Genomic DNA, 228,391 nt, shown 5'->3' with positions numbered 1-228,391 from the left:
TCCCATTTATGGGAGAGGGGTCGGGGGAGAGGGTTCTTGAAAACACCCAAAGCCCCTCTCCCCAACCCTCTCCCGCAAGCGGGAGAGGGAGCCGTTCGGTGTTGGCCTCCCCCATCGTCCTCGACCTCGGCGAAGGTGACACCCGCCTGGTCGCCCGTCTTTCCGGCGACACCCACCTGCTGCTGGAAATCGGTGCGCCGGAACTCGATCTGGTGCTGCGCTTTCGTGGCCATGCGCTGATGCAGGCGCTGCAAGCCAAGCAGCTCGACGGCGTGATCGACCTCACCCCCGGCATCCGCTCGCTGCAAGTGCACTACCAGCCGGAAACCCTGGCGCTGCAGACGCTGCTCGATATCGTCGCCGGCGAATGGGACGCCGTGTGCGCCGCGCGCGACCTCAAGGTGCCGTCGCGCATCGTCCACCTGCCGCTTTCCTGGGACGACCCGGCCTGCCAGTTGGCGATAGAGAAATACATGACCACCGTGCGCAAGGACGCCCCCTGGTGCCCGAGCAATCTGGAGTTCATCCGCCGCATCAACGACCTGCCGAATCTGGACGAGGTCTACCGCACCGTGTTCGCCGCCAGCTACCTGGTCATGGGCCTGGGCGACGTCTACCTCGGTGCGCCGGTGGCCACCCCGCTGGACCCGCGCCACCGCCTGGTCACCACCAAGTACAACCCGGCACGCACCTGGACCGCCGAAAACTCCGTCGGCATCGGCGGCGCCTACATGTGCGTATACGGCATGGAAGGCCCCGGCGGTTACCAGTTCGTTGGTCGCACCCTGCAGATGTGGAACCGCTACCGCGAGGTTGCGGCCTTTGGCGGCAAGCCCTGGCTACTGCGCTTCTTCGACCAGATCCGCTTCTACCCGGTCAGTGCCGACGAGCTGCTGCGCATCCGCCGCGACTTCCCGCTGGGCCGCTTTGACCTGCGTATCGAGGAAAGCGAGCTGGCACTGGCCGACTACCAGCAGTTCCTCACTGACGAAGCCGACGGCATCGCCGCCTTCCGCGATCAGCAGCGCACCGCCTTCGCCGCCGAACGCCAGCGCTGGATCGACTCCGGTCAGGCGCATTTCGAAAGCGATGAAGGCGTGGCCGAGGAGACCGAAGATGCCCCGCTCGGCGCGGGTCAGTGCAGCGTAGACAGCCACATCGCCGGCAACCTCTGGCAGGTGCAGGTCGAGGCTGGTGCCAGGGTGGAGGCCGGCGACGTGCTGGTGATTCTGGAATCCATGAAGATGGAAATCCCGCTCACTGCGCCCATGGCCGGCACAGTACGCGAAGTGCGCGTGCAGCCCGGCTCGCCGGTACGGGCCGGGCAGCGCGTGGTGGTGCTGGAAGAAGCCTGAAACGCTCGCCGCTGAAGCGCCTCCCACAGGGTCCACGAACATCCTGTGGGAGGGGCTGGGCGGCACTCCGCTTCAGCCGCTATCCACACAAACGCCGATTTACTACCGGAGAAGCGCTGTCCGCACTTTCACCACAATCCCCCAATCCACCGAATCCCTGTGGGGGGGCTTCAGCCGCGACAGCTTTATGCTCCACTGCAATCCCCGAAAAACCAATCGCGGATAAATCCGCTCCTACAGTCCGAGGCCCGGATGAAATCCCTACCACATAACCGCGCCAGCTGTGATCACAACTAGCGCTAGCCCCGTTCAGCAAGCTAGCATCACGCCATCAGCCCGCTGCCGGATTCACCCATGTCCCTGCGCCCCAAACGGCACACGCAAACCTCGTTGGTGTTACTGCTCCTGTTCCTGCTCGGCAGCGGCTTTCTCACCACCTCGCTGCTGAGCTACTACGCCTCGCGCGACAGCATTCGCCAGAACATCGTCAACACCGAGCTGCCGCTGACCTCGGACACCATCTATTCCGAAATCCAGAAGGACCTGATCCGCCCGACGCAGATCGCCTCGATGATGTCGCGTGACACCTTCCTGCGTGACTGGGCCCTGGCCGGCGAGCAGAACCCGGAGCCCGTCACCCGCTACCTGCGCGAGATTCAGGATCACTACGGCACATTCACCGCCTTCTTCATCTCCGAAAAAACCCGCACCTACTACCAGGCCAAGGGTGTGCTCAAGCAGGTCCAGGAAAATCAGCCGCGCGATGCCTGGTACTTTCGCGTGCGCAGCATGGACGAGCCTTACGAGATCAGCGTCGACCCGGACATGGCCAACGCCGACCGGCTGACCTTCTTCATCAACTTCAAGGTATTCGATTACCAGGAGCGCTTTATCGGCGTAGCCGGCGTCGGCCTCACCGTCGATGCCGTGGTCAAGCTGGTGGACGATTACCAGCGGCGCTACGACCGCAACATCTTCTTTACCGATCGCAATGGCCATCTGGTGCTGACCGGCGTCGAGGGCGGCCCCATGGGCGCTCGTCGTGGCCAGTCGTTGAGCGAAGTGCCCGGCCTGGAAAAACTGCTCGAAGTGCTACCGCAACCCAAGAGTGGCGACTATCGCTACGACGAACACCAGCGCAGCCACTTCCTCAACGTGCGCTACATCCCTGAACTCGAGTGGTTCCTGTTCGTCGACAAACACGAAGAAGGCGCACTGGCCGGCATTCGCCACAGCCTCTACCTCAACCTCCTGATTTGCCTGCTGGTCACCGCCATGGTGCTGACCCTGGTTAGCCTGGTAATCCGTCGCTACCAGCAGCGGATCGCCGCCCTGGCCACCACCGACAGCCTCACCAACCTGCCCAATCGCCGCGGCTTCGAACTCCACGTTGAGCAGGCCCTGCAGGAAGCGCAGCGTGACAGCAGCCCGTTGTGCGCCGTCATGCTGGATCTGGACAACTTCAAGCAGATCAACGACCGGCACGGCCACCTGGCCGGCGACGAGGTGCTGCGAAGCTTCGCCGAACGCCTGCGTGCGGCGCTGCGTCAGTCCGACATTCTCTGCCGATGGGGCGGCGAGGAGTTCATCCTGCTGCTGAAGAACACCGACCGTCACGCTGCTCACGAGCTGGCCGAAAAACTGCGCCAGCACTGCGCCGATCAGCGCTATCCGATGGGCGGGGAAGCACTGCAGGTCACCGTCAGCCTCGGCCTGAGCCAATGGCAACCGGGCGAAGCGCTGCATGACCTGCTCGGCCGCACCGACCGCGCCCTATATCGGGCCAAGCAGGCCGGGCGCGACCGCGTCTGCGAAGAGCACTGATGGACACCGAGCGTTGCCCGCTATGCGGCAAGGCCAACCAATGCGTGATCGCGGCAGGCCATAGCGATGAGCCCTGCTGGTGCTTCGCAGCGAAGATCGACCCAGCCGCCCTCCAGCGCCTGACGCCCGAGCAGCGTAATCGCGCCTGCCTGTGTCCGGCATGCGCAAAGGCGGTGCAAGTCACTGAGTCCAGCGAGCCCGACTGAACCATGCGCCTGGATCGTTTCCTCAGCAACTTCTCCCGCTTCAGCCGCCAAGACAGCCGCCTGCTGATCAGCGCCGGCCGCCTACGAGTGGATGGTGAGATCATCATTGATCCGCGCTTCGATATCCGCGACTTCCAGCGCGTGGAGCTGGACGACGAACTTCTGCAGGCCGGGCGCAGTGCACGCTACTGGATGCTGCACAAACCGGTCGGCGTGGTCAGCGCCACCGAGCACGACGAACATCGCACCGTACTCGATCTGCTCGACGAGCCAGGCAAGCACGAGCTGCACCTGGCCGGGCGCCTCGACCTGAACACCAGCGGCCTGCTGCTGATCACCAACGACGGGCGCTGGTCGCGGCGCATCACCCAGCCGCAACAACGCAAGCCCAAGATCTATCACGTCACCACCGAGCAGCCGATTACCGAGGAGTACGCCGATGTCTTCTCCCGAGGCCTGTATTTCGCCTTCGAAGACCTCACCACCCTGCCCGCCCAGCTCGACGTGCTGGACAGCCACCACGCCCGGCTGACCCTGTTCGAGGGCCGCTACCATCAGGTCAAGCGCATGTTTGGCCACTTCCGTAATCGCGTCGTCGCCCTGCATCGCGAAAGCATGGGCGAGATCGTCCTCGACCCGCAGCTCGCCCCCGGCCAATACCGCGCCCTGACAGCGGTGGAAATCGCCAGCGTCTGACGAGCCGACCAACGGCACCGATAAAGCGCGATAAAAATGTGACTCGGCCTTGCGTAGCTGCAGGCTAGCTGCTTGAATCGAATCACAAGTCTTGAGATGACCTTCCGGTCACTACGAGATATCTAAGCGTTCTTTCAGTTGCTGGTGCTCTGCACCGACTGGATTCCTGCCTGGTAACACCGCTCTCTCCAATGCCTTGAAAAGGCGTGGAGTGCCCGCCTGTTTCGATCCTAACTGCTTGAAATTCCAATACTTATAAAAATCTCCAGCCTGACATCAAGCTGTCACGCTCAGGCGCTTTTCTGACTGCTCAATCCAACGCGAACGGCCGCCCGCTCGCCTTGACTCACTTGCGCCAGGAGGAAACGACATGAGGCCAGAAACCGCAGTCGTCGAGATCAACAGGAAGCACAAGGTTCATACGGAGTTTTACGGCAATCCGGCAGCAAGCAAGACCATCATCCTGGTCAACGGCTCTCTGGCGACCACCGCCTCGTTCGCGCAAACGATCAAGTACCTGCAGCCGCAGTTCAACGTAGTGGCCTTCGACCTGCCCTATGCCGGCCAGTCGAAGCCGCATAACAGCGACTTCACGCCCATCAGCAAGGAAGACGAAGCGGCCATCCTGCTCAAGCTGATCGACCACTACAGTGCCAACTACCTGATGTCCTTCTCGTGGGGCGGCGTCGCCTCGATGCTCGCCCTGGCCCAACGCCCGGCGACGCTAGAGAAGGCGGCGATCTGCTCGTTCTCGCCGATCCTCAACGTGCCGATGCTCGACTACCTGCACAAGGGCCTGCGCTTCTTGAACGCCGTGGATCGCGACAACATTGCCCTGCTGGTCAACAGCACCATCGGCAAACACTTGCCGTCACTGTTCAAGCGCTTCAATCACAAGCACGTCAGCACCCTGGACGAACACGAGTACCGGCAAATGTACGCGCACATCAAGCAGGTGCTGAACATGGAGGCGCACTGCCGCATGGAGTGCCTGCAGGCCATCGACATCCCACTGCTGTTCGTCAACGGCGACCGTGACGAATACACCTCGGTAGAAGACGCCTGCCTGTTCGCCCAGCACATCGACCACGCCCAGTTCGCCGTGATCGACGACGCCGGCCACTTCCTAGACATGGAACACAAGGCCGCCTGGCTGCAGAGCCAACGCGTACTGCTGGACTTCTTCAACGCCCCCAGCAAACGCCTGCAACTGCCAGTCAAAGGCGACCTGCGCGACCTCCAGGCGATGGCGGTATGACAGGCACCGAGCGCGGAGCGGATGCGTCTACGGCCCTGCTCCGCGCTTTATTCTCAGGTCGAGTTCCGGTATAAAGGCACCCGCTGCGGGTGTCGTATAATGGTAATACCCTAGCTTCCCAAGCTAGAGCCGTGGGTTCGATTCCCATCACCCGCTCCAAAATCGCAGTTTTAAGGCCCTGTTTTTACAGGGCTTTTTAGTTTCCGGGTTTTGGAAGTGTCGACAAAGTGTCGAAGATGGGATTGAGCCGCACTGCGTCCTGCAGGTGATCCGGCGACAAGTGTGCATAGCGCATGGTCATCGTCACGGAAGAGTGCCCAAGCACCTTCTGCAAGGTCAGGATATTGCCACCGGCCATGACGAAGTGACTGGCGAACGTGTGCCGCAGAACATGCGTGGCTTGTCCGGCCGGTAGCGTGATCGAGGTCGATTGCAGCACTCGACTGAAATGCCGGATGCAGTTCGGGAACGGCCCGTACTCCTTGAAGTAGTCCAACAGCATCCGCTCCAAGGCGGGAGCAATCGGGATGGTTCGTGTCCGCCTCGACTTGGTATTGGCGAAGGTAACCGCGCCATTCTTCACCCTGGACGGCACCAGACCCTGAGCCTCTCCCCAACGTGCCCCGGTAGCCAGGCAGACGCGAGCGATCAGCGCCATATGCGTGCAGTTCGGATAGTTGTCGAAGGTCTCCAGCAGCTCGGTTATCTGTTCCTGAGTGAGGTAGGACAGCGGACGCTCCTGCAGGCGTAACGGACGCACCTTGGCCAACGGGTTCGGGTAGTCGATATCGCCCAGGCGATGCAGCTCGTTGAATACCGACTTCACGTAGCCCAGGCGGTTGTTCAGCGTCTTGCCGTTGATGCCCTCAGCCAGCAGCTTGCCGCGCAGGGTGCAGAACTGGTCAGCGGTGAACTTGGCCGCTATCGGGTCACCCAGGTCGCGAGCGATGTTCTGCAGAACCTGTTTCAAGCGCTTGGAGTCAGCCAGGGTGTGGCCGTGCAGATCGTAGTAGCGGCTGAACACCTCAGAGAGCTTGCGGCGATCCTTTGGCTTGGGCGCCCAGTCAGGCGTTTCCATCACTTTGGCCCTGCAGGACGTTTCGAACCGTTGCGCCTCAGCCTTGGTCTTGAAGGTCTTGCGGAAGCGCCGCCCCTTGATGGGTTCTACATCGACCTTCCAGCGCCCGTCAGGCTGTTGGATGATCGCCATCAGACCGCCCTGCCCCACCTGACGTGCCGTTCCTCCAGGATGTTCTTGAGGTGCTTGTACAGCCCATCCTCATCCATGCCCTTGGCGGCGTAGTGGTCACGAATCACCGGCCAGCATTCCCAATCCTTGAGGCGGTGAAACCCTCTCCTAGCGCCCACTCGCTCCCGTGCCAGCAGGCTTACGAAGTTTCCCAGGAACAGTTCCACGTTCTTGCCGGAGAAGCCCCGAGACGTCTTGTAGTTGCGCTTGTACTCAGTGTCATCGAGCAGCGAATCGACCGGCAGATCGACGCGAGCATCTTCACGTAGCAGGGTCCAGATGGGTTCGTAGTAGCCAGGGCGAGCCAGCAACTTGAACTGCTGCATGCCGTAGCGCCAGAGGCCATCCAAGTGCGGTGTGAAGGCGGCGTAGCTGTTGGTGTCGATGGCGTTGCCGGTGTGCAGATCGACGGAGCCAGAGGCGAATTGCTGGATCACCGAATGGTGGTAACGCAGCTCTACGCGCCACACGGTCTGATCCCGGTTGTAGTTATCCGGGTCGCCTTCGTCGAAGCTGTCACGACGCCGCCAGACGCCTTCCCAGTAGTCGAGCTTGTCCGTGGCCTTGGCCTGTTCGGTCTTGTTGTAGATCGCCAGTTGGACGCCACCGGCAGAGCCGAACATATAGGTCTCACCGCGGCCGTAGACGCTGCTTTTCGTGTCCCAGGTAATTTCCTTGATGCCGGAGATATCGCGGGCGGATCGGGCGCGGCAGTGCATGCGGGCGACCAGATCAGCAGGCGGTTGCCAGCCTTGAACATCCAGGGCGAGATGCACCGCGCATTGGTTGCGTTCGATGTTGGTAAGGATTTGCTCGGCATAGAAATCCATGCGGGCCTGGAGGCGCTCAGGCGACAGGCTGTCGATGGCATGGGGTGACACTTCGATTTTCAGGTGTGGGCCAATGTTCTCGACTTTGGCGTTGTAGTTCTTGAGCAGCAGCACGAAGCCCAGGTCGGCGTTCTGGAGCTTGTACTGGTAGCCAGAATCCTTGCTCACCCGGCCTGCATGCCAGCGCTCTCCCGCGAAGTCGACGATGGTGCCGGGTTTGTCGAACAGGCACAGCAGCTCCGGTCGGAGCAGGCCCCGATAAAGCTGGCGGACGGTATCGACGCCGCAGTGCAGCAGACGGACTTTCGACAGGTCAACGATACGGGCGTTGCCCGGGTCTACGAACAGCCGACCGTTCACGTCTTCACGTGCCAGCATGTCCATGCGAAGGAAGTCTTTTGGCTTTTTCACTTAGTCACCTATTGCTGATTACTGCGGAAGTTTTCGTCTTACTTTCTGACGTGTTACAGGGGCGTCAGCGGCGCGCGGCGCCCGCCGGGGGCCCCGCCCGCAAGCGGGTTCCCTCCCCGTGCGCGCCGAGCGCACCGCCGCTGTCGCGCGCACGCGCGCCTCGTGCCTCGGCGTGCGTACGTGCGCTAGCGGCTTCGCACGCTTCTCTCTCCCTCCTGGGCTCGGGGTACTCACTGCGGTCTTTCCGGTCGAACAGGCACGGTTGTTCCTGGATGTAGGAAGGCACCTGAGGACGATCAAAGGGCGGGAGGCTGGCGTACCAGAGAAAGGCGCTCAGTAGAGCCAGGAACATGAGGTGCAGGCAGTCAGCGAAGTGCAGCGGGCGGGACTTGATCAACACCAAGGGCTTTGCCCTTGTCATCCCACTCTTGCCGCCGAGGGCTCGGGAGCGCGGGGCGGTGAAGCTGCCCCACTCTCCCGTGGTCAGGCTCGTTTTCATGGCGTGGGGTCAAGGGTGCGCTGCGCCCGTGCTTCCGTTCGACGGAACGGTGGAGCTGTTCCGACGAGCCGGGAGCGCGGCCCCTGACCCGGATGCATCGGCGGAATGGGTCAGGGTCATGCGGCCCAGTACGTTGCCGGAACCATGCCGGTCGCGGTACCGCATCGCCCTGATAGAGCAGATATCGTCGAAGTAGAACTCGTTCGGGTTGCGCGTGCTGGAGCTGAGTTCGACACCCAGGAAGCACGGGGCGCCCTGCATATCCGGCGTCGGGATCAGCACGCCGACAATCTGGATGCACTGCCAGAAGGATTCCGGCTCAGCATCCCAGGCGGTTTCAACCAGTACGGTCTTGCCGACATAACTCAGAGCAGTAGCGGCATCGAGCTGGATACGTTGCTTACGCATGGCGGCGCACTCCTTCCGTGGCCTGTCCCTGGAACATATGAGTCAGTGGCAGGCGGCCCAGCACCTTGGCGGGAGCGTGACGGTCACGGACAGCCCGAATGGTGTGGATGCTGTCGAAGTAGATTTCATCCGGAAAATCAGCGCTGCCGATAACTGGGAGTGTCAGGAAGTACCCCACTTCGTTAACGCCCTGGACTGGCACTACCACCCCAACGATATGTTTGAAACGCCAGATAGGTTCCGGGTCTCCCTCCCAGACAAGCTCGACAAGCACGGTCTGGCCGATGTAGCCGATAGCGGTGACAGGGTCGAAGGTCAGAGTCGGGCTAGACATGGGCGTAGTCCCCCTCCTTGAACTCGGTCTTGCCCTTCTCCAGATCGGCGCGGAGACGGGCAAGGTTGACCATGCGGAAGTCGGCCAGCTTCATGCTTGGGATGGTCTTGCTATCCACCCAGTTGATGACCTCTTCGACCGACACGCCGCTCAGCTCGGCGAAGGTCTTCACGCTGCACAGGTCGAGGCTTTCGTCAGGCTTGCTCATGGGTGCCCTCCTTGGCGGCTTTGTCCTGGGCGTAGCTCGCTTCCAGGCGAATGACGACTTCCGAGTTCATCGAACGGCGCGAGGCGAAGGCGGACTGTTCGATCTTGGCGCGCAGCTCGGGCGGTACGCGCAGCTTGAATTGCGGGTCTGTTCGGCTCACAGCGTCCACTCCTGTTCCAGTAGCTGGCGGGTCAGCAACGCCACGTTGACCATGGTGCGTTTGCCGACCTTCTGCGAAGGCAGGTAGTTACGTTCTACCCAGGTGCGTACCACGATGGGTTCGTCGCCCATGCCGATCCACTCGGCGAACTTCTGCCACGGCATCAAGGGCGGTGCACCGTGCAGCTTTTGCGGGTCGAGACCTTCCGTATCCATAAGCTTTAATCCACTATGTTCGGCATTGATCCCACTGGACATGGGAAATATTTAACCACTGAGGAATTATTTACCACCGTGGTTCGGATGGCAAACTATTTCCCAATCGCAATTTCTTATATGACGACATCAGCAGATAGAGCCAGGCTATTACTAAGAAAACTCGGCCCGAAGAAGACCAGCGAATACGGCGGGGAATACGAGAGATGGAGAAGCGTGAGCAAAGGGATTGTCAGGGTCAGCACTGAAGAAATAGACGTGCTCGTGAAGATCTATCCGCAATACGCCCTCTGGCTGGCAAGTGGTCAGATAGCACCGGAGTCTGGTCAGACCAGCCCAGACTACGACGAAGCCAACCGAAACTTGAGCCAACCCAACGCGGGATAGCGATCACCCAGGAAGCAGCTAGGCGCTGGTATGCCCGTACGGAAAGGAATCAGAGCAAGTAACCAAGGAATGATCAGAGAACGATTGATAGACGTATGGGACAGAAAGAAGCTCTCAGCCCCTAAGCTTGAGAAGCTGACAGGCATTGATCGCAGCAGCTGGTATCACCTGAGAAATGGAAAGCGACGAGCCAACGAGCAGGACATTGAGGCCATTGTGCAGATGTTCCCTCAATACGCCTTCTGGATCGCGAGTGGGCAAATAGCGCCCGAGATTGGCCAGACCAGCCCAGACTACGACGAAGCCAACCGAAACTTGAGCCAACCCAACGCGGGATAGCGATCACCCAGGAAGCAGCTAAGCGCTGGTATGCCCGAACACATGGAGCCAAGTGTCATTAGACAAATCGCCAGAACGTCCAACTCTGTAACTAAGAAAGTTGCAAATGAAGCCAGAGCTTTCGCAGTTACAGAGCCGACTATCAAACCTTTTACATCCAGCCAAATTTCTCCGCCATTGAAGTTAGCATAGTTACGATTGAGGATATTTTTCTTCCTGTTTCATCTACACTACCAACAGCACCGTTAATATCATCCAAAACCATTTTTGCTTGATTAATAGTTCTAACAGCACTAGTAGTCGATCTAGACTCTTTCGCGGAGTCCAAAGAACCCACCACAAGATCAAGCTTATCTTTATATGCTGGAACCAGCAAAATCAGCTCTTCAATCTTCGCACGGAATTTTTCAAGCTCCTCTATCTCGACTAACCGCTCGCCTCGATCACTGTGATCCGGACATTTACAAGTTGAATTACTACAAACCGGACAACCATCATAATAATAACCAATAAATTCATCATTGAGGCTAAGCTTTGGATAGACAATACCCCAAGTAGACAACAACCAAGCAAAAACGTCGGCCAACTCCTCTCCAATATTTTCAGACTTTCGGACACCCTTAGCGAAGCCGGTATATGCCTCATGGACTTCGCCTAGCTCCTCCAAAACGCGATAAAATTGAAACGTTGGGCCGGCTGCATTCCAAATATGCTTATTCGCAGGATACAAATCATTTATTCTTTCGACTGCTTTATCAAGCATAAGCTTTGGGCTGCTCAACTTAGCAATCCTATATTTTGACTGTATCTCCTCAGAGGCCTTCCATTCAGGCACATAATCCACTGGCTTCTTACCTGTTTTTATACAAATACAAGGCTTTACCAGACAGTACGGACACACATCCGGATACTTCTTTAGAAAGGCATCTTCCAAATCAATTTTCAACTTGGAGGACAACGCAAAAAGCCACGAATAAGTTTTAATAAAATTATCTTTAGACTCTCCTTTCTCCCCTATTACTCTAGAGAGATAGGCGGCATTCCTGAACAAATAAGAAAACACATATTCCATTGAATGCCGATCATTCACCTCCCCATAAAGATTTGAGATATAATCCTGATACTCTTTGATCGATGACGGCTTGACTTCAAGACTCTTCATTGTAGCTCCTTAATATTTTTCAACTCACTTATATATACTTATAAAAAGCGTCAAGCTTACTTAAACCCTAACGCTTACCAAAAAGGACCTAGCAGTAAATTTTTAACGCTAGAGAATGCATTAATAAACTCATCACGCCACTCTATTTCAAGCCTGTCGAATATATTCGTACAAGCGGACTGCTTGACTTGAGTTAAGTGCGCAAGAAGCAGGTGCTAGCTCCGCAGTAGTCATGAAGAAGTCTCCGATCTTCGAAACACTACAGACAAGCGCAACAAGCTCATTTGCATCTAGGGGAATGTCATCCATGGCTGACTCCGGCAGGCCTCCTTGTAATAGCCAAACGCTACCCCTCAGCCTCATAGCTGTCTAGCTAGCGTGTCGAAAAAGTGTCGAAAACACTGCGAGAGATAGCGGAAAAATGCTGTTCTGGCAGGGCAGCAATGCTAGAAAAGCCGGGCTTTGCGGATCACAGCGAAGGGCCGGAAAGGGTTCGATTCCCATCACCCGCTCCAGACAGCCAAGCAAAAGCCCCGTCATCACTGACGGGGCTTTTTCGTTTCTGCTTCCCGCATAACAGGGTGAACCTCGCCACATCCTCCGCTGTGGGTGGCGAACTGAAGTTGTGGCATGAAGCTGAGGTGCGTACTCTGCGACGCGGCCAGGGTGGCCTCAGTCGGAAAAGGATGTCTCATGCTCAAACATATCTATCGAATCTTCGCGCTGGCCGTTCTAGTGGGTGCGCTCGCCGGTTGCGGCACGCTGTTCGGGCGAAATGGCAGTTACTACGGACCCGATTACTACTCAGGCACTGCATACGACTTCGGCGTTCTGTTGGGCTCTGACGAAGTCAATCGCGGCTACTTTCCGGCCACGGCATGGTGCTGGCTATCGGTCGTGTGCCCAGTACTGACGGTTTTTTCACTGCCTGTGGACGCTGCTGTCGATACCGTCATGCTCCCGCATGACATCTATCAGGCGAACAAACCGATCGAGTAATCGCAGAGACGAAGAGGCCCATGCCTTCTTGCGCTGTTAGCTCGAGCAAAACCAGGCAGATTGATGCTCGGCTCTCCACATTTTTAAAAGCCCCCCAAGCAAAGGCAGTCTCTCCCAGCGAGCCAAAACCAAGACCACTCGCCCTTTCCCCGGAACTTCTGCACCTCAACACCACCAGAAACCTATATGCATTTTTCTGGAGGCCCCTGGCGATGGAACAGTGGAATATCTGGCTTGACCGCGATCTCTGGCTCAACGTGGCGATTGTGGTGGTGGCCACGGCGCTGATCTACAGCGTGTTGCGTGCCGTGGTCGGCACACTGCACAAGCGGTTGATGGCCTGGTCGAAGGATCAGGACGGCAGTTGGCCGCACTTCGTGGCGGTGGTGATCGGGCGTACCAGCCGCGTGCTGCTGCTGGCCTTTTCCCTGTTGCTGGCGTTACGCCTGCCAGAGCTGCCTGGCAGTTGGCAGAGCGCGCTGAGCCATACCTGGTTCGTCGCGCTGGCCTTGCAGGTGGCGCTGTGGGTCGATACCGGGGTGCGCCTGTGGTCGCGCAGCCTGGTGATGAAGAAGAGCGGTGGTTACAACCCGGTGATGACAACCATCATCAGCATCATGATCCTGATCGTGGTGTGGTCGGTGATGTTGCTGTCGATCCTGGCGAATCTGGGGGTGGATATCACTGCGCTGGTGGCCAGCCTGGGTGTCGGCGGTATCGCCGTGGCGCTGGCGGTGCAGACGGTACTCAGCGATGTGTTCGCCTCGCTGTCGATCGGCGTCGACAAGCCCTTCGAGATCGGCGACTTCGTGGTGTTCGGCGAGGTGGCCGGCACCATCGAGCATATCGGCCTGAAGACCACCCGCATCCGCAGCCTCAGTGGCGAGCAGGTGGTGTGCGCCAACGCTGATCTGCTGCGGCAGATCGTGCACAACTACAAGCGCATGAATACCCGCCGCATCGTCTTCAAGTTCGGCATCAACTACGACACGCCGAGCGACAAGGTTCGTGAGGTGGCAGAACGAGTCGGCGACATCATTCGCGCCACGCCCAAGACCCGCTTCGACCGCGCGCATTTCCTCGGTTTCGACGAAAGCCAACTGACCTTCGAGGTGGTGTATATCGTGCAGAGCTCGGACTACAACCAGTACATGGATATTCAGCAGGAGATCAATCTGCAGTTGCTCGATGCCCTGCGCGAGCTGGGTGTACGTTTTGCCCTGCCCCGTCGCGACCTGCGCCTGGTGGGCGAGAGAATGCCGATCATCAAGGTTGCCGGTCTGCCGCAACAGACCGAAGCGGATGACAGCGAACGGGACCAGCGTTTACCGAAGTTCAGCTAGCGACAGCAAGCAGATAGCCAGGCACCATAATTTGCGCGCTTGGCGCAACAAAGCTGTGACTGGTACGCGGTATATCTGCGCATGGCGCAACGATAGAGTGGGCGCACAGGAGACTTCGCCCATGACTTCGCAAACCCTCGAATTGCAGTACTTCTTCGATCCGCTCTGTGGCTGGTGCTATGCCAGCGCGCCTGCTCTGACGGGATTGGCCGAGCGTCATGGCAACGCGCTGCGAATGATGCCGATAGGCCTGTTCATGCTGCCTCGTCCCATGGCGAGCATTGCCGAACATGCCTGGCAGAATGACCAGCGCATCACCACGCTCACGGGTCAACGCTTCAGCGAGGCTTATCGGTTTAAGGTGCTGGAAGCAGGCGATGGGGTGTTCGACTCGACACCGCTGACTCGAGCACTGACGGCATTGGGCGAGCAGGATGCAGCGTTGGAACCGCGCCTGTTGCATGCCGCCCAGCTCGCTCGCTATGTCGATGGCGTAGACACCTGTCGCGCTGAAGCGGTAGCGCAGATCGCCATGGAGATCGCGCAAGACGCGGGGCTCGACCTGGATACCGCCGTGTTCGCCGCTCGCCTGCGTGAAGACTCTGCCCTGGCAGATACCACCACCCGCCGCGTCGCCCTGGCCCAGCAGGCCATGCGAGTGCTACCCGCCGGTGGCGTGCCGCAGTTGCTGGCCCGGATCGATGGCGAGCCTCATGTGATTGCTGGGCAGCACCTGTATCGTGGCCCGCAACAACTACTGGAACACATTCAGGCACTGCGGTGATGCGGGTCACTCAAGGTTCCAGGCACTTGCCCGCTCTGCCCTCCCTCTAGGAAGGGCAGAGAAATACAGTGAGTCTGCCTGCCCATTCGCTCTCTAGCGCCCTACCCAGCATGGCAAAGGCCAGGGATAGCGCATGCAGGGCAAGAGCTGGGCGTCGCCAATTCGCAACGGATTCTCGTCAAGCCTCCCTTGTTCGTACCAGACACCACCTGGCCATCAAGCCACCGCTCAACCGTAAAATATCCGAAACGTTTGATTCTCCTGCCCTCCGACAACGCATTGCTTATCAGACACCTGATAACCAACCAGCGTATCGCTTGTCGTTTTTTAGGGGGTTCACGCCGTAACTGTTTGACATATTTTACGGCTTTGGCAGACTGCTCGCCCGTTGCGGCAAATGACCACGAACCCGGCAAAGCGAATGCCTGTGGGGCGTCGCTCGCCAGTCGTGACGCGCCATGAAAACAACAATTCTGTCTGTCCAGGCGGCATAGCGGCATCGCCCACGCCGGACGACGGGCGAGCCACTGGTATTCATCCAATGCTGATCTGGTTTGTTGCGATCTACCTGCTGTTCACCGTCGGTGTCGGCTTCTATGCATCCACCCGTGTCAAAAATTCCAAGGATTTCGCTGCAGGCGGCAGGAGCATGTCCTTCCCGCTGGTAGCGGCCATGGTGTTCGCCACCTGGTTCGGCTCCGAAGCATTGCTGGGCATCCCCGCCACCTTCATCGAAGAAGGCTTCGCCGGTATCGTCGAGGACCCATTTGGCTCGTTCGGCTGCCTGATGCTGGTCGGCCTGATCTTCGCCCGCCCGCTGTATCGCATGAACCTGCTGACCATTGGCGACTTCTTTCGCAAGCGCTACGGCCCGCACGTGGAGATCTTCACCAGCCTGGTGATCATCGGCTCCTACCTGGGCTGGGTGGCGGCGCAGTTGACCGCTCTGGGCGTGGTGTTCAACGTGCTGTCCGACGGTTCCATCAGCACCACCCAGGGCATGCTGATCGGCACGGCCATCGTCCTGCTCTACACCCTGTTCGGCGGCATGTGGTCGGTGGCGCTGACCGACTTCATGCAGATGATCATCATCGTCGCCGGCTTGGTGTACCTGACCTGGCTGATCGGCGACATGGCCGGCGGCGCCGATGTGGTGATCAGCCACGCCGCCGCCGAGGGCAAATTCACCTTCATGCACGCCTTCGAACCACGGGATATCGTTGCCTTCATCGCGGCGGCGGTTACGCTGATGCTCGGTTCCATTCCGCAGCAGGACGTGTACGCCCGCGTGATGTCGGCCAAGACCGAGAACATCGCCGCTCGGGCCTCGATGGCCGGCGCGGTGTTCTACCTGTCGTTCTGCATGCTGCCGATCTTCCTGACCTACGCGGCCTCGCTGATCGACCCGGCCATGGTGCAGAAGTGGCTGGCCGAGGACGCGCAAATGATCCTGCCGCACCTGATCATGGAGCGCACGCCACTTTTCGCCCAGGTGATGTTCTTCGGTGCGCTGCTGTCGGCGATCATGTCCACCGCCTCGGGCACGTTGCTGGCACCGTCGGTGACCTTTACCGAAAACATCCTGAAGAACTTCGTGCCCGCGATGAGCGACCGCCAGTTCCTGCTGGCCATGCGCGTCAGCGTGGTGGCGATGACCGTCGCGACCTCGGTATTCGCCCTGCACTCCACGGCGAGCATCTACGAGATGGTCGGCAACGCCTACAAGGTGACGCTGGTTGCTGCCGTGGTGCCGCTGTTCGCCGGCCTGTTCTGGAAGCGTGCGACCACTCAGGGCGCGCTGCTGGCCATCATCCTGGGTCTGTCGAGCTGGATTGCTCTGGAGCTGACCTATCAGGAAACCGATTTCTGGCCACCACAGCTGGCAGGCCTGTTGATCAGCCTGCTGGGGATGTTGGTTGGCTCGCTGCTGCCGCAGCTCAGCCGCGACCGTGGCTACAGCGTGCAGACCATCACCGCATCGGCCTCCAGCAACAATTGATGCGTGGTGCCCTCCTCGCCAGAGAAGGGCGCTTTGCCACCATATAAGCCTTTGAAAAACATCAATTTTCCATCTTCACATCGACAGCGGTGACGGCTACTCTGCCGCCCCATGATTCGACGTCTACTGCCCCTGCTCTGCTGTTTCACAGCCCTTTCCCTGCACGCCGCACCCGCCACTTTCGCCGAGGCCAAGCGCCTGGCCTGGCCGCTGTATGCGCAGCAATCCACAGAGTTCTATTGCGGCTGCAAGTACAGCGGCAATCGGGTCGACCTGCGTTCCTGTGGCTACACGCCGCGCAAGAATGCCAACCGCGCCCAGCGCATCGAGTGGGAACATATCGTCCCGGCCTGGGTGATCGGTCATCAGCGCCAGTGCTGGCAGAAAGGCGGCCGCAAGAACTGCGCAGCCAACGACGTGCAGTTCCGCAAAGCCGAGGCCGACCTGCACAACCTGGTGCCGAGCATCGGCGAAGTGAACGGCGATCGCAGCAACTACAGCTTCGCCTGGCTCCCGCAGAAACCACATCAGTACGGGCGGTGCGAGACGGTGGTGGACTTCAAGGCGCGCAAGGTGATGCCGCGCCCGGCCATTCGCGGGATGATCGCGCGCACCTACTTCTACATGTCCGACCGCTACAAGCTGCGCCTGTCGAAACAGGATCGGCAACTCTATGAAGCCTGGAGCAAGGCCTACCCGCCTAGGGTCTGGGAGCAGCAGCGCAACCAGCAGGTCGCCTGTGTGATGGGCTGGGGCAACCCTTATGTGGGCAAGGTGGATATGAGCCGCTGTGCGCCACGGCGCGGATGACACCCAGTTGACGCATCGCGCCCGCTACGCACGACGCATGCGCGTTGATCCGGCGGCGAGCAGCTCTTAAGCTGCCGCACATTGCGCCTACAAGGATGTGCCATGATTCCCGTAAACCCCACCGCCATGCTGCTTGGAGCGCTGCTCCTGCTGTTTTCCATGATCTGCGTGCCCGGCCTGCTGGGCCTGCTCGGTGCCAGTCTGCACCCACGCGCCAGAGCGTTCATGCTGGCCAGGCGCAAGCGATTCGGGTTTTTCGCCCTATTCTTCCTCGTCGGCAGTTTGCCAGCCCTGCAACTACTGATCTGGCAGGTGCAGAGTTCGTATGAAGCGCGCGCACTCGATCAGCGTCTGGAGTCCGAGCAGGTACTCGGCGAGCTGGTGCTACCCGCCGGAACCCAGGTGAAGCTGGCACGCCTGAAGCCCGCCGACGACTTCAGAGGCGAACCTCTCCCACATGGGTTGCAAAGTCTGCAGCACGCCGAGTTCACCAAGCAGCCTGGTAACGTACGCGGCGCGCCGGTAAGCAGTCTGCATCTGGACGATATGCGCGCCAGGGTGCGTCTGGCAGAGGATGCGCGGCTCGACGGTTGGCTGTGCTCGGCGACGGAGGATGTCACCTTCAGCTATCCGCTCGGCGCCCGCTTCAAACCGGCAGACTGGCAACTGGATAGCTGCACCCTGGCAGCAGGCAGCGAGGTGGCGGGCGTCGTCTGGCCGCAAGCGATCACCTTACAGGCACTGGAGAAAGGGCGCTGGCAGCTGGCGCCCGGCCACGCGCCGGTTCACCTCCAAGGGCTCTACTTATGGGTCTGGAACATCTGGCTCGACGGTCCCTACGGCGCGCTGCAAGGCTGGAACGGCCTGTTGGTCGAACCACTCGAACTTGGGCCGATGCATTACCCGGCTGACACACGGGTACGCGCTTACCGCGGCAATCTGCTGTTCAGCCCGTACGATGACTCGCCTGCAAAAGACCGACGCGACGGCCAATTGCTCGAGCCGAACATGTCGGTGGAGCAGAACGCAGCCGGCGAGGTGTTGGGCGTTCATGACAATGAGGACGTCGGCGTGATCGACTGGTTCACGCTGACGCCCTGAAGGCATCGCGGCTGAAGCCGCTCCTACACACCTACACCTGTGGACTACGCAAGACGCTGCAACTCGCGCCGCACCATGTTGGCGAACTCCGGCGGGCTGAGCTGGTACAACTCCTGCGCTACCCAGGGTAGCCAGCGCCCCTGCAGCTCGGCCTTGCGCGCCAACAGGCGCTGGGCCTCAGCTTCGGCGCGGGCCTGGTGCTCACGGTGATAATCGGCGCGGCTCGATTTTTTTGTACTCACGCTGTTGCCCTTTTCCTCATGCGCGGCAGAGCAGGCATAATCGCGGCCTGTTCGCCCATTTCGACCTTCATCTATGCGCATCCACGTCAGCTTCATCGACCGCGTCGGCATCACCCAGGAAGTCCTGGCGCTGCTTGGCGGACGTAATCTGAACCTCGATGCGGTGGAGATGGTACCGCCAAACGTCTATATCGACGCGCCGACCCTGAGCGCCGAGGTACTCGAAGAGCTGCGCGGCGCGCTGCTGCAGGTGCACGGTGTGCAGAGCGTCGAGGTGGTGGACATTCTGCCCGGCCAGCGCCGCCGCCTGCAGCTCGATGCGCTGCTCGCGGCCATGCCCGATCCAGTGCTGGCGGTGGATGATCGCGCCACCGTGCTGCTGGCCAACCCCGCATTGATCGACATCTGCGAGCGCCCGCCCGAGGGGCTGAGCATCGCCGCGCTATTCTCCGACGACGCGCTGCAACGCTCGCTGCTCGCCGCCGGTTTCCATCAGCCGCTACGCGAAGTGAACTTCGCCGGCCAGCCACTGCTGCTCGACGCCCAGCCGATCACCGAAGACGGGCGCCTGACCGGCGGCCTGCTCACCCTCTACGCCCCGAGCCGCATGGGCCAGCGCCTGGCCGCGTTGCATCATGATCACGCCGAGGGCTTCGACTCGCTGCTCGGCGAGTCCGCTCCGATTCGTGCCCTCAAGGCCCGCGCCCTGCGCGTGGCATCGCTCGATGCGCCGTTGCTGATTCATGGCGAAACCGGTACCGGCAAGGAGCTGGTGGCACGCGCCTGTCATACCGTCAGCGTGCGTCGCACCGCCCCCTTCCTCGCCCTGAACTGCGCGGCCCTGCCGGAGAACCTGGCCGAGAGCGAGCTGTTCGGCTACGCCCCCGGCGCCTTTACCGGCGCCCAGCGCGGCGGCAAGCCGGGGCTGCTGGAGTTGGCCAACCAGGGCACGGTGTTTCTCGACGAGATCGGCGAGATGTCGCCCTACCTACAGGCCAAGCTGCTGCGTTTTCTCAGCGATGGCAGCTTCCGCCGCGTCGGTGGCGACCGCGAGGTGAAGGTGGATGTGCGCATCCTCAGCGCCACTCACCGCGACCTGGAAAAGATGGTGGCCGAAGGCAGCTTCCGCGAGGATCTGTTCTACCGCCTCAACGTGCTCAATCTGGAAGTACCGCCGCTGCGCGAGCGCGGCCAGGACATCCTGCTGCTGGCCCAGCACTTCATGGCCCAGGCCTGTGCGCAGATCCAGCGCCTGCCCTGCCGCCTAGCGCCGACCACCTTTCCAGCCCTGTTGGCCGGTCGCTGGCCAGGCAACGTGCGCCAGTTGCAGAACGTGATCTTCCGCGCAGCTGCCATCTGCGACAGCAACTGGGTGGAGATGGACGACCTGGATATCGCCGGCACCGAAGTGGCGCCAAGGGTGGAAGGGGAAGTCGCCAGCCTGGAACAGGCCATGGACGAATACGAGAAGGCGCTGCTGGAAAAGCTCTACGACAGCCACCCTTCCAGCCGCCAACTGGCCGCGCGCCTGGGCACCTCGCACACCGCCATCGCCAAACGCCTGCGCAAATACGGGATACCAGGCAAGCAGTAAGGCAATCACCTGCAGTAGGGTGGGTTAGGCGCCTTTCTAGATATTGATTGCCCCTCCGGTTCAGATGCGCAGTAACCCACCATCGGCACAACGCGGAAGACCGCCTGGTGGGTTACGCGGCGCACCACGACCGCAGTGCCTGAGAGCTCACCTATTGGCGCCGCTAAACCACCCTACGGCTCTCGGCATTGAGTCAAATCGGCGTGGTGCTGGTCGGCACCTTGATCACCCCGCAGGCCACGCGCGCACCGCCGCCGCCCAGAGGTTGCGGATGATCGGCATGATTGTCGCCACCGGCATGAATCATCAGCGAGCGGTTATGCAGGTCCTCCAGACGCTTGAGTCGCGGCGCCAGCACCGGCTGGCTGGCGTTGCCATCCTCGGTGACGAGCAAAGCCGGCAGGTCGCCGAGATGGGCATCGTCTTCCCAGGGGAAACCGTGGCGGCCGGCGTTCTGCGGGTCCCAGTGGCCACCTGCGGCACCAGCGGGCGTCATCTTGCCATCCACCTGCGCGGCATTGCAGTTGGCCTCGGTGTGCACGTGGAAACCGTGGACGCCAGGCTCCAGCCCCTGCAGATCAGGGGTAAACACCAGCCCGTAAGGTGACTGGCTAATGGTCACGGTGCCGACAGATGCACCAGTGCCTTTCTCGGTGGCCTGCTCGAGCGTCACCGTAACGGTCTCGCTGGCCTGCAGGCTGGTGGTACCAAGTAGTGCGAATGCTAGTGGAATCAGGGATTTCATGATCGATCTATCTCCTTGTCGATGAAGCCTCCCAGTTACCGACCCTCGATCCTCCGAGCGGTTCCAGCCACATGCCGTATCGATATCGATCCACCGTAACGATTAGGCAACATCCACCTGGAAGCCGCGTCACGACTCGTGCGACGCAAACTTTTCCATTTGCGACGTACGGTTTCGTAGCGATATCGTTCCACCCCACTGTTAGAGAATATCGAAAATATATTTAAGTTATTGATTTTATTGATATTTTTATCATTGGCACTCACATTGCAATCATCTCTCTACCTGCCCGCCACCTAGAAGCGGACACCTTTACCTCTGAGGAGTTGACATGAGCGAGTTGCGTTTCACCGCCGATCACGAATGGCTGCGTCTGGACAACGATGGTCTGGTTACCGTCGGCATCACCCATTACGCCCAGGACGCGCTCGGCGATGTGGTTTATGTGCAACTGCCGGAAGCCAAGTCCTACACCCAGGGCGAGGAAGTGGCCGTACTGGAGTCGGTCAAGGCCGCCAGCAATATCGTCATGCCGCTGGACGGCGAGATCGTCGAGGTCAACGCTGACTTGGAAGGCAGCCCGGAGCTGGTCAACGAATCGCCGCTGGACAAGGCCTGGTTCTTCCGCATGCGCCTGGCCGACAACGCCGTGCTGGCCGACCTGCTGGACAAGGCCGGCTATGATCGTCTGTTGAACGCCAACGCCGACGCCTGAGTGACCGCCATGACCAAGCTCGATACCCAGAACGAATTCATCGCCCGCCACATCGGCCCGCGCGATGCCGACACCGCAGCCATGCTGCAACTGCTCGGCTATGACTCGGTCGACGCGCTGACCAATGCGGTGATCCCCGAGAGCATCAAGGGCACCAGCATCCTCGGCGAGCAACCGGGCCTGTCGGAAGCCGACGCCCTGGCCAAGATCAAGGCCATCGCCGCCAAGAACCAGCAGTTCAAGAACTACATCGGCCAGGGTTACTACGGCACCCACACGCCGAGCCCGATCCTGCGCAACCTGCTGGAAAACCCGGCCTGGTACACCGCCTACACCCCGTACCAGCCGGAGATTTCCCAGGGCCGCCTGGAAGCGCTGCTGAACTTCCAGACCCTGATCAGCGACCTCACCGGCATGCAGATCGCCAACGCATCCTTGCTGGATGAAGCCACCGCTGCTGCCGAGGCCATGACCTTCTGCAAGCGTCTGTCGAAGAACAAGGTTGCCAACACCTTTTTCGTTTCCCAGCACTGCCACCCGCAGACCCTCGACGTGCTGCGCACCCGTGCCGAGCCGCTGGGCATCGACATCGAAGTCGGTGACGAAGCCGCCATCACCGACGCCAGCGCCTACTTCGGTGCGCTGCTGCAGTACCCGGCGAGCAACGGCGACATCTTCGACTACCGCGCCCTGGTCGAGCGCTTCCACGCCGCCAATGCCCTGGTCGCCGTAGCCGCCGACCTGCTGGCCCTGACCCTGCTCACCCCACCGGGCGAGTTCGGTGCCGACGTGGCCCTGGGCAGCGCCCAGCGCTTCGGTGTACCGCTGGGCTTCGGTGGCCCGCACGCTGCCTACTTCGCCACCCGCGACGCGTTCAAGCGCGACATGCCGGGCCGCCTGGTCGGCATGTCGGTGGACCGCTTCGGCAAGCCGGCCCTGCGCCTGGCCATGCAGACCCGCGAGCAGCACATCCGCCGCGAGAAGGCCACCAGTAACATCTGTACCGCCCAGGTGCTGCTGGCCAACATCGCCAGCATGTACGCCGTGTACCACGGCCCGAAAGGCCTGACCGCCATCGCCGAGCGCGTGCACAGCTTCACCGCCATCCTCGCCCTGGGCCTGACCAAGCTGGGCCACAGCGTCGAACAGCAGCACTTCTTCGACACCCTGAGCATCAAGACCGGCGCCAAGACCGCCGAGCTGCATGCCAAGGCCCGTACCGCCGGCATCAACCTGCGCGAGATCGACGCCGAGCGGCTGGGTCTGTCGCTGGACGAAACCACCGACCAGGCTGCCGTCGAGGCGCTGCTGAACCTGTTCGCCGGTGACCAGGCCGCCCCTGCCGTCAGCGAATTGGCCGCGCAGATCGCCAGCCGCCTGCCTGAGGGGCTGCTGCGCCAATCGGCGATCCTGCAGCACGAAGTGTTCAACCGCTACCACAGCGAAACCGAGCTGATGCGCTACCTGCGCAAGCTGGCCGACAAGGACCTGGCCCTGGATCGCAGCATGATCCCGCTGGGCTCCTGCACCATGAAGCTCAACGCCGCCAGCGAGATGATCCCGGTCACCTGGCCGGAATTCGGCAACCTGCACCCGTTCGCTCCGCTCGAGCAGGCTGCCGGTTACACCCAGCTGACCACTGAGCTGGAAGCCATGCTCTGCGCCGCCACCGGCTACGACGCCGTGTCGCTGCAGCCCAACGCCGGTTCCCAGGGCGAGTACGCCGGCCTGCTGGCCATCCGCGCCTATCACCTGAGCCGTGGCGACGATCAGCGCGACATCTGCCTGATCCCGCAATCGGCCCACGGTACCAACCCGGCGACCGCCTCCATGGCCGGTATGCGCGTGGTGGTCACCGCCTGTGATGCACGCGGCAACGTGGACATCGCTGATCTGAAGGCCAAGGCCGAAGAGCACAAGGATCGCCTGGCCGCGATCATGATCACCTACCCGTCCACCCACGGTGTGTTCGAGGAAGGCATCCGCGAGATCTGCCAGATCATCCACGACAACGGCGGCCAGGTTTACATCGACGGCGCCAACATGAACGCCATGGTCGGTCTGTGCGCCCCGGGCCAGTTCGGCGGCGACGTCTCCCACCTGAACCTGCACAAGACCTTCTGCATCCCGCACGGTGGTGGCGGCCCGGGCGTCGGCCCGATTGGCGTCAAGTCGCACCTGGCGCCGTTCCTGCCGGGCCATGCGCATATGGCACGTAAGGAAGGTGCAGTCAGCGCCGCGCCGTTCGGCAGCGCCAGCATCCTGCCGATCACCTGGATGTACATCACCATGATGGGCGGCAACGGCCTCAAGCGTGCCTCGCAGATGGCGATTCTGAACGCCAACTACATCGCCCGTCGCCTGGAAGAGCACTACCCGGTGCTGTACTCCGGTGAAGGCGGCTTGGTGGCGCACGAGTGCATCCTCGACATCCGTCCGCTCAAGGACAGCAGCGGCATCAGCGTCGACGACGTGGCCAAGCGCCTGATCGACTTCGGCTTCCATGCCCCGACCATGTCCTTCCCGGTGGCCGGCACGCTGATGATCGAGCCGACCGAGAGCGAGTCCAAGGAAGAGCTGGATCGCTTCTGCGACGCCATGATCGCCATCCGCGAGGAAATCCGCGCGGTCGAGCAAGGCCGTCTGGATAAAGACGACAACCCGCTGAAGAACGCCCCGCACACCGCCCTGGAGCTGGTTGGCGAGTGGAACCACGCCTACAGCCGCGAGCAGGCCGTGTACCCGCTGGCGACCCTGATCGAGGCCAAGTACTGGCCGCCGGTCGGCCGCGTGGACAACGTCTACGGCGACCGCAACCTGGTCTGCGCCTGCCCGTCCATCGAGGCGTATCAGGACGCGTAATGAACCGCCCCTCTCCCGCTTGCGGAAGAGGGGCCGGGGGAGAGGGTAAAGCGGTTGTCTACGCAGCCCCCTCTCCCTAGCCCTCTCCCCAAGGGGAGAGGGAACCGTTCTTCGCTTCATCCAGTTTCTTTCGGCTCCCCTTACCGGGGCGGGCCTTTTTCATCCCGAGAAAAACGATAAAGAGGGCCTCACCATGTTCAGCAAGCACGACCAACTGCAAGGCTATGACGACGCCCTGCTCGCGGCGATCCAGGCCGAAGAACAGCGCCAGGAAGACCATATCGAGCTGATCGCCTCGGAGAACTACTGCAGCCAGCGCGTCATGCAGGCGCAAGGCAGCGGCCTGACCAACAAGTACGCCGAAGGCTATCCGGGCAAGCGCTACTACGGCGGTTGCGAGCATGTGGACAAGGTCGAGGCACTGGCCATCGAACGCGCCAAGCAGCTGTTCGGCGCCGACTACGCCAACGTCCAGCCGCACTCCGGCTCTTCGGCCAACAGCTCCGTGTACCTCGCACTGCTGAACGCGGGCGACACCATCCTCGGCATGAGCCTGGCACACGGCGGCCACCTGACCCACGGCGCCAAGGTGTCGTCCTCGGGCAAGCTGTACAACGCCGTGCAATACGGCATCGACGAGAACGGCCTGATCGATTACGACGAAGTCGAGCGCCTGGCCGTCGAGCACAAGCCGAAGATGATCGTCGCCGGCTTCTCGGCCTACTCGCGCGTGCTGGACTTCCCGCGTTTCCGCGCCATCGCCGACAAGGTTGGCGCACTGCTGTTCGTCGACATGGCTCACGTTGCGGGCCTGGTCGCTGCCGGTCTGTACCCGAACCCGGTACCGTTCGCCGATGTGGTCACCACCACCACGCACAAGACCCTGCGCGGCCCGCGCGGCGGCCTGATCCTGGCGCGCAAGAACGAGGAGATCGAGAAGAAGCTCAACTCCGCCGTCTTCCCCGGCGCCCAGGGCGGCCCGCTGATGCACGTGATCGCGGCCAAGGCGGTGTGCTTCAAGGAAGCACTGGAGCCGGGCTTCAAGACCTACCAGCAGCAGGTGATCGACAATGCCCGCGCCATGGCCGCGGTGTTCGTCGAGCGCGGCTATGACGTGGTCTCCGGCGGTACCGACAACCACCTGATGCTGATCAGTCTGGTCAAGCAGGGCCTGACCGGCAAAGCGGCCGACGCGGCGCTGGGCGACGCTCACATCACCGTGAACAAGAACGCCGTGCCGAACGACCCCCAGTCGCCGTTCGTCACCTCCGGCATCCGCATCGGTACCCCGGCGGTGACCACTCGCGGCTTCAAGGAAGGCGAATGCCGCACCCTCGCCGGCTGGATCTGCGACATCCTCGACGACCTGGAAAACCCGGCCGTGATCGAGCGCGTGCGCGGCCAGGTCGCCGACCTGTGCGCCACCTACCCGGTCTACGCTGACTGATACCCGACTGACCACGGGCCGCACGGCGGCCCCAACCGGTGCGCGCGACGCACCCAACAGGAAATCGACATGACCACTGAAACTCTCGCCAAGACTCCACTGCACGCCCTGCACCTCGAACTCGGCGCGCGCATGGTGCCTTTCGCCGGCTATGACATGCCCGTGCAGTACCCGCTGGGCGTGATGAAGGAGCACCTGCACACCCGCGACGCCGCCGGCCTGTTCGACGTCTCGCACATGGGCCAGATCCTGCTGCGTGGCGAGCACGCCGCGCGCGCTCTGGAAACCCTGGTGCCGGTGGACATCATCGACCTGCCGGTGGGCATGCAGCGCTACGCCATGTTCACCGATGCCCAGGGCGGCATCCTCGACGATCTGATGGTCGCCAACCTGGGCGACGACACCCTGTACGTGGTGGTCAACGCCGCCTGCAAGGATCAGGATCTGGCGCACCTGAAGAAGCACATCGGCGAGCAGTGCCAGATCGAGTGCCTGTTCGAAGAGCGCGCCCTGCTCGCCCTGCAAGGCCCGAAAGCGGTCGACGTGCTGGCCCGCCTGGCCCCTGAAGTGAGCAAGATGACCTTCATGCAGGTCGCCCGCGTGCGCCTGCTGGGCAGCGAGTGCATCGTCAGCCGCAGCGGCTACACCGGCGAAGACGGTTTCGAGATTTCCGTCGCCGCCGATCAAGCCGAAGCCCTGGCGCGCAGCCTGCTGGCCGAGGCCGGAGTCGAGGCTATCGGCCTGGGCGCCCGTGACTCGCTGCGCCTGGAAGCCGGCCTGTGCCTGTACGGCCATGACATGAGCAGCGCCACCACGCCGATCGAAGCCAGCCTGCTGTGGGCGATTTCCAAGGTGCGCCGCGCTGACGGCGAGCGTGCCGGCAACTTCCCGGGCGCCGAGCGCGTATTCGAGCAACAGCAGAAAGGTGTAGCGCGCAAACGTGTCGGCCTGCTGCCGCAGGAACGCGTGCCGGTGCGCGAAGGTGCGGAAATCGTCGATGCCGACGGCACCGTGATCGGTCAGGTAAGCAGCGGCGGCTTCGGTCCGACTCTCGGTGCACCGGTCGCGATGGGCTACGTCAATGCCAGCCACACCGCCATCGACAGCGACGTCTGGGCCGTGGTGCGCGGCAAGCGCGTGCCGATGAAAGTGGCCAAGACCCCATTCGTGCCGCAGCGCTACTACCGCGGCTGAGGGCTTCGCAGGGCATGATGCGAAAGCGACATCAGCCTGGTGAACAAGCCCCTGCCCGGATTATTTTCGGAGGGGCTTCAACCGCGCCGCCAGCGTCGCTTTAGGTCAGAAACAGCAGCCCGCTACCAATGCCATTCGCGGACAAGTCCGCTCCCACAGAAGCAGCGAGATAGAGTTGCTGGATTTACGGGAGCGGACTTGTCCGCGAAAATCTCGTAGCCCGGATGCAACCCGGAGAGCCCCTCAGAAGCTCCCGGATTGCATCCGGGCTACGTCGTCTCTACCCCCTGATCCGCTCGTAAGGCACCCGCTCGCGGCCGGCACGCAGCGTCTGTGCCCACCAGTTCAGTTGCACCAGCGTATGCGCCATCGCCGAGTTGGCACGTCGTGGCTCGCTCAACCGCCCCTGATCGTCGAACTGTTCCCAGGCATTGGTGAAGCTCACCGAGCTGCGCACCGTCATGGCATGAAGTTCGGCCAGCACCTGACGCAGTTGCTCCACCGCACGCAGCCCGCCGGACACCCCGCCATAGCTGACGAACCCCACAGGCCGCGCTTCCCAGGATGCCGGCACCTCGTCGATGAACTGCTTGAGCGCCGCCGGATAGCCGTGGTTGTACTCCGGGGTGACAATCAGAAAGGCGTCGGCGCGCAGCAGATGCTGCAGCGACTGATGGCGTTGCTCGGCAACGGCTTGCGCTTCACCCGCCTGGCGGAACATCACGGCCGGATCGACAAGGCTCAGCTCGAACTCACTACGTTGCTCGATCTGCTCACGCGCCCAGGCCACCACCTGATCACAGAAGCGCTCTTCACGCACACTGCCGTAAATCAGTACCAGTCGAATGCGGTCCTGCATGGAGATACCCTCGGTGTTGTTTATCAAGGCCTGCGAGGGTAAAACCTCAACTTAACTTGAGGTCAAGAGGAAGTTTCATGTCTGCATCACACGAACGCCTGGAACGGCCACTCACCGTCGGTCAGGTCGCCGAGCGCAGCGGGGTGAATGTTTCCACTCTGCATTTCTACGAGGCCAAGGGGCTGATTCACAGCCATCGCAACGCTGGTAACCAGCGTCGTTATCCACGGCAGATATTGCGCCGGGTTGCCTTGATCAAGGTGGCGCAGCGCCTGGGCATTCCGCTGGCGGATATCGGCGCGATCCTCGCCACGCTACCGCAGGATCACACGCCCACCGCAGCCGATTGGCAGCGCTTTTCGCAGCATTGGAAACAGGAACTGGACGCCCGTATCGAGCGTTTGACCAGGTTGCGTGATCAACTTACCGGCTGCATCGGTTGCGGCTGCCTATCAATGGCCGACTGTCCGCTACGCAACCCCGAGGATCGCCTGGGCAGCCAGGGAAGTGGTCCGCGTCTGCTTGAAGGCGATTAATCCTCCAGGCAATTGCGCCGATTGCTAAAGGTCTCTCGACGAATATCCCGCATATCCAGCGATATCGCCGGCACCTGCGGCAGGCGCGCCACCAGCGCCCGCACGATACGCCGGGACAGGGCGCGCTTGTCCGCATCACTACGGCCGGCCAGCACGTAGAAGACCAGATGCACGAACAGACCCGGCTCGCCGCCAACACAGTGATGCTCGTACAGGCTCAAACGCACCTTGACCTCACCAGGCTGGAACAGACCACTGTCGGCCGCCTGGTCATGCACCAGTTGCACCAGTTCCTGCGGCGCAATCAGCTCACTTACCTCGCGGGCAGCTTCGATCAGGCAATGCGGCATGGGTAAGTCCTTGATGTAAGTAAATTTGTCATACGTTATCACACAACAAAAATACAGCCGACCAATGTCGCTTCCCTGTCTTCACATGAGCCGTGATAGTTCCACAACGCCGTTATACCCAGTCTTTACCGGCATGTATCACTCAGACTTTCGTCTAGCCATGCGTTGACAAGCGATGAAAATGCTGTCGATAATCCAGCAAGTTGTATGACGACATATGACAACGATAACAACAAGAATCAGGGCCAGAATATGACTACCCTCGCCTCTCCCTCAGCACAGCAGCGCCTCGCCTGCCCGGCACTCATCGCCACCGCACGCCTTAGACCCGGATTCGCCGGAGGCTGACGCCAGCCACCAGCAATGACCGGCCGCGTTCGGCCGGGCTGTCGCCCTCTACGGGGCAAACACAACATTCCCATCATGCCGGTCCTGATGCAGACCAGCAGGGGATGGTTCGTTCAAAAACTGGGAGCACATCAATAATGACCGCACGCAACATCGTTCCACTGGCCCTGCTCGGCAGCACGGCTCTGGCCCTGGTTATGCCGACCGCCACGCACGCTGCCGGCTTCGTCGACGACGCCAAAGTCACCCTCGGCCTGCGCAACTACTACTTCAACCGTAACTTCCTCAACCAAACCCAAAGCGGTCAGGGTCAGGCCGAAGCCTGGACCCAGAGTTTCATTCTCGATGCCCGCTCTGGCTACACCCAGGGCACCGTCGGTTTTGGTCTCGATGTACTCGGCCTGTACGCGGTAAAACTCGACGGCGGCCGTGGCACGCCGGGCAGCCAGTTGCTGCCGGTGCATGACGATGGCCGCCAGGCCGATGACTTCGGTCGTACCGCCGTGGCCGCGAAAGCCAAGTTCTCCAAGACCGAGCTGAAGGTCGGCGAGTGGTTCGCCGTGCTGCCGATCCTGCGTGCTGACGACGGTCGCTCACTGCCGCAAACCTTCCAGGGCGCGCAGATCACTTCCAACGAAATCGACGGCCTGACCCTCTACGGCGGCCAGTTCTGGAAGAACAGCCAGCGTAATGATGCCAGCCGCGAAGAAATGGCTTTCAACTCGGGTACCGGCTTTGGTCTCGTAGAAGGTGACGACTTCAACTTCGCCGGCGGTGAGTACCGCTTCAACGGTAACAACACCATGGTCGGCGTCTGGCACGCTCGCCTGGAAAACGTTTACCAACAGAGCTACGCACAACTGACCCACAGCCAACCGGTCGGCGACTGGGTACTGGGCGCCAACCTCGGTTACGTGACGGGTAAAGAAGAAGGCTCGGCCAAGGCCGGCAACCTGGACAACAAGGTGTACCAGGGCGCGTTGTCCGCCAAGCGCGGCAACAACACCTTCACCGTGACCTACCAGAGGCTCAGCGGCGATACCAAGTTCATGCGTATCGACGGCGCAAGCGGCGGCTTGCTGGTCAACGATGGCTTTACCAATGCCTTCGACGCCCCGGAAGAGCGCTCCTGGCAGGTTCGCCATGACTACAACTTCGCCGGTATGGGCATTCCAGGTCTGACCCTGATGAACCGCTACACCAGTGGCTCCAACATCCACACTGGTGGCCGTACCGACGCTGAAGAGTGGTCTCGTGAATCCGAGCTGGCCTACACCATCCAGGAAGGCTCGCTGAAGAACCTGAGCATCCGCTGGCGCAACTCCGACCTACGCCGCGACGTAGGCGCTGATCTGCACGAGAACCGTCTGATCATCAACTATCCGCTGTCGATTCTGTAATACCGGACGCTTCACTACGTCCTATTGACTCCTGTGTGTTAACGGCACTTTACGCCCGTCCTCGTGACGGGCTTTTTTTGCCTGCCAACCTTGACGCACCCCGTGCCAAGTTAAGCCTTAAGGTGCGCCGTGCGCACCGGCTTGTTGCGTGAGAAGCGGTGCGCACGGCGAACCCTACCTCAGGGTCGCGGCCATCTGCGCCAGTACCGTCAATACATCCTGCCCCAGCTTCTGCGAGCGCGCGCCGTTCCAGCCGGTGCGTGGCTGCGGGTTGTCATCGTGGTCCTTGAACGGCATCTCGATGGTGAACGACAGGCAATCGAAGGCCTCGCCCACCGCATTGCAGGCCAGGGTCAGGTTGGCCTGGCCCGGCTCATCTCGCGGATAACCGAAGCGGGTCTGGAACTCGGCGCCGATAGCCACAAGACGACTGCGGAAGTCTTCTTCCAACGCTGCCAGCCGTGGGGTGTAGCCCGGATTGCCTTCGCAGCCGGCGGTGAACACATGAGGGATTTCCTCGTCGCCATGGATATCGAGGAACAGGTCAACACCGATGCGCTGCATATGCTGCAGCACGAACAGCACTTCCGGGCTGCGCTCCGAGCTGGCCGACTGCCAGGCACGATTGAGGTCCTGTCCGGCGTAATTGGTGCGCAGGTGACCACGATAGGCGCCGTCCGGGTTCATGTTCGGCACCAGATAGAACTCGGCCTCGCGCAGCAACGCGACAATCTCGGCGTCCTGTGGATTCTGCAGGCGCTCGATCAGCCCTTCCATGAACCACTCGGCCATGTGCTCGCCGGGGTGCTGCTGGGCAATGATCCATAGCTTACGCGCGGCGCCTGCCTGGCCGCCGATACGCAGCAGTTGGATATCACGCCCCTCCAGGCTTCTGCCACTGGCCACCAACTCGGCGCCGTCTTCCAGTGCCTTGGCAATCAGGCGCTCGTGTCGCGCTCGCGGGTAGGGCTCGAAATAAGCGAACCAGACACGCTCGTGCTCGGCCTGCAACTCGAAGTGCAACTGACCGTCCTGATAGCGGGTCGGTACGCGAAACCAGTCCTGCTGGTCGTAACTGGCCGCGGCCTGGTAACCGTCCCAGGCGCGGTTATAGGCCGATTGCCCGGCATTGGTCAGGTTGAAGCCATAACGCTGGCCTGGCTGCAGACCAGCGACCTGAAAGTGAAACCACTGGAAATGGTGGCTGTTGAGATCCGGCCGCATGGCCAGCAATACATGTTGCGGGTCACTGGCGTCGATGACCTGGATATTGCCGCTGTCGAAATCCGCACTGATCTTCATGGCTGCCTCTTGAGCAAAATCAACGCTCAGGATTGCAGTTCATGGCACGAGTGTGAAGTCGACACTGCTCAGGCGCATCCGAGCGAACTAAGGTGAGCGAGGCAGGCCTAACAGCGACTTGCCTCGTTTTCTCGCCCAGGGAGCCCACTGCCATGTCCAGTCCATTCAAGCTTTTTCATGCCACCTCTGCCCTGCTCGCGCTCGCTTTGTTAGCGGGCTGTGCCGGGCGTGAGCCTGATTCCGCCAAGCCCGACGATCAGTCGCAGGCCGAGCAGCCCATCACCCAGACCGAACAGGATCAGTTGCGCCAGAAGGCCCAACGCGGTGATCTGGACAGCCAGTTCCAGCTCGGCAGCAGTTACTTCGTCGGCCAGCCGAAGAAGAACCTCAAGCAGGCCGAGTACTGGTGGAAGCAGGCCGCCGACAAGGGCCATGCCATGGCTGCGGTAAGCCTGGCCTACCTCTATACCGGGCGTGATGCACCAGAGTTCGCCAACCAGCGCGACATGCTCAAGTACCTCAACCAGTCAGCCGCCGCGGGCAACCCCATGGCCCAGCATGTACTGGGCAACCTCTATCGTCGTGGCGAGGGAGGTGTATCGCGCGACCCCGACCAGGCCCAGCGCCTGTACCAGAGCGCCTGCCAACAGAACTACGAGCCGTCCTGCGCGGCGCTGGGGCGTCAGTAACTCGTTGCCGCAGAAGCAACTCGTGCGCGAGCCCGGTTACAACGCAGCATGGCCAACGCGCAGCAGGCTTTTAACGGGTCATCAGGGCTGCAGGTCGAACAGCGTCTTGCCACTTTGCATATCGCAAGGCGCGGAGAAGTGCTCGTGAAAGATCAGCCAGCGACCGCCCTGGCGGCGCAGGCACTGGGTCACGCGCATCCAGCAGGTTTCCAGCTCGCCCTTGTCATTGGTGCCGCCGCATTGCAGCAGATAGTGGGTCACGCCCAGGTCACCACTGACGGTGAAGATCGGCTCGTGCGGCTCGAAGCGGCCCTCACCGCTGCACATTTCCATGCAGGCCTGCCAATGCGCCTGATACGCCGGGCGCCCCTGGAAACGCAGTGGGCCGACAGCGTCGTAGGCGACCAGGTCCTCCACGTAATGACTCATGATGCGCGCCACATCCTTGCTGCGGCAGGCGTCGGTCCAGCTGTTCAGTGCATCTTGCAGTTCATGCTGACTCATGGGGTTTCTCCTTCGCAGGGGTTCAGGCCTTGTGGCCGCAGCAATCATGGATGGGCGCCGCCTGCTCGTACTCGTCATGCAGGCGTGTCCAGTTAAGGCCCTTGCCGTCCAGGTCGGGCATGCCGTCCCAGCCTTCGCCACGGCCAAAGGGCGTGAAGTCGAGGAAATGGAAGCTGCTCATCAGCATCTCCACGCCTCGGCCATAGGTGGAGTAGGTGTGATAGATGCGCCCGCCCTCACGCAGGAACACACTGACGCCAGGCTGCTCGCCCTGCACGTGGTACGTCAGGCCCAGGCGCTCCAGTTCCTCCTTGTCGCGGTAGTTGTACTCGACCGGCGCGACCTGCTCGTCGGTGGTGGCGTGGTAGTCGTAGTTGAAGTGGCTGCCGTATGAGCTGTACCAGGGCAGGGTCCAGCCCATACGCCGCTTGAACGCTTCGAGATCGGCCAGTGGCGCGCGCGAAACCAACACCAGATTGGTGTCCCGGGCATGCAGGTGGGACTGGTGACCGATGTTGTCCACCAGGCAGGAACAGCCATCGCAGCCTTCTCCACGATCCATGTGGTACATGAAGTGATAGACGATCAACTGGCTGCGACCGTCGAACAGCGCCTCCAGTCCGACCTCACCATGCGGGCCATCGAAGCGGTAATCCTCCTCCACCAGCACCATGGGTAAGGCACGGCGGGCACGGTTGAGCGCATCGCGCTGACGGGTCAGGGCCTTTTCCTGCTCGAGCAGGGCCTTGCGCGCGGCCAGCCATTGCTCGCGCGTGGCGACTTCGGGGATATAGCGACGATCCATAAGAGTTCTCCGATGAGCGATGACGACTCAGCGCTGCGCGGCCGGGTCGATATCCAGTTGGCGAATCGGCCGCACTTCGACACAGCCGACTCGCGCAGCGGGAATGTGGCCGGCGAGTTGGATGGCCTCGTTGAGATCGCGCGCCTCGATCAGGTAGAAGCCAGCCAGTTGCTCCTTGGTTTCGGCGAAGGGGCCATCGGTGATCGCCAGCTTGCCGCCACGCATGCGCACCGTGGTGGCGCTCTGCACCGACTGCAGCGCCTCGGCGGCGAGCATGCGCCCACTCTCCTGCACACGCTGGGCATAGGCGTGGCACTCACTGTCATGGGGGCTTTCGGGGGAGCTGTGCAGCTCCTGTTCGTTGGCGTAAACGAGACAGAGGTATTTCATGGCGCGCTCCAGTTCCTGTGCGGTGGGTACTGGATAGTCGAACTCGACGAAGGTATTTCGACATTGGCCGGAAAAACATCGATGAAGCCGATGAACGGTAGGGTGCGCCATGCACACCGACCTCCCCCGTTTTGAACCCGCCCCGTCTTGTGCACTGGAGATTAGAAGTCGGTCGGCCACCTAGATGCGCGCAGCGAATCCTATTCGGGCACTTCGACGCTGACGTGGATGGCGTCGTGGCGCCAGAACTCCAGGTCGCAGTCGATGATGCGCCCGTGCTGGTCGCGGTTGACCCGGGTAATGCGCAGCGCCGGGCTGCCGGGCGCCACCCTGAGGCTGGCTGCGGCTTCGGCGTGCAGTGCGGTGGGCACCATGTCGAAACGCACGCGCCCATAGTAAATGCCGTACTCGCTGGCGTAGAGATCGGTCAGTGAGCGCGTCAGGTCGAAGTCGAGGATGCCGGGGAAGTAGGTCGGGTTGAGGTAGTGCTCGACATACAGCACCAGCCGCCCATCGATACGTCGTGCACGACACACCTGATAGACACTCGACAGTGCGGGCAACTCCAGCACCTGGCAGATTTGCGCAGTGGCGGGCATCAAGCGCGCACTCAGCACCTCGGTAGCCGGTACCCGCCCCTGTTCCGCGACCATGGCGTGGAAATGGGTTCGAACCAGCGGGTTGTAGGCTACCCGGGCTGGCGAAACGAACCAGCCACGACGCTCCTCGCGGTAGACCAGCCCCTGAGCTTCCAGCTGGCCGAGCGCCTCGCGCAAGGTGATGCGCGTGGTATCGAACAATTCACTGAGCTTGCGCTCGGCCGGCAACTTGCTGCCGGAGGGCAACAGACCCCGGTCGATCTGCTCCTGCAAGGCACGGCAGATGATGGTGACGGCCCGTGGCGCTTCTTCGCGCATCAATTTCTCCCCTTTGGACTAGTCCAGCCCCATGAAGGGGCAAAAGTCGCTCGCTCAGACGGGTTACAAGACTAGGCAGTCTAGATGACTGATAGATGACAACCAGGCTGCAAGCACGCTGCATGCCACTGCATCAGGCAATCGCAGCCCAGCAAATCAGCCACTTATCCATGGTCTACGCTTATGAAGCGCACCGGCTGGTTACGCCTAGACATCTGCCAGCGTTGGCCGGACATAAAACCGTCATCGAAGGCGCCTAAATTGGCTCGGGTATTGCTGATCTAGACCAACACTCTCACTGCAAAGGAGTTTCCAATGAAACAACTGCTGCTGGCTTCACTGATGGGCTCGACCATCGCTCTGGCGACCTCCGCCATGGCCGAAGGCACCGACTTGCAGGCACTGGAAAAGGCTGCACGCGCCGAGGGCGCGGTGAATAGCGTGGGGATGCCCGACAGTTGGGCCAACTGGAAAGACACCTGGGCAGACCTGACCAAGCTATACGGTCTCAAGCATCAGGACACCGACATGAGCTCGGCACAGGAAATTGCCAAGTTCGCCGCCGAGAAGGAAAACGCCACCGCCGATATCGGTGACGTCGGCGCCGCCTTCGGCCCCATCGCCGTGCAGCAGGGCGTAACCCAGCCATACAAACCGAGCACCTGGGAGCAGATTCCGGACTGGGCCAAGGACAAGGACGGCCACTGGATGCTGGCCTACACCGGCTCCATCGCCTTCATCGTCAACAAACAACTGGTCAAGGACATCCCGCGTTCCTGGTCAGACCTCAAGACCGGAACCTACAAGGTCTCTGCCGGTGACGTGAGCACCGCAGCACAAGCCGTGAACGGTGTGCTGGCCGCCGCCATCGCCATGGGCGGCAACGAGAGCAACGTGCAGCCGGCGCTGGATTTCTACGGCGAACTGGCCAAGCAGCGTCGCCTGTCACTGGCCAACCCGACCATCCAGACCCTGGAAAAGGGGGAAGTGGAAGTCGGCATCGTCTGGGACTTCAACGGCCTGTCCTACCGTGACCAGATCGACCCCGAGCGCTTCGAGGTGCTGATCCCGTCCGACGGCTCGGTGATCTCCGGCTACAGCACCATCATCAACAAGTGGGCGAAGAACCCCAACGCCGCCAAGCTGACCCGCGAATACATCCTCAGCGATGCCGGGCAGATCAACCTGGCCAAGGGCAACGCCCGCCCGATCCGCGCCGAACATATCGACATGCCGGCCGAAGTGCAGGCCAAGCTGCTGCCGCAAGAGCAGTACGCCAAGGTCCAGCCGATCAAGGATGCCGCGGCCTGGGAGAGCACCTCCAAGATGCTGCCGCGCCTGTGGCAGGAGCACGTGATCATCAATATGAACTGATGCGGCCGCGACACCATTGATCCGTAGCCCGGATGAAATCCGGGGCAATCGCTAAGTACGCCCCCGGACTGCATCCGGGCTACGACCGAACGAGAGAAAACCATGAAGCACAACGTCATCCTGGTGGTACTGGATGGCCTGAGCTATCAGGTGGCCCAGCATGCGCTAGGCCACTTGCTGGCTTACTGCCAGGCCGGGCGCGCCGCGCTGTACAAGCTCGACTGCGCACTGCCGGCACTGTCCCGCCCGCTCTACGAATGCATCCTCACCGGCGTACGCCCCATCGACAGCGGCATCGTGCACAACGACGTGGTGCGCCTGTCGAACCAACGCAGCGTCTTTCATTACGCCCGTGAGGCCGGTCTGACAACCGCCGCCGCTGCCTATCATTGGGTCAGCGAACTGTATAACCGCGCGCCTTTCCACGCGGCCCGCGACCGTCATACCAGTGACGAATCACTGCCGATCCAACACGGCCACTTCTACTACGCCGATCATTATCCGGACTCACACCTGTTCGCCGATGCCGATAGCCTGCGCCGGCTTCATGCACCGAATCTGTTGCTGGTGCACCCGATGAACATCGACGACGCCGGCCACAAGCACGGCCTCGACAGCCCGCAATACCGCAACGCGGCGCGCATGGCCGACGTGCTGCTGGCCGAGTACATCCAGACCTGGCTCGATGCCGGTTACCAGATCCTGGTAACTGCCGATCACGGCATGAATACTGATCGCAGCCACAACGGCGTGCTGCCGGAAGAGCGCGAAGTACCGCTGATCGTCCTCGGCAGCGCCTTCAGCCTCGATCCGGCAGCCCGCCCGCAGCAGACCGAGCTGTGCGGCACTGTCTGCCAGTTGCTTGGCGCAGCCCATGACAAACCCTGGTGCAGGGAGTTGCTCGCATGAAGTCGTCCATTTCCAGCAAGGGCTGGGCACTGCTGTGCCTGGTGCCCTTCGCGCTGTTCTTCTGTGCCTTCCAGATCGCACCGCTGGTCTGGGTAGCAAGCAACAGCCTGAATACCAGTGAAGGCTGGGGCCTGGGCAATTTCCAGCAGGCCTTCTCTTCGCCGTTCTACCGCCAGGCCATGCGCCACAGCCTTGAGGTCGCCTTCTGGTCGAGCCTGTTCGGTATCGTCATCGCGATCATCGGCAGCTATTCGCTGCGTCAGGTCAGCAGCCGCCTGCGCGATTTCGTCATGGCATTCTCCAACATGACCAGCAACTTCTCAGGGGTGCCGCTGGCCTTCGCCTTCATCATCCTGCTCGGCTTCAACGGCGCGCTGACCATCCTGCTCAAGCAGATGGGCGTAATCGAGGACTTCAACCTCTACTCCAAGACCGGCCTGATCGTCCTCTACACCTATTTCCAGATTCCTCTCGGCGTGCTGCTGCTCTACCCGGCCTTCGACGCCCTGCGCGAAGACTGGCGCGAGTCGGCCGAGCTGCTCGGCGCCAGCAATTGGCAGTTCTGGCGCCATATCGGCCTGCCGGTGCTGACCCCTGCACTACTTGGCACCTTCGTCATCCTTCTGGCCAACGCCCTCGGCGCCTACGCCACGGTGTACGCGCTGACCACCGGCAACTTCAACATTCTGCCGATCCGTATCGCGGCAATGGTCTCCGGCGACATCTTCCTCGACCCTAACATGGCCAGCGCACTGGCGATGGTGCTGGTCGGCCTAATGACCCTAATCACCATCGTCCACCAATGGCTGCTGCGCCGGAGCTACCATGTCGCCCGCTGAAAAACGCTCGCCGCTGTTCCACCAACTGGTGGTCTACCTGCTGTTTCTGGTCCTGCTGCTGCCACTGCTCGGCACGCTGGTTTATTCGCTCTCCACCAGTTGGTCGGCGACCGTCCTGCCCAGTGGCTTCACCTTCAAGTGGTACGTGGCGCTGTGGAGCGACGCGCGCTTTCTCGCCGCCTTCGGTCGCTCGCTGCTGGTGTGCTTTGGCGCACTGGCCCTGGCACTGCTGCTGATCCTGCCACTGCTGTTCGTGGTCAACTACCACTTCCCCAAGCTGGACGGCGTGATGAACGTGCTGATCCTGCTGCCGTTCGCCATTCCGCCGGTGGTCTCATCGGTGGGGCTAATGCAGCTGTTCGCGTCCGGCCCGCTGCCGATCCTCGGTACGCCATGGATACTGATCGGCTGCTACTTCACCATCGCGCTGCCCTTCATGTACCGGGCGATCACCAACAACCTGCAGGCGATCAATCTGCGCGACCTGATGGACGCTGCTCACCTGCTCGGCGCCAGCACCTGGCGCGCCGCTTTCATGGTGGTACTGCCGAACCTGCGCAAGGGCCTGATGGTCTCGGTGTTCCTGTCCTTCAGCTTCCTGTTCGGCGAATTCGTTTTCGCCAACCTGCTGGTGGGCAGCCGCTACGAGACGCTGCAGGTGTACCTGTACAACATGCGCAACGACAGCGGCCATTTCACCAGCGCCCTGGTGATCTCCTATTTCATGTTCGTGCTGCTGATGACCTGGGCAGCCAACCGTCTGAACAAGGACAAGTCATGAGTTTTCTGCACATTCAGAACCTGCACAAAAGCTACGGCCCGACCCGTATCTTCACCGACATCAATATCGAGATCGGCCAGGGTCAGTTCATCACCCTGCTCGGCCCCTCCGGCTGCGGTAAATCCACCCTACTGCGCTGTATTGCAGGCCTGACGGAGGTCGACGGAGGGCAGATCCTGCTGGACGGCGAGGACCTGGTACCCGTGGCGCCGCAAAAGCGCGGCATCGGCATGGTGTTCCAGAGCTACGCCTTGTTCCCCAATATGACCGTGCAGCAGAACGTCGCCTTCGGCCTGCGCATGCAAAAAGTCCCAGCCGCCGAGGCCAGCAAGCGTGTCGCCGAAGTGCTGGAACTGGTGGAGCTCAACGACTACGCCAATCGTTACCCACAGCAACTGTCCGGTGGCCAGTGCCAGCGTGTGGCCCTGGCCCGTTCACTGGTCACCCGCCCGCGCCTGCTGCTGCTCGATGAGCCGTTGTCAGCCCTGGATGCACGTATCCGCAAACACCTGCGGGAACAAATTCGCGCGATCCAGCGCGAGCTGGGCCTGACCACCATCTTCGTTACCCACGATCAGGAAGAGGCGCTGGTGCTGTCCGACCGCATCGTGTTGATGAACGGCGGCCAGATCGTCCAGAGCGGCGACGCGGAAACCCTCTACACCGCGCCGGCCGATGCCTTCGCAGCCGGATTCATCGGCAACTACAACCTGCTCGACGCCGATGCTGCGAGCCGTCTGCTGCTGCGCCCGGTGAACAGCCGCGTGGCGATTCGCCCGGAAGCCATCCAGATCGGAGGCCTGGGTATCGACGGCACCATCCTCGGCCACAGCCTGCTCGGCAATGTCGTGCGCTACCGGGTCGAAGCCCGCGGCGTGGAACTGCTGGTCGACGTGCTCAATCGCTCCGCCGCTGACTTGCACCGCGACGGCCAGAGCGTCAGCCTGGCCATTGGCGCCGATGCGATTCGGGAGGTGGCGTGATGGCTCTGGCGATTTTCGACCTTGACGAGACGCTGATCCACGGCGACTGCGCCAGCTTGTGGACGCAGGAAATGGTGAAGATCGGCTGGGCCGACGGTGAATCCTTCATCGCCCACGAGCAGGAGCTGATGCGCCAATACGCCGCCGGCATCCTGGCCATGGAGGACTACATGGCCTTCACCCTGTCACCGCTGGTCGGCCGCACGCCCGAAGAGGTTGCCCATGTGGTCGAGCCCTTCGTCGAAGACGTTATCGAGCCGATTTTCTATAGCGACGCCAGCCGCACTCTGGCCGCACATCGCGCCGCTGGCGACCGCCTGCTGGTGATCTCGGCCTCGGCGCATTTCCTGGTCAGCGCCATCGCCGAGCGCTTCGGCATCGACGAGGTATTGGCCATCGACCTAGAGCTGCAGCACGGCTTCTATACCGGGCGAACCGAGGGCGTGCTGACCTACCGTGAAGGCAAGGTGATCCGCCTGGAAAGCTGGCTGATCGAACAGGGCGAAAGCCTGGCTGGCGCCAGCTTCTATTCCGACTCCCGCAATGATCTGCCGCTGCTGCAGTTGGTGGACAAGCCTCTCACCGTCAATCCTGACCCAACCCTGCGCGCCCATGCCGAACAGGCCGGCTGGCCGATACTCAGTTGGCGCTGATCCGGGCCCCTAGGCCGGGGCAGGAGCCATCTCTAACGCGCAGGGCAAATAAAACGGAGCGCTATGGTTGCAAGGTGCGCACAGCGCACCCTACTCGACTACGGGCTCATGATCCCTTCGCAGGCCTCGATCAATGCCGCGGCCAGTTCCCGTGCATAACCGGGCAACTGGTTGCGCGCGTGCAGGGCCACCTCCACTGACGCGACCGGCGCGAAGCCTTCTGCCTCGCCCAGCTCGCGATGCTCGGCCGTGATCAACCGGCGCGGCAGCAAGGTCAGACCCAAGCCTCCCTCGGCCGCAGCGCTGACGCCAGGCAGGCTGCTGCTGACATAGGCGATACGCCAGGGCTTGCCCATGGCATCCAGCGCATGGGTCATTTCCAGGCGATACAGGCCATTGGGCGGGAACACTGCCAGCGGCACTGGATTACGTGCCAGTACCGGGCGCGCGCGGCTGTCTAGCCAGGCCACCGGCTCGGCCCAGCTGGCCAGGCCCTTGGCGCTGCCGGCGCGCTGCTTGATCAACGCCAGGTCCAGCTCGCCCGCATTGAACGCGCGCCATACGTCATGACTAAGACCGCTGGTGATCTCCAGGCGGATACCCGGATGTGCGTCGGCAAAATCGGCCAGATAGGGCGTCAGGCTGTTGGCGGCGAAATCGTCCGGCACGCCGAGGCGTATCTCGCCCTCCACCGCGCTCTGCCCCAGAGCGAGCATCGCCTCGTCCATCAGTGCGACGATGCGGTTGGCGTAACCCAGCAGGCGCTCGCCCTCGGTGGTAGTCACCACGTAGCGACCACTACGGTCGAGCAGCTCGGCGCCGATTTGCTCTTCCAGTCGCCTAACCTGCTGGCTGACCGTGGACTGGGTCAGATGCAGGCTGGCAGCCGCGCGGGTGAAGCCACCGGTCTGCACCACGGCGAGAAAACTGCGTAACAACACGGGATCGAGCATGTCGCATGCCTATCATGAAACCCACTGACAGGCATTCTACTATTTAATTTCCGAATCCATCCGCGAATTCCTATAGTGCATGGGAGCCAATTTTCCGCGCCGGGATCGTTCCCAGCGCCATCCACCCACCGAGGCAATCTCTCGATGAGCAAATCGCCCTACTACTACGCACCGCATGGCGGTCATCCAGGTCAGGAACAACTGCTGACCGACCGCGCCATGTTCACCGAAGCTTACGCCGTGATCCCCAAAGGTGTAATGCGTGACATCGTCACCAGCCACCTGCCGTTCTGGGACAACATGCGCATGTGGGTCATCGCCCGCCCGCTGACCGGCTTCGCCGAAACCTTCTCGCAGTACATCGTCGAAGTCGGCCCGAACGGCGGCAGCGACAAGCCCGAGCTGGACCCGACCGCCGAAGGCGTGATCTTCGTCGTCGAAGGCACCTGCGACCTGAGCCTCAACGGCACCCAGCACGCCCTGCGCCCGGGCAGCTACGCCTTCATCCCGCCAGAAAGCGATTGGTCGCTACGCAACAACGGCAGCGAAGCCGTGCGTTTTCACTGGCTGCGCAAGGCCTATCAACCAGTCGAAGGCGTGCCGTATCCGGAAGCCTTCGTCACCCACGAGCAGGACATCGAGCCGATCGTCATGCCCGGTACCGAAGGCCGCTGGAGCACCACGCGCTTCGTCGAGATCAGCGACATGCGCCATGACATGCACGTCAACATCGTCAACTTCGAGCCGGGCGGCGTGATCCCCTTCGCCGAAACCCATGTCATGGAACACGGCCTGTACGTGCTGGAAGGCAAGGCGGTGTATCGCCTGAATCAGGACTGGGTCGAAGTCGAAGCCGGCGACTTCATGTGGCTGCGCGCCTTCTGCCCGCAGGCCTGCTACGCCGGCGGCCCGAGCCGCTTCCGCTACCTGCTGTACAAGGATGTGAACCGCCAGATGCCGCTGACCCTGGGCGGTCTGAAGCGCTGAGGCAAGCCTCGCCACGACGCCAACGCCGCGCCCTGCGAAGAGCGCGGCGTTTTTCGTTTCAATGCGGGCGAACCTCGCGCCCCGGTACCTTGCCCGAGCGCCGATGCGTACCGAACACCGACTTCGGCGCCTGGCCGAAGAAGGCGGAAAACGCGGCACTGAAGTTGTTCGGGTAGCGATAGCCAACGCGGTATGCCACCTGCGCCACCTGATGACCGCTCTCAAGCAGCACATGGGCCTTACGCATGCGCATCTCGTGGAGCATCCGGTGGGGCGTGGTGTTGAAGCGGTAGTGGAAACCTTCCTTGAGCTTGAATTCGTTCAGCCCCACCGCCGCGCACAGGTAGGCGATGGTCAGTGGCTGGTCGATCTGCTCGATCATCAGATCGCGGGCGCGCTCCAGCTTCTCGATGTCCTGGGTGCTGAACTGCAGCGCCGTGGGCGTTGCCGGGCAGAGCAGATTGAGCTGCTCGGAAAGCAGGCTGAGCGAGTGGATATGCATGTCCAGCGCCGCGATGCGCTGCGGGTCGTTGAGATACCGCTGCAACGCTCCGGCATGGGCGCTGCTGGCCCCGCTGGTCTTGCGAAAGGCCAGTTGGCGGATATGCCCCGAGCCCAGCAATGCCCCGGCACGCTCCGCGCCCAGATACCTGACCAGGGTCTTCTCCCCCACCAGCAGCCGTAGCTGGGAAACCGTCGTACCGGCTTCGTAGCAGCGTTCCCCCTGGCTGCCATGGAACGCGGTGACGGTGGTGAAGCCGGCGCGGAAACACAGGGTGTCGCCATTGCGTGCCTTGTAGCCGGACTGCCCCTGCAACCCCAGGGTGATCACCAGCATGTGGCGGTCATGGGGATCGACCGTCTCCTCGATCAGATCGCGGGTGGGGTGATAGCGCGAGCGCACCAGCAGCAGATCGTGATCCAAAACGAAACGCTCCGAGTAGCAGTCGCCCAGCTCCTCCGGCAGTTGCTGACGCTCCCAGCCGGAAGTTTCCCGGCGCACCTGGCGGGCCTGGCTCATCGCCAATCGATGCGGCTGGGAGATCCGTTGCACAGCGGCCATGGGTCCTTCCTCCTGTTTTAGATACGGGAAAATCCAGAATTCATATCAATCTACATGATACGCATTCTTATCTACCTATAACATTGGTATCAAATCAATAGCACGCCATGTCGCGCCGGTATCTGGCTAGGGGGCATCTGCGGCCCCGTTCATCATTTACCGGCTACGGGGGGATAGATGGGAAAGATGGGTATCCGTTTGCCAGTCGGCATGCTGGGAGGCTTGCTGGCTCCAACCCTGACGCTGGCGGCAGCGCAGCAGTTGCCGGACATGACCGTTACCGCCAACAAGATCGAACAGGATCTGCAGGACATACCGGCCAGCGTGTCGGTCGTGCAGGGTGAAGCCTTGCGCGACGCCGGAGCCGACGACCTGCAGGCGCTGGCCCGGCGCACGCCGAACTTCGTCTTCCAGCCGTTCGGCCAGTCCGGTACCAACGTACCGGTGATGCGCGGCATCAGCTCCAGCGCGACGGCGTTCTCCTCCTCCGTGCTGATGCTGGTCGATGGCGTGCCCATCCTGATGGGCCAGGGCTTCGACCACAACCTGCTGGCGCTGGAGCGAGTGGAAATCCTCCGTGGCCCGCAATCGACCCTGTACGGGCGCAACGCAGAGGCCGGCGTGATGCACCTGCACACCCGCCCCATCGACGACGCGCCCTACGCGCGGGTCGATGCCACCCTGGGCAACCGCGACAAGCGCGTGCTGCGCTTCGACCTGAGCCAAGCGCTGGTGGCCGATACGCTGTACGGCGGCATCGCCGGCGAATGGCTCGAACAGGACGGCTTCATCGACAACGCCTACCGTGGCCGCGACGAGGATGATCGCGAGCGCCACAACGGCCGCGCCGTGCTGCGCTGGACACCCGCATCAGCGACCAGCGCCACCTTGCGTTACAGCCGCCAGGACTACCGCGATGGCGGCTCGCTATGGGGCGCGGCCGGCTCGTCGCACCGCGAGGTGCGCTCCGGTACCCGCAGCTGGAACCATTCCAGCGCCCGCAGCCTGTCGCTGGATATCGAGCATGAGCTGGATTCCGGCCTGCGCCTGCGCTCGATCACGGCGCGCAACGACTTCTACGATCGCGTGCGCCAGGACACCGACTTCCTGCCGATCGATGCCCTGCACCTCGAACGCGACTACCACCTGAGCACCCTGTCCCAGGAGCTGCGCCTGGAAGGCGAAGGGGCAGAGAGTCAGTGGCTCGTCGGCCTCTATGCCGATCGCGACGACCACTCGCTGGATTATCGCCAGAAGCTGCCCATGGCCATGACCCGCACCCAGGTGGATCTGGGCGGCAACACCGCCGCCCTGTTCGGCCAGTGGACGCAGGCGCTGACCTCGCACTGGTCCCTGACCCTTGGCGCGCGGCTGGAGCGCGACGAGGTCAGCCTGTCGCCCCGTGACAGCCGCAACCGCAGCGACCAGTGGCAGCGCTTCACCCCCAAGCTGGCCCTGCAATACGCCTGGAGCGACGACACCCAGGCCTATGCCAGCTATTCGCAAGGCTTCCGTGCTGGCGGCTTCAATGCCTTCTCCGCCTCGGCCGGCTACCCGGGGTACGACCCGGAGCAGGTGGACGCCTATGAACTCGGCATCAAGGGCTGGGCTGCGCAACGTCGCCTGCGCTATTCGGCCGCCCTCTACTGGATGCAGATCAGCGACATGCAGGTACAGCAGATCGTGCAGCCCGGGATGGTCTACATCACCAATGCCGCCGAGGCTCGCAGCAGCGGCCTGGAATTGGAGGCCGACTACCTGCTCGGCGAACACTGGCAGCTGCAGGCTTCGCTTGGCATCAACCGCACGCGCTTCGAGCGCTTTCAGGACGGCAGCGCCGACTACCAGGGCAACCACGCCCCCTTCGCGCCCGACCTGACCAGCTACCTGGGCCTGCGCTACGACGCCGATGCCGGCTGGTTCGCCCAGGCTGGGATAAGCGGCGTGGGTCGCACCTACCTCGATTCGGCCAACCGTTACGGCCGCGCCGGCTACGCCCTGCTCGACCTGAGCGCCGGCTATGACTTCGAGCACCTGGGCCTGAGCGCCTACGTGGAAAACGCCACCGACAAGCGCTACGACGCGGTCGGTTACCTCAACGGCATGGCACGCGTGTACAGCGAGCCACGCGAGATCGGCCTACGCCTGAGCTATCGACTATGACCCCACACACCAACGCCACCGGCGGCCACCCGCTGCAACCCTACTGGGACCTGGCCCTGGCCTCGGTCCAGGCCGACGCCCTGCGCGTGGCTCTGGAGCTGAAGCTGTTCCGCCTGCTTGCCGAGCCGATGCCGGCCGGCATCGTGGCCGAGCGCCTGCGCCTGCACCCGAGCAACACCGAGCATCTGCTGGAAATGCTCTGGAGCATGCGCCTGCTGGAACGTCACGAAACGCCTGCGCAAGGCTGGCGCTACCAGGCCTCCTGGCTGGCGAGCCGCTATCTGGATCACGACTCGAAGCAGCATTGCGGCGACGCCTGGAGCCTGCGCCTGCAGGCGCTGCGCCACTTCGGCAAGAATCTGGACGAACAGCTACGCACCGGCGAGGCGAGCACCGCCCCCCGGCTTGCCGAAAACGCGGCCAACTGGCAGGCGGCCGCGCGCCTGCAGATCGCCCAGGAGCAGCGTGCGGCAACCGCCGAGGCGGCGCTGGCGGTGTTCTCGCAACTGCCCGAATTCCCCCGTGCCCAACGCCTGCTCGACCTGGGCGGCGGCCCTGGGCTGGTGGCCATTGCCCTGGCCAAGGCCAACCCCAACTTGCGCGGCGAGGTATTCGACCTGCCACAGACCATCAGCGTGGCCGAAGAGAACATCCACGCGGCCGGCCTCGGCGGGCGTCTGCGGGGCCGCAGCGGCGACCTGATCCGCGACCCGATCGGCGAGGGCTATGACCTGATCTGGTGCTCCTCCGTGCTGCATTTCGTGCCCGATATCGACCAGGCTCTGGGCAAGATCCACGCCGCGTTGCGCCCAGGCGGCGTGCTGGTCTGCGCCCAGGCGGAAATTCCCGACAGCCAGGATGCGGCGCGGCAGATGCTCTCCTACTACCTGTCCATGCGCATGCTCGGGCGCCAGTTGACCCACACCGGAGGCCTGCGCCATGCCATGCAGCGGGCCGGTTTCAGTGCCTTGCAGACGCAGCGCGAGGTGCCTTTCCCGGTAACCCCGGTCACCGCCGTGATCGGCCGCAGGAGCCTGCAATGAACATGCACCTGCTCGGGCGCCAGGCGCTGTTCGGCTGGCTGAACTTCGTTCTGGCGGTGCCGAGTATCTACCTGTTGCTCGGCATGCCGCTGGTGATGCGCCAGCACGGTTGGTCGGGCACCGATATCGGCCTGTTCCAGTTGGCCGGGCTGCCGGCGGTATTCAAGTTCCTGCTGGCGCTGCCAGTGGAGCGCTGGAGCTTCGCCGGCGCGCATTACAGAAGCTGGGCACTGCTGCTGAGCCTGGGCCTGGCGGCAGTTCTGCTGCTGGTCGGGCGCGAGGCACTGCTCGACAGGCATGGCCTGTTCTTCGCCCTGACGCTGCTGGCCGGGGTGCTGGCGACCTGGGCCGACATTCCGGTCAACGCCCTGGCGATCAAGCTTCTGCCGGAAAACCAACGCGTGCGCGCCGGGGCGATCCGCTCGGCGGCGCTGTTTCTGGCCGCCATCGTCGGTGGCGGCCTGATGCTGCTGGTGCACGAACACTGGGGCTGGCAGGCATCCTTCGTGCTGATGGCCGGCGCCCTGCTGCTGGGCGCGCTGTTGCTGCCGTTGCTGGGCGAAGGTGCGCCGCAAGGCCCGGCAGACGCTGCGCAGAGCAGGTACGAGCCGAACTGGCGCGGCTACTTCGAGCAACCCGGGGCAGCGCTGTGGACCTGCCTGCTGCTGTCCTGCTTTCCGTTCATTGGCGCCAGTTGGCTGTACCTCAAGCCGTTGCTGCTCGATCAGGGTATGCCGGCCACCCAGGTGGCCTGGGTGGCCGGGGTCGGCGGCGGCGCGGTCGGTGCCCTGGCCAGCGTGCTGGGCGGGCGCCTGCTGCGCCGGCTCGGGGTGGCCCGGGCCATGCCGCTGTTCACCGGCTTCGCCCTCTTCGCCCTGGCCAGCCTGACCGCCGTGCTCTGGAGCCAGGCAGGCCCGCTCGGGCTGATCATCGGCGCAACGCTGGTGGCAGCGGCCATGGGCGCGATCTCCGCCATGGTCTTCGGCCTGATGATGTACTTCACCCGCCACCAGCGCCAGGCCGTCGATTACGGCCTGCAGGCCAGCCTGTTCGTGGTCTCGCGCCTGGCGGTGCCAGTGGCCGCCGGCGTGCTTCTGGATCGCCTGGGCTACACCGGAATGCTGCTCGGCCTGACCTCGGCCATGCTCGGCGTCTACCTCCTGGCCCTGGCCGCCAGCCCTGCCCTGGCACGCATCACCGAAGACAAGCGAGCGCCATGCAACCAAGGTGAGGCGCACCTGAAGCCTCCGTGCGCAAGCCGTTAGCAACACGGCGGCAGATGCCGCCATCACGAACAGGATGTGCAGAGGAAGCCAGCATGTCGGGAACAATGGGAGTGTGCCTGGTCAGCCAGGTACCTGCGCTGATAGAAGATGTCGCCTTCGTCATCGAGCAGTTGAGAACAGGCCTGACCTACGTTGCGGCCGAGCCCTGGGACGCCACGGCCGATGTCGAGCGGATGTGCCGCTCGCTGGATCGGCGACCGCGCAGCGAAGAGGTGCTGGAAGCGCTTATGGTGCAGGCCGAGAGCTACCTGCGGGAGAACACCTCGGCCGGCCGCGAGCCCCTGGACGTGCAACTGCTGCACTTCCCCACGCTGGAGGCCGCACGCGCGGAGCTGGCCAGGTCTGGCGCAGCCACACGGGCCGAGCTGTTCATCGTCGACATGAGCCAGCAGCCAGTGGCCGAGGAAGATCCGTTCGAGACGCTGTTCAGCGCCTGCCAGCATGACGACGGGGGACAGCGCCTGTCGCCGCATTCCGCGGTGCTCTATTGCTCGGCGCAGGCATTGCCGGGCTGGATGGAGCAGGCCGGCGGCAATCGTCACCTGCGCGTGCCCTTGCAGGACCGGGCGGCCAGCCGCGCCGACCTGCTGCGGATCGCCGTGGATCATCTCGAGCACACCCGCTTCAATCGCCTGCTGGCGCGCACGATGAACCCCGAGCAGCCGCCGGTGAGCATCGCCAGCGAAGTGACGCGCTTCATGCGCGCTCGCTGGCGGGACGACTGGGACTTCCATTCTTACACCGGCTCCATGGTCGCCTGCCTGATCCAGTCGATGCAGCAGACCACTGCCGGCACGGGCATACGCTGCCTGCACGGTTGCAACGAACACAGCCTCGCCGTCTCCGCGCTGGCCGGCTGGCAGCTCTACGAACGCGCCTACGTGATCGCGGTCACCTCGGGCATGCTCGACGAATTTCGCGGCACCCTGGCCAACCTCAAGCGAGCCGGCGCGCCCGGTCTGATCATCTGCGCCGAAAGCCCGGACACGACCTGGTTCGCCTTCCAGAGCACCCTGGATGCCGACCACGATGGCCGGCAAGTGATCGCCGCGCGTGGCCTGCGTCACGTGTTCATCCAGCGGGTGGACGAAATAGCGGCCAAGCTCACGCAGGCCTTCGCCATGCTCGCCGAGCGCAGCGAGCCGGTGTTCGTGCTGGCCTCCCAGGCGGCGCTGGAGTCGCGTCCACGGCAACCTCTGAATCTGGACCTGCCAGCCCCCGCCTCGCCCAGCCTGGCGGCGCCGAACGAGATGCAACGCGGCGCCCTGGACGAGGCCATGCGGCTGATCAACCAGGCGCCCCTGCATATGCTCTGGCAGTGCGGCAGACTCTCCGACAGCCAACGTGAACGCGTCTACGCGATCGCCGATGCCGCCGGCATCGCGCTGGCCGACACCATCACCCATCCCGGCAGCGTAGGCCCCTACCACCAGGGCCAGGCGGTGCCGAACTACCTCGGCCCGCTGTCGCTGTATGGCTTCAGCCGGCGCATCTACCAGTTCCTGCACCAGGATCACGAACTGCTCGGCCCGGAGCAGCAGTGCCTGTTCTTCATCAAGAGCAAGGTGGACCAGGCCGCCACGCCCTTCTCCGAAGGCAAGCTGAAGCGCCAGACCCGCGTGGTGCAACTGAACCACCAGCGGCGCCACCTGTCGCCCTTCACCGACCTGGCGCTGGAGATGCCGCTGGACAAGTTCCTCGACCACGTCCAGGCCAACCTGGCCGTGGCACCCGAGGTGCTGGCCCTGCGCCGCGCCAAGCTGCAGCGCATACGGGCGCTCCCGGAAACGGTGCCGGTGGACCGCATCGTCACCCAGCCGATGACCGCCAACTACTTCTTCCTGCAGCTCGGTGACCTGCTGCACGAACTGATCGAGCGCCACGGCTACCGTTATACCGGCGTCTATGATGTGGGCCGTTGCGGCATTTCCGCGCTGCGCAACGTGCCACGCACCGGCCCGGGCTTCTCCGGTTGGTATGGCCGGGCCCTGATGGGCGATGGCCTGATGGCGCTGCCCTACATCGCCGCCACCAGCCCGGACAACGTGCTGGCCTTCGTCGGCGACGGTGCCCGGGCTCTGGTGCCGGACATCGAAACACGCCTGGCCGCCAGCCTGGCTCAGAACCCGCACATGCCTGGCCGCAACGTCACCCTGTTCTACCTGAGCAACGGCCTGCTCTCGATGATTCAGACCTACCTGGACAAACGCTATGCCTGCAACGGTGCCCGCCAGGTGACGGTAGCCGGGCGCGCGTCGCAGCCGACACTGATGGAGCCAGGCGGCCCGCTTGTGGTGAACCGCCATCGCCTGAGCCAGTTCGATGGGCAGTGGCTGCGTGATGCCCTGACCACCCCCAACAGCCTCAACATCATTGACGTGACGCTCGCCCACAACTCGGACGGTGATGGCCTCAGCCTGATCTCCGAAACCGCCTGGAACCGCCGCGCATGACGGCCACAAGGACTCTCGAAATGAAATTCGGATTCATCGCCCACCCCACCTCGGTCGCCCTGAAACGCCAGGTGAAACTCCTCGACCTGTTCGATCGCAACCTCGCCGAGCAGGATCGCGGTTACAGCCCGGACATCTGGCGCTGGCGCAACCTGGTGCCCTTCGCCGACTTCGGCCGCATCGTCAGCGCACGCGGCGCCATCTGCGAAGGCATCGTCCATTACATGCCACTGACCGCCGAGGAAATGCTCGCCCAACCACGGGCGATCGCTCAGCGCGTGATCGAGGGCGTGGACAGCCTGAAGGCCCTGGGGGCACAACTGGTCGGTCTCGGTGGCTTCACCGCCATCGTCGGCAACCGCGGCCTGCAGACTCTGGAGCGCACCGGGGTACCGGTGACCACGGGCAACTCGCTGACTGCCTACGCCGCCTACCGCAACGTACTGGAGGCCATGCAGCGCCTGGAGGTGAAGCCCGAAGACAGCGAGGTGGCGGTGGTCGGCTACCCCGGCTCCATCGCCCTGGCCATCGCCCGGCTGCTCGGCCGCGACGGCTGCCGCTTGCGCCTGATCCACCGCGGCGGCGCAGAACAGGCACGCCAGGGGCTGGAGTACCTGCCGCAGGCACTGCACGAGCGGGTGCGCCTGAGCAACGACATCGAGCCTTGCTACGACGAGGTGCGCTTCTACGTGGCGGCCACCTCCAGCGGCGGTATCATCGACCCCTACCGCCTGGCCCCGGGCTCGGTGGTAGTGGATGCGGCGCTGCCACGCGACGTGATGCTCTATCGGCGTGATCGCCGCGACATCCTAATCATCGATGGCGGCCTGGTCTCGGCCGGCACCTCGCTGCGCTTCGGCGCCGAGAGCATGGGCCTGGCGCCGAAGAAATTCCTCAATGGCTGCCTGGCCGAAACCCTAGTGCTGGGCCTGGAAGGCCGCGCCGAAGCCTTCTCCATCGGGCGCGAGCTGCCGGAAAACAAGGTGCTGGAGATCGGCCAGCTGGCCGAAAGCCATGGTCTGTTCCCCTCGCCGATGGCCTCCTATGGCGAGCGCCTGACCCAGGCCGACTTCGGCGGATTGCGCCGCTTCCACCACCCACGCAGCCAGCCCCTGGCACTGGAGGACAAGCCGCAACTGCGCAGCGAGGCGCTGCGCAGCTTCGGCGAGCACATCAACCCCATCCTGCGCGAGTTCTATGCCTTCAACCATATCGAGCGGGTGTTCAGCCATGGTCGCGGCTGCTGGCTGACCGACCTGGACGGCGGCCGTTACCTCGACTTCGTGGCGGGCTACGGCTGCCTCAACACCGGCCACAACCACCCGCAGATCAACAGCGCGCTGCAACGCTACCTGCAGCAGGAGCAGCCGACCTTCGTCCAGTACGTCTCGGTGCCCTTGCAGACCAGCCTGCTGGCCCAGCGCCTGAGCCAACTGGCGCCGGGCAAACTGCAGCGGGTGTTCTTCAGCAACTCGGGAACCGAAGCGGTGGAAGCGGCGCTGAAACTGGCCCTTGCCGCCATGGACCGTTCACGGGTGCTGTACTGCGACAATGGCTACCACGGCAAGACCCTCGGCGCGCTGTCGATCACCGGGCGCGACAAGCACCGGCAGCCGTTCCAGCCGCTGCTGCCGCGCTGCGCCTCGATCCCCTTCGGCGACACCGAGGCCCTGGAACGCGCCCTGCTGGAAGGCGACGTCGGCGCCTTCATCCTCGAGCCCATCCAGGGCGAAGGCGGCGTGGTGATGCCACCGGAGGGCTATCTGAAAAGGGTTCGCGAACTCTGCTCCGACCACGACTGCATCCTCATCCTCGATGAAATCCAGACGGGCCTGGGCCGTACCGGCAAGCTGTTCGCCTGTGAATGGGAAGGTGTCGAGCCGGACATCCTGGTGCTCTCCAAATCCCTCTCCGGCGGCGCCGTTCCCATCGGCGCGACGCTGTCGCGGGCCGATATCTGGGACCGCGCCTACGGCAACATCGACAGCTTCGCCCTGCACACCTCCACCTTCGGCGGCGGCAACCTGGCGGCGGCCTCGGCGCTGGCGACGCTGGACGTCATCGCAGCCGAAGACCTGGCGGGCAACGCGGCGCGGGTCGGCGGCATGCTCAAGGATGCGCTCGCCGAGGCCGTGGCCGGCTACCCCTTCATCCGCGAGATCCGTGGACGCGGGCTGATGATCGCCATCGAGTTCCAGAACAGCTTCGGCGGCGGGGTGGAAGCCTTCGTCCGAGAATTCGCCAGCCGCATGCCGGGTAACGCGGCAGGCACCTACCGGATGATGTCGGGCAAGGCCAAGCGGCTGATCCGCGAAGCCATCGACGAACTGGAAAAGAACTTCGAGGAAATGTTCGTGCTGCGCTTCGTGACCAAGCTGTCGCAGGACCACGGCATCCTCACCTTCGTCACCGCCAACAACAACCGGGTCATGCGTATCCAGCCGCCGCTGGTACTCAGCGAGCAGGAGGCGCGGCACTTCGTCGAGGCCTTCGCGGCGGTGTGCAAGGACATGTCCACCTTCCTCGACTGAGCCTCGACAGGCCATGCGGACAGGCACCACGTGCAACGTCCGCGTGGACTTGGATGCGGTTCTGCGCGTTTGTTTGGTTGAGATCGGACTGGCAATACGGCCTTGGTTTTTCAGGCGTCTGTTCCGAATTACCGCGTTTTTGTTGACGTTTCTACAAGCGCCTGAACGTTACGTAACTCACTGCCCCAACGGCGTACTGCTTCCGAGCGGCCGGCGTCCCGGTACGCCCTACGTCCGCACGCGCGAACAGGGGGGCAGCGTAGGGCGAACTCAGGAGCGCCAGCGAACAGTCCGCCGGGCCATGCCGAGTTCGGCACCACGGCTCACGCCCAAAACACCCAGCAACCCCAACGGTGTACTGCTCCGCGAGTACGCTCTACGCGAATGAAAGTCTTGGTTTAACCCGATGGCCATATCCTGGACTCGCCGTTACCAACACTCCGGGCGTACCTTGTAAGCCGATCCTCGGAGCAGCGATGGAGCGAAGCGGAGTAGCAGCCGAAGGCTGGCCCGAAGGACGAGCGAAGCGAGTAACGAACCCCGGCGCAGCAGGGCGGGGTCGCCTAGCTCGGATGGCACCTGGATACCCCCGGATGGACCGTTAAGCGAGCCGCCGTTAGCGACTGCCACCCCGCTCAGCAGTCGAGCGCGCCGGCCTGCCCGTCCAGCACCAGCAATGCAAGCAGCAGGAAGAAGCTGGAGCAACTCGACTCCACCAACCCTTCGCCTTCGCGGGTGCGGTAATGCATGCCGCCGAACAGCCCCGGCGACGCACCATCGAGCACGACGTAGCGGCTATCCAGCACCGCTGCCAGCAGACGTTCGGCCTGTGCACGCCAGGGCTGGGATTGCTCCGCCAGGCCGTCGAGGCCGAGCATGGCCAGGGCGGCGATCACCACGGCAGAAGGATCGACGCCCGCCTCGGGCTGATCCAGGCGGTTCGTCGGCAGGGCTTCCGGGCGCGTTTGCAGCCAGTATTCACAGGCCCGTCGTGCCTCGCTGAGGAATGGCTCGCCATAAACGCCGGCCGCCTGCACCAGGCCGAGCATCGCCCAGGCCTGGCCACGCGACCAGAGCCCTGCCTGCCCTTCCGCCAGCAACCGGCCCTCTGCGTAATGCGCGCCGCCACAGTAGGCGCCGTCGCCACTGCCACATGCAGCCAGGGAGCCCTGCACATGCTGGCCAGCCAGCTCGCTAACACTGCCCTGTGGGTGGTACGCCAGCAGACGCAGGGTCGGAGCCAGGGTGTCGATGGCGATGCGCCGGTCGCCGTCCGGCCCGCCCCCCATGTCACAGCCCAGGGGAATGCAGCCCAGGGTCTGACTGAAGGCCGGTGCCAACGCTGCGCCGGCCTGCTCCAGCAGTTGCCGGGATGCGGCATGCTCGAACCAGAGCGCCCCCGGCGCCAGGCCGTACCAGAAGATCATGCTGCGATTGAGCGTCGGCGCCTGCAGCTTGTCCGCCAGCCGCTGGCCGATCCGTATCGCCTTGTCGCGATCGGCGGCGGCGCCGCTGACCCGCGCCCGCAACCACCAGAGCCCGGCCCAGAAACCACCCAGCCAGGAGCCGCCGGATGACAGCGTCCAGCGATCCTCCAGGGCCGGCGAGTACAGCGGGAACGCTTCGCCACAAGCCTGCTCGATCGCCTCCAGGCGCAGCAGCAGCGCCTCGATGGCTCGACTGCGCTGGGCCTGGCTCAATGCGTTCGCCGTGAGTTGATTGGGCATGGCCTTCATTTCGCCCCGGCAGAATGGGACAGCACCTCGGCAACAGGGCCGGCAGAACGCCGCGACCACGCCAGCCACAGCGTCAACAGGCACCCCAGTGCCAGCACGCCGATCAACGCGACCCAGCCACCGCCGAAGCCCCAGATGCTGGCGGACAGCGCGCCGAACGCCGGCGGCCCGACGGCGAAACCGGCGAAGAATCCCACCGAGAGCATGCCGGCCGAGGTCGCCGGGGCACCGAAGACGCGGTCGCGCAGCAACATGCTCATGGCGATGGCGTTGGTGGCCACCGCCGTCAGGCCGATGCCGATCGTGCCGACCCAGATCATCCAGTGCCGTTCAGGCGTCGCCTGGGCGGTCACGCCGACGGCGCAGGCAGCCAGGGCCAGGAGGATCAGCAGCAGCCAGGATTCATCGCGCATGCGGCCGGCAACGGGGGTGAGCACCACGCGGGCGAGAATGCCCACCACGCCGAACGCCGCCACCAGACTGCCGGCCACCAGCGAGGACATGCCCTGGCCAGTGGCGAATACGCCGAGAAAGGTGATGTAGGCCGACAGTGCGACGCCAGCACACAACTGAATCGCCATCAGCAACGCCAACGCGCGGCTCGGCCGGGTCAAGCCGAAGCTGGCCGCCTTGCCCGTCGTCTTCGGTGCGATTCGTGGCGCCAGCAGCGCCAACAGCAGGCCCACCGGCACCAGCAGCAACAAGGCCGCGCGCCAGCCGAACTGCTGGGCGATACCAGGCAGCAGCAACCCGGCGAACAACGCCGCGACCTGCACCCCGGCCTGCTTCAGGCCCACCACGGCAGCCTTGCTCTGCGGCGGCACCCGTTCGGCGATCAACAGGTTGGTGGCCGGGTTGGCCAGCGCCTGGGCGATGCCGCACATCGCCACCGCCAGCACCACCCCGGCGAAACCGGGCGCCACGCCGATCAGGGCATAGGCCAGGGTCGCGACCAGAAACAGCAACAGCAGAGCGCGCCGGGCGCCGAGACGGCCAACCAGCGGCCCGGCCCATAGCGACAGCAGCGCGGCGAAACCGAACGCGCTCATGGTCAGGTAGCCAAGCCAGCCAGGCGCAACGCCCAGATCCGCGACCAGGAAGGGGCCGAGGGTGCCGATGGCGTAGAAAATCAGCATCGGCATTGCCATCGCGCCAGTCAGTACGGTACGCAGCAGGAAGGCATCCAGCGCGCTGTCGGCGGCCGGTGGGGAAATGTTGGGGGTCATGCGGTTCACCTCGTTATCGCTCTGCCGGGTTTCCAGGCAGCGACGGCCAGTCGAAATCCAGGCTGTCGACGTCCTGATAAGCGTCCAGCAGGCGGCGGCCAACCGCGCTGACCAGGGCATCGTCGGTGCCATCGAGAATGTGCGTGGCGCGTGCCGCGCGGTAGATGCCGGAGAGCGGCGTCAGGCTGCTCAGGCCCTCGGCGCCGTATACCTGGATCGCCGAGTCCACCGCCAGGCTGAGCGCCTGGGAGGCGGCGACCTTGGCCACGTTGACCTCGACGGCATTGGCCACACCGGCGTCGAACTTGCGCGCCGCATCGCGCAGCAGGCCTCGGGCGCTGGCGATGGCCTGGTAGGCCTCGAACACCCGCAGACGAACCAGTTGCTTGTCGCCCAGGCGGGCCTGCTGGCCACGCGGGCCACGGATGCGCGTGCACATCAGATCGAAACTGCGCTGCGCCAGGCCCAGCCAGTGCACCGCACGCAGCAGGCGCCCGAGTCCGAGGCGTTCCTGCATCAGTGTCAGGCCGGCGCCAGGCTGACCAAGCAAGTTGTGTCGGGGCACGCGCACGCCGTCGAAGACGATCTCGCACTGGCCCTGGAAGCGGCCGAGAATGTCCATCTCGCGGGCGATGGAAAAACCGGGCAGATTGGTGGGCACCAGGAACATCGACAACGCCCCGTCCACGCCGGCCCCTTCGGTGCGTGCCACCAGGGTGACGAAGCTGGCCCGGTCGGCACGGCAGATGAACCACTTGCGCCCGTCCAGGCGCCAGTGATCGCCCTGCGCCGTGGCGGTGGTGGCGATGGTCGCCGGGATCGAGCCGATGCTGTCCGGCTCGGACATGCCGTAAGCGGACACCCCCTCCCCGCTGAGCAACGGCGCGAGAAAGTCTGCACGCACCGGCTCAGCGGCGTGGCGCGTCAGCATGTGCGCGTCGAGGGCTAGTTCCGTGCCGAAGATCGCCCCACCGTACTCGGAGCGCCCTTCCTGCTCGGCCACCCTCAGGTACGACTCCAGGCTGCTCATGCGGCCCGGGTAGAACAGGCCCCAGAGCCCCTGCTCGCGCGCCTCGGCGCTCAATGCCTGCTGGCAGGCCCTGGCACTCTCGCGCGGGCCGGCCAGTTCGGCTTCACGGGGCAGGATGCGCTGGTCGACGAAGGCCCGCACCCGCTTCGCCAGTTCCTGGGCGTCCTGGTCGGGACGCGTCTGCAACGGCTGGTTCATGTTCGGCTCCTTAGCAGGCGATGCCTATGCCGCTTTCGAGGAAGGCGACTTCGGCCGCCAGCACCTTCTTGTCCACCTTGCCGGCCGGGCTCAGTGGCAGAGCGCGGTAGAAGCGCAGGTACTCGGGCAGCTTGTTCACTTCCAGCCCCTGCTGGCGCAGGTAGTCGGTCAGTTCGGCGAGGGAGAAGCGCGCCGCGCCCTCGCGCAGGGTCACGCAGATGCACACGCGCTGGCCGAGGTCCGGATCCGGCACCGGGACACAGGCGGCGCAGACCACATCGGGGTGGCCGGTGGCGAGCATCTCGATCTGTACCGGGCTGATGTTCTGCCCGCCACGGATGATGATGTCCTTCTTGCGGCCGGCCAGGATCAGGTAACCGTCACGGTCGATATAGCCGAGGTCACCGGTGCAGACCCAGCCTTCGGCGTCGCGGTAGCGTGCGTCCAGTTCCGGGGCGTTGACGTACTGCATCGGGCTCAGTGGCCCGCGCGCCTTGATCTCGCCGATCTCGCCCCGGGGCAGTTCGGCGCCCTGCTCGTCGACGATGCGGATTTCGCAGACGCTGGGGTTGGGCCGGCCGACGCTACGCAGCACCACCTCCAGCGGATCGTCCAGGGTGTTGTGGCAGTTCACCCCGTCGGCCGAGCCGTAGAGGCTGATGAAGCCACAGCCGAAGGCCTCGACGCAGCGCCGCACGCTGGCTTCGTCGATCAGCGAGCCGCCGCTGATCAGGCCGACCAGGCTGGATGTGTCCACCTCGGCCAGCAACGGATCGGCGGCGATGCGCTGGAGCATGGTGGGCACGCCGAGGACATGGGTAGGGCGCAGGGTCTCGATGGCGCGGATCGCCGTCGGCACGTCGAACTTCGGCAGAACGACGATGGATCCCCCCAGCCAGGACAGGCTGCCGAAGGTGGCGGTGGAGCCGAACGAAGATCCCAGCGGCACCAGGTACATGCCGCGAAAGCTCTCACCATCCTCGTGCAGACGCTGGAGGAAACGGCCCCGGCCGCCGACCAGCGCATTGTGCGAGTAGGCCACCAGTTTTGGCTCCGACTCGGTGCCGGACGACACCAGCAGGCGCACCGGCGAGTTCGGGCAGACCTCGGGCAGCGCCTCGCGCCCCAGCGGCTCGGCGTCCAGCAGATGATCCAGAACCGACCAGCCCTGGCGTGCCTGCCCCTCGACGATGAGGATACGCAGCGACAACAGGGTCGGACGCAGGGATTCGATCAGCTCGCACAGGTCGATACCGGCGAACTCGTCCGGCACCACCACCGCGCGGGCAGCGCAACGGCGCAGCAGGGATTCGATGTCCAGCCGTCCACGCCCCGGCGGAAATGGCGCCACCACCGCGCCGAGCGCAGCCGCGGCCAGGTCGATGGCGCAGCAGCGCCAACTGTTGGTGAGCTGGTAGGCGACCACGTCGCCGGGCACGATGCCCTGCGCGCGCAAGCCGGCGGCCAGGCGCAGGGAGCGCTCGAGCAACTCGCCGTAGCTGATGTTCGCCTCCGGCGACAGCACGGCGAGCTTCTCGGGGTGACGCTCGGCGTGCTGGCGGAACAGCTGGAACACCGACTTGTTCGGGTAGGTTCCATTGCGCACCCACTCGTTGCGAACGTCCATGGGAACCAGATCGATGATGCCTGTGTTGTTCATGTGAAACTCCAGGGAGACTTGACCAGGGTGTAGTCTTCGGTGTGCAGGCACGGCGCTATCCGCTCGTCCTGGTGAAGCGTCGACAGGTCCTCCGCCACGCTGGCAGCGGCCAGGCCGAACGCCTGCAACAGTTCTTGCCAGGCATGGGCATCGCGCGTTGCCAGGCAGCGGACGATCTGCTCGTCGCGCAGCGCCGGCTCGATGTCCAGCGGGTAATCCAGGGCCTGACGCAGGCACTCCACGTCGTCGCTGTTGCGGCATTCGATGGCCAGCAGCCCGGCCGCGGTGGGATAGACCCCGGCGACCTGCGGCTCGGCCGGCGCCTTGCCGTCGCGCAATGCCCGCAAGGGCTCGCTGCACAGCAGAGTCGCGGCGCCGAGCAGCGAGCTGTCGACCCGCCCTGCCTCGCCCTTCAGCCCACGCTTGAGCAGGGCCGCGCTGATGCCCTGGGTGGCGACCACCCCACCCAGCACGTCCAGCACGGTGAACAGCGATCCACCGGCACTGGCCGAGCGGCGGGCGATCTGGCTGGCAACGCCGGAATAGGCCTGCACCATGAAGTCGGTGCCGGGGATGCGCTGCAGGTGCGGTTGCTCGCCCCAGCCGCCGGCATAGGCGTAGATCAGCGCCCGGTTGGCCCGGGCGAGGTCGGCATGCTCCAGGCCCAGTTCGGCAGCCTTGCCCGGCGCCCAGTTGTGCAGGAAGACATCGGCCTGGCTGGCCAGCTCCAGCAGTTCGGCGCGGCCACGGGCCGACTTGATGTCCAGTTCGCAGACCGACTTGTGGCGGTTCAACGCATCGAAGCGCACCGAGCAGCCGTCCACCAGAGGCGGCATACCGCGCAGCGGGTCGCCACCAGGCAGTTCGATACGGATCACCTCGGCGCCGAGCAGCGCCAGCAGATGGCCGGCCAGCGGGCCCTGGATGCGCCGGCACGACTCGATCACCCGCAGGCCGCTCAGCGGCAGGTCGCCGCGCTCGCGCACAGGGTTCGGCGACAAGCCGCTGCTGCCGCTGGTGAAGCGCCAGGGCCCCTGCTCCAGCAGCAGTGGCAGATCCTCGTCCGCCAACCGCTGGTGCAGGCTGCGCAGCGGGCAGATGGACAGCCCGGCTGCGGCGCAGCGCTGGGCGATCACCGCATAGGGCAGTTGCGACAAGGCCTCCATCAACTGCACCGGCATCGGCGAGACCGCCTTGGCGTAGCGCAGCAGGAAAGCGCCCCAACCCTTGCCGGCCAGTTCGCCGGGGATGCCCAGGTCGCCCCAGAAGCGCCGCCAGGGTTCGGCGTCCAGGGTTTCCAGCTCGAACACCACGCCATCGGCAGAGGTGAATGGCGGGCGCTCACGCGACGAGGTACAGCCGGGCAGCAGGCGCTCGGCCCCTTCCGGCGCGGTGGCGCCGGCCAGGTATTGACCGATGGCCAGCGTCGCGGCGCCGGCCAGGGAGACGTTGACTTGGCTGTGACTGCGGCCATGCAGTTGCCCGATGGCAGCGGCGAACGCACCTTGCAGGGCCAGGCTGGCAGCCAGGGTGGAGACGTAGTCCACTCCCAGCGGCCGCGCCCCGCCGCTGGCACGCCCATGCACGGCCAGCAGCCCGGAAGCGGCCTGCACGGTCAGTTCGCCAGCACCAATCGAGCGGCCATCGGCCCAACCGCACAGGCGCCCACCGATGGGCGCGAGCCCCGGCACCACGAAGCGCAGGTCGAGCCCATCGGCACAGGCACCAGGCTGGTTCATCACCTCGATGCCCAGGGCACCGGCCTGGTAACACAGGGCCGACGCCACGGGCGCAAAGGCTGCCGGGGTATGGACGAAAGCGCCGGAAAGCGTGCATCCGGCCAGGGGAAAGGTCATAGGGTTCATGCCGAATCGATCCAGAGGAACCCGCGTGCCAGCGGGGAAGCTCGGCGGCACGCGGGCAAGAGTGCGCGGTGGGTGCCGCTCAACCGCCTGCCACGGCCGGCAGGATCGTCACGTTGTCGCCATCCTTCAGCGCCGTGCTCAGGTTGTCGGCGAAGCGGATGTCGTTGTCGTTCACGTAGACGTTGACGAAGCGGTGCATCTCGGCGCCGTCGAGCAGCCGTTCGCGGATACCGGGGTACTGGCTTTCCATGCGCTCGATGAGTTCACGCACCGTGGCGCCTTCGATGTCGATGCGCTTCTGGTTCTGGGTCAGCGGACGCAGCAGAGTGGGGATAGAAACGGAAATGGGCATGCCTGACTCCTTGGGGCCTGTAGGCGAAACGATGGAATGAGAGAGTGGGTCAACCCGCCAGGGCGCTGGGGTACTGCGCCACGGCCTGGATGGTTTCCTCGGTGACCTTGCCGTCGATGATGCGGAAGCTGCGCAGCGCAGCGCCGGCATTCTCGGCGGTGCAGAGAATCACGTAGTGCGCCTGCGGCTCGCCGGCCAGGCGGATATCGTCGCGGCTGGGGTAGCCACTGGAATGGGTGTGCGAGTGATAGATCACGCAGGGCTCCTCGCCCAGCGCCTCCATCTCGCGCCAGACCCGCAATTGTTCCTGCGGGTCGAACTGGAAGAACGTCTCCGACTGCGCGATGTTGCGCATCGCGATCAGCCGGGTCGGCCGCTTCGAGCCGATCGGCCCGGCGATCACGCCACAGGTCTCGATCGGATGATCCCTGCGCGCCTGGTCGAGCATGGCGTCGAGAAGCTCGGAAAGAATGATCAGCATGATGCTCTTACTCCCGTGGTCGGGTGGTCTCGGCAGGCTCAGTAACCGGGCAGCGTGGTATCCACGTCGCGAACCCAGGCGAGAATCCCTCCCTCCAGGTTGCGCACGTCGCTGAAGCCCAGGCGCTGCAGTTCCAGCAGCACCGCCTTCGAGCGCAAGCCACTCTTGCAATGCAGGATCAGCGTGCTGTCCTTGGCGAAGTGCGCCTCGATCTCCGTGGCGACCGTGGGACTCTTGGGCATGTGCTGGGCGCCGTCGATATGCACGATGTCCCACTCGGTGCGCTCGCGCACATCGATCAGATGGTGCGCAACGCCACGCTCGCGCAGCGCCTTCAACTCGACGGCGCTGATGGCGGGAATGTCCGACTCCTGCATGCCGTGGGGCCGGTTCAGGCCACAGAAGGCCTGGTAGTCGCTCAGGCCGGTGATCGGCTTGCGATCGCGCGCGCGGCGCAGGGGAATCTGCCGGTAGGTCATGTCCAGGGCGTCGTAGACCATCAGCCGGCCGAGCAGCGATTCGCCGATGCCGGTGATCAACTTCACCGCCTCGGTGGCCATGATCGAACCGATGGAGGCACAGAGAATCCCCAGCACCCCACCCTCGGCGCAGGACGGCGCCAGCTCCGGTGGCGGCGGCTCGGGGTAGAGGTCGCGGTAGTTGAGGCCGACGCCGCCGGGGGCATCCTCCCAGAACACCGAGGCCTGCCCCTCGAAACGAAAGATCGAGCCCCAGACGTAGGGCTTGCCGGCCAGCACGCAGGCATCGTTGACCAGGTAGCGGGTGGCGAAGTTGTCGGTACCGTCGAGGATCAGGTCGTATTGCGCGAAGAGCTGCACAGCCATTTCCGGCTCGAGGCGCTCGTTGTGCAGCTCCAGCTTCACGTGAGGGTTCAGCTCGCGTATCGCCGCAGCGGCACTCTCGACCTTCGACAGCCCGACGGTGGAGACCTTGTGGATCACCTGACGCTGCAGGTTGGATTCGTCGACCACGTCGAAGTCGATGAGCCCCAGCGTGCCGACCCCGGCCGCAGCCAGATAGAGCAGCGCCGGCGAGCCCAGGCCACCGGCGCCGATCACCAGCACCCTGGCGCTCTTGAGGCGACGCTGGCCGTCCACGCCCACGTCCGGAATCAGCAGATGCCGGCTGTAGCGAACGACCTCCTGCCTGCTCAACGCCTCCACGGGCTCAACCAAAGGAAGAAGCTTCATCATCGAATTCCTGACCGGTGAAATGAGAACAAGTCTCGAATGAGTCCTGAACTCAATCAATCGGGGGTCATGGGCAATTCGTATGTGATCGAAGCCTATTCATATGCATGGCGGAGCCTGCCTTTTCCAGGCAGTCGCAAAGGCAGCAGCATGGCCTCGTCGTAAACGAAAAAGGCCATCGCGGATGGATGGCCTTTTCGTGTCTGCGATGCCCGATCAGCTATGGCGGATCAGGTGGTCGAAGGCGGACAGCGAAGCCTTCGAGCCCTCGCCCATGGCGATGACGATCTGCTTGTACGGCACGGTGGTCACGTCACCGGCGGCGAACACACCGGGGATGTTGGTAGCGCCCTTGGCATCGATGACGATCTCACCGAAGCGGCTCAGCTCGACGGTGCCCTTGAGCCAGTCGCTGTTGGGCAGCAGACCGATCTGCACGAAGATGCCTTCCAGCTCGACGGTATGCAGTTCCTCGGTGGTGCGGTCCTTGTACACCAGACCGGTGACCTTCTGTCCGTCGCCCTTGACCTCGGTGGTCTGTGCGCTCTTGATCACGGTAACGTTCGACAAGCTGTAGAGTTTCTTCTGCAGTACGGCGTCGGCACGCAGGGTGTCGGCGAATTCCAGCAGGGTCACGTGGGCGACGATGCCGGCCAGGTCGATGGCTGCTTCGACACCGGAGTTACCGCCGCCGATCACCGCCACGCGCTTGCCCTTGAACAGCGGGCCGTCACAGTGCGGGCAGAAACACACGCCCTTGGCCTTGTACTCCTGCTCGCCGGGCACGCCCATTTCACGCCAGCGCGCACCGGTAGAGAGGATCACGGTCTTGGCCTTGAGCGAAGCGCCGTTCTCGAACTTCACTTCGTGCAGGCCGCCTTCGCTGCTGGCCGGCACCAGAGCCGACGCACGTTGCAGGTTCATGATGTCGACTTCGTATTCCTTGACGTGCTCTTCCAGGGCACGCACCAGTTTCGGACCTTCGGTCTCCTTCACCGAGATGAAGTTCTCGATGGCCATGGTGTCCAGCACCTGACCACCGAAGCGCTCGGCAGCGATAGCGGTACGGATGCCCTTGCGCGCAGCGTAGATGGCCGCTGCGGCGCCGGCCGGGCCACCACCGACCACCAGCACGTCGAAGGCCTCCTTGGCGCTCATCTTCTCGGCATCGCGGTTGGCGGCGCCGGTGTCGATCTTGGCGAGGATTTCCTTCACGTCCATACGCCCGGAAGCGAAGACCTCACCATTCAGGTAGACGCTCGGCACGGCCATGACCTGGCGACGCTCGACTTCTTCCTGGAACAGCGCACCGTCGATGGAGACGTTGCGGATATTGGGGTTGAGCACGGCCATCAGGTTCAGCGCCTGAACCACGTCCGGGCAGTTCTGGCAGGACAGCGAGAAGTAGGTCTCGAACTCGAACTTGCCTTCGATGCTCTTGATCTGCGCGATGGTGTCTGCATCCAGCTTGGACGGATGGCCGCCCACCTGCAGCAGTGCCAGCACCAGCGAGGTGAATTCGTGGCCCATGGGAATACCGGCGAAGGCAACGCCGGTGTCTTCGCCCGGCCGATTCAGGGCGAAGGACGGACGGCGGGCATCGTTGCCGTCGGTCTTCAGAGTGATCTTGTCGGTCAGGCCGACGATGTCTTGCAGCAGCCCGAGCAGTTCCTGGGATTTTTCGCCGTCATCGAGGGACGCGACGATCTCGAACGGCTGGGTGACCTTTTCCAGGTAGGCCTTCAACTGGGCTTTAAGATTGGCGTCCAACATGGCGGAAATTCCTCAAATACGAAAATTCGGGCAATAAAATGCCCGGACGGATCGCGCCCGGGCATCGGGCACCACAAGGGCCGGTTACTGGCCCAAACAGCGCAGAGTTGGTCCTTTCCGACCTGAGACAGGCCGGAAAGGAAGTCGGCAAATTTAGATCTTGCCAACCAGGTCCAGCGAAGGAGCCAGAGTCTTCTCGCCTTCCTTCCACTTGGCCGGGCAAACCTGACCCGGGTTGGCAGCGGTGTACTGAGCAGCCTTCAGCTTGCGCAGGGTCTCGGAAACGTCACGAGCGATCTCGTTGGAGTGGATTTCCAGAGTCTTGATCTGACCTTCCGGGTTGATGATGAAGGTGCCGCGCAGAGCCAGGCCTTCTTCCGGGATGTGCACGCCGAAAGCGTTGGTCAGCTGGTGGGTCGGGTCACCGATCAGCGGGAACTGAGCCTTGCCAACGGCCGGCGAAGTTTCGTGCCAGACCTTGTGCGAGAAGTGAGTGTCGGTGGTCACGATGTAGACCTCGGCACCAGCCTTCTGGAACTCGGCGTAGTTGTTGGCAGCGTCTTCGATTTCGGTCGGGCAGTTGAAGGTGAAGGCAGCCGGCATGAAGATCAGCACGGACCACTTGCCCTGCAGGCTCTGCTCGGTGACTTCGATGAACTCACCGTTGTGGAAAGCATTGACCTTGAACGGCTGAACTTGAGTATTGATGAGGGACATCTCTGACTCCTTCTGAGGTTTCTGTGAGGGTTGAAATCTACGGTCGCTATATTAGCCACCTAACGGAAAAAAGCTTATTGATTACGGGCATGATATCGATTGAATGCACCAATCGATGGCTCAGCCCGCGCCACATGCGGGCTGCAGCCGTGGTTCAGACCAGGCCGGGATCAATCAGCAACGCGAGTTTACCCGCGACTTGGTTACCAGCGAGCGTCTCGAACGCCGCCTCATGGTCTTCGAACGCAAAACTGCGCTCCAGTTGCGGCTTTAACCGTCCTTCACCAAACAGCGGCCAAACCTGCTGCTGCAGGTCGTGCAGAAGATCGGCCTTGAACTGATCGTCGCGGTTGCGCAGGGTCGAACCGGTCAACTGGATGCGCTTGCCCAGTACCTGGGCCAGGTCCAGCGTGGCCTCGCGGCCGCCCATCAGGCCGATGTTGATCCAGCGACCGTCACGCGCCAGCAGCTCCAGATTCAGCGCCGCGTACTGTCCGCCGACCGGATCGAGAATCACGTCGAACGGCCCGAAATCGCGCAAGGCTTGCAGATCTTCACCACGCAGGGCGCCTCCCTGCGCACCAAGTGCTTCGCAGTAGGCCAATCGCTCGGCAGAGCCGACGCTGACCCAGCACGGACTGCCGAATGCCTTGCACAGCTGGATGGCAGCCGAACCGACGCCACTGGCGCCAGCATGCAGCAGGACTTTTTCCCCGGGGCGCAGAGCGCCGAGCTGGAACAGATTGAGCCAGGCCGTGGCGTACACCTCCGGTACCACAGCAGCCTCAACCAGAGTCAAACCCTCAGGCACCGGCATGGCGTGACGTGCATCGAGCACCACTTCCTCGGCCATACCACCACCAGCGAGCAGGCAGCAGACGCGATCGCCCACCTGCCAGGCGCTGCCGGCACCCACTTCGACAATCACCCCGGAGCACTCCAGGCCCAGCGCCTCGCTGGCACCCGGTGGCGGCGGATAGAGCCCGGCACGCTGCAACAGATCGGCCCGGTTAAGCCCAGCGGCCGCCACCTTCACGCGGATCTGCCCTGCGTCACAGGTTTGCGCCGGTTGCTCCACCCACTCTGCACGCCCTTCGACGCCTTGCAATGCCTTCATGCTGCCTCCATAGTGCAAGTGAACCGAGCCCAGCGCTGACCGCTGGGCTTTTGCCTAGCGCCAACGGAACCTGGCGCCCTCAAATACGGCCTAATATGCGTTATCACCTGCCACTACGTCGAATCAGCATGAAGCGCTCCCTTGCAAGTACCGCCCTCGCCCTCGTTCTCGGCCTCAGTGCCTTGCCGCTGGCGGCCAAGACCACCACAGCGACCAGCTGGGACTATCTGCAGCCGGATCGCGAACAGGTGATCGCCAGCCTCAACGTAGTGGAGCTGCTGCGCCGCCACCACTACAACAAGCCGCCGCTCAATGATGAGCGTTCGATTCAGATCTACGACAACTACCTGAAGTTGCTCGATCCGTCTCGCAGCTACTTCACTGCGGCCGACATCGCCGAATTCAACCAGTGGCGCACCAAGTTCGATGACCTGCTGAAAAGCGGTGACCTCGAGCCAGGCTTCACCATCTATCGTCGTCACCTGACCCGCCTGGAAGAGCGCCTGAACTTTGCCCTCGCCGAGCTGGGCAAAGGCGTCGACAAGATCGATTTCACCATCGATGAAGAGTTGCAGGTCGATCGCGAGAAAGCCCCATGGGCCAAGGATCGCGCCGAGCTCGATGAACTCTGGCGCAAACGCGTCAAGGACGAAGTGCTGCGCCTGAAGATCGCCGGCAAGGAAACCAAGGACATCCAGGAGCTGCTGACCAAGCGCTACAAGAACCAGCTGGCGCGCCTCAAGCAGACCCGCGGCGAGGACGTGTTCCAGGCCTACATCAACGCCTTCGCCACGACCTACGACCCGCACACCACGTATCTGTCCCCGGATAACGCGGAAAACTTCGACATCAACATGAGCCTGTCGCTGGAAGGCATCGGTGCCGTCCTGCAAAGCGACAACGAGCACGTCAAGGTGGTACGCCTGGTGCCTGCCGGCCCGGCCGAGAAGAGCAAGCAGATCGCACCGGCCGACAAGATCGTCGGCGTCGCCCAGGGCAACGATGAAATGGTCGACGTGATCGGCTGGCGCCTGGACGAAGTGGTCAAGCTGATTCGCGGTCCAAAAGGTTCCACCGTGCGCCTGGAAGTGATTCCGGCCAGCAACCCGCCCAGCGACCAGAGCAGCAAGGTGGTCACCATCACCCGCGAAGCGGTCAAGCTGGAAGAGCAAGCCGCCAAGAAAAAGGTCCTGGAACTCGAGCACGACGGTCGTGACTACAAGCTCGGCGTGATCGAACTGCCGGCCTTCTATCTCGACTTCAAGGCCTTCCGCGCTGGCGACCCGAACTACAAGAGCACCACCCGTGACGTCAAACGCCTGCTCGATGAACTGCAGGCCGAGAAAGTCGACGGCGTGGTCATCGACCTGCGCAACAACGGCGGCGGTTCGCTGCAGGAAGCCACCGAACTGACCAGCCTGTTCATCGAACAGGGCCCCACCGTACTGGTGCGCAACGCTGACGGTCGCGTCGACGTGCTCGCCGACGAGAACAAGGGCATCTACTACAACGGTCCGCTGGCTGTGCTGGTAAACCGCCTGTCGGCATCGGCCTCGGAGATCTTCGCCGGCGCCATGCAAGACTATCATCGCGCGCTGATCCTAGGCGGCCAGACCTTCGGCAAAGGCACCGTGCAAACCATTCAGCCGCTCAACCATGGCGAACTGAAACTGACCCTGGCCAAGTTCTATCGCGTCTCTGGCCAGAGCACCCAGCACCAGGGTGTGATTCCCGACATCCTCTACCCGGACGTCATGGACACCAAGGACATCGGCGAAAGCGCGCTACCGGCCGCCCTGCCGTGGGATAGCATCCGCCCGGCGATCAAGCCCGAGCTGGACCCAATCAAGCCGTTCCTGACCGAACTGAAGGCTCGCCATGATCAGCGCACGGCCAAGGACCCGGACTTCGTCTTCACTCGCGACCGCCTGACCCTGGCCAAGAAGCTGATGGAGGAAAAGACCGTCAGCCTCAACGAGCAGACCCGACGCGCTCGCCAGGCCGAAGTCGAAGCCAAGCAACTGGCCCTGGAGAACAACCGCCGCCAAGCCAAGGGCGAAGAGCCGCTCAAGGAACTGGAGAAGGAAGACGAGGACGCGCTGCCGCTGGCCGACGAGAAGAGCACGCCGGAAGACGATGCCTACCTCTCGGAGTCCGGCCGCATCCTGCTCGACTACCTGGGGTTGAACCCGTCGCTGGCGCTGCATTGAGACGATTCAACGAACGTCATCAAATCGTCATCGAACTGTCGTGAAATGCAGGGGGCCGGTTAGAAACCGGCCCCTTCGTTTTTCCGGCAGATCGAGAACACCATGACCGTCACCGAGCAGTTGAGCGCACTGGGTAACATCCTCGCTCACGGCGACCTCAGCAGCCTGTTCCAGCCCATCATCTCGCTGTCCGAACAGCGCATTCTCGGCTACGAGGCGCTGACTCGCGGCCCATCCAACAGTCCGCTGCATTCGCCATTGACGCTGTTCGCCGTGGCCCGCCATGCAGGCCGACTGAGCGAGCTGGAAATGGCCTGCCGCAAAAGCGCCTGCAAAGGCTTCAGCGCCCTGGGCCTGGAAGGCAAGCTGTTTCTCAACGTCTCACCGGAATCGCTGCTCGACCCGAGTCACCAGCCCGGGCGCACCCTAAAACTGCTGCAGGCATTCGGCATCCCGCCGAGCCAGGTGGTAATCGAACTCACAGAGCAATCCCCCACCGAAGACTTCGCCCTGCTCGACAATGCGCTGCACCACTACCGCGCCATGGGATTTTCCATCGCCCTGGATGATCTGGGCGCCGGTTACTCCAGCCTGCGCCTATGGTCGGAACTGCGCCCGGATTACGTGAAGATCGACCGTCATTTCATCGACGGCATCCACCTCGACGCGGTGAAACGAGAGTTCGTCGGCTCCATCCTGAAAATGGCCGAAGCGTCACGCGCGCAAGTGATAGCCGAAGGCATCGAACTGCCCGAGGAGCTGGCCGTGCTGACAGAAATGGGCGTCGATCTGGTGCAGGGCTACCTCCTCAGCAGGCCGCAGGAGAAGCCCCCGCGCGAGGCACGCCAGTTGCTGCCCCAGATACAGAGCAACCAGGCCAGTCTCAGCGAAGACAGCCATGACCTCAGTGCCCTGCTCAACGACCAACTCGCGGTCGATCAGCACACCCCCATCGCCGAGGTACTGGACGTCTTTCGCGCCCAGGCCAACCTCAACTCCCTAGCGGTGCTGGACGCCCAGCGTCAACCGGTCGGCATCGTCCACCGTCACTCGCTGTCCGAAGCGCTGCTCAAGCCCTTCGCCACCGATCTGTTCGCACGCAAACCCATCAGCCGCCTGATGAGTCAGGACTTTCTCGCCGTGGAGCTGACCCAATCGTTGCAAAAGGTTAGCCGCCTGCTCACCAGCCGCGCCCGCCAGCGTATCGAGGAAGACTTCATCATCATCCAGAACGGCAGCTATCTGGGCCTGGGACGAGTGATCGACGTGCTCAAGCTGATCACCGAACAGAAGCTGCAGCAGGCGCGCCACGCCAACCCGCTGACCCTGCTGCCGGGCAACGTGCCGATCCAGCAATGCCTGAGCCGCTTGCTGCAACAGCAGCGCGAAGCGGCCGTGTGCTACGTCGATATCGACAGTTTCAAGCCCTTCAACGATCTCTACGGCTATGCCAAGGGCGACGAGGTGCTGCTGTGCCTGGCGCAGTGCCTGAACGAGCGGGTCGATCCGGCGCGTGATTTCGTCGGCCATATCGGCGGTGACGATTTCATGCTAGTGCTTGGCTCGACCGACTGGCGCGACAAGCTCGGCAGGCTGATCGAGGATTTCCAGAACCAGTGCCGGCGCTTCTATCGCGAGGAGCACCTCCAGGCTGGCTGCTTCATCGCTCACAACCGGCAGGGGCAGCGCCAGGAATATGCACTGCTTTCGCTATCGATCGGCGTCGTACACGTAAGAACAACAGACTGCGCACAACTCGATGCCTCGCGCCTGGCAGAACTGGCCTCCGAAGCCAAACGCCAGGCCAAGGCCGTGCCCGGCTACAGCCTGCACATCCTGGAGGGCTCAGCGGCCTGAGCGGCTGGCCTCGCCCGCCATCGCGGCGTAGCGCTCGGCAACCTGCGGGTCAGCTTGCAAACCGGGAGCACCGTCGCGATAGAGCTGGCTCAGGCGTCCTGCCGCCAGGGGATGCCCCGCTGCCAGCGCGATCTCCCACCAACGCACGGCCTGAGTGGCATCCGGTGCTTGCCGGGCGTCGCCTTTCAGCGCCTGCACACCCAGCTGGTAGGCGGCCTTGCCGTCTCCTCCCTGGGCAGCCAGACGCAGCAACCTCAGGCCCTCCTCGCGGGCGCCAAGACCCTGGCCGCGAAACAGCAGGACATGACCATAGAAACTCTGCGCCGCGGTATCACCAAGGTTGGCCATACGCCCATACTGCCCCTGCATCCATTGCCACAGACGCGGTTGGCGCAGCGCCGCAGGCCAATGGAACAACCGCCGGGCCAGCCAGTAGCCCATGCGTGCACGGAGCTGCCAGAGCCACCTAGACATCGGCCGGATACTCGAACTCGAACACCCGTACCACCTCTGCCGCATGCCAGGACGCAGCGGCGACGCCATCGGAGGCCCCGCTGAAACGCCCCAGGCGCGTCACGCAGTCGAAGAACCCGGTACGTGGCAGGCGACTTGCCCCCTGGCTGATGACCAGTGCGCTGCGCAGCGGGCGCTCGGCCCGTGCATCCAGGGCAGCGAGGTGCTCCAAAGCGGCTGTCAGGGTTTGCATGGCCGGTGTCGGCAAGTCGAGCCGCTCGATCAACGCACGGTAGGTCAGCAGATGGCGCTGACGGCGAGCATCGTCCAGCTCGGTCAGCAGTGCCTGCCAGTGTTGGCGACTGATGCGTACACTCAAGACCAGCCCTCCAACCCCAGCTCCCAGGCCAGCGAACGCATAATGGCCGCATCGGGTTGACGTTCACCGCTCTCGATCATGGCCAGATAATGTGGGCTGATGCCTACGCTACGAGCCAGTGCTTCCGGGCTCAAACCCTTGGCTTCGCGTAATGCTTGCAACTGCGCGAGAGGCGCTCGATTGGTTGCGGATGCTGGCGACGGCGCGACCGGCACGGCAACCTCCTGACGACTCGCAGCCTGCAACAAGGCCTGATAATCAGCCCAGGGCAGCACTGCATATTCCGGTTCGCCGTCACGGGCAATGATTTGCACACTCATGAGTCTCTCCGTTGGAAAGCAGGGCCGAAAAAGCCTCGACCCCTTCCTTGCATGCGGCCATCTTAACAGGCGTCTGCCGCCTGGAGCGTGATCCATGCTGCCAAGGTAGCAAGATGCCGTGCTCACCCTATTCGGGCGAATCGGCAAACAGTCGAACGCTCCCTAAGAGTGCGAGACATGGTAGGCGTGGACTGCCTCAGAGAGTGTGAGGTTGCACAATGACCTAGCAAACCATCAGGTATGCAGCGGATCCACCCGCTCCGCTGCTGGTAGCTGCTCGATAAGCGCCATGCGTTCGGGGCTCTGCCTGTCACGCCAGGCCCTGAAGACCTCGAGCTCGCCATGCCAGGTGCGCATGACCCAGGCCAGCACGGCCAGGTCATCGACGAAGCCGACACCTACCAGCCAATCGGGAATGGCATCGAGTGGAGCGATAAAATACAGCAGCGCGGCTACCACCATTAGCAGCGCCTGATTGCTGATCTGCCGGTACTCGCCCTTGAACCAGGCCAGGCTAAGCGCACGCAGCAACTGCAGATCCTCCTTGAATGCAGCGAAGCGCTGACCCTGTGGTGTGCGCTTGTCACCTAGCGCGCGCAGCAGTTCAGGCAGCCTGCCATCACGAAGAAAGCGAGCAGCCAGCGGCAGGTAACGCGTCAGTCTCCAGGGAGTTTTCATGCGACCTCCTCGGCAAGCCAGATATTCTCTGGGCCTGCCTCGCTTATCCACCGAAGCTGTGGATAAATCTGTGCAAAGTCTTTCGACAAGCTTATCAAAGCCCCGTGCCATGGGGCTTCGGCTTAGATCGGATATTTTTTATACAGCATATAAAATCCATGAAAATCAACAGGTTGCTGATTGACATGAGCGCAACGCAGTTGTAGCGCGGGGTTGTTAGGAATGCTTCCCAGGATGTGCATAAGCGTAACACTCGCCGTGTGACACCTCTCCCTGCAACCCCCAGAAACGACAACGCCCCGTCAAGACGGGGCGTTGTACGAAAGTACCAGGTGTTACTCTTCGGTCGGCTCGGCGGCCTGATCCTTGATACCGATCAGCTCCAGGTCGAACACCAGCACCGAGTTGGCCGGAATGGCCGGGGATGGGCTTTGCTCGCCGTAAGCCAGCTCGCTGGGGATGTACAACTTGTACTTCTCACCCACGTGCATCAGTTGCAGGCCTTCGACCCAGCCTGGGATCACGCCGCCAACTGGCAGATCGATGGGGCTGCCACGCGCGACGGAGCTGTCGAATACGCTGCCATCGGTCAGCTTGCCTTCGTAATGAACGGTCACCACGTCGCTTTCCTTCGGCTGCGGGCCGTCGGCCTTCTTGATCACTTCATATTGCAGACCGGAAGCGGTGGTGACGACACCTTCACGCTTGCCGTTCTCTTCGAGGAATTTCTTGCCGGCTTCGGCAGCTTCCTTGTTCAGTGCCGTCATACGTTCTTCGGCACGGTTCTGCAGGAAGGAGAAGGCTTCGATCATGTCTTCATCCTTGATGCGCGGCTCCTTCTTCGCCAGCGCGTCTTCGATGCCCTGAGCGACGGCCTTGGAATCCAGATCGTCCATGCCCTCTTCGGACAGGCTGCGCCCCATGTTCAGGCCGATGCCGTAGGAGGCCTTCTGCGCTGGGCTCTTGAGTTCGACTTCGCTGGTTTGCGAATCGCAACCGGCAAGCACCAGGCCCACCAGGGCAACCGCCGCCGCCAAACGATGCTGTTTCATGCTTGTTCCTTGTAGATGCGCCCGAAGGCCGTCGTGTGAAAGCGCGAGCTTAGCAGTACGCCGCGATCACTGGCTACGGCATAGGAGCCATGCAGCGTGCATAAGTTCAAGCAGGCAAAGGAATTTTTCGAAGATTTCGGTGAGAGCCGAAGCGTTGTCACAGGAGGGATGGAGCGAGGAGAAGAATGGCGCAGCGGACGGGACTCGAACCCGCGACCCCCGGCGTGACAGGCCGGTATTCTAACCGACTGAACTACCGCTGCGCGTAACTGCGAGATTGGTGGGTGGTGACGGGATCGAACCGCCGACCCTCTGCTTGTAAGGCAGATGCTCTCCCGGCTGAGCTAACCACCCCATTCACTCTCGAAGTGGGGCGCATTCTAGAGAGCGATTCCGACCTTGGCAAGCCCTCTTCACAAAAAAATTTATCGCAGCAGCAAGAACTTAGGCGACACCGACGAATTTCCTCAACGGTTCGTTGTCAGGGTTGGCCTGAGCACGCCAGCGGAGAATAATGCGCGCTCTGTGCCGGCGGACCGATCAGCTTTCCATTGCTCGCCCGCCACTTTCACCCGTCGCTGCACGCCGGCTTCCACAACCTGGAAGCCTATCGATGGCGCCATCCCGCGACTTACATCATCAATGGAGAGTCACCCGCTCATGTGGTTTCGTAACCTGCTGGTCTACCGCCTCACCCAGGACATCCCTTTCGACGCCGAAGCGCTGGAGACTGCACTGGCCAGCAAACCGGCCCGCCCCTGCGCCAGCCAGGAACTGACCACCTACGGCTTCACCGCCCCCTTCGGCAAAGGCGCCGATGCGCCCCTGGTGCACGTCAGCGGCGACTTCCTGCTGATCGGCGCGCGCAAGGAAGAACGCATCCTGCCGGGTTCGGTGGTGCGCGACGCGCTGAAGGAAAAGGTCGACGAGATCGAAAACACGCAGATGCGCAAGGTCTACAAGAAAGAGCGCGACCAGATCAAAGACGAGATTGTGCAAGCCTTCCTGCCACGCGCCTTCATCCGCAAATCGGGCACCTTCGCTGCCATCGCGCCGAAGCAGGGCCTGATCCTGGTCGACAGCGCCAGCGCCAAGAAGGCTGAAGACCTGCTGTCCACCCTGCGCGAGGCCATTGGCTCGCTGCCGGTGCGTCCGCTATCGGTGAAGATCGCCCCGACCGCCACCCTCACCGACTGGCTGAAGAACCAGAGCGCCGCCGAAGGCTTCTTCGTTCTCGACGAGTGCGAACTGCGCGACACCCATGAGGATGGCGGCGTGGTGCGCTGCAAGCGCCAGGACCTGACCAGCGAGGAAATCCAGCTGCACCTGTCCACCGGCAAGCAGGTCACCCAGCTGTCGCTGGCCTGGCAGGACAAACTGTCTTTCGTGCTCGACGACAAGCTGACCATCAAGCGCCTGCGCTTCGAAGATGTGCTGCAGGAGCAGGCCGAGCAGGACGGTGGGGACGATGCACTGGCCCAGCAGGACGCCAGCTTCATCCTGATGATGATGACCTTGGTGGAGTTTCTGCCGGAGCTGTTCACCGCGCTGGGCGGCGAAGAGATTCCGCAGGGTATCTGAACCAAGACGCAGGTTTGATCATGTAGGAGCGGCGCCCCGCCGCGAATCAGGGCGGGGCAAGCTTGGATGAAGCTTCGCCCGAGGCGGTGCTCCTACGAAGAGCGGCTTTGCAGGCCTCGTCGGCCCCGGCGAGTAGCCCAGATGCAATCCGGGGCACATGCACCCGCGCCTCCCGAACTTCATCCGGGCCACTTGCGTCGGTTCAGGCCAACGACTCAAGGCTCTCGGTAAAGGCGCTGGCGCCCTGCTCCGCCGTGCTGAAATTGTGGCGCATGAAAGCGAACAGCTCACGCCCGCAGCCGATTGCCGGAGCCGGCTTTGGCGCCAGCTCGCGCGCGCTGAACTCGGCTTCATCGACCTGCAGCACCAGCTGCCCGCGCTGACCATCGACACGAATCAGGTCGCCGTCGCGCACCCGCGCCAGCGGCCCGCCATCGAATGCTTCCGGGCAGACGTGAATGGCCGCCGGGATCTTGCCCGATGCACCGGACATACGCCCATCGGTCACCAGCGCCACCTTGAAACCGCGATCCTGCAGCACGCCCAGATACGGCGTCATCTTGTGCAGCTCGGGCATGCCATTGCTGCGCGGCCCCTGGAAGCGCACCACGGCGACGAAATCGCGCTCCAGCTTGCCGGCCTTGAACGCCTCGACCAACTCCAGTTGATCCTCGAACACCAGCGCCGGCGCTTCGACCACCTGATGCTCCGGCGCCACGGCCGACACCTTCATCACCCCACGACCGAGATTACCCAGCATCAGGCGCAGGCCACCTTCGGCCGAGAACGGCCGCGCGACTGGACGCAACACGCCTTCCTCAAGGCTCTCGGTCGGCCCATCGCGCCAGACCAGCTTGCCATCCTCGAGGAAAGGCTCCTGGGTGTAACGCGACAGACCACGCCCAGCCACGGTATTGACCTCTTCATGCAGTAGCCCGGCTTCGAGCAACTGGCGAATCAGGAACGCCATGCCGCCAGCGGCCTGGAAGTGATTGATGTCGGCCTTGCCGTTGGGATAGACATGGGCCAGGGTCGGCACCACCTCGGACAGGTCGGCCATGTCCTGCCAGGTCAGCAGAATGCCGGCAGCGCGAGCGATGGCCGGCATGTGCAGGGTGTGGTTGGTGGAACCACCCGTGGCATGCAGGGCAACGATGGAGTTGACCAGGCAGCGCTCGTCGACGATCTCGCCGATAGGCATGAAACTCCCGCTTTGCCTGGTCAGCCGCGTAACCTGCTGAGCGGCCTCACGAGTCAGCGCTTCACGCAGCGGCGTGCCGGGATTGATGAAGGAAGCCCCCGGCAGATGCAAGCCCATCACTTCCATCAGCAACTGGTTGGTATTGGCGGTGCCATAGAAGGTGCAGGTGCCCGGCCCGTGGTAAGCGGCCATTTCCGCAGCCAGCAGCTCGTCGCGGGTCGCCTTGCCTTCGGCGTAGCGCTGACGCACGTCGGCTTTTTCCTTATTCGACAACCCCGAAGTCATCGGCCCCGCCGGCACGAACAACGAAGGTAGATGACCGAAGCGCAGCGCGCCCATCATCAACCCTGGCACGATCTTGTCGCACACCCCCAGGTACAGCGCGGCATCGAACATGTTGTGCGACAGCGCCACGGCTGTGGACATGGCGATCACCTCACGACTGGCAATGCCCAGCTCCATGCCCGGCTCGCCCTGGGTGACGCCGTCGCACATGGCCGGCACGCCTCCGGCGAACTGCCCGACTGAACCACGTTCGCGCAGGGCCTGCTTGATCTGCTCGGGAAAGACCTCGTAAGGCTGATGCGCCGACAACATGTCGTTGTACGCAGAAACGATAGCCACATTGGCGGCATCCATCAGACGCAGGGTCTGCTTGTCATGACCACTGCACCCGGCCACACCGTGAGCGAAGTTGGCGCATTGCAGCTTGCCCCGCTGTGGGCCTTCGCTGGCGGCTGCACGGATCATCTCAAGGTAGCGTTGGCGCGTGGCGCGGCTGCGCTCGACAAGACGCTCGGTAACTTCGACAACGCGGGGATGCATGGGGACTCTCCAGACTAACTGATAGCTACTGTTTGTATTTACAACAAAATATTGCCACTCACCGCGCTTGATTTCCATAGCAATGGGAATAATCTTGTAATTACAACAACAAATTTACGAGACCTTCACCATGACACTACGAATCGCCATCAATGGCTTCGGCCGTATCGGCCGCAATGTGCTACGCGCACTCTATACCCAGAATTATCGCCAGCACCTGCAGGTCGTGGCCATCAACGATCTGGGCGACAGCACGATCAATGCGCACCTTCTGCAATATGACAGCGTCCACGGCCATTTCCCCGAAGAAGTGAAAGTCGACGGCGAAAACCTGTGGATCAAGGGCGATCGCATCGCCGTCAGCGCAATCCGCAATCCCGCCGAACTGCCCTGGAAAACCCATCAGGTGGATGTAGTGCTCGAATGCACCGGGCTGTTCACCGACCGTGACAAGGCCGCTGCCCACCTCACCGCGGGGGCACGCAAGGTCTTGATCTCCGCACCCGCCAAGGGCGCTGACGCCACTGTGGTGTATGGCGTCAACGAACAGGTGCTGACGCCGGACATGCAGATCATCTCCAACGCCTCCTGCACCACCAACTGCCTGGCCCCGGTGGCGCAGGTGCTGCAACGCGAACTGGGTATCGAACAGGGGTTGATGACCACGATTCACGCCTACACCAACGACCAGAACCTGTCCGACGTCTATCACAACGATCTGTACCGTGCGCGCTCGGCGACCCAGTCGATGATCCCGACCAAGACCGGTGCAGCCGAGGCGGTCGGCCTGGTACTGCCGGAGCTGGCCGGAAAACTCACCGGCATGGCGGTACGCGTACCGGTGATCAACGTGTCACTGGTTGACCTGACTGTGCAGGTCGAACGCGAGACCACTGCCGAGGAAGTCAACGCCCTGCTCAAGGCCGCCAGCGAGCAATCCCCGGTGCTGGGCTACAACGTGCTGCCGCTGGTGTCCTGTGACTTCAACCACAACCCGTTGTCATCGATCTTCGACGCCAACCACACCAAGGTCAGCGGCAAGCTGCTCAAGGTCATGGCCTGGTATGACAATGAGTGGGGCTTCTCCAACCGTATGCTGGACAACTGCCTGGTGCTGGCCCGCTTGAATTGAACAGGAGGCTCGATGAGCCGTATCAGCTTTACCCGTGCCCAACTGCCGGCCCGCAAGCGCATCGCACTGGTGGCGCATGATCACTGCAAGGGTTTCCTGCTGGACTGGTGCGAACGTCAGCGCGACGAGCTGGCGCGCCATGAACTGGTGGCCACCGGCACCACCGGCCTACTCTTGAGCAAACGCCTGGCTCTGCCGGTGGAGAGCATGATCAGCGGCCCGCTGGGCGGCGACCAGCAAATCGGCGCACGCATTGCCGAGCAGCGCGTGGACATGCTGGTGTTCTTCTGGGACCCGTTCGAGCCGCAGCCACACGACCCGGATATCAAGGCACTGCTGCGTGTAGCGGCGGTATGGAACATCCCGGTGGCGTGCAACGAAAGCAGCGCCGACTTCCTGCTCAGCAGCAGCCTGCTGGAACAGCAGCACGAGTACCGTATTCCCGATTACCAGGCTTATCTGGCGGCTCGCGGATAGGGTGCCGCCTTATCCCCTAGAAATCCACCTTGCCCCGCCCCGCCTTGATCGCACCGCGCTTGCTCTTGCCGTCCAGGCGACGCTTTTTCGAGCCGAGGGTCGGTTTGGTCGGGCGTCGCTTCTTTTCCACCTTGCCAGCGGTGCGAATCAGCTCGGCCAGGCGCTCGAGGGCATCGGCGCGGTTCTGCTCCTGAGTGCGGTACTGCTGCGCCTTGATCACCACCACACCGTCGGCGGTGATGCGACTATCGGCGAACGCCAACAGGCGCTCCTTGTAGAACGGCGGCAGCGACGAGGCCTGGCTATCGAAACGCAGGTGCACGGCGCTGGATACCTTGTTGACGTTCTGCCCGCCGGCCCCCTGGGCGCGGATGGCGGTCAGCTCGATTTCCTCATCGGGAATATGAACACTGTTGGAGACGATCAGCATGGGTAGGATTTCTTGAGACTCATGGTCATCAGGATACCCGCCACAGCTGTAATCTTTGCTTGAAATTTCCCCACGGCATTCGCTCGGCGCCTCGGCTAACGTAGCGGCCTGTCTTTTTCCGGAAGCACGCGATGGACTCGATAACCCAGGCGGTACTCGGCGCCAGCATCCAGGGTGCGCTGCTCGGCCGCTGGCAGGGGCGCAAGGCGCTGCTTTACGGCGCAATGCTCGCCACTGTTCCCGACCTTGACGTGGTCATGGATTATGGCGATGCCGTGGCCAACATGACCTACCACCGCGGCTTCAGCCATTCGCTGTTCGTTCTGAGCGGCTTTGCTCTGCTGCTGACCTGGCTGGCCAGGCGCTTTCGCCCCCATCCCGGTTATTCGGCCAATCGCCTACTGCTGACGCTATGGCTGGTGCTGATCACTCACCCCTTGCTGGACGCCTTCACCAGCTACGGCACGCAGCTGTTCTGGCCCCTGATGCCGACGCCCACGGCCTGGTCCAGCCTGTTCATCATCGACCCGCTGTATACAGTGCCGCTGATCGCCGCCGTGGTAATCAGCCTGTTCACCGGCCTGCGCGAGCAGAGTTGGCGCGTACCTGCCGTGGCGCTGGCGGTGTCGACGCTGTACATCGGCTTCAGCCTGGCCGGCAAGTTCATGGCCGAGCAGCGAGTGGAGCGCGAGCTTGCGCGTCAGGGCATCCAGGCCGAGCAGCTGTTCATCACCCCAACACCGTTCAACGCTCTGCTATGGCGCGTCATCGTGCTGGACGGCGAGAACTATCACGAAGCCCTGGCCGGCTGGTTCGATGACGAGCCGCCAAAACTGCAGCGCCTGCCACGCGGCGCCCATCTACGCGAGCTTCTGGCCGACTCACCCATGCACCAGCGCCTGGAGTGGTTCACCGGTGGCGTGCTGCGTTACGACCAGGTGGGTGATCGCCTGATCGTCACCGACCTGCGCCTGGGCATGACCGGTTTTCATCCTTTCCGCTTCGACTTTGCCCACCTGCAGGACGGCCAATGGCAGGTGCATGAACGCATCGACCGACTGCCCTTCGAACGCGGCGAGGTCGAACACCTGGCACTGCTGTTCAAGCGTATCTGGCAACCTGGACTGGAGGTTCCACTGCTGGCCTGGGCCAGCGAGTTGCAGAAACCGCTTTTGACTGAGACTCGCTCGCACTAAGGGCGTTACTATCGGCGTTCCCCCTAATTTAGGCAGGACGCCTGCAATGCTGTTTCGCCGCTTCGAATCCCTGATCGACGTCTTCAAGCCCAGCCCCGACGTCGCCCCGCCAGATGGCATGCTGCGCTTCTACGGCCACTACCTGAAACAGGTGTGGCCGCTGATGGTCGCCGTACTGGTCGTCGGCTTCTTCGCCGCCCTGATCGAGGTGGCGCTGTTCAGCTTCCTAGGCCAATTGATCGACATGGCTCAGGCCAGCACGGACGCCAGCACCTTCTTCGAGGAGCACCAGCGCGAGTTGTTGTGGATGCTGCTGGTGGCACTGGTCATCCGCCCCGTGGTGTTCGGCCTGCACAACCTGCTCACCCATCAGGCCGTGAACCCCGGCCTGACCAATCTGGTTCGCTGGCAGAACCACCGCTACGTGCTCAAGCAGAGCCTGAGCTTCTTCCAGAACGACTTCGCCGGCCGCATCGCCCAGCGCGTGATGCAGACCGGCCCCTCGCTGCGCGACTCGGCAATGCAGGTGATCGACGCCCTGTGGCACGTGGTGGTCTATGCCGGCAGCGCGCTGTACCTGTTCGCCGCCGCCGACCTGCGCCTGGTGGTGCCGCTGGCGTTGTGGATCGTCGGCTACAGCGCGGCGCTGTGGTACTTCGTGCCACGCATCAAGGCACGCTCCGCCGCCGCCTCCTCGGCGCGCTCCAAGGTCATGGGCCGAGTGGTGGACGGCTACAGCAACATCGCCACGCTCAAGCTCTTCGCCCATTCACAGGAAGAGGAAAGCTACGCCCGCGAAGCCATGCAGGACCTGCTCGACAAGTTCCGCCTGCAGTCGCGCACCATCACGGCACTGGATTTTCTCATCACCTGCCTGAACGGCGTGCTGATCGTCGGCACCGGCGCCCTGGCCCTGTGGCTGTGGAGCCATTCACTGATCACCACCGGCGCGATTGCACTGGCGCTGGGCCTGGTGATTCGCATCAACAACATGGCCGAATGGATCATGTGGGTGGTCAACGGCATCTTCGAGAACGTCGGCACCGTGCAGGATGGCATGCAGACCATCGTCCAGCCGCGCCAGGTGCTCAATCGCCCGGACGCCAAACCGATCAAGGTGCAACAAGGCGGCGTGCGCTTCGAGGACATCCACTTCCACTACGGCAAGAAAGGTGGCGTGATCGCCGGCCTCAGCATCGATATTCGCCCCGGCGAGAAGATCGGTCTGGTCGGCCCCTCCGGCGCCGGCAAGTCGACCCTAGTCAACCTGCTGCTGCGCCTATACGACCTGGAAAGCGGCCGCATCCTGATCGACGACCAGGACATCGCCACGGTGACCCAGGAAAGCTTGCGCGCCAACATCGGCGTAGTGACCCAGGACACCTCACTGCTGCACCGCTCGATTCGCGACAACCTGCGCTACGGCAAACCCGGCGCCAGCGACGAGGAACTCTGGGAAGCGGTGCGCAAGGCGCGCGCCGATGCCTTCATACCCACCCTCGATGACAGCCAGGGCGGCCGCGGCATGGATGCTCAGGTCGGTGAACGCGGCGTGAAGCTATCCGGCGGTCAGCGTCAGCGCATCGCCATCGCCCGCGTGCTGCTCAAGGACGCGCCGATCCTGGTGCTGGACGAAGCCACATCGGCGCTGGATTCGGAAGTCGAAGCGGCCATTCAGGAAAGCCTGGACAGCCTGATGGAAGGCAAGACGGTAATCGCCATCGCCCACCGCCTGTCGACCATCGCACGCATGGATCGCCTTGTCGCGATCGACAAGGGCCGGGTCATCGAAACCGGCACCCACACCGAACTGATCGCTCAAGGCGGTCTCTATGCACGCTTGTGGCAGCACCAGACCGGTGGTTTCGTCGGGGTAGAGTGAAACTGTGGGAGGGGCTTCAGCCGCGACTCGTCGCTGAAGCCCCTCCCACAACAGCCTGCTTACTCCGCAGCCGGCTTCTTGCGCTTGAGCGGCGCGCTGCCATCGGCGCTGACCAACGCAGAAGGTTTGCCAGCCGGACGTGGGCCGGTCTTGCGCTTGGGCGCGGCGGCTTTCTTCGGGTCCTTCTTCTCGGCTTTTTTCTTCTTGCTGCCAGCGGCCTTGCCGGACGCCTTAAGGTTTTTCGGCCCCTGATAGACGCCTTTCAGCTCCTTGATGGTGCGACGCTCGAAACGCTGCTTGAGGTAGCGTTCGATGCTCGACATCAGGTTCCAGTCAGTATGGCAGATCAGTGACACCGCCAGGCCTTCGCCACCGGCGCGGCCGGTGCGCCCGATACGGTGCACGTATTCGTCGCCGGAACGCGGCATGTCGAAGTTGATCACCAAATCCAGACCTTCGACATCCAGGCCACGCGCCGCCACGTCGGTGGCGACCAGCACGCGAACAGCCCCCTGACGCAGGCGCTCGATGGCCAGCTTGCGGTCCTTCTGGTCCTTCTCACCGTGCAGTACGAACGCCTTGCCCCCGGCGGCGACCAACTTGCCATATAGGCGGTCGGCCTGCACACGGGTGTTGGTGAAGACGATGGCCTTGTCGTAGGTCTCGTTGGCCAGCAGCCAGTCGATCAGCTGTTCCTTGTGGTAGTTGTGGTCGGCCGTGATGATCTGCTGACGCGTACCTTCGTTGAGCTGGCTGACGCTGTTGAGCATCAGGTGCTGCGGCTCCTTGAGCACCTTGGCGACCATCTCGCGCAGGCCATTGCCGCCGGTGGTGGCGGAAAACAGCAGGGTCTGGTGCGGGCCACAGGCTTCGGCCAGGCGCTGGGCATCTTCGGCGAAGCCCATGTCAAGCATGCGGTCAGCCTCGTCGAACACCAGCACCTCGACCTCATCCAGCGGCAGGTTGCCGGCATTGGCATGCTCGATCAGACGCCCCGGCGTGCCGATGAGAATATCGATCTTGCGCATCATCGCAGCCTGCACCTTGAAGTCCTCGCCACCGGTGACCAGACCGGCCTTGAGAAAGGTGAACTGGGCGAAGCGCTCGACTTCCTTGAGCGTCTGCTGCGCCAGCTCGCGGGTTGGCAGCAGGATCAGCGCGCGAATGCTCAGGCACTGCTTGGAGTTGCCGTCACCCAGCAGGCGATTGAGCAGCGGCAGGACGAACGCGGCGGTCTTGCCGCTGCCGGTCTGGGCAATCACCCGCAGGTCCTTGCCCTCCAGCGCAGGCGGAATCGCTGCCGCCTGCACCGGAGTCGGCTCGACGAAGTTAAGCTCGGCAACGGCTTTCAGCAGGCGTTCATGCAGGGCGAATTGGGCAAACACGGGGGCACTACCTCGAAAAATCGACAAAACGGTGCATAGCCTAACGGTTTCCGGCGTCGGGGCCGAATTTCTTTGCACCCCACTCACATTCATACGCCGACAGACGGCCGCTTGGCGGCGCCGTCCGGCTATAGGCGAACGGGAACCGAAGCGGCTCGCCCACTATCTAATCGGCATAATCCTCCAGGGAGTGCCGCCATGCTTACCAAACCCCAGGCAACGCTCAGCATTGGCCTGTGTATCCTGCTCGCCACCTCGCCAGTGCTGGCCAACCCGCCCCCCGGTAAAGGCAAGCCTGGCCATCAGCATGATGGTGGCGTGCAGATCGACCTGCGCGGCCCGAGCGTGGATATCGGCCAGGTGCGCATCGTGCTCGGTGAGAATCGCCAGTTGATCGGCCCCACTTCATCACTACCGCCAGGCATCGCCAAGAACCTCGCTCGAGGCAAGCCGCTGCCTCCCGGCATCGCCAAGAACTTCGATAGCCGCCTGACTTCGCGCCTGCCCTATTACGAGGGCTACGAATGGAAGCAGATCGGCCGTGACGTCGTGCTGGTCGCCATCGCGACCGGCATCGTCTACGAAATCCTGCGCAACGTCCTGGACTGAGAGCCTTCCGACAAGCGGTGAGGCGCGCGACGAACTTGTTTCAGCGGCGCCACTCCAATTTCCAGATAGCCCTCCCGAGGTGCATGATGAACCCGTCCCTGATCTACCACGTCACCTCCAGCCTCGATGGCTACATCGCTCGTCCCGATGGCCGCCTCGACTGGTTCGACTCGTTGCGTCAGGCTGATGAAGAGTACAGTTTCCAGTACTTCTATTCGGGCATCGATGCGCTGCTGATGGGCCGGGTCACCTACGAAGCGCTGCTCCAGCGCGGCGGCCCCTGGCCCTACCCCGGCAAACCCTGCGTAGTGTTGACTCGCCTGGCCCTGCCGCGCGCCAGCGATGAGATCCAGCTGACCCACTGCACACCAGCCCAAGCGGTCGCGGCCTTGAACGAGGCCGGCTTTCAACGCATCTGGCTGGTCGGCGGCAGCCTGCTCGCCGGCAACTGCTACACCGCCGGGCTGATCGACGAAGTGGTGATCAATCTGGTGCCTCACCTGCTTGGTGCCGGCGTTCCGCTACTGGCCACCGGCATGGAGCGCAGCCTGACACTGAGCGAGCAACGTCGGTTCGACAGTGGCACCCTGCAGCTGCATTACCAGGTGCAGAAGCAGAGCAATGCGCTAACGCAGATGCCCACCCCGCGCATCAGCGCAGCTTGACGTTCTCGCGCTGCTTGCGCAGCAGCCGTGCGCTGTCCCAACCGACCAGCAACACAGCCGCCCAGATCGGCAGGTAGGTCAGCCATTGCCCCGCATCGAACGTCTCACCCAGCACCAGTAGCGCCACGCCGAACAACAGCACCGGCTCGACATAGCTGAGAATGCCGAATAGCCCGAGAGGCAGCAGCCTGCTGGACGCCATGTAAGCGGCAAACGCCAGGGTACCGATCAGGGCCATCACCGGCACCAGCAACCACAGCTGCGGGCGTTCGGCAAATGCCCCTGCGGGGCCATAGGCGATGATCAGCCAGATCGCCAACGGCGCCAGCATCAGCATCTCCAACACGAAGCCGGACAGAGCATCCAGGCGCATCCAGCGGCGTAACATGAAATAAGGCGGATAGCCCAGCGCGGTGACCAACGTCAGCCAGGAGAACGCCTGAGTACGCCAAAGCTCGTGCAACACACCGAGCATGGCGCAAGTCACCGCCAGCTGTTGCAACGGGCGCAAGCGCTCGCCATAGAACAGTCGTCCGGTCAGCACCATCGCTAACGGCAGCAGGAAGTAGCCCATGGACACTTCCAGCATGTGCCCGGCCAGCGGTGCCCAGAGAAACAGCCCCCACTGCACACCGATCAGCGCCGCTGCCAGCGGGCAGGCGGCCAGCAAAAGCGGTTCACGGCGAAGGCGTATGAAGGTCTCGCGCAGCGAAGCTGTTTGCCGCGTCAACACGACCAGCAGTAGAACCAGAGGAATCGACCAGAGCACGCGCTGCGCGAATATCTGCACACCATCAAGCGGGTTCAGCCACTGCACGTAGCCCGGTAACAAGGCGAACAACATCGAGGCACCAACCGACAGCGCCACACCGCGTCCAGACAATTGCATCAGCGCACCTCGACAGGCTTATGGCGACCCAGCCTGAGCAATGGCAGCGAGGCAGCGATCACCGCACCACCCAGGGTCAGACGCAGCAGATCGGCATCGTGATTCCAGATCAGTAGATTGACCAGCAGCCCCGCCGGTACCAGCGCGTTATTCATCACAGCCAGCGTGCCACCATCGACCAGACTGGCGCCCTTGTTCCACCAGTACAAACCCAGGCCGGATGCCACCACACCGAGCCACATCAGTACGCTCCATTGCAATGCAGAGCTCGGCAGGCGCTCACCATTGCCCAGCAGCAGGAAGGCCGGCAGCGCTATCAACAGCGCACCCAGGTAGAAGAAACCGAAACGCCTGTACTGCGGCTCGCTGGAGGGGTGCCGGAGCAGCAAATGCTTGTACAGCACCTGCCCTGCCGCAAAGGTGAAGTTGGCCACCTGCAGCAGCAGGAAGCCCAGCATGAAGCCACTGCTGATGCCGTCGTAGCGAATGATCCCGGCGCCCAGCACTGCCACCTGTGCAGCTGCCAGTGCCCAGGGGTTGAACCTGCGATTCAGCGCATCCTCGATCAGTGTCACGTGCAGCGGCGTGAGGATGGTGAACAGCAGCACTTCCGGCACTGTCAGCACCGAGAAGCTGAGGTACAGGCAGACATAGGTGATGCCGAACTGCAGCGCTCCGATCAGTAACATGCCACGCACGAACGCCGGTGCGTGACCACGCCAGCGGGTCAGTGGCACGAACAGCAGCCCGGCGATGACGATACGCGTCAGCACCGCGAAGTAGCTGTCGACCCGACCAGCCAGGTACTCACCGATCAGGCTGAAGGAAAAGGCCCACAGCAGGGTCACTATCAGCAGATATCGCACAGCCACCTCCGAAGGAAGGCGGCGACCTTAGCGCGTTCCCCTGCGGCGGACAATCCGTGCTTTGGCGACTGCTTGCCGGCCAAATAAAAAAACCGGCCACTTCACGCGAAGCGACCGGCATAGCGCGCCCGCGCACGGGCACTCAGGAGAGGAGGATCGGTATCAAGCCACTTCAGCCAGCTTGGCCTTGGCCTGCGCCAGACCTTTTTCGCTGAACTCGGCGCCCAGATTCAGGCCTTCGGCGTGGATGAACTGCACGTCATGAATACCGATGAAGGCCAGCGCCTGACGCAGGTAGGGTTCCTGGTGATCCAGGCCGCTGCCGGCGTAAATGCCGCCGCGAGCAGTCAGCACGAAAGCGCGCTTGCCGGTCAGCAGCCCTTGCGGGCCGGTTTCGGTGTACTTGAAGGTCACGCCGGCGCGTAGTACATGGTCCAGCCAGGCCTTGAGAGTGCTGGGAATGGCGAAGTTGTACATCGGCGCAGCCAGGACCAATACATCGGCAGCCAGCAGTTCGTCGGTGAGTTGGTTGGAACGCGCCAACGCCGCTTTTTCCGCCTCGCTCTGCTGTTCGCTCGGGGTCATCCAACCACCCAGCAGTGTGGCATCGAGGTGCGGCACGGGCTCTGCCGCCAGGTCGCGGACCTGAATCTGGTCAGCCGGGTGCGCCGCCTGCCACTTGGCGATGAATTGCTGAGTCAGCTCGCGGGAGACCGAACCTTGCTGGCGGGCACTGCTTTCGATTACGAGAACACGGGACATGTCTGAGGCTCCATCGAGGTAGTTGAGAGTCGATGGAGCACAGAGTAGAGATGCAGCATTCGATTAAAAAGCGTAAATATCCGCTTACATATATCGACTAATTTGATTTATCTATAAAGCGCGTCTAGGCTTTTCATCACTTCAGGCCGCAGGTCAGGCTGATGCGCAAGCGGATGACACTTCGGGTGAACTTGACCGTCATGTTGTTACTAGCGCCCGGCGCCAACACGGTGCGACGCGTGCGCGGCGCCTCTGGGCCATTGCGGAACACTGCGCTGCACTCGGCCTCGCTCTGCCCGTAGTTGTAGAGCATCAACGCCGCCATGTTGTGGTCAATTTCCTGGGTAGTGGCCGAGACCTCGGCGCCGTTGAGCTGCTTCTCCATTTCGATGGGATAGGCGTGGGCGGCCAGCGGCAGGAAGGCGAATAGCAAGCAGATTATTTTTTTCATCGGTGCTCTCCAACATGGGAGAACCAGTGTAACAGGCCGAATCAGCAGGATGATGTGATGAAAGCTCCTCGCGTAACCCTGGATCAATGGCGCACGCTGCAAGCCGTGGTGGATCAGGGCGGCTTCGCCCAGGCGGCCGAAGTGCTGCACCGCTCGCAGTCCTCGGTCAGCTATACCGTGGCACGTATGCAGGAACAGCTCGGTGTACCGCTGCTGCGCATCGACGGACGCAAGGCCGTGCTCACCGAGGCCGGTGACGTGTTGCTGCGCCGCTCGCGACAACTGGTCAAGCAGGCCAGCCAGCTGGAAGACCTGGCCCACCACATGGAACAGGGGTGGGAAGCGGAAGTACGCCTGGTGGTGGACGCCGCCTACCCCACGGCCAATCTTGTCCGCGCCTTGACCGCCTTCATGCCGCAGAGCCGCGGTTGCCGGGTACGATTGCGCGAGGAAGTGTTGTCCGGAGTCGAGGAAGTGTTGCTCGAAGGCACTGCCGACCTCGCCATCAGCGCGCTGAACATCACCGGTCATCTGGGTATCGAGCTGAACGAAGTAGAATTCGTCGCCGTCGCCAACCCGGAGCACCCGCTACATCGTCTGCAGCGTGAGCTTAGCTTTCAGGATCTGGAAGGCCAGATGCAGGTGGTCACTCGTGACAGCGGGCGCCTGCAACCACGTGATGCTGGCTGGCTGGGCGCGGAGCAACGCTGGACGGTCGGCAGCCTGCCCACTGCCCGCACCTTCGTCAGCAGCGGCCTGGGCTTCGCCTGGCTGCCGCGCCACCTGATCGCCCGGGAAGTGCAGGAAGGCCTGCTGAAACCGCTGCCACTGGCGCAGGGCGGCATCCGCAAACCGCGCTTCTTCCTCTACAGCAACAAAGAGCGGGTGCTCGGCCCGGCCACGCAGATTCTCATCGAACTGATCAAGAACTTCGACAGTGCTCCGCTTGACGCCGCCTTCGCCGCTCCGCAGCCCGCCAACTGAGAACTCCGTCATGCCCTATTTCGACAACGAAGGCTGTCAGCTGCACTACGAGGACTATGGTCACGGACAGCCGTTGCTGCTGGTGCATGGCCTGGGCTCGAGTACGCGTGATTGGGAATACCAGATTCCCGTCCTCGCCCGGCACTATCGAGTGATCGCTCTCGACGTGCGCGGTCACGGCCGTTCGGACAAGCCACGCGGTGCCTATCGCATCGCCGATTTCGCCAATGACGTGGCGGCGCTGATCGAATTCCTGCAACTGCCACCCGTGCACCTGGTGGGCATCTCCATGGGCGGCATGATCGGATTTCAACTCGGCGTCGACCGCCCAGAACTGCTGCGCAGCCTGACCATCGTCAACAGCGGCCCCGAGGTCAAGGCCAGAAGCGCGCGCGACTGGCTGGAGATCGGCAAACGCTGGACACTCTCACGCCTGCTCAGCCTGGAGACCATTGCCAAGGCATTGGCCAAGCTGCTGTTCCCCAAACCCGAGCAGGCAGAGCTGCGACGCAAGGTCGAAGAACGCTGGCCGCAAAACGACAAGCGCGCCTATCTCGCCAGCCTCGACGCCATCATCGGCTGGGGCGTGCGGGAACGCCTCGGACGCATCACCTGTCCTACGCTGGTGATCACAGCCGACCGCGACTACACGCCAGTTGAACGCAAACGTGAATACGTGGCAGAAATGCCCGATGCGCGTCTGCTGGTGATCGAAAATTCGCGCCACGCCACACCACTGGATCAACCCGAACGCTTTAATAGCGCTCTACTCGCCTTCCTCGGCGAGGCTGCCAACAAGGAAAACTGACCATCATGCTCAAGCAACTCGTTCTCGCCACCGGCGCCCTGCTGCTGTCGTCCAGCCTGCTGGCTGCGGAAAATCCCAAGGTGTTGCTGACCACTAGCCTGGGTGAAGTGGAAGTGGAACTGGCCGCCGACAAGGCACCGGTCAGCACGCAGAACTTCCTCAAGTACGTCGACAGTGGCTTCTACAATGGCACCCAGTTCCATCGGGTGATTCCGGGCTTCATGATCCAGGGCGGTGGTTTCGATGCCGACATGCACCAGAAGGACACCGACGCACCGATCAAGAACGAGGCCGACAATGGCCTGCACAACGTACGTGGCACCCTGGCCATGGCCCGGACTCAGGTACGCGACTCGGCCACCAGCCAGTTCTTCATCAACCACAAGGACAACGCCTTCCTCGACCACAGCTCGCGCGACTTCGGCTACGCCGTGTTCGGCAAGGTGACCCGTGGCATGGACGTGGTGGACAAGATCGCCCAGGTCCCCACCAGCAACCGCGGCATGCACCAGAACGTACCGCGCGAGCCAGTGCTGATCATCGACGCCAAGCGTCTTTAGGACACTGACGTAGCCCGGATGAAATCAGGGGGTTGCAACACACCCTCCCCGGATTTCATCCGGGCTACAAGCCCCACGAACGACAAAGCCGCCCAATTGGGCGGCTTTTCATTCGATCTCGCGAGCTAGAGTCATGCAAGGCAAAAACAGGCGAGAAAGCGGAGTGTGCTGTAGCACATAAGCATTTCGAGCCTGTTTTTAACGCAGCAGGGCCGACGCGCAGCAGATCGAAAGCTTATTTCTCGACGAAGGCGCGCTCGATCAAGTAGTCCCCCGGCTCACGCATACGTGGGGAAATCTTCAGGCCGAAGCTGTCGAGCACTTCGCTGGTCTCGTCGAGCATGCTCGGGCTGCCGCAGATCATGGCACGATCATCCTGCGGGTTGATCGGCGGCAAACCGATGTCGGCGAACAGCTTGCCGCTGCGCATCAGGTCGGTCAGACGGCCCTGATTCTCGAACGGCTCACGGGTCACGGTTGGGTAGTAGATCAGCTTGTCCTTCAGCGCATCACCGAAGAATTCATTCTGCGGGAGGTGCTCGGTGATGAACTCACGGTAGGCGACTTCGTTCACGTAGCGCACGCCGTGGACCAGGATCACCTTCTCGAAGCGCTCGTAGGTTTCCGGATCCTGAATCACGCTCATGAACGGTGCCAGGCCGGTACCGGTGCTCAGCAGGTACAGGTGCTTGCCGGGGTTGAGGTCATCGAGCACCAGGGTGCCGGTGGGTTTCTTGCTGATGATGATCTCGTCGCCTTCCTTCAGGTGCTGCAGCTGCGAGGTCAGAGGGCCATCCGGCACCTTGATGCTGAAGAATTCCAGATGTTCTTCCCAGTTCGGGCTGGCGATGGAGTACGCGCGCATCAGCGGACGGCCATTGTCCTGTTGCAGGCCGATCATCACGAACTGGCCATTCTCGAAGCGCAGCCCCGGATCACGGGTGCACTTGAAGCTGAACAGCGTATCGTTCCAGTGGTGGACGCTGAGCACGCGCTCGACGTTCATATTGCTCATGATGATTTCCTCGAAGAACTTCAGCGCCAAAAGGCGCGATTGCGCGGCATTCTATTCGCGGCAACAATATCTGTTAAGTGGATTATCAAGATATAGGTTATCGGTTATATCGATATGCGATTTACCCTCAGACAACTTCAGGTATTCGTCGCCGTGGCGCAGCATGAGAGCGTATCGCGCGCAGCGCAATCGCTCGCATTGTCGCAGTCGGCCACCAGTACCTCGCTGACCGAACTGGAGCGCCAGTCCGACTGCCAGCTGTTCGATCGGGCCGGCAAACGCCTAGCGCTCAACGCGCTGGGCCGGCAATTGCTGCCCGAGGCGGTAGCGCTGATCGACCAGGCGCGCGAGATCGAACGCCTGCTGGGCGGCAAAAGCGGTTATGGCTCGCTGAACGTTGGCGCCACTCTGACGGTGGGCAACTACCTGGCCACGCTGCTGATTGGCAGTTTCATGCAACACCACCCGGAGTGCCGGGTGAAATTGCAGGTACACAACACAGCTCACGTGGTGCAGCAGATCGCGCATTACGAGCTGGATCTGGGCTTGATCGAAGGCGACTGCCAGCACCCGGATATCGAGGTACAACCCTGGGTCGAAGATGAACTGGTGGTGTTCTGCGCACCGCAGCATCCACTGACCCGGCGTGGCAGTGCCAGCCTGGAAGAGCTGACGCACGAAGCCTGGATTCTTCGCGAACAGGGCTCGGGCACACGACTGACCTTCGATCAGGCCATGCGTCATCATCCGCGCAACCTCAACATTCGCCTCGAGCTGGAGCACACCGAGGCGATCAAACGCGCAGTGGAGTCAGGCCTGGGCATCGGCTGCATTTCGCGCCTGGCGCTACGCGACGCCTTTCGCCGCGGCAGCCTGATGCCGGTGGAAACTCCGGAGCTGGATCTGCGCCGGCAGTTCTACTTCATCTGGCACAAGCAGAAGTACCAGACAGCGGCGATGCGCGAATTTCTCGAGCAGTGTCGTGCGCTGACCGCCGGCGTCAGTCGCAGCGATCAGATCGTTCTGCCGCCGATCGTCTGAGCGTCAGCCAAGCAGGATGACCGCCCAGACCGAGGCGATCATGCCCAGCGCCACGAACTGCGCGGCGCTGCCCATGTCCTTGGCGTTCTTCGATAGCGGATGGCGCTCCAGAGAAATGCGGTCGATGGCCGCCTCGATCGCCGAGTTGAGCAACTCGACGATCAGCGCCAGCAGACAGACGGCCACCATCAGCGCACGCTCACCGCGGCTGACGTCAAGAACGAAGGCCGATGGAATCAGCACCAGATTGAGCAACACCAGCTGGCGAAAGGCTGCTTCGCCGAAGAACGCGGCGCGCAGGCCATCGAGCGAATAGCTGGCGGCGTTGAGGATACGTTTCAGGCCGGTCTGGCCCTTGAATGGCGACATGCGCCTCACCCCTTCTGGACGAGGCGCGCAGCTTACTGCATTCGCTGCGCGAGCACCTATATGCGAGATCGCGAGCTACAGGGATGCAAGGCGAAAGCAGCTGAGGCTGCGCAGTTTAGGGGCTATAGATGAGCAGGCCGAGCCTGCTTTCAACGCAGCGCCGATGCGCGGCTCACTGCGCGGGGATCGATTCCATCTGCTGCAACAGCAGCGCCGCCTGAGTGCGGGTGCGCACACCCAGCTTGCGAAAGATCGCCGTCACATGCGCCTTGACCGTCGCCTCGGAAACGCTCAATTCGTAAGCGATCTGCTTGTTCAGCAAGCCTTCGCAAACCATCGTCAGCACACGGAACTGCTGCGGCGTCAGGCTGGCAAGGCCGGCGCTGGCGGCCTTGGCCTCGTCTGAGACCGGCGCGCTTTCCTCTGCCAGCGGCGGCCACCAAGTATCGCCATCGAGCACCTGACGCACAGCTTGCTGCAAGGTTTCCAGCGGGCTGGACTTGGGAATGAACCCACTCGCCCCGAACTCGCGGGAGCGGTTGACCACGGCAGCCTCTTCCTGAGCGGAGATCATCACCACGGGGATCTGCGGGTACTGGCCGCGAAGCAGCACCAGACCGGAAAAGCCGTAGGCACCCGGCATGTTCAGATCGAGCAGGACCAGGTCCCAGTCGCTCTTGGCGGCCAGATGGCTTTCGAGCTCGGCGATGCTGGCGGCTTCTACCAGGCGGACCTCAGGCCCCAGCCCCAGAGTCAAGGCTTGCTGCAGTGCGCTGCGAAACAGCGGGTGGTCGTCGGCAATCAGGATTTCGTAGGCGGCCATTGGCAGATCCTGTTCTTTTTATGAGTGGCACCGAGGTGAGTATGGCAGTGCTTTTCGCCTGAAGACCCGCTCAAGCCTGCTCATCCAACATCACAGACTCCCCACTCGGACCGACGGCGGCGCTCAGCATGCCGAGCTGTGGCGGGGTGGTCAAGTTCAATGCTTTGCGGCAGGATGCGCAGCTTTCCCGCCGAGACGCCCGAATGCGAAGCCAAGCCCTGCGCGCCGACCTGTTGATGCTGATTACCGCGATGATCTGGGGCAGCGCCTTCGTCGCCCAGCGTCTGGGCATGGATAATATCGGCCCCTTCCTTTATACCGGCCTGCGGTTCGCCCTCGCCTGCCTGGCACTACTGCCGGTGCTAGCCCTGTTGCAACGTCGTCAGCAACGCCCGGTCGCCCCTTTGAATCGCAACCTGTTGATCGGCGGGGTGATCATGGGCCTGGCACTGTCTCTCGGGATAAACCTGCAGCAGGTCGGCCTGCTGTTCACCACCGTGACCAACTCCGGGTTCATCACCGGGCTGTACGTGATCGTGGTACCGATTCTCGGCCTGCTGATCGGCCAGCGCAGCAGTGCAGGCATTTGGCTGGGCGCCAGTCTGGCAGTGGTCGGCATGTTCCTGCTCAGCGTCGGAGAGGGCTTCACCGTAGCCTCCGGCGACTGGCTGCAGCTTGCCGGCGCCTTCGTCTGGGGCATTCATGTGCTTCTGGTGGGGTTCTTCGCCAGCCGTCACGACCCGCTGCGCCTGGCTTTCATCCAGTTCGCCACCTGTGCAGTGATCAGCCTGCTACTGGCGGGAATCTTCGAAACCGCGACACTTGAGGGCATCCTCCAGGCCGCACCCGCCATATTCTATGGCGGCCTGTTTGGCGTAGCGGTGGGCTTTACCCTGCAGGTGGTCGCGCAGCAGCATGCCATTGCCTCGCACGCGGCGATCATCCTCTCGCTGGAGGCCGTGTTCGCCGCGATTGCCGGTGCCCTGCTACTAGGCGAAGTCCTGGCACTGCGTGGCTACCTGGGTTGTGCTCTGATGTTCGGCGGCATGCTGCTGGCTCAGCTGTGGCCCAAGCCCTTGCCGAGCGAGCTCAGCAGTACGACTGCAGACGCTGGTGCAGAGCGTCGTTGAGATCCAGTGGCAGGCGTCGTTTGGCCGCCAGGTAGTGCTGGCTGAAAGCGTCCAGATAATCGTCCAGTGCCTCGCCGGCACGCAGGTCACCCGCAAGCTCCAGGCACATCGCGGCGACCTCGGCAGTGCACAGGTGCTCGCCGCGGGTGGAGCGACGCAGGCGATAACGCGACAGCTGCGCCGGGGTCAAGCTGAGTACCGGCAGTGCATCCAGATAGGGGCTCTTGCGAAACATCTTGCGCGCCTCGGTCCAGGTTGCATCGAGCAGCACGAACAGCGGCCTTTTGCCGGGCGCAAGACGCACCTCTTCCACCACGCGTTGCGGTGCCACGTACTCACCGGGAAAGACCAGATAAGGCTGCCACTGGGGATCGGCCAACAGTGCCAGCAGCGCCGGCTCGACAGCGGTGCGCGTCCAACCGAAGGCGTGAGTTTCAGGCACCACGTCAGCGATCAGCCAACCGGTATTGCTCGGTTTCAACGCCTCGATATCGTGCATCACCAGGCACATGCCGGCACTGGCCTGAACCTGCGGGCGCCAGGCACATAGGCAATGCGTCGGCTGCACCCGACAGTGGGGGCAGCGCTCGGCGCGCGAACCGCGGGCGATGAAGGGTTTTACGCTGCGCGCCAGGCGCTCTGCACGCAAACGGGCGACGGCATGTGGGGCTGGATGAGTCATGGAGGGAGCAACTGCGAACGGGGACGGAATTCTACCATCCCCGTTCGCCGCTCGATGGGTCAGAAGGTGTGGTTCAACGCCAGACCGATGAAGTGGATGTGAGTGTTGTACTCACCAGTGTAATTGCCACCATTACCGGTGCAGCGTACGCCGCTGTCCTGGTACAGACCACCAGCGCCAGGCACCCAGCCAGCAGGTGAGCAACCATCACGATAGTCCATCTTGCCGCTGGAGAACTGCACGTAGCTGTAGGCAAGGTCCAGCGAGGTATCGCGCGTCATCTTGTAGTTCGCGCCGAAGGACAGCCAGTAGCGATCCGCATCGGGAAATGCCGGATGGCGCAACTGCGTCGAGTTGACGGGTGACTTGTCGTAAGCCACGCCGGTACGCAGCAACAGGTCATCGCTGTACTGGTAATTCATGCCCAGGGAGATCTTGTAGGTATCCTTCCAGTCCTGCTTGACGCTCAGGTCGCCCTCGGTCACGCCATTGAAGTAGGGATAACCGGCAACCTGGTCGATACCAATGCGTACTTCGTCGAGCCGTGAATGCCGGGTAAAGGTCAGATCTGCCATCAATGCCACCTTGTCGTTGAGCTGATGGAAGGCACTGAAGGAGAGCATTTCCGGAGTATCTATCGAGGTTTTGGCCTTGGAATTGGGGTGCAGGCGCGTGGCGGCGAAATCACCTGGGTTCACCCAATTGCCCTCATCGAACAGTTTCTGCAGGGCATCAGTTGGCGGTAAATAGATGTCCAGGATGGGGATAGTGATACCGCCATCGAGTGAAGTATCTGGAGAGGGAACACTGCCCTGCACATCAGCAAAGCTCCATTTTGTTTCCCCTTCCATGGTGTGACGAATGTTGGAGCGATAGGACACGCCAAAGCGCGTCGACTCCGTGGGCTCCCACATGTAGCCAATGTTCCAACCGAAGCCCCAATCATCGCCCTTGACCCGGAAGTAGCCGTCACCCTGAACATTGTCAGCAAAATTGCCTGCAACACAGTCGACGAAGCCGTCCCTGTCTGCAACGCCTCTACAGGAAGTAATTTCCTCCGGGACTGGTACACCGGCGATGATTCCCACGATAGGCCCCAGGAGAGGGTCCGCCGCATTACGAGTACTTTCGTAGTTCGCATCGACGAACTGCCCAGCCAGTTGTCGCGATGCGCCTTTTACATCCGCCGCGCCGCGCTGAACCGATTTGATGTACTGGGCCGACACGCCAAAACCGATACTGTGATGTTCGTTGAACCGGTAGGAAATGCTCGGGTTGAAAGTCACCGTCTCCAGGCTCGCCGACTGGATGCCATAGCGCCCGGCCCAGTCCTCCTTGTAGTCGAGCTTGGCACCGAACGGAGTGAAGATGCCCAGGCCAACCGTCACCTGATCGTTGATCTCGCGGGAAAAATAAAAATTGGGCGCCGCGGCGGCATCGGGCAGAAACTCCCCCGCATCCCCCGAGACAGGATTACCGAATGCATCGCGACTCCCCTTGTCCTTGTAGTCGCCGTCCGGCAGCAAGATAGTCAGGCCAGAGGTCACCTGAGTGCCCTTGAGCCGGGCCAGGCCTGCTGGGTTGTAGAAAATGGTCGAGGGGTCGGCCGCCTCGGCACCGTTGGCATGCGCCGTACCCTGCGCCGCCACCGATTGCGAACCAAAGTGATAACCGGATGCCTGCACCTGCAGGGCGGGCAAAACCAGTAAACTGCCGACCATCACATGCGATGGCCAACGCCGAAAGAGCATTGTCATTGTTATTCTCCTGCACGCTGCTTGAACACCGTGCAGCTCGGCTGTCGCCCTCGATAGACTTTCGGTCAGGTATACACAGGGCGACAGACGGCTGCGACGGCTCATCTGTGTGACGTGCAGGCTTGCGCAACGATCCCCAGCCTTTGGTCGTGGTCACGGACGGCGGCAAGAGGCCATCGTGTCTCTATCGGTAACACTTTGTTTCATGAAGGCAAACGGCCATTGCCGCGAACATTCGCCCCGAGGCCCTGTCCAACCCTCGTCCACGCTTTCAGGAGTTACACCACATGCTGCGTTACATCCTCCCCGCTCTCGCGCTCAGCCTGATGCTTCCCGCTGTCCAGGCAGCCTCGCTGAAGGAGATGGAACTGACCCGGACCCTGGAGCAGGTTGCCCGGCAAAGCAGTGAAGGCACCCCGCGAGCGATCAATGAGGACATTCTTGATCAGGGCTATACCGTGGAGGGACACACGCTGATCAACCACCTCAGCGTGCGTGAGGCGCATGCCGGGAAAATGCGAGGCAACCCGGACACCGTACGCACGCAACTGGCCGCAAGTGTCTGCCGTAATCCGGGCTATCGCAGCCTCCTCGCTCAGGGCGCACAACTGCGCTATCAGTTCAGCGAGTACCGGAGTAATCGCCCGGTGACCGTCGAAGTCTTCGACAAGGGCGACTGCGGCCTCTGAACTGGGCTGATGTCAGCCTCTTTGCGCTCGACGTTGCGCGTCATTGGCGCGCAACTCGGCAAGCAAGGCCTCCATGTAGCGTGAACGGCGTCTTCCGCCTTCGAGACGCCGCATGCACTCGTCCTCAAGGCTCAGCTGGCTGCTTCGTGCTGCCTGCTGCAGCTTGCTGTAGAGGTCCGTTTCGATCTCCAGAATCAGCTTGGGCATACCTACCGCTCCCTTCCCGTTGACCAAACAGAAGACTCGGCACAACAGGTGAGGTTCCGCCTGCTCGTCGGCCTGCGGGCTCTCCGCCTACACAAGACAGCGCACACTTGCTCTGTACGCATGAGTCAAACACCAAACCAGAACTCACCCGCCCAGACGAACGGCGACGGGTCTGCCGGCTATGCTTGAAAAACATGGCAAGGACCGGCTGACCTGCATCAAGATCCGCACCGCGTAGAGCCGGCACACTCACCTCATCATCACGATAAGGATAGGATCATGGCCCTGCTCACTTTCATCGGCGCAATCCAGCAAGTCACGGGCTCCTGCTATCTGGTGGAAAGCCGCGACGGCGCCAGGGTTCTGCTGGAATGCGGCATGCACCAGGGGCGTCGCCAGGAAGAAGATCAGAACCGCAGCGCCTTCCCATTCGACCCGCACAGTCTGGACGCGGTAGTGATTTCCCACGCCCACCTCGATCACAGTGGGCTACTGCCACGACTGGTCGCAGAGGGCTATCGCGGCCCGATCCATGCCACCGAGGCGAGTTGCGAACTGCTCGAACTGATGCTCCTGGACTCGGCCTTCCTCCAAGAGAAGGACGCCGAATGGGAGAACCGCTGGCGTGCACGGCAGGGCAAGCCCGCGATCAAACCGCTGTACACGGTAGCCAACGCCGAGCAGGCGCTCAGCCAGCGCCGTGCGCACGCCTATGGCGTACAGGTCGAGGTGGCCAAGGGCGTACAGGTAACCTTCCACAATGCCGGCCATATCCTCGGCTCGGCCATTGTCGAGATGCGGGTGGAGGACCATCACCTGCACCGTCACCTGGTGTTTTCGGGCGATCTGGGCAACACCTGCTCCCCGTTGATGCAGGCCCCGGCGCAGTTGAACCAAGCCGACGTGCTACTGATGGAGTCGACCTACGGCGACCGTGATCACCGCGCCAGCGACGAAACCCTGGAAGAGTTGGCCGACATCCTGCAGCAGGCCCATCGTGAAGGCGGCAACGTGCTGATCCCTTCCTTCGCCGTCGGTCGCACCCAGGACCTGATCTACTACCTCGGCCGCTTCTACCAGGAGGGCCGCCTGCCTCAGCAGGCGGTGTTCCTCGACAGCCCGATGGCCATCCGCGCCAACGCCATCTACAGCCGTTTCCATGATCAGTTCGCGAGCGAGGATCGGGCCGCACTGGCGGCCAAGAGCGTGAAACGCATCGAGGACTGGCTGCCTATCCTGCGCTGCACCCCAACCGCCGAAGATTCCATGGCGATCAACCGGATCAAGAGCGGCGCGATCATCATCGCCGGTGCCGGTATGTGCAATGGCGGTCGTATCGTCCATCACTTCAAGCACAACCTCTGGCGCGAGAACTGCCATCTGGTGTTCCCCGGTTTTCAGGCCAAGGGCACGCTTGGGCGACTGATCGTTGACGGCGCCGATACGGTCAAGGTGCTACACCAGCGCATTGCCGTAAAAGCCAAGGTACATACTCTGGGGGGCTTCTCCGCACATGCCGGTCAGTCACAATTGATCGACTGGGCCAGCCAGTTCGAACACCACCCCGAGCTGCATCTGGTCCATGGCGAACTGGAGAAGATGCAGGCGCTGCAACAGGCTCTGCACGAACGCTTGAACTGGATCGCCAACATTCCCGAACCCGGCGAGCAGATCGCCCTGTAACCGGCACTTACGAAAAGATGGCAACGAAACGGCAGACTGCCTGTGGCAAGCTGCCTGACACTCCATAATCAGGGAACCGGCCAAGGTGTGAGGCTGCGCGCCTGCCACTGGCCAAGAAGAGGAGAGTTTCCATGCCCTTTGAACCGGACGACTATCTGTCGCGCCACGTGCAAACCAGCGAGGTCGACCTGAGCAGCAAGGTGGAAGAACTGGTCGCTCTGGCAACCCCGAGCAACAGCCCCAACCTGTCGCTGTACCGCGAGATGCTCACCACGGTGATCCACATGGCCCAGGCGGATCGTAACCGCTGGGACGCCAAGATCATGATGCAGACCCTGCGCGAGATGGAACATGCCTTCGGCGTGCTGGAACAACTGAAACGGCGGCGCAAGGTCACGGTGTTCGGCTCGGCACGAACGCCAGCCGATCACCCCCTGTACAGGCAGGCTCGCGAGCTCGGCGCCTTACTGGCACACCGCGATCTGATGGTGGTCACCGGTGCCGGTGGCGGCATCATGGCCGCCGCTCATGAAGGCGCCGGCGCGGAAAGCAGCCTGGGCTTCAATATCACCCTGCCCTTCGAACAAACCGCCAACGCGACCATGCGCGGCAGCCATCACCTGCTGTCGTTCCACTTCTTCTTTCTGCGCAAGCTGTTTTTCGTCAAGGAGGCCGACGGCCTGGTGCTGTGCCCCGGCGGTTTCGGCACCCTCGACGAAGCGCTGGAAGTGCTGACCCTGATCCAGACCGGCAAGAGCCCACTGGTGCCCGTGGTACTGCTCGATCAACCGGGTGGCAGCTACTGGGAGGATGCATTGGGTTTCATCCGCCGGCAGCTTGGCGATAACGGCTACATCCTGCCTACCGATCTCAACCTGATGCACCTGGTCTATAGCGCCGAAGAAGCGGTGGACGAAATCGCCCGCTTCTACCGCAACTTCCACTCCAGCCGCTGGCTCAAGGATCGCTTCGTGATTCGTCTCAATCATGCGCTCAACGAGGCAGCTCTGGCCAAGTTGCATGCTGACTTCGCCGTGCTGTGCAAAGAAGGCGGCTTTACCCAGCAACCTCATTGCGAGCAGGAACGCGACGAACCGGAGCTGTGCGACCTCACGCGCCTGGCCTTCGCCTTCAATGGGCGTGACTATGGCCGCCTGCGCGCCCTGCTCAATGTGGTCAACGAACCGGAGAATTGGGCAACCTGAGCTGACGAGTTGCCGTAACCCGGATGCAATCCAGGGGGTATTCGCCTCTGCCATTCCCCGATTGCATCCGGACTACGTTAAAGCAAGAAGCCCAACATTTGCTGGGCTTCTCTTTGACTACTAGCGGTCAGGCGTTGCCGGCGACCTTCATTCGTGCGGCCTGGGTGAAATCGAGCATGCGCTTGAGCGGCTTGATCGCCTTGGGAATCAGCGCCGGGTCGACATGAATCTCACCTGAACCTTCGCGCAGCCCAGTCAGCACGCGCTCCAGCGTGTTCATCGCCATCCACGGGCAGTGCGCACAGCTACGACAGGCAGCACCATTACCTGCCGTCGGCGCCTCGATGAAGGTCTTGTCCGGGCACAACTGCTGCATCTTGTAGAAGATGCCGCGGTCGGTGGCGACGATGAAGGTGGAGTTCGGCAGCGTCTGCGCGGCTTTGATCAATTGGCTGGTGGAGCCTACTGCGTCGGCGAGCTCAACCACGTTCTGTGGTGATTCCGGGTGCACCAGGATGGCGGCGTCCGGGTACAGGGCTTTCATGTCCAGCAACTGCTTGGACTTGAACTCCTCGTGCACGATGCAGGCGCCATCCCACAGCAGCATGTCGGCACCGGTCTCGCGCTGGATGTAGTTGCCCAGATGCTTGTCCGGGGCCCAGATGATAGTCTCGCCGTTGTCCATCAGGCTCTCGACGATCTCCAGCGCGCAGCTGGAGGTCACCACCCAGTCCGCACGCGCCTTCACCGCCGCCGAGGTGTTGGCGTAAACCACCACAGTGCGCTCCGGGTGCTGATCGCAGAAGGCCGAGAACTCATCCACCGGGCAACCTAGATCGAGCGAACAGGTCGCCTCCAGGGTCGGCATCAGCACACGCTTTTCCGGGTTGAGGATTTTCGCCGTCTCGCCCATGAACTTGACCCCGGCCACCACCACGGTCTGCGCGGGGTGCTGATTGCCGAAGCGGGCCATTTCCAGAGAGTCGGAAACGCAGCCACCGGTTTCCTCGGCCAGGGCCTGGATGACCGGATCGCAGTAATAGTGCGCTACCAGCACCGCATTCTGCTTCTTCAGCTCCGCGGCGATTTCACGGCGATAGAAAGACTCCTCCTCGGTAGTCAGCGGTTTGGGCTGCTTTGCATCGAGGTGGGCTTGAACCAGAAGGCGTTCGGAAATCTGCGTCATATCATCGAACCTGCGGCGCTCTTGAGCGAGCTGCGAGTATACCCCCTGGCTGCCCATCGCCACAGGCAGGGCAACATCGGCCAGAGGGCTTTTCCGAGAGCAAAAAAAAGCCAGTCTTGCGACTGGCTTTGCGATCTGGTGGGTCGTGTAGGATTCGAACCTACGACCAATTGGTTAAAAGCCAACTGCTCTACCAACTGAGCTAACGACCCAACGCGAGGCGCATGATACTGATTTAATTCAGGAAATCAACACTTCGCGGAAAAAATTTCAGAAGTAGCGGGTTGCATCAGGCACACCGGCAGCGACAAAACCAGCGGCGCGCAGGCGGCAGCTATCGCACTTGCCACACGCACGGCCGTCGTCATCAGCCTGATAGCAGGAGACGGTCAGTGCGTAATCCACGCCCAAGCTCATCCCTACCTGAATGATCTCGGCCTTGCTCATCTGCTGCAGCGGCGCACGGATGCTGAAGCTCTGCCCTTGCACACCCGCCTTGGTCGCCAGGTTGGCCATGCGCTCGAAGGCTTCGACGAACTCCGGGCGACAATCGGGATACCCTGAATAATCCACCGCATTGACACCTATGAAGATATCGCGCGCTTCGAGCACTTCCGCCCAACCCAGCGCCAGTGCCAGGAACACGGTGTTGCGCGCCGGCACGTAGGTGGAAGGAATGCCTTCGGTAGGCGCCTCGGGCACGGCGATGCTGCTATCGGTCAGCGCCGAGCCACCGATACCGTTTAGGTTCAGGCCGATTACCTTGTGCTCGACCACGCCCAGCTGTCGGGCGACGCGCTCGGCTGCCTGCAACTCGGCACGATGACGCTGCCCGTAATCGAAGCTCATGCTGTAGCAGGCATAACCTTCGGCCCTGGCCATGGCGACCACGGTGGCCGAGTCGAGCCCACCGGAAAGAAGGATGACCGCTTTCTTGTCATTCATGGTCAGTGTCCCGGCTCGTCGTTCCAGAGAATCTTGTGCAGCTGCAACTGCAGGCGCACCGGCAGATTGTCCGCGATGATCCACTCGGCCAGCGCACGTGCCTCCACCTGCGTATGACTGGGTGAGAACAACACCTCGCCGGCTCGGGCCGCCAGGTCATGCTCGATCAACTTGGAAATCGCCCAGTCGTAGTCCTCGCGCGAGCAGATGACGAACTTGACCTGATCGTTGCGGGTCAGCCACTGGATGTTCTCGTAGCGGTTGCGCTGCACTTCGGCGGAGCCAGGCGTCTTCAGATCCAGCACCTTGCTGACCCGTGGATCGACCGCCGCCACGTCGAGCGCGCCACTGGTTTCCAGCGACACTTCGTAGCCGGCATCGCACAGGCGGGTTAGCAAGCGAATGCAGTTGGGCTGGGCCAATGGCTCGCCGCCGGTGACGCAGACGTAATGCGGCCGGTAGGCGGCCACCTGGTCGAGGATGCGATCCAGTGTGACGATCTCGCCACCGCTGAAGGCGTAGGCGGTGTCACAGTACTGACAGCGCAGGGGGCAGCCGGTCAGGCGCACGAATACCGTCGGCAAGCCGGCGGTACGCGTCTCCCCCTGCAATGAATAGAAAATCTCGGTGATGCGCAGGGTTTCTTGCATGGTAGCCACGGGCGTGATGACGAAACAGGCCATCCGCCTCCGTTGCGTGAAAAGACAGGAATACCGGCTATGGCCGACATTCGACAAGGCATGGTGGCAAAGACATCAGCCGAGCTGAAACAACGCCCACCATACGAGCGCGCATTCTAATGGAAGTCGCCGAATGACGGATAAGAAAAACCCGCGACATGCGCGGGTTCATTCACTACGTTCGGCTTACAGGCGCTGCAGGTCGCGCTGGGCCAGTTGGGCAGCCGAGCTGCCCGGATACTGGGCGATGACCTGTTGCAGGATACCGCGAGCCTTGTCGTTATGCCCCAGGCGACGCTCGACATCGGCCAGTTTGAACAGCGAATCGGGGACCTTGGCATGGCTCGGATAGGCTTGGCTGACCTTGGCAAAAGCCTGGCCTGCTGCTTGCAGGTCACCCTTGGCCAGATTCACCTCACCCAACCAGTACTGCGCGTTACCAGCGTACTGGCTGTTGGGGTAACGATTAAGGAAAGCCGCGAATGCCTGTGATGCCTTGTCGAAGTCCTTCGCCTTGATCAGGTCGAAAGCGGCATCGTAGTACAGCTTCTCCTTGGCCGGATCACCCGGCTCGGCGCTGCTCTGCTGCTGTGCAGCAGGCGGCGTCGGGGTGCCATTGGCGTTTACGGCGCCATCGGCTGAATTCTGTGCGGGACTTCCACCGGCCGCAGCGCCGGAAGAAATACGTTGGTCCAGATCCTGGTAACGCTCCAGGCCTTCCTGCTTGAGGCGCTGAATTTCATTCTGCTGCTCTTCGACCATGCCACGCAGCTGCGCAATTTCCTGCTGCATCTGCTCAAGCTGGTTGAACAGCATACCCTGCGCAGAAGCGGGCGCTTGCGCGCCCACTCCGGCGGAGGAGCCGGCCGTACCATAACCCGCCGGTGGATAGCTGCTGCCCTGTTGCATGGAGCTGCTTTCCAGTACGGGAACCTCCGCCACAGCCGCGAGCGGCAGGGCGAGTGTCAGAAGGGTCAGGATACGGCGGCAATCTCGCATGGCAGCTTACTTACGCAGCTCTACGCGACGGTTCTGAGCCCAGGACTGCTCGTCGTTGCCAGTGGCAACCGGACGCTCTTCGCCGTAGGAAACCAGTTCCAGCTGAGCCGGGGAAACGCCCTGCAGAACCAGGTAGCGTTGAACGGCCTTGGCACGACGCTCGCCCAGAGCCATGTTGTACTCACGGGTACCGCGCTCGTCAGCGTGGCCTTCCAGAACGACGCGAGCGCCGTTGCCTTTCAGGTCCTTGGCGTGTACGTCCAGAGCGCGCATGGCTTCGGCTTTCAGGTCGGAGCTGTCGTACTCGAAGTAGAAGGTGGTGATAGCGCGCAGAGCCGCTTCTTCGCTCAGGCTGCCATCAACAGCGCCAGTGTTGGCACCGTAGCCAGCGTTCGGGTCTACCGCGCCTTCGCCAGCAGCGTCGCCGCCTTTGGAGGAGCAACCTACGGCAACGGCGAGAGCCAGGGACAGTGCAGCGAACTTACCGAATTTCAGCATTTCCATCATGTAACTCCTAATGAACCCCAGTTGTGTTAAGCAAAAAAGGTGAAGCACCGCATCAGTTCAGGTAAGGGGACCAAGAAGGCTCTCGAACTTCGCCTTGAGCGGTAGGAAGAGGGAGCCTCACGCGACCATTGGTGGACGCTAACATCAAGACTCCCCGGCCCTGCTGGCGGGTGGCGTAGATTAGCATGGTGCCATTGGGCGCAACAGTGGGCGACTCATCCAAACTTGTGTCTGAAAGTATGCGCAAACGGTTGGTTTCCAGGTCCTGTGCAGCCACCTTGAACACGGTAAAACCATCCTGGCGATGGATCATCACCAAGGTCTTTTCATCCGCCGACAATTTCGGGTTGGCGTTGTAGTTACCCACGAAGGTCACTCGCTCCACTGCCCCGCTATTGATGTTGGTCTTGTAGATCTGCGGGCGGCCCGCGCGATCCGAAGTGAAGTAAAGGGTCTGACCGTCCTTGCCCCAGAAGGGTTCGGTATCAATGGCGTAATGGTTGGTGATGCGGCGCATCTGCCGACTCCCCATGTCCATCACATAGATTTCCGGGTTACCGTCACGCGACAGCACGAAAGCCAGGCGATTGCCATCCGGCGACCAGGCCGGTGCACCGTTGAGCCCTTCGAAGTTGGTGATCTGCTCGCGGCGACCAGTGTCGATGTGCTGGACGAAGATGCGCGGACGACGCTGTTCGAACGACACGTAGGCGATACGGCGGCCATCGGGAGCAAAGGACGGCGACAGGATCGGCTCGCGCGATTGCAGCAGGGTAACGGCGCGAGCACCATCGTAGTCCGAACGCTGCAGGGTGTAGCGGGTATTGTTGGCGCCCATGCGCTCGGCCGTGACGTACAGCAGACGCGTGGAGAACGCCCCCTTGACGCCGGTGAGCTTCTCGAAGGACTGGTCGGCGATATGGTGAGCCATGTCGCGCAACTGATCGGTGCCGCCACCGACGTTGCCGGTCATGACCTGCTGCTCGGTGTTGACGTTGAACAGCGCGTACTGCACCTGCAGGCGGCCGCCGTTGGGCACGATGTTGCCGACCAGCACGTACTGCGCGCCGAGGGCCTTCCAGTCGCGATAGATGACCTCGCTGGCCTGGGTCGGCAGGCTGATCATGTTCTGCCGCGGAATGGGTTCGAAGTAGCCGGAGTTGCGCAGGTCGTTGCCGATGATCTGCGACATGTCCTCGGGCAGTACCGAGCCACCCTGCCAGCCGAAGGGTACGACGGCAATGGGCGTAGCGCGGTCGGCGCCTTGGGAGATCACCAGCGGATCGGCCGCCTGGACGCTACCGACCAGCATGACCAGCCCCAGCAGGGCGATACGAATCAGGTTGTTCACAGAGCTCAATCCTCCGGTTTGAAAATCACGCGGCGCTGCCTGTACCGACTATCGAAGGTAGCGCGATCCAATTGTTGCATCTCGGGAATACGCCCGACGTTACGTACAGCAGCAACGGCCGAGTTGTCGAACGGCGCATCGCCACTGGAGCGCGATACGCTGGCGTTGGTCACGGTGCCGTCAGGCAGCATCTGAATCAACAGCTCAACGCTCATGCCACGGCGCGCCGACATCGGACGCTGCCAGTTCTCGGTGATCAGCTTGATGATCAGATCGTCGAGGTTACCGGCCACCTGATCGCCATGGGTTTCGGCCAGCGCCTGCTGGTTCTGCACGTTGTCCGACAGCAAATCGGCCAGCGCCGCAGCCTTCTGATCCTCGGCCGCCTTGCGTCGAGCCTCTTCGGCCTTGCGCTTGGCATCCTCGGCAGCCTTCTTCTTAGCAGCTTCGGCAGCAGCCTTTTTCTTCGCCTCTTCCGCCGCTTTCTTTTTCGCGTCCTCGGCAGCCTTCTTCTTGGCGTCCTCTGCGGCTTTCTTCTTCGCCTCTTCCTCGGCGCGCTTCTTGGCGATATCCGCCTGGCGCTTCTGCTCAGCGGCCTTCTCGGCCTCGGCTTTCTTCGCCGCTTCGGCCTTTCGAGCCTCCTCAGCCTGCTTTTGTTCCTCGGCTTTCTTGGCCGCGGCGACCTTCTGCGCCTCAGCTTGAGCCTGTTTCTGCTCTTCGGCTTTCTTCTGCTCCAGACGCTCGGTCTCGAATTGCGGAGCGGAAGTTTTCTGCGCCTCCCCGGCAATCTTCTGGGTGGTCTGGGTGGTGGCCTGACTCTGTGACTGCAACTGATACAGCGTAGCCTGCACCACCGGACGCGCCGGCGGCAGTTCCGGCGAGAAGGCGAAGCTGACGAACAGCATGGCGAACATCAGGACGTGCAACCCCACGGCCCAGACGATAGGCCAGAAGTAGCTTTCCGATTGCGAACGCTCGGTTTGCTGCATCAGGGAGCCTCGGTAATCAATCCGACGTTACCCACGTCGGCCTGTTGCAGACCGCCCATGGCCGCCATCACGGTGCCGTAGTCCACCGATTTGTCGCCGCGCACGAACACCTGCACCTTCTTACCCTGACGACGATTTTCGGCAATGATCGCCGAGACGGCCTGGGTCATCTGCGCCAGCGTGGAGGCACGCTCCTGCTCGGTATCGACGTCGACCTCACTACCCATGTTCCAGTAGTAGGTCTTGTCGGCCTTGATGGAGATGGTCAGCACCTGCGCATCGTTGTCCTGCGGCAGCGCTTCACTGCTGACCTTGGGCAGATCGACTTTGACGCCCTGGTTGAGCATCGGCGCGGTGACCATGAAAATGACCAGCAGCACCAACATCACGTCGATGTAGGGCACCACGTTCATCTCGGCGACCGGTTTGCGTCTGTTGCGAATTCTCGCCATGGCTAGAACCTATCCTGTGCGCGCGTCTTAGTCTTCCGAGGTGTGCACCTTGCGGTGCAGGATGGCCTGGAACTCGTCGGCGAAGGTGTAGTAGCGGCCGATCAGCATCTCGCCACGGGCCGAAAAGCGGTTGTAGGCGATGACGGCGGGAATTGCGGCGAACAGACCGATGGCGGTAGCGATCAGCGCTTCGGCGATACCCGGGGCGACAGTGGCCAGGGTGGCCTGCTGTACCTGAGCCAGGCCGCGGAAGGAGTTCATGATTCCCCATACGGTACCGAACAGGCCGATGTACGGACTGGTGGAACCTACGGTGGCGAGAAACGGCAGTGCAGTTTCCAGCTTCTCTTCCTCTCGGGAGATGGCCACGCGCATGGCGCGCGCCACACCGTCCATCACCGCATCAGGGTCGACGCCCTGCTGCTGGCGCAAGCGGGAGAACTCCTTGAAGCCGGCACGGAAAATCTGCTCCAGACCGGAATCCGGATCAGGATTGCTGCCAGCCTGACGATACAGTTTGGACAGGTCGATGCCGGACCAGAAACGATCTTCGAAGTTGTCCAGCGCACGCTTGGCGGCACGCAGCGCATTGCTGCGCTGGAAGATCATCACCCAGGAAATGACCGACGCGGCCACCAGGGTCAGCATGACCAGCTGAACCACCAGGCTGGCGTTACTGATCAGACTCCACATCGACATATGGTCAACGGCGTTAGCTTCCACGCTTACTCTCCTGCTGCAATTAAACCCGGCGCCTGCGTCCCGGCGAACGCGTGTCGCAGGGTTTCGGGGATAGCCCGGGGTTTCAAGTTGTCGGCGCGCACACAGGCCACCAGGAACTGCCCTTCGCAGAGCAGCACATCATCCGCAGCCCGCCTGACCTGTTGACGAAAGCGCAGGCTGGCACGGTTCAATTCGATCACATCAGCGCTGATCACCAGTTCGTCATCCAGACGTGCCGGCGCGTGATAACGCGCCTCGGCCGAATGCACGACGAACAACAGGCCCTCACCGGCAAGCGTCGACTGGGCATAACCCAGCTCACGCAGGCGCTCGGTGCGAGCCCGCTCCATGAATTTGAGATAGTTGACGTAGTAGACGATGCCGCCTGCATCAGTGTCTTCGTAATAGACCCGGCAATGGTGGCTGAACGGCTGGACTCCGTTTTGCGCGCGCATACTCTAGTCCCCGGCCTGCTGCTTGCCAATCCGGCCCGGTAACAATTTTTTCGTCATTGATCACCTGCACTGAAAAGGTCACCACCGGGCGACTCACCCGAGCGCTTGGGGATGTTCAGCCCGAAGTGCAGATAGGCATGCCGGGTGACCACTCGCCCGCGCGGCGTGCGCATCATGTAGCCCTGCTGAATCAGGTAAGGCTCGAGCACGTCCTCGATGGTATGGCGCTCTTCGCCGATGGCCGCAGCCAGGCTGTCCAGCCCAACCGGTCCGCCGTCGAACTTCTCGATCATGGCCAGCAGTAGACGTCGGTCAGAGTGGTCGAAGCCACGTTCGTCGACATCCAGCAGATTCAGTGCCTGATCGGCGATCGACTGGGAGATATGCCCCGTGCCGCGCACTTCGGCGAAATCGCGCACACGGCGCAGCAGGCGGTTGGCGATACGTGGCGTGCCACGCGCGCGACGAGCGATCTCGAACGCGCCTTTGGCCTCGATGGGCAGCCCGAGAATACCGGCAGAGCGCGAAACGATGGTGGCCAAGTCGTCGATACCGTAGAACTCCAGGCGCTGGACGATGCCGAAGCGGTCGCGCAGGGGATTGGTCAACATGCCGGCACGGGTAGTAGCGCCGACCAGAGTGAACGGCGGCAGATCCAGCTTGATCGAGCGCGCCGCGGGCCCCTCGCCGATCATGATATCGAGCTGGAAGTCCTCCATCGCCGGATACAGCACTTCCTCGACCACCGGCGAAAGACGATGAATTTCGTCGATGAACAGCACATCGCCGCTTTCCAGGTTGGTCAGTAGCGCAGCCAGATCTCCCGGACGCTCGAGGACCGGGCCAGAGGTGCTCTTGATCGAGCTGCCCATTTCCTCGGCAATGATATTGGCCAGGGTGGTCTTGCCCAGGCCCGGCGGGCCGAAGATCAGCGTATGGTCGAGCGCTTCCGCCCTGCCCCGCGCAGCCTGGATGAACAGTGCCATCTGCTCGCGCACCACAGGCTGACCGATGTAGTCGGCCAGACGTAACGGGCGAATGGCACGATCCTGCTGTTCTTCGCGCTCACGTGGGCTGGCGGTAATCAGGCGATCGGCTTCGATCATCAATAAGGTTCCACTAAACCATGCCGCGCAGTGCGCGTCGGATCAAATCTTCGCTGCTCATCCCATCCTCCTTGACGGCGGCAACGGCTCGGCTGGCCTCCTGCGGCTTGTAGCCGAGGGATATCAGCGCACTGACGGCGTCGTTCTCCGCGCTTGAGACTGCCTGAGCCAGTTGAGGTTCAACCACCAGGGGCGCAATGGACGGTATCGACTCCCAGGCCTTGAAACGATCCTTGAGCTCGACCAACAGGCGCTCAGCGGTTTTCTTGCCGACTCCCGGCACCTTGACCAGCGCTGCGGTGTCCTGCGCCTGCACGCAGCGCACCAGCTCATCGACCTCGAGCCCGGACATCAGCGCCAGCGCCAGCTTGGGACCAACGCCATTGAGACGAATCAGCTCGCGGAACAGCTCGCGCTCGCGCTTTTCGAAAAAACCGTAGAGCAGATGCGCATCCTCACGCACCACCAGATGAGTGTGCAGGGTTACCGGCTCACCCACCGCAGGCAGACGATAAAGGGTCGTCATCGGTACTTCCAGCTCATAACCGACGCCATTCACATCCAGAAGCAAATGCGGCGGCTGCTTCTCCGCCAGGGTGCCGCGCAAACGTCCGATCACCACTGTGTTCCTTTGATCCGATTACAAACGAAGACGACCGCCACGCCGCTTGGCGCCGGCCAGCCCATGAGGAATGAGACTCTGCCGATGGTGGGCATGGCACAGGGCGATACCCAGCGCATCGGAGGCGTCGATCTGTGGCTTCTGCACCAGCTTGAGCAAGTGCATGACCATCATCTGTACCTGCTGCTTGTCCGCCGCCCCGGAGCCAACCACGGCCTGCTTGACCTGGGTGGCGGTGTACTCGCTCACCTCGAGCCCCGCCTCCACCGCAGCGACGATAGCGGCACCTCGCGCCTGCCCCAGCTTGAGCGCCGAGTCGGCATTGCGCGCCATGAACACCTGCTCGATGCCCATGGTCACCGGGCCATGGGTGCGAATCACCTCGCTAACGCCGCGAAAGACGATCTGCAGGCGCTCGGCCAGCGGTCCGTTGCCAGTGCGAATGCAGCCCGAGGCCACGTACTCGCAGCCGCGCCCGGTATCGCGTACCACGCCATAACCGGTGATGCGCGAACCGGGGTCGATACCTAGGATCAGGGTCATATCAGCAACTGTCTATTTATCCAGTTGGCGAGTATACGGGGCGCCCCCAGCTGCGTCATCCGCCACTGCTCAGCCAGACGAAAAAAGCCGGAAGCACCATGCAGCGCTTCCGGCCTCCTCGTTCGTAGCCCGAATGCAATCCAGAGAACACATCTTGGATTGCAGGGCGTAGGGTGGGCTTCAGCCCACCAGGGTCGCACCGCATGGAGGGCTAAAGCGGATCGCCGCCCGGCCCACCCTACACATTCAGGCTACAGCCTCAGCCGAGCTGCTCCATGATCTCGTCGGCGACTTCAGCGTTGTGATAGACGTTTTGCACGTCATCCAGATCTTCGAGCATGTCGATCAGCTTGAAGACCTTCTGCGCCGTTTCCAGATCAGTGATCGGCGCACTAATCGACGGGATCATGTCGATCTCTGCCTCTTCACCCTTGAACCCGGCCGCACTCAGCGCCTCGTTCACCGCGTGAAACTCGGTGAAACTGGTCGATACCAGCGCCGAGCCATCCTCACCCATTTCCACATCGTCGGCCCCAGCTTCCAGGGCTGCTTCCATCAAGGCGTCCTCATCGACACCCGGTGCGAAGCTGATCTGCCCTTTGCGGTCGAACATGTAGGCGACCGAACCATCGGTGCCGAGGTTGCCGCCGCATTTGGTGAAGGCATGCCGCACTTCGGCTGCGGTGCGGTTGCGGTTATCGGTCATCACCTCGACGATGATCGCCACACCGCTGGGCGCGTAGCCTTCGTAGCTGAACTCGACGACGTTGTCGGCTTCGTTGTTGCCGGCACCACGGGCGATGGCGCGATCGATCACCTCGCGCGACATATTGTTGGTCAGCGCCTTGTCCACGGCCAGGCGCAGACGCGGGTTGTCCGCCGGGATCGGGCCACCATGCTTGGCGGCGACCGTCAGCTCACGAATCAGCTTGGTGAAGATCTTGCCCCGCTTGGCGTCCTGACGCCCCTTGCGGTGCTTGATGTTGGCCCACTTGGAATGACCAGCCATAACTCACTCCATCTTTTCCACTTGAGAATTGCAGGGGCGCACGGACAGCTGCCCCATAACGAAGAAGCCTGGAAATCCAGGCTTCTTGTACAGGCTTATTCGGCCTTGGGTTGCTCGCGCAGGCGGATATGCAGCTCGCGCAGCGACTTGCCGTCCACCACACCCGGCGCCTGAGTCATAACGCAAGCCGCGCTCTGGGTTTTCGGGAAGGCGATCACTTCACGAATCGACTGCGCACCGGTCATCAGCATCACCAGGCGATCCAGGCCGAAGGCCAGGCCACCATGGGGCGGCGCACCGTACTTGAGTGCATCGAGCAGGAAGCCGAACTTCTCCTGCTGCTCCTCTTCGCTGATGCCGAGCACACGGAACACGGTCTGCTGCATGGCCTTGTCGTGGATACGGATCGAACCGCCACCCAGCTCGGTACCGTTGAGCACCATGTCGTAGGCACGCGACAGCGCAGCAGCCGGATTGGCTTCCAGCTCCTCAGGCGTGCACTTCGGCGAGGTGAACGGGTGGTGCATGGCAGTCAGGCTACCGTCGTCGTTTTCCTCGAACATCGGGAAGTCGACGACCCACAGCGGCGCCCACTCACAGGTGAACAGATTGAGGTCGTGCCCCAGCTTGATACGCAGCGCGCCCAGGGCCTCGCTGACGATCTTGGCCTTGTCGGCGCCGAAGAACACGATATCGCCATCGACGGCGCCAACGCGGTCGAGGATGACGTTGATGTTGTCCAGCGGGATGTTCTTGACGATCGGCGACTGCAGACCTTCGACACCGACCGCACGTTCGTTGACCTTGATATAGGCCAGGCCCTTGGCGCCGTAGATGCCGACGAACTTGGTGTAGTCGTCGATCTGCTTGCGCGGCATGCTCGCCCCGCCCGGTACACGCAGCGCAGTGACGCGGCATTTCGGGTCGTTGGCCGGGCCCGCGAAGACCTTGAATTCGACATCCTTGAGCTGGTCCTCGACGTCGACCAGCTCCAGCGGAATGCGCAGGTCCGGCTTGTCCGAACCGAAGCGGCGCATGGCTTCGGCCAGGGTCATGTGCGGCAGCGCGCCAAACTCGACGCCCAACACTTCCTTGAACAGATTGCGCACCATGGTCTCGGTGATGTCCATGATGTCTTTTTCATCGAGGAAGCTCGTCTCGATATCGATCTGGGTGAATTCCGGCTGACGGTCGGCACGCAGGTCCTCGTCGCGGAAGCACTTGGCGATCTGGTAGTAGCGGTCGAAGCCGGCCACCATCAGCAGCTGCTTGAACAACTGCGGCGACTGCGGCAGGGCGAAGAAGCTGCCGGCGTGGGTGCGGCTCGGCACCAGGTAATCGCGCGCGCCTTCCGGGGTGGCGCGGGTCAGGATCGGCGTCTCGACATCAAGGAAGCCGTTGTCGTCCAGGTAGCGACGGATGCTCGAGGTGATGCGCGAGCGCAGCTTGAGCTTCTCGGCCATCTCAGGGCGACGCAGGTCGATGAAGCGATAACGCAGGCGGGTTTCCTCGCCGACGTCGGTGTATTCGTTGAGCGGGAACGGCGGGGTTTCCGCTTCGTTGAGCACTTCCAGCTCATAGCCCAGTACTTCGATGGCACCGCTGGCCATATTGGCGTTGCGCGCGCCTTCCGGGCGCAGGCGCACCTTGCCGGTGATCTTGACGACGTATTCGCTGCGCACGCGATCGGCCTTGGCGAAGGTCTCGGCGCGATCAGGGTCGAACACCACCTGAGCCAGACCTTCACGATCACGAATATCGAGGAAGATCACCCCGCCATGGTCACGGCGACGGTGTACCCAGCCGCAAAGGGTGATTTCCTGGCCATCCAGGCTCTCGTTCAGTTGGCCGCAATAGTGGCTGCGCATCATGATCGTGTTTCGCTTCTCTAAGGTCTTGGATAGGTCAGGCAGCCCCCAACGCCCTGGGCAGGAGCCACTCCGCGGCGAACGTCCAACCGCACACCGCGCTTCGATAAAGAGCGGGATTATATAGCGTAAATCGTCCTGACGCAGCCGCCCGGCAGATGGCTTCTACAATCAACAGCGCCACCTGCATCTGCAACGACCATGGACTTACCTGTGCCAGCGACCTCCCGATGATCTGCCGAAACACTCTCGCCATGCGCAGCCAAGCAGTAGAGGCGAATTTGATCCCGACAGCACAGCAATCCCCCCAGGTCTCTGAGTCAAAAAGGAACCGCGCGTTATCGATAGCCTCTAAACATCGCATTCATTGATATAAGCCAAGATCATCCCGACGTCCTGCGTGTTAGGCTCTTCCCAACACTGCGGGATAGAAACCCTGGGCTCACCTGAAAGGAGACAAACCATGGAAATCAATATCGGAATCGCCGAACAGGATCGCGCCGCCATTGCCGAAGGCCTTTCGCGCCTGCTTGCCGATACCTACACGCTGTACCTGAAGACCCATAACTTCCACTGGAACGTTACCGGCCCGATGTTCAACACGCTGCACCTGATGTTCGAAGGTCAGTACACCGAACTGGCTCTGGCCGTTGACGCTATCGCCGAACGCATCCGCGCTCTGGGCTTCCCCGCTCCGGGGACCTACGCTGCCTATGCCCGCCTCTCCTCCATCAAGGAAGAAGAAGGCGTCCCCAGCGCCGACGACATGATCAAGCAATTGGTGCAGGGCCAGGAGGCCGTGGTACGCACCGCCCGCGGCATTTTCCCGCTGCTGGACAAGGTCAGCGACGAACCCACTGCAGATCTGCTGACCCAGCGCATGCAGGTGCATGAAAAAACCGCCTGGATGCTGCGCAGCCTGCTTGCTGCCTGAGACGCTCAGAGGCCCGGTTATCCGGGCCTTTTCATTAGGCAGGCCACCCCGCCCTGATCTATGCTCTGGCCATTCGCCACTGAGTTGCCGACATCCATGAGTCAAGCCAACAAACCGCCCAGCATCATCGAACTGTATCCGGAGGAAACCCGCGAGGCGGCGGAACTCCTGAAACAGGCTGTACCTTTGATGATGCGCCATGACATCCCGCCCAACCCCGTGCATTACGCCCTGTGGTACACCTACAGCCGAGGCAGCGAGCCAGAACTCAACCGCCGCCTGGACAAGGTGGTGGAAGACTTCGATGTTTTCCCACCGGAAACCGCCAGCAGGTTGTTTCGCGACTACATCATCCGCGGCGAACTGGATGAGGCACGAGCCGGCCAGCAACAGGTCATCGAGCTGGTCGACGATATCGAAGGCGATGTTTCTCGCAGCGTGATTGGCAGTCAGCACTATCAGCAGAGTCTCAGCCAAGGGCTCAGCGCCCTGCAGGAGCCCATCATCGACGACCTGCCCAGCGTGCTCAGCGAACTGCAGGAAAGCACTCAACTGATGCAGGATCAACAGGAAAAATTTCTCTATCGCCTACGCGCCGCGCAACAGGAAATTACCCATTTACGCAGCCAGTTGGAGCGCGCGCACCTGGCAGCGACGCTCGACAGCCTGACCCGCGTATTCAACCGCCACGCCTTTACCCGCCTACTGGAGCGCGCCCTGAACGACTCCCAGCAGGGGCTGGCGCTGGTGATTCTGGATATCGACCACTTCAAGCAGTTCAATGACCAGTACGGCCATCCATTAGGTGATCGCGTACTGCAACACGTCGGGCAACTGTTGCGCGACTTGCTACCTCCGGAGGCCTTCGCTGCTCGCTACGGTGGCGAAGAGTTTTGCGTCGTGTTGCGTAACTGCTCCAACCTCGACGAGGCTCTCGACTTCGCCGAACAATTGCGCAACAAGATTCAGTCTTTGAGAGTCAAGGTGCGCCGTACCGATCAGGTTCTCGACAGCATCACTGCCTCCTTCGGCTGCGCCATGGCTGAAGAAGACGACACCTTCGAATCGCTGCTGACCCGCGCCGATGACGCGCTCTATCAGGCCAAGCGGGCCGGTCGCAACCAGGTACATCCGATTACCAGCGAAAAGATGCTAACCGCTTGATTTGAGAAGCCCCCGCCTTTGCTGTTAAATAGATCCGCGCGTCGCGTTACCATCCTGCGGCGTCGCTAACCTTGTATACCGGCGCGCGCCATGGCCGTTCAGCTGGCCACTAGCGAAGCGCGCTCCCTCCGCAACACCTTGAGTCATCATTCAATCAGTGAGTTCATCGAAGATGTTTAAGATTGCCCATCTCGTGACAGGGTTTGCCGCCCTGCTGCTGTCCGCCGTCCCCGGTATTTCCACTTCCTTCCTGACCACCCCGGATGCTGTTTACCTGGCTCTGACTGGTCTGATAAACCTGCTTGTCGCCGCACAACAACCGAGCCTGCCTGCTGCACGCCAGCAACTGCTGGGGCTGTCCTCTGCCCTGCTGATCCTGGCCGCCGTGGTCCAGGCTCTGATTTTGCTCGCACCGCTACCTAACATCGGTGGCCAACCGGCCATCTGGCTGCCATTGCTGACCGTAGTTGTCGCCGTGGCACTAAGCCTTGCGGCCCAACTGAACGTGCAGCCGCGCGCCCGGGAACAACAGCCTTTCGCACAACCTAGCTCCAGCGCCCCCCAGGAAGACCGAGAAACCGGGACGGTCAAGTGGTTCAACACGTCCAAGGGGTTCGGTTTCATTTCCCGTGACTCGGGCGAGGACATCTTCGTGCACTTTCGCGCCATTCGCGGCGAAGGTCATCGCGTCTTGATCGAAGGCCAACGCGTGGAGTTCTCGGTCATGCAGCGCGACAAAGGCCTGCAGGCCGAAGATGTGATCGCTGCGGCGCCTTCACGGCGCTGAACGGCACACAAAGAAAAGCCCGGGGAAACCGGGCTTTTTCATATCAGTAGTGCGGCGGCGGTGCTTCGTCTTCGGCAATCCCTGCCAGCCCGTTCAGCTCTTCCTGGCGCCGCGCCAGAGAAGTCAATTGCAACTGCAAACGCTCGATACGTCGGCTCTGCTCGAGCAATTCGTCGCTCAACGCCTGAATGGTGTCATCCTGAAAAGCCAGGCGGCTTTCCAGCTCCATGATCCGCGCCTCAAGGCTCATGCGAAGTCTCCGGCAAACTGGAAATCCTCGGTCAGTACCAGACGCAGCTTGTCGATGATCTGGCCTACCTGCTCGCCTGAATAAGGCTGGGCTGGATGGCGACCCCAGACCGGCGCGGGCCAGGCGATATCACCACGACGACGTACGATCACATGCATATGCAGCTGACTGACTACATTGCCAAGCGTGGCCACGTTCATCTTGTCGGCTGCAAAGGTGTCCTTGAGGGTTTCAGCCAGCAACGTGGTTTCATGCCAGAGTTGGCGCTGGTCAGCCGCGTCAAGCTGGAACAGTTCACTGACCTCTTCACGTCGGGGTACGAGAATGAACCAGGGGTAGCTGGCATCATTCATCATCAGCAAGTGGCAGAGGGGAAAATCCCCGACCAGCAGGCAATCCTGCTGCAGCCGTGAATCCAGGGTGAACATCGCTCTCCTCCTTTAATGCGTAGTGGGCCGCGATGGCCGACACGATGGCGCGCAGCATACGCGGGCTCAGCGGACAATTCACCCAACGACCGCGCACCAACCCAAAGCAGGCCTGGCGCATGCGCACCGCAGGCGTGCACCATTTTGTTTCTTCCCGTAATAGAGCGCACCGAGCGTTACCGCAGAAGCGGCAGTCAGCCTGCTAACGACGCGTCCCAGACACTTGCGCCGCGCACCCACATCATCATCGCAAACCCGCGCCCAGAGCAGCATTGACGCCGTTCCGCAATCGATTCTGCGCCGAAGAATCAAGGTTTTAGCGTGAGAAACAGATTTTGAGCATGACTTTTGCTATCTGTGTGAGCAATGCCCGGCAAGCCGTGCAGTCGATCAATAACAGCGGTCCCAGGCACCCCAGAGCCGCGGAAAGGTTGGTGCAACGAAACGCAAGTGCAGAGCTATAGATTTGCGACATTCTCCCTCACGCGATGCGACACCAGCATGAACGAAGCCGCAATGAATAGACTGCAACTATCGCCAACATTGGCTGCGTGCTATAAGTTAGCGCCGACACAAAAAGAAAGAGCCGCCCATATAAAAAAACAGTGGGCAGCGCAACTCTTCTAAACCCAAGGAGCAATCACGATGCAAGTGATGAAGTGGAGCGTAATCGCCCTGGCAGTAGCCGCGGGCACCAGCCAAATGGCCGTGGCGTCGAGCCAGTCCGAGTCGAATGGCTTTATCGAAGACAGCAGCTTCAACATCTTCAACCGCGTTCTGTACATGAACCGCGACTTCCGTAACGGCCCGAACACTGCTGGCACTGGCAACAAAGGCTACCGTGAAGAAACCGGCCTGGGCATCCGCCTGCTGTACGAATCTGGCTTTACCCAAGGCACCGTAGGTGTTGGCTTCGACGCTCACTCCCTGAGCAGCATCAAGATCGACAGCGGCCGTGGCCGTTACGGCACTGGCCAGTTCGCTCAGACAGGCGACGGTCGCGGTGACGACACTCAGACCGAAGTAGGCGGTGCTGTCAAACTCCGCATCTCTGACACCGTTCTGAAATACGGCAGCCAATTCGTAGCAAGCCCGGTGTTCTCCACTGACGACAGCCGCATCCTGCCGGAAGTCGCTACCGGTACTTACCTGGTCAGCAACGAAATCGAAGGTCTCGAACTGAGCGCAGGTCGTTTCACCGCTATGAGCAGCCAGACTGCTACCGGCCGTGACACACTCTCTGAAGGTGGCAACACCATCAAGTCGGCTAACATTTTCGGTGCTAACTACAGCTTCACCGACAACCTGAGTGCTGGCCTGCACCACTCTGACGTTGAGGACTTCTTCAAGAAGACCTACGTCAACGTGAACTACAACCTGCCGCTGGCCGAAGACCAGGCGCTGAACTTCGACCTGAACGGTTACAAGACCAAAGGTGATGGCCAGGAACTGGCGGGCGATGTAGACAACAAAATCTGGAGCCTTGCCGCAGCTTACAGCCTCGGCGCGCACACGTTCACCGTTGCGCACCAGCGTGCTAGCGGCGATAACGGCTACTACTACGGTGTAGACGGCGGCGGCACCATCTGGCTGGCCAACTCGGTTCAGTACTCCGACTTCAACCAGGAAGACGAGAAGTCCTGGCAAGCTCGCTACGACATCAACATGGCGTCCTACGGCGTACCGGGCCTGAGTTTTATGACCCGTTACATCCGCGGTACTGCTGCTGATAGCTACACCGAGCGCGAGCTGGATATCGAAGCCAAGTACGTAATACAGGAAGGTGCGGCCAAGGATCTGTCCTTCCGTATTCGTAACGCCTTCTACCGCGACAACGCTCAAGGCGACGTGAACGACTTCCGCCTGATCGTCGAATACCCGCTGAGCGTTCTGTAACTTCAGCGCTACTCGATAGCGGTATAAAAGAAACCCGGCCTTGGCCGGGTTTCTTTATTTAAGTCTCGGTACTTTAAAGAGGCAACGCATAAGTCCCCGTCACATGTGCCACCAACTCATTCTCATTACCAAGCGAATATAACGAAACCTCGCAAACTGCCTGACGTCGACTCAAGCGCAATATGCGTGCTTCGGCCAACAAGTCGACCGGTTTGGGTTTGACCAGAAAGTTGATATTGAGATTGGATGTCACCGCCATCTCCACGCGACCGAGACGTCCCAGCACCACCGCATACATCGCCGCATCGCCCAGCGCCATGATGGTAGGGCCGGACAGCGTCCCGCCCGGACGCACCAATTTGGCCTGAAAGGGCACGCGCGCCAGCACGCCCTCCTCGTCGAGCCGGTCGATCCGCAGATCGATGTCCTCGGCCATTGGTAGCCCACCCCGAATCAGGGTCTGAACCTCAAGTGCAGTCAGTCCCACTATTTATTCCTCCTGGTTAACGCAGCAGCACTCGCGCCCTGCACCCGTCCTGTACGCCACTGTATAGGCACCGTACAATGCCGGCCTATTCCAAGCCCTAGCAACCGACAGAACGGCCAAACATGCGTACCAGTCAGTTCCTGCTCTCGACCCTGAAAGAAACCCCTTCCGATGCTGTGGTGATCAGCCACCAGCTGATGCTGCGTGCCGGCATGATCCGCAAGCTGGCCTCCGGCCTGTACACCTGGCTGCCGATGGGCCTGCGCGTGCTGCGCAAGGTCGAGAATGTGGTGCGCGAGGAAATGAACGCCGCAGGCGCGCTAGAAGTGCTGATGCCCGCCATCCAGCCGGCCGAGCTATGGCAGGAATCAGGTCGCTGGGTGCAGTACGGCCCCGAACTGCTGCGAGTCAACGACCGTCATGATCGCGAATTCTGCGTCGGCCCGACCCACGAGGAAGTAATCACCGACCTGGCCCGTAACGAGCTGAACAGCTACAAGCAGCTGCCGATCAATTTCTACCAGATCCAGACCAAGTTCCGTGACGAGATCCGTCCGCGCTTCGGCCTAATGCGCGGCCGCGAGTTCATCATGAAGGACGCCTACTCCTTCCATGCCGACCAGGCGTCCCTGCAGGAAACCTACGACCGCATGCACCAGGCGTACTGCAACGTCTTTACCCGCCTGGGCCTGAATTTCCGTCCGGTACAGGCCGATACCGGCTCCATCGGCGGCACCGGTTCGCACGAATTCCATGTGCTGGCCGACTCCGGCGAAGACGACATCGCCTTCAGCAACAGTTCCGACTACGCCGCCAACATCGAGAAGGCCGAAGCCCTGCCTCGCGAGAAGGTGCGCCCGGCACCGACCGAAGAATTGCGCCTGGTCGATACTCCCGATGCGAAAACCATCGCGGCTCTGGTCGAAGGCTTCAACCTGCCGATCGAGAAGACCATCAAGACCCTGATCGTCCATGCTGCCGAAAAAGGCAAGCTGATCGCGTTGGTGGTACGTGGCGACCATGAGCTCAACGAGATCAAGGCTGCCAACCTGGAACAGGTCGCCAACCCGCTGACCATGGCCAGCGACGCAGAGCTGCGTGCCGCCATCGGTGCCGGTGCAGGTTCCCTTGGCCCGCTAAATCTGCCGCTGCCCGTCATCATCGATCGTTCTGTGGAACTGATGAGCGACTTCGTCATCGGCGCCAACATCGACGACAAGCACTACTTCGGCGTCAACTGGGAGCGCGACCTGCCGGTGCCGACCGTGGCCGACCTGCGCAACGTCGTCGAAGGCGATCCGAGCCCGGATGGCCAGGGTACCCTGGTGATCAAGCGCGGCATCGAAGTCGGGCACATCTTCCAGCTCGGCACCAAGTACAGCGAAGCGATGAACTGCCAGGTGCTGGGCGAGAACGGCAAACCCGTCACCCTGACCATGGGCTGCTATGGCATCGGCGTTTCGCGCGTTGTGGCTGCGGCTATCGAGCAGAACTTCGACGAGCGCGGTATTCGCTGGAACGATGCCCTGGCGCCGTTCCACATCGCCCTGGTGCCGCTGCGCTACGAAACCGAGCAGGTCCGCAAGGCCACCGACAAGCTCTACGCCGAGCTCACCGCCGCCGGTTTCGATGTGTTGCTGGATGACCGCGACAAGAAAACCAGCCCCGGCATCAAGTTCGCCGACATGGAGCTGATCGGTATCCCGCACCGCGTCGTGGTCAGCGACCGCGGCCTGGCCGAGGGTAATCTCGAGTACAAGAGTCGCGCCGAGACCGAAGCACAAGCCGTGCCGCTGGCCGAGATCCTGTCGTTCCTGCAAGCCCGTATCAAACGCTGATCACGCCCTACCGAGACATCATGTACACGAGCAGCAACCTTCGCCTCATCGGCGCCGCCCTGTGCGGCGCCCTTTTCCTCAGCGGCTGTGCCAACCAGTTGCCGCAGCGTAGCGAGCACGAGGAGCGCGTCGAACGAAAACTGCTGGATCATCAGTTGCAGATCGACGCAGGCGAACCCAAGGTGTTGGAGTTGCCCCAACGCCGAGTGCGTGTGCATGACCAGAAGAGCTACGAGGTCACGGCCTTCGAGGTCACCCGCCGCTACGACCGCTACACTCCTTATCAGGCGTGGCGCGAAATCTATGAAGTGCCGATGGGCGCTGTTGCGGTGGTTGCCGGCGTCGGCGCCAACATCCTCAACGTCGTGCTGCTGGGCAGCTTGCCGGAAACCGCAACCCGCGACTGGATCAGCTACGGCATGGCCGGGCTCAACCCGTTCATGAACGTCGAGTCCAATGGACGCGCCGAGCAGAATCTGGCCAGCATCGACGAGGTGCAACGTGATCGTCGCATGGAGTACACCAACCTGCCCTGGGCCGAACGCCCGGTCCAGGTCAAGGCGGGTGATCAGCAGTTCGAGATGCTCACCGACAGCACAGGGGTCCTGCGCCTCAACCTGCTGGACAGCCCTTTCACCGAGCAGGACATCGCTCGTTTGAACATGCTGCAGTTGAGTGTGGAAGATCGCCTTGGTGATGACGTCGCTCGCGCCGAAACGACGCTGATGGTCAGCCATACCCTGCGCGGCAAGCTGCGTGAGGCGCATGACCTGATCTTCGACGACCTCGAGGGAGACGACGTCGCCCAGTGGGTACACCGGGTCAAGCGCCTCTCCGATCTTGGCCTGGAGGAGGAAGCCAGCGAGCTGGAACAGAGCCTGATCGAGCTGACGCGCAACGACCCCGAATTACAGGACGCCTTCCTCAAGGCTCTGCTCAAGGACGCCGGACGCCTGGCCGCCGATCCGGCCAACTGATTCCGAACGACACGCGTCGGCCGACTGGTCAGTGATGGCCTTTCAGACCATCTCCAGCGGCCGCTTGCCACGTGGTGGCGCAAAGACCTCATCCAGCAGATTCAGATCATCCACATTCAACGCGATGGCAGCCGCTACAGCGTTATCGCGCAAATGCGCCCTGCTTGCGGCCTTGGGAATGGCAATCACACCGTCCTGCCTGAGTGTCCAAGCCAACGCTATCTGGGCAGCGGTAGCCCCATGTCGCTCAGCCACCTGCCGCAGCACCGGCTCATGCAACAAGGCGCCCGCCTGACTTAGCGGACAGTAGGCCATCAGCGGCATGCCGGCACGCTGTTGCCAAGGCAGCAGGTCATACTCGATGCCTCGGGCCTCCAGGTTGTACAGCACCTGATTGGCCTGGCATGCCGGCTGATCCAGTTCCAGCAGATCGTCCAGATCGAAGTTGGAGACGCCCCAGGCAGCGATCTTGCCTTGCTCGCGCAGCCGCTCGAAGCCTTCTACGGTCTCCGCCAGCGGATAGCGGCCGCGCCAGTGCAACAGGTACAGGTCGATACGCTCGCAACCCAGGCGTTTCAGGCTACGCTCGCAGGCCGCCTGGACACCGTCCAGACTGGCGTTGTGCGGATACACCTTGCTGACCAGAAACACCTCGTCCCGACGCCCGGCGATGGCTTCCCCCACCACCTGCTCTGCGCCGCCCTCACCATACATCTCGGCGGTGTCGATCAGACTCAGACCCAGGTCGAGGCCCTCACGAAGCGCGGCGACCTCACGCGAACGCAGGCATTCGTCCTCGCCCATACGCCAGGTCCCCTGGCCAATCACCGGTACCTGCCTACCTGCCAATTCAATTTTGCGCATCAATGGCTCCCGCATGGGCTGTGACCAGGTCATATCCCTCGCCACGCCACTGCACCAGGCACAGTCCGTGGCCAAATGGATCACTCAGCGTGACCAGGCGCCCCCAGTCATATTCATGGATTTCACCTTCCCGCTGCGCGCCCGCACCAAGCGCCCGAGCCAAGGCCGAATCGAGGTCAGCAACGACCAGATCCAGGTGCAGCGGCATCCAGTGCCGGCTGTAGTCGCGCTGTGCACCTTTCCGTGGACAGGGTCCAGTCGCGGCGGCCTTGTGCAACAGGTAGAGCGGTACGCCTGCACCGAGCATCTCGACGACCGTGCCGTCGAACAACTCACGCCCGACTGTTAACCCGAATGCTTGCCAATAGAAAGCCACTGCGGCCGGTAGATCGGGCACGTCGAGATTGAGCAGCAGTTGCATGATCAGAGCGGCTTGAGCAAAAGCAGCAGGGAAACCGGTTGTACGCTTTCGGGATGCAGCGGCTCCTGCAACCACTCAAGCCGCCAGCCGGTCTCACCAATCAACGTCAGCCAGGATTGCAGGGTGCGGAAGAACCAAGGCATGGGTGCCTGAAAACCCTCTCCGAAACCGATGAAGTCTTCGACCCGCCAACCGTCCTGATAGGGCTCGCCATGGCTGGCACGCCAGGGGTGCAGAGTCTGGATCAGCAGGCTGCCGCCAGGTGCGAGCAATCTGTGCAAGCTGCGCAAGATTGGCTGCAGCGGCTCTTCGAGCAGGGCGAAATTGCACACCAGCACCTCGAAACGCCCAAGTTGCTCGGCATGTTCCTCGAGTTCTGCATACCCACAGACGCGGTACTGACTGCGTCCATCGCACGCCGCGCGCGCCGCCTCGATCAAAGGTGCGGAGGCATCCACCCCGACGGGCTCGATCCCATGCTCGGCCAGACCACGGCACAACCAGCCTTCGCCGCAGCCGATATCCAGCACCCGCTTTGGCTGCAAGGCGAGTACGGCCTGGATGATGGCAGCGTCGGTGACCAGCCGCCGGCTTTCGATACGCTGCTCGCGCACAGCGGCAGCCCAGGCATCGGCGTTGGCCTGCCAGCTTTGCTGAAGCTGTTCACGATGGTCGCGCTGCATGATGATCACCTGTATCGATGCATCCCGCGAGTCTAGCAGGACTGACCTTGATCGAGGTAAACGCCGTACAACCCGCAAAAACCGCCAGCCAGACAGCGCGCCAGCGTCTAAGCTGGTAGTGAGACAGACGAGACGACCGCAGCCCAGCCGACCCAGGGTCAGCATCCGGCAAGAGGCAATCTCGCGGCTTATATGATGCTGACAGACCAGGCCGGTGATTTATGGGCGCATCATGGCAAATGAATTCGCAGCAGCGTGAGCTGGCGTCCTCGGTCGGTGCCAGGGATCAGCGAAAGTCGGCTTCGGCAGGCCGTCACTGGCGCCTTATCCTGTATCTGCTGCTGGTATCGTTGCTATTGGCTGCCACCGCGCTGCTGGTGTTCGAGTCGCGCAGCGCGCATTTTCAGTCACGTGAATTGAGTCGCTATGCCGCGAGCCTCACCTACAAGGTCGAACCAGGCCCCAGCGAGCGTATCATCTACCCGACCGATGGTCCGTTCGACAAACGCCAGGGCTACGCCTACCTGCCGCTGATGCTGGAGCGCTTGCAGCAACGCGACTATCAGGTTACCGAGCAATCACGCTTCTCCGACGAACTGATGGCTTACAGCCGCCGTGGACTGTTTCCACCCTTTACCGAGAAAAGTCAGAGCGGCCTGAGCATCAGTGACTGTCGCGGTACGCCCTTCTACGACTTTCACTACCCGCAACAGGGTTATGCCGACTTCGCCAGCATTCCGCCGCTGGTGGTCAACAGCCTGCTGTTCATCGAGAACCGTCAGTTGCTCGACCCCACGCAACCGCTGGCCAACCCGGCGGTGGACTGGCCACGCTTCGCCATGGCGGCGCTGTCGCAGCTGGGTAAGATGCTCGACGTGCAGGATCAGTCCGCTGGCGGCAGCACCCTGGCCACTCAATTGGAGAAATACCGCCATTCCCCTGACGGGCTGACGCTGTCGGCAGGAGAAAAGTTGCGGCAGATGATTTCCGCCAGTGTCCGCGCCTACCAGCAAGGGCCACAGACACTGGAAGCACGCCAGCGCATCGTGCGCGACTACCTCAACAGCGTGCCACTTTCCGCCGCGCCCGGCCATGGCGAGGTACACGGTCTGGCCGATGGCCTGCGTATCTGGTACGGCGCCGACTTCGAGCGCAGCAACGCACTGCTCGATCCGCACCGTTCGCCCGAGGCCAGCCTTGCCGAACGGGGCCTGGCCCTACGGCAGATGCTGTCGCTGATGATCGCCCAGCGCCGGCCCTCCTATTACCTCGCGCAAGGCCGGCACGACATGGAGGCGCTGACCGAAAGCCATATTCGCCTGCTCGCCAGTGGAGGTCTGATCGATGCCGACCTGCGCGACGCAGCGCTCGCGCAGAAACTGCAATATCGTGACTGGCAGCAGGAACCCAACCTGCGCGCGGTGGAGAGCGACAAAGGCGTCAGCGTTGCACGCTCGCGCCTGTCCAATCTCCTGGGCATGCCGCTCTACGACCTGGACCGCCTCGACCTGGCGGCGCGCAGCACACTGCAGCGCGATCTGCAGCAGCAGGTCAGCACCTACCTGCAGAACCTGGCCAACCCGGAATTCGCCGGGCAAATCGGCCTTTTCGGCGAACGCCTGCTATCGCCACAGAAAACAGCAGAAGTGCGCTACAGCTTCACCCTGTTCGAACGCACCCCAACTGGCAGCCGGGTACGGGTGCAGACCGACAGCACCGACCAACCCTTCGACATCAACGAGGGCAGCAAGCTGGAGCTCGGTTCCACCGCCAAACTGCGGGTGCTGGCTACCTATCTGGAAATCATCGCCGAGCTGCATCAGCGCCATGCCGGCAAGAGCCCGGCCGAGCTGCGCCAGGTAGACATCGCCGAGCAGGACTACCTCAGCCGCTGGGCCGTGGGCTACCTGCAAGCCAACCCCGAAGCCGACCTGGCCAGCATGCTCGACGCCGCGCTGGAGCGGCGCTACTCCGCCAGCCCGAATGAGCGCTTCTTCACCGGCGGCGGATTGCACACCTTCGGCAACTTTCGCCGCGAGGACAATGGCCGCAACCCAACCCTGCGCGAGTCGCTGCGCGAATCGATCAACCTGCCGTTCGTGCGCCTGATGCGCGACCTGGTGCGCTACAGCACCTACCAGAGCAGCGCCGAACTGCTCAAGGACGACAAGGACCCGCGCCGCCAGGAATACCTGCAGCGTTTTGCCGACCAGGAAGGGCGCACGTTTCTGCTGCGGTTCTGGCGCAAGTATCAGGGCCAGGCAGAGCAGCAGCGCCTGGAGACCTTCATCAGCGGCCTGCGCCAGACTTCGGTGCGCCTCGGCGCCGTGCACCGCTACCTGTTGCCGCACGCCGACGAGGAAACCTTCGCCGCGTTCCTGCGGGCGCATTTGCCGCAGGAGAAGCTCACCGACCAACGTATCGCACGCCTGTACAAGGATTACGGCCCCGGCGCCTACAGTCTGCCGGATCAGGGCTATATCGCGCGCGTACATCCGCTGGAGCTGTGGTTGCTGGGTTACCTGATCGACAACCCGCAGGCGAGTTTCAGCAACGCCGTGGCAGCCAGCATCGACGAGCGCCAGGAGGTCTACGGCTGGTTGTTCCGCAGCCGGCACAAGAGCGCTCGTGATAGCCGCATCCGTATCATGCTGGAGGTCGAAGCCTTCTCCGATATCCACCGGCGCTGGAAGAACCTCGGCTATCCCTTCCAGCATCTGGTTCCCTCACTGGCCACCGCACTAGGCAGCTCCGGGGACCGGCCGGCGGCACTGGCCGAACTGATGGGCATCATTCAAAACGACGGTATCCGGCAGCCGGTGCTGCGCATCGACGAGCTGCATTTCGCTGCCGGCACCCCTTATGAAACGCGGGTCGAACGCGAGCCCCATGGTGGCAAACGGGTGATGCAGTCCGAGGTCGCCGCAGCCCTGCGCAATGCCCTTTCCCAAGTCGTTGAGGGCGGTACAGCGCGGCGTCTGCAAGGTACTTTCCAGTTACAGGACGGCCATAGCCTGACGCTGGGCGGCAAGACCGGCACCGGCGACAACCGCATCGAGAGCGTGGGTGCGGGCGGCCGGGTGATCAGCTCCCGGGCGATGAACCGTACGGCCACCTTCGTGTTCTTCCTCGGCCCACGGCACTACGGCACCCTCACCGCTTTCGTACCGGGGCGGGATGCCGAGCGTTTCACCTTCACCTCGGCGTTGCCCGTGCAGGTGCTCAAGGGCATGGCGCCGATCCTTGCGCCCTACCTCGAACCCGGCAGTTCCACCCTGTGTGATACGCCGATGAGCACAGCGCAGATCAGCCGGCGGTAATACCTGGTAACCACAGCGCTCAGTACCTGGCGAAACCCGGCATCGGATGTGCAGTCCATGGCTGCATTATCCGTTGCCGTTCATGAGTATGCCGATGCCCTCACCCTGGTTAGCCCTGCTGCGCCGCCGTCGCCTGAGCCTGATGTTTCTGGGCTGCCTACTGGTATTGCTACCGATCGGCTGCGCCAAGCTGGAGCAGACCGAGCGCGAACTGGTGTTTCGTATCGAGCCCGGCACCGCCCGCTGGTTCAGTGGCCTGCCTGCTGGCGTCGAGGACGTGCAACTGCAATCCCCCGACCTCGCCGCCGATGAAAGCCTGCATGCCTGGTGGTGGCCAGCACCACGCAAGGATGCTCCGGCACTACTCTATCTGCATGGCTCACGCTGGAACCTGACCGGCCAGCTGTTTCGCATCGAGCAATTGCACGCCATGGGCTTTTCGGTGCTGGCGGTGGACTACCGCGGCTTCGGTCAAAGTCGCGGCGCCCTGCCCTCCGAACGCAGCGTCTACCAGGACGCACTGATCGCCTGGGAACATCTGGCTCGCCTGCAACCGGAAGCGGGCAAACGCTTCATCTATGGCCATTCGCTCGGCGGCGCGGTGGCGGTCAACCTGGCGCACGAGCTGGCTGGCGAAGATCAAGCACAGGCCGCGGGCCTGATCGTCGAGTCCAGCTTCACCAATCTGGGCGATGTGGCAGCGGCAGTGACCAATACCGCGCTGCCGGTGCGCTGGCTGCTGTCGCAGGAGTTCGACTCGCTGAGCAAGATCGGCGAGGTCGGCATTCCGGTATTGATCGCCCACGGGCGCGACGACCGCTACGTGCCGTCACGCTTCAGCGAGGCGCTGTTCAATGCGGCCAGCGAGCCCAAGCAGTTGCTGCTGATCGAGGGCGCCAACCACAACAACGGGTTGCGCATGGCCGGTAACAGCTACCGACAGGCGTTGCAGGCGCTGGGGCTAGAACTTAACTGAAGTGCTGCAGGTAGAGCTGCTCGATCTTGGCCCGTGCCCAGGGCGTCTTGCGCAGAAAGGTCAGGCTCGACTTGATACTCGGCTCATGTTTGAAACAGCGCACGTCGACCTGGCGGGCCAGCCCCTCCCAACCGATGCGCTCCACCAGAGCGGTGAGTATCGCTTGTAAGGTCAGGCCGTGGAGCGGGTCATTGCTGGTCATGAGAGCGTCCGTCAAAAAAGGTGGGCATATCTTAGAGCCGGAAACGAAAAAGGCGATGACTGCCGAGCAGTCATCGCCTTTTGTTCAAGCCAGCAGGGTTACGCCGACTTGTATTCGCTCTCGGCCTTGTCGAAGCGGCTCAGCATCGACTGGCTCGGGGCCTTGCCGATACGGCTGAAGATGACGATGGCCAGAGTCGCGAGGATGAAGCCCGGAATGATCTCGTACAGGCCCAGACCGATCCAGTTCTTCCACACGATCACGGTGGCAGCACCGACCAGCATACCGGCCAGGGCACCGTTGCGGGTCATGCCCTTCCACAGCAGGGAGAGGATGACCACCGGACCGAACGCTGCGCCGAAGCCAGCCCAGGCATAGGACACCAGGCCGAGTACGCGGTTTTCCGGGTTCGCCGCCAGGGCGATGGCGATCAGTGCGACCAGCAGCACCATGGCGCGGCCGACCCAGACCAGTTCGGTCTGCGAGGCACCCTTGCGCAGGAAGGCCTTGTAGAAGTCCTCGGTCAGCGCGCTGGAACACACCAGCAATTGGCAGCTCAGGGTGCTCATCACTGCGGCCAGGATGGCAGACAGCAGGATACCGGCGATCCACGGGTTGAACAGCAGCTTGGCCAGTTCGATGAACACGCGCTCCGGGTTCTCGCCGACCGGGCCGGCGACTTCCGGGTGCGCCGCGAAGTAGGCGATGCCGAAGAAGCCTACGGCTACTGCGCCGGCCAGGGTCAGGATCATCCAGGTCATGGAGATGCGACGGGCAGCAGGGATCGACTTGACCGAATCAGCGGCCATGAAGCGCGCCAGGATGTGCGGTTGGCCGAAATAGCCCAGGCCCCAGGCCATCAGCGAGATCACGCCGACGAAGGTCGCGCCCTTGAGCATGTCGAAGTTGGTCGCGTCGACAGCCTCGATGGCAACCATGGCCGGGTCGAAGCCGCCGGTAGCGATCATCACCACCACCGGGGTCAGGATCAGCGCGAAGATCATCAGCGTGGCCTGCACGGTGTCGGTCCAGCTCACTGCCAGGAAGCCACCGATGAAGGTATAGGCGATGGTCGCAGCGGCGCCGGCCCACAGAGCGGTCTCGTAGGACATGCCGAAGGTGCTCTCGAACAGGCGAGCCCCCGCAACCACGCCGGATGCGCAGTAGATGGTGAAGAACACCAGAATCACCAACGCCGAGAAGATGCGCAGGATGCGGCTGTTGTCTTCGAAACGGTTGGTGAAGTAATCCGGCAGGGTCAGGGCATTGCCGTTGTGCTCGGTCTGCACGCGCAGACGACCGGCAACGAACAGCCAGTTGAGATAGGCACCGACCACCAGACCGATGGCGATCCAGCTTTCGGAGATGCCGGCAACGAAGATCGCGCCAGGCAGGCCCATCAGCAGCCAGCCACTCATGTCGGAAGCGCCGGCGGACAGCGCGGTAACGAAGCTGCCGAGGCTACGACCACCGAGGATGTAGTCGGAAAGGTTCTTGGTACGCAGATAGGCAATCAAGCCGATCAACACCATGGCTGCGATGTACACCACGAAGGTGACGAGCATTGGAGTACTAGCTGTCATTTGGGGGGCTCCCCTCTCGTTTGTTGTTCTTGGGCACCGTGCCCAGCTTGGCAAAGCGCACCCGCTTTTGCGGATGCGGGGCTCCGGTCTCTTTCCTCGTCACACCGATGCCTGGTGAGCACGTTCAGGGGCAGATACCGGCGCAGTGAAATCTCCACCACTTCGTCACTGCATCGGCACGTGCCTGAGCACTTTCCCTGACCTCCCTGGCTTGCGCCTGCGGCCACCGAATCGCGCTACCACCCTCCTTCGGCTGCACGCACTTCTATTATCGGTCTAGCCCAGCAAAGCTGGTCTGACCAATCGGCGCAGACAAAAACGGTCGTAACGAAAGTGAAGGGCGGAATTTAGTGGCAGAGGTCAGCGGGCTTCTTGCTGAAAGCTCTGGAGTTTTTACAGAAAGCTCCGACACCGGGAACTTCCGGCAAACAGCTGTTTCGGCCTTGTGACGAGAACCTGATCGCTCGATCAGTCGCTGCTGGACTGGCGAAAAGGCAGATAACTGCGCGCCTCATCAACGTAAACCCGCACGCCAGAGCGCTCCTGCTGCAAAAACTCGGAGACCGCAGCATACAGCCCCGGATGGCGGAGATAATGCCACGAACGGGTAATCATCGGTTCGAAACCGCGTATCAGTTTGTGCTCACCCTGGGCTCCGGCATCGAAGCGTTGCAGACCTTCGGCGATGGCCAACTCCATGCCCTGGTAGAAGCAGGTTTCGAAATGCAGCCGGTCGAACTCGGCCAGACACCCCCAGTAACGGCCATAGAAGCTTTCGCCATCGACCAGGCTGAAGGCCATCGCCAGCGGCCGACCGTGCTGCCGGGCGAATATCACGCGGATCATTTCCGGCATGCGCTCGGCCAGCAGGCTGAAGAAATTTCGCGTCAGGTAGGGTGCCTGGCCGCGTACATGGTAGGTATTGGCGTAACAGTGGTAGACGAAATCCCAGTCCGCCTCGCTCAACTCATGCCCACGTCGCCAGTCGAACTCGATGCCCTGCCCTGCCACCTGCTCACGCTCCTTGCGCATCTGCTTGCGTTTGCGCGAGCTGAGCACATCGAGAAAGTCCTGAAAATCACGATAACCGCGATTGTGCCAGTGAAACTGACAACCGATGCGCCCCAACCAGCCTTGCCGCTGCATCAACACAGTGTCGCAAGCCGGGCTGGTGAAATTGATATGCAGGCTCGACAAGCCTTCGTCATCCAACTCGCCCGCCAACGCATCGAGCAACTCGGCAGCCGCAACAGGATCACCGAGCAAGCGCGCGCCGGTCACCGGAGAGAACGGTACGGCGCCCAGCAGTTTGGGGTAGTAGGCGATGCCGGCGCGTCGGCAGGCATCGGCCCAGCCGTGGTCGAAGACATATTCACCATAGGAGTGCTGCTTCACATAAGCAGGCAACGCTGCCTGCACCTTGCCGTGCTCGTCGCACCAGAGCCGGTGCGAAGGTAGCCAGCCGGTGCTGCCACCAACGCTGCCGCTGTCTTCCAGCGCACTGAGAAATGCATGTCGCAAGAACGGTTGCGGCTCCACCAAAAGAGCGTCCCAGACGTCTGCCGGCAATGCGTGAAGCGAGTCGATGATGGTGACGGCCATTAACTGAATCCCGGAAGTCAGACTGCAATATATCTCTAACAAGACCCCAGCAAGATGACTGCCGGTTTATCCACCCACAACCCTAACGGGAGTCATCATGCGTAAATCCCTGCTCGCCCTGGGCATCGCCATAGGCCTCGCACCCCCCCTCTCGTTCGCCGCACCAGGCGTCATTCATCCCTTTCATGCGGCACAGGCCGAGAACGCGCCAAATGACGTACACATGGCGGTGGAAATTCCCGCTGGTAGCATCACCAAATACGAGATCAACGAGGAGGGCCTGGTCTTCGTCGACCGCTTCCAATCGATGCCAGTGGCCTACCCCGCCAACTATGGTTCGCTGCCGCGTACCCTGGGTGGCGACAATGACCCACTCGATGCACTGGTACTCACCCGCGAAGCGCTGCATCCAGGCGTGCTGATCAAATTCCGCCCTGTCGCAGTGCTGAGAATGATCGATGGTGGCGAGGCCGATGAAAAGATCATCGGCGTCCCCAGCGGTGATGTCGACCCGACTTACGACAAGATTCGCGATGTCGACGACCTGCCACTGATCGAGCGCCAACGTATCGAGGCATTCTTCCGCGTCTACAAGCAACTGCCGGAAGGCCGCAAGAAGGTCGAGCTGGGCGGCTACGGCAATGCCGCCGAGGCGCGGCAACTGATCGAAGAAGCCATGCAGCGTTTCCAGAAGCAGAACCGATAGCCGTCTGGAAAGCGAAGCCCCAGCGGGTCTGGGGCTTTTTTCCGTTCGCTGTCACATCCGGATAAGCAACAAAAAAGCCCCGCCAATGACGGGGCTCAAGCAGGAGCAAAATCAGTGATGTATCAGAAAGCGTATTGCAGGCGCAGGCTCACAGCATCGCCATCGTCGTCGCCAGCAGCGTTGGTCACGTTATCAGCCGACGCTTTCAGGTAGTTGGCGGAAACCTTGATCGCTTCGTTGGCGTACCAGTTCACACCGACAGTGTGGATCTTGGCTTTGGTGTCGATGATGTTCGACTCTTCGGCCTTGATGTTGTCGTAACGGTAGAACACTTCCCAGGCACCGAACTGCTTGTTGTCCGGTTTGATGCTGTCGAACTTGCCACCATCGAGTTTGTAGCCGCGCGCCTCACCGGTCAGGGTGTAGGCGAGTTGAACGTTGTAGCCGGTGGCTTCACGGTCATCACGTGCAGAGCCTGACTTGGCGTCGATGTCACGACGCAGGTATTCGCTCTGAATCGAGAACGGACCCGCAGCGAAAGCTGCCTCCAGGCCCCAAGCACTATCACCGTCGAACTGGCCAGCGACGGCCGGAGCGAAATCAGGACGGTTGCCGTTCACGCCGTCTTCAGTGGTGCCGCGCACGTTGAGGCGCGAACGGATGCGACCATCGAAGTCTTCGGTGCTGCGCTTGGCGTAGTTGACCCCGAAGTGCAGGACGTTACCGGCTTCGGCCATGGGGGCGAATACACCACGCAGGTTGTAGGTGTTGTTGTTCTTGCCGTTCACGTCTTCATTGCCCTTGGCACGGTTGAAGCCAGCCGAACCGTAGAACATGTCGCCAGCAACGCCGCTGACCTGCACGCCCATGCCGTCCTGCTTGTCGTTCACCCAGTCGGCCAGGTCATAGACAGCGGAACGCTCGATGGCAGTAATCCACTTGGAGCTGGTGGCTTTTTCGAGGCCGAAGTCAGGATCGAAGCGGCCGATCTTCACATTGACCGGTTTGAAACCGGTATAAGTGATCGAGGCCTCGTCCCACTTGCTGCTGCCGCTCTCGCCGAAGTCGACGTTGAAGGCGTATTTCCAGTCGGTGTAGGCAACACCGGAAATTTCCAGGATGGCGCGACGGAAGTAGGCTTCGTTGGCGGTATTGCCATTACGGGTATAGATGCCGTCGAACTGATCGAAGTCAGCCTGCAGACGACCACCGATCTTGAAACCGAACTGTTTGTCGGTAGTGGAAGCTTCAAAACCGCCTTTGGTCTTGATCACGATATCGGCGCCGTCAGTGGTGACGGTACCGGCGAAAGCCTGGGCGGAAACGGCCAGAGCCAGAGCGCTGGCTACGAAACCGGCGAAGTGCTTACGGATCATCGAGAAATTCCCCTGTTGGACTTTTAGTGTTGAAAACACCCGAGCGAGTGGCTCGTTCGTGCTGGGGGAATCTTGGCGAGGGGTTATTTCAGCGCAGTTGCCGATATATAAAGATTTGATGACAGCGGAACTTTTTACTCCTACTGCTTATAAGCGGTTCAGGAGGAATGCAGCCGAGGTCCCAGCAGGATGATCGCAGCACCTGCCAGGCACAGTGCAGCACCCAGCCAGTCGCTGAGCATCGGTCGGGTCTTTTCGATCAGCGCCAGCCAGGCCAGCGAAGCGACGATGTACACGCCACCATAGGCTGCATAGGCCCGGCCGGCGAAGGAGGCCTCGACCCGGGTCAGGATCAGGGCGAAGAGCGCGAGACTCAGCAGCCCAGGCGCTATCCACCACGCGCTGCGATCCAGCCGCAACCACATCCAGAACGCATAGCAGCCGGCGATCTCGAACAGCGCCGCCAGCAGAAACCACAGGTAGTTGATCATCTCTGCTGCCTAAACACGCAGGGCGCCCTCACGCTCCCAGGCGCAGCGCACACGCAGCGCACCCTCCTGCGGGCTGTGAAAGCCGTTGTCGGATTCCCAGCGGAAGGTGTGCATGCCATTGAGCTCTGTTTCCAGATGAACCACGGCACTGGCCCAGTAAAGACGTTTGAGTAGTGCCTCGAAGGTTTCGATCCACAGGTTCCACTCATACTCCACTGCGCCGTAGCTGGCACCGAAGTGGATCACCTGAGTCTGGTAAAGGCCCGCACCCGGCAGCTCGCAGAAGGAGAACATCTCACGGCCAAGAAAGGGCCAGAGATCACCCGATGGCAATTCGGCCAGCACGCCATGGTTGGTTTCACGGCGCAGACGACGCTGCTCGGGATCATCCGAGGGCCAGTCGCGAATGCAGCCATAGACGATGGATTCGGATTCCACACCGGCACTCCTGAAAAAGCAGAAAGCCTTCTAACACAGCACGCCTGGGCAAGAAAGGAACTGGTGCGAATTCCTCAGCGTGTCTGTCGTCGACTGCGTCCCAGCAACCAGGCAACCAGCGTCATCAGCAATGCCAGCCCTGTCAGCACCGCGAACGGCAGGCGGTAGCTGCCTGACAGATCGCGCGCCAAGCCGGTCAGAATCGGCGTCAGGCAACCGAGGCAGTATCCGGTGAACAGCATCATCGCCGTCCAGCGGCTGACCGCAATCGGCGAGCCGGCCTCGTATAGCGGTAGCACCAGCGACAAGGCGAAGGAGCCGCCCAGCGAAAAACCCAGAATCACCGCCCACAATTCCGGAACGAAACGCGGCATGAAGGTGACCATCGCCAGGCAACCGCAGGTAACCGCACCGCAAGCCAGCAATAGCGGGTAACGCGCGTTGTAGCGCTGCGCCAGCCAAGGCAGCAGGAACGAACTGGGCAGCCCCATGAGCATGGCCAGGCTGAGCAGCGAGTTGCTGCGCAGCATGCTCAGCCCGGCTTCGTGGTAGCGCGCCACGGCCCAGGTAGCGATGGCATAGAACAGGCCCGCCTGAATGGCGAAGAAGCAGCTGATCAACCAGGCGCGAGGCTGCCGCCAGGGCAGGCCGCCGCTTTCCTGCTCGTCAGCAGCGCCGGCCTGGTTGGGCAGCCACAGCCAGAGCATCACCCCGAGCAATGCCGGCGTGGCCCACACCGCCAGGCCCAGATGCCAGGCATCGCCGAACAGCGCCGTGGCAGGCGCCGTGAGCACCGCACCGCCGGCGCCGCCGATGGCCATGCCCAACGAGTACCAGCCAACCACCCGGCCCATCTGGCTGGCGAAATGGCGTTTGATGAAGCCGGACAGCAAAGGACCGGCGACAGCGATCGCGGCGCCCAGGGCAATGGCGCTGCCGATCAGGACAGCACTCTGATGCGCGGCCAGACGCGCCAGCAGCGCCAGGCCGATCAGCCCGAGGCAGAGCACGATGGTGCGTTCGAGGCCCCAGCGCATGGCCAGGCGCGGCGCCAATGGCGCCAGCAGGCCCATGCAAAGCACCGGCAAGGCCGTGGTCAGGCTGATGAAACTGCGGCTCAACGACAGCTCAGCGGCGATGCGCTCGATCAGCGGCGCGAGGGAAGTAATGCCGGGGCGCAAATTGATCGCCGCCAGCACCAGGGCCACTAGCAGCAGGGCCCGAGGGACTGGTTTCACAGGTATTCCATGATCATGACGGCAGGCAGGCCGGGGCGGCCACCCTACCCCTGCAGGCCGCGCCAGGCAAGCCTGCCGGCATCAATAACTGACTTTTCGGTCAGTTCGCGGGCTTGGCCTTGCCGCGCATTTTCTCGGCCATGCTGGCCATCTCGTCGTACAGCGCCTGCGGATTCTTCTGCTTCAACGCCCAGGCCATACGCCCCATTTCGTGCGGCAGGATCATGAAACTGCCCTTGGCCATCTCATCATGGATATAGCCGGCGATATCCGCCGCACTGATCGGCGAGCTTTCCAGCAGTTTGCCCACCTGGGCCTTCATCGCCGGAGTCGGGCCACGGAAGGAGTCCAGCAGGTTGGTCTGGAAGAAGGATGGGCAGACCACATGCACGCCGATCTCCAGTTGACGCAGTTCCACCAGCAGGCTTTCCGACAATGCCACCACGCCGGCCTTGGCCACGTTGTAGTTGCTCATGCCCGGGCCCTGCATCAGCGCGGCCATGGAGGCGATATTGACGATCTTGCCCTTGCTCTTTTCCAACAGCGGCAAGAACGCCTTGCAGCCCTTGACCACCCCCATCAGGTTGATCGAGATCTGCCAATCCCAGTCCTCCAGCGACAGCTCGCTGAAGAAGCCCCCGGAGGCGACGCCAGCGTTATTGACGATGACATCGACACCACCGAACTGCTCTTCGCAGGCCTGCGCCAGGGCGGTCAGCTGGCTGTAGTCACGCACGTCGCAACGCCGGGTGAACCCGTCGCCGCCCGCCTCGCGCACCAGCTGCAGGGTTTGCGCCAAGCCGGCTTCGTTTACATCAGCCAGCGCCAGTTGCCAGCCCTCGCGCGCCCAGCGCAGGGCAATTTCGCGTCCCAGGCCTGAGCCCGCGCCAGTGATCATCATGCGGTTTTGCATAGCAGCCCTGCCTTCATTGTTTGGTTGCGATGGCTGGCAGTGTAGCGAAGGAAATAAAGCGTCCGAGCCTTCATCAGGCTTATGAATAGGCAGGGCAAATCATGCGCGCGCTCGATTGCGCCGGCAGAAGATAAGCCAAGCGTAAACAGCCAGATTGACCAATATGACAATGGCGCCGAGCCAGAGCTGAATCTGGGCCGTAAGTCCGGCCGGGTAGATCAGCGGTATCAGGTAATGCTCGATGAAACCGCCTTCATAACCCGCCTGCCCGGCCATCCGGCGCAACAGGTTTTCCCATGGGGTCAGCGGGCAACCCAGGTGCAGGCATTCCACCACGATGCCCCAGGTAACCGCTGGCAGATGCAGCCAGAGCAACCTCGGCCAGCGCAGCAACAGCAAGCCACCGAGCAGTACGAATAGAATGAAGCCCAGGTGCACCACCACCAGCGCATCGGCAGCCATACGCCAGAGCATCGCGACTCAGTCCACCACGAACAAACGCGCGCCAGCCGATGTCGAGGAGCGATGCGCCTCGGCACCATCGGCCACCTGGTAGCTCATACCGGGCTTGAGCACGAATACACGACCATCCTCCAGCTCGGTACTCAGCTCCCCCTCCAGACACAACAATACGTGTCCCTTATGGCACCAGTGGTCAGCCAGATAGTCCGGTGAATATTCGGCCATGCGTACCCGCAGCGCACCGAACTGGCAGGTGCGCCAGCGCGCTACGCCACGCTCGCCCGGGTGCTCGGTAGCGGGCAACGCGCTCCAATCCGTCACGCCAAAGGGGATGTCACTGATCTGCATGGCCTGGCTCCATCGAAATAGAGCCTCACCTTAACGCAGCGGCCCAGCAAATAGATAAATAGACAATTACTCTCAAATTAAAATCATCAATTCAAGATAACTATCAAAGTCATGCAGACACCACATTTCCCGAGCCGAGCTAACGAGACTAGCCTTTCACACAAGACGAAATGATTCTCAACGAGGTGCATCATGCTCAAGACACTGACCTTTACCATCATGCACTTCTGCATCGCCTTCGGTGTCACCTACGTACTGACCGGAAGCGTTGCGGCCAGCAGTCTGGTGGCCGCGATCGAACCGCTGTGCAATTCGGTAGGCTTCTACTTCCACGAGAAAATCTGGCAACGTTTCGAGCGCAATCGCCAGTCTGTACCGGAGCGACCCAAGCACGCCTGGCTGCACCATCACGCCTGATTGAAGAATCAGCAATCGGTCGCGCCTACACGATCGTCATTGCCGCTACGCATGTTTCCCTGCGATAAGGCAGGATAGTCTGGCACTTTGCCCTGCTTGCTGCTGTCATAAGCCAGCTGTTGAATCCAGACGTTCTCTTATTCAAAGGGACTTACACACATGCCCAGCCTTGCCCGACTCGCCGCCCTGTTCGGTGGCCTGGTCTTCTGTGCCTCCGCGATGGCCGTCGATGTGGATGCCGAAAGCTACGGCTATCCATTGGCCAACCCGTTCGAGGCGACCATCGCTACCACGCCGCCCGAGCTGCGCCCGGAGCTGCCGGCTGACGGCGATATCAGGCAACACGACTACTCGGTGCGCCTGCGTCCTGACCGCGAATTCGAACTGCTGGATAATTTCTGGCCAGTCACCAAGCTGCGTTACCGCCTGGCCGAGCAGAAAGGCCGTGCGCCATTGATCTTCATCATCGCCGGCACTGGCGCGCACTATGCCAGCGGTACCAACGAGTACCTGAAGAAACTGTTCTACGGGGCTGGTTTCCATGTCGTGCAGCTGTCATCACCGACCAGCTACGACTTCATGGCTGCCGCCTCGCGCTCCGCCACGCCCGGATACAGCCCGGAAGATGCCGATGACCTGTACCGCGCCATGCAAGCGGTAAGAGCTCAGCATCCCAGACTGGAAGTCAGCGAATTTCTGCTGACCGGCTACAGCCTCGGCGCCCTGCATGCTGCCTTCGTCAGCCAGATCGACGAAACCCGCCGCGCCTTCGACTTCAAGCGCGTACTGCTGCTCAACCCACCGGTCAACCTCTACACCTCCATCAGCAACCTGGACAAGCTGGTGCAGACCAAGGTGCAGGGCATCGACAACAGCACCAATTTCTATGACCTGGTACTCGGCAAGCTCACCCGTTACTTCAACGACAAGGGCTATCTGGATATCAATGAGGCGATGCTCTACGACTTCCAGCAGTCGACCGAGCGCCTCTCGGACGAACAGATGGCGATGCTGATCGGCACCTCGTTCCGTTTCTCATCCGCCGACATCGTCTTCACCTCAGATCTGCTCAACCGCCGCGGTCTCATCACCCCGCGCGATTACCGCATTACCGAGAGCACCAGTCTCACGCCCTTCTTCCAGATGGCGCTGCGTTGCGACTTCGATTGCTACATCGCCGAACAACTGATGCCGATGTGGCGCGCGCGCTATGACGGCGGCAGCCTCAATCAGTTGATCGAAAAGAGCAGCCTGTACGCACTGGAGGACTACCTCAAAAGCAGCGACAAGATCGCCGTGATGCACAACGCCGACGATCTGATTCTCGGCCAGGGCGACATCGGCTTTCTGCGCCGTACCTTTGGTGACCGCCTGACCCTTTACCCGCACGGCGGGCACTGCGGCAACCTCAACTATCGCGTCAACAGCGACGCCATGCTGGAGTTCTTCCGTGGTTAAGCACAGCACTCTGATCATCGCCATGCTGCTGGCCAGCGGGCAGGCACTGGCCGAAAACCAGGTCGACCCTGACGGTTTCACCAATCCGCTGCAGAACCTGCATTTCAATCCGGGGCTGGATCAGCAGGAGTTCGAGCGCGCCTCCAGTGACGCGCTGCAGGTGTATGACCCGCTGGAGTCATGGAACCGTCGGGTCTACCACTTCAACTACCGATTCGACCAGTGGGTGTTCCTGCCCGTGGTCGACAGCTACCGCTACATCACGCCGAACCTGGTGCAAACCGGCGTGCACAATTTCTTCAACAACCTCGGCGAGATCCCCACACTCGCCAACAGCGTGCTGCAGCTCAAAGGCAAGCGGGCGGCAAACAGCACTGCCCGGTTGCTGTTCAACACCATTCTCGGGGTTGGCGGTATCTGGGACCCGGCGACGAAAATGGGCCTGCCGAGATTGAGCGAAGACTTCGGCCAGACGCTCGGCTACTACGGTGTCCCCGCCGGTCCGTACCTGATGCTGCCGCTGCTTGGCCCGTCGAACCTGCGCGACACCGGTGGCCTGGTAGCAGATTACAGCCTGCAGAACGCGGTCAATTATCTCGATGTGGCCGACGCCAGTCGCAGCAATCCCGGCATTCCTGTTCTTCAAGCCATCGATACCCGCGCCAACACCGGCTTTCGCTATGGCCAGCTCAACTCACCATTCGAGTACGAGAAACTGCGCTACTTCTACCATGAGTCGCGCAAGTTGAAGATCGCCGACTGATTCCGAGCCATGCATCGAATTTATCGATGCATGGCTCGGAAATTTTCCACCCAAACATCGATTCAATGTGACTAGCATGGCGTCATTCCTCTCTATCAAGGAGCCCGCCATGACTTCGCACCGCCGCGTCATCAGCATCCAGCCTGGCCAACCTGCGTCCGATGGCGCTGGTGTGCGCCTCAACCGCGTGATCGGCGGGCCGGGCCTGGAGCGCTTCGACCCCTTCCTGATGCTCGATGAGTTTTCCACCGACAACCCCGACGATTACATCGCCGGCTTTCCTCCGCATCCGCACCGCGGCTTCGAGACCATCACCTACATGCTCGAAGGGCGCATGCGTCATGAAGATCATCTGGGTAATGTCGGCCTGCTCGGCAGCGGCGGCGTGCAATGGATGACCGCCGCGCGCGGCATCATCCATAGCGAGATGCCCGAGCAGGAGTCTGGCGCCATGCGCGGCTTCCAGCTCTGGCTGAACCTGCCGGCCAAGGACAAGCTGGGTGAAGCGGGGTATCGCGATATTCCCGCCACGGACATTCCGCGTATCAGTACGGCATCTGGCGTCGAGGTGGCGGTGATCGCCGGCGAGTTCGACGATGGCGAGATTCGCCAGATCGGCGCCGTGCAGCGTCCGCATACAGAACCGCAACTGTTCGACCTGCATCTGCCAGCCGGCAGCCAGGTCGCACCGCGCCTGGCCGACGGTCAACGGGTCATGCTCTACGTCTACGAAGGCCTCCTCGAACTCCCCGAGGCCAGCGTGCAGCCAGTCAGTGCCGGACGCCTGGTGCGGCTGTCGGATGAAGGCGAACTACGCCTGGCCAGTAACCACGGTGCGCGAGTGCTGTTGATCGCCGGCACGCCGCTGAACGAGCCCATCGTGCAGTACGGACCGTTCGTGATGAACAAGCGCGAGGAAATCGAACAAGCCCTGCGTGATTTTCGCGATGGTGTACTGGCCTGAGCGGCATCAGGCGGATTGGAGGACCTCTGTCAAACCGAGAAAACGGCAGAGGTCGGCCTTGCGTGCCATCGCATCCTGATACCCCAGCTCGATCAGCTCGCTGCAGTAACCGGGTTCGAACAGCAGGTAGCTGAGCACGCCGGCCCCGCCCGCCTTGGTCGCGCCCGGACCACGCAGGAACAGACGCAAGGCCTTGGGCAGCTCACGCTGATGGCGGGCGGCGATCTGGTCCAGCGGCTGGCTCGGCGCGATCACCAGCACCTCCACAGGATTGAGCCCCAAGCCGCGCGGACGTCGATCCGGCGGCACCAGTGCGCTCATCTGGTTGAGGCGTTCGAGCAGTTCGATATCCGTCTCCAGATTGTCGATGAAGGTGCTGTTGAGCATGTGCCCGCCGATCTGCGCCAGGCTCGGCGGTCGCGTGCTGGCCACCCGAGGCAGCGCGGCATTGGCTTCGAGCTGAGCATTGCCGCTGACGCCAATCACCAGTACGCGGCTGGCGCCCAGGTGCAGCGCCGGACTGATCGGCGCCGCCTGGCGTACCGCGCCGTCACCGAAGTATTCGCGGTTGATCTTCACCGGCGGGAAGATCAGCGGGATCGACGCGCTGGCGAGCAGATGGTGAAGCTGCAACCGTGTCGGTACGCCCACACGGCGATGACGGAACCAGGGATCGATGGTGGCGCGCCCCTGGTAGAAGGTCACGGCCTGGCCGCTATCGTAGCCGAAGGCCGTCACCGCGACGGCACGCAGCTGACGATGTCGCACGGCCGCAGCGATGCCGGAAAAGTCCAGCTCACGCTCCAGCAGCTCACGCAACGGCGCGCTGTCTAGCAGGGCCACCGGAACACCGCGCCCCAGGCCAAGCAGGCTATGGCCAATGAAACGTGCCGCCTGGCGCAATACGCCGGGCCAGTCGCTGCGATACACCATGTGCGTGTGAAAGCCCTGCCAGACGGAGGTCAGGCGCCGCACGGCTTCGCCGAATTGCAACGCGCCACAGGCCAGGCCAACGGCATTGATCGCCCCGGCCGAAGTGCCGACTATCACCGGAAAGGGATTGTGCGAGGCGTCCGGCAGCAGATCGGCGATGGCCGCCAGAACGCCCACCTGATAGGCCGCCCGCGCCCCGCCACCAGAGAGGATCAGCCCGGTAACGGGCGCATCGGGGCGGGCAATCACTGTCATCGAACGGTCCTGTTTTTCGTTGCAGTATAGATGCGCTAGCAGGCCGTTGAAAAACGTAGGCGAGGCAGGCAAGGCTAGGCAAAAACGGCTGAAAAAGCGCAGTTTACGCGTTGTAAATGAGCATTTTGACTGGGCTCGCACGCGAGGCCGTTTCTAACGCAGCATTGCCAACGCAGGTAGTTTTCCAACAGCCTGCTACTTGCGCTTACCGTACAGCTTCGGCTCTCCCTCGGGGCGCGTCTTGAAACGTCGATGCGCCCACAGGTACTGCTCCGGGCAGGCACTCACAACCTGCTCGATCCACTGATTGATGCGCAGGCAATCGGACTCTTCGCTCTCGCCGGGGAAGCCTTCGAGCGGCGGATGGATCACCAGGCGATAACCGCTGCCATCGGCCAGGCGCTGCTGGGTGAAGGGCACCACAAGCGCCTTGCCCAGGCGAGCGAACTTGGTGGTGGCGGTGACCGTCGCCGCCTGGATGCCGAACAACGGCACGAAGATGCTCTGCTTGCGCCCGTAGTCCTGATCCGGCGCATACCAGATCGCGCGGCCGGCACGCAGCACCTTGAGCATGGCACGGATATCCTCACGCTCGATGGCAGTGGCGTCGAGGTTGTGGCGCTCGCGGCCACGGCGCTGGATGTAATCGAATAGCGGGTTGTCGTGCTCGCGGTACATGCCGTCGATGGTATGCAGCTGACCAAGCAGCGCCGCGCCGATCTCCAGGGTGGTGAAATGCACCGCCATGAGGATCACGCCCCGTCCTTCGGCCTGCGCCTGCTGCAGATGCTCGAGGCCCTCGACATGCGCCAGGCGCGCCAGCCGTGCCCTAGGCCACCACCAGCTCATGGCCATTTCGAAGAAGGCGATACCGGTGGAGGCGAAGTTCTCCTTCAGCAGACGTTCACGCTCGGCAGCGCTCTTGCCGGGGAAGCACAGCCCCAGATTGCGCGCGGCAATCTGCCGGCGCGAGCTCGCCGTGCGATACATCAGCCAGCCCAACGCCCGCCCCAGCTTCAGTTGCAGTGCGTAAGGCAGTTGCACCACCAGCCACAGCAACCCGAACCCCAGCCACAGTGGCCAGAAGCGCGGATGAAGAAAATAGGCGCGAAAGCGGGGGCGATCCATGAGGCGTTTCCGATCACATACAAAGCCGCGCATTCTAACGCAGTTTTCCCCGTCGCTCGGCGGCTTCGCTGCGAGCCATGCTGGTCACGGCGACCGCCCAGCGGCGGGACAGCTTCGCCTCCGGTCGGACTCGTCTGCTCAGGCGGCTTGCGGCATGCGGGCTATGTCGTTATAAGTCCGGCATCTTTCGACTCGCCAGAAGGCCCATCGCATCACCATGAGCCAAGCCGACCTCCTCGCCCAAGACCCCGTATTCCAGCTCAAGGGCAGCATGCTCGCCATCACCGTGATGGAACTGGCGCACAACGATCTCGAACGCCTCGACGCGCAACTGACGGAAAAAGTCGCCCAGGCCCCGGCCTTCTTCAGCAATACGCCGCTGGTACTGGCCCTAGACAAACTGCCGGAAGGCGAAGGCGAACTGGATCTGGCAGAGCTGATGGCGGTCTGCCGCCGCCACGGCCTGCGCACGCTGGCCATCCGCGCCTCGCGTGAAAGCGATGTCGCCGCAGCCGAAGCCATGGATCTTCCCGTGTTGCCGCCGTCGGGCGCACGCGAGCGGCCACTCGATCCGGCGCCGAAGAAGGTCGAGACAAAACCGGCCGAACCCGAGCACAAACCCAGCCGCATCATCACCACTCCAGTGCGGGGCGGCCAGCAGGTCTATGCCCAGGGCGGCGATCTGATCGTGCTGGCGCCGGTCAGCGCAGGGGCGGAACTTCTCGCCGATGGCAACATCCATGTTTACGCGCCCATGCGCGGCCGCGCTCTGGCTGGCATCAAAGGCAACACCAAGGCACGGATTTTCTGTCAGCAAATGGGCGCCGAAATGTTGTCCATCGCCGGCCATTACAAGGTCGCTGAAGACCTGCGCCGCGACCCGCTGTGGGGCGATGCGGTGCATGTCAGCCTGTCGGGTGACGTGTTGAACATCACCCGCCTTTAACGGATACTGCGGCCACTTTTTACGGACACAAAAAAGGCATCTGGAAGCCTCGAATGGCTGACGGATTCCCGCGTTTTATTCATTTTTTGGGGTGAATCACCTTGGCCAAGATCCTCGTAGTCACTTCCGGCAAGGGTGGCGTCGGTAAAACCACCACCAGCGCTGCCATCGGTACCGGCCTCGCCCTGCGCGGGCACAAGACCGTCATCGTCGACTTCGACGTCGGCCTGCGTAACCTCGACCTGATCATGGGCTGCGAACGCCGCGTGGTGTACGACTTCGTCAACGTGGTCAACGGCGAAGCCACCCTCACCCAGGCCCTGATCAAGGACAAGCGTCTCGAGAACCTCTACGTACTGGCCGCCAGCCAGACCCGTGACAAGGACGCGCTAACCCTCGAAGGCGTCGAGAAAGTCATCAATGAGCTGTCGCAGAATTTCGAATACGTGGTCTGCGACTCGCCGGCCGGCATCGAGAAAGGCGCCCACCTGGCGATGTACTTCGCCGACGAAGCCATCGTCGTGACCAACCCGGAAGTGTCCTCGGTACGTGACTCCGACCGCATGCTCGGCCTGCTGGCGAGCAAATCGCGCCGCGCCGAGAAAGGCGAAGACCCGATCAAGGAACACCTGCTGCTGACCCGTTACAACCCCGAGCGCGTCACCAAGGGCGAAATGCTCGGCGTCGAAGACGTCGAGGAAATCCTCGCCATCCGCCTGCTCGGCGTGATCCCCGAATCCCAGGCCGTACTCAAGGCGTCCAACCAGGGTATCCCGGTCATCCTCGATGATCAGAGCGACGCCGGCCAGGCCTACAGCGACGCAGTCGATCGTCTGCTCGGCAAGGACGTGCCGCACCGCTTCCTGGATGTGAAGAAGCAGGGCTTCCTGCAGCGCCTATTTGGAGGTCGAGAATGAATATTTTTGACTTCTTGCGTTCACGCAAGAAGGAAACCACAGCATCCATCGCCAAGGAGCGCCTGCAGATCATCGTTGCCCACGAACGTGGCCAGCGCAGCCAGCCGGATTACCTGCCTGCCCTGCAGCAGGAGCTGGTGGAGGTGATCCGCAAGTACGTGGCCATCGAATCGGACCAGGTTCAGGTCGCATTGGAGAACCAGGGCAGTTGCTCAATCCTGGAGCTCAATATCACCCTGCCGGATCGCTGAAAAATCTATTTGGGCTTGCTGCGCGTCGGCCCTGCTGCGTTAAAAACAGGCTCGGCAAGCCGCTTGCGGCTAACGCGCTTCAGCGCGGCCCGAAGGGCGAGCGAAGCGAGTAATGCTCATGTACAAAAGTACACTCCGCTTCCTCGCCTGTTTTTTCCTTGCATGGCTCTAGCTCGCAGCGCCCAAGATAGATTTTTAACTGGATCATGCGAATGGCGGCCTTACGGCCGCCATTCGCTTTTATCTCCCAATCCAACCAGAACGCCCCATGCCGCTAAGCCAGATCGAAATTCTCCACCAGGACGCCGCCCTGCTGGTGATCAACAAGCCCACCCTGCTGCTGTCGGTGCCGGGCCGCGCCGATGACAACAAGGATTGCCTGGTCACCCGTCTGCAGGAAAACGGCTATCCCGAGGCGCGCATCGTGCATCGGCTGGACTGGGAAACCTCCGGCATCATCGTCCTGGCCCGCGATGCCGACAGCCACCGCGAGCTGTCCCGGCAGTTCCACGATCGCGAAACCGAGAAGGCCTACACCGCGCTGTGCTGGGGCCAACCGCAGGCCGACAGTGGCAGCATCGACCTGCCGCTGCGCTACGACCCGCCGACCAAACCACGTCACGTCGTCGATCACGAACTGGGCAAGCATGCCCTGACCCACTGGCGCGTCATCGAGCGCTGCGGCGACTGGTGCCGGGTAGAGCTCACACCAATCACTGGCCGCTCGCACCAGTTGCGCGTGCATATGCTGTCCATTGGTCACCCGCTGCTGGGTGATCGTCTCTACGCCCATGAACAAGCCCTGGCCGCCCATCAACGCCTGTGCCTGCACGCCAGCATGCTCGCCCTGACCCACCCGCAAACCGGCGAGCGTATGCGCTTCGAGTGCCCGGCACCGTTCTGATAACTCCCGGCACTCGCTTCACGTAGAGTGCGCCGTGTGCAACAGCAACGGGGCAATGCCAGATTGCAGACGCATAGCGTACCTGCCCACAGATAGCCTGAAACTATCGCCCCAAACGAGTGCGCAGCCGGCACAGCGCGATGCAAAACGGTTAAACTGCGCCATCGCTGTCTGGAGCCCTGCATGCGCGAAGAACTGATTCAAGGCCTGCTCGATTTTCTCAATGCCTCGCCGACCCCCTTCCATGCCACCACCAGCCTGGCCATGCGCCTGGAAGCCGCCGGCTATCGTCACCTTGACGAGCGCGCGCCCTGGCACACCGAGGCCGGCGGCCGCTATTACGTGACCCGCAACGACTCTTCGATCATCGCCTTCAAGCTGGGCAAGCGCCCGGCCGTTGACGGTGGTATTCGCCTGGTCGGCGCGCATACCGACAGCCCCTGCCTGCGCGTCAAGCCGAGCCCGGAGCTACAGCGCCAGGGCTTCTTCCAGCTCGGCGTGGAAGTCTATGGTGGCGCCCTGCTCGCGCCCTGGTTCGACCGTGACCTGTCGCTGGCCGGCCGCGTGACCTATCGCCGCGACGGCAAGGTCGAGAGCCAACTGATCGACTTCTACCAGCCCATCGCGGTGATTCCCAGCCTGGCCATCCACCTCAATCGCGAGGCCAACCAGGGCTGGGCGATCAACCCGCAGAACGAGCTGCCGCCGATCCTCGCCCAGCTCGCCAGCAGTGAAACCGCCGACTTCCGTGCCCTGCTCGCCGAGCAACTGGCCATGGAACACGATTTCAATCCGGACGCGGTGCTGGATTACGAGCTGAGTTTCTATGACACCCAGAGCGCGGCCATCGTCGGCCTCAACCAGGATTTCATCGCCAGCGCACGCCTGGACAACCTGCTGTCCTGCTACGCCGGCCTGCAGGCGCTGATCGACTCGGACGACGAGGAAACCTGCGTGCTGGTCTGCACCGACCACGAGGAAGTCGGCTCCTGTTCGGCCTGCGGCGCCGATGGCCCCTTCCTGGAGCAGGTGCTGCGCCGTGTGCTGCCGGGTGACGACGACTTCGTCCGCACCATCCAGCGCTCGCTACTGGTATCAGCTGACAACGCCCATGGCGTGCATCCGAACTATGCCGACAAGCACGACGGCAACCACGGGCCCAAGCTCAACGCCGGCCCGGTGATCAAGATCAACAGCAACCAGCGCTACGCCACCAACAGCGAAACCGCTGGTTTCTTCCGCCACCTGTGCCTGGAGAACGAAGTACCGGTGCAAAGCTTCGTGGTGCGCAGCGATATGGGCTGCGGCTCCACCATCGGCCCGATCACCGCCAGCCAGCTCGGCGTTCGCACGGTCGACATCGGCCTGCCCACCTTCGCCATGCATTCGATCCGTGAACTGGCCGGCAGCCACGACTTGGATCACCTGGTGAAAGTGCTGACGGCCTTCTATTCCAGCCCTGAACTCCCTTGAGGTTCTGACGCGATGATCGAACACATCCGCAACAGCCTGCTGGAGGCCCAGCGTGCGCTGGAGGCCTTCCTCGCCAACGAACAGACCCTGGCCAATATCCAGAAGGCAGCCGAGCTGCTGGTCGAGAGTTTCGAGAACAAGGGCAAGGCATTTTCCTGCGGTAACGGCGGCTCGATGTGCGACGCCATGCACTTCGCCGAGGAACTGACCGGGCGCTACCGCAAGAACCGCCCCGGCATCGCCGCCGTGTCGATCAGCGACCCCAGCCACATCAGCTGCGTGGCCAACGACTTCGGTTACGACTTCATCTTCTCGCGTTATATCGAGTCCCATGGCCGTGAAGGTGACGTGCTGATCGCCATCAGCACCAGTGGCAAGAGCCCCAACGTGGTCAAGGCCGCCGAAGCCGCCAAGACACAGGGCGTGAAGGTGATCGCCCTGACCGGCAAGCCTGGTTCGCTGCTGGAAAGCCTGGCTGACGTGTGCATCTGCGCCCCCGGCGGCGATTTCGCCGACCGCGTGCAGGAGCTGCACATCAAGACCCTGCACATTCTGATCGAGCTGATCGAGCGCAAGCTCAGCCCGCAGAATTACGCCTGAGAATCAGTAAGGTGGACCGGCAGCGATCTGCTTTGGCCCATCGTCGACTTACATGGCATGTGGCCTCACTGGTGGGCTGAAGCCCACCCTACTCAAGGCTATGCGGCGCGCAGGCGCTTCGGGGTCAGGCCCATATAGCGGCGCATTGCCGTGGTCAGGGCGCTTTGGCTGGAGAAACCACACTCCTCGGCGATCCGCACCAGCGGCAGGTTGCTCTCGCGCAGCATACGCGCGGCGCGGTCAAGACGGGTCTTGAGCAGGTACTGGTGCGGCGTGAGGCCGACGCAATCCTTGAACTGAGCGTGGAAGTGGCTGGGGCTGAGGCACATCTCGTGCGCCAGCTCGGCAACGCTGATGCGTCGCGCCAGATGCTCGCCGATGTAGTCGTCCAGGCGCTGCAGGTCCAGGGCGCCCTGTGGCTGCCTGCGTTGCTCACCGAACAGACGCAGGTGCAGAGCACGCAGCAGTACGCCACCGAGAGAGCGGGCGAGGATCGAGTCGCTGCCATAGCGTTCCAGTTCGGCGCCGGCATAGGTCAGCAGGTGCTGAAAATCGACATCGAGGGCAGGATAACGGGGGGTTTCGAAAAGGCGGTGGAGCAGCTCGAGATCTTCGCTGGGGGTATCCTGCTCGTCCAGATCGAGGATCAGCATGCGGTTGTCACCCATGCCGGCGAACTGATGAGCCGCATCGCCCGGCACCAGACAGGCGCGCATCCGGCAGACTTCCCCGCCGCGGCCACCGACCTCGAATTCGGCGCGGCCGACCAGGGACATCACCAACTGATGATGATCATGGGCATGTTCATGGGCCTGTTCATCCAGGCGAATCACACGGGCTTGCAGCATCGCTAAAGACTGGCGGCACGAAACAAGGGTTGCACTTTACTCCTTTTCAAGGGAAAACGCCGCAACCACCTATCAGCGAACAGGTTGCACCTATAGCAACCAAGCCACCAGGGCGCACCATCCCGTACCAGCCCGCGCCATTAGCGTGCACCCACACCATCCTGTCCGCCCATGTTCCGCAGCCCTGCTGCTGGCAGGAGAGTTGCTTTCAAGCTGCGACAAGCACAACAAGCGAGCCCCGATGAATGAAGCCACGCTGATTCTCCTGTCCCTCCTGGTCCCGCTGCTGGCGTTGGGCTTCGGGCTGGCGCATCGCGCGCAAAAGCGTCTGCGCAACGCCAGCAAGCAGGCCGATACCGAGATCGTGCAGCGCTGCCTCGACCTACTCCAGGCGCTACAGAAACACCGTGGCCTGGGCGCGCAGCAGGATGCCGATGGCATCGCCCAACGCCACGCACTGGCGCAGCAACTCGACGGGCTTTGGCTTGACTGGCCCGGCGCCAGCCAGCAACTGCCACCGCTGCAGCAGCACTGGCCGCAGTTACGCCGTAAACCGGCCGATTTCGATGCGCATTGCCGACTGATCGAAGCACTGTTACAGGTGATCGAACAGCTTGAAGATCGTCTCTACCGCCAACATCACCCTGGCGTTCGCGGCCTTGGTGAAGCCTGCCGCTCACTCGAAGACCTCGCCAGGCTGCGCGGCCTCACGGTCCGTGCAGCCAATTACGAGCGCTGTCCGCCCGGTCTGCAGATGCAACTGCGCTTTCTCTGCAATCGTCTGCTCGACCAGGAGCAGGACCCAGCGCTGTTGGCCCTGATCGATCGCCTGCAAAGCGACCTGATCGAGGCACCGCGAATTCGTCTCACCCCAGGCGAATGCTTCGCCTTGCTCACTCCGCTGATCGAACAGCGCCTGCTGGGCATTCGCCTGACTCTTGAGTGAACCGTTGAAATAACCCCGCGGTCGCCCCATGTAGCTCCCAACGTACACGTAAAGGTGCTCCATGAACGATCAGGACAACACCCCGGAAACCGTCGAAGTTCACGTCCAGGCCGATAGCACCGGTCTGGTATTGCCCGCGCAGCAGTTGCCGGACAAGCTCTACATCATTCCCATCCACAACCGCCCGTTCTTCCCGGCGCAGGTGTTGCCGGTGATCGTCAACCAGCAACCCTGGGGCCGTACCCTCACCCGTGTTGGCAACACCGAGCACAAGTGCATGGCGGTGTTCTTCGTCGACACGCCACCGGACGAGCACGGCGAATTCGATCTCGACAGCCTGCCCGAGCACGGCACCCTAGTGCGTGTGCATCATGTCAGCGAGGAAGGCGGCAAGCTGCAGTTTGTTGCCCAGGGACTGACCCGCGTGCGCATTCGTGGCTGGCTCAGCCGCCGTGGCCCATACCTGGCCGAGGTCGAATATCCGCAGGCGCCCAACGACCCGCGCGACGAGGTCAAGGCCTATGGCATGGCGCTGATCAACGCGATCAAGGAGCTGCTGCCGCTCAACCCGCTGTACAGCGAAGAGCTGAAGAACTACCTGAACCGCTTCAGCCCCAACGATCCGTCGCCGCTAACCGACTTCGCCGCCGCGTTGACCACCGCCCCGGGCCGCGAGCTGCAGGAAGTGCTGGATACCGTGCCCATGCTCAAGCGCATGGAGAAGGTACTGCCGCTGCTGCGCAAGGAGGTCGAGGTCGGCCGCTTGCAGAAAGAGCTGTCGGCTGAAGTGAACAAACAGATCGGCGAGCGCCAGCGCGAATTCTTCCTCAAGGAACAGCTCAAGCTGATCCAACAGGAGCTGGGCATCAGCAAGGACGACAAGAGCGCCGACCGCGAGGAGTTCCTCGCCCGCCTCGAAGGCAAGACCCTGCCCGCACCGGCGCAAAAGCGTATCGACGAGGAACTGAACAAGCTGTCGATCCTGGAAGCTGGCTCGCCGGAATATGCTGTCACCCGCAATTACCTGGACTGGGCCACAGCCCTGCCCTGGGGCATCCATGGCCAGGACAAGCTCGACCTCGGCCGCGCGCGCAAGGTGCTGGACAAACACCACGCGGGCATGGACGACATCAAAGAGCGCATCACCGAGTTCCTGGCCGTCGGCGCCTTCAAGGGCGAGATCGCCGGCTCCATCGTGCTGCTGGTCGGCCCACCCGGCGTGGGCAAGACCAGCATCGGCAAGTCCATCGCCGAATCCCTCGGCCGGCCGTTCTACCGCTTCTCGGTGGGCGGCATGCGTGACGAGGCGGAGATCAAGGGCCATCGCCGCACCTACATCGGCGCCATGCCCGGCAAACTGGTGCAGGCACTGAAGGAAGCCGAGGTGATGAACCCGGTGATCATGCTCGACGAGATCGACAAGATGGGCAGCAGCTACCAGGGCGACCCGGCCTCGGCGCTGTTGGAGACCCTTGATCCGGAGCAGAATGTCGAATTCCTCGATCATTATCTGGATTTGCGTCTGGACCTGTCCAAGGTGCTGTTCGTCTGCACCGCCAACACCCTCGACTCGATTCCCGGCCCGCTGCTCGACCGTATGGAAGTGATCCGCCTGTCCGGCTATATCACCGAGGAAAAACTGGCCATCGCCAAGCGCCACCTGTGGCCGAAGCAGCTGGACAAGGCTGGCGTGCCGAAAGCACGCCTGAGCATCAGCGATGCAGCCTTGCGCGCGGTGATCGAAGGCTATGCCCGCGAAGCCGGTGTACGCCAACTGGAGAAGCAACTGGGCAAGCTGGTGCGCAAATCGGTGGTCAAGCTACTGGAAGATCCCGAAGCGAAGATCCGCATCGGCGCCAAGGATCTGGAAGATGCCCTCGGCATGCCGGTGTTCCGCAACGAGCGGGTGCTGGCCGGCACCGGGGTGATCACCGGCTTGGCCTGGACCAGCATGGGCGGTGCCACCCTGCCGATCGAGGCGACGCGCATACATACGCTCAATCGCGGCTTCAAGCTCACCGGCCAGCTCGGCGAGGTGATGAAGGAATCGGCGGAGATCGCCTACAGCTACGTCAGCTCGCATCTCAAGCAGTTCGGCGGCGACCCGACCTTCTTCGACCAGGCCTTCGTCCATCTGCATGTACCGGAAGGCGCCACGCCCAAGGACGGCCCCAGCGCCGGCATCACCATGGCAAGCGCCCTGCTTTCGCTCGCTCGCAACCAGGCGCCGAAGAAAGGCGTGGCCATGACCGGCGAACTGACCCTCACCGGCCAGGTGCTGCCCATCGGTGGCGTGCGCGAGAAGGTGATCGCGGCGCGGCGGCAGAAGATCCATGAACTGATCCTGCCAGAAGCCAACCGTGGCAGTTACGAGGAGTTGCCGGACTACCTCAAGGAAGGCATCACCGTGCACTTCGCCAAGCGCTATGGGGACGTGGCCAAGGTGCTGTTCGACTAACACCACAAAGATCGCCGCTGAAGCGCCTCCCACAGAGCACAACCTGATCATGCTCTCGTGGGAGGGGCTTTAGCCGCGACGGTATAAGCAGCGAGGTCGCGCCCGGCAAGCCAATGCGGCTATGCTGGGCCAGGTTTCATCGACTGGAGTTCGTCATGCACGCCACCTTGCGCCTGCTTACCTTGCCCGCCCTGGCCCTGCTTACGGCCTGTGCTCATCAATCCGGCACGCTGGAATTGAAGAAGGACCGGCAGTGCCCGCTGACGCTGAACAAGGGCCAGCAACTGATCCTCAGCCTACCGAGCAACCCCACCACCGGTTTTCGCTGGGAAGTCCGTGACAATGCAGCGAGCGTACTGCAGAGCCTCGGCCCCGAGGTGTACAGCAATCCGGAAGACGCCGGGCTGGTGGGCGCAGGCGGCATCTCCACCTGGCGCTTCACCGCGCGTGAGCCGGGCGAAGGTCGCCTGCTGCTGACCTATCAGCAACCTTGGGAGCCGAATGTGCCGCCGGCAGAAACCTTCGAGTGTGAACTACGAGTGAAGTGACGAAGGCTGATTCTATGGGAGGGGTTTCAGCCGCGACGGCTCGAAATCAGTCGCCGCTAAAGCGCCTCCCACGGTTCCGTGCCACCACCTATTCATGGACGGGTTACACCCGCTCTAAAGGCCGCAAACGAACAAGGGGCGCATGATGCGCCCCCTCATGTCTATCGTTTCGCGGCTGAAGCCGCTCCTACAATCAGAGGCGTACGCGACCTATGTAGGAGCGGCTTCAGCCGCGAATGCCAAGCTCAGCTCTTGAGCCGGTAGCCGGTCTTGAAGATCCAGCCCACCAACAGGATGCACAGCGCCAGAAAACCCAGCACCATCGCCAAACTGACGCCGACGTTGACGTCGGACACGCCATAGAAGCTCCAGCGGAAGGCGCTGATCAGGTACACCACCGGGTTGAACAGGGTCACCGTCTGCCAGGCTGGCGGCAGCATGCTGATCGAATAGAAGGCGCCGCCGAGGAAGGTCAGCGGCGTGACGATCAGCGCCGGGACGATCTGCAGTTTCTCCCAGCCATCGGCCCACACGCCGATGATGAAGCCGAATAGGCTGAAGGTCAGCGCCGTCAGTACCAGGAACGCCGCCATCCACAGCGGATGCTGAATCTCGAAATCGACGAACAGCCTTGCGGTGAGCAGGATGATCAGACCGAGAATCACCGACTTGGTCGCCGCCGCACCGACATAACCGATCAGAATCTCCAGGTACGAGACCGGTGCCGACAGAATCTCGTAAATGCTCCCCGAGTACTTGGGCATGTAGATGCCGAACGAGGCGTTGGAAATGCTCTCGGTCAGCAGTGCCAGCATGATCAGGCCGGGAATGATGAAGGCGCCGTAGCTCACGCCGTGCACCTGGGTCATGCTCGAACCGATGGCCGAGCCGAACACCACGAAGTACAGCGACGTACTGATCACTGGCGTGGCGATGCTCTGCAGCAGGGTGCGCCAGGTGCGCGCCAGCTCGAACAGGTAGATGGCCTTGATGGCGTACAGGTTCATGCGCGCGACTCCTCCAGCAGTGACACGAAAATCTCCTCAAGTGAGCTCTGGCTCGACTGCAGATCCTTGAAGTCGATGCCGTGCTGAGCGAGATCGCGCAGCAGCTCGGCGATACCGGTGTTCTCGTGCTGCGCATCGAAGGTGAACACCAGGGCATGGCCCTGATCGGCCAGCTCCAGGCCATAGCGCGCCAGCTCGGCCGGCACGCAGGACAAAGGCTGCTGCAGGTGCAGGGTCAGCTGCTTCTTGCCCAGCTTGTGCATCAGCACCTGCTTGTCCTCCACCAGGATGATGCGGCCCTTGCTGATCACCCCGATGCGGTCGGCCATTTCCTCGGCCTCTTCGATGTAGTGGGTGGTGAGGATGATGGTCACGCCGCGCTCACGCAGGCGCCGCACCATGTTCCACATGTCACGGCGCAGCTCGACGTCGACGCCCGCGGTGGGCTCGTCAAGGAATAGAATCTGCGGCTCGTGCGAAAGCGCCTTGGCGATCATCACCCGGCGCTTCATGCCGCCGGACAGTTCCATGATCTTGGCGTTACGTTTGTCCCACAGCGACAGATCCTTGAGCAATTGCTCAAGGTAGGCCGGATCGGGCTTCTTGCCGAACAGACCACGGCTGAACTTGACCGTCGCCCAGACGGTTTCGAACACGTCGCTGACCAGCTCCTGAGGCACCAGGCCGATCTGCGAGCGGGCCGCGCGGTAGTCGCGGACGATGTCCTTGCCGCCGACAAGCACCCTGCCCTCACCCGGATTGACGATGCCGCAGATGATGCTGATCAGGGTGGTCTTGCCGGCGCCATTGGGGCCGAGCAAGGCGAAGATCTCGCCCTGGCGAATCTCCAGGTCGATGCCTTGCAGCGCCGGATGCCCGGACGCATAGATCTTGTTCAGTTGCTGGATGGAGATGACCGACTGCACGGTGGATGGCCCCTTGCCTGCGGAAAACGCCACAGTTTACAGGGCATGAGGCACCGACATCAGCGCACGGAAGAAAAAACGGCGCACTTGTGGTGCGCCGGGGATGCTGCAGGTGAGGTAGAAAACGATTACAGCGCTTGTGGCGATGTAACGATAGGCCTGGCGGCAAACGCCGCCTGGCGTATTCCGTGGCGAGCGGGATCAGAGCGGCGTCAGCAACTTGCCGGTAGCGATGAAGGCGCGCAGGTTGTCCAGCACCAGATCAGCCATCTGCTGGCGCGTCTCGACGCTGCCGCTACCGACGTGCGGCAATAGCACCACGTTGTCCAGTTCGCGCAGCGCCGCCGGCACCTGAGGCTCACGCTCGAAAACGTCCAGCCCGGCACCGCCGATCACCTTCTGCTGCAACGCCGCGATCAGTGCGGCCTCATCGACCACCGAGCCACGTGCGACGTTGACCAGAAAGCCGTCCGGGCCCAGAGCCTCGAGCACCTCGGCGTTGATCAGGTGATGGGTGGCCTTGCCGCCCGGGCAGGTCAGCACCAGGAAATCCGCCCAGCGCGCCAGCGCCAGCAGATCCGGCTCATGCTGGTAAGGGCTGCCCTCGACCGCACGGCGATTGTGGTAACGCACTGGCATGGAGAAACCCGAGGCGCGCAAGGCCACTGCCTCACCGATGCGGCCAAGGCCGACGATGCCCAGGCGCTTGCCGCTGACCCGACGCGCCAGCGGGAAACCCGTGGTGCTGTTCCAGGCGCCGCTGCGCACGAATCGATCGGCCTCGGACAGGCGCCGCGCGCTGTCGATCATCAGGCCCATGGCCAGGTCGGCCACGCAGTCGTTGAGCACGTCCGGCGTGGTGCTGAGCACAATGCCGCGATCGCGCAGCAGGTCCAGTGGATAAGGGTCGTAGCCGACACCAAAACTGCAGATGGCGCGCAGATTCGGCAGCAGCGCGAGCTGCTCAGCCGTGCAGCCGAAACGAGCCGAGGACACCATGTAGATGAACTGCTCGCCCTGTTCACGCAGGAACGCCAGTGGCTCGGCCTGCTGCCACAGGGCGCTGACCTCGTACTCTTCGGCCAGCTCGCGGTTGAAACACTCGCTCAGCGGGCCGATCTGCAGCACCTTGGGTTTGCTCATGGTTCCTCCTGTTTGGATCTTGCGATTTACAGCAATTTGCCCGGATTCATCAGCCCGGCCGGATCCAGCACCTGCTTGACGCGGGCCATCAACTCCAGCTCCAGCGGCGCCTTGTAGTGCTGCGCGGCCAGGCGCTTGGACTGTCCCAGGCCATGTTCGGCGCTGATACTACCGGCATAGTGCAGGGTCTGGTCGTAGATCACACGCATGATCGCCTCGGCCTGCGCCTTGAAGGAACCATCTTCGGCACCGACCGGTTTGCTGATGTTGTAATGCAGGTTGCCATCGCCAACGTGACCGTAGGCGACGATGCGCACACCCGGGAAGGCCTGCAGCAGCGCAGCATCGGTACGTTCGATAAAGTCGGGGATACGGCTGACCGGCACGCTGATGTCGTGCTTGAGGCTCGGTCCTTCGTGGTTCTGCGCCTCCGAGATGCCCTCGCGCAGCGCCCACAGGGCGCGCACCTGCGCGTCGCTGGCAGCGACCACGGCATCCAGCGCCACACCTTGCTCGAAGGCAGCGCCAAGGCCCTCTTCCAGTAATTCGTTCAGGGGTGCATTGGGCTGGGTGTCGCTCAGCTCGATCAGCACGTACCAGGGATGCCTGTCGGCGAACGGATCGCTGACACCGGCGACATGACGCAGGACGAACTCGACGCTTTGCCGCGACATCAGTTCGAAACCGGTCAGGCGGTCGCCACACAGACCGCGCATCTGCCCGATCAGCTCGACGGCCGCCTGTGGGCTGGGCAAGGCGACCCAGGCGGTGGTCAGGCTGCGCACCGCCGGGAACAACTTGAGCACGGCGGCGGTGATGATGCCCAGGGTGCCCTCGCTGCCGATGAACAGGTGCTTCAGATCGTAGCCAGTATTGTCCTTGCGCAATCCGCGCAGGCCGTTCCAGATGCGCCCATCGGGCAACACCACTTCCAGCCCCAGGGCCAGGTCGCGCATGTTGCCGTAGCGCACCACCGCAGTACCACCGGCATTGGTCGCCAGATTGCCACCGACCGTGCAGCTACCCTCGGCCCCCAGCGACAGCGGGAACAGCCGGCCGACCTCGGCGGCGGCCTCCTGTAAATGCTGCAGGATCACCCCAGCTTCGACGGTGATGGTTTCATTGCCCACGTCCACTGCACGGATGCGCTTCATACGTGTCAGCGACAGCACGATCTGCGCTCCACTGTCGTCCGGGATCGAGCCGCCGCACAGGCCGGTATTGCCACCTTGTGGCACCAGGGCGACGCCGGCCTGCGCGCACAGCCGCACCACGGCAGCAACCTCCTCGGTCGAGGCCGGGCGCAGCACGGCAGCGGCCTGGCCGCGGTAGGCGCCGCGCCAGTCGCTGAGGTAACTCTGCATGCGCTCGGCGTCAGTGATCAGGCCAGCCTCGCCGACCGCCTCGCGCAATGCCTGGAGCAGATTATCGGACAGGCCACTCATCTCAAGTCACCGGCGCCGGGTTGAACAGCACCAGGTCGTTGTGCAGGCGCAGGTGCTCGGCGCAGGTCTGCTTGCGACCGCTGGCCACGTCTAGGTAGAGCTGGAAGATGTGCCAGCCCATTTGCTCCAGTGTCATGCGCCCCGAGACGATCTGCCCAGCGTCGACGTCGATCAGATCCGGCCAGCGCTCAGCCAGTTGCGTGCGTGTGGCCACCTTGATCACCGGCACCATGGACAGGCCATAAGGCGTGCCGCGCCCGGTGGTGAAAATGTGCAGGTTCATGCCCGCCGCCAGTTGCAGGGTGCCGCAGATGAAGTCGCTGGCCGGCGTAGCGCAGAACCACAGGCCCTTGCCACGAATGCGCTCGCCCGGCGCGACCACGCCGGCAATCGGGCTGTTGCCGGACTTGGCGATGGAACCCATGGCCTTCTCGACGATGTTGTTCAGCCCGCCTTTCTTGTTGCCCGGTGTGGTGTTGGCGCTGCGGTCGGCCATGCCGCGCTGCAGGTAGCGGTCGTACCAGCCCATCTCGCGGATCAGCGCATCCGCCACCTCGACAGTAGCGGCGCGCGGCGTCAGCAGGTGGATGCCGTCACGCACTTCGGTGTTCTCGGAGAACATCACGGTAGCGCCGGCGCGCACCAGCAGGTCGGCAGCCACGCCAAGGGCCGGGTTGGCGGTGATGCCGGAGAAGGCGTCGCTGCCGCCGCACTGCATGCCGACCACCAGTTCGGCAGCCGGCACGGTCTCGCGACGACGCTGGTCGAGCACTTTCAGGCGATCCTCGATCATGCCCATGATCTGCTCGACCATGCCGGTGAAACCGGTGCCGGAATCCTGCAGGCGGAACAGCCAATCTTCCTCGTCCATGCCGTTGGTGAGCTGGTCGCCATCCATCAATTGGTTGGCCTGCAGCTTCTCGCAGCCGAGGCTGATCACCAGCGCCTGGCCACCCAGGTTGGGGTTGCGGCTGATGTTGTATAGCGTGCGGATCGGCACCACCGCGTCCGGCGCGTTGATCGCCACACCACAGCCATAGCTGTGCGACAGCGCCACCACGTCGTCGACGTTGGGGTACTTGGGCAGGACTTCCTTGCGCACGCGCTCGACCACATGATCGAGCACACCGACCACGCACTGCACGGTGGTGGTCACGCCGAGGATGTTGCGCGTACCGACGCTGCCGTCCGGGTTGCGGAAGCCCTCGAAGGTATAGCCTTCCAGCGGCTCGCCGGGCGAGGTCTTGAGGGTCGCCTTGGGCAGGTTGTCCAGCACCGGCGGCTCGGGCATGCGCAACACCTGCTCGGTGACCCAACTGCCGGCGGCGATGGGCTTGAGCGCATAGCCGATGACCTCGCCATAACGCACCACCTCGCCACCTTCGGCGATATCCACCAGCGCCACCTTGTGGCTCTGCGGGATACCTTCGACGGCTTTGAGACCATCGTCGAACTGACCGCCGGCGGCGACACCCTGGTCGTTGACCACTACGCCGACGTTATCGGTCGGGTGCAGGCGGATGTAACGGGGCGAATCCTGATGGGGAATCAACTGCATGATGCTTGCTCCTGTTGTGCACTCAGGATACCGAGCCGGATGCGGGCCCAGAGGCGCCCGCGTCCAGCTCGACCCTGTGAATACGGCCAACGATCAGGCCGAAGCTCACGACCGCCAGCAGGGCATTGAGACCAACATAGGCCAATGCCCAATCGAATGATCCGGTACGGCTGACCAGGTAGCCGATGACTATGGGGGTGGTGATCGCTGCCAGATTGCCGAAGGTGTTGAACAAACCGCCGGACAAACCGAGGATCTGCCGCGGCGAGGTGTCTGCTACCAGCGTCCAGCCCAGCGAACCGAGGCCCTTGCCGAAGAAGGCCAGAGCCATCAGCGCCACCACGGCGGTGTCGCTATCTGCGAAAATGCACAGCACCATACTGCTCGACAGCAGCAGCCCGAGCACCATCGGCAGCTTGCGCGCCAGGGTCAACGAAAGACCGCGGCGCAACATGCCATCGGACAGCAAACCACCCAGCACGCCGCCAACACAACCGCTGATGGCTGGTAAGGCGGCGGCGAAACCGGCACCCAGAATGGTCATGCCGCGCGCCTGCACCAGGTAAACCGGGAACCAGGTGAGGAAGAAATAGGTGATGGCGTTGTTGCAGTACTGACCGAAGTAGATGCCGATCATCGTACGCTGGCGTAGCAGCAGGCTCAGGTAGCGCCACTGCGAACCGCCACTGCCCCCCCGCTGCCCTTCCAGATCGATCAGCGCCCCGCCCCGCTCCAGGTGGGCCAGCTCGGCCGCCTCGATACGCGGGTGCTGGCGTGGGCCATGCAGTTGCTTGAGCCACAGGAAAGACAGCGCCAAACCGAGGCAACCGAGCACGATAAATACCGTTTGCCATCCCATCGTCTGCACTACCCAGCCCATCAACGGTGCGAACAGCGCCGTGGCGGCGTACTGCGCCGAGCTGGAGATGGCCGTAGCGGTGGCGCGCTCGGTGGTAGGAAACCACGAGGCGATAATGCGTGCATTCCCAGGAAAGCACGGCGCGCTGGCAAAGCCCACCAGCAGCCGCAGGAGAAACATCGAGGTCACCGCCCAGGTGGTCGGCAGCCAGCCGACGAAGCCCTGCAGCAAGGTCAGCGCCGACCAAGTGAACAGCGCCAGGGTATACACCGGCTTGGTGCCGAAGCGGTCGAACAGCCAGCCGCCCGGAATCTGCCCGATCACGTAAGCCCAGCCGAACGCCGAAAAGATGTAGCCGAGCGTCACCGCATCGATGCCCAAACCGGCCTGCATCGCCGAACCGGCGACCGACAGACTGGAACGGTCAGCGAAGGTGATGGTGGTGACCAGAAACAGCATCAACAAGATGCTGTAGCGCACACGACCCGGTTTGGCATCTGGCATCGGCAAGGCTCGCGAGACAGAAGGAAAGGTTCAGCCCGTAGGTGAGCCGGACACCCGTAGGGTGGGCTTCAGCCCACCCTACGGGACTGCGGGCTTGGCTCAACGCACCAGGCAGGGCTTCTTGTTATTGAAGGTCCAGTTGGGGATCAGGTACTGCATGGCGATGGCGTCATCGCGCGAACCCAGGCCCTTGGCCTTGTACAGCTCATGCGCCTTGGCCAATGCATCCCAATCCAGCTCGACGCCGAGGCCTGGAGTCTTCGGCACCTGCACCAGACCACCCTCGATGCGCAGCGGGTTGCGCGTCAGGTACTGGCCGTCCTGCCAGATCCAGTGGGTATCGATGGCGGTGACGCGACCCGGCGCCGCAGCGGCGACGTGGGTGAACATGGCCAGGGAGATATCGAAGTGGTTGTTGGAGTGCGAGCCCCAGGTCAGGCCCCAGTCGTTGCACATCTGCGCCACACGCACGGAACCGGCCATGGTCCAGAAGTGCGGGTCAGCCAGCGGGATATCCACCGATTGCAGGGAGATGGTGTGGCCCATCTGCCGCCAGTCGGTGGCGATCATGTTGGTCGCGGTGGGCAGGCCGGTGGCACGACGGAACTCGGCCATCACTTCACGACCGGAGTAACCGTTCTCGGCGCCGCAAGGGTCTTCTGCATAGGCCAGCACGCCATGCAGATCGCGGCACAGGGCGATGGCCTGATCCAGCGACCAGCCGCCATTGGGGTCGAGCGTCACGCGCGCATTCGGGAAACGCGCAGCCAGGGCACGAATCGCTTCGACTTCGGCCTCACCATGCAGCACACCGCCCTTGAGTTTGAAATCGTTGAAGCCATAGCGCGCATGTGCGGCCTCGGCCTGGCGGACGATGGTTTCCGGGGTCAACGCGGTCTGGTTGCGCACGCGCTCCCAGGTGTCATCGGCATCGCGCTCGTCGCGGTAACCGAGGTCGGTCTTGTCCTTGTCACCGACGAAGAACAGGTAGCCGAGCATTTCCACCGCATCACGCTGCTGGCCTTCGCCGAGCAGTGCGGCGACCGGCACGCCAAGGTGCTGACCAAGCAGGTCGAGCAACGCCGACTCCAGCGCGGTGACGGCATGGATGGTGATGCGCAGATCGAAGGTCTGCAGACCACGGCCGCCGGAATCACGATCAGCGAAGGCGCGGCGTACCTGGTTGAGCAGCGCATTGTAGTTGCCGACCGGCTGGCCGACGAGGATCGAGCGGGCGTCTTCGAGGGTCTTGCGAATGCCCTCGCCGCCTGGGACTTCGCCGACACCGACGTGGCCGGCGCTGTCCTTGAGAATGAGGATGTTGCGGGTGAAATAAGGGCCGTGGGCACCGCTCAGATTGAGCAGCATGCTGTCTTGACCGGCGACCGGTACGACTTGCAGCTCGGTGATCAGCGGAGTGCCGACAGCGGCAGGAATCTGTGAAGTCATGAGCGTTACCCTGTTGTTCTTATGCGGGTTCGACAATGTTTCAACGTACTCGCGCCCGGCCTGCCGAAACGCGACTGGGCCGCTCGCTGCAGCGAGCGGCCCTCTGCGCTATTACTGCGCGCCTTGGGCTTCGATCAGCTTGGCCAGGGCTTCGTATTCGTCCGGCAGCAGATCGGTCAGCGGAGCACGTACCGGCCCGGCGTCGTAACCGACGATCTTGGCACCGGCCTTGACGATGCTCACGGCATAGCCGGCCTTGCGGTTACGGATGTCCAGGTACGGCAGGAAGAAATCGTCGATCAGCTTGCCAACGGTGGCGTGGTCTTCAGCCGCGATGGCGCGGTAGAAGTCCATCGCGGTTTTCGGGATGAAGTTGAACACGGCCGAGGAATAAACCGGCACACCCAGCGCCCTGTAGGCGGCGGCATAGACTTCAGCGGTCGGCAGGCCGCCGAGGTAGGTCAGGCGCTCGCCCAGGCGACGACGGATCGACACCATCAGCTCGATGTCACCCAGGCCGTCCTTGTAGCCGATCAGGTTCGGGCAACGCTCGGCCAGTTGTTCCAGCAGATTGGCGTTGAGGCGGCAGACGTTGCGGTTGTAGATCACCACGCCGATGTTCACCGACTTGCACACCTGCTCGACGTGAGCGGCAACGCCGTCCTGCGAGGCTTCGGTCAGATAGTGCGGCAGCAGCAGCAGGCCCTTGGCGCCCAGGCGCTCGGCTTCCTGCGCCATCTGGATGGCAACGCGGGTCGGGCCGCCAACGCCAGCCAGGATCGGTACGGACTTCTCGCAGGTATCTACGGCAGTCTTGATCACGGCGCTGTATTCGTCCGGCGCCAGGGAGAAGAACTCGCCTGTACCGCCGGCAGCGAACAGAGCGGAAGCACCGTAAGGTGCCAGCCACTCGAGGCGGCGGATGTAGCCAGCCTGGTTGAAATCACCGGCAGCATCGAAGTCGGTCACCGGGAAAGACAGCAGACCGGAGGAGAGGATGGACTTAAGTTCTTGTGGATTCATTATGCGAACACCCTGTAAAGCGAGTTGTGAGGAATTACGTCAGCCGCAGCTGTAGAGATACGTTATCGTACAACAACAAAAAAAACACCAGTTTTCGTATCGTCCGTTCGTCGAAGTTTTTTCGCCGTCGTCCGACCTGGCCACAAAACCGCACCTCAAGCGCTAGAGCCAAGCGTAGAGCAGGCTCCATCATGGCGCCAGATGAGATGGCAGCGCAATCATCATTCGCCATGAGCAGCGTTGACAGGCCTGGAACAGGCTGGTACTAATTTCACCAAGTCATACGACAACCTATGACATTCCAATAAAAACAAACGAGGCCCAGGTCATGTCACAGACCTTCACTGCCGCCCTGCCCTGCCATCGTGCTGGTCATTGCACCGATGCCAGCGGCCGCCCGAACAGCGTATTCCGCGCGGGCTTCGTTGCCTTCTTTGCCCATGCTCTTGCTTGCTGCAGCGAGGATCGCCTGCTGATCCCGGTGCACGACTGAACCGTACCTTCGCCATTGCGGCCGAGGGCCGCACCAGTATCGGAGCCCCAGCCAAGATGTACGAAGCCCCCCGCAGCAGCACACCCCAGATCGTCGAGATGCAGGTCATTCCGGTCGCCGGCCATGACAGCATGCTGCTCAACCTGTGCGGCGCCCACGCCCCCTATTTCACCCGCAATCTGGTGCTGCTCAAGGACAATGCCGGGCGCATCGGCTGCGGCGAAGTCCCAGGTGGCGAAGGCATCCGCCAGGCCCTGGAGCGCTGCCGCGAACTGGTGATCGGCCAATCGGTCGGCCGTTACAACCATGTGCTCAATCGCCTGCGCCAGGCCATCGCCGGCCCGGCCAAGGGGCCGCAGACCACTCAGCATCAGGTCACCTCCGAGTCCGAAGCTCGTGTACTCAAGCAACCGCACGAGATCAACCTGCGCCTGGACAACGTGATCACCGCGGTCGAAGCCGCCCTGCTCGATCTGCTCGGCCAGCATCTCGACGTGCCGGTGGCCGAGCTGCTCGGCAGCGGCCAGCAACGCGATAGCGTGCCGATGCTCGCTTACCTCTTCTATATAGGTGAGCGCCAGCGCACCGATCTACCCTACCTCGCCGGCAAGGGCTCGGCGGACGACTGGTACCACCTGCGCCATCAGGCCGCACTGACGCCAGAGGCCATTGCCCGCCTGGCCGAGGCGGCGCATGCGCGCTACGGCTTCAACGACTTCAAGCTCAAGGGCGGCGTGATGCGTGGCGCCGAGGAGATGGACGCGATCCGTGCGATCAAGGCGCGCTTCCCCGAGGCCCGCGTGACCCTCGATCCCAATGGCGCCTGGTCGCTGGATGAGGCCATCGCCCTGTGTCAGGGCCAGAACCATGTGCTGACCTATGCCGAGGACCCCTGCGGCCCGGAAAACGGCTACTCGGGCCGCGAGGTGATGGCCGAATTCAAGCGTGCCACCGGCATTCCCACCGCCACCAACATGGTCGCCACAGACTGGCGGCAGATGGGGCATTCGCTGCGCCTGGAAGCCGTCGACATCCCCCTGGCCGACCCGCACTTCTGGACCATGCAGGGCGCCGTACGCCTCGGCCAGGTCTGTGAAGAGTTCGGCCTGACCTGGGGTTCGCATTCGAACAACCACTTCGATATTTCCCTGGCCATGTTCACCCATGCCGCCGCCGCCGTACCGGGCCGCGTCACCGCCATCGATACGCACTGGATCTGGCAGGAAGGCGAGGAGCGCCTGACCTGCGAGCCGCTGCAGATCGTAGGCGGCCAGGTGCAGGTCTCGGACAAACCCGGCCTCGGTATCGAGCCGGACATGGAGCGGATCATGGCCGCACATGAGCTTTACAAGAAGGTGGCCAACGGCGCGCGTGACGACGCCATGGCCATGCAGTACCTGGTTCCGGGTTGGCAGTATGACCCGAAACGTCCCAGCCTAGGCCGCGACTGACTCGCGCGGCTTTTTATCCCAACCCGGAGTATTCCAATGAAAAAAACATTCCGCGCTTCTCTGCTCTCTGCCCTGGTCGGTGTCGGTGCCCTGGTCACCCATGCCGCCACTTTCGCCGATGAAGTCAACTGGCCGACTCGCCCAATCCAGGTGGTGGTTATCGCCAACCCCGGTGGCGACACCGACTTCAACGCCCGCATGATGGCCAAGTACTTCAACGAGATTACCGGCAAGACCATGGTGGTGACCAACGTCGCTGGCGGCGGGGGCACCCTGGCGGCCGAACAGGTCAAGGGCGCAGCGCCGGACGGCAACACCATCCTCTTTACTCACCCGGGCCAACTGATCGTCAACGAAGTGGCCGGCCTGACCGAAGACAGCTACGAAGCCTTCGATGTCTCCTGCATCGCCGGCGTGGACAAGAGCGCAGTTTTCGTCGCTAACAAACAGTCCGGCATCACCAGCATGAAAGACCTGATCGAGAAGGCCAAGGCCAATCCGGGCAGCATCACCTACGGCACCGAGATCGGTAACTTCTCTCACGTGCAGGGCCTGCAGCTGGAAAAGCTCACCGGTACCAAACTGAAAATGGTCGACGGCGGCACTGTGTCTGACCGCGTAGTGGGCATGCTCGGTGGTCGTCTTGATCTGGGCGCAATGAGCTATGGCGCCGTTCAGGACTACGTCAGCGGTGGCCAGATGGTCGCTCTGGGCCAACCTAACGCCGAGCGCAACGCGCTGATCCCTGACGTACCGACCCTCAAGGAGCAAGGCCTGGACATCACTCTGGACAAGCCGTACGTGGTCGCCTTCCCGAAAGGCACCGATCCGGCGATCGTCAAAAAGATGTCTGACATCATGCAGCAGATCACCGAGAAGCCTGCTTACGCTGAAGACCTGAAGAAGTTCAAGCAGCCGGTCGCGTTCTTCGCCACCGAAGACGCCAAGCAGATTCTGGCCAAGACCCGCGAAGACTTCATGCAGTTCAAGGATCAACTGCGCCAGGCCAAGTGAGTCATGACGCAGCGCCGGCCCAATGAATGGGCCGGCGCTGTGTATTCGTTTTTCGAGGTTTCACATGAGCACCACCGCAAAAAAGAAAGAGCTGATCGTCGGCATCGCCATGATCGCCGTCAGCCTCGCCTACATGGTGATGGCTTATCAGCTTCCTGGGCATGACGGCATTGATGCCGGCACCCTACCCGTACTGCTGGCCGGTTTTCTGACCCTGCTGGGCGCGTTCCAAGTGATCAGCGCCCTGTCCAGGAAAATGCCAGACGCCGAAACGACTGCCCCTGCTACAACACCCAGCGACCTGCCAGAAGTGCCCAAGGAAGAAGTACCTCGCGAGGTCATCGAACCGAAAACCGTGCTACTGACCCTGGGCCTGATCCTGGGCTACATGGCGCTGCTCGGCCCGGTCGGGTTTCCAATCATGACAGTGATCTACCTGTACCTGCAGTTTCTGGTGCTCACACCCGTGACGCAAAAACCCCGGCATGTAGCCTATCTGCTAATCGCAGTAACCTGCTCGGCCGTCATCTTCCTGCTGTTCCGCGAGGCCTTCGACCTGTTGCTGCCCGCTGGCCTGCTGAACAACTTCCTCTGAGGATCGACCATGCTCGAATTACTGCAGCAAGGCTTCGGTGCCGTCTTCTCATTGAACATTCTGATGCTGATGGCCATTGGCGTGGCCATGGGCATCGTTTTCGGCGCCGTGCCAGGCCTGTCGGCCACCATGGCCGTAGCCCTGTGTCTGCCGCTGACCTTCACCATGGGCCCGCAAGCCGGCCTGTCGCTCCTGGTCGCGCTGTTCATTGGGGCCACGTCCGGGGGGCTTATCTCGGCGATTCTGTTGAAGATTCCCGGAACGCCCTCATCGATCGCCACGGTATTCGACGGCGGGCCACTGATGGAACAGGGCCACGGCGTCAAGGCGCTGGGCGTGGGTATCGTGTTCTCGTTCCTCGGCACCATCTTCAGTATCGCGGCGCTGATGTTCATCGCTCCGCAGCTGGCCAAGGTGGCCCTGAGCTTCGGGCCCCATGAATACTTCGCCATCGCCGTGTTCTCCCTGACACTGATCGCCACCCTGTCGGCTGGCTCCATGGTCAAGGGCCTGTTCGCCGGTGCGCTGGGTATCGCCGTGTCCACCGTGGGCATCGCCCCGGTCGAAGCCATTCGCCGCTTCACCTTCGGCGTCAGCGAGCTCAATGGCGGCTTCTCGATGCTGACAGTGATGATCGGCATGTTCGCCGTGGCCGAAATCATCAAGCTGGCCGAAACAGGTCGCCATGCCGTGCAGGGCAAGGCCAAGTCGGTGAGCATGAAGAACATCAAGGGCTTTGGCTTCTCGCTCAAGGAATTCCGCGAGCAACTGCCCAACGCTGGCCGCTCCGGCCTGATCGGCCTGGGCATCGGTATCCTGCCGGGCATCGGCGCGGGCACCTCGAACCTGGTGTCTTACATCATCGCCAAGAAGCGTGCGAAAGACGGTGACACCTACGGCAAGGGCAACATCGGCGGCGTGGTGGCCAGTGAGACCGCCAACAACGCCGGTATCGGTGGTGCCATGATGCCGCTGATGACCCTCGGCATCCCGGGTGACACTGTTACCGCGATCATGCTTGGCGGCTTCCTGATCCACGGCATCCAGCCAGGCCCCCTGCTGTTCATCAGTCAGGGTCCGCTGGTGTACACCATTTTTGCCGCCCTGATCGTCGCCACCTTCATGATGCTGTTCATGGAGTTCTACGGCCTGCGCCTATTCATCAAGCTACTCGACGTGCCTAAGCACATCCTGTTGCCGATCATCCTGGTGCTGTGCGTAGTCGGTGCCTTCGGTCTGTCCAGCCGCCTGTTCGACGTCTGGTCGATCCTGCTGTTCGGTCTGCTCGGCTATGGCTTCGTCAAGGCTGGTATGCCGGCCGCGCCGTTCATCATCGGCTTCATCCTCGGGCCGATGGCGGAAACCAACCTGCGCCGCGGCCTGATGCTGTCGGACGGCAGCTTCACCGACTTCTTCACCAACCCCATCGCCGGCACCTTCCTGGGTCTGGCGCTGGTGTTCGTGCTCTGGCAGGTATTCAGCGCGCTGCGTCCCAAACCCAGCGCGATCAACGAAATCCTGCGTACCTGATCCACTCACCGCCCCCTCTGCTCAGGGGGCGGTCCTTTTTCCCTTCCCGCTTATTGCCTCAAGCGCTCTACAACGCCGCCTGCAACGGCTTGTGGCAGATGATGGACGCTCACATTGATCCAGGTCTAATCTAATTGATCACTTGATTGATACCTGGAATGAATCAATGTTCGACCTGGCCCAACTGCGTTGTTTCACCACCCTCGCCGCCGAGCTGAACTTCCGCCGCGCCGCCGAGCGCCTGAACATGACCCAGCCACCGCTGAGCCGGCAGATCCAGCTGCTCGAGCATCAATTGGGGGTAGCGCTTTTTACCCGCAGCACCCGCTCGGTTGCATTGACTGCAGCCGGCCGCGCTTTCTTCGTCGAAGCCCAGGCACTGCTCGACCAGGCTCATCGCGCCGCACAAAGCGCCCGCCTGGCGGCCATCGGTGAAAGCGGTTCGTTGAACATCAGCTTCGTCGCCAGCGCGGTGTACGACGTGCTGCCACGCGCGATCACCACCGCCAAGCGCGAACGCCCTGGCGTGGATATCGCCCTGCTGGAGATGAGTACCTTCGAACAGGTACAGGCACTGCGTGCCCGGCGTGTGGACCTGGCCATCGTGCGGGCGCCCTTGCAGCAACCCGGCCTGGTCAGCGAATGCCTGCTGCGCGAGCCCTTCGTGCTGGCTGCGCCCACCGAACATCCACTGGCGCAGCACGAAAGGCCGACCCTGGAAATGCTCCATGGCCAACCCTTCATCCTTTATGCACATACGGCCTGGCAGCCCTTCAACGAACTGCACACCGGCCTGTTCCGCGCAAGCGGCATCCAGCCGGAGTTCGTTCAGGCGCTGGGGTCGACCCTGACCATCCTGTCACTGGTCAACGCCGGCATGGGGTTGGCGCTGGTGCCGCGTAGCGCCAGCGCCATTCGCTTCGAGCAGGTGTGCTTCCGCGAGCTGCCGCTACCCAAAGGCGTATGCGGGGAGCTGCATCTGGTCTGGCGCGACGACAACGATAACCCCGCATTGCCAGCGGTGATCGAGGCCGTGCGCCAGGCTGCTCGCGACATCTATCCGCCGAGCTGAAGATCAGGCGCGCTTGCCGACTTCCGCCTGCTGCACCGTCCAGCCAGCCACCTGCTCGCTCAGGCTCAGGCCAAGGCCCGGACGGGTCGGTACCTGCATGCGTCCGTCGCGAATTTCCAGGCGCTCGTTGAACAGCGGCTCCAGCCACTCGAAATGCTCGACCCAAGGCTCGCGCGTATGACTGGCGGCCAGGTGCACGTGCAGCTCCATGGCGAAGTGCGGTGCCAGGGTCATGCCGGCCTGCTCGGCCAGGGTCTGCACGCGCAGGTATGGGGTGATGCCGCCGACACGCGGCGCATCGGGCATGAGGAAATCGGCGCCACGCTGGCGGATGAACTCCCAATGCTCGGCCGGGCTGGTGAGCATCTCGCCGGTGGCGATTGGCGTATCGAACAGACGCACCAGCTCGGCGTGGCCTTCAGCGTCGTAGCAGTCCAGCGGCTCCTCGATCCAGATCAGATCGAAGGGCTCCAGACGACGGCACATGCGCCGCGCGGTCGGGCGGTCCCATTGCTGGTTGGCGTCGACCATCAGCGGGAAACTCTCGCCCAGATGCTTGCGCACCGTGCTGACACGATGGATGTCCTGCGCCCAATCGGGCTGGCCGACCTTGAGCTTGATACCGCCAATGCCCTTCTCACGGGAGATGTCGGTGTTCTTCATGAGCTGGTCGAGCGGCGTATGCAGAAAGCCGCCGGAGGTGTTGTAGCAGCGTACGGAATCGCGGTGGCTGCCGAGCAAACGCGCCAGCGACAAGCCGCTGCGTCGTGCCTTGAGGTCCCACAAGGCGACGTCGAAGGCGCCGATTGCCTGGGTCGCCAGGCCGCTGCGGCCGACCGACGCGCCGGCCCAGCACAGCTTGTCCCAGAGCTTGGCGATATCGCTGGGGTTCTCGCCGATCAGGTTCGGCGCCACTTCCAGCGCATGGGCGAACTGGCCGGGGCCACCGGCTCGCTTGGAGTAGCTGAAACCGAGGCCACGATGACCATTGCGGGTCTCGATCTCGGCAATCAGGATGGCGATCTCGGTCATCGGCTTCTGCCGGCCGGTCAACACCTTGGCATCGCTGATCGGGTTGGCCAGCGGCAGGGCTACCGAACGCAGGCTCAGCCAGGCAATGCGATCGTCATCGGCGCGTGGGGCGGCGTTATCAGTCATGGTTTCTTCCTCGTGATGAACTCGGCACCCTGTGGGCCGCCGAAAATGGACAACCCGAGTCAGATTAAGATGATTGCGCAATCATTCAAGCATCGAAATGATCTGCTGCTCCCTGACTGATCGGGCACCGCGACGACTCGTCTAGACATTTCACAAATCTGCAACATTCGCCTACTACGCTGAGCGTGTCCCGCCACGCCTGGCTCCCGAGGCACCTCGTCATGTTCCTGCAAAAATCCCTGCGCGCGCAGATTCTCGCCCTGCTCGGCGGCAGTCTGGCGCTGATTCTGATCACCGCGCTGGCCTGCTTCAGCTTTCTCTCCAGCGGCATTCAGTCCTACCGTGGCCTACTTGATGGGCCGCTGGAATCTTCGCGCCTGATCGACGCGGCCAACGTCGAATTCAAGATTCAGGTGCAGGAATGGAAGAACGTCCTGCTGCGCGGCCAGGACAGTGCCAACCTGCAGCGCTACTGGAGCCAGTTCGAAGCGCAGGAGCGCAAGGTGCAGGACATTCTCGGCCAGCTGGCTCAGGTCGCCACCGCTGATCCGGCGCTGAAGGCCCAGGTCGAGCGCTTGCGCAGCGAACACCAGGCCCTCGGTGGAAACTACCGCAAGGGCCGCGACGCCTTCTTGGCTGCCGGTGCCGACACCACGGCAGGCGATCAGGCCGTAAAAGGTATCGACCGCGCCGCCAGCGAGCAGATGAGTGCGCTGGTCGAGCAGTTGCGCCAGAACAGCCTGAGCCAGGCCGAGCAGATCAACACCAGTGCCGCGCGCACCATTTTCGCTGGCACCGTGTTGATGCTGGTCGCCGCGCTCATCATCGCCCTGTTCAGCCTGTGGCTGGTCAACCGCAACCTGATCATTCCCATCCGCCATCTGATCGGCCATGTCGATCAGCTCAGCCATGGCCAGTTCGGCCAGCGCGTAGAGAGCACCCGCCAAGATGAACTGGGCCTGCTGGCGCGCGCCGCGAACACCCTGCGCGATTTTCTCGCCAGCACCACCGAGCACCTGCACCAGAGTACGCAGAATCTCGACAGCGCCAGCAGCGAACTCAACGCCATCGCCTCACGCATGACCGAGGGCGTCAGCGAGCAGTTCGAGCGCACCGATCAGGTCGCCACGGCCATGCACGAGATGTCCGCCACTGCCCAGGAAGTGGCGCGCCACGCCGCTGACGCCGCGCACGCGGCCAACGATGCCGACGACTCGGCACGCCAGGGCAGCACGGTGATGCAGTCGACCATCGCCACCATCACCGACATCCGCGGCGAGATTGCCAACACCGCGGAAGTGATCCGTCGTCTGGAAAGCGACAGCGGGCGTATTGGCAAGGTGCTGGAAGTGATTCGCGGCATCGCCGAGCAGACCAACCTGCTGGCGCTCAACGCGGCCATCGAAGCGGCTCGGGCCGGCGAGCAGGGCCGCGGTTTCGCCGTGGTCGCCGACGAGGTGCGCCACCTCGCCCAGCGTACCGCCGAGTCCACCGCCGAGATCAACCAGATCATCGATACCGTGCAGAGCGGCGCTCTGAATGCCGTGCGCGCCATCGAGAGCGGCCAGCAGCGCAGCGAACAAGGCGTTACCCAGGTCACCGAGGCCGGCGCCATGCTGCAGCGTATCACCGAGGCGGTGGAAGCCATTCGAGACATGAACCAGCAGATCGCCACGGCAGCCGAGGAACAGACCTCGGTGGCCGAGGACATCTCGCGTAACCTCACCGAGCTGACCGCCATTGCCAGTGCCAATCAGGACAACGTCGAACGCACGCAGATGGCCAGCCGCAACCTGCATGACATGTCCGGGCAACTGGGTGAAGTGACCCGTCGCCTGGGCTCCTGAGCGCCCGCGGGAACCGGCACGCCCGGGTACCGGGCGCGCCTCGCGACAGGAACGACCGAGACTTTTGACAGCGGCGATAACTGGCACTAATGTGCCTCTCTTGCCTATTCCCAGGCCCCTCCCCGCTTGCCAAGGAAACGGAATATGTTGCTCCGTCGCATGCTCATCATGCTCGGCGTGGTACTCGTCGTGGTGCTCGCCCTCGCCGCCTACAAGGGCTTCTCCATCTACCAGCAGATCCAGATGTTCTCGGCGCCGCAGCCGGCCATCAGCGTGTCCGCCGCGCATGCCGAGGAACAGCCGTGGCAGGGTCGTCTACCGGCCATCGGTACGCTCAAGGCATTCCAGGGCGTGGACCTGGCCGCAGAGGTCGACGGCATCGTCCGCGAGGTGATGTTCGAGTCGGGACAGAAGGTCGCCCAGGGCCAACCGCTGATCCAGCTCGACAGCGAAGTGGAGCGCGCCAGCCTGGCTACTGCCGAAGCCGAGCGCAGCCTGGCCCAGGTCGAGTTCGAGCGCGGGCGCAGCCTGGTCAGCCGGCAGAACATCTCCAAGAGCGAGTTCGACCGTCTATCCTCGACACTGCAGAAGGCCAGCGCCAGCGTCGCGCAGTTCAAGGCGCAGCTGGAGAAGAAGCGCATCAGCGCACCGTTCGCCGGCACCATCGGCATTCGCCAGGTCGACACTGGCGACTACCTCTCGCCGGGCGCCACCATCGCTACCCTGCAGGATCTGTCGCGCCTGCACGTCGACTTCTTCCTGCCCGAGCAGCGCGCGCCACAGCTGCAGGTCGGCCAGCCGGTTCGCCTGAGCGTCGCCGCCTACCCCGGCGAGCAGTTCGAAGGCCGCATCGCCGCGATCAACCCCAAGGTGGAGAACGAAACCCGCAACCTGCAGGTGCGCGCCACCCTGAGCAACCCGGACGAGAAACTGCTGCCGGGCATGTTCGCCAACCTGGAAGTGCTGCTGCCGGATGACCAGCCGCAGATCGTCGTACCGGAAACCGCCATCACCTACACCCTCTACGGCAACTCGGTGTACGTGGTGAAGGAAAAGCAGGACGACGACGGCAAGACGATCAAGGACGCAGACGGCAACGCTCAGTTGATGGTCGAACGGCGCTTCGTCGAGACCGGCGAGCGGCGTACCGGCCGCGTGGTGATCCTCAAGGGCCTGCAGGCCGGCGAGCAGGTGGTCACCTCCGGCCAGCTCAAACTGGATAACGGTGCCCACGTCGCCATCGTTGCCGACCCGGCGCTGCAGCTCAAAGCAGACGAACCGGCCGCCACCGCGCAATAACGTTAACGTCCAGTAAGGCTGCTCAACCAAGCGTCGACCAAGCGCGACCAGTCCGCTCGCCATCGGGGGAGAAGGTCAGGAAGAGGAGAAACGGGCAATCATCTGCTGATTCCGCCCCACTCCCCCAGCCTCTCCCCGATAAATGGGAGAGGGGCGCAAAACGCGCGCAACTGCTGATAGACAGGCCGCCGCAGGGCGGCCAAGGAAATATCCATGGCTTTTACCGATCCTTTCATCCGCCGCCCGGTGCTGGCCACCGTGGTCAGCCTGCTGATCGTCCTGCTCGGTTTCCAGGCGTTCAGCAAGCTGGTCATTCGCCAATACCCGCAGATGGAAAACGCCCTGATCACGGTGACCACCGCCTATCCCGGTGCCAACGCCGAAACCATCCAGGGCTATATCACCCAACCGCTGCAGCAGAGCCTGGCCAGCGCCGAAGGCATCGACTATATGACCTCGTCGAGCCAGCAGAACCTGTCGACCATCTCCATCTATGCGCGCATCGGCGCCAACAGCGACCGTCTGTTCACCGAGTTGCTGGCCAAAGCCAACGAGGTGAAGAACCAGCTGCCGCAGGACGCCGAAGACCCGGTGCTGTCCAAGGAAGCGGCCGACGCCTCGGCACTGATGTACGTCAGCTTCTACAGCGACGAGCTGTCCAACCCGCAGATCACCGACTATCTCTCACGGGTAATCCAGCCCAAGCTGGCCACCCTGCCCGGCATGGCCGAGGCGCAGATTCTCGGCAACCAGGTGTTCGCCATGCGCCTGTGGCTGGACCCGGTGAAGATGGCGGCGTACGGCGTCACCGCTGGCGACCTCAACAGCGCCGTGCGCAAGTACAACTTCCTCTCCGCCGCCGGCGAGGTGAAGGGCCAGTACGTGGTCACCAGCATCAACGCCAGCACCGACCTGAAATCGGTCGATGCCTTCGGCGCGATTCCGTTGAAGACCGTCGGCGACACCCGCGTGCTGGTGCGTGACATCGCCCGCGTGGAAATGGGCGCGGCCAACTACGACTCGATCAGCTCCTTCGACGGCATTCCCTCGGTGTACATCGCCATCAAGGGCACGCCGAGCGCCAACCCGCTGGACGTGATCAAGGAAGTGCGCAACGCCCTGCCGGAGCTGGAGGCGCAGTTGCCGCCGAACCTCAAGGTGGCCATCGCCTACGACGCCACGCTGTTCATCCAGGCGTCCATCGACGAAGTGGTGAAGACCCTGGCCGAAGCGGTGCTGATCGTCATCGTCGTGGTCTTCCTGTTCCTCGGCGCCTTCCGTTCGGTACTGATCCCAGTGATCACCATTCCGCTGTCGATGATCGGCGTCTTGTTCTTCATGCAGCTGATGGGCTACTCCATCAACCTGCTGACCCTGCTGGCGATGGTGCTGGCCATCGGCCTGGTGGTGGACGACGCCATCGTCGTCGTAGAGAACATCCACCGCCATATCGAGGAAGGCAAGACGCCGTTCGATGCGGCCATCGAAGGTGCGCGGGAAATCGCCGTTCCGGTGGTCTCGATGACCATCACCCTGGCTGCGGTCTATGCCCCATCGGCTTCCTCGAAGGCTTGACCGGCGCGCTGTTCAAGGAGTTCGCCCTGACCCTGGCCGGCGCGGTGATCATCTCCGGCATCGTCGCCCTGACCCTGTCGCCGATGATGTGCGCCAAGCTGCTGCGTCACGAGGAGAACCCTTCGGGCCTGGCCCATCGCCTGGATCTGATCTTCGACCGACTCAAGAAGCGCTATCAGAAGATGCTCCACGGCACCCTCAATACCCGCCCGGTGGTGGTGGTGTTCGGCGTGATCGTCATGGCGCTGATCCCGGTGCTGCTGTCCTTCACCCAGAGCGAACTGGCGCCCGAGGAAGACCAGGGCGTGGTGTTCCTCTTCGCCAACGCGCCGCAGCCGACCAACCTCGACTACGTCAACGCCTACACCAACCAGTTCGTGGAGATCTTCAAGACCTTCCCCGAGTACTACTCGTCGTTCCAGATCAATGGTTTCGACGGTGTACAGTCGGGCATCGGCGGCTTTCTGCTGACGCCCTGGAACGAGCGCCAGCGCACGCAGATGGAGATCCTTCCCGAGGTCCAGGCCAAGCTCAACCACATCCCCGGCCTGCAGATCTTCGGCTTCAACCTGCCGTCGCTGCCGGGCACCGGCGAGGGCCTGCCCTTCCAGTTCGTGATCAACACGCCGAACGACTACGAGTCGTTGCTGCAGGTGGCCGAGCGAGTCAAGGCACGCGCGCAGGAGTCGGGCAAGTTCGCCTTCCTCAACATCGACCTGGCCTTCGACAAGCCGGAAATCGTCGTCGACATCGACCGCGAGAAAGCCGCGCAGATGGGCGTATCCATGGAAGACCTGGGCGCCACCCTGGCCAGCCTGCTCGGCGAGGGCGAGATCAACCGCTTCACCATCGACGGACGCAGCTACAAGGTGATCGCCCAGGTCGAACGCGCCTATCGCGAGAATCCGAGCTGGCTGGATAGCTACTACGTGCGCAGCGAAAGCGGCGCCATGGTGCCGCTGGGCACCTTGATCAGCATCAGTGACCGTGCGCGGCCGACCAAGCTCAAGCAATTCCAGCAGCTCAACTCGGCGATCATCGAAGGGGTGGCCATCGTCAGCCAGGGCGAGGCGATCGATACCATCACCGCCATCGCCCGCGAGGAAGCGCCGCGCGGCTACAGCTTCGACTACGCCGGGGCATCGCGTCAGTACATCCAGGAAGGCAGCGCGCTGTTCGTCACCTTCGCCCTGGCCCTGGCGATCATCTTCCTGGTGCTGGCCGCGCAGTTCGAAAGCTTCCGCGACCCGCTGGTGATTCTGGTCACCGTGCCACTGTCGATCTGCGGTGCGCTGATCCCGATCTTCCTCGGCTTCTCGACCATGAACATTTACACCCAGGTGGGCCTGGTGACGCTGATCGGCCTGATCAGCAAGCACGGTATCCTCATCGTCGAGTTTGCCAACCAGTTGCGCCGTGAGGGCCTGCCGCTGCGCGAGGCCATCGAGGAAGCGGCGGCCATTCGCCTGCGCCCGGTATTGATGACCACCGCGGCGATGGTGTTCGGCATGGTGCCGCTGATCTTCGCCACCGGCGCCGGCGCGGTGAGCCGCTTCGACATCGGCCTGGTGATCGCCACCGGCATGAGCGTCGGTACGCTGTTCACCCTGTTCGTCCTGCCCTGCGTGTATAGCCTGCTGGCCAAGCCAGACGCTAAACCGCAGCAACAGGCGCAGGTTTCGCCGGCACACTGACCGATACTGTGGGAGGCGCTTTAGCAGGCTGTTGAAAAACTACCTGCGTTGGCAATACCGCGTTAAAAATGGCCTCAAAATGCTCATTTACAGCGAGTAAACTGCGCTTTTTCGGCCATTTTTGCCTTGTCTTGCCTGCCTCGCCGACGTTTTCCAACGTCCTGCTAGCGGCGAATGTCGCGGCTGCAGCCCTCCCACAGTCCGTCTTATCGCAAGCGTTGATTCACGCAAACGACAAAAGGTCGCAATTAAACCTTGCTATTTATGTAATAGGAATTATTCTCAGTTACGTAATGACGGCCAAGGAGACCTGCCATGACCTACCTGATCGATGCCTGGCTGGACCGCCCGCATCCCTACCTGCGCATCCTCAACCGCGAAACCGGCGAAGTGTGCGCCATGCTCGAAGAAGAAGCCTTGGACGAGCTGCGCGACCAGGGCGACCTGGACCTGCAGGAACTGAGCTCCAGTGAGCCCATCGTACTCAAGGAGCTGGTGCGCAGCCTGTTCCTGTTCTGCTACGCCCGGGCATTGCGCCCGTCCTGAAAGATTGGTGCGGGCGGCGCATCCTACCCAGAGAAACGCAAACGGGGCGCCCTGTCACCAGGGCGCCCCGTTTCGTTGGACATCTAGCCGGTCAGCTAGGGTGCGCCAGGCGCCCCAGCACGACAGTCGGCGTACCAACAATCACAGAATGTCGAGCAGCTCGACATCGAATACCAGCACACTGTGCGGCGGAATGCTGCCAACGCCCTGAGCGCCGTAGGCCAGCTCGCTCGGTACGTGCAGACGCCATTTGCTGCCGGTGCCCATCAGTTGCAGGGCCTCGACCCAGCCCGGAATCACGCCGCCGACCGGGAATTCAGCCGGCTGGCCGCGCTCGTAGGAGCTGTCGAACACGGTGCCGTCGATCAAGGTGCCGTGGTAGTGGGTACGCACCTGGTCCTCGGCGGACGGCTTGGCGCCCTCGCCTGCGACCAGTACTTCGTACTGCAGGCCGGACGGCAGCACGGTCACGCCTTCACGCTTGGCGTTCTCGGCCAGATAGGCACGGCCTTCGCCCGCAGCGGCTTCAGCCTTGGCGGCCGCCTCGGCCTGCATGATTTCGCGGATGACCTTGAAGCTTGCGCCCAGCTCAGCTTCGGATACGCGGCTGGCCTGGCCAGTGAAGGCGTCGGTCAGACCGGCGAGGATGGCGTTCAGGTCGACGCCGGGCGGCGGGTTGTCGCGCAACTGGCCACCAAGTTGACGACCGATGCCGTAGCTGACGCGGCCCTCATCGGAGGACAGATCGGGGCTGAAGTTGAATTCGGACATGAAAGGCTCCGCTAGGGGCTAGGAAAAAAGGTCGGCCAGACTAGCACAGAACGCCGAGTCAACGGGCACCCGCCCTGCCGTCCATCACCGTGCGTGGCGGAGATACTGCAGCCTTGATCAGGCGCAATAGCTACTACCTTTAGCTAAGACTTACTTAAGAAAAGCCTAGATATCATATAGACATCATCGTTCGCCCGGCAGGAGCGTGCGCCATGCAAAACGGCTCTAGTGTCAGTCTTCGGACATGGATATGGCGCGCATTCGTACAAACTGCGCTGATCCCGCTGATTCTGGTGGAGACGGTGCTGATCAGCGTCTACCTGATCACCAATGTCTCCATCCGCGATGCCCAGATCTCCCACCTGCGCACAACAGCCGTTAACGACCTGCAGACCGCAGCCGGCCAGGAGGCGCATCTGGTCGAGAGCGAGCTGGGGCACATTGCCCGCCTTACCAGCACCTACGCCTCCCTGACCCAACAGTCGCTGAACGACACGCAAACCGTCGCACCGGCGGAACTGGCGGTCACTCCCAGCGGAGTGCGCTATAGCCCTGGCGATGACGGCGGCGCAGCATCCTTCTACTCCAACGTAACCCCTCTGGAGAAACAGGACCTGCAAAAGGTCGCGCGCCTGGCCAGGCTCGACCCGCTGATGCGCGAAACCGTGCGGCAGAATCCACTGGTGGCCAGCATCTACTTCAACAGCTGGGACAGTTACAACCGCATCTTCCCCTGGTTCGACACACCTGCGCAGTACCCCCACGACATGGTGATCCCGGACTACAACTTCTACTACCTGGCGGACGCCAAGCATAACCCCGAGCACAAGGTCGCCTGGACCGACGTCTACCTCGACCCTGCCGGCCACGGCTGGATGCTCTCGGCCGTGGCGCCGGTGCTGCGCGGTGATTTCCTCGAGGGTGTGGTCGGCCTGGATATCACCGTGGGCAAGCTGCTCGAACACATCCAGAGCCTCAATGTGCCCTGGGACGGCTACGCCATGATCATCAGCGATGAGATGAACATCATGGCGCTGCCACCGGCAGGAGAAGACGACTTCGGCCTGGATGAACTGACCACTCACTCCTACGACGAAGCGATCAGTTCGGAGCTGTTCAAGCCCGAGGATTTCAATCTCCGCAAACGCACCGACACCGTCGATCTCGCCAAAGCCATCGCGCAGCGTGACAGTGGCGTGTTGTCCATGCCTCTGAATGGCCGTCCGCACCTGATCGCCTGGGCCACGATTCCGGCTACCGACTGGCATCTGCTCACCGTGGTCGATGAGTCCGAGGTATTCAGCCAGACCAACGAACTGGCCAGCCACTACCGCAACATCGGCTACCTGCTGATCGCCGGCCTGGTGCTGTTCTATCTGGTCTTCTTCGCCTTCATGTGGGGCCGTGCCCGTGAACTGACCGAACGCCTGCGCAAACCCATCGGCGGCATCGTCTCCATGCTCCGCGAGATCGGTCAGGGCAACTGGAAGCCCAAACGCCCGGCGACCACCATTGACGAGTTGGAAACCATCATCGACGACGTCGAGTCCATGGGCCAGCGCCTGGAGCGCAACGCTACGCAACTGCAGCGAGCCAGCCAGGAGGCGCAGGAAGCCAGCCGTGCCAAGAGCCAGTTCATTTCCAGCATGAGCCATGAATTGCGCACGCCACTCAATGCCATACAAGGGTTTGCCCAGCTGATGCGCATGCAGCAGGCACCTCAGAACAAACAGGACACCGATTACCTGGAAGAGATTCTCTTGGCCAGCCGCCATCTCAACCAGTTGGTGGGTGACATTCTCGACTGGTCGAGCCTGCAGAGTGACCAGCCGCGCCTGGAAATGGCCCGGGTGGATGCCGTCACGCTGATGAGCGAATGCGCGGACCTGGTAGCGCCAGAAGCAGAGGCGCGCGGTCTCACCCTGCAGCTATCCTTCCCCGAAAGATCACTGCAGGTGCTGGCAGACCCACGGCGCCTGCGCCAGGTACTGCTCAACCTACTGTCCAACGCCATCAAGTACACCCCCAAAGGTAGCGTGACACTCAGCTGCATGCAGATGGACAAGCACGTGCGCCTGATGATCAGCGATACCGGCATGGGGATCGCCCCCGAGCTGCAACCTCTGCTTTTCGAGCCATTCCAGCGCCTGGGCCAGGAAAACGGCGCCATCCAGGGCACCGGTATCGGCCTTTCGCTGTGCAAGGAATACGCAGCGCTGATGAATGGCGAGATGGGCCTGTACAGCGAGCCGAACAAGGGCAGCCAGTTCTGGATCGACCTGCCGCGCTACGTCGAGTCCAGCCTGCCTGAAAGCGCACCGCACGAGGCACGCCAGGCCTGCGTCTACCACGGCGATGTCGACGACACCAACCTGGCAATCGTCAGTAGCGCACTGGCGGATGTCGATCTACAGCAGTTCTCCGATGGCAACGAGCTGCTGGCGGCACTGCTGGCCAGGCGTCCGGATGTACTGCTGCTGAGCACCAAGTTGGACGCCATGGACGGCCGCGATCTGCTGCGCATCCTGCATCAGAGTGCAGAGCTGGCCGACCTTCCGGTAATACTGCTGAGCCGCGAAGACCAGGTGCAAGAGCTGGTAGGTCTGGGCGCCAGCGCGCTGCTTGGCGTCCCCATCGACCCCAACGAACTGCACCAGCTGGTCTGCGACCTGACCGGCAAGGAGAAAACCCATGCTGTCTAAGGACTTCGCCCAATCGCGGGTGGTCATCGTCGATGATGTGGTCGCCAACAGCCGCCTGCTGGAGTCCAGCCTCAAGGCGTTCGGCCTGCGCGATACCATCAGCTTCTCGGACTCGGCAATAGCCCTGGAATGGTTGCAGCACAATCCCTGGAACCTGTTGCTGCTGGACCTGGATATGCCCGCGCCGAATGGCTTCGATATCCTCCGCTCCCTGGCCGGCCGAGACCGCAGCAGCAACCCGATCATTATCATCACCGCCCTCAACGACAGCACCAGCCGTCGCACTGGACTGGAACTGGGCGCCAACGACTACCTGAGCAAACCGGTCGATCTGCCTGAGGTAATCCTGCGCGTACGCAGCAATCTGCAACTGAGTCAGGCCACCCTGGGCCTTCACGAAGCCAACAGAACCCTGGAGCAGCGTGTACGCGAGCGTACCGCCCAACTGAGCCAGAGCTACAGCGCTCTGGTGCGCACGCTGTGTCGCGCATCCGCCTACAGAGACAGCGAAACCGGCAACCACATCGTGCGCATCGGCGAATCTGCCGCGCTGATCGCCAGGGCATACGGCATGAGTAGCGAATGGGTCGAGCTGATTCGACAGGCCGCACCAATGCATGACGTCGGCAAGATTGGTATTGCCGACCAGATCCTGCTCAAGCCCGGCGCGCTGAGCGATGAAGAGCGGCGCCTGATGCAGGAGCATCCGCGCATCGGCTACTCGATCCTGGCCGACCAGCACGCCTCGGAACTGACCGCCATGGCCGCGGAAATCGCCCTGACGCACCATGAGAAGTGGGATGGCAGTGGTTACCCCAACGGCCTGAGCGGCCACCAGATCCCTCTCTCCGGCCGTATCGTCGCCATCTGCGACGTCTACGATGCCCTGCGCATGCCACGTCCTTACAAGGCAGCCTGGCCCGTCGAGAAAGCCCAGGCCTTCATCCGCGAGCAGGCCGGCAAACACTTCGATCCAGAGCTGGTCACGCTCGTAGAGAGCCTGTACGAGCAAATCGAAACGCTTCAGCACGAACTCAGCGACTGTCCACAAACTGATCCTCGATAGCGGCAAGCCGTGCTTCAGCACGCAGTCCCTCTTCAACTTCCGAGTATTGCCACCATGAACTTCAGATCAATCTCCATAGCCCCACGTGCTGCAATAGGATTCGGCTTGATCGCGCTACTGGTATTCGCCCTTGGCGGCTTCTCGCTGCTGCAGATGAGCAGCATGCATGAGCGCTCCAGAGAGGTCGACAGCAACTGGGTGCCAAGCCTCAATACCCTTGGCGATGTATCTCAGGACATCCTGCGGCTGCGCGCCACCACACTGCGCATGCTGCTTAGCGAGAATGCCCAGCAACTGCAGGACAACATGTCCCAGGCGCAGACGCTTCTGGCTGATCTGGAACGGATGCAGCAACGCTATGAGGGCCTGATCAGTTCCGCCGAAGAGCAGGCGCACTACGATGATTTCAAACGCTTTGAGAGCAGCTATCTGGCAACTCGCACGCAGTTGGCCCAGCACCTGACCAACAATGACCGAGCGGCCGCTCTGGCGCTGCTTTACACGAGTCTCAATCCGCAAGCCGACACCATGATCAAGGCCTTGAACGACCTGATCCTGCACAACCGCGAAGGCGCCTCGGACGCAGCCAAGGCTGTGGAAGTCGTCTATGCCCGAGCGATGCGCGGCACGCTGCTGGCCATGGCCCTGGCAGCCATCGCCACAGTCATTCTGGCTTCGCTGCTGACCCGCAGCATCGTCAGGCCGCTGGCCGAGGCAGTACAGGTTGCTGACTCGGTGGCAAGTGGCAACCTGACCCTGGCCATCGATACCCAGGGCAACGACGAGCCAGCCAAGTTGCTGAGGGCATTGAAAAGCATGCAGGGCAACCTGCGCGGTACCATTGAGCAGATCGCCGACGCCTCCAGTCAGCTTGCCTCGGCCGCGGAACAACTCAGCGCTGTGACCGACGGCACCGCGCGTAATCTGCACCAGCAAAGCCTGGAGATCGACCAGGCCGCCACCGCCGTCACCGAAATGAGCAGCGCGGTGGATGAGGTGGCGCGCAACGCCGCCAGCGCTTCGGAAAGCTCCAGCGAATCGGGGCGTGTTGCCCGCCAGGGCAGCGAGCGCATCACTCAGACGCTGTCGTCGATCAACCAGCTGGCAGCCGACGTGGACTCCACCTCAAGCAACTTCGATCAGCAGGCCGGCAAGGTCCGCGGCATCAGCCAGGTGCTCGACGTGATTCGCAGCATTGCCGAGCAGACCAACCTTCTTGCTCTCAACGCGGCCATCGAGGCAGCGCGGGCAGGCGAAGCAGGCCGTGGCTTCGCCGTGGTCGCCGACGAGGTCCGCGCCTTGGCGCACAAGACCGGTCAATCGACTCGAGAGATCGAAAGCATGATCAGCGCCGTACAGGGCGACACCGAACAGGCGGTGCGCGCCATGGAGTCGAGCAATGGCCTGGCCAAGCAGACGCTGGAAATCGCCGAGGGCGCCGGGGTCGCGCTGGATCAGATCATCCAGTCAATTGCCGAAATCGGCGACCGTAACCTGGTGATCGCCAGTGCCACCGAACAGCAGGCCCACGTCGCCCGCGAAGTGGACCGCAACCTGATCAACATTCGCGATCTGTCACTGCAGAACTCGGCCGGTTCGGAACAGACCAGCACCGCCAGCCGCGCCCTGTCGAATCTGGCAGCCAACATGCAAGGCATGGTCGCGCGTTTTCAGGTCTGAGCCTCGACAGCGGGTGCCCGGAGCCGATTCCGGTCACCCGCTCAGCGCGAACGCCGACAACGCTCGGAGCAGTAACGCACCTCGTCCCAGCATCGCGCCCACTTCTTGCGCCATGTGAACGGCAGGCCGCAGACCACGCAAGCCTTCACCGGCAACTCGCTCTTTTTCACAGCACCTCACCCGCATCGAGCCTGGCCAGCAGGTGTTCGCCCCAGTCCCATAGCGCCTGCTGCCTGGCCTCGTTCATGCGCGTCAGGTTGCGATAGACCATGCCGAGGCGCGGATTACGTTGCAACGGCTCGCGGTGGCGCATGAGGAAGTGCCAGTACAACGCGTTGAACGGGCAGGCCGACTCGCCGGTGCTCTCGCTCACCTTATAGCTGCAGCCCTGGCAATGATTGGACATGCGCTTGATGTATTGGCCACTGGCGCAATAGGGCTTGGAACCGAGGTAGCCACCGTCGGCGTGCATCACCATGCCCAAAGTGTTGGGCAGCTCGACCCAGTCGAAGGCGTCCATGTACACCGCCAGGTACCAGTCGCAGATGGCCTTGGGCGCGATGCCGGCCAGCAGCGCGAAGTTGCCGGTGACCATCAAGCGCTGGATATGGTGCGCATAGGCGTGCTCCAGCGTCTGGCCGATGGCCTGACGCATGCACTTCATGCGCGTCTTGCCGGTCCAGTAGAACTCGGGCAACGCTCGTGAATTGCCGAAGCGATTGCCCTCGGCATACTCCGGCATACGCAGCCAGTAGATCCCGCGTACGTACTCGCGCCAACCGATCAACTGGCGAATGAAGCCTTCGGCGGCATTCAGCGGCACCTCGCCTGCGCGATAGGCCGCCTCGACCTCGGCGCAGATCCGCCGCAGATCGAGCAAACCGATATTCAATGCGGCGCTGATGCGCGAGTGAAAGAGAAAGGGCTCGCCATCGGCCATGGCATCCTGATAGTCACCGAAATCGGCCAGGCCATGGGCGAGAAAATACTGCCAGAGGCGCTCGGCCTCGTCGGCCGTAACCGGGTAATCGAAGCCTTCCAGGCTGCCGTAGTGATCGGCGAAACGCCGCGATACCAGCTCCAGTACCTCGGCGGTGATGGCATCCGGCTCGATACGTAGCGGCGCAGGCGGTTGCACGCCCTTGGGCAACGCCTTGCGGTTGTCGGCATCGAAGTTCCAGGCGTCGCCCTCGGGCGTGCCATCCGGGTTGAGCAGCAGGCCACTGTTGCGGCGCATCTCGCGGTAGAAGAACTCCATACGCAGTTGCTTGCGCCCCTTCGCCCAGGCGGCGAAGGCCTCGCGCGTGCAGAGAAAACGGCTGTCCTGATGCCAGTGAATCGGCACGCCACAGTGACGCAGGGATTGTTCCAGACGCCAGTCGCCACACTCGGTCAGATGCACTTCGGCGGGGTCGAGCCACTGCGTCCAGCGCTGCAGCTCACCGGGCAAGGATCCGCTGTTGTGCGGATCATCCAGCGTCACGTAGTGCACCTGCACGCCCTGAGCGCGCAAGGTCTCGGCGAAATGGCGCATGGCACTGAAGATCAGGGCGATCTTCTTCGGGTGATGCGGCACATGACTGGCCTCCTCCATCACCTCAGCCAACAGCACATGATCCCGCTGCGGGTCGATATCCGCCAGTGCACCGAGGCCGGCAGTGAGCTGGTCGCCAAGAATCAGGATCAGGCGGCGCACGCCGCCCTCGATATCAAAGGTCATCTGCAGTGCTGTCACCAGCCAGAGCGAAACGCGATGGGCACGCGCAAACTGTTGTCGGCCGATGGCATACCGCACATCTCGTCATGTACCGAGCTGTGCACCAGGAAGAACGGCAGCGTTGGCATTTCCTGCAGCACGTCGCGCGCATGCTCCACCGAGCGCAGGCTCAAGGTGCTGCCTCGCTCGTTGAGTATCGGATGCGCACGGCCGTCCATGCGCGCTTCGAGCAGATAGATACCGCCCTCGAGCGAGATCAGATTGAGTTCATCGATGCGCCCGGCCTGGGCGTGACTGGATAGATCATGCAGATTCATCTGGGCTTTCCTCCTGCTTTTTTAATTATACAAGAACCTATACAAATATAATTCTTGTACAACAAAGAAAAAGCTCAAGCCCAGAAAGCAAAACGCCCGTCTGTTCGGACGGGCGGTCTTGAAGCCTCTTGGATCAATCGTGCTTAGTCAGTTTGTCCAAGTAGCCCATTGCGAACGCCGAGGCCACGAACGTCATGTGGATGATCACGTACCACATCAGGTGATTGGTCTCGTAGTTGCGAGCATCCATGAACACCCGCAGCAGATGAATCGAGGAGATGGCCACGATCGAAGCGGCCACCTTCATCTTCAACGAACTGGAGTCCATCTTGCCCAGCCAGTTGAGCTTCTCCTTGCTCTCGTCGATATCCAGTTGCGAGACGAAGTTCTCGTAGCCGGAAATCATCACCATCACCAACAGGCCGCCTACCAGCGCCATGTCGATCAGCGACAGGAGCACCAGAATCAGGTCGGACTCCGCCATGGCGAACACGTTCGGCAGGATATGAAAGACTTCCTGGAAGAATTTCAGCGCCAGCGCCAGCAAACCCAGAGAAAGACCAAAGTAAATCGGCGCCAGCAGCCAACGCGATGCATACATGGCGTTTTCGATAAAGCGTTCCATGGAAGACTCACTGAAGGGAAGGGAGAAAATCGCGGCGAGTATACCCATCGCCCTGCATCAGCAGAAGCCGCCAGCGTATTGTGGATAACCCTGCCACAGGGAGTGCGCTGCAAGCGCTCCGACAGTCGTCGTTCCAGGCGTTTCAGCTGTGCCCGTCAGTTTCGGGGCGGCGCTGCAATGCGCCAAGCGGGCTGGTACGTTCGCCATTGACCCGGCGCAGCTCGGCCTGCATGTGCAAACGCCATATGGGCGGCTCGCTGCACTCGACATATCCCTGCAAGGCCAGGCTATCGGCAATCGAATCAAGTACGCCTTCCGCGACAAAAGGCCCATAGAAAGGGCCTTGCGCCTTGATCGCAGAGGGTTGCGCACCTGACATGCCGGCCGCGCAGAGCAATATCCAGCGGCCGCTGTTACCGGCCATCGGCCGGATCACGCACTCGATGCGAGTGACCAGGCCCAGGCATTGACGGGTGAGGCAGAGGCTGCGCGACATGGCGGCTATCCTCGCGGAATCCAGCCTCCAGCCTACACCCCGAGCGCCTGCGCTGTGAAGCCAAAGTTATCCACGCAATCTGTGGATAACTCTGTGCATGAGGCGTTAGCAATAAGACCTGCACGCCTGCCCCGGGCGATCCGGGACAATCGTGCAAGATCTGATCAGCTCGCGGCGTCAGCCTCGCCTTTCTTGCGTCGCGGTGCCTTGGCCGGCTTGGCTGCTGCCGACTCGGCTTCGGCCTTCGCCTTCTCTTCGGCAGGCTTGCCTTCCTCTTCCAGACCGATCTCGGCGATATCGCGCAAGCGCTCGACCACACGGGCATTGACGCTGCCCTTGGGGAAGCGCCCTTTCTCGTCTGGATGGCCGGCCGCCTCGCCAACCAGCAGGCTAAGCGCCTCGTCGACATGGCGCACGGCATATACGTTGAACTGACCGTCTCGCACGGCCTGCAGTACGCGCTCGTCGAGCATCAGGTTGGCGACATTGGAATGCGGGATGATCACCCCTTGCTCACCCGTGAGGCCGCGCGCCTCGCACAGGCGGAAGAAGCCTTCGATCTTCTCGTTGACGCCGCCGACGGCCTGTACCTCGCCGAACTGGTTGATCGAGCCCGTGATGGCGAAGCACTGCTTGAGCGGCGTGCGCGACAATGCCGAAATTAGTGTGCACACCTCGCCCAGCGAGGCACTGTCGCCGTCGACGTAACCGTAGGACTGCTCCAGGGCGATGCTCGCGGAGATTTCCAGGGGGAATTCCTGTGCGTAGCGGCTGCCGAGGAAACCGGTGAGGATCATCACCCCCTTGGAGTGAATCGGCTGACCGAGGCTAACTTCACGCTCGATATCGACGATGCCGCTACCCCCGGATACACCGTGGCGGAAATCCGCGCCGGAACGCCGAAGGCCGAGTCGCCGACTTCCAGCACGGTCAGGCCGTTGCACTTGCCGACGGCGGCGCCGCTGGTGTCGATGAGGATGATGCCGGCCAGCATGTCGTCGATGATCCGCGCCGAGACGCGCCCGGTGCGGGTGGCCTTGGCCTTGAGGGCTCGCTCGATATGACCGACGTCGGTGATCTTCTCGCCCGCCAGCTGGCGAATGAAATCGGCCTCGCTGACCAACTGGAACAGGTCACCAATTCGTGCCGAGAGGCGCCCCTGATGTTCGGCCAGACGTGCGCTGTAGGTGGCCAGGCGCGCCACGGCAGCACCGGTCAAGGGCGCCATGCCCTCTTCCGAGGTACGCGTTTTCATCAACTGGGCAAACTGCTCCAGGCTTTCCTCGGCGAGCGGGATGTCCTCGTCGAAGTCAACCAGTACGCGGAACATCTCCTGGAAGTCCGGATCATGATCCTGCAGCGCGTAGTACAACTGACGCGAGCCGATGATGATGACCTTCAGTTGCAGCGGGATGACCTGCGGGTTGAGCGTGACGGTGGCGATGCGACCGAGATCGCCCAGCGGCGACTCCATCTTCAACTGGCGCGAATGCAGAGCGCGCTTGAGCGCCTCCCAGACGAAGGGTTCGCCGAGCAGTTTTTCCGCCTCGACCACCAGGTAGCCACCGTTGGCACGGTGCAGTGCACCCGGGCGCAATTGACGGTAGCTGGTGTACAGCGCGCCCTGATCGGAGCTGTACTCGATACGGCCGAACAGGTTGTCGTAGGTCGGGTGCGACTCGAACACCACCGGCGCACCGCCATTGGCGTGGTGACCGACCACCAGGCTCGGGCAGTACATTTCCTCCAGTAGCTTGCGCAACTGTGGGTCAGCCTTGTCGACATCCACCAGTTGCTCGACGGCAGTTTTCAGTAGGTTGACCTGCATGGCCTGCAAGTAGGCGCAAACACCGGCGTTTTCTGCGTACTTCTCCGACAATGGCGCCAGCAGCGGCTGCAAGGCGACAGTGATGGTCTCTTCATTGAGCTGACGCAGCAGATTGCTCGACTCGCGCTTCCACTGCGGCAGGCTGGCCAGCTCCTCGTTGAGGCGCTCTTCCAGTGCGGCGATATCGGCGTGGAAGCGCTCGCGATCAGCTTCCGGCAACTGCGCGAACTCGGCCTCGTCCAGCGCCTTGCCGTCGGCCATCGGGGTGAAGGCGATATTGGTGCTGTCACGGTACAGGGCCACGCCCTTCTCCAGCGACAAGCGCTCGATCACGTCCAGCGCCTGGTCGTAGCGTTTGTTGAAGCCGCGGTCGATGGCGCTCTTCTTCTGCTGGTAGGTCGGCGTTTCGAACACTGCCGGGAAAGTAGCCAGCAGGTTGTCGATCAACTGGTTGATGTCGGCGATGAAGTCGCTCGCCGTACCGGCAGGTAACTCCAGCGCACGTGGCTCGCGCGGCTCGTCGAAATGATTGACGTAAACCCGGTCGGCCGGCGTCTCCATGCGCTTGGCTTCGGCCTTGAGGTAGCGCTGGACGAAGGAAAAGCGCCCGGTGCCGGGCTCGCCCATGACGAACACGTTATAGCCAGGGCGCGGCATCGCCACGCCAAATTGCAAGGCCTCCACCGCACGGGCCTGGCCGAGTACACCGCGGAAGGGTTCGAGGTCATCGGTGCTGCTGAAGTTGAACTGCTCGGGAGCAAAGGGGCGGGTCAGAGATTCGGGGGCAAGGCGCAAAGCATCGAGGCTACGCTTGGACATTGGCGATCCTTTATAGCGGGCGGAAGTTCCGCAAAAACATGGGGTGATTCTGGGCCTGTGGCGCGAAAGGGATCAAGGTTTGATTCAGCTCAGGGTGAAAAATCCGAGCCGGGATAAGCTGTCCATCACCTTCCTTGCGCGAAAGCCGCCATGTCCAGTGCCCAACACCTGCATCTCCCCGTCCTGCATGCCGCCCGCCAGGACTACGCTGCGCTCAATCACCAGCTCAGCGTGCGTGAAGCGCTGGAGGACATCCGCACCCAGGGCCTGGGCGAGCGCATCATCTATTTCTATGTGGTCGACGATGAGCAGCGCCTGATCGGCGTGCTGCCCAGCCGTCGCCTGCTCACGGCGCCACTGGACGCCAAGCTGGTCGAACTGATGGATACGGCCGTGATCGCGCTGCCCAATCGCGCGACCATCCTCGACGCCTGTCAGTTGCTGATCCGTCACCGCTTCCTGGCGCTGCCAGTCGTGGACGAGCAGCAGCGCCTGTGCGGCTTGGTGGATATCGCCCTGCTCAACGAAGAAAGCCATGACCTGCGCCAGCGCAACCAGGCCGATGCACTGTTCGAGACCCTGGGCTTTCACGTCGCCCAGGTTGGCAATGCTTCACCGTTCTGGGCCTTCCGCCTGCGTGTTCCCTGGCTGCTGGCGACCATTGCCAGCGGTACCCTCTGCGCCCTGCTGGCCAGCCTCTACGAGCTGACCCTGGCCAAGAGCATCGTCCTCGCCTTCTTCCTCACCCTGGTGCTGGGCCTGGGCGAGAGCGTGAGCATGCAATCGATGTCGGTGACCATCCAGGCGCTACGCAGCGTCCGGCCCGATCTCGCCTGGTACCTGCGCAGCCTGCGCCACGAACTGCCGACTGCGCTATTGCTCGGCAGCACCTGCGGCAGCCTGGTGGCGATGATCGTCTGGCTATGGCGCGACGAAGCCTGGACCGGCCTGATCATCGGCGGCAGCATTCTGTTGTCACTCTGCGCAGCCTGCCTGCTCGGCCTCAGCGTGCCGACGCTGCTGCACGCACTGAGGCTCGACCCGAAGATCGCCGCAGGGCCGGTGACCCTGGCAGTCACCGACCTGTGCACGTTGCTGTTCTATTTCAGTCTGGCCGCCTGGCTACTGTGATCACCCAGGTCTTCGGCGCAGCGTAGGCAGTATTCGGCCACCGGCAGAGCGGCGAGGCGCGCCGCCTCGATCGGCTCGCAGCAGCACAGGCATTCGCCATAACGCCCCTCGGCCAGTCGCTGCTGGGCCTGACGCACCAACAGCAGGCCATGTTCGGCCTCGACCAGCAACGCTTCGAGCACTTCATCATTCTGCCGTTGCTGCGCCTGCTCGGCGAAGTCCGCCGAGTGACTGCGCGCCAGGTCGCGGCGAATCGCCTCGGCGCGCGTCGTGTATTCATGCAGCAGAGCATCCAGCACATCACGGTGAGCCATGAGCATTCTCCTTGCTTGTGAAGAACGCTCAGTGTGCTGCGCAGCGCGCCACGCATGACTGACGCCGATCAGCACTTGCGCGAAATGTCGTGTTCGACTGCCTTGACACCAGTCGGCAGCCTGGCCAAAGCTCGGCCATCGCCATGACCAGAAGAACAGCGACCTTGAAACGGATATTCGCCGTCCTTGCCCTGAGCTTCAGCCTTCCCCTGCACGCAACCACAGCCGAAACGCTGGCTACCGATCCGTACTGGATCGCCCTCGGCCACTACGAAACCGGCAAACTCGGCGGCTGGCGCAGCTATGTCGACGACGATGACTTCTTCCTCGCCGGGAACGGCGCCAGCGACCCGGCGGCCGAACTGCAGGCGACCCTCAAGGCCCTGTACCAGCCGACCGAGCTGGGCGACCGCCACCCACAATGCATCTACCCGGCCCGTACCCGCTGGCTCAAGGCACAATTACAGCTCGATGACCTCCCCAGCCCGGACTGCGCCGAATATCGGAACTGGTTCGCCGACGTCAATCCGCACAGCACGGTGCTGGTGTTCCCGGCGGCCTACCTGAACAGCCCCTCGTCGATGTTCGGCCACACCCTGCTGCGCATCGACCAACCCGACATCGACAGCCACAACACCGCCCTACTGAGTTACGCGCTGAACTTCGGTGCCTTCATCGAAGGCAACGACAACAGCATCCTCTACGCCTGGCGGGGGCTGATGGGCGGCTACCCCGGCCTGTTCGCCCTGGTGCCGTACCGCGACAAACTCAGCGAATACAATCGCCTGGAAAACCGCGATCTGTGGGAGTACCGACTGAATCTGACGCCGGAAGAAACCGCGCGTATGGTCGAGCACGTCTGGGAACTCAAGCAGATCCGCTTCGACTACTTCTTCTTCGACGAGAACTGCTCCTATCGCCTGCTCGAACTGCTGGAAATCGCTCGCCCGGGCATCGAACTGACCGAGCACTTCCCGCTTACCGCCATCCCCACCGACACCGTTCGCGCAGTCAAGGACGCCGGGCTGGTGGAGCGCATCGACTATCGCCCGTCACGCGAACGTGAGTTGCTGGCGCGTGCCGAACCGCTGGAAAGTGAAGAGCAGAATTGGGCGCTGCGCCTGAGCGAAGACCCGGCGCAACTCGAGAGCGCCGATTTTCTCGCAATATCCAAAGAGCGTCGCGCATTGACTCAGGACGCGGCCTTTCGCCTGGTGCGCTACCACGCCAATGACGAAGAACGCAGCAGCAACGCCCAGCGCAGCTTCCAGCTGCTCGGCGCGATAAACCGCAACCCGCCGCCACCGCTGGAGGTGGAACGCCCACCACTACCCGAGGAAGGCCACGAATCGCGCACCTGGCAATTGGCCGGGGGCAGCCGCGATGATCGCGCCTTTGCCGAATACGGCCTGCGCATGGCCTACCACGACCTGAACGACAACCTCGATGGTTTCCCACTGGGCGCGCAGATCGAGATATTCCAGCTCAAGCTGCGCCAGTACGAGAACAACCACTGGCAACTGCAACGCCTGGACCTGGCCAATATCCGCTCGCTGACACCGCGCAACGCCCTGCTTCAGCCGCTGTCCTGGCAGGTTGGCGGCGGCCTGGAGCGGGTGCTCGGCGAAGGCGGCGATAGCCGGCTGGTAGGCCATATCAGCGGTGGCGCCGGCGCCACCTGGGAGCTGCATCGCGACCTGCTCGGCTTCGCCCTCGGCACCACCCGCCTGGAATATAACGAGGACTTTGCCGCGGTCGTTTCCCCAGCGCTGGGCTTCAACGCAGGGCTGCTATGGCGCAACCCGCTGGGCAACCTGACCCTGGAGGCAGCCGGCGACTACTTCCACAACGGCGAAGTACGCCGGCGCCTGTCGCTCAACCAGCAGTGGGAAGTATCACGCAACCTCGGCCTGCGCCTGAGCGCCCAGCGTGAGTTCAGCCAACTGGCCAGCCCTGTCAATGAGGTGAAGCTGGAACTGCGCTGGTATCACTACTGAGCACACTGGCGCTCATCGGCTGCTCGCCACGTGCGACGGGAGGCTCGCTCAAACCTCGCGAGGTAGTCACTCGGGCTCGTTCAACAGGCACTCGCGCACCTGCATCAGGGCAAACCCCAGCAGGTTGAGACCACGCCAGGTGGCCGGGGTACGAACGTTCGAGTCGCCCTCGGCCAGGCCGATACCCCAGACGGGATCGACAGGGCTAGCCTCGACCAGCACACGCGGCGCGGTATCCAACAGGTATCGCGCCAGCTCGAGGTCTTGCGAGAACTTGCCGAGATTGCCCTCGAAGACGATGGCTTGGCGGCTTTCACGCCAACGCGCTTCGTCAAAGCCTCGGATTTGCCGGCCAATCGCCTTGACCTCATTCGGTGTGCGCGCAGCCAGGATTCGCTCCAGCGCCTCGGCGTCATCGAACAGTCGAGCCTTGCCGGCCATCATGAAGTGCTCGGCCGTGGCGTAGTGGATGCCGTCGAGGGTAAAGGCCGAGGGATACCATTGACTCAGGCAACTCTTGCCAACCGGCGCGCCTGCAGCTCGGCTGTGCCCCCAGAAATACAGATAGTCGAAACGATCACCCGCGGCGCAGGCCTGCTGCAGTTGCTCGACGGTCATTGGCATGTTCATACGCATTCCTTGCATGGGCTGAATCAAGTGCACAGCATACTGGAGCCCGCGGGCAGCGGCTGCATACAACGCACGACTGCGTCATCAGTTGCAGCCCATCGGTACACGCTCAGGCGGCAAACGCAACGGCAGGATGCTCCTATACTGAGATTCCTGCCGCCCGTTTCAGGAGAGCCATCATGCGTCGCACACTCATGTTTCTCGCCGCCGCCCTGATCAGCCTGCCGCTCTGGGCCATGCACTGCCCGCAGGACATGGCCAAGATCGACGCGTTGCTGCAAAGCGACCCACCCTCCGATCCCGAGGTGCTGGCCAAGGTCAAGGAGTTGCGTGCCGAGGGCGAAGCCCTACACAAGGCAGGCGATCACACCGAGTCGGTCAAGGTACTCGGCGAAGCACTGGACCTGCTATCAGCCAGCGAATAAGCGCAGCGGCCCGCTCAGAAACCGCTGTAGAGCAAGCCCAGCGCCACCTGCCTGACTTCCTGCAGATCCACCGGTTTGCTCAGGCAGGCGGAGGCGCCACGCGCCCTGGCATCTTCGAACAGGCGAGCATCGGCCACCGCACTGATCACCATCACCGGCACATCCCGTAAGCGTGGCTCGGCGCACATGACGTCGAGCACTTCCAGGCCATCGCCATCGGGCAGGTCGATATCCAGCAACACCAGCGCAGGCTCGCTGTCCTGCAACTCGGCCAGCGCCCGCTGACAGGAACTCACGCCCCGAACCTCGGCGAACTCTCGCAACGAGGCCTGTAGGATCTTCATGCAGGCCGGGTGGTCCTCCACGCATAACACCTGCACCAGGCTGCGTGCAGCTTGCTCCGGCACATCAGCGGCTTCATCGCGCAGGCCCTCTGGACTGGCAGCACTGGGTATGTCGAGCCAGAAGCGACTGCCCACGCCAGGCTCGCTACGCACGCCGATCTCTCCGTCCATCAGTGTGGCCAGTTCGCGACACAGCACCAGCCCGATACCGGTACCGGGGATGTTCGAGCTTTCACGCCCCAGACGCTGGAATGGCTGGAACAGCTGCGCCAGCTGCTCGCTCGACAGGCCCGGCCCGGTATCGTCGACCCACAATCGAACGCAGTCGGCACGCACCTCGTAGCCCATGCGAATCGTGCCGCGCGGGCTGTTGTACTTGATCGCGTTGGATAGCAGGTTGAGCAGAATCTGCCGCACCCGCCGTGGATCGCCCTGCACGAACAAGGGCGGATCGGCAGCCTCCATCACCTGCAGTTGCAGCTGTTTCTGTTGCACCTCGGGCTGCACCAGCTCGGCACAACCAGTGAGCAAGGCACCGATCTCGATAGGCTGGAACTGCAATTGCTGGCGCCTGCTCTCGATGCTCGACAAGTCGAGAATATCGTCCACCAGCGAGGTGAGGTGGCGGCTGGCATTGACGATTTCGCGCGAATAGTCGGCCTCCAGCTTGGCATCGTGCTTGTCCTGCGCCTCCATTTCGATCAACTGGGCGAAGCCATGAATCGCGTTGAGCGGCGTGCGCAGCTCGTGGCTCATGCTCGACAGGAAACGGCTCTTGGCCTGGCTGGCGGCGAGCGCCTCGAGACTGGCGTGGCGCAGGTCATCTTCCACCTGCTTGAGTCGGGTGATATCGACGTGCGTACCGGCGATTCGCAGCGGCCAGCCGTTCTCGTCACGCAACAGAACCTTGCCTCGGCTTAGCAACCAGAGGTACTCGCCACGGCAATCGAGATAGCGATACTCAGCGTCGAAATATTCCTCGCCATTGTCGGCGAACAACTTGCGCAGATGGCGCAGGCGCTCCAGATCATCAGGATGCACACGCTGGTTGAATTCGCTCAGCGTCAGATGCCTCGCACCCAGGCCGAAACGCCGCACGAAGCGCTCGCTGAGATCGATGGTGAGATCACGCGTATCGATCTGCCAGAGACTTTCAGTGGTGCTCTCCAGCACCAGTTGCAGGATGCTTTGTGCCTCCTGCCGCTCATGCTCGCTGGCCTTGAGCTGCTTGCCGGCCTGCTGCACTGCCTCGGCCAGGCGACTGACCTCGGCGATGTGGCTGTCCGGCACCGCAGGCGAGTACTTGCCCTGCCCCAGGCTGGTCGCCATGTCGACGATGCCGTCGATGGGCTCAGCCAACTGGTTGCTAAGGTGGCGCGAACGCAGCCACATCAGGGCGAAGAACAACAGATAGAACGCCGCCAAGCCGGCGATCAGCAGGTAGCCGATCTGCAGGTAGCGCTCGGCCAGCTGGTTGGTGTCATGGAAGATCTGCTCCTCGTCCACCACCAACAGCAAGCGCCAGCCGGTCTGCGGAATCTCGCTCCAGGCCACCAGTTGCTTGCGGCCGCCCAGCACCACTTCCTGCACGTTGCCGTCGCCCTCATTCATCGCCCGCAGCAACGGCGCCATGCCCTCACGCTTGGCCAGGTTGAAGTCCTCGGGCTTGAGCACCTCGCGGCGCACGGCTTCATCGTAGGAATACTGGGTCAGCTCGCGCAGGCCGAAATCCAGCTCCCCGGCCTTGGGCAGCGCCATGATGTTGTGGTCATGGCTGACCAGCATCGCATAGCCCTGCCAGGGCACATTGAGTTCGGCAATCTCGCCCAGTACCTGGCCGACGGTTACGTCCAGGCCGACCACGCCCTCGAGGAAATCATCGCGATACACCGGCGCGATAGCCGACATCATCCAGCCGAGGCCAGCCGGGTCCAGGTAAACCTCGGTCCACATCACCTTGCGCTGCGGATTGTGCTGGGCATCAGCAAGGTAATAGAAGTTGTAGTCAGGTATCACCATGTCATGGGGATACTGCGCTGGCGTATCGAACCAGGGGTAGATACGGTTGTAGCTGTCCCAGGTATTGAAATACAGCGCCGCTACCAGCGGGTTGGCCTGCTGGATCGAACGCATCAGCGGGTCGATCTGCGACAGGCGCATGACCTTGGCGTGGTCCTGCAGGGAAAGAGGCGTGCTGTTGGCGTAGAAGGAAGCCGCGCGGCCGTCATCGCTGCGGGTATAAAAAACGCCTGAGTCAGTTACCGCATGACGTTGGCGCTCGAGGTCGTCCGCCCGGAAGCGCGTATCGAGCAGCGCCTCGTGCGTTGCATCGCGAAAGACCTGTACCAGCGACTCGATGGAGCGCAGGCGGCCATCGATGATCTGCCCTTCCCGCAACGCGGCGCTGGCCAGATCCTTCACCGCCGTCTCCTGCAGATGCTCGACCTGGGCATCACGAATCGCCTGGTTACTCAGCAGATACACCGCGATCAGTACCGACTCCACGAGGATCAGCGGGATCAGCGCGCTTTGCACGAACGCTCGCCAGATCCACTGACGCAGGGGGTAGCGGCTAGAACTCGGCATTACGGCTCCTTTCCAGAGGTCGCGGGCAGACGCGAGGCGCCATCATAGCTTCCCGAGACAGAATCCGCAGTCGACGCTGAGGAACCTTTGGCGTAGACTTCGCGTCCTAGCTGTAACCACGAAAGTTTTGGGGCCGATTAGGATTCGACGCCGGTAGCGAAACTTGAGGGGCATGCCGAGTAGGTGACAGTTCTCGTAAATCCGCTGCCACAATTTCATAGTTGCCAACGACGACAACTACGCTCTGGCCGCCTAAGGGCGCCAGCTGACCCTAGGGGATGCCTGTAAACCCGAAGATCTGGTCAGTCATATAGAACAGGATCGCCGCCAAGTTCGCTGCAGACGTAACGGCTAAAACTCATGCAGCTCGCTCCAAGCACCCTGCCACTCGGGCGGCGCGGAGTTAACTCAATAGAGATGGCTAAGCATGTAGAACCAATAGCGGAGAGCTGGCGGACGGGGGTTCAAATCCCCCCGGCTCCACCAAATAAACCCCTGATTTTCCTAGAGAAAGTCAGGGGTTTTTCTTTGCGTGTCGAAAAGATGTCGAAACGGCTTTTTCACCGTACCCAGCCAACGGAACGGAAATCAAACCCAAGCGTCCAACGACTCAAGTAGCTGCGAACTCCGTTTACGGATAGCCGAACTGCGGCGCTTGAGTTCAGGAGCACAACAATGAATTACATGACATTGATAACGCTTGTGTCGGTTCTTGCGCTGACTGGCTGCAGCTTCAGCGCGCCAGGCGTTCACGCCCGTATAGGTGACGAAGACGCCATTCGCTTAGACATCGGCGATCATCGCGGCGGAAATTTTTGCCCACCAGGGCATCGTATGAAAGGAAGTTGCTAAATGACCACACGAATTGTCGCCCTAATCATGGCTGCGGTTCTTATTTCGGGCTGTAGCTTGAGGCTACCAGGCATAGGCATTGATATCGGCGACGGCGGCGGCGGCCCACCCCACTGCCCACCGGGTCAAGCCAAGAAAGGGAGATGCTAGAGCGAGTCCTACCGCTCTGGGCCTGAATCTGGTCGTGTAGTGAAAAGGTCGGCATTCCCGGCCTTTTTTATTTGTTAATAGCCTAAGCCTAACTAAGCGGTCCAAACCTAACAGCATCCTGCAGATGATCCGGCGCGAGGTGCGCATAGCGCATGGTCATGGCCAGGCTGGAGTGACCCAGGATTTTCTGCAGGGTGAGGATGTTGCCGCCGTTCTGGATAAAGTGACTGGCGAAGGTGTGTCGCAGGGCGTGAGCGGCCTGGCCTTTTGGTAAGCGGATGGTCGTCCTGGCCAGGGCGCGGCGGAACGAGGTGATGGCCGAGTTTGGCTGGCCGTGTTGCTTCCAGTGCCTGACGATCTTGGCTTCTAGCTCCGCAGTGATCGGCACGGAACGAACCTTGCCGTTCTTGGTTCCGCTGAAGGTGATCACACCATTGCGCAGGCCGGTCGGTTTGAGCTTCTCAGCCTCTGACCATCGAGCACCGGTGGCCAAGCAGATCAAGGCGATTATCTCGACGTGCGGGTTGTCGCAGCCACGCCGGATCTCTTCCAGCCGCTCAGCGATCTGTTCGGTGGTCAGCCAGGACAGCTCCCGTTCCTGCACCTTGAGCGGCTTCACCAGGGCAAGCGGGTTGGCGTAGTCGAGCACACCCAAACCACGCAGTTCGTTATAGACCGCACGCAGGTAGCCCAGCTCGTTGCTCAGTGTCTTGGGCGAGGCGCCCTCCCCTAGCCTGATTCGGCGATCCTGGGCGTAGGTTTGCGGGTCGAGCTTGGCGCCCTGTGGATTGCGCAGGCGCTTGGCCAGAGCATCGAGCTTGCTACGGTGGCGTTCACCATCGCGCAGGGAATGCCCGTGCAGATCGAACCAGAGGCCAACCAGCTCAGCGAGGGTGCGACAGTCTTTCGGCCTGGGCGACCAATCCGGGTTCTCGACGACCTTGGCCCTGCAGGATGCTTCGAAGCGCTGTGCTTCGCCCTTGGTCTTGAACGTCTTGCGGAAGCGCTTGCCCTTGATGGGCTCCACGTCGACTTTCCAAATGGTCGCGGATCACCGGCCAGCACTCCCAATCCTTGAACCGGTGAAATGCGCTTCTAGTGCCCACTCGCTCGCGTGCCAGCAGGCTTACGAAGTTTCCCAGAAACAGTTCCACGTTCTTGCCCGAGAAGACACGCGCCGTCTTGTGATAGCGCTTGTACTCGGTTCATCGAGCAGGGAGGCAGATCGACGCGCACAGGCGATACGACCTTGAGCACGCCCAGTGCTTGCAGTGTGCACCGGCAAATCGATATTATGCGAACAATTCTCAATTGAGCTTGAGTATCGACTCCTCCATCGCGAGTGTGCGCATGCCTGCGGCCGAGCCCCCTTTCCAGCAAGCGATCCATGAGCTGTACAGTAACCATCACGGTTGGCTGTTCGCCTGGCTGCGGCGCAAGCTGGGCTGTTCTCATAACGCGGCCGATCTGGCGCAGGACACCTTTGCCCGCATCCTTTCCTCGCGAGAGGTTCTCGGCACCATTCGCGAGCCACGTGCCTTTCTGACGACAACGGCGCGCCGTCTGGTGATCGACAAGTCGCGCCGCAAACAGATCGAAGACGCCTACCTGCGTGAGCTGGCGCTGACCGTCGAAAGCCTTTCCGGTCACCAGTCACCCGAGCAGATTCTCACCACGCTCGAAGCCCTGGAGCAGATCGCGTTCGTGCTGGAAGAACTCAGCGCCAAGCAGCGCCAGGCTTTCCTGCTCTACTTCCTCGATGGTCAAAGTCAGATCGACATTGCTGTGCAGATGGGGATTTCCGAGCGCATGGTGCGCAAGCATCTTCTGCAAGCGCTGCTGCATTGCAGCAATGCACTGGAGGTCTGAGCGCACGCATGAGCGACCTCGAGTCGATCAATGAGCAAGCCGCCGATTGGCTGATCCGGCTCAATGGCCCCGAGGCCGATGAGCACCAGGCAGCCGAATTCGACGCCTGGAAGCGCAGCGATGCACGGCATGCTGCGGCCGCCGAACGATTGCAGGCCTTTATCGGGCAGATGTCAGCATTGCGTGCGCAAAAGGCCTCGGTGCATGCAGCGCTCGATGCGGCCTTCACCAGCCGCAAGCGCAGCTATCGCGGCAAACGCATGGCCACTGCACTCATGCTATTAGCGCTGCTGCCGGTCTGGGCGCTCTGGCAAAGCGAGCTACCCAGCTATCTGCTGGCTGATCTGCGCACCCAACCCGCTCAATGGCTGGCGCACGAGCTACCGGATCATTCACGGGTGACCCTTAACGGCAACAGCGCCCTCGACCTACAGTACGACAGCCAGCAGCGACGCGTTCGCCTACTGCGCGGAGAAGTGCTGATCGACGTTGCCCACGACTCGACGCGCCCCTTTATCGTGGCGACCGAACAGGGTGAAGTCCGTGCGCTGGGCACCCGTTTCGTGGTCACCCGCAGAGACGGGGCCACACTGGTGACCATGCTCGAATCGCGCGTGGCCGCAACGGCCAGCGGCAATCCGCAGGCACTGGAGGTCCACGCAGGTGAGCAGGCGCGCATCACCCGCAACGACGTGCAACTGACGACGACCGTGGATACCCGCAGCGTCGAGGACGCCTGGCGCCATCATCAACTGGTGGTCAAGGACCAGCCGTTGCCCGCGGTGCTCGACCAACTGGCCAGGCAGTTCCCGGGGCACATGCAGTTCGACCGCGTGGCGCTGGCTGACCTGCGCGTATCTGCGGTGCTGCCACTGGACGACAGCGACAGAGCCCTGAACTTGCTCGCCGAGGCGCTACCACTGCGGATTCGCGAATTCACCCCATGGCTGAAGGTGATCAGCCGCGCTCCCTGAATCAGTAACAAAAAAATCGCACGACCGGGTTCCGCTTTTTGCACCTGGCCCGTCAAGGACGATAGACACCAAAAAACACGGGACTCTATCGACCATGCGCACCTCCGCCGCGCCCCTTGGCTACGCTGTCACGCCCCTTGCCCTGGCCATTCATCTGAGCTTCGCAGCCCTTTTGGGCAGCGTTGTCACCATGCCTGCGCCCGCTCACGCAGCCGAGCAAGCGCAAAACCACTACGACATCGAAGCCGGCCCCTTGGCCGATGTACTGAACCGTTTCGCGCAACAAGCCGGTGTGCCCCTGGCATTCGAGCCGCAGCGCCTAGCCGACCTGCGAAGCCCGGGCCTGCACGGCCGGTACGACATCGACGCAGGCTTCGCCACCCTGCTGCGAGGCAGCGGCTACTCAGCCCGCATGGGGAATAACGGTTATGTCCTGGTTCGCCAGAGCGACAGCTTGGAACTGAGCGCCACGACCGTGATCGGTGCCACTAAGGAACACCCCAACGAATATGTGGCTGGCTACGTGGCCAAGCACAACATGAGTGCTACCAAGACCGATACGCCGATTACCGAGACGCCGCAGTCGATTTCGGTGGTGACCAACGACGAGATCCGCGACCGCCAGGCGGAAACCTTGTCCCAGGCGCTGAGCTACACGCCAGGGCTCACCAGCAGCCCGACCAATTTCAACCGCACCGCGGACCGCTTCCGCATCCGCGGCTTCGAGGTCGAATCCGGCACCGGCGGCTCGCTGCGTGACGGCCTGCGCCTGCAGAACAACTCCTACGACGGCATTCAGGAACCTTATGGCCTGGAGCGCGTCGAGGTCATTCGCGGCGCGGCATCGGTGCTCTACGGCCAGCTCTCACCGGGCGGCATGATCAATGGCGTCAGCAAGCGCCCGACTGAAACGCCCTTCCATGAGCTGAACCTGCAAGCGGGTTCCCACGACCGCAAGCAACTCTCTGCAGACTTCAGCGGCCCATTGGCCGGTAGCGACACCCTGAGCTATCGCCTGACCCTGCTCAGCCGCAACAGCGACACCCAGCAGGATCATATCAACGACGACAGATTCTACATCGCCCCGGCGCTGACCTGGCGCCCCAACGAAGATACCTCGCTGACACTGCTGTCCTTCTACCAGAAGACCGATACGCGTTTCCCCGCGCCCCTGCCCTATCAGTTGGTCAAAGGTGTAGGTGACGGCGCTTTCAAGATCGGTCGCCACGATTTCATCGGCGAGCCGGACTACGACGACATGAATGGCGAGATGTCGACTCTGGGCTACGAATTTCAACACCACTTCAACGAAAACTTCACGCTCAACCATAAGCTGCGTTATTACGAAACCGACGTGAAGTGGAGCTACCTGCAAATTCAACCCTCTGCTGCAGCCATTAACTTCTCCGCAAGTACCGGCACACTGCTGCGCCGCTACAGCGATCGCCACGAACGTGCGCGGACATGGGCCAGCGATACCAACATCGAATCGAAATGGCAGCTCGGCAGTGTCGAGCACACGGTTCTGGTCGGTTTCGATGGCTACGACACCTCCTACGATTCGCACAACTTCCGTGGCAATGCCCCCAGCCTGGATCTGACCCGCTACAACTATGGGCAACCGGTAGTGGTGAACAAGGATCGCAGCCTGGATCGTGGCTCACAGCTCGACACGCGACAAAAGGGTGTCTATTTCCAAGATCAGATCACGTTCAACGACAAGTGGATTCTGGTGCTGGGTGGCCGTCATGACTGGGCCGACCAGCAGCAAACGGCACACAGCAATGATGCCAAGGCCAGTCAGAATGACGAAGCCACTACCTACCGCGCGGGGCTCGTCTATCTGGCGGATAATGGCCTGGCCCCCTATATCAGCTATAGCGAGTCGTTCTTCCCCGTTTCTGTTGCAGAGGTGACTGGCCAAACCTTCGCCCCCACCGAAGGCAAGCAATACGAAGTGGGCGTGCGCTATCAGCCCAAGGACAGCAACCTGCTCCTCAGTGCGGCCATCTATGAGCTGACCCAAACCAACGTGCTGAAGTTGGATAGCAATGACGATCCGAGACAAACTGGCGAGGTTCGCTCGCGCGGTCTGGAGCTGGAAGCCAAGGCGGATGTCACCCAAGCACTCAGCGTGATCGCCTCCTATACCTATACCGATGCACGCACCACCAAGAGCGCGATTGCCGCCGAAGTGGGTCAGCGTAGCGATGATACGCCCTACCACCAGGCCGCCCTGTGGAGCAGCTACGACTTCATCAACTGGGGCATTCCGCAACTGACTGTGGGCCTCGGCGTTCGCTACATGGGTACAACGCAGGCCTCACTTATGGAGTCGGCAATGCCAGCCTATACCCTGTTCGACGCCATGGCGCGCTACCAGATCGACGACCACTGGGATCTGACCGTCAACGCCAGCAACCTGACCGACAAGCGCTACACCCAGTGCGGGTTCTCTACCTGTCACTACGGTGACGAGCGCCAGGTGGTGAGCACGGTGAGCTATCGCTGGTAGAACAGCCGGGCCGCCGCAATGGCGGCCCGTTTTCTCAGTGGGCGCTTTGCCCGCGCTGCCCCTTGAACAACCTGAACACCACGACAGCCAGCACACCGACCACCACGGCCGCGGTGCACAGCAAGATCGAGTGGGTACTGGAGAACGCCGCCTTGGCCGCCGCGATCACCGCACTGCCCTGCTCGGCCGGCAACTCGGCGGCCACCAGGTAACTGTCGCCAATCGAACGCGCCGCACGCTCGGCCAATGCTGCCGCCAGCTCTGTGGGCAGGGCGATGGTATGGCCGTACACGCTGGACATGAATACCCCGAAGAAGGTAATCCCCAGCCCGGTACCCAACTCGTAGGCGGTGGCCTCCAGGGCACCTGCCGCGCCGCCCTTGCTGGCCTCCACCGCGCTCATGATGGCGATCGACGAGGCCGTCAGACCGATGCTCAGCGCCAGCCCCAGCACGGCGAGTACCACCGGCACGCTGACGCCCGGCTCATGCAGATCGGCGAGCGCCACGAAGCCCAGGGCGCCGGCGGAAACCAGCAGCGACAGGCTGGCCACCGCGCGCAGGCCGAAGCGATTGGAGAGGTAGCCGGCCAGCGGCCCGCCAACCGCTGCCGCCGCCATGATCGGAATCATGAAGATGCCGGCCTCAAGCGGCGACTTGTCGAGCACGTACTGCAGCTCCATCGCCAGGGTCAGTTCCACGCCGGCCAGGGCGCCGATGGCCACTACCGCCATGATCAGCCCGGCCAGCAGCACCGGGCGGCCGAACAGCGACAGATCGAGCATCGGCTCGGCCGCACGCAACTGCTGGCGGGTGAACAGGGTCAGCAATGCGAGGCCGACAATCAGCATGAGCAGTGCCATTGGCAACGGCTGGGTACCGCCGACCCCGGCCTTGAGGGCATAGACAACACTGATGATGCCGGCGATCAGGATCAGCGCCTGGCCGATGGCCCATTTGCCCGGCGTGGTCTCCTCGATGCGCGGCAGCAGCACGAAGGCGACCGGAATCACCACCGCCATCACCGGCACGTTGATCAGGAACACCGAGCCCCACCAGAAATGCTCAAGCAGCGCGCCGCCGACCAGCGGGCCGACTGCCGCGCCTGCAGCTCCAACGGTGCCCCACAGACCAAGGGCCATGGCCCGCTCGCGTTCGTCCTCGAAGGTGCGACGGATGATGCCCAGCACGCAGGGCATGATCATCGATCCGCCAAGGGCCAGCAGGATCCGTGCGGCGATCAGCAACGCTGGTGTGGGCGCGAACGCCGCCAGTGTCGACGCCACGCCGAACACGCTGAGGCCGGCGAGCAGGATGCGCCGGTTGCCCACCCGGTCGGCCAGGGTGCCCATGGGCACCAGCAGGCCGGCCATCAGCAGCGGGTAGATGTCGATGATCCACAGGATCTCGGTGCTCGACGCGCCGAGCGCCTGGGTCAGCGACGGCACGGCGATATGCAGGATGGTCATGTCGATGACGATGGGCATGAAGGCCAGCATCACGGCGACGAGAATCAACCAGCGTTTGGGTACGGCACGCAACATAACTACTGCTCTCGATGATCGGCATTGGCCGCGGGGTCGTTCGCGGCGGTGATGATAGTACGCTCACGCAGGCCGCCGCCCAGCGCCTTGTACAAGGCCACGCTGTTGATCGCTGCATCGCGGCGCAGCTCCAGCAGGCTCTGCTGGGCGGCGTACAGCCCGCGCTGAGCATCGAGCAGTTCCAGGCGGCCATCGACGCCGGCCTGGTAGCGCAGGCCGGATAGCGCCACACGACGCTGAGCGCTGGCCACCACGCGGGTCTGCGCCTCGATCTGGCTGTCCAGGGTGGCCATACCGGCCAGGGCATCGGCCACTTCGCGAAAGGCGACCTGGATGGCGCGCTCGTACTGGGCCACCGCCTCGGACTTGCGCACCTTGGCCAGGCGCAGTTCGGCGCGCAGGCGCCCAGCCTGGAACAACGGCTGGGAGATCTGCGGGGCGAAGCGCCACACCTGGCGGCTCGGGTCGAACAGACTGTCCAGGGAGGTGCTGGCATAGCCGAACGAAGCAGTCAGCGATACCTGCGGGAAGAACGCCGCCCGGGCCGCGCCGATATCGGCATTGGCGGCGCTGAGGGTCTGTTCGGCCTGGCGAATGTCCGGGCGCACCAGCAGCATGTCCGAGTGCAAACCCGCAGGCAGCGGCGCCACCAGCGGTTGCCGGGCGAGTTCCCTCGGCGCCGGCAAGTCAGCCGGCAGCTCAGCACCAACCAGCAACTGCAGCGCATTGCCTGCCTGGACATAGGCCCGCTGACGCGCCTGCAGATCGGCCTCGGCGCTGGCCACCTGCCCCTCGGCCTGGGCAACATCCAGGCCGCTGTTCTGCTTGGCATCCTGCAGCAGGCGCGCGAGTTTCAGGGACTGCTGCCAGTCCTTGAGGGTGCGCTGGGCCAACTGGCGTTGCTCGTCGGCCAGCTGGCGGGCGAAATAGGCGTCGGCCACCGCCCCGATCAGGCTGATCTGCGCCGCATCGCGGCCCTGCTCACTGGCCAGGTAACGGGCCAGCGCCGCATCGGACAACGAGCGCACACGGCCGAACAGATCCAGCTCGAAGGCGCTGACGCCGACATTCACGGCGACCTGGTTGCTCACCTCGCGTCGCGACTCACCACTGTTGTCCTGCGCCAGGGCACGCTCCCGAGTGCGGCTGGCATCCAGCGACACCGACGGCAGGCGCGTGGACTGCTGGATATTGAACATCGAGCGCGCGGCATCGACGTTCAACGCGGCCAGGCGCAGATCGCGGTTATGCACCAGCGCCAGCTCGATCAGGCGCTGCAACTGCGGGTCGGCGAACATCGTGCGCCAGCCCATTTCGCTGGCTGGCACGGCGGCGCCCTGCAGCGCAGCAGCCTCTGGAAAGCTAGCCGGCACCGGTGGCGCCGGGCGCTCCAGTTCGGGCGTCATGGAACAGGCCGACACGCCGGTGACTAGGGCGACTACCATCAAATAACGCATGATCATTGCTCCTCACCAGGCTGCGGCACTGCGGCGGTGCGCTGTGCGCGCCAAGCCTGAAAGCGTTCCTGCAGCCCCATCACGAATACGAAGAACGACGGCACGAAGAACACCGCCAGCAGGGTGCCGCTGAGCATGCCGCCGAACACGCCGGTGCCGATGGCGTGCTGGGTCTCAGCGCTGGCGCCGGCGGCGAGCATCAACGGCACCACCCCCAGGGTGAAGGCCAGCGAGGTCATCAGAATCGGGCGCAGACGCAGCCGCGCGGCGGTCACCGCGGCGTCCACCAGCGAGCGACCTTCGCCATGCAGCTGACGGGCGAACTCGACGATCAGGATGGCGTTCTTCGCCGACAGGCCGATGATGGTGATCATCCCCACCTTGAAGAACACGTCGTTGGGCAGACCGCGCAACATCACCGCCGCTACCGCGCCGAGCAGACCGAGGGGCACCACCAACATCACCGACAAAGGAATCGACCAGCTCTCGTACAACGCCGCCAGCACCAGGAACACCACCAGCGCCGAGAGCGCCATGAGCATCGGTGCCTGGGCCGCCGACTGGCGCTCCTGCAGTGATTGGCCCGTCCAGGCCACCGCATAGCCCTGAGGCAACTGGGCGACCAGGCGCTCCATCTCGGCCATTGCCGCGCCGCTGGAAACGCCAGGCGCCGCGCCGCCGGCAATACGCACCGCCGGGAAGCCCTGGAAGCGCATCATCTGCTGCGGCGACTCGCTCCACACCGGCGTTACCACTTCGCGCAGCGGCACCATGCCGCCGCTGGCGTTGCGCACGCGCAGGCTGAGCACATCGTCGAGCTGCATGCGCGCCGGGGCGTCAGCCTGCAGGATCACCTGCTGCATGCGCCCGGCATTGGGGAAGTCGTTGACGTACTGCGAGCCCATGGCTGCCGACAGCGTGCTGCTCACCGCCGCGAACGACAGGCCCATGGCCTCGGCCTTCTGGCGGTCGATGTTCAGGCGAATGCTCTCGCCTGGCGGCAGACCATCGGGGTACACATCGCTGACCACCCGGCTCTGCCCGGCCAGCTCCAGCAGCTGGGCCTGGGCCTTGAGCAGCGCGGCTTCGCCACGGTTAGCGCGATCCTGCAGGAACAGGGTGAAGCCCGACGAGGTGCCGAGTTCGTCGATAGCCGGCGGCATCAGGCTCATCACCGTGCCTTCTACGTTGTCGGCCATGGCCTCCTGGGCCAGCGCCGCTTCCTCGGCGGCAGTAGCGCCGTTGCGCTGATCCCAATCCTTGAGCATGGTGAAGGCCATCGCCGCGTTGGTGCCGGAACCCGAAAAGCTGAAGCCCTGCACCACGATGTTGGTGTCCAGCGCCGGGCGCGTGGCCACGTGGGCCTCGAAGCGCTTGACTACATCCAGGGTGCGCTCGCTGGTGGCGCCCGTCGGTAACTGGATGGAGGTCATGAAATAGCCCTGATCCTCCTCCGGCAGGAACGACGACGGTAGCTGCTGCCCGGCGATGGCCAGCACGCCGCAGAGCAGCGCGAATACCAGCATCATCCGCCCGCTGCGCCCGACCAGCCGGCTAACGCGCCCGGTGTAGCGCTCGGTCAGGCGCTCGAAACCGCGATTGAAGGCACCGAAGAAGCCACGTTTTTCGTGGTGGTCAGCACTGACCGGACGCAGCAGCGTGGCGCACAGCGCTGGCGTCAGGGTCAGCGCCAGGAACGCCGAGAACAGGATCGACACCGCCATCGACAGGGTGAACTGCTGGTAGATCACCCCCACCGAACCGCTGGCGAAAGCCATGGGAATGAACACCGCGGTGAGCACCAGGGTGATGCCGATTACCGCGCCGGTGATCTCCTTCATCGCCTGCAGGGTCGCCTCGCGCGGCGACAGGCCGCGGGTAGCCATCAGCCTCTCGACATTTTCGACCACCACGATGGCGTCGTCGACGATGATGCCGATGGCCAGCACCATGCCGAACATGGTCAGCGAATTGATCGAGAAGCCGGCCAGCAGCATCACCGCGAAAGTGCCGAGCAGCGCGATGGGCGCGACGATGGCCGGGATCAGCGTGTAGCGCATGTTCTGCAGGAACAGGAACATCACCAGAAACACCAGCACCATGGCCTCGAGCAGGGTATAGATCACCTTCTCGATGGATACCTTGACGAACGGCGCGGTGTCGAACGGCACCGAATAGCTCATGCCGGTAGGCATGCTCGGCGCCAGCTCGGCGAGCCGGTCACGTACCGCCTGGGCCGTGCGCACGGCGTTGGCACCGGGCGATAGCTGAATGGCAGCGCTGGTCGCCGACACGCCGTTCTCACGATTGGAAAAACCGTAGGACTGGGCGCCCAGCTCGACCCGCGCGACATCACCGATGGTCACCCGCGAGCCATCGGCAGTAGAGCGCAGCACCACGGCAGCGAACTGTTCGGGCGTTTCCAGCTGGCCCTCGACGGTCAGCGGCACGGCCAGCCGCTGCCCCGGCAATGCCGGCTCGTCACCGAGCCGACCGGGGGCGATCTGCGCGTTCTGCTGCTCGATGGCCTGGGACAGATCGCCCATGGTCAGGCCGAAAGCGGTCAGCTTGTTGGGGTCGACCCAGATGCGCAGCGCCTGCTCGGCACCGAACAGCTGCACACGGCCGACGCCCTCGATACGGCGCAGCTCCGGCACGATATTGCGCGCCAGGTAGTCGCCGAGCACCACCTCGTCGAACTGGCCGTCCGGCGAGGTCATGCCGATCATCATCAGAAAGCCCGAGGCGGCGGACTCCACCTGCAAGCCGCTCTGGCGTACCACCTGGGGCAGGCGCGGCTCGACCGCCTTGATGCGGTTCTGCACGTCCACCTGAGCCAGTTCGGGATCGGTGCCCGGTTTGAAGGTGGCAGTGATCTGCGCAGTGCCCGAAGTGTCAACCGAGGACTCGAAGTAGAGCAGGTTCTTGACCCCGGACAGCTCGCGCTCGACCAGGCTGACCACCGAATCGTTGAGGGTCTTGGGCGTGGCGCCCGGGTAGGTGGCGTACAGCGCCACCGACGGCGGCGCCACCGAGGGGTAGCGGGCAATCGGCAGTTGCGGAATGGCGATTGAGCCGAACAGCACGATGAACAGGGCGATCACCCAGGCGAACACCGGACGGTTGATGAAGAACTGAGGCATTTGGGTTTCTCCCGATCAGCGCGCGGACGAGCTGGCCAGCTCGCTCGCGGTGCCGGTTTGCCACAGCCGCGCCTTGACCGGCGCGCCCTCGGCCAGGCGATCGAGCCCTTCGATCACCACCCGCTGGCCGGCGCTAAGGCCGCTGACGATGCGATAACGACGACCCACCAGCTCATCGAGCTCGACCGGCACGCGCTGCACCTGCTCATCCTCGCCCAGCACCCACACGCTGGCCTGGCCGTCACGGCGCAACACTGCCTGTTGCGGCACACTCAGGGCATCGGCGTAGTGCGCCCGCGGCACCCGCGCCAGCACGTACATGCCGGGCAGCAGTTGCCGGTTGGGGTTGTCGACCTGTACACGCAGCAACACGTTGCCGGTGCCGGCATCCACGCTGATGCCGGAGAACAGGATCTTGCCGCTCAGCCCGTAGGCCTTGCCGCTGCTGTCGAGCACCTGCACCGGCACACCGTCGGCGTCGGGTGCCAGCTGGCTGCCCAGGGCCTGGCGCCAGCGCTCCAGGCTGGTGGCGGATTCGCGCACATCGACATACACCTGATCGATCTGCTGCACGGTGGCCATGGGCGTGGTGTCGGCGGTCGAGACCAGGGCGCCTTCGGACACCTGCGCCTGGTCGACGCGCCCGGCAATCGGCGCGCTGACGGTCGCGTACTTCAGATCCAGGCGCTTGCGCGCCAGCGTCGCTTCGGCCTGGGCGACGTCGGCGGCGGCCTGCTCACTCTGGGAGGCGGCGTCGTCATAAGTCTGCTGGCTGACCGCTTCGGCGCTGACCAGGGGCCGCAGGCGCTCGACCTGAATGCGCGCGCGGGCCAACACGGCCTGGGCACGCTTGAGCGCGGCCGCCGCGTTTTGCACCTCGGCCTTGAACGGCGCGGCGTCGATCTCGAACAGCGCAGCGCCAGCCTGGATGTCGGCACCTTGCTCGAACAGCCGGCGCTGCACGATACCGCCGACCTGCGGACGAATCTCGGCGGTTCTGAACGCCGCGACACGAGCAGGCAAATCCTCGCTGACGTCCAGGGTCTGCGGTGTCAGCGTCATGACCGACACCTGCACGGGTTCCGGTTGTGCCTCCTGCTGCGGCGCATCACAACCTGCCAGTCCCAACACGGCAAGCACTGCGAGCACACGGCCCAGATGCCGTTGTTTGCTGCCCATAACCCTCTCCTCACTGAACACTGCTGCCCGACACCTGATGCAGGTCGGGAACTGATCGAAGCGGCAGTCTGAAACGAGGCTATTGCGAATGATTCGAGGCTTTGTGGAGAAAGCATGGAGGCCGCGATAACATTCAGCGCCATCGTCTGCGAGCCTGCCCATGTACGATCCCCACGCACGCACCAGCTCCGCCTCCTCCGCTCCGGCACTAGTGCTGATCGCCGAGGACGAAGCCGAGATCGCCGACATCCTCATCGCCTATCTGCAACGCAGCGGCCTGCGCACCCAGCACGCCAGCGACGGTCAGCAGGCCCTGGCAATGCACCAATCGCTCAAGCCGGATCTGCTGCTGCTCGACGTGCAGATGCCCGTGCTCGATGGCTGGAAGGTGCTCAGCGAAATCCGCTCCCGTGGCGATACCCCGGTGATCATGCTCACCGCCCTCGATCAGGACATCGACAAGCTGATGGGGCTGCGCCTGGGCGCCGACGACTACGTGGTCAAACCCTTCAATCCGGCCGAAGTGGTAGCGCGGGTGCAGGCCGTACTGCGGCGCACACGAGCGAGTGCACCGACCGCCACGCAGGTGCTGCGCGTCGGCGCTTTCCAGATCGACCTGGACAGCCATGAGGCCAGCGTACTTCGTGATGGCCAGACGCAGACGCTGGATCTGACCCTGACCGAATTCAAGCTGCTGGCCTGCCTGATGCGCGCACCGAAACGAGCATTCAGCCGCGCCGAACTACTGGAGAGCTGCCTGCCCGAAGGCGATACGCTCGAACGCACCGTGGACAGCCACGTCAGCAAGTTGCGCAAAAAACTCGAAGCCCTCGATATCCAGGGCGTACCCGCCAGCGTCTGGGGCGTGGGTTATCGCTTCGGCGCCGAGCCATGAAGCCGACACCGGGCCTGCGCCGGCAGATCATCCAGTCCCTGGCGGTGATGGCGCTGGGCATCATCTTCATCGCGGTGTTCGGCTCCTACGTGTTCTACGCCATCGCCGTGACCTACCTACCAGGCAGCATCTCCGAAACCTGGATGCCCTCAAGGGTGGAGATGATCTGGATCGGCTGCACCATCATCGCCGCACTGGGCATGGCGATATTCGTCGCCATACGCCTGTCACGGCGGCTGATCACCCCGCTGAACTCGGTAGCGCACAGCCTGCGCGAAGTGGCCCAGGGCAAGCTAGACGCACGCGCCCCACTGGACGAACAGGCCACGGGCGAAACCGCGCAACTGGTGCGCGACTTCAATGCGATGGCCGAACGCCTGCAGGGCATGACCCGCGAACGCGAGTTCTGGAACGCCGCCATCGCCCACGAGTTGCGCACCCCGGTGACCATCCTGCGCGGCCGTCTGCAGGGCCTGGCCGAAGGCGTTTTCAGCCCCAGCAGCGAGCTGTTCGAAGGTCTGCTACGCCAGGTGGAAGGCCTCAGTTGCCTGATCGAGGATCTGCGCGTGCTGAGCCTCAATGACAGCGGCCATCTGGAAGTGCAACGGATCAGCGTTCGCCTCGCCGATGAGCTGGGCACCGTACTGCAGGCCTTCGCCACGCCGCTGGCGGAAAAAGGCTTTGCCCTGCATCAGGAACTGGACGCCGATCTGCTGGTGGAGTGCGATGCCGTGCGCATCCGCCAGGCGCTGATGGCACTGCTGGAAAACGCACTGCGTCATGCCGATCCGGGCAATCTACGAGTGCGCCTGGAACAGGCCGGCGGCGAGTGCCAGTTGAGCGTGGAAGATGACGGCCCCGGCATCGACAGCGCCCTGGCCATCGATATCTTCGAGGCCTTTCGCCGTGGCGACCCGTCGCGCTCGCGCAAGAGCGGCGGCAGTGGCCTGGGCCTAGCGGTGGTCAAGGCCATCGCCGAGGCACATGGCGGACGGGCGTTCTGGCAGCCGTCTGCGAGCGGTGGTAGCTGCTTCGTGTTGAGCTGGCCGCTGCGACAATAGAAAGCGCCCCAGGAAGACTCGCGACACGTGGCTAGAGTGTGGCCAGAAGCAAGCCATGCAGGTTGCGCGAGGAAGAGTCAGTGGAACTCGACCGTGCCCGTCGCAGCCAACTTCATCGCAAACGTCCTGACATTGGCGAAGGCCTCGCCGAAGTAGGCTTCGTAGTTGTGCTTTTCGACGTAACCCAGATGCGGGGTGCAGAGAATGCGAGGATGGGTCAGCAGGGGGTGGTCGGCCTGCAGGATCGGCTCCTGCTCGAAGACGTCCAGCGCCGCCTGGCCAGGACGGCCACTGTCGAGCGCATCGAGTAGCGCTCCGGGGGCGATCAGCTCGGCGCGGCTGGTGTTGACCAGCAGGGCGTCAGGCTTCATCCGCGCCAGGTCGGCTGCGCTTACGCAATGCCGTGTGGCCTCTACCAGACGCAGGTGCAGGGTGAGGATATCGGCCTGCTCGAAGAAGGCCTCGCGCGTCGGCGCCGCCTCATGGCCATCGGCCACGGCGGCCTGGCGCGAGGCCTCGCTGCCCCACACCAGCACCTGCATGTCGAATGCGCGGGCATAACGTGCCAGGCGCTGGCCGATCTTGCCGTAACCCCAGATGCCCAGCGTCTGGCCATACAGACGCTGCCCGAGGTTGACCTGCCAGTACCCGTCATACAGACCGTTCATGGCTTCGCGCAGTTGACGCCGCGCATTGAGGATCAGCGCCCAGGTCAGCTCGGCCGCAGCGATGGGTGAGCCGGTGCCCTCGGCGACGGTCACACCGCGCTTGCGGCAAGCCTCCAGATCCAGATGCGGGCCGGCTCGCCCGGTCTGGCTGATCAACTTCAGGTTGGGCAAGCGCGCCAGCAGCGCAGCGTCGATACGCGTACGCTCGCGGGTCAGCACCAGCGTGTCGGCATCGGCGAAGCGCTCGACCAGTACATCCGGGTCGCTGACGGCATCGTGATACACGCGAACATCGAAACCCTCCAGCAGCCCGAAGCAATCGAGCTGTTGCACGACGCGCTGATAGTCATCCGGGATCACGATACGCATGCCAAGCCTCCGAATCAGGCCACGCTGGCGGCGCGGCCCTGCTGACGACGGGCACGCCAGGCGCGCCAGAATGGCAGCACGATCATCACCGCCACCAGGCCCCAGACCACCCAGGTGATCGGGCTGGCGTACAGAATACCCAGATCACCGCTGGACAGGGACAGTGCTCGACGCAGGTTCTGCTCCATCATGCCGCCGAGGATGAAGCCGAGCAGGATCGCCGACAGCGGGAAGTCCAGCTTGCGCAGGACGTAGCCGAAGAGACCGATGGCGATCATCAGGTACAGGTCGAAGGTAGTCGCGTGTACCGCGTACACGCCAATCGCCGTGATGATCGCTACCGCCGGCACCAGTGCCCAGTAAGGCACGGCAAGTACCTTGGTGAAGATCTTGATCATCGGCACGTTCATGATGATCAGCATGATATTGGCGACGAACAACGAGGCAATCAGGCCCCAGACGATGTCCGGCTGGTTCTGGAACAGCAGCGGCCCCGGCGTGATGTTGTACAGCGTCAGGGCACCGAGCATCACCGCAGTGGTGCCCGACCCCGGCACACCGAGGGTCAGCATCGGCACCATGGAGCCACAGGCAGCCGCGCTGTTGGCGGTTTCCGGTGCGGCCAGGCCGCGCAGGTCGCCATTACCGAACTTGTTGTCCTTCACTGCCAGGCGTTTTTCGCTCATGTAGGAAACCGCGCTGGCCAGTGTCGCCCCAGCGCCCGGCAGCACGCCGAGAACGAAACCGACCACGCCGCTGCGCAGGTTGGTAGCGAGCACGAAGCCGCCTTCCTTCATGTTGAACAGCATGCGCCCGCTGGCCTTGATCGCTTTCTGGCCGTGATGGGTGCGCTCCAGCAGTACCAGCAGCTCGCTGACCGAGAACAGCCCCAGCACCAGCACCACGAACTGAATGCCATCGGCCAGCCCCAGGCTGCCGAAGGTGAAGCGATATACGCCGCTGTTGGCGTCGATACCCACGCAGGAAAGCAGCAGGCCGATCAGCGCGGCGACGGCGGTTTTCAGCGGTTTGTTGCCGGCCATTCCGGCCAGGCAGGTGATGGCGAAGACCATCAGCACAAAATATTCGGCGGGGCCGAACGCCACCGCCCACCTGGCCAGCAACGGTGCGAACAGTACGACGCCGGCCGTGGCGATCAGGCCGCCGATGAACGAGCTCCAGGCCGACAGGGACAGTGCGACACCGGCCTGGCCCTGGCGGGCGAGCGGGTAGCCGTCGAGGGTAGTCATGACTGCGGATGCTTCACCCGGAATGTTCAGCAGGATCGAGGAAATACGGCCGCCGTATTCGCAGCCCAGGTACACCGCAGCAAGGAGGATCAGTGCAGTTTCCGGCGGCAGGCCCAGGGCGAAAGCGACCGGAATCAGCAGGGCCACGCCGTTGATCGGGCCGAGCCCAGGCAGCAGGCCGACGACGGTGCCGATCAGGGTTCCGCACAGGGCGGTGACGAGGTTGTAGGGGCTCAGCGCCACGCCGAAGCCATGGCCGAGATAACCGAGAGTATCCATGGGTTCAGCTCTCCAGGGTTGAAAGGATGCCAAGCGGCAGCGGTACGGCCAGCGCCCTGTCGAACAGCAGGTAGAGGCCGATGGCCAACACCACGCCGCTGATCAGGCTGTGCAGCCAACTGCCGCCATACAGACGCGCCATGCCGATGCCGAAGAGCACGCTGGCGGGTATGAAACCGACGGTTTCGAAGAGCACGGCGTAGCCGATCATCAGGCCGAGAAACACCAGCGCCTTGACCATCACTTCGCGGTTCAGGGGTGGCTCCTCGCTCTGCACGTCGCCAGCCGGTTTGAGCAGCAGCTGCAGACTGGCAAAGGCGATCAGCAGTAACAGCAACAACGGGAAGGCCTTGGGCCCGACCGGCTCGTAGGAAAACGGTGCGCTGTAATCCCAGGCGAAATATCCCAGGATGCAGCAAAGCAGCAGGGTCACCCCCGCAAAGATACGGTCATGCATGTGGATGCGCTCCAGAACGCTGCGCCGTCAGAGACGGCGCATGGGAACTTCGTTACTCGACCAGGCCGAACTCGCGGCCCAGCTTGCGGTATTCCGCAACCTGGCTCTTGACCAGCGCATCCAGCTCCGGTCCGGTCACGTAGTAAGGCAGTACATCGCGGTCGGCCAGGTAGGCCTGAAAGTCGCTGGAGGCGGCGAGCTTGGCGAAACGCTCCTGCCACCAGGCCACGTCTTCCTCTTTCACGTCCGGACCAAGGAAGTAACCGCGGATCAGCGGCCACTGAATCTCGTAGCCTTGTTCGCGTGCGGTGGGGATAGAAGCCAGATCACCGCCGAGTCGCTCCTCGCTGAACACTGCCAGGGTGCGAATCTTGTTGCCCTGCTGCGCGCGGATCTCGCTGGCGCTGCCGGTGACCAGATCGACGTGGCCGCCCATCAGCGCCATGTAGTGCTCGGCACCGCCCTCGAATGCTGCGTAACGCAGATCACGCGGGTCCACACCCGCGGCGCGGGCCAACAGGGCGATCTTCACCCAGCCCTGCCCTCCGACACTGCCACCACCGCCGACCACGATGCTTTTCGGGTCTTTCTTCAGCGCCTGAACAACGTCGTCGAGGTTCTTGTAGGGGGAATCGTCACGTACAGCCAGGGTGCCGTAGTCGTTGCCGACGGTGGCCAGCCATTTCACCGCCGTCTCGTCGAAGCGACCGTATTTACCCAGGGCCAGGTTGAGCAGCGATGCGCCGGAGAAGGCCACCAGGGTGCCGGGTTCGGCACGACGGTTGGCCGCGATGGAGTTGTACGCCACGGCGCCGATGCCACCGGGCATGTAGGTGACGCGCATCGGTGACTTGAGCAGACCCTCGTCCTTGAAACCGGCCTGGGCCAGCTTGCAAGTCAGGTCGAAACCGCCGCCTGGTTTGCTTGGGGCGATGCACTCCGGACGGGACGGTTCGCCAGCCAGTACCGAACCACTGGCAAGCAATACGGCGAGGGACAACGGCAGAATGCGGCGGATAGAGCAGGTGATCATGATGGGTTCCTCTTATTGGTCTTGTATGTACGGCCGGTGCATTACCAGAGCGGCACGATGTAACTCAGGATCAGGCGATTCTCGTCCAGGTCGCGGACGAAGCTCGACCGGTAGGTCGCGTTTCGCCAGGTCACTTTCAGATTCTTCAGCGGGCCATCGCCGAAGGCGTAGGCGATATCGGTATCGCGTTCCCACTCACGCCCCTCGCCTACCGCCAGGTCGACCTGGTCGCCGCGCACATAGCGAGTCATGAAGGTCAGCCCCGGCACTCCGACGCTGGCAAAGTCGAAGTCGTAACGCAGTTGCCAGGAACGCTGGTCGGGACCGGCGAAATCGTTGATCTGCAGGAAGTTGGTCAGGTAAGGCGTAGCCCCGTTGACGTAGGTGAAGCCATCGTCACCGAGCATCTTCTGGTAAGCCAGGCCCAGGGAGTGACCTGCGGCGCTGTAGGTGAACATGCCGTTGATGACACGGTTGTCGATGTCGCCAGCCAGTTCCTGCCCGGCTTCGCTGTTGCTGAAGTAGCGTAGATCGCTTTTCAGCTTGCCAGGCCCCAACGCCAGGGTGTGCTGCAGGCCGAGGAAATGCTGGCGATAGACATCGCTCAACTCGGCGTAGTGATAACTGGCGAGCAACTGCGGGTTGATGGCGTAATCCACGCCTGCGAAACGCAACTCGTCGCTCTCCGGGCTGCCACCGAAACGGCCGTTCTTGTTGTTCAGCGTCAGCTTGTCGGAGCCGGAAACGTTGCGCTGCACCACGCGATCGATCTCGCCGAGGGTGAAGGTAGCGCGCTCGAGATCCTTGCTCTGCACCTGCCAGCCCTCGAACACCTGAGGCAACAAGCGTGCGTTGCTGTATTGCAGGTAGGGCATCTTCGGCAGCAGCGTGCCCACACGCAGCTGGCTCTCGGCGAAACGCACCTTGCCGGTCACGCCCAGCTTGCTGTAGTCGTCCTCGGCACGGTTGCGGCTGTTGCGCGGCAGCAGGTCGGTGCCACTGCGATCAGGCGAGGAATCGAGCTTGATGCCGAGCATGCCGATGGCATCGACGCCGAAACCCACGGTGCCCTGGGTGTAGCCGGACTCCAGGTTGAGAATGAAGCCCTGCGCCCATTCTTCGCGTTTGTTCTGCCCGGCATTCTCGCGAAAATCGCGGTTGAGATAGAAATTGCGCAGCTCCAGGCTGGCCTTGCTGTCCTCGATGAAACCGGCAGCGTTGGCACCGACTGCTGGCAATGCCATGACCGTCAGACCGACGACGGAGCAACTGAGGGATTTTGTTCTTGTCATTGTGGTTGGCCCTAGGGGTGTGGTTGTGGTGAAACGAAGTCAGCTGCCCGTGCGCCTCAGGGTGGGGATGTACACCTCGCCGGAGAACAGGCGACGGGCCGTGCGCACCAGCGAGGCACGCAGGTTCTCGGGGTTACCGTCTGCGGCAGGCTGCAGGGAAACCTCGATCTGGCCGCCCGGATGCTCCAGGCGTACCAGCGCCTCGCCTTCGATGGGCGCGACATCCTGGGCGACGCTGCCGGGCAGCGCACAGGCCGTGGCCAGGCCGATGGCCCCGGTGGCAGCGACCGAGCGGTGGCAGTTGTGCGGCATGAAATAGCGCACGCTCAGCGTGCCGCCGTGGCGTGCAGGTGCCAGCAGCACCGGTTTGGGAATGACCATCTGCGACACATCGCCAAGCCCCATGGCCAGGCCGGCCTGCAGGCGAATGCGTTCCAGGCGCTGGAGAAACGCGCTGTCGGCATCCAGCTCGGCGGGCGACTCGTAGCCGGTCTTGCCCAGCGCCTCGGCATGCATCAGCACCATCGGCATGGCCATGTCGATGCAGGTCGTCGCGACACCGTCGAACTCGTCACGCACGCGGCCGGTAGGCAGCAGGCGACCGGTCTTGGCACCAGCGGCATTGAGGAAGGTCAGCTTGATGGGCGCGGCAGTACCGGGCACGCCGTCGATGGCGGTGTCGCCGTCATAGCGAACGCGGCCGTTAGGGGTCATCACGTCGGAATCGACGAAGGTGTTGGTGTTGAGGTTGCGAATGCGCACCCGCGTCATCGGCGAGCCGGCATTGACCAGGCCGTGCTCGATGGCGAAAGGACCGATGGCGCAGAGCATGTTGCCGCAGTTGGGCGCGGTATCGACGCGGCGCTGGGTAACCATGACCTGCACGAACAGGTAGTCGACATCGGCGTCCGGATGCGGCGAGCGACTGACGATCGCCACCTTGCTGGTCTGCGGGCTGCCACCACCGATGCCGTCGATTTCCAGCTCGTGGCCCGACCCCATCAGACTGAGCAATACCTCGTCGCGCTGCTGCGGGTCAGTGGGCAGGTGATTGGCCAGAAAGACCGGTCCTTTCGAAGTACCGCCTCGCATGAGTACACAAGGTACCGTCCGCATGATGCCTCCAACGCAATAAAACTAGTGATTGTTGCTTTGCGTTGATTATGAGGAGCACGTATTTATTCTGTAAAATGCATATATTTTGATATTTATTCCATTTTTCGCATTAATGCATCCGGAAGTTTTCTCGCTTGCCAGTCCTGAGCCGAAAGACTAGGGTTCATTGGTAACTTTCAAACAAAAATACGCACAACTGATAACCCAGGCGCATGAATTACGAACTGCAAGACATCCGCGCTTTCGTGAAAATTGCCGAATTCGGCAACTTTCACGAGGCAGCCAACGCCATCCACCTGTCCCAGCCGGCATTGACCCGGCGCATGCAGAAGCTGGAAGAAAGCCTCGGTATCCAGCTCCTGGACCGCACCACGCGCCGTGTCAGCCTGACAGCCGTGGGCCGGGATTTTCTGCCCAAGGCGCAGCGCCTGCTGGACGACTTCGAGCGCTCAATCCTCGGCATTCGCGAACTGGCTGAGCGCCAGTCCGGCCAGGTCACCCTCGCCTGCATCCCGACGGCCGCCTTCTACTTCCTGCCAACGGTGATCCGCGCCTTCAACCTTCAGTACCCGAAGATCCGCATCCGTATCCTCGACCTCAGTGCTCATGAAGGGCTGGAAGCGGTGATACGTGGCGAAGCGGATTTCGGCATCAACATGCAGAGCGGGCAGAGCGCGGAAATCGACTTCACGCCGCTGGTCAACGAGCCTTTCGTGCTCGCCTGCCGGCGCGATCATCCCCTGGCCAAACGCTCTGAAGTGGCCTGGCGCGAGCTCAGCGACTACCGCCTGATTGGCGTCGGCCGTCTCAGTGGCAACCGCGTGCTGCTCGATCACGGCCTGGCCCATCTCGACTGGCGCCCAAGCTGGTTCTACGAGGTGCAGCACCTGTCGACCTCACTCGGCATGGTCGAGGCCGGCCTGGGCATCGCCGCCCTCCCCAGCCTGGCGATGCCGGCCGAGGATCATCCGATTCTGGTCAGCCGGCCGCTGGTCGACCCGGTAATCAGCCGTACTCTGGGTCTGGTGCGCCGCCGTGGTTCTTCACTGTCACCGGCAGCCGAACAGTTCGTCGAAACCCTGCTGCGGCAATGGCCGAGCTATACCTCCATCGGCGCCACTAACCCCGCCGAACCCGAAAGCTGAGCCGCTGTTCGGGCCTGCGCATACAGGCCACTGGTCCGAGGCGCTTTCATCGGCAACCACCGAGCAAGACAGGCCGCCGAAAACCCGGATAATGGCGGCCATTTTGTTTCGCTCGCTGGTATTGCCCCATGGAAATCAAGGTCAACTTTCTCGACAACCTTCGCCTCGAAGCCAAGTTCGATGACTTCACGGTGATCGCTGATCAGCCGATTCGTTACAAGGGCGATGGATCGGCGCCAGGGCCGTTCGACTATTTCCTGGCCTCCTCGGCGCTGTGCGCGGCGTACTTCGTCAAGCTGTACTGCCAGACGCGGGACATTCCCACCGAGAACATCCGCCTGTCGCAGAACAACATCGTCGACCCGGAGAACCGCTACGCGCAGATCTTCAAGATTCAGGTCGAGCTGCCCGCCGATATCTCCGAGAAGGATCGCCTGGGGATTCTGCGTTCCATCGACCGCTGCACCGTGAAGAAGGTGGTGCAGCAGGGCCCCGAGTTCATCATCGAGGAGGTGGACAACCTCGACGCCGACGCCCAAGCGTTGCTGATGCCGGTGAGTGACACCACCACCTACATCCCGGGCAAGGATCTGCCGCTGGAGCAGACCATCGCCAACATGTCGGGCATCCTCGCGGATCTGGGGATGAAGATCGAGATCGCCTCCTGGCGCAATATCGTGCCCAATGTCTGGTCGCTGCATATCCGCGATGCGCAGTCGAACCTGTGCTTCACCAACGGCAAGGGTGCGACCAAGGAAAGCGCCCTGGCCTCGGCGCTGGGCGAGTTCATCGAGCGGCTGAACTGCAACTTCTTCTACAACGACCAGTTCTGGGGCGAGGACATCGCCGCTGCCGAGTTCGTGCATTACCCTAACGAGCGCTGGTTCAAGCCGGGCCCGAAGGACGCGCTGCCCGAGGAAATCCTCGACGAGCACTGCCTGGCCATCTACAACCCGGACGGCGAGCTGCGCGGCTCGCACCTGTACGACACCAACTCGGGCAACACCCTGCGCGGCATCTGCTCGCTGCCGTTCGTGCGCCAGAGCGACGGCGAGACGGTGTACTTTCCGTCCAACCTGATCGAGAACCTGTACCTGTCCAACGGCATGAGCGCCGGCAACACCCTGGCTGAAGCCCAGGTGCAGTGCCTGTCGGAAATCTTCGAGCGGGCGGTGAAACGCGAAATTCTCGAAGGCGAGCTGTGCCTGCCGGACGTGCCGCAGGACGTGCTGGCCAAGTACCCGGGCATCGTCGCCGGCATCCAGGGCCTGGAGGAGCAAGGCTTTCCGGTGCTGATCAAGGACGCCTCGCTTGGCGGCGAATTCCCGGTGATGTGCGTAACGCTGATGAATCCGCGCACCGGCGGCGTGTTCGCCTCCTTCGGCGCGCACCCGAGCCTGGAAGTGGCGCTGGAGCGGAGCCTCACCGAACTGCTGCAGGGCCGCAGCTTCGAAGGCCTCAACGACCTGCCGCAGCCGACCTTCGACAGCCTGGCGCTGACCGAGCCGAACAACTTCGTCGAGCACTTCATCGACTCCAGCGGCGTGGTGTCGTGGCGCTTCTTCGGCGCCACGCCGGACTTCGAATTCGTCGAGTGGGACTTCTCCGGCGAGGGTGCAGACTCCAATGAACAGGAAGCCGCGACCCTGTTCGGCATCCTCGAAGACATGGGCAAGGAGGTCTACGTCGCCACCTACGACGACCTTGGCGTCAATGCCTGCCGTATCCTGGTGCCGGGCTACTCGGAGATCTACCCGGTCGAGGATCTGGTCTGGGACAACACCAACAAGGCCCTGCTGTTCCGCAAGGACATCCTCAACCTACATGCCCTGAGCGACCGCGAGCTCAAATCGCTGCTGCGCAACCTCAACAACGCCGAGGTCGACGACTACACCGATATCACCACGCTGATCGGCGTCGAATTCGACGACAACACGGTGTGGGGCCAGCTGACCATTCTCGAGCTGAAGCTGTTGATCAACCTGGCGCTGAAGAAATACGACGACGCCAAGGAACTGGTCGAGGCCTTCCTGCAGTACAACGACAACACGGTCGAGCGTGGCCTGTTCTACCAGGCAGTGAATGCCGTGCTGGAGATCCAGCTGGACGACGAGCTGGAGCTGGCCAACTTCGAGCACAACCTGCGGCGCATGTTCGGCAGCGAGCGCATGGACGCGGTGATCGGCTCGGTAGACGGCAGCGTGCGCTTCCATGGCCTGACGCCGACCAGTATGAAACTGGAAGGTCTGGACAAGCACCTGCGCCTGATCGACAGCTACAAGAAGCTGCACGCCGCGCGCGCCAGGGCGGCGGGGTTGGCTGGCTGAGCATGGCCAGCGAGCGCCCAACTCAAAGAGTCGCCGCGCTGATGCTGGCGGCCGGCTACAGCCGCCGCTTCGGCGCCGACAAGCGGCGTGCAACGCTGGCCGACGGCCGCTCGCTACTGGCGGCCAGCCTGACCCTGCCCTGTTCGATGCTCGAAGAGGTCTGGCTGGTGCTGCGCCCGGACGAAGCGCCGACAGGAATGGACCTGCCAACTGGCGTACGAGTCGTGCAAAACGCTGCTAGCGCCCAGGGCATGGGCCACAGCCTCGCCGCTGGCGCTGAGCGCCTACTGGCTGAATCCAACGCTGATGCCGTGGCGATCTTTCTCGCCGATATGCCGTCGATTCATCGGGACAGCCTGGAAACCCTGATCGCCCACTCCAGCGCGAACAACATCGTACTGCCCAGCTATCAGGGCAAACGCGGCCATCCGGTGCTGTTCGGCCGCAATTTCTGGCCGCAGCTTGCGACGCTGAGCGGCGATGCTGGCGCCAAGCCGGTGCTGCAGCAGAACCCCAACGCCGTAAGCATCGTCGAACTGGACGACTCTGGTGTGCTGCAGGACATAGACACCCCGGCAGACCTTTCTCAGCTCTAGGTCCGCCAAGGGGGTTCAACCGCCCTACTGCCCGGCCTGATGCAGCAGAACCTCGCTCAACGCCTGCGCCGCACTGGACAGCTGATGTCCAGCCTGGTGCAGCAGGCCGACGCGGCGCGACACCTGCGGTTCACTCAACGGCAGGCAGCGGGCGCCCAGTTCTTCCATCTGCTGCCGGCACAGGTGCGGTACGGCGCTGACGCCGAGGCCTTCGGCGACCATGCGTCCGACCGTGACCAACTGATGACTCTCGAACGCCACCGGCAGCTTACCGTGGCTGGAGATCACGCTGTCTTCCAGCAGCAGGCGCACCGCCGAAGGCCGTTGCAGGGTGATGAAGGGTTGTTCCAGCAACTGCGCCCAGGTCAGTGCTGCCTGCTCAGCCAACTCGCTGGCGACCGGCACCACGGCGACGAAGCGATCCTCGTACAGCGCCGTGAATTGCAGGCCATCGAGGCTCAAAGGCTCGAAGGCGATGCCCAGCTCGACGCGACCGTCGCGCACCATCTCCATCACCTGTTCGTTGATCACGTCATGCACCGCCACGTTGACTCGTGGGTAGGCATCGCGGAAGGCACGCAGCGCCGCCGGCAGGCGGTTGCCGGCGAACGACGGCATGGCCGCCACCGCCACCTTGCCCATCTGCAGGGTGAAGTGCTGACGCAACAGGTCCTCGGCGTTATCCCAGTCGGCCAGCAGGCGCACGGCAATCGGCAGCAACGTCTCGCCCTCCGGCGTCAGCGCCACGCTGCGGGTGGTACGCACCAGCAATTGACCGCCGAGCGATTGCTCCAGGTTCTTGATCGCCAGGCTCAACGCTGGCTGCGACAGATGCAGGCGCTCGCAGGCCTGGGCGAAGCTCAGGCTTTGCGCCACGGCGAGAAAAGCGCGTAGCTGCTTGACGGTCATTAATTTATTTACCTGATCAATAAAGAGGAAAAACAAACTTAACAAATAAGCTCATAGCGCAGAAGCTTGGTCTCATCCCAGATAACAACAAAAGAGGCAGCCTCTAATGAGCGGACTCGACAAACGCGTCGCCAGCTACGCAGAAGCCCTGGATGGCCTGCAGGACGGCATGACCGTGCTGGCCGGCGGTTTCGGCCTGTGTGGCATCCCCGAGAACCTGATTGCCGAGATCCGCCGTCGTGGCGTGCGCGATCTGACCGTGGTGTCCAACAACTGCGGCGTCGACGGTTTCGGCCTCGGCGTGCTGCTGGAAGACCGGCAGATCCGCAAGATGATCGCCTCCTATGTCGGCGAGAACGCCCTGTTCGAGCAGCAACTGCTGTCCGGCGAGCTGGAAGTCGAACTCACCCCGCAAGGCACCCTGGCCGAGAAGCTGCGCGCCGGCGGCGCCGGCATCCCCGCCTTCTTCACTGCCACCGGCTACGGCACCCCGGTCGCCGAAGGCAAGGAAGCGCGCGAGATCGATGGCCGCCACTACATCCTCGAGCCGGCCATCACCGGCGACTTCGCCATCGTCAAGGGCTGGAAGGCCGACCACTTCGGTAACGTGGTCTACCGCCACACCGCGCAGAACTTCAACCCGGTGGTCGCCACCGCCGGGCGCATCACCGTGGTCGAGGTCGAAGAGATCGTCGAGCCCGGTGAACTCGACCCCACGCAGATTCATACCCCTGGCATCTACGTCGACCGGCTGATCTGCGGCAGCTTCGAGAAACGCATCGAAAAACGCACGCTGCGCGCCTGAGGAGAAAGACCATGGCTCTTACCCGTGAACAAATGGCCCAGCGCGTGGCCCGCGAGCTGCAGGACGGCTTCTACGTCAACCTCGGCATCGGCATTCCCACCCTGGTCGCCAACTACGTACCCGAAGGCATGCAGGTGATGCTGCAGTCGGAGAACGGCCTGCTCGGCATGGGCGCATTTCCGACCGAAGATGAAGTGGATGCCGACATGATCAACGCCGGCAAGCAGACCGTCACCGCGATCAAGGGCGCAGCTATCTTCGACTCGTCACAGTCCTTTGCCATGATTCGTGGCGGCCATGTTGACCTGACTGTACTTGGCGCCTTTGAGGTGGACGTGCGCGGCAACATCGCCTCGTGGATGATCCCCGGCAAGCTGGTCAAAGGCATGGGCGGCGCCATGGACCTGGTGGCCGGTGCCGACAACATCATCGTCACCATGACCCACGCCTCGAAAGACGGCGAATCCAAGCTGCTGGAGCATTGCAGCCTGCCGCTGACCGGCTGCGGCTGCATCCGCAAAGTGTTGACCGACCTGGCCTATCTGGAGATCGAAAACAACGCCTTCGTCCTGCGCGAACGTGCGCCGGGTGTTAGCGTCGAGGAAATCGTGGCCAAGACCGCCGGCAAGCTGATCGTCCCCGAACACGTGCCAGAAATGAGCTTCTAAGTTGTCTACCGTTCTGTAGGCGCCACCACGCACGGCGCCTACAGAGCGTTTTTTGGCTATGTCCTACACCCTGTAGGAGCGGATTCATCCGCGAAGCTTTTTCCGCCCTACCGCGCCAAGAGGATTTCCCATGCAAGACGTCGTCATCGTCGCCGCCACCCGCACCGCCATCGGCAGCTTCCAGGGCAGCCTGGCTGATATCCCCGCGCCCGAGCTCGGCGCCATCGTCATCAAGCGTCTGCTGGAGCAGACCGGCCTCGATGCCGCCCAGGTCGATGAAGTGATCCTCGGCCAGGTGCTCACCGCAGGCAGTGGCCAGAACCCCGCGCGCCAGGCCGCCATCCGCGCCGGCCTGCCGCATGCCGTGCCTGCCATGACCCTGAACAAGGTCTGTGGCTCGGGCCTTAAGGCCTTGCACCTGGCCACCCAGGCTATTCGCTGCGGCGACGCCGAGGTGATCATCGCTGGCGGCATGGAAAACATGAGCCTGGCGCCCTACGTGCTGCCCAAGGCGCGCACCGGCCTGCGCATGGGGCATGCACAGATGCTCGACAGCATGATCGTCGACGGCCTGTGGGACGCCTTCAACGACTATCACATGGGCATCACCGCCGAGAATCTCGTCGAAAAGTATGGAATTTCCCGAGAAGCCCAGGACGCCTTTGCCGCCGAATCGCAGCAAAAGGCCGTGGCCGCCATCGAGGCCGGGCGCTTCGATACCGAAATCACTCCAGTCATGATCCCGCAGCGCAAGGGCGACCCCATCGCCTTCGCCCGTGACGAGCAGCCACGCGCCGGCACCACCGCCGAATCCCTGGCCAAGCTCAAACCCGCATTCAAGAAGGACGGCAGCGTCACCGCCGGCAACGCCTCCAGCCTCAACGACGGTGCCGCTGCCGTGCTGCTGATGAGCGCGGCCAAAGCGCAGGCGCTGGGTCTGCCGGTACTGGCGAAGATCGCTGGCTATGCCAATGCCGGTGTCGATCCGGCGATCATGGGCATCGCCCCGGTATCGGCTACCCGCCGTTGCCTGGACAAGGCCGGCTGGAGCCTGGCCGACCTGGACCTGATCGAAGCCAACGAAGCTTTCGCGGCCCAGGCGCTGTCGGTCGGCCAGGAGCTGGGTTGGGATGCTGACAAGGTCAACGTCAACGGCGGCGCCATCGCCCTCGGCCATCCCATCGGCGCCTCGGGCTGCCGCGTGCTGGTGACACTGCTGCACGAGATGATCCGCCGCGACGCCAAGAAAGGCCTGGCCACGCTGTGCATCGGTGGTGGTCAGGGTGTGGCGCTGGCTATCGAGCGCGTCTGAGCGCCAGACAATCGCCGCTGAAACGCCTACCACACGGCCCGCCTGGCTCCTGTGGGAGAGGCTTTAGCCGCGACGATTTATAAAGAGGTATGCCTGGAGGCAATCCGGGGAAACCGGAAATGGACCTCCCGGATTTCATCCGGGCTACAC

At 62.6% G+C, this 228,391-nt stretch carries 210 protein-coding genes, 4 tRNA genes, 1 other RNA gene and 2 pseudogenes (1 of these 217 cut by a window edge); 101 read left to right on the top strand and 116 right to left on the bottom strand.

Annotation, left to right across the window (positions count from 1 at the left end):
- The 6 genes from uca to EL191_RS07100 all read left to right on the top strand — a co-directional run.
- Positions 1 to 1,355, top strand: partial view of an urea carboxylase gene (gene uca / locus EL191_RS07125; RefSeq protein WP_126403468.1) — the 3' portion only. Its footprint begins 2,329 nt before the window's first position; 1,355 of the gene's 3,684 nt are visible here — the last part of the coding sequence; the start codon falls outside the window, past its left edge; it ends in the stop codon at positions 1,353 to 1,355.
- Positions 1,356 to 1,709: 354 nt separating this feature from the next.
- Positions 1,710 to 3,179, top strand: a complete 1,470-nt coding sequence (locus tag EL191_RS07120) for a sensor domain-containing diguanylate cyclase (RefSeq protein WP_041977622.1) — start codon at positions 1,710 to 1,712, stop codon at positions 3,177 to 3,179.
- Positions 3,179 to 3,385: a cysteine-rich CWC family protein gene (locus EL191_RS07115; RefSeq protein ID WP_013714525.1), complete on the top strand. Its 207-nt coding sequence runs from the start codon at positions 3,179 to 3,181 to the stop codon at positions 3,383 to 3,385. The genes EL191_RS07120 and EL191_RS07115 overlap by 1 nt, the downstream gene beginning before the upstream one ends.
- A gap of 3 nt (positions 3,386 to 3,388) precedes the next feature.
- A complete protein-coding gene (locus EL191_RS07110; RefSeq protein WP_041977618.1) occupies positions 3,389 to 4,081 on the top strand; it encodes a pseudouridine synthase in 693 nt (230 codons plus the stop codon).
- A 370-nt stretch (positions 4,082 to 4,451) separates the two neighbouring features.
- The gene (locus EL191_RS07105; protein ID WP_041977616.1) at positions 4,452 to 5,339 is read left to right on the top strand and encodes an alpha/beta fold hydrolase; all 888 of its coding nucleotides are present in this window, start codon (positions 4,452 to 4,454) and stop codon (positions 5,337 to 5,339) included.
- A gap of 85 nt (positions 5,340 to 5,424) precedes the next feature.
- Positions 5,425 to 5,498, top strand: a tRNA-Gly gene (locus tag EL191_RS07100).
- Positions 5,499 to 5,535: 37 nt separating this feature from the next.
- Here EL191_RS07100 and EL191_RS07095 read toward each other — a convergent pair.
- The 7 genes from EL191_RS07095 to EL191_RS07060 all read right to left on the bottom strand — a co-directional run bounded on the left by EL191_RS07095 (position 5,536) and on the right by EL191_RS07060 (position 9,653).
- Positions 5,536 to 6,549, bottom strand: a complete 1,014-nt coding sequence (locus EL191_RS07095; RefSeq protein ID WP_126403467.1) for a phage integrase — start codon at positions 6,547 to 6,549, stop codon at positions 5,536 to 5,538.
- Positions 6,549 to 7,796: a hypothetical protein gene (locus tag EL191_RS07090; protein WP_115292602.1), complete on the bottom strand. Its 1,248-nt coding sequence runs from the start codon at positions 7,794 to 7,796 to the stop codon at positions 6,549 to 6,551. The genes EL191_RS07095 and EL191_RS07090 overlap by 1 nt, the downstream gene beginning before the upstream one ends.
- A gap of 541 nt (positions 7,797 to 8,337) precedes the next feature.
- The gene (locus EL191_RS07080) at positions 8,338 to 8,736 is read right to left on the bottom strand and encodes a hypothetical protein (RefSeq protein ID WP_126403466.1); all 399 of its coding nucleotides are present in this window, start codon (positions 8,734 to 8,736) and stop codon (positions 8,338 to 8,340) included.
- The gene (locus EL191_RS07075; RefSeq protein ID WP_126403465.1) at positions 8,729 to 9,070 is read right to left on the bottom strand and encodes a hypothetical protein; all 342 of its coding nucleotides are present in this window, start codon (positions 9,068 to 9,070) and stop codon (positions 8,729 to 8,731) included. Before EL191_RS07075 ends, EL191_RS07080 begins: the two co-directional genes overlap by 8 nt.
- Positions 9,063 to 9,278: a MerR family transcriptional regulator gene (locus tag EL191_RS07070; protein ID WP_126403464.1), complete on the bottom strand. Its 216-nt coding sequence runs from the start codon at positions 9,276 to 9,278 to the stop codon at positions 9,063 to 9,065. The genes EL191_RS07075 and EL191_RS07070 overlap by 8 nt, the downstream gene beginning before the upstream one ends.
- A complete protein-coding gene (locus EL191_RS07065; protein ID WP_092374249.1) occupies positions 9,265 to 9,438 on the bottom strand; it encodes an Arc family DNA-binding protein in 174 nt (57 codons plus the stop codon). Before EL191_RS07065 ends, EL191_RS07070 begins: the two co-directional genes overlap by 14 nt.
- Positions 9,435 to 9,653: a hypothetical protein gene (locus tag EL191_RS07060; protein ID WP_059390727.1), complete on the bottom strand. Its 219-nt coding sequence runs from the start codon at positions 9,651 to 9,653 to the stop codon at positions 9,435 to 9,437. Before EL191_RS07060 ends, EL191_RS07065 begins: the two co-directional genes overlap by 4 nt.
- A 120-nt stretch (positions 9,654 to 9,773) precedes the next feature.
- On the opposite strand from EL191_RS07060, the gene EL191_RS07055 reads away from it, so the two are divergent.
- Entirely contained in the window at positions 9,774 to 10,040 is a 267-nt protein-coding gene (locus EL191_RS07055; RefSeq protein ID WP_074940808.1) for a DNA-binding protein, read from the top strand.
- 490 nt (positions 10,041 to 10,530) lie between these two features.
- Here the strand turns inward: EL191_RS07055 and EL191_RS07045 are convergent, their stop codons facing one another.
- A complete protein-coding gene (locus EL191_RS07045) occupies positions 10,531 to 11,541 on the bottom strand; it encodes a nucleoside triphosphate pyrophosphohydrolase family protein (protein ID WP_126403462.1) in 1,011 nt (336 codons plus the stop codon).
- 693 nt (positions 11,542 to 12,234) lie between these two features.
- Between EL191_RS07045 and EL191_RS07040 the strand changes: the two genes are divergently transcribed.
- From EL191_RS07040 to EL191_RS07015, 6 genes are all read left to right on the top strand, one after another.
- Positions 12,235 to 12,540, top strand: coding sequence for a YceK/YidQ family lipoprotein (locus EL191_RS07040; RefSeq protein WP_013714522.1), 306 nt, complete (start codon positions 12,235 to 12,237; stop codon positions 12,538 to 12,540).
- Between the two features lie 212 nt (positions 12,541 to 12,752).
- Positions 12,753 to 13,883, top strand: a complete 1,131-nt coding sequence (locus tag EL191_RS07035) for a mechanosensitive ion channel family protein (RefSeq protein ID WP_041977614.1) — start codon at positions 12,753 to 12,755, stop codon at positions 13,881 to 13,883.
- Between the two features lie 121 nt (positions 13,884 to 14,004).
- A complete protein-coding gene (locus tag EL191_RS07030) occupies positions 14,005 to 14,667 on the top strand; it encodes a DsbA family protein (protein WP_041977612.1) in 663 nt (220 codons plus the stop codon).
- Between the two features lie 541 nt (positions 14,668 to 15,208).
- The gene (locus tag EL191_RS07025; RefSeq protein WP_041977609.1) at positions 15,209 to 16,666 is read left to right on the top strand and encodes a sodium:solute symporter family protein; all 1,458 of its coding nucleotides are present in this window, start codon (positions 15,209 to 15,211) and stop codon (positions 16,664 to 16,666) included.
- A 111-nt stretch (positions 16,667 to 16,777) separates the two neighbouring features.
- Positions 16,778 to 17,476 carry an endonuclease gene (locus tag EL191_RS07020; protein WP_041977607.1) on the top strand — a complete coding sequence of 233 codons (699 nt, stop codon included), beginning with the start codon at positions 16,778 to 16,780 and terminating at the stop codon, positions 17,474 to 17,476.
- 102 nt (positions 17,477 to 17,578) lie between these two features.
- Positions 17,579 to 18,577, top strand: a complete 999-nt coding sequence (locus EL191_RS07015; protein WP_041977605.1) for a hypothetical protein — start codon at positions 17,579 to 17,581, stop codon at positions 18,575 to 18,577.
- Positions 18,578 to 18,621: 44 nt separating this feature from the next.
- Here EL191_RS07015 and EL191_RS07010 read toward each other — a convergent pair whose 3' ends face one another.
- Complete coding sequence (locus EL191_RS07010; protein WP_041977603.1) at positions 18,622 to 18,819, bottom strand: hypothetical protein; 198 nt, start codon at positions 18,817 to 18,819, stop codon at positions 18,622 to 18,624.
- Between the two features lie 73 nt (positions 18,820 to 18,892).
- On the opposite strand from EL191_RS07010, the gene EL191_RS07005 reads away from it, so the two are divergent.
- Positions 18,893 to 20,413, top strand: a complete 1,521-nt coding sequence (locus tag EL191_RS07005; protein ID WP_013714514.1) for a sigma-54-dependent transcriptional regulator — start codon at positions 18,893 to 18,895, stop codon at positions 20,411 to 20,413.
- 193 nt (positions 20,414 to 20,606) lie between these two features.
- Here EL191_RS07005 and sodC read toward each other — a convergent pair whose 3' ends face one another.
- Positions 20,607 to 21,158, bottom strand: a complete 552-nt coding sequence (gene sodC / locus EL191_RS07000) for a superoxide dismutase family protein (RefSeq protein ID WP_041977600.1) — start codon at positions 21,156 to 21,158, stop codon at positions 20,607 to 20,609.
- Between the two features lie 331 nt (positions 21,159 to 21,489).
- On the opposite strand from sodC, the gene gcvH reads away from it, so the two are divergent.
- The 4 genes from gcvH to gcvT all read left to right on the top strand — a co-directional run bounded on the left by gcvH (position 21,490) and on the right by gcvT (position 27,376).
- Entirely contained in the window at positions 21,490 to 21,873 is a 384-nt protein-coding gene (gene gcvH, locus EL191_RS06995) for a glycine cleavage system protein GcvH (protein WP_013714512.1), read from the top strand.
- A gap of 9 nt (positions 21,874 to 21,882) precedes the next feature.
- Positions 21,883 to 24,735, top strand: a complete 2,853-nt coding sequence (gene gcvP / locus EL191_RS06990) for an aminomethyl-transferring glycine dehydrogenase (RefSeq protein WP_041977598.1) — start codon at positions 21,883 to 21,885, stop codon at positions 24,733 to 24,735.
- 193 nt (positions 24,736 to 24,928) lie between these two features.
- The gene (gene glyA, locus EL191_RS06985; RefSeq protein WP_041977595.1) at positions 24,929 to 26,182 is read left to right on the top strand and encodes a serine hydroxymethyltransferase; all 1,254 of its coding nucleotides are present in this window, start codon (positions 24,929 to 24,931) and stop codon (positions 26,180 to 26,182) included.
- Between the two features lie 69 nt (positions 26,183 to 26,251).
- A complete protein-coding gene (gcvT, locus tag EL191_RS06980; protein ID WP_041977592.1) occupies positions 26,252 to 27,376 on the top strand; it encodes a glycine cleavage system aminomethyltransferase GcvT in 1,125 nt (374 codons plus the stop codon).
- A gap of 280 nt (positions 27,377 to 27,656) precedes the next feature.
- Here the strand turns inward: gcvT and EL191_RS06975 are convergent, their stop codons facing one another.
- On the bottom strand, positions 27,657 to 28,235 hold the full coding sequence (locus tag EL191_RS06975; protein WP_013714508.1) for an NADPH-dependent FMN reductase: 579 nt from the start codon (positions 28,233 to 28,235) through the stop codon (positions 27,657 to 27,659).
- 77 nt (positions 28,236 to 28,312) lie between these two features.
- Here EL191_RS06975 and soxR point away from each other — a divergent pair, with 77 nt between their 5' ends.
- A complete protein-coding gene (gene soxR, locus EL191_RS06970) occupies positions 28,313 to 28,771 on the top strand; it encodes a redox-sensitive transcriptional activator SoxR (protein ID WP_013714507.1) in 459 nt (152 codons plus the stop codon).
- Here the strand turns inward: soxR and EL191_RS06965 are convergent.
- Positions 28,768 to 29,121 (bottom strand): 5-carboxymethyl-2-hydroxymuconate Delta-isomerase, encoded by a 354-nt coding sequence (locus tag EL191_RS06965; RefSeq protein ID WP_013714506.1) that lies wholly within the window; start codon positions 29,119 to 29,121, stop codon positions 28,768 to 28,770. The genes soxR and EL191_RS06965 overlap by 4 nt on opposite strands.
- Positions 29,122 to 29,606: 485 nt before the next feature.
- On the opposite strand from EL191_RS06965, the gene EL191_RS06960 reads away from it, so the two are divergent.
- On the top strand, positions 29,607 to 30,869 hold the full coding sequence (locus tag EL191_RS06960; RefSeq protein WP_013714505.1) for an OprD family porin: 1,263 nt from the start codon (positions 29,607 to 29,609) through the stop codon (positions 30,867 to 30,869).
- 174 nt (positions 30,870 to 31,043) lie between these two features.
- On the opposite strand, the gene EL191_RS06955 is transcribed toward EL191_RS06960, so the two are convergent.
- Positions 31,044 to 32,171: a M14 family metallopeptidase gene (locus EL191_RS06955; protein ID WP_041977590.1), complete on the bottom strand. Its 1,128-nt coding sequence runs from the start codon at positions 32,169 to 32,171 to the stop codon at positions 31,044 to 31,046.
- Between the two features lie 152 nt (positions 32,172 to 32,323).
- Here EL191_RS06955 and EL191_RS06950 point away from each other — a divergent pair, with 152 nt between their 5' ends.
- A complete protein-coding gene (locus tag EL191_RS06950; RefSeq protein ID WP_041977588.1) occupies positions 32,324 to 32,860 on the top strand; it encodes a tetratricopeptide repeat protein in 537 nt (178 codons plus the stop codon).
- A gap of 81 nt (positions 32,861 to 32,941) precedes the next feature.
- On the opposite strand, the gene EL191_RS06945 is transcribed toward EL191_RS06950, so the two are convergent.
- From EL191_RS06945 to EL191_RS06930, 4 genes are all read right to left on the bottom strand, one after another.
- A complete protein-coding gene (locus tag EL191_RS06945) occupies positions 32,942 to 33,364 on the bottom strand; it encodes a YybH family protein (protein WP_017361721.1) in 423 nt (140 codons plus the stop codon).
- A 22-nt stretch (positions 33,365 to 33,386) separates the two neighbouring features.
- Positions 33,387 to 34,169 carry a DUF899 domain-containing protein gene (locus tag EL191_RS06940; protein ID WP_041977585.1) on the bottom strand — a complete coding sequence of 261 codons (783 nt, stop codon included), beginning with the start codon at positions 34,167 to 34,169 and terminating at the stop codon, positions 33,387 to 33,389.
- Positions 34,170 to 34,196: 27 nt separating this feature from the next.
- Positions 34,197 to 34,559 carry a YciI family protein gene (locus EL191_RS06935; RefSeq protein WP_017361722.1) on the bottom strand — a complete coding sequence of 121 codons (363 nt, stop codon included), beginning with the start codon at positions 34,557 to 34,559 and terminating at the stop codon, positions 34,197 to 34,199.
- A 200-nt stretch (positions 34,560 to 34,759) separates the two neighbouring features.
- Entirely contained in the window at positions 34,760 to 35,476 is a 717-nt protein-coding gene (locus tag EL191_RS06930) for a UTRA domain-containing protein (RefSeq protein WP_041977582.1), read from the bottom strand.
- A 315-nt stretch (positions 35,477 to 35,791) separates the two neighbouring features.
- Here EL191_RS06930 and EL191_RS06925 point away from each other — a divergent pair, with 315 nt between their 5' ends.
- The 6 genes from EL191_RS06925 (at position 35,792) to EL191_RS06900 (ending at position 41,015) form a co-directional block, all read left to right on the top strand.
- Positions 35,792 to 36,850, top strand: coding sequence for an ABC transporter substrate-binding protein (locus EL191_RS06925; RefSeq protein WP_041977580.1), 1,059 nt, complete (start codon positions 35,792 to 35,794; stop codon positions 36,848 to 36,850).
- Positions 36,851 to 36,952: 102 nt separating this feature from the next.
- Positions 36,953 to 37,759 (top strand): alkaline phosphatase family protein, encoded by an 807-nt coding sequence (locus EL191_RS06920; protein WP_013714497.1) that lies wholly within the window; start codon positions 36,953 to 36,955, stop codon positions 37,757 to 37,759.
- A complete protein-coding gene (locus tag EL191_RS06915) occupies positions 37,756 to 38,598 on the top strand; it encodes an ABC transporter permease (RefSeq protein WP_017361726.1) in 843 nt (280 codons plus the stop codon). The genes EL191_RS06920 and EL191_RS06915 overlap by 4 nt, the downstream gene beginning before the upstream one ends.
- On the top strand, positions 38,585 to 39,379 hold the full coding sequence (locus EL191_RS06910; protein ID WP_041977578.1) for an ABC transporter permease: 795 nt from the start codon (positions 38,585 to 38,587) through the stop codon (positions 39,377 to 39,379). Before EL191_RS06915 ends, EL191_RS06910 begins: the two co-directional genes overlap by 14 nt.
- Positions 39,376 to 40,362 (top strand): ABC transporter ATP-binding protein, encoded by a 987-nt coding sequence (locus EL191_RS06905; RefSeq protein WP_041977575.1) that lies wholly within the window; start codon positions 39,376 to 39,378, stop codon positions 40,360 to 40,362. Before EL191_RS06910 ends, EL191_RS06905 begins: the two co-directional genes overlap by 4 nt.
- Positions 40,362 to 41,015: an HAD family hydrolase gene (locus EL191_RS06900; protein ID WP_041977573.1), complete on the top strand. Its 654-nt coding sequence runs from the start codon at positions 40,362 to 40,364 to the stop codon at positions 41,013 to 41,015. The genes EL191_RS06905 and EL191_RS06900 overlap by 1 nt, the downstream gene beginning before the upstream one ends.
- A 98-nt stretch (positions 41,016 to 41,113) precedes the next feature.
- On the opposite strand, the gene EL191_RS06895 is transcribed toward EL191_RS06900, so the two are convergent.
- Positions 41,114 to 41,968, bottom strand: coding sequence for a LysR substrate-binding domain-containing protein (locus tag EL191_RS06895; RefSeq protein ID WP_013714492.1), 855 nt, complete (start codon positions 41,966 to 41,968; stop codon positions 41,114 to 41,116).
- Positions 41,969 to 42,112: 144 nt separating this feature from the next.
- Between EL191_RS06895 and EL191_RS06890 the strand changes: the two genes are divergently transcribed.
- On the top strand, positions 42,113 to 42,955 hold the full coding sequence (locus tag EL191_RS06890) for a bifunctional allantoicase/(S)-ureidoglycine aminohydrolase (RefSeq protein WP_013714491.1): 843 nt from the start codon (positions 42,113 to 42,115) through the stop codon (positions 42,953 to 42,955).
- A 58-nt stretch (positions 42,956 to 43,013) separates the two neighbouring features.
- Here EL191_RS06890 and EL191_RS06885 read toward each other — a convergent pair whose 3' ends face one another.
- Entirely contained in the window at positions 43,014 to 44,018 is a 1,005-nt protein-coding gene (locus tag EL191_RS06885) for a helix-turn-helix transcriptional regulator (protein ID WP_041977570.1), read from the bottom strand.
- 186 nt (positions 44,019 to 44,204) lie between these two features.
- Here EL191_RS06885 and EL191_RS06880 point away from each other — a divergent pair, with 186 nt between their 5' ends.
- The 5 genes from EL191_RS06880 to EL191_RS06860 are packed head-to-tail and all read left to right on the top strand — an operon-like array spanning position 44,205 to position 53,494.
- Entirely contained in the window at positions 44,205 to 46,181 is a 1,977-nt protein-coding gene (locus EL191_RS06880) for a TonB-dependent receptor (protein WP_052435029.1), read from the top strand.
- Positions 46,178 to 47,224, top strand: a complete 1,047-nt coding sequence (locus EL191_RS06875) for a methyltransferase (RefSeq protein WP_041977568.1) — start codon at positions 46,178 to 46,180, stop codon at positions 47,222 to 47,224. Before EL191_RS06880 ends, EL191_RS06875 begins: the two co-directional genes overlap by 4 nt.
- The gene (locus EL191_RS06870) at positions 47,221 to 48,489 is read left to right on the top strand and encodes an MFS transporter (RefSeq protein WP_041977566.1); all 1,269 of its coding nucleotides are present in this window, start codon (positions 47,221 to 47,223) and stop codon (positions 48,487 to 48,489) included. Before EL191_RS06875 ends, EL191_RS06870 begins: the two co-directional genes overlap by 4 nt.
- Positions 48,490 to 48,542: 53 nt before the next feature.
- Positions 48,543 to 50,963, top strand: coding sequence for a decarboxylase (locus EL191_RS06865; protein ID WP_041977564.1), 2,421 nt, complete (start codon positions 48,543 to 48,545; stop codon positions 50,961 to 50,963).
- Positions 50,964 to 50,983: 20 nt separating this feature from the next.
- Complete coding sequence (locus EL191_RS06860) at positions 50,984 to 53,494, top strand: aminotransferase class III-fold pyridoxal phosphate-dependent enzyme (RefSeq protein WP_041977562.1); 2,511 nt, start codon at positions 50,984 to 50,986, stop codon at positions 53,492 to 53,494.
- A gap of 635 nt (positions 53,495 to 54,129) precedes the next feature.
- Here the strand turns inward: EL191_RS06860 and EL191_RS06855 are convergent.
- The 11 genes from EL191_RS06855 to EL191_RS06805 all read right to left on the bottom strand — a co-directional run bounded on the left by EL191_RS06855 (position 54,130) and on the right by EL191_RS06805 (position 66,860).
- Positions 54,130 to 55,221 carry a hypothetical protein gene (locus tag EL191_RS06855; protein WP_041977560.1) on the bottom strand — a complete coding sequence of 364 codons (1,092 nt, stop codon included), beginning with the start codon at positions 55,219 to 55,221 and terminating at the stop codon, positions 54,130 to 54,132.
- A gap of 5 nt (positions 55,222 to 55,226) precedes the next feature.
- Entirely contained in the window at positions 55,227 to 56,456 is a 1,230-nt protein-coding gene (locus tag EL191_RS06850) for an MFS transporter (RefSeq protein ID WP_041977557.1), read from the bottom strand.
- A gap of 13 nt (positions 56,457 to 56,469) precedes the next feature.
- Positions 56,470 to 57,684, bottom strand: a complete 1,215-nt coding sequence (locus tag EL191_RS06845; RefSeq protein ID WP_041977554.1) for an acyl-CoA dehydrogenase family protein — start codon at positions 57,682 to 57,684, stop codon at positions 56,470 to 56,472.
- A 10-nt stretch (positions 57,685 to 57,694) separates the two neighbouring features.
- Positions 57,695 to 59,344, bottom strand: coding sequence for an AMP-binding protein (locus EL191_RS06840; RefSeq protein WP_041977551.1), 1,650 nt, complete (start codon positions 59,342 to 59,344; stop codon positions 57,695 to 57,697).
- Positions 59,341 to 61,209 (bottom strand): CoA transferase, encoded by a 1,869-nt coding sequence (locus tag EL191_RS06835; RefSeq protein ID WP_041977549.1) that lies wholly within the window; start codon positions 61,207 to 61,209, stop codon positions 59,341 to 59,343. The genes EL191_RS06840 and EL191_RS06835 overlap by 4 nt, the downstream gene beginning before the upstream one ends.
- 79 nt (positions 61,210 to 61,288) lie before the next feature.
- Positions 61,289 to 61,561 (bottom strand): MoaD/ThiS family protein, encoded by a 273-nt coding sequence (locus EL191_RS06830; protein WP_041977547.1) that lies wholly within the window; start codon positions 61,559 to 61,561, stop codon positions 61,289 to 61,291.
- Between the two features lie 49 nt (positions 61,562 to 61,610).
- Positions 61,611 to 62,042 (bottom strand): Mov34/MPN/PAD-1 family protein, encoded by a 432-nt coding sequence (locus EL191_RS06825; protein ID WP_041977543.1) that lies wholly within the window; start codon positions 62,040 to 62,042, stop codon positions 61,611 to 61,613.
- Positions 62,043 to 62,080: 38 nt separating this feature from the next.
- On the bottom strand, positions 62,081 to 63,253 hold the full coding sequence (gene moeB / locus EL191_RS06820; RefSeq protein ID WP_041977541.1) for a molybdopterin-synthase adenylyltransferase MoeB: 1,173 nt from the start codon (positions 63,251 to 63,253) through the stop codon (positions 62,081 to 62,083).
- A 216-nt stretch (positions 63,254 to 63,469) separates the two neighbouring features.
- Positions 63,470 to 65,026 carry an alkyl hydroperoxide reductase subunit F gene (gene ahpF / locus EL191_RS06815; RefSeq protein ID WP_041977540.1) on the bottom strand — a complete coding sequence of 519 codons (1,557 nt, stop codon included), beginning with the start codon at positions 65,024 to 65,026 and terminating at the stop codon, positions 63,470 to 63,472.
- A 153-nt stretch (positions 65,027 to 65,179) separates the two neighbouring features.
- Entirely contained in the window at positions 65,180 to 65,743 is a 564-nt protein-coding gene (ahpC, locus tag EL191_RS06810; RefSeq protein ID WP_013714489.1) for an alkyl hydroperoxide reductase subunit C, read from the bottom strand.
- Between the two features lie 154 nt (positions 65,744 to 65,897).
- Positions 65,898 to 66,860 (bottom strand): NAD(P)H-quinone oxidoreductase, encoded by a 963-nt coding sequence (locus EL191_RS06805; RefSeq protein ID WP_041977537.1) that lies wholly within the window; start codon positions 66,858 to 66,860, stop codon positions 65,898 to 65,900.
- Positions 66,861 to 66,988: 128 nt separating this feature from the next.
- Between EL191_RS06805 and EL191_RS06800 the strand changes: the two genes are divergently transcribed.
- Both EL191_RS06800 and EL191_RS06795 read left to right on the top strand, forming a co-directional pair.
- A complete protein-coding gene (locus EL191_RS06800; RefSeq protein WP_162184348.1) occupies positions 66,989 to 69,070 on the top strand; it encodes a carboxy terminal-processing peptidase in 2,082 nt (693 codons plus the stop codon).
- Positions 69,071 to 69,172: 102 nt separating this feature from the next.
- Complete coding sequence (locus EL191_RS06795) at positions 69,173 to 70,927, top strand: bifunctional diguanylate cyclase/phosphodiesterase (protein WP_041977534.1); 1,755 nt, start codon at positions 69,173 to 69,175, stop codon at positions 70,925 to 70,927.
- On the opposite strand, the gene EL191_RS06790 is transcribed toward EL191_RS06795, so the two are convergent.
- The 7 genes from EL191_RS06790 to EL191_RS06760 all read right to left on the bottom strand — a co-directional run bounded on the left by EL191_RS06790 (position 70,916) and on the right by EL191_RS06760 (position 74,163).
- On the bottom strand, positions 70,916 to 71,401 hold the full coding sequence (locus EL191_RS06790) for an SEL1-like repeat protein (RefSeq protein ID WP_026041989.1): 486 nt from the start codon (positions 71,399 to 71,401) through the stop codon (positions 70,916 to 70,918). The genes EL191_RS06795 and EL191_RS06790 overlap by 12 nt on opposite strands.
- Positions 71,394 to 71,759 (bottom strand): hypothetical protein, encoded by a 366-nt coding sequence (locus tag EL191_RS06785; protein ID WP_013714484.1) that lies wholly within the window; start codon positions 71,757 to 71,759, stop codon positions 71,394 to 71,396. Before EL191_RS06785 ends, EL191_RS06790 begins: the two co-directional genes overlap by 8 nt.
- On the bottom strand, positions 71,756 to 72,079 hold the full coding sequence (locus EL191_RS06780; RefSeq protein WP_013714483.1) for a helix-turn-helix domain-containing protein: 324 nt from the start codon (positions 72,077 to 72,079) through the stop codon (positions 71,756 to 71,758). The genes EL191_RS06785 and EL191_RS06780 overlap by 4 nt, the downstream gene beginning before the upstream one ends.
- Before the next feature lie 234 nt (positions 72,080 to 72,313).
- Entirely contained in the window at positions 72,314 to 72,757 is a 444-nt protein-coding gene (locus EL191_RS06775) for a YkvA family protein (RefSeq protein WP_013714482.1), read from the bottom strand.
- 335 nt (positions 72,758 to 73,092) lie between these two features.
- Positions 73,093 to 73,809: an FKBP-type peptidyl-prolyl cis-trans isomerase gene (locus EL191_RS06770; RefSeq protein ID WP_041977529.1), complete on the bottom strand. Its 717-nt coding sequence runs from the start codon at positions 73,807 to 73,809 to the stop codon at positions 73,093 to 73,095.
- Between the two features lie 186 nt (positions 73,810 to 73,995).
- A tRNA-Asp gene (locus EL191_RS06765) sits at positions 73,996 to 74,072 on the bottom strand.
- Positions 74,073 to 74,087: 15 nt separating this feature from the next.
- A tRNA-Val gene (locus EL191_RS06760) sits at positions 74,088 to 74,163 on the bottom strand.
- Positions 74,164 to 74,469: 306 nt separating this feature from the next.
- Between EL191_RS06760 and rdgC the strand changes: the two genes are divergently transcribed.
- Positions 74,470 to 75,390, top strand: coding sequence for a recombination-associated protein RdgC (gene rdgC, locus EL191_RS06755; RefSeq protein ID WP_013714480.1), 921 nt, complete (start codon positions 74,470 to 74,472; stop codon positions 75,388 to 75,390).
- 202 nt (positions 75,391 to 75,592) lie between these two features.
- Here the strand turns inward: rdgC and edd are convergent, their stop codons facing one another.
- Positions 75,593 to 77,416, bottom strand: coding sequence for a phosphogluconate dehydratase (edd, locus tag EL191_RS06750; protein WP_017361732.1), 1,824 nt, complete (start codon positions 77,414 to 77,416; stop codon positions 75,593 to 75,595).
- A 130-nt stretch (positions 77,417 to 77,546) separates the two neighbouring features.
- On the opposite strand from edd, the gene gap reads away from it, so the two are divergent.
- Positions 77,547 to 78,548: a type I glyceraldehyde-3-phosphate dehydrogenase gene (gene gap / locus EL191_RS06745; protein ID WP_013714478.1), complete on the top strand. Its 1,002-nt coding sequence runs from the start codon at positions 77,547 to 77,549 to the stop codon at positions 78,546 to 78,548.
- A gap of 12 nt (positions 78,549 to 78,560) precedes the next feature.
- Positions 78,561 to 79,025 carry a methylglyoxal synthase gene (locus tag EL191_RS06740; RefSeq protein WP_017361734.1) on the top strand — a complete coding sequence of 155 codons (465 nt, stop codon included), beginning with the start codon at positions 78,561 to 78,563 and terminating at the stop codon, positions 79,023 to 79,025.
- A gap of 16 nt (positions 79,026 to 79,041) precedes the next feature.
- On the opposite strand, the gene arfB is transcribed toward EL191_RS06740, so the two are convergent.
- A complete protein-coding gene (arfB, locus tag EL191_RS06735) occupies positions 79,042 to 79,455 on the bottom strand; it encodes an alternative ribosome rescue aminoacyl-tRNA hydrolase ArfB (RefSeq protein WP_013714476.1) in 414 nt (137 codons plus the stop codon).
- Positions 79,456 to 79,586: 131 nt separating this feature from the next.
- Here arfB and EL191_RS06730 point away from each other — a divergent pair, with 131 nt between their 5' ends.
- Complete coding sequence (locus EL191_RS06730; RefSeq protein WP_013714475.1) at positions 79,587 to 80,651, top strand: metal-dependent hydrolase; 1,065 nt, start codon at positions 79,587 to 79,589, stop codon at positions 80,649 to 80,651.
- A 46-nt stretch (positions 80,652 to 80,697) separates the two neighbouring features.
- Positions 80,698 to 82,533: an ABC transporter ATP-binding protein gene (locus EL191_RS06725; protein ID WP_041977525.1), complete on the top strand. Its 1,836-nt coding sequence runs from the start codon at positions 80,698 to 80,700 to the stop codon at positions 82,531 to 82,533.
- Positions 82,534 to 82,592: 59 nt separating this feature from the next.
- Here the strand turns inward: EL191_RS06725 and EL191_RS06720 are convergent, their stop codons facing one another.
- Positions 82,593 to 83,918, bottom strand: coding sequence for a DEAD/DEAH box helicase (locus EL191_RS06720; RefSeq protein ID WP_041977521.1), 1,326 nt, complete (start codon positions 83,916 to 83,918; stop codon positions 82,593 to 82,595).
- Between the two features lie 198 nt (positions 83,919 to 84,116).
- On the opposite strand from EL191_RS06720, the gene EL191_RS06715 reads away from it, so the two are divergent.
- Both EL191_RS06715 and EL191_RS06710 read left to right on the top strand, forming a co-directional pair.
- Positions 84,117 to 84,527, top strand: coding sequence for an anti-virulence regulator CigR family protein (locus EL191_RS06715; RefSeq protein ID WP_013714472.1), 411 nt, complete (start codon positions 84,117 to 84,119; stop codon positions 84,525 to 84,527).
- 86 nt (positions 84,528 to 84,613) lie between these two features.
- Positions 84,614 to 85,192: a dihydrofolate reductase family protein gene (locus tag EL191_RS06710; protein WP_013714471.1), complete on the top strand. Its 579-nt coding sequence runs from the start codon at positions 84,614 to 84,616 to the stop codon at positions 85,190 to 85,192.
- Here EL191_RS06710 and rarD read toward each other — a convergent pair.
- The 4 genes from rarD to EL191_RS06690 form a co-directional block, all read right to left on the bottom strand.
- Complete coding sequence (gene rarD, locus EL191_RS06705) at positions 85,179 to 86,081, bottom strand: EamA family transporter RarD (protein ID WP_017361737.1); 903 nt, start codon at positions 86,079 to 86,081, stop codon at positions 85,179 to 85,181. The genes EL191_RS06710 and rarD overlap by 14 nt on opposite strands.
- Entirely contained in the window at positions 86,081 to 86,947 is an 867-nt protein-coding gene (locus EL191_RS06700; RefSeq protein WP_041977519.1) for a carboxylate/amino acid/amine transporter, read from the bottom strand. The genes rarD and EL191_RS06700 overlap by 1 nt, the downstream gene beginning before the upstream one ends.
- 162 nt (positions 86,948 to 87,109) lie before the next feature.
- A complete protein-coding gene (locus EL191_RS06695) occupies positions 87,110 to 87,709 on the bottom strand; it encodes an FMN-dependent NADH-azoreductase (RefSeq protein ID WP_041977517.1) in 600 nt (199 codons plus the stop codon).
- 136 nt (positions 87,710 to 87,845) lie between these two features.
- A complete protein-coding gene (locus EL191_RS06690; protein ID WP_041977514.1) occupies positions 87,846 to 88,160 on the bottom strand; it encodes a hypothetical protein in 315 nt (104 codons plus the stop codon).
- 57 nt (positions 88,161 to 88,217) lie between these two features.
- On the opposite strand from EL191_RS06690, the gene EL191_RS06685 reads away from it, so the two are divergent.
- Genes EL191_RS06685 through EL191_RS06675 form a run of 3 tightly spaced genes read left to right on the top strand, consistent with a single transcriptional unit; the run spans position 88,218 to position 90,512 of the window.
- A complete protein-coding gene (locus tag EL191_RS06685; protein WP_013714467.1) occupies positions 88,218 to 89,144 on the top strand; it encodes a LysR family transcriptional regulator in 927 nt (308 codons plus the stop codon).
- Positions 89,145 to 89,154: 10 nt separating this feature from the next.
- A complete protein-coding gene (locus EL191_RS06680; protein WP_041977512.1) occupies positions 89,155 to 89,952 on the top strand; it encodes an alpha/beta fold hydrolase in 798 nt (265 codons plus the stop codon).
- A gap of 5 nt (positions 89,953 to 89,957) precedes the next feature.
- Positions 89,958 to 90,512, top strand: a complete 555-nt coding sequence (locus tag EL191_RS06675) for a peptidylprolyl isomerase A (protein WP_013714465.1) — start codon at positions 89,958 to 89,960, stop codon at positions 90,510 to 90,512.
- A gap of 235 nt (positions 90,513 to 90,747) precedes the next feature.
- On the opposite strand, the gene fpr is transcribed toward EL191_RS06675, so the two are convergent.
- Entirely contained in the window at positions 90,748 to 91,527 is a 780-nt protein-coding gene (gene fpr / locus EL191_RS06670; RefSeq protein WP_026041990.1) for a ferredoxin-NADP reductase, read from the bottom strand.
- 114 nt (positions 91,528 to 91,641) lie between these two features.
- On the opposite strand from fpr, the gene EL191_RS06665 reads away from it, so the two are divergent.
- Positions 91,642 to 92,568 (top strand): LysR family transcriptional regulator, encoded by a 927-nt coding sequence (locus EL191_RS06665; RefSeq protein ID WP_017361742.1) that lies wholly within the window; start codon positions 91,642 to 91,644, stop codon positions 92,566 to 92,568.
- Between the two features lie 3 nt (positions 92,569 to 92,571).
- Here the strand turns inward: EL191_RS06665 and EL191_RS06660 are convergent, their stop codons facing one another.
- Entirely contained in the window at positions 92,572 to 92,937 is a 366-nt protein-coding gene (locus tag EL191_RS06660) for a diacylglycerol kinase (protein ID WP_041977509.1), read from the bottom strand.
- Between the two features lie 172 nt (positions 92,938 to 93,109).
- Positions 93,110 to 93,760: a response regulator transcription factor ErdR gene (gene erdR / locus EL191_RS06655; RefSeq protein ID WP_041977507.1), complete on the bottom strand. Its 651-nt coding sequence runs from the start codon at positions 93,758 to 93,760 to the stop codon at positions 93,110 to 93,112.
- A gap of 203 nt (positions 93,761 to 93,963) precedes the next feature.
- Here erdR and EL191_RS06650 point away from each other — a divergent pair, with 203 nt between their 5' ends.
- The gene (locus EL191_RS06650; protein WP_041977505.1) at positions 93,964 to 94,890 is read left to right on the top strand and encodes a DMT family transporter; all 927 of its coding nucleotides are present in this window, start codon (positions 93,964 to 93,966) and stop codon (positions 94,888 to 94,890) included.
- Here EL191_RS06650 and EL191_RS06645 read toward each other — a convergent pair.
- Positions 94,850 to 95,572, bottom strand: a complete 723-nt coding sequence (locus EL191_RS06645) for a tRNA-uridine aminocarboxypropyltransferase (RefSeq protein WP_041977503.1) — start codon at positions 95,570 to 95,572, stop codon at positions 94,850 to 94,852. The genes EL191_RS06650 and EL191_RS06645 overlap by 41 nt on opposite strands.
- 59 nt (positions 95,573 to 95,631) lie before the next feature.
- Positions 95,632 to 97,329 (bottom strand): OmpP1/FadL family transporter, encoded by a 1,698-nt coding sequence (locus tag EL191_RS06640; RefSeq protein ID WP_052435028.1) that lies wholly within the window; start codon positions 97,327 to 97,329, stop codon positions 95,632 to 95,634.
- Positions 97,330 to 97,616: 287 nt separating this feature from the next.
- Between EL191_RS06640 and EL191_RS06635 the strand changes: the two genes are divergently transcribed.
- Positions 97,617 to 98,018, top strand: coding sequence for a quorum-sensing-regulated virulence factor family protein (locus tag EL191_RS06635; protein ID WP_041977498.1), 402 nt, complete (start codon positions 97,617 to 97,619; stop codon positions 98,016 to 98,018).
- A gap of 12 nt (positions 98,019 to 98,030) precedes the next feature.
- Here the strand turns inward: EL191_RS06635 and EL191_RS06630 are convergent, their stop codons facing one another.
- Positions 98,031 to 98,225: a hypothetical protein gene (locus EL191_RS06630; protein ID WP_017361748.1), complete on the bottom strand. Its 195-nt coding sequence runs from the start codon at positions 98,223 to 98,225 to the stop codon at positions 98,031 to 98,033.
- A gap of 279 nt (positions 98,226 to 98,504) precedes the next feature.
- Between EL191_RS06630 and EL191_RS06625 the strand changes: the two genes are divergently transcribed.
- Both EL191_RS06625 and EL191_RS06620 read left to right on the top strand, forming a co-directional pair.
- Positions 98,505 to 99,908 (top strand): MBL fold metallo-hydrolase RNA specificity domain-containing protein, encoded by a 1,404-nt coding sequence (locus EL191_RS06625; RefSeq protein ID WP_041977495.1) that lies wholly within the window; start codon positions 98,505 to 98,507, stop codon positions 99,906 to 99,908.
- Between the two features lie 131 nt (positions 99,909 to 100,039).
- The gene (locus EL191_RS06620; protein ID WP_041977492.1) at positions 100,040 to 101,113 is read left to right on the top strand and encodes an LOG family protein; all 1,074 of its coding nucleotides are present in this window, start codon (positions 100,040 to 100,042) and stop codon (positions 101,111 to 101,113) included.
- Positions 101,114 to 101,240: 127 nt separating this feature from the next.
- Here EL191_RS06620 and nadA read toward each other — a convergent pair whose 3' ends face one another.
- The 16 genes from nadA to aspS form a co-directional block, all read right to left on the bottom strand.
- The gene (gene nadA / locus EL191_RS06615; RefSeq protein ID WP_026041991.1) at positions 101,241 to 102,299 is read right to left on the bottom strand and encodes a quinolinate synthase NadA; all 1,059 of its coding nucleotides are present in this window, start codon (positions 102,297 to 102,299) and stop codon (positions 101,241 to 101,243) included.
- Positions 102,300 to 102,435: 136 nt separating this feature from the next.
- Positions 102,436 to 102,511: transfer RNA gene (locus EL191_RS06610), tRNA-Lys, on the bottom strand.
- Positions 102,512 to 102,569: 58 nt separating this feature from the next.
- Entirely contained in the window at positions 102,570 to 103,244 is a 675-nt protein-coding gene (gene queC, locus EL191_RS06605) for a 7-cyano-7-deazaguanine synthase QueC (RefSeq protein WP_013714452.1), read from the bottom strand.
- A 2-nt stretch (positions 103,245 to 103,246) separates the two neighbouring features.
- Complete coding sequence (queE, locus tag EL191_RS06600; RefSeq protein WP_026041992.1) at positions 103,247 to 103,894, bottom strand: 7-carboxy-7-deazaguanine synthase QueE; 648 nt, start codon at positions 103,892 to 103,894, stop codon at positions 103,247 to 103,249.
- A gap of 216 nt (positions 103,895 to 104,110) precedes the next feature.
- Positions 104,111 to 104,923, bottom strand: coding sequence for a tol-pal system protein YbgF (ybgF, locus tag EL191_RS06595; RefSeq protein ID WP_017361754.1), 813 nt, complete (start codon positions 104,921 to 104,923; stop codon positions 104,111 to 104,113).
- Between the two features lie 6 nt (positions 104,924 to 104,929).
- Complete coding sequence (pal, locus tag EL191_RS06590; protein WP_003241687.1) at positions 104,930 to 105,427, bottom strand: peptidoglycan-associated lipoprotein Pal; 498 nt, start codon at positions 105,425 to 105,427, stop codon at positions 104,930 to 104,932.
- Positions 105,428 to 105,482: 55 nt separating this feature from the next.
- Positions 105,483 to 106,781: a Tol-Pal system beta propeller repeat protein TolB gene (gene tolB / locus EL191_RS06585; RefSeq protein ID WP_013714449.1), complete on the bottom strand. Its 1,299-nt coding sequence runs from the start codon at positions 106,779 to 106,781 to the stop codon at positions 105,483 to 105,485.
- Between the two features lie 5 nt (positions 106,782 to 106,786).
- The gene (tolA, locus tag EL191_RS06580) at positions 106,787 to 107,773 is read right to left on the bottom strand and encodes a cell envelope integrity protein TolA (protein ID WP_115292121.1); all 987 of its coding nucleotides are present in this window, start codon (positions 107,771 to 107,773) and stop codon (positions 106,787 to 106,789) included.
- A complete protein-coding gene (gene tolR / locus EL191_RS06575) occupies positions 107,770 to 108,222 on the bottom strand; it encodes a protein TolR (RefSeq protein WP_013714447.1) in 453 nt (150 codons plus the stop codon). The genes tolA and tolR overlap by 4 nt, the downstream gene beginning before the upstream one ends.
- 27 nt (positions 108,223 to 108,249) lie before the next feature.
- Positions 108,250 to 108,945 (bottom strand): protein TolQ, encoded by a 696-nt coding sequence (tolQ, locus tag EL191_RS06570; RefSeq protein WP_013714446.1) that lies wholly within the window; start codon positions 108,943 to 108,945, stop codon positions 108,250 to 108,252.
- A gap of 2 nt (positions 108,946 to 108,947) precedes the next feature.
- Positions 108,948 to 109,400, bottom strand: a complete 453-nt coding sequence (ybgC, locus tag EL191_RS06565; RefSeq protein WP_013714445.1) for a tol-pal system-associated acyl-CoA thioesterase — start codon at positions 109,398 to 109,400, stop codon at positions 108,948 to 108,950.
- Positions 109,401 to 109,453: 53 nt separating this feature from the next.
- Positions 109,454 to 110,506: a Holliday junction branch migration DNA helicase RuvB gene (gene ruvB, locus EL191_RS06560; RefSeq protein WP_041977480.1), complete on the bottom strand. Its 1,053-nt coding sequence runs from the start codon at positions 110,504 to 110,506 to the stop codon at positions 109,454 to 109,456.
- Positions 110,507 to 110,519: 13 nt separating this feature from the next.
- The gene (ruvA, locus tag EL191_RS06555) at positions 110,520 to 111,125 is read right to left on the bottom strand and encodes a Holliday junction branch migration protein RuvA (protein WP_041977478.1); all 606 of its coding nucleotides are present in this window, start codon (positions 111,123 to 111,125) and stop codon (positions 110,520 to 110,522) included.
- 21 nt (positions 111,126 to 111,146) lie between these two features.
- On the bottom strand, positions 111,147 to 111,671 hold the full coding sequence (ruvC, locus tag EL191_RS06550; RefSeq protein WP_013714442.1) for a crossover junction endodeoxyribonuclease RuvC: 525 nt from the start codon (positions 111,669 to 111,671) through the stop codon (positions 111,147 to 111,149).
- Between the two features lie 259 nt (positions 111,672 to 111,930).
- On the bottom strand, positions 111,931 to 112,680 hold the full coding sequence (locus tag EL191_RS06545; protein WP_041977476.1) for a YebC/PmpR family DNA-binding transcriptional regulator: 750 nt from the start codon (positions 112,678 to 112,680) through the stop codon (positions 111,931 to 111,933).
- 95 nt (positions 112,681 to 112,775) lie between these two features.
- Positions 112,776 to 114,551, bottom strand: coding sequence for an aspartate--tRNA ligase (gene aspS, locus EL191_RS06540; RefSeq protein ID WP_041977474.1), 1,776 nt, complete (start codon positions 114,549 to 114,551; stop codon positions 112,776 to 112,778).
- A gap of 460 nt (positions 114,552 to 115,011) precedes the next feature.
- Here aspS and EL191_RS06535 point away from each other — a divergent pair, with 460 nt between their 5' ends.
- The 3 genes from EL191_RS06535 (at position 115,012) to EL191_RS24730 (ending at position 117,433) form a co-directional block, all read left to right on the top strand.
- Positions 115,012 to 115,482 (top strand): Dps family protein, encoded by a 471-nt coding sequence (locus tag EL191_RS06535; RefSeq protein WP_013714439.1) that lies wholly within the window; start codon positions 115,012 to 115,014, stop codon positions 115,480 to 115,482.
- A 96-nt stretch (positions 115,483 to 115,578) separates the two neighbouring features.
- Positions 115,579 to 116,646 carry a GGDEF domain-containing protein gene (locus EL191_RS06530; RefSeq protein WP_174447347.1) on the top strand — a complete coding sequence of 356 codons (1,068 nt, stop codon included), beginning with the start codon at positions 115,579 to 115,581 and terminating at the stop codon, positions 116,644 to 116,646.
- Between the two features lie 172 nt (positions 116,647 to 116,818).
- Positions 116,819 to 117,433 (top strand): cold-shock protein, encoded by a 615-nt coding sequence (locus EL191_RS24730; protein ID WP_041977470.1) that lies wholly within the window; start codon positions 116,819 to 116,821, stop codon positions 117,431 to 117,433.
- A 43-nt stretch (positions 117,434 to 117,476) separates the two neighbouring features.
- Here the strand turns inward: EL191_RS24730 and EL191_RS06520 are convergent, their stop codons facing one another.
- On the bottom strand, positions 117,477 to 117,683 hold the full coding sequence (locus EL191_RS06520) for a SlyX family protein (protein WP_041977468.1): 207 nt from the start codon (positions 117,681 to 117,683) through the stop codon (positions 117,477 to 117,479).
- On the bottom strand, positions 117,680 to 118,111 hold the full coding sequence (locus EL191_RS06515) for an HIT family protein (protein ID WP_013714435.1): 432 nt from the start codon (positions 118,109 to 118,111) through the stop codon (positions 117,680 to 117,682). The genes EL191_RS06520 and EL191_RS06515 overlap by 4 nt, the downstream gene beginning before the upstream one ends.
- A gap of 645 nt (positions 118,112 to 118,756) precedes the next feature.
- Between EL191_RS06515 and EL191_RS06510 the strand changes: the two genes are divergently transcribed.
- A complete protein-coding gene (locus EL191_RS06510) occupies positions 118,757 to 120,007 on the top strand; it encodes an OprD family porin (protein WP_017361762.1) in 1,251 nt (416 codons plus the stop codon).
- Between the two features lie 73 nt (positions 120,008 to 120,080).
- On the opposite strand, the gene EL191_RS06505 is transcribed toward EL191_RS06510, so the two are convergent.
- Positions 120,081 to 120,488: a PaaI family thioesterase gene (locus EL191_RS06505; protein WP_026041995.1), complete on the bottom strand. Its 408-nt coding sequence runs from the start codon at positions 120,486 to 120,488 to the stop codon at positions 120,081 to 120,083.
- Between the two features lie 128 nt (positions 120,489 to 120,616).
- On the opposite strand from EL191_RS06505, the gene EL191_RS06500 reads away from it, so the two are divergent.
- A complete protein-coding gene (locus tag EL191_RS06500; protein ID WP_041977465.1) occupies positions 120,617 to 122,332 on the top strand; it encodes a proline--tRNA ligase in 1,716 nt (571 codons plus the stop codon).
- A gap of 20 nt (positions 122,333 to 122,352) precedes the next feature.
- Positions 122,353 to 123,309, top strand: coding sequence for a hypothetical protein (locus tag EL191_RS06495; RefSeq protein ID WP_013714431.1), 957 nt, complete (start codon positions 122,353 to 122,355; stop codon positions 123,307 to 123,309).
- Between the two features lie 42 nt (positions 123,310 to 123,351).
- On the opposite strand, the gene EL191_RS06490 is transcribed toward EL191_RS06495, so the two are convergent.
- The 3 genes from EL191_RS06490 to EL191_RS06480 are packed head-to-tail and all read right to left on the bottom strand — an operon-like array spanning position 123,352 to position 125,277.
- Positions 123,352 to 124,173: an aldo/keto reductase gene (locus tag EL191_RS06490; protein WP_041977463.1), complete on the bottom strand. Its 822-nt coding sequence runs from the start codon at positions 124,171 to 124,173 to the stop codon at positions 123,352 to 123,354.
- Complete coding sequence (locus tag EL191_RS06485; protein ID WP_041977461.1) at positions 124,160 to 124,594, bottom strand: VOC family protein; 435 nt, start codon at positions 124,592 to 124,594, stop codon at positions 124,160 to 124,162. Before EL191_RS06485 ends, EL191_RS06490 begins: the two co-directional genes overlap by 14 nt.
- Before the next feature lie 2 nt (positions 124,595 to 124,596).
- Complete coding sequence (locus EL191_RS06480; RefSeq protein WP_013714428.1) at positions 124,597 to 125,277, bottom strand: class I SAM-dependent methyltransferase; 681 nt, start codon at positions 125,275 to 125,277, stop codon at positions 124,597 to 124,599.
- 221 nt (positions 125,278 to 125,498) lie between these two features.
- Here EL191_RS06480 and EL191_RS06475 point away from each other — a divergent pair, with 221 nt between their 5' ends.
- On the top strand, positions 125,499 to 128,597 hold the full coding sequence (locus tag EL191_RS06475; RefSeq protein ID WP_041977458.1) for a transglycosylase domain-containing protein: 3,099 nt from the start codon (positions 125,499 to 125,501) through the stop codon (positions 128,595 to 128,597).
- 94 nt (positions 128,598 to 128,691) lie between these two features.
- Positions 128,692 to 129,573 (top strand): alpha/beta hydrolase, encoded by an 882-nt coding sequence (locus EL191_RS06470; RefSeq protein WP_041977456.1) that lies wholly within the window; start codon positions 128,692 to 128,694, stop codon positions 129,571 to 129,573.
- On the opposite strand, the gene EL191_RS06465 is transcribed toward EL191_RS06470, so the two are convergent.
- The 3 genes from EL191_RS06465 to EL191_RS06455 all read right to left on the bottom strand — a co-directional run bounded on the left by EL191_RS06465 (position 129,566) and on the right by EL191_RS06455 (position 132,960).
- Positions 129,566 to 129,775 carry a VF530 family protein gene (locus tag EL191_RS06465; protein ID WP_041977454.1) on the bottom strand — a complete coding sequence of 70 codons (210 nt, stop codon included), beginning with the start codon at positions 129,773 to 129,775 and terminating at the stop codon, positions 129,566 to 129,568. The two genes, EL191_RS06470 and EL191_RS06465, sit on opposite strands and share 8 nt — an antisense overlap.
- A gap of 98 nt (positions 129,776 to 129,873) precedes the next feature.
- On the bottom strand, positions 129,874 to 131,358 hold the full coding sequence (gene putP, locus EL191_RS06460) for a sodium/proline symporter PutP (RefSeq protein WP_026041998.1): 1,485 nt from the start codon (positions 131,356 to 131,358) through the stop codon (positions 129,874 to 129,876).
- Between the two features lie 468 nt (positions 131,359 to 131,826).
- A complete protein-coding gene (locus EL191_RS06455; RefSeq protein ID WP_041977451.1) occupies positions 131,827 to 132,960 on the bottom strand; it encodes a GNAT family N-acetyltransferase in 1,134 nt (377 codons plus the stop codon).
- A gap of 97 nt (positions 132,961 to 133,057) precedes the next feature.
- Between EL191_RS06455 and EL191_RS06450 the strand changes: the two genes are divergently transcribed.
- On the top strand, positions 133,058 to 133,666 hold the full coding sequence (locus EL191_RS06450) for an inorganic diphosphatase (RefSeq protein WP_041977448.1): 609 nt from the start codon (positions 133,058 to 133,060) through the stop codon (positions 133,664 to 133,666).
- A gap of 122 nt (positions 133,667 to 133,788) precedes the next feature.
- Here the strand turns inward: EL191_RS06450 and EL191_RS06445 are convergent, their stop codons facing one another.
- The 7 genes from EL191_RS06445 to EL191_RS06415 all read right to left on the bottom strand — a co-directional run bounded on the left by EL191_RS06445 (position 133,789) and on the right by EL191_RS06415 (position 138,932).
- On the bottom strand, positions 133,789 to 135,042 hold the full coding sequence (locus EL191_RS06445; protein WP_041977445.1) for an OprO/OprP family phosphate-selective porin: 1,254 nt from the start codon (positions 135,040 to 135,042) through the stop codon (positions 133,789 to 133,791).
- A 158-nt stretch (positions 135,043 to 135,200) separates the two neighbouring features.
- Positions 135,201 to 135,533 (bottom strand): YnfA family protein, encoded by a 333-nt coding sequence (locus EL191_RS06440; RefSeq protein ID WP_013714419.1) that lies wholly within the window; start codon positions 135,531 to 135,533, stop codon positions 135,201 to 135,203.
- A gap of 9 nt (positions 135,534 to 135,542) precedes the next feature.
- Entirely contained in the window at positions 135,543 to 135,971 is a 429-nt protein-coding gene (locus EL191_RS06435; protein WP_013714418.1) for a hypothetical protein, read from the bottom strand.
- A 74-nt stretch (positions 135,972 to 136,045) separates the two neighbouring features.
- Positions 136,046 to 137,209 (bottom strand): MFS transporter, encoded by a 1,164-nt coding sequence (locus EL191_RS06430; RefSeq protein WP_017361774.1) that lies wholly within the window; start codon positions 137,207 to 137,209, stop codon positions 136,046 to 136,048.
- A 100-nt stretch (positions 137,210 to 137,309) separates the two neighbouring features.
- Entirely contained in the window at positions 137,310 to 138,122 is an 813-nt protein-coding gene (locus EL191_RS06425; protein ID WP_041977443.1) for an SDR family oxidoreductase, read from the bottom strand.
- 99 nt (positions 138,123 to 138,221) lie between these two features.
- The gene (locus EL191_RS06420) at positions 138,222 to 138,596 is read right to left on the bottom strand and encodes a DUF2784 domain-containing protein (protein WP_041977441.1); all 375 of its coding nucleotides are present in this window, start codon (positions 138,594 to 138,596) and stop codon (positions 138,222 to 138,224) included.
- 6 nt (positions 138,597 to 138,602) lie between these two features.
- Positions 138,603 to 138,932 carry a DHCW motif cupin fold protein gene (locus tag EL191_RS06415; RefSeq protein ID WP_041977439.1) on the bottom strand — a complete coding sequence of 110 codons (330 nt, stop codon included), beginning with the start codon at positions 138,930 to 138,932 and terminating at the stop codon, positions 138,603 to 138,605.
- A gap of 192 nt (positions 138,933 to 139,124) precedes the next feature.
- Here EL191_RS06415 and EL191_RS06410 point away from each other — a divergent pair, with 192 nt between their 5' ends.
- The 4 genes from EL191_RS06410 (at position 139,125) to EL191_RS06395 (ending at position 142,534) form a co-directional block, all read left to right on the top strand.
- Positions 139,125 to 139,349, top strand: a complete 225-nt coding sequence (locus EL191_RS06410) for a DUF2061 domain-containing protein (protein WP_013714413.1) — start codon at positions 139,125 to 139,127, stop codon at positions 139,347 to 139,349.
- A 159-nt stretch (positions 139,350 to 139,508) separates the two neighbouring features.
- The gene (locus EL191_RS06405) at positions 139,509 to 140,807 is read left to right on the top strand and encodes a serine/threonine protein kinase (RefSeq protein ID WP_041977436.1); all 1,299 of its coding nucleotides are present in this window, start codon (positions 139,509 to 139,511) and stop codon (positions 140,805 to 140,807) included.
- A 22-nt stretch (positions 140,808 to 140,829) separates the two neighbouring features.
- Positions 140,830 to 141,570 (top strand): MlaA family lipoprotein, encoded by a 741-nt coding sequence (locus EL191_RS06400; RefSeq protein ID WP_041977639.1) that lies wholly within the window; start codon positions 140,830 to 140,832, stop codon positions 141,568 to 141,570.
- Between the two features lie 109 nt (positions 141,571 to 141,679).
- Entirely contained in the window at positions 141,680 to 142,534 is an 855-nt protein-coding gene (locus tag EL191_RS06395; RefSeq protein WP_017361778.1) for a pirin family protein, read from the top strand.
- Positions 142,535 to 142,540: 6 nt separating this feature from the next.
- Here the strand turns inward: EL191_RS06395 and EL191_RS06390 are convergent, their stop codons facing one another.
- Together EL191_RS06390 and EL191_RS06385 are read right to left on the bottom strand one after the other, a co-directional pair.
- Positions 142,541 to 143,722: a patatin-like phospholipase family protein gene (locus EL191_RS06390; protein WP_017361779.1), complete on the bottom strand. Its 1,182-nt coding sequence runs from the start codon at positions 143,720 to 143,722 to the stop codon at positions 142,541 to 142,543.
- A gap of 195 nt (positions 143,723 to 143,917) precedes the next feature.
- A complete protein-coding gene (locus tag EL191_RS06385; protein ID WP_041977433.1) occupies positions 143,918 to 144,850 on the bottom strand; it encodes a lipid A biosynthesis lauroyl acyltransferase in 933 nt (310 codons plus the stop codon).
- Positions 144,851 to 145,067: 217 nt separating this feature from the next.
- On the opposite strand from EL191_RS06385, the gene minC reads away from it, so the two are divergent.
- From minC to lpcA, 6 genes are all read left to right on the top strand, one after another.
- The gene (gene minC, locus EL191_RS06380) at positions 145,068 to 145,796 is read left to right on the top strand and encodes a septum site-determining protein MinC (protein WP_041977431.1); all 729 of its coding nucleotides are present in this window, start codon (positions 145,068 to 145,070) and stop codon (positions 145,794 to 145,796) included.
- Between the two features lie 101 nt (positions 145,797 to 145,897).
- The gene (gene minD, locus EL191_RS06375) at positions 145,898 to 146,713 is read left to right on the top strand and encodes a septum site-determining protein MinD (protein WP_013714406.1); all 816 of its coding nucleotides are present in this window, start codon (positions 145,898 to 145,900) and stop codon (positions 146,711 to 146,713) included.
- Positions 146,710 to 146,964, top strand: coding sequence for a cell division topological specificity factor MinE (gene minE / locus EL191_RS06370; RefSeq protein WP_013714405.1), 255 nt, complete (start codon positions 146,710 to 146,712; stop codon positions 146,962 to 146,964). Before minD ends, minE begins: the two co-directional genes overlap by 4 nt.
- 268 nt (positions 146,965 to 147,232) lie before the next feature.
- Entirely contained in the window at positions 147,233 to 147,868 is a 636-nt protein-coding gene (locus EL191_RS06365; protein WP_017361782.1) for an RluA family pseudouridine synthase, read from the top strand.
- 183 nt (positions 147,869 to 148,051) lie between these two features.
- Positions 148,052 to 149,341 carry a M18 family aminopeptidase gene (locus tag EL191_RS06360; RefSeq protein WP_013714403.1) on the top strand — a complete coding sequence of 430 codons (1,290 nt, stop codon included), beginning with the start codon at positions 148,052 to 148,054 and terminating at the stop codon, positions 149,339 to 149,341.
- Positions 149,342 to 149,353: 12 nt separating this feature from the next.
- The gene (gene lpcA, locus EL191_RS06355; protein ID WP_017361784.1) at positions 149,354 to 149,941 is read left to right on the top strand and encodes a D-sedoheptulose 7-phosphate isomerase; all 588 of its coding nucleotides are present in this window, start codon (positions 149,354 to 149,356) and stop codon (positions 149,939 to 149,941) included.
- Positions 149,942 to 150,039: 98 nt separating this feature from the next.
- Here the strand turns inward: lpcA and EL191_RS06350 are convergent, their stop codons facing one another.
- Positions 150,040 to 150,789, bottom strand: coding sequence for a helix-turn-helix domain-containing protein (locus tag EL191_RS06350; protein ID WP_013714401.1), 750 nt, complete (start codon positions 150,787 to 150,789; stop codon positions 150,040 to 150,042).
- A gap of 241 nt (positions 150,790 to 151,030) precedes the next feature.
- Here EL191_RS06350 and EL191_RS06345 point away from each other — a divergent pair, with 241 nt between their 5' ends.
- From EL191_RS06345 to EL191_RS06335, 3 genes are all read left to right on the top strand, one after another.
- Positions 151,031 to 151,735 carry a hypothetical protein gene (locus tag EL191_RS06345; protein ID WP_013714400.1) on the top strand — a complete coding sequence of 235 codons (705 nt, stop codon included), beginning with the start codon at positions 151,031 to 151,033 and terminating at the stop codon, positions 151,733 to 151,735.
- 61 nt (positions 151,736 to 151,796) lie between these two features.
- The gene (lon, locus tag EL191_RS06340; protein ID WP_041977429.1) at positions 151,797 to 154,193 is read left to right on the top strand and encodes an endopeptidase La; all 2,397 of its coding nucleotides are present in this window, start codon (positions 151,797 to 151,799) and stop codon (positions 154,191 to 154,193) included.
- Positions 154,194 to 154,348: 155 nt separating this feature from the next.
- Entirely contained in the window at positions 154,349 to 154,741 is a 393-nt protein-coding gene (locus EL191_RS06335) for a protease inhibitor I42 family protein (protein WP_013714398.1), read from the top strand.
- Positions 154,742 to 154,986: 245 nt separating this feature from the next.
- On the opposite strand, the gene EL191_RS06330 is transcribed toward EL191_RS06335, so the two are convergent.
- From EL191_RS06330 to kdgD, 8 genes are all read right to left on the bottom strand, one after another.
- A complete protein-coding gene (locus EL191_RS06330; protein WP_041977426.1) occupies positions 154,987 to 155,748 on the bottom strand; it encodes an ABC transporter permease in 762 nt (253 codons plus the stop codon).
- Entirely contained in the window at positions 155,745 to 156,674 is a 930-nt protein-coding gene (locus tag EL191_RS06325) for an ABC transporter ATP-binding protein (protein ID WP_041977424.1), read from the bottom strand. The genes EL191_RS06330 and EL191_RS06325 overlap by 4 nt, the downstream gene beginning before the upstream one ends.
- Positions 156,675 to 156,875: 201 nt before the next feature.
- Positions 156,876 to 157,817: a 2-hydroxyacid dehydrogenase gene (locus tag EL191_RS06320; protein WP_041977422.1), complete on the bottom strand. Its 942-nt coding sequence runs from the start codon at positions 157,815 to 157,817 to the stop codon at positions 156,876 to 156,878.
- Positions 157,818 to 157,843: 26 nt separating this feature from the next.
- The gene (locus EL191_RS06315) at positions 157,844 to 159,262 is read right to left on the bottom strand and encodes an FAD-binding oxidoreductase (protein WP_080764253.1); all 1,419 of its coding nucleotides are present in this window, start codon (positions 159,260 to 159,262) and stop codon (positions 157,844 to 157,846) included.
- 1 nt (position 159,263) lies between these two features.
- Positions 159,264 to 160,820, bottom strand: a complete 1,557-nt coding sequence (gene garD, locus EL191_RS06310) for a galactarate dehydratase (RefSeq protein ID WP_041977419.1) — start codon at positions 160,818 to 160,820, stop codon at positions 159,264 to 159,266.
- Positions 160,821 to 160,842: 22 nt separating this feature from the next.
- Positions 160,843 to 162,183: an MFS transporter gene (locus EL191_RS06305; protein WP_041977416.1), complete on the bottom strand. Its 1,341-nt coding sequence runs from the start codon at positions 162,181 to 162,183 to the stop codon at positions 160,843 to 160,845.
- Positions 162,184 to 162,282: 99 nt separating this feature from the next.
- Positions 162,283 to 163,632: a glucarate dehydratase gene (gudD, locus tag EL191_RS06300; RefSeq protein WP_013714391.1), complete on the bottom strand. Its 1,350-nt coding sequence runs from the start codon at positions 163,630 to 163,632 to the stop codon at positions 162,283 to 162,285.
- 111 nt (positions 163,633 to 163,743) lie between these two features.
- Positions 163,744 to 164,655, bottom strand: a complete 912-nt coding sequence (gene kdgD, locus EL191_RS06295) for a 5-dehydro-4-deoxyglucarate dehydratase (RefSeq protein WP_013714390.1) — start codon at positions 164,653 to 164,655, stop codon at positions 163,744 to 163,746.
- A 328-nt stretch (positions 164,656 to 164,983) separates the two neighbouring features.
- Between kdgD and EL191_RS24390 the strand changes: the two genes are divergently transcribed.
- From EL191_RS24390 to EL191_RS06270, 6 genes are all read left to right on the top strand, one after another.
- Entirely contained in the window at positions 164,984 to 165,148 is a 165-nt protein-coding gene (locus EL191_RS24390) for a hypothetical protein (protein WP_164722331.1), read from the top strand.
- Between the two features lie 56 nt (positions 165,149 to 165,204).
- Positions 165,205 to 166,599, top strand: coding sequence for an enolase C-terminal domain-like protein (locus tag EL191_RS06290; RefSeq protein WP_013714388.1), 1,395 nt, complete (start codon positions 165,205 to 165,207; stop codon positions 166,597 to 166,599).
- A gap of 36 nt (positions 166,600 to 166,635) precedes the next feature.
- Entirely contained in the window at positions 166,636 to 167,613 is a 978-nt protein-coding gene (locus tag EL191_RS06285; RefSeq protein WP_013714387.1) for a tripartite tricarboxylate transporter substrate binding protein, read from the top strand.
- Between the two features lie 64 nt (positions 167,614 to 167,677).
- On the top strand, positions 167,678 to 168,208 hold the full coding sequence (locus tag EL191_RS06280; RefSeq protein WP_013714386.1) for a tripartite tricarboxylate transporter TctB family protein: 531 nt from the start codon (positions 167,678 to 167,680) through the stop codon (positions 168,206 to 168,208).
- Between the two features lie 9 nt (positions 168,209 to 168,217).
- Positions 168,218 to 169,738, top strand: a complete 1,521-nt coding sequence (locus EL191_RS06275) for a tripartite tricarboxylate transporter permease (RefSeq protein WP_013714385.1) — start codon at positions 168,218 to 168,220, stop codon at positions 169,736 to 169,738.
- Positions 169,739 to 169,904: 166 nt separating this feature from the next.
- Positions 169,905 to 170,810 carry a LysR family transcriptional regulator gene (locus EL191_RS06270; protein WP_013714384.1) on the top strand — a complete coding sequence of 302 codons (906 nt, stop codon included), beginning with the start codon at positions 169,905 to 169,907 and terminating at the stop codon, positions 170,808 to 170,810.
- Positions 170,811 to 170,813: 3 nt separating this feature from the next.
- On the opposite strand, the gene EL191_RS06265 is transcribed toward EL191_RS06270, so the two are convergent.
- The gene (locus EL191_RS06265) at positions 170,814 to 171,968 is read right to left on the bottom strand and encodes an L-talarate/galactarate dehydratase (RefSeq protein WP_041977412.1); all 1,155 of its coding nucleotides are present in this window, start codon (positions 171,966 to 171,968) and stop codon (positions 170,814 to 170,816) included.
- A 221-nt stretch (positions 171,969 to 172,189) separates the two neighbouring features.
- Between EL191_RS06265 and EL191_RS06260 the strand changes: the two genes are divergently transcribed.
- The 4 genes and pseudogenes from EL191_RS06260 (at position 172,190) to EL191_RS06240 (ending at position 178,929) form a co-directional block, all read left to right on the top strand.
- The gene (locus EL191_RS06260; RefSeq protein WP_041977410.1) at positions 172,190 to 173,815 is read left to right on the top strand and encodes a methyl-accepting chemotaxis protein; all 1,626 of its coding nucleotides are present in this window, start codon (positions 172,190 to 172,192) and stop codon (positions 173,813 to 173,815) included.
- Positions 173,816 to 173,959: 144 nt separating this feature from the next.
- Positions 173,960 to 175,114, top strand: a complete 1,155-nt coding sequence (locus tag EL191_RS06255; protein ID WP_017361799.1) for an efflux RND transporter periplasmic adaptor subunit — start codon at positions 173,960 to 173,962, stop codon at positions 175,112 to 175,114.
- A gap of 213 nt (positions 175,115 to 175,327) precedes the next feature.
- Positions 175,328 to 178,383, top strand: a pseudogene (locus tag EL191_RS06250) (multidrug efflux RND transporter permease subunit).
- Positions 178,384 to 178,698: 315 nt separating this feature from the next.
- Complete coding sequence (locus tag EL191_RS06240) at positions 178,699 to 178,929, top strand: PA4570 family protein (RefSeq protein WP_013714379.1); 231 nt, start codon at positions 178,699 to 178,701, stop codon at positions 178,927 to 178,929.
- Between the two features lie 141 nt (positions 178,930 to 179,070).
- Here the strand turns inward: EL191_RS06240 and EL191_RS06235 are convergent, their stop codons facing one another.
- The gene (locus tag EL191_RS06235) at positions 179,071 to 179,700 is read right to left on the bottom strand and encodes an FKBP-type peptidyl-prolyl cis-trans isomerase (RefSeq protein ID WP_013714378.1); all 630 of its coding nucleotides are present in this window, start codon (positions 179,698 to 179,700) and stop codon (positions 179,071 to 179,073) included.
- 212 nt (positions 179,701 to 179,912) lie between these two features.
- On the opposite strand from EL191_RS06235, the gene EL191_RS06230 reads away from it, so the two are divergent.
- Genes EL191_RS06230 through EL191_RS06220 form a run of 3 tightly spaced genes read left to right on the top strand, consistent with a single transcriptional unit; the run spans position 179,913 to position 185,148 of the window.
- Positions 179,913 to 182,402, top strand: coding sequence for an ATP-binding protein (locus EL191_RS06230; protein ID WP_041977405.1), 2,490 nt, complete (start codon positions 179,913 to 179,915; stop codon positions 182,400 to 182,402).
- Positions 182,392 to 183,468, top strand: coding sequence for an HD domain-containing phosphohydrolase (locus EL191_RS06225; RefSeq protein WP_017361802.1), 1,077 nt, complete (start codon positions 182,392 to 182,394; stop codon positions 183,466 to 183,468). Before EL191_RS06230 ends, EL191_RS06225 begins: the two co-directional genes overlap by 11 nt.
- A 54-nt stretch (positions 183,469 to 183,522) precedes the next feature.
- Positions 183,523 to 185,148 (top strand): methyl-accepting chemotaxis protein, encoded by a 1,626-nt coding sequence (locus EL191_RS06220; protein ID WP_041977402.1) that lies wholly within the window; start codon positions 183,523 to 183,525, stop codon positions 185,146 to 185,148.
- Positions 185,149 to 185,189: 41 nt separating this feature from the next.
- On the opposite strand, the gene EL191_RS06215 is transcribed toward EL191_RS06220, so the two are convergent.
- The 6 genes and pseudogenes from EL191_RS06215 to EL191_RS06190 all read right to left on the bottom strand — a co-directional run bounded on the left by EL191_RS06215 (position 185,190) and on the right by EL191_RS06190 (position 190,950).
- Entirely contained in the window at positions 185,190 to 185,318 is a 129-nt protein-coding gene (locus EL191_RS06215; protein ID WP_013714374.1) for a DUF2256 domain-containing protein, read from the bottom strand.
- Positions 185,315 to 186,868, bottom strand: a complete 1,554-nt coding sequence (locus EL191_RS06210; RefSeq protein ID WP_041977399.1) for a cryptochrome/photolyase family protein — start codon at positions 186,866 to 186,868, stop codon at positions 185,315 to 185,317. Before EL191_RS06210 ends, EL191_RS06215 begins: the two co-directional genes overlap by 4 nt.
- 11 nt (positions 186,869 to 186,879) lie before the next feature.
- Positions 186,880 to 187,182 (bottom strand): DUF6482 family protein, encoded by a 303-nt coding sequence (locus tag EL191_RS06205; RefSeq protein WP_041977395.1) that lies wholly within the window; start codon positions 187,180 to 187,182, stop codon positions 186,880 to 186,882.
- A gap of 133 nt (positions 187,183 to 187,315) precedes the next feature.
- Positions 187,316 to 187,807, bottom strand: coding sequence for a TIGR00645 family protein (locus EL191_RS06200; protein ID WP_013714371.1), 492 nt, complete (start codon positions 187,805 to 187,807; stop codon positions 187,316 to 187,318).
- A 142-nt stretch (positions 187,808 to 187,949) separates the two neighbouring features.
- Positions 187,950 to 188,303, bottom strand: coding sequence for a PA4575 family protein (locus EL191_RS06195; RefSeq protein WP_041977394.1), 354 nt, complete (start codon positions 188,301 to 188,303; stop codon positions 187,950 to 187,952).
- Between the two features lie 164 nt (positions 188,304 to 188,467).
- Positions 188,468 to 190,950 (bottom strand): annotated as a pseudogene (locus EL191_RS06190) (Lon protease family protein).
- A gap of 150 nt (positions 190,951 to 191,100) precedes the next feature.
- Here EL191_RS06190 and EL191_RS06185 point away from each other — a divergent pair.
- Positions 191,101 to 192,081, top strand: a complete 981-nt coding sequence (locus tag EL191_RS06185) for a magnesium transporter (protein WP_041977390.1) — start codon at positions 191,101 to 191,103, stop codon at positions 192,079 to 192,081.
- On the opposite strand, the gene EL191_RS06180 is transcribed toward EL191_RS06185, so the two are convergent.
- Complete coding sequence (locus EL191_RS06180) at positions 192,051 to 192,395, bottom strand: TraR/DksA family transcriptional regulator (protein WP_013714367.1); 345 nt, start codon at positions 192,393 to 192,395, stop codon at positions 192,051 to 192,053. The genes EL191_RS06185 and EL191_RS06180 overlap by 31 nt on opposite strands.
- Positions 192,396 to 192,538: 143 nt before the next feature.
- Here EL191_RS06180 and EL191_RS06175 point away from each other — a divergent pair, with 143 nt between their 5' ends.
- Positions 192,539 to 194,392, top strand: coding sequence for an Lnb N-terminal periplasmic domain-containing protein (locus tag EL191_RS06175; RefSeq protein WP_164722330.1), 1,854 nt, complete (start codon positions 192,539 to 192,541; stop codon positions 194,390 to 194,392).
- 66 nt (positions 194,393 to 194,458) lie between these two features.
- Here the strand turns inward: EL191_RS06175 and EL191_RS06170 are convergent, their stop codons facing one another.
- The gene (locus EL191_RS06170) at positions 194,459 to 195,022 is read right to left on the bottom strand and encodes an NADAR family protein (RefSeq protein ID WP_041977387.1); all 564 of its coding nucleotides are present in this window, start codon (positions 195,020 to 195,022) and stop codon (positions 194,459 to 194,461) included.
- 179 nt (positions 195,023 to 195,201) lie between these two features.
- Between EL191_RS06170 and EL191_RS06165 the strand changes: the two genes are divergently transcribed.
- A complete protein-coding gene (locus EL191_RS06165) occupies positions 195,202 to 195,447 on the top strand; it encodes a hypothetical protein (protein WP_013714364.1) in 246 nt (81 codons plus the stop codon).
- A 14-nt stretch (positions 195,448 to 195,461) separates the two neighbouring features.
- Here the strand turns inward: EL191_RS06165 and EL191_RS06160 are convergent, their stop codons facing one another.
- Positions 195,462 to 198,377: a hybrid sensor histidine kinase/response regulator gene (locus EL191_RS06160; RefSeq protein WP_041977386.1), complete on the bottom strand. Its 2,916-nt coding sequence runs from the start codon at positions 198,375 to 198,377 to the stop codon at positions 195,462 to 195,464.
- Positions 198,378 to 198,506: 129 nt separating this feature from the next.
- Here EL191_RS06160 and ssrA point away from each other — a divergent pair.
- Positions 198,507 to 198,863, top strand: a transfer-messenger RNA (tmRNA) gene (ssrA, locus tag EL191_RS06155).
- 366 nt (positions 198,864 to 199,229) lie between these two features.
- Positions 199,230 to 199,379, top strand: a complete 150-nt coding sequence (locus EL191_RS24520; protein WP_224490557.1) for a hypothetical protein — start codon at positions 199,230 to 199,232, stop codon at positions 199,377 to 199,379.
- Between the two features lie 88 nt (positions 199,380 to 199,467).
- On the opposite strand, the gene EL191_RS06150 is transcribed toward EL191_RS24520, so the two are convergent.
- A complete protein-coding gene (locus EL191_RS06150) occupies positions 199,468 to 200,406 on the bottom strand; it encodes a phage integrase (protein ID WP_041977385.1) in 939 nt (312 codons plus the stop codon).
- A gap of 323 nt (positions 200,407 to 200,729) precedes the next feature.
- Here EL191_RS06150 and EL191_RS06140 point away from each other — a divergent pair, with 323 nt between their 5' ends.
- The 3 genes from EL191_RS06140 (at position 200,730) to EL191_RS06130 (ending at position 204,737) form a co-directional block, all read left to right on the top strand.
- Complete coding sequence (locus EL191_RS06140; protein ID WP_041977384.1) at positions 200,730 to 201,248, top strand: sigma-70 family RNA polymerase sigma factor; 519 nt, start codon at positions 200,730 to 200,732, stop codon at positions 201,246 to 201,248.
- An 8-nt stretch (positions 201,249 to 201,256) separates the two neighbouring features.
- A complete protein-coding gene (locus EL191_RS06135) occupies positions 201,257 to 202,222 on the top strand; it encodes a FecR family protein (RefSeq protein ID WP_041977381.1) in 966 nt (321 codons plus the stop codon).
- 94 nt (positions 202,223 to 202,316) lie between these two features.
- A complete protein-coding gene (locus EL191_RS06130) occupies positions 202,317 to 204,737 on the top strand; it encodes a TonB-dependent siderophore receptor (RefSeq protein ID WP_041977379.1) in 2,421 nt (806 codons plus the stop codon).
- A 34-nt stretch (positions 204,738 to 204,771) separates the two neighbouring features.
- Here the strand turns inward: EL191_RS06130 and EL191_RS06125 are convergent, their stop codons facing one another.
- Genes EL191_RS06125 through EL191_RS06110 form a run of 4 tightly spaced genes read right to left on the bottom strand, consistent with a single transcriptional unit; the run spans position 204,772 to position 212,059 of the window.
- On the bottom strand, positions 204,772 to 206,280 hold the full coding sequence (locus tag EL191_RS06125; RefSeq protein WP_041977378.1) for an MFS transporter: 1,509 nt from the start codon (positions 206,278 to 206,280) through the stop codon (positions 204,772 to 204,774).
- Positions 206,281 to 206,282: 2 nt separating this feature from the next.
- Positions 206,283 to 207,737: an efflux transporter outer membrane subunit gene (locus tag EL191_RS06120; RefSeq protein ID WP_041977375.1), complete on the bottom strand. Its 1,455-nt coding sequence runs from the start codon at positions 207,735 to 207,737 to the stop codon at positions 206,283 to 206,285.
- Positions 207,738 to 207,739: 2 nt separating this feature from the next.
- Positions 207,740 to 210,880, bottom strand: coding sequence for an efflux RND transporter permease subunit (locus EL191_RS06115; protein ID WP_041977372.1), 3,141 nt, complete (start codon positions 210,878 to 210,880; stop codon positions 207,740 to 207,742).
- Positions 210,881 to 210,895: 15 nt separating this feature from the next.
- The gene (locus EL191_RS06110; protein ID WP_041977369.1) at positions 210,896 to 212,059 is read right to left on the bottom strand and encodes an efflux RND transporter periplasmic adaptor subunit; all 1,164 of its coding nucleotides are present in this window, start codon (positions 212,057 to 212,059) and stop codon (positions 210,896 to 210,898) included.
- Positions 212,060 to 212,219: 160 nt separating this feature from the next.
- Here EL191_RS06110 and EL191_RS06105 point away from each other — a divergent pair, with 160 nt between their 5' ends.
- Both EL191_RS06105 and EL191_RS06100 read left to right on the top strand, forming a co-directional pair.
- A complete protein-coding gene (locus tag EL191_RS06105; protein ID WP_013714347.1) occupies positions 212,220 to 212,954 on the top strand; it encodes a response regulator in 735 nt (244 codons plus the stop codon).
- Positions 212,951 to 214,015, top strand: a complete 1,065-nt coding sequence (locus tag EL191_RS06100; protein ID WP_041977366.1) for an ATP-binding protein — start codon at positions 212,951 to 212,953, stop codon at positions 214,013 to 214,015. The genes EL191_RS06105 and EL191_RS06100 overlap by 4 nt, the downstream gene beginning before the upstream one ends.
- 77 nt (positions 214,016 to 214,092) lie before the next feature.
- On the opposite strand, the gene EL191_RS06095 is transcribed toward EL191_RS06100, so the two are convergent.
- From EL191_RS06095 to EL191_RS06070, 6 genes are read right to left on the bottom strand one after another with little or no spacing between them, the layout of a single operon-like run.
- On the bottom strand, positions 214,093 to 215,052 hold the full coding sequence (locus tag EL191_RS06095) for a D-2-hydroxyacid dehydrogenase family protein (RefSeq protein ID WP_041977363.1): 960 nt from the start codon (positions 215,050 to 215,052) through the stop codon (positions 214,093 to 214,095).
- A gap of 14 nt (positions 215,053 to 215,066) precedes the next feature.
- The gene (locus EL191_RS06090; protein WP_041977361.1) at positions 215,067 to 216,581 is read right to left on the bottom strand and encodes a tripartite tricarboxylate transporter permease; all 1,515 of its coding nucleotides are present in this window, start codon (positions 216,579 to 216,581) and stop codon (positions 215,067 to 215,069) included.
- Positions 216,582 to 216,585: 4 nt separating this feature from the next.
- On the bottom strand, positions 216,586 to 217,038 hold the full coding sequence (locus EL191_RS06085) for a tripartite tricarboxylate transporter TctB family protein (RefSeq protein ID WP_041977359.1): 453 nt from the start codon (positions 217,036 to 217,038) through the stop codon (positions 216,586 to 216,588).
- 52 nt (positions 217,039 to 217,090) lie between these two features.
- Positions 217,091 to 218,071 (bottom strand): Bug family tripartite tricarboxylate transporter substrate binding protein, encoded by a 981-nt coding sequence (locus tag EL191_RS06080; protein WP_013714342.1) that lies wholly within the window; start codon positions 218,069 to 218,071, stop codon positions 217,091 to 217,093.
- Between the two features lie 41 nt (positions 218,072 to 218,112).
- Positions 218,113 to 219,363, bottom strand: coding sequence for an OprD family porin (locus EL191_RS06075; RefSeq protein WP_013714341.1), 1,251 nt, complete (start codon positions 219,361 to 219,363; stop codon positions 218,113 to 218,115).
- A 39-nt stretch (positions 219,364 to 219,402) separates the two neighbouring features.
- Complete coding sequence (locus EL191_RS06070) at positions 219,403 to 220,479, bottom strand: 4-oxalomesaconate tautomerase (RefSeq protein ID WP_041977357.1); 1,077 nt, start codon at positions 220,477 to 220,479, stop codon at positions 219,403 to 219,405.
- A gap of 212 nt (positions 220,480 to 220,691) precedes the next feature.
- Between EL191_RS06070 and EL191_RS06065 the strand changes: the two genes are divergently transcribed.
- The 3 genes from EL191_RS06065 (at position 220,692) to EL191_RS06055 (ending at position 224,547) form a co-directional block, all read left to right on the top strand.
- Positions 220,692 to 221,624 carry a LysR family transcriptional regulator gene (locus tag EL191_RS06065; RefSeq protein ID WP_041977355.1) on the top strand — a complete coding sequence of 311 codons (933 nt, stop codon included), beginning with the start codon at positions 220,692 to 220,694 and terminating at the stop codon, positions 221,622 to 221,624.
- Positions 221,625 to 221,752: 128 nt separating this feature from the next.
- On the top strand, positions 221,753 to 223,951 hold the full coding sequence (locus EL191_RS06060; protein ID WP_041977353.1) for an OsmC domain/YcaO domain-containing protein: 2,199 nt from the start codon (positions 221,753 to 221,755) through the stop codon (positions 223,949 to 223,951).
- Positions 223,952 to 223,953: 2 nt separating this feature from the next.
- Positions 223,954 to 224,547, top strand: a complete 594-nt coding sequence (locus EL191_RS06055; RefSeq protein WP_041977351.1) for a nucleotidyltransferase family protein — start codon at positions 223,954 to 223,956, stop codon at positions 224,545 to 224,547.
- Positions 224,548 to 224,571: 24 nt separating this feature from the next.
- Here the strand turns inward: EL191_RS06055 and EL191_RS06050 are convergent, their stop codons facing one another.
- Positions 224,572 to 225,456 (bottom strand): LysR family transcriptional regulator, encoded by an 885-nt coding sequence (locus tag EL191_RS06050; RefSeq protein WP_041977349.1) that lies wholly within the window; start codon positions 225,454 to 225,456, stop codon positions 224,572 to 224,574.
- A 106-nt stretch (positions 225,457 to 225,562) separates the two neighbouring features.
- On the opposite strand from EL191_RS06050, the gene EL191_RS06045 reads away from it, so the two are divergent.
- The 3 genes from EL191_RS06045 to EL191_RS06035 all read left to right on the top strand — a co-directional run bounded on the left by EL191_RS06045 (position 225,563) and on the right by EL191_RS06035 (position 228,241).
- Positions 225,563 to 226,261: a CoA transferase subunit A gene (locus tag EL191_RS06045; RefSeq protein ID WP_041977347.1), complete on the top strand. Its 699-nt coding sequence runs from the start codon at positions 225,563 to 225,565 to the stop codon at positions 226,259 to 226,261.
- Between the two features lie 11 nt (positions 226,262 to 226,272).
- The gene (locus tag EL191_RS06040) at positions 226,273 to 226,929 is read left to right on the top strand and encodes a CoA transferase subunit B (protein ID WP_041977345.1); all 657 of its coding nucleotides are present in this window, start codon (positions 226,273 to 226,275) and stop codon (positions 226,927 to 226,929) included.
- Positions 226,930 to 227,059: 130 nt separating this feature from the next.
- Positions 227,060 to 228,241 carry an acetyl-CoA C-acetyltransferase gene (locus EL191_RS06035; RefSeq protein ID WP_041977343.1) on the top strand — a complete coding sequence of 394 codons (1,182 nt, stop codon included), beginning with the start codon at positions 227,060 to 227,062 and terminating at the stop codon, positions 228,239 to 228,241.
- Positions 228,242 to 228,391 lie beyond the last annotated feature (150 nt).

Source organism: Pseudomonas mendocina (assembly GCF_900636545.1).
In the GTDB taxonomy this organism is placed as follows: domain Bacteria; phylum Pseudomonadota; class Gammaproteobacteria; order Pseudomonadales; family Pseudomonadaceae; genus Aquipseudomonas; species Aquipseudomonas mendocina.
Note: the sequence above shows the minus strand (reverse complement) of the source record. Positions and strands in the feature narration are given on the sequence as shown.

Coding starts and splice junctions, on each gene's coding strand:
- EL191_RS07120 (WP_041977622.1), top strand. CDS start 1,710: ATGTCCCTGCGCCCCAAACGGCACACGCAAACCTCGTTGGTGTTACTG.
- EL191_RS07115 (WP_013714525.1), top strand. CDS start 3,179: ATGGACACCGAGCGTTGCCCGCTATGCGGCAAGGCCAACCAATGCGTG.
- EL191_RS07110 (WP_041977618.1), top strand. CDS start 3,389: ATGCGCCTGGATCGTTTCCTCAGCAACTTCTCCCGCTTCAGCCGCCAA.
- EL191_RS07105 (WP_041977616.1), top strand. CDS start 4,452: ATGAGGCCAGAAACCGCAGTCGTCGAGATCAACAGGAAGCACAAGGTT.
- EL191_RS07095 (WP_126403467.1), bottom strand. CDS start 6,549: ATGGCGATCATCCAACAGCCTGACGGGCGCTGGAAGGTCGATGTAGAA.
- EL191_RS07090 (WP_115292602.1), bottom strand. CDS start 7,796: ATGCTGGCACGTGAAGACGTGAACGGTCGGCTGTTCGTAGACCCGGGC.
- EL191_RS07080 (WP_126403466.1), bottom strand. CDS start 8,736: ATGCGTAAGCAACGTATCCAGCTCGATGCCGCTACTGCTCTGAGTTAT.
- EL191_RS07075 (WP_126403465.1), bottom strand. CDS start 9,070: ATGTCTAGCCCGACTCTGACCTTCGACCCTGTCACCGCTATCGGCTAC.
- EL191_RS07070 (WP_126403464.1), bottom strand. CDS start 9,278: ATGAGCAAGCCTGACGAAAGCCTCGACCTGTGCAGCGTGAAGACCTTC.
- EL191_RS07060 (WP_059390727.1), bottom strand. CDS start 9,653: ATGGATACGGAAGGTCTCGACCCGCAAAAGCTGCACGGTGCACCGCCC.
- EL191_RS07055 (WP_074940808.1), top strand. CDS start 9,774: ATGACGACATCAGCAGATAGAGCCAGGCTATTACTAAGAAAACTCGGC.
- EL191_RS07045 (WP_126403462.1), bottom strand. CDS start 11,541: ATGAAGAGTCTTGAAGTCAAGCCGTCATCGATCAAAGAGTATCAGGAT.
- EL191_RS07040 (WP_013714522.1), top strand. CDS start 12,235: ATGCTCAAACATATCTATCGAATCTTCGCGCTGGCCGTTCTAGTGGGT.
- EL191_RS07035 (WP_041977614.1), top strand. CDS start 12,753: ATGGAACAGTGGAATATCTGGCTTGACCGCGATCTCTGGCTCAACGTG.
- EL191_RS07030 (WP_041977612.1), top strand. CDS start 14,005: ATGACTTCGCAAACCCTCGAATTGCAGTACTTCTTCGATCCGCTCTGT.
- EL191_RS07025 (WP_041977609.1), top strand. CDS start 15,209: ATGCTGATCTGGTTTGTTGCGATCTACCTGCTGTTCACCGTCGGTGTC.
- EL191_RS07020 (WP_041977607.1), top strand. CDS start 16,778: ATGATTCGACGTCTACTGCCCCTGCTCTGCTGTTTCACAGCCCTTTCC.
- EL191_RS07015 (WP_041977605.1), top strand. CDS start 17,579: ATGATTCCCGTAAACCCCACCGCCATGCTGCTTGGAGCGCTGCTCCTG.
- EL191_RS07005 (WP_013714514.1), top strand. CDS start 18,893: ATGCGCATCCACGTCAGCTTCATCGACCGCGTCGGCATCACCCAGGAA.
- sodC (WP_041977600.1), bottom strand. CDS start 21,158: ATGAAATCCCTGATTCCACTAGCATTCGCACTACTTGGTACCACCAGC.
- gcvH (WP_013714512.1), top strand. CDS start 21,490: ATGAGCGAGTTGCGTTTCACCGCCGATCACGAATGGCTGCGTCTGGAC.
- gcvP (WP_041977598.1), top strand. CDS start 21,883: ATGACCAAGCTCGATACCCAGAACGAATTCATCGCCCGCCACATCGGC.
- glyA (WP_041977595.1), top strand. CDS start 24,929: ATGTTCAGCAAGCACGACCAACTGCAAGGCTATGACGACGCCCTGCTC.
- gcvT (WP_041977592.1), top strand. CDS start 26,252: ATGACCACTGAAACTCTCGCCAAGACTCCACTGCACGCCCTGCACCTC.
- EL191_RS06975 (WP_013714508.1), bottom strand. CDS start 28,235: ATGCAGGACCGCATTCGACTGGTACTGATTTACGGCAGTGTGCGTGAA.
- soxR (WP_013714507.1), top strand. CDS start 28,313: ATGTCTGCATCACACGAACGCCTGGAACGGCCACTCACCGTCGGTCAG.
- EL191_RS06965 (WP_013714506.1), bottom strand. CDS start 29,121: ATGCCGCATTGCCTGATCGAAGCTGCCCGCGAGGTAAGTGAGCTGATT.
- EL191_RS06960 (WP_013714505.1), top strand. CDS start 29,607: ATGACCGCACGCAACATCGTTCCACTGGCCCTGCTCGGCAGCACGGCT.
- EL191_RS06955 (WP_041977590.1), bottom strand. CDS start 32,171: ATGAAGATCAGTGCGGATTTCGACAGCGGCAATATCCAGGTCATCGAC.
- EL191_RS06950 (WP_041977588.1), top strand. CDS start 32,324: ATGTCCAGTCCATTCAAGCTTTTTCATGCCACCTCTGCCCTGCTCGCG.
- EL191_RS06945 (WP_017361721.1), bottom strand. CDS start 33,364: ATGAGTCAGCATGAACTGCAAGATGCACTGAACAGCTGGACCGACGCC.
- EL191_RS06940 (WP_041977585.1), bottom strand. CDS start 34,169: ATGGATCGTCGCTATATCCCCGAAGTCGCCACGCGCGAGCAATGGCTG.
- EL191_RS06935 (WP_017361722.1), bottom strand. CDS start 34,559: ATGAAATACCTCTGTCTCGTTTACGCCAACGAACAGGAGCTGCACAGC.
- EL191_RS06930 (WP_041977582.1), bottom strand. CDS start 35,476: ATGCGCGAAGAAGCGCCACGGGCCGTCACCATCATCTGCCGTGCCTTG.
- EL191_RS06925 (WP_041977580.1), top strand. CDS start 35,792: ATGAAACAACTGCTGCTGGCTTCACTGATGGGCTCGACCATCGCTCTG.
- EL191_RS06920 (WP_013714497.1), top strand. CDS start 36,953: ATGAAGCACAACGTCATCCTGGTGGTACTGGATGGCCTGAGCTATCAG.
- EL191_RS06915 (WP_017361726.1), top strand. CDS start 37,756: ATGAAGTCGTCCATTTCCAGCAAGGGCTGGGCACTGCTGTGCCTGGTG.
- EL191_RS06910 (WP_041977578.1), top strand. CDS start 38,585: ATGTCGCCCGCTGAAAAACGCTCGCCGCTGTTCCACCAACTGGTGGTC.
- EL191_RS06905 (WP_041977575.1), top strand. CDS start 39,376: ATGAGTTTTCTGCACATTCAGAACCTGCACAAAAGCTACGGCCCGACC.
- EL191_RS06900 (WP_041977573.1), top strand. CDS start 40,362: ATGGCTCTGGCGATTTTCGACCTTGACGAGACGCTGATCCACGGCGAC.
- EL191_RS06895 (WP_013714492.1), bottom strand. CDS start 41,968: ATGCTCGATCCCGTGTTGTTACGCAGTTTTCTCGCCGTGGTGCAGACC.
- EL191_RS06890 (WP_013714491.1), top strand. CDS start 42,113: ATGAGCAAATCGCCCTACTACTACGCACCGCATGGCGGTCATCCAGGT.
- EL191_RS06885 (WP_041977570.1), bottom strand. CDS start 44,018: ATGGCCGCTGTGCAACGGATCTCCCAGCCGCATCGATTGGCGATGAGC.
- EL191_RS06880 (WP_052435029.1), top strand. CDS start 44,205: ATGGGTATCCGTTTGCCAGTCGGCATGCTGGGAGGCTTGCTGGCTCCA.
- EL191_RS06875 (WP_041977568.1), top strand. CDS start 46,178: ATGACCCCACACACCAACGCCACCGGCGGCCACCCGCTGCAACCCTAC.
- EL191_RS06870 (WP_041977566.1), top strand. CDS start 47,221: ATGAACATGCACCTGCTCGGGCGCCAGGCGCTGTTCGGCTGGCTGAAC.
- EL191_RS06865 (WP_041977564.1), top strand. CDS start 48,543: ATGTCGGGAACAATGGGAGTGTGCCTGGTCAGCCAGGTACCTGCGCTG.
- EL191_RS06860 (WP_041977562.1), top strand. CDS start 50,984: ATGAAATTCGGATTCATCGCCCACCCCACCTCGGTCGCCCTGAAACGC.
- EL191_RS06855 (WP_041977560.1), bottom strand. CDS start 55,221: ATGCCCAATCAACTCACGGCGAACGCATTGAGCCAGGCCCAGCGCAGT.
- EL191_RS06850 (WP_041977557.1), bottom strand. CDS start 56,456: ATGACCCCCAACATTTCCCCACCGGCCGCCGACAGCGCGCTGGATGCC.
- EL191_RS06845 (WP_041977554.1), bottom strand. CDS start 57,684: ATGAACCAGCCGTTGCAGACGCGTCCCGACCAGGACGCCCAGGAACTG.
- EL191_RS06840 (WP_041977551.1), bottom strand. CDS start 59,344: ATGAACAACACAGGCATCATCGATCTGGTTCCCATGGACGTTCGCAAC.
- EL191_RS06835 (WP_041977549.1), bottom strand. CDS start 61,209: ATGAACCCTATGACCTTTCCCCTGGCCGGATGCACGCTTTCCGGCGCT.
- EL191_RS06830 (WP_041977547.1), bottom strand. CDS start 61,561: ATGCCCATTTCCGTTTCTATCCCCACTCTGCTGCGTCCGCTGACCCAG.
- EL191_RS06825 (WP_041977543.1), bottom strand. CDS start 62,042: ATGCTGATCATTCTTTCCGAGCTTCTCGACGCCATGCTCGACCAGGCG.
- moeB (WP_041977541.1), bottom strand. CDS start 63,253: ATGAAGCTTCTTCCTTTGGTTGAGCCCGTGGAGGCGTTGAGCAGGCAG.
- ahpF (WP_041977540.1), bottom strand. CDS start 65,026: ATGTTGGACGCCAATCTTAAAGCCCAGTTGAAGGCCTACCTGGAAAAG.
- ahpC (WP_013714489.1), bottom strand. CDS start 65,743: ATGTCCCTCATCAATACTCAAGTTCAGCCGTTCAAGGTCAATGCTTTC.
- EL191_RS06805 (WP_041977537.1), bottom strand. CDS start 66,860: ATGAAGGCATTGCAAGGCGTCGAAGGGCGTGCAGAGTGGGTGGAGCAA.
- EL191_RS06800 (WP_162184348.1), top strand. CDS start 66,989: ATGAAGCGCTCCCTTGCAAGTACCGCCCTCGCCCTCGTTCTCGGCCTC.
- EL191_RS06795 (WP_041977534.1), top strand. CDS start 69,173: ATGACCGTCACCGAGCAGTTGAGCGCACTGGGTAACATCCTCGCTCAC.
- EL191_RS06790 (WP_026041989.1), bottom strand. CDS start 71,401: ATGTCTAGGTGGCTCTGGCAGCTCCGTGCACGCATGGGCTACTGGCTG.
- EL191_RS06780 (WP_013714483.1), bottom strand. CDS start 72,079: ATGAGTGTGCAAATCATTGCCCGTGACGGCGAACCGGAATATGCAGTG.
- EL191_RS06775 (WP_013714482.1), bottom strand. CDS start 72,757: ATGAAAACTCCCTGGAGACTGACGCGTTACCTGCCGCTGGCTGCTCGC.
- EL191_RS06770 (WP_041977529.1), bottom strand. CDS start 73,809: ATGAAACAGCATCGTTTGGCGGCGGCGGTTGCCCTGGTGGGCCTGGTG.
- rdgC (WP_013714480.1), top strand. CDS start 74,470: ATGTGGTTTCGTAACCTGCTGGTCTACCGCCTCACCCAGGACATCCCT.
- edd (WP_017361732.1), bottom strand. CDS start 77,416: ATGCATCCCCGCGTTGTCGAAGTTACCGAGCGTCTTGTCGAGCGCAGC.
- gap (WP_013714478.1), top strand. CDS start 77,547: ATGACACTACGAATCGCCATCAATGGCTTCGGCCGTATCGGCCGCAAT.
- EL191_RS06740 (WP_017361734.1), top strand. CDS start 78,561: ATGAGCCGTATCAGCTTTACCCGTGCCCAACTGCCGGCCCGCAAGCGC.
- arfB (WP_013714476.1), bottom strand. CDS start 79,455: ATGCTGATCGTCTCCAACAGTGTTCATATTCCCGATGAGGAAATCGAG.
- EL191_RS06730 (WP_013714475.1), top strand. CDS start 79,587: ATGGACTCGATAACCCAGGCGGTACTCGGCGCCAGCATCCAGGGTGCG.
- EL191_RS06725 (WP_041977525.1), top strand. CDS start 80,698: ATGCTGTTTCGCCGCTTCGAATCCCTGATCGACGTCTTCAAGCCCAGC.
- EL191_RS06715 (WP_013714472.1), top strand. CDS start 84,117: ATGCTTACCAAACCCCAGGCAACGCTCAGCATTGGCCTGTGTATCCTG.
- EL191_RS06710 (WP_013714471.1), top strand. CDS start 84,614: ATGAACCCGTCCCTGATCTACCACGTCACCTCCAGCCTCGATGGCTAC.
- rarD (WP_017361737.1), bottom strand. CDS start 86,081: ATGCAATTGTCTGGACGCGGTGTGGCGCTGTCGGTTGGTGCCTCGATG.
- EL191_RS06695 (WP_041977517.1), bottom strand. CDS start 87,709: ATGTCCCGTGTTCTCGTAATCGAAAGCAGTGCCCGCCAGCAAGGTTCG.
- EL191_RS06690 (WP_041977514.1), bottom strand. CDS start 88,160: ATGAAAAAAATAATCTGCTTGCTATTCGCCTTCCTGCCGCTGGCCGCC.
- EL191_RS06685 (WP_013714467.1), top strand. CDS start 88,218: ATGAAAGCTCCTCGCGTAACCCTGGATCAATGGCGCACGCTGCAAGCC.
- EL191_RS06680 (WP_041977512.1), top strand. CDS start 89,155: ATGCCCTATTTCGACAACGAAGGCTGTCAGCTGCACTACGAGGACTAT.
- EL191_RS06675 (WP_013714465.1), top strand. CDS start 89,958: ATGCTCAAGCAACTCGTTCTCGCCACCGGCGCCCTGCTGCTGTCGTCC.
- fpr (WP_026041990.1), bottom strand. CDS start 91,527: ATGAGCAATATGAACGTCGAGCGCGTGCTCAGCGTCCACCACTGGAAC.
- EL191_RS06665 (WP_017361742.1), top strand. CDS start 91,642: ATGCGATTTACCCTCAGACAACTTCAGGTATTCGTCGCCGTGGCGCAG.
- EL191_RS06660 (WP_041977509.1), bottom strand. CDS start 92,937: ATGTCGCCATTCAAGGGCCAGACCGGCCTGAAACGTATCCTCAACGCC.
- erdR (WP_041977507.1), bottom strand. CDS start 93,760: ATGGCCGCCTACGAAATCCTGATTGCCGACGACCACCCGCTGTTTCGC.
- EL191_RS06650 (WP_041977505.1), top strand. CDS start 93,964: ATGCGAAGCCAAGCCCTGCGCGCCGACCTGTTGATGCTGATTACCGCG.
- EL191_RS06645 (WP_041977503.1), bottom strand. CDS start 95,572: ATGACTCATCCAGCCCCACATGCCGTCGCCCGTTTGCGTGCAGAGCGC.
- EL191_RS06640 (WP_052435028.1), bottom strand. CDS start 97,329: ATGACAATGCTCTTTCGGCGTTGGCCATCGCATGTGATGGTCGGCAGT.
- EL191_RS06635 (WP_041977498.1), top strand. CDS start 97,617: ATGCTGCGTTACATCCTCCCCGCTCTCGCGCTCAGCCTGATGCTTCCC.
- EL191_RS06630 (WP_017361748.1), bottom strand. CDS start 98,225: ATGCCCAAGCTGATTCTGGAGATCGAAACGGACCTCTACAGCAAGCTG.
- EL191_RS06625 (WP_041977495.1), top strand. CDS start 98,505: ATGGCCCTGCTCACTTTCATCGGCGCAATCCAGCAAGTCACGGGCTCC.
- EL191_RS06620 (WP_041977492.1), top strand. CDS start 100,040: ATGCCCTTTGAACCGGACGACTATCTGTCGCGCCACGTGCAAACCAGC.
- nadA (WP_026041991.1), bottom strand. CDS start 102,299: ATGACGCAGATTTCCGAACGCCTTCTGGTTCAAGCCCACCTCGATGCA.
- queC (WP_013714452.1), bottom strand. CDS start 103,244: ATGAATGACAAGAAAGCGGTCATCCTTCTTTCCGGTGGGCTCGACTCG.
- queE (WP_026041992.1), bottom strand. CDS start 103,894: ATGCAAGAAACCCTGCGCATCACCGAGATTTTCTATTCATTGCAGGGG.
- ybgF (WP_017361754.1), bottom strand. CDS start 104,923: ATGCGAGATTGCCGCCGTATCCTGACCCTTCTGACACTCGCCCTGCCG.
- pal (WP_003241687.1), bottom strand. CDS start 105,427: ATGGAAATGCTGAAATTCGGTAAGTTCGCTGCACTGTCCCTGGCTCTC.
- tolR (WP_013714447.1), bottom strand. CDS start 108,222: ATGGCGAGAATTCGCAACAGACGCAAACCGGTCGCCGAGATGAACGTG.
- ybgC (WP_013714445.1), bottom strand. CDS start 109,400: ATGCGCGCGCAAAACGGAGTCCAGCCGTTCAGCCACCATTGCCGGGTC.
- ruvB (WP_041977480.1), bottom strand. CDS start 110,506: ATGATCGAAGCCGATCGCCTGATTACCGCCAGCCCACGTGAGCGCGAA.
- ruvC (WP_013714442.1), bottom strand. CDS start 111,671: ATGACCCTGATCCTAGGTATCGACCCCGGTTCGCGCATCACCGGTTAT.
- EL191_RS06545 (WP_041977476.1), bottom strand. CDS start 112,680: ATGGCTGGTCATTCCAAGTGGGCCAACATCAAGCACCGCAAGGGGCGT.
- aspS (WP_041977474.1), bottom strand. CDS start 114,551: ATGATGCGCAGCCACTATTGCGGCCAACTGAACGAGAGCCTGGATGGC.
- EL191_RS06535 (WP_013714439.1), top strand. CDS start 115,012: ATGGAAATCAATATCGGAATCGCCGAACAGGATCGCGCCGCCATTGCC.
- EL191_RS06530 (WP_174447347.1), top strand. CDS start 115,579: ATGAGTCAAGCCAACAAACCGCCCAGCATCATCGAACTGTATCCGGAG.
- EL191_RS24730 (WP_041977470.1), top strand. CDS start 116,819: ATGTTTAAGATTGCCCATCTCGTGACAGGGTTTGCCGCCCTGCTGCTG.
- EL191_RS06520 (WP_041977468.1), bottom strand. CDS start 117,683: ATGAGCCTTGAGGCGCGGATCATGGAGCTGGAAAGCCGCCTGGCTTTT.
- EL191_RS06515 (WP_013714435.1), bottom strand. CDS start 118,111: ATGTTCACCCTGGATTCACGGCTGCAGCAGGATTGCCTGCTGGTCGGG.
- EL191_RS06510 (WP_017361762.1), top strand. CDS start 118,757: ATGCAAGTGATGAAGTGGAGCGTAATCGCCCTGGCAGTAGCCGCGGGC.
- EL191_RS06500 (WP_041977465.1), top strand. CDS start 120,617: ATGCGTACCAGTCAGTTCCTGCTCTCGACCCTGAAAGAAACCCCTTCC.
- EL191_RS06495 (WP_013714431.1), top strand. CDS start 122,353: ATGTACACGAGCAGCAACCTTCGCCTCATCGGCGCCGCCCTGTGCGGC.
- EL191_RS06490 (WP_041977463.1), bottom strand. CDS start 124,173: ATGCGCAAAATTGAATTGGCAGGTAGGCAGGTACCGGTGATTGGCCAG.
- EL191_RS06485 (WP_041977461.1), bottom strand. CDS start 124,594: ATGCAACTGCTGCTCAATCTCGACGTGCCCGATCTACCGGCCGCAGTG.
- EL191_RS06480 (WP_013714428.1), bottom strand. CDS start 125,277: ATGCAGCGCGACCATCGTGAACAGCTTCAGCAAAGCTGGCAGGCCAAC.
- EL191_RS06475 (WP_041977458.1), top strand. CDS start 125,499: ATGGGCGCATCATGGCAAATGAATTCGCAGCAGCGTGAGCTGGCGTCC.
- EL191_RS06470 (WP_041977456.1), top strand. CDS start 128,692: ATGCCCTCACCCTGGTTAGCCCTGCTGCGCCGCCGTCGCCTGAGCCTG.
- EL191_RS06465 (WP_041977454.1), bottom strand. CDS start 129,775: ATGACCAGCAATGACCCGCTCCACGGCCTGACCTTACAAGCGATACTC.
- putP (WP_026041998.1), bottom strand. CDS start 131,358: ATGACAGCTAGTACTCCAATGCTCGTCACCTTCGTGGTGTACATCGCA.
- EL191_RS06455 (WP_041977451.1), bottom strand. CDS start 132,960: ATGGCCGTCACCATCATCGACTCGCTTCACGCATTGCCGGCAGACGTC.
- EL191_RS06450 (WP_041977448.1), top strand. CDS start 133,058: ATGCGTAAATCCCTGCTCGCCCTGGGCATCGCCATAGGCCTCGCACCC.
- EL191_RS06445 (WP_041977445.1), bottom strand. CDS start 135,042: ATGATCCGTAAGCACTTCGCCGGTTTCGTAGCCAGCGCTCTGGCTCTG.
- EL191_RS06440 (WP_013714419.1), bottom strand. CDS start 135,533: ATGATCAACTACCTGTGGTTTCTGCTGGCGGCGCTGTTCGAGATCGCC.
- EL191_RS06425 (WP_041977443.1), bottom strand. CDS start 138,122: ATGCAAAACCGCATGATGATCACTGGCGCGGGCTCAGGCCTGGGACGC.
- EL191_RS06420 (WP_041977441.1), bottom strand. CDS start 138,596: ATGCTCTGGCGTATGGCTGCCGATGCGCTGGTGGTGGTGCACCTGGGC.
- EL191_RS06415 (WP_041977439.1), bottom strand. CDS start 138,932: ATGCAGATCAGTGACATCCCCTTTGGCGTGACGGATTGGAGCGCGTTG.
- EL191_RS06410 (WP_013714413.1), top strand. CDS start 139,125: ATGCTCAAGACACTGACCTTTACCATCATGCACTTCTGCATCGCCTTC.
- EL191_RS06405 (WP_041977436.1), top strand. CDS start 139,509: ATGCCCAGCCTTGCCCGACTCGCCGCCCTGTTCGGTGGCCTGGTCTTC.
- EL191_RS06400 (WP_041977639.1), top strand. CDS start 140,830: ATGCTGCTGGCCAGCGGGCAGGCACTGGCCGAAAACCAGGTCGACCCT.
- EL191_RS06395 (WP_017361778.1), top strand. CDS start 141,680: ATGACTTCGCACCGCCGCGTCATCAGCATCCAGCCTGGCCAACCTGCG.
- EL191_RS06390 (WP_017361779.1), bottom strand. CDS start 143,722: ATGACAGTGATTGCCCGCCCCGATGCGCCCGTTACCGGGCTGATCCTC.
- EL191_RS06385 (WP_041977433.1), bottom strand. CDS start 144,850: ATGGATCGCCCCCGCTTTCGCGCCTATTTTCTTCATCCGCGCTTCTGG.
- minC (WP_041977431.1), top strand. CDS start 145,068: ATGAGCCAAGCCGACCTCCTCGCCCAAGACCCCGTATTCCAGCTCAAG.
- minE (WP_013714405.1), top strand. CDS start 146,710: ATGAATATTTTTGACTTCTTGCGTTCACGCAAGAAGGAAACCACAGCA.
- EL191_RS06365 (WP_017361782.1), top strand. CDS start 147,233: ATGCCGCTAAGCCAGATCGAAATTCTCCACCAGGACGCCGCCCTGCTG.
- EL191_RS06360 (WP_013714403.1), top strand. CDS start 148,052: ATGCGCGAAGAACTGATTCAAGGCCTGCTCGATTTTCTCAATGCCTCG.
- lpcA (WP_017361784.1), top strand. CDS start 149,354: ATGATCGAACACATCCGCAACAGCCTGCTGGAGGCCCAGCGTGCGCTG.
- EL191_RS06350 (WP_013714401.1), bottom strand. CDS start 150,789: ATGCTGCAAGCCCGTGTGATTCGCCTGGATGAACAGGCCCATGAACAT.
- EL191_RS06345 (WP_013714400.1), top strand. CDS start 151,031: ATGAATGAAGCCACGCTGATTCTCCTGTCCCTCCTGGTCCCGCTGCTG.
- lon (WP_041977429.1), top strand. CDS start 151,797: ATGAACGATCAGGACAACACCCCGGAAACCGTCGAAGTTCACGTCCAG.
- EL191_RS06335 (WP_013714398.1), top strand. CDS start 154,349: ATGCACGCCACCTTGCGCCTGCTTACCTTGCCCGCCCTGGCCCTGCTT.
- EL191_RS06330 (WP_041977426.1), bottom strand. CDS start 155,748: ATGAACCTGTACGCCATCAAGGCCATCTACCTGTTCGAGCTGGCGCGC.
- EL191_RS06320 (WP_041977422.1), bottom strand. CDS start 157,817: ATGAGCAAACCCAAGGTGCTGCAGATCGGCCCGCTGAGCGAGTGTTTC.
- EL191_RS06315 (WP_080764253.1), bottom strand. CDS start 159,262: ATGAGTGGCCTGTCCGATAATCTGCTCCAGGCATTGCGCGAGGCGGTC.
- garD (WP_041977419.1), bottom strand. CDS start 160,820: ATGCAGTTGATTCCCCATCAGGATTCGCCCCGTTACATCCGCCTGCAC.
- EL191_RS06305 (WP_041977416.1), bottom strand. CDS start 162,183: ATGCCAGATGCCAAACCGGGTCGTGTGCGCTACAGCATCTTGTTGATG.
- gudD (WP_013714391.1), bottom strand. CDS start 163,632: ATGACTTCACAGATTCCTGCCGCTGTCGGCACTCCGCTGATCACCGAG.
- kdgD (WP_013714390.1), bottom strand. CDS start 164,655: ATGAATCCACAAGAACTTAAGTCCATCCTCTCCTCCGGTCTGCTGTCT.
- EL191_RS24390 (WP_164722331.1), top strand. CDS start 164,984: ATGTCACAGACCTTCACTGCCGCCCTGCCCTGCCATCGTGCTGGTCAT.
- EL191_RS06290 (WP_013714388.1), top strand. CDS start 165,205: ATGTACGAAGCCCCCCGCAGCAGCACACCCCAGATCGTCGAGATGCAG.
- EL191_RS06285 (WP_013714387.1), top strand. CDS start 166,636: ATGAAAAAAACATTCCGCGCTTCTCTGCTCTCTGCCCTGGTCGGTGTC.
- EL191_RS06280 (WP_013714386.1), top strand. CDS start 167,678: ATGAGCACCACCGCAAAAAAGAAAGAGCTGATCGTCGGCATCGCCATG.
- EL191_RS06275 (WP_013714385.1), top strand. CDS start 168,218: ATGCTCGAATTACTGCAGCAAGGCTTCGGTGCCGTCTTCTCATTGAAC.
- EL191_RS06270 (WP_013714384.1), top strand. CDS start 169,905: ATGTTCGACCTGGCCCAACTGCGTTGTTTCACCACCCTCGCCGCCGAG.
- EL191_RS06265 (WP_041977412.1), bottom strand. CDS start 171,968: ATGACTGATAACGCCGCCCCACGCGCCGATGACGATCGCATTGCCTGG.
- EL191_RS06260 (WP_041977410.1), top strand. CDS start 172,190: ATGTTCCTGCAAAAATCCCTGCGCGCGCAGATTCTCGCCCTGCTCGGC.
- EL191_RS06255 (WP_017361799.1), top strand. CDS start 173,960: ATGTTGCTCCGTCGCATGCTCATCATGCTCGGCGTGGTACTCGTCGTG.
- EL191_RS06240 (WP_013714379.1), top strand. CDS start 178,699: ATGACCTACCTGATCGATGCCTGGCTGGACCGCCCGCATCCCTACCTG.
- EL191_RS06235 (WP_013714378.1), bottom strand. CDS start 179,700: ATGTCCGAATTCAACTTCAGCCCCGATCTGTCCTCCGATGAGGGCCGC.
- EL191_RS06230 (WP_041977405.1), top strand. CDS start 179,913: ATGCAAAACGGCTCTAGTGTCAGTCTTCGGACATGGATATGGCGCGCA.
- EL191_RS06225 (WP_017361802.1), top strand. CDS start 182,392: ATGCTGTCTAAGGACTTCGCCCAATCGCGGGTGGTCATCGTCGATGAT.
- EL191_RS06220 (WP_041977402.1), top strand. CDS start 183,523: ATGAACTTCAGATCAATCTCCATAGCCCCACGTGCTGCAATAGGATTC.
- EL191_RS06210 (WP_041977399.1), bottom strand. CDS start 186,868: ATGACCTTTGATATCGAGGGCGGCGTGCGCCGCCTGATCCTGATTCTT.
- EL191_RS06205 (WP_041977395.1), bottom strand. CDS start 187,182: ATGAATCTGCATGATCTATCCAGTCACGCCCAGGCCGGGCGCATCGAT.
- EL191_RS06200 (WP_013714371.1), bottom strand. CDS start 187,807: ATGGAACGCTTTATCGAAAACGCCATGTATGCATCGCGTTGGCTGCTG.
- EL191_RS06195 (WP_041977394.1), bottom strand. CDS start 188,303: ATGTCGCGCAGCCTCTGCCTCACCCGTCAATGCCTGGGCCTGGTCACT.
- EL191_RS06185 (WP_041977390.1), top strand. CDS start 191,101: ATGTCCAGTGCCCAACACCTGCATCTCCCCGTCCTGCATGCCGCCCGC.
- EL191_RS06180 (WP_013714367.1), bottom strand. CDS start 192,395: ATGGCTCACCGTGATGTGCTGGATGCTCTGCTGCATGAATACACGACG.
- EL191_RS06175 (WP_164722330.1), top strand. CDS start 192,539: ATGACCAGAAGAACAGCGACCTTGAAACGGATATTCGCCGTCCTTGCC.
- EL191_RS06170 (WP_041977387.1), bottom strand. CDS start 195,022: ATGAACATGCCAATGACCGTCGAGCAACTGCAGCAGGCCTGCGCCGCG.
- EL191_RS06165 (WP_013714364.1), top strand. CDS start 195,202: ATGCGTCGCACACTCATGTTTCTCGCCGCCGCCCTGATCAGCCTGCCG.
- EL191_RS06160 (WP_041977386.1), bottom strand. CDS start 198,377: ATGCCGAGTTCTAGCCGCTACCCCCTGCGTCAGTGGATCTGGCGAGCG.
- EL191_RS24520 (WP_224490557.1), top strand. CDS start 199,230: ATGACCACACGAATTGTCGCCCTAATCATGGCTGCGGTTCTTATTTCG.
- EL191_RS06140 (WP_041977384.1), top strand. CDS start 200,730: ATGCCTGCGGCCGAGCCCCCTTTCCAGCAAGCGATCCATGAGCTGTAC.
- EL191_RS06135 (WP_041977381.1), top strand. CDS start 201,257: ATGAGCGACCTCGAGTCGATCAATGAGCAAGCCGCCGATTGGCTGATC.
- EL191_RS06130 (WP_041977379.1), top strand. CDS start 202,317: ATGCGCACCTCCGCCGCGCCCCTTGGCTACGCTGTCACGCCCCTTGCC.
- EL191_RS06125 (WP_041977378.1), bottom strand. CDS start 206,280: ATGTTGCGTGCCGTACCCAAACGCTGGTTGATTCTCGTCGCCGTGATG.
- EL191_RS06120 (WP_041977375.1), bottom strand. CDS start 207,737: ATGCGTTATTTGATGGTAGTCGCCCTAGTCACCGGCGTGTCGGCCTGT.
- EL191_RS06115 (WP_041977372.1), bottom strand. CDS start 210,880: ATGCCTCAGTTCTTCATCAACCGTCCGGTGTTCGCCTGGGTGATCGCC.
- EL191_RS06110 (WP_041977369.1), bottom strand. CDS start 212,059: ATGGGCAGCAAACAACGGCATCTGGGCCGTGTGCTCGCAGTGCTTGCC.
- EL191_RS06105 (WP_013714347.1), top strand. CDS start 212,220: ATGTACGATCCCCACGCACGCACCAGCTCCGCCTCCTCCGCTCCGGCA.
- EL191_RS06100 (WP_041977366.1), top strand. CDS start 212,951: ATGAAGCCGACACCGGGCCTGCGCCGGCAGATCATCCAGTCCCTGGCG.
- EL191_RS06095 (WP_041977363.1), bottom strand. CDS start 215,052: ATGCGTATCGTGATCCCGGATGACTATCAGCGCGTCGTGCAACAGCTC.
- EL191_RS06090 (WP_041977361.1), bottom strand. CDS start 216,581: ATGGATACTCTCGGTTATCTCGGCCATGGCTTCGGCGTGGCGCTGAGC.
- EL191_RS06085 (WP_041977359.1), bottom strand. CDS start 217,038: ATGCATGACCGTATCTTTGCGGGGGTGACCCTGCTGCTTTGCTGCATC.
- EL191_RS06080 (WP_013714342.1), bottom strand. CDS start 218,071: ATGATCACCTGCTCTATCCGCCGCATTCTGCCGTTGTCCCTCGCCGTA.
- EL191_RS06075 (WP_013714341.1), bottom strand. CDS start 219,363: ATGACAAGAACAAAATCCCTCAGTTGCTCCGTCGTCGGTCTGACGGTC.
- EL191_RS06070 (WP_041977357.1), bottom strand. CDS start 220,479: ATGCGGACGGTACCTTGTGTACTCATGCGAGGCGGTACTTCGAAAGGA.
- EL191_RS06065 (WP_041977355.1), top strand. CDS start 220,692: ATGAATTACGAACTGCAAGACATCCGCGCTTTCGTGAAAATTGCCGAA.
- EL191_RS06060 (WP_041977353.1), top strand. CDS start 221,753: ATGGAAATCAAGGTCAACTTTCTCGACAACCTTCGCCTCGAAGCCAAG.
- EL191_RS06055 (WP_041977351.1), top strand. CDS start 223,954: ATGGCCAGCGAGCGCCCAACTCAAAGAGTCGCCGCGCTGATGCTGGCG.
- EL191_RS06050 (WP_041977349.1), bottom strand. CDS start 225,456: ATGACCGTCAAGCAGCTACGCGCTTTTCTCGCCGTGGCGCAAAGCCTG.
- EL191_RS06045 (WP_041977347.1), top strand. CDS start 225,563: ATGAGCGGACTCGACAAACGCGTCGCCAGCTACGCAGAAGCCCTGGAT.
- EL191_RS06040 (WP_041977345.1), top strand. CDS start 226,273: ATGGCTCTTACCCGTGAACAAATGGCCCAGCGCGTGGCCCGCGAGCTG.
- EL191_RS06035 (WP_041977343.1), top strand. CDS start 227,060: ATGCAAGACGTCGTCATCGTCGCCGCCACCCGCACCGCCATCGGCAGC.